This is a genomic window from Klebsiella sp. GN_Kp190 (genome assembly GCF_040061795.1).
Lineage (GTDB): Bacteria > Pseudomonadota > Gammaproteobacteria > Enterobacterales > Enterobacteriaceae > Klebsiella > Klebsiella michiganensis.
This window is the reverse complement of sequence record NZ_JBEAFN010000009.1, coordinates 1-230,686: the sequence shown is the minus strand read 5'-3', so window position 1 is coordinate 230,686 and position 230,686 is coordinate 1. Positions and strand designations below refer to the sequence as shown.

204 protein-coding genes, 2 tRNA genes and 2 pseudogenes (1 of these 208 cut by a window edge) are annotated in these 230,686 nt (G+C 56.4%); 80 read left to right on the top strand and 128 right to left on the bottom strand.

Going from position 1 to position 230,686, the window contains the following annotated elements; translation table 11 throughout:
* Together dld and ABLU67_RS07240 are read left to right on the top strand one after the other, a co-directional pair.
* Positions 1 to 1,039: the 3' portion of a D-lactate dehydrogenase gene (gene dld / locus ABLU67_RS07245; RefSeq protein ID WP_348852229.1), read on the top strand. It extends 704 nt beyond the left edge of the window; 1,039 of the gene's 1,743 nt are visible here — the last part of the coding sequence; the start codon falls outside the window, past its left edge; the stop codon is at positions 1,037 to 1,039.
* A gap of 97 nt (positions 1,040 to 1,136) precedes the next feature.
* Positions 1,137 to 1,691, top strand: a complete 555-nt coding sequence (locus tag ABLU67_RS07240; protein WP_004138576.1) for a GNAT family N-acetyltransferase — start codon at positions 1,137 to 1,139, stop codon at positions 1,689 to 1,691.
* A gap of 92 nt (positions 1,692 to 1,783) precedes the next feature.
* Here the strand turns inward: ABLU67_RS07240 and pbpG are convergent, their stop codons facing one another.
* Both pbpG and ABLU67_RS07230 read right to left on the bottom strand, forming a co-directional pair.
* Complete coding sequence (pbpG, locus tag ABLU67_RS07235) at positions 1,784 to 2,731, bottom strand: D-alanyl-D-alanine endopeptidase (RefSeq protein WP_014230138.1); 948 nt, start codon at positions 2,729 to 2,731, stop codon at positions 1,784 to 1,786.
* Between the two features lie 176 nt (positions 2,732 to 2,907).
* Complete coding sequence (locus tag ABLU67_RS07230; RefSeq protein WP_004122818.1) at positions 2,908 to 3,495, bottom strand: Yip1 family protein; 588 nt, start codon at positions 3,493 to 3,495, stop codon at positions 2,908 to 2,910.
* Between the two features lie 155 nt (positions 3,496 to 3,650).
* Between ABLU67_RS07230 and ABLU67_RS07225 the strand changes: the two genes are divergently transcribed.
* Positions 3,651 to 4,220, top strand: a complete 570-nt coding sequence (locus ABLU67_RS07225) for a DedA family protein (protein WP_014230139.1) — start codon at positions 3,651 to 3,653, stop codon at positions 4,218 to 4,220.
* Positions 4,221 to 4,326: 106 nt separating this feature from the next.
* Here the strand turns inward: ABLU67_RS07225 and mdtQ are convergent, their stop codons facing one another.
* Positions 4,327 to 5,766 carry a multidrug resistance outer membrane protein MdtQ gene (gene mdtQ, locus ABLU67_RS07220; protein ID WP_185219972.1) on the bottom strand — a complete coding sequence of 480 codons (1,440 nt, stop codon included), beginning with the start codon at positions 5,764 to 5,766 and terminating at the stop codon, positions 4,327 to 4,329.
* Between the two features lie 119 nt (positions 5,767 to 5,885).
* On the opposite strand from mdtQ, the gene ABLU67_RS07215 reads away from it, so the two are divergent.
* A complete protein-coding gene (locus ABLU67_RS07215; protein WP_025106760.1) occupies positions 5,886 to 6,620 on the top strand; it encodes a class I SAM-dependent methyltransferase in 735 nt (244 codons plus the stop codon).
* A 63-nt stretch (positions 6,621 to 6,683) separates the two neighbouring features.
* Here ABLU67_RS07215 and ascB read toward each other — a convergent pair whose 3' ends face one another.
* The 9 genes and pseudogenes from ascB to ABLU67_RS07170 form a co-directional block, all read right to left on the bottom strand.
* The gene (gene ascB / locus ABLU67_RS07210) at positions 6,684 to 8,078 is read right to left on the bottom strand and encodes a 6-phospho-beta-glucosidase (RefSeq protein ID WP_014230142.1); all 1,395 of its coding nucleotides are present in this window, start codon (positions 8,076 to 8,078) and stop codon (positions 6,684 to 6,686) included.
* 17 nt (positions 8,079 to 8,095) lie between these two features.
* Positions 8,096 to 10,067: pseudogene (bglF, locus tag ABLU67_RS07205) on the bottom strand (PTS beta-glucoside transporter subunit IIABC).
* 53 nt (positions 10,068 to 10,120) lie between these two features.
* Entirely contained in the window at positions 10,121 to 10,954 is an 834-nt protein-coding gene (gene bglG / locus ABLU67_RS07200; RefSeq protein WP_014230144.1) for a transcriptional antiterminator BglG, read from the bottom strand.
* Between the two features lie 152 nt (positions 10,955 to 11,106).
* Positions 11,107 to 12,045, bottom strand: a complete 939-nt coding sequence (dusC, locus tag ABLU67_RS07195) for a tRNA dihydrouridine(16) synthase DusC (protein WP_348852228.1) — start codon at positions 12,043 to 12,045, stop codon at positions 11,107 to 11,109.
* A 173-nt stretch (positions 12,046 to 12,218) separates the two neighbouring features.
* On the bottom strand, positions 12,219 to 13,412 hold the full coding sequence (locus ABLU67_RS07190; RefSeq protein WP_348852227.1) for a 3-hydroxybenzoate 6-monooxygenase: 1,194 nt from the start codon (positions 13,410 to 13,412) through the stop codon (positions 12,219 to 12,221).
* Between the two features lie 8 nt (positions 13,413 to 13,420).
* Positions 13,421 to 14,065: a maleylacetoacetate isomerase gene (maiA, locus tag ABLU67_RS07185; protein WP_048260740.1), complete on the bottom strand. Its 645-nt coding sequence runs from the start codon at positions 14,063 to 14,065 to the stop codon at positions 13,421 to 13,423.
* 8 nt (positions 14,066 to 14,073) lie between these two features.
* Complete coding sequence (locus tag ABLU67_RS07180) at positions 14,074 to 14,772, bottom strand: fumarylacetoacetate hydrolase family protein (RefSeq protein WP_014230148.1); 699 nt, start codon at positions 14,770 to 14,772, stop codon at positions 14,074 to 14,076.
* Between the two features lie 23 nt (positions 14,773 to 14,795).
* A complete protein-coding gene (gene gtdA, locus ABLU67_RS07175; RefSeq protein ID WP_014230149.1) occupies positions 14,796 to 15,833 on the bottom strand; it encodes a gentisate 1,2-dioxygenase in 1,038 nt (345 codons plus the stop codon).
* 11 nt (positions 15,834 to 15,844) lie between these two features.
* Entirely contained in the window at positions 15,845 to 17,203 is a 1,359-nt protein-coding gene (locus tag ABLU67_RS07170) for an aromatic acid/H+ symport family MFS transporter (protein ID WP_049082278.1), read from the bottom strand.
* A gap of 126 nt (positions 17,204 to 17,329) precedes the next feature.
* Between ABLU67_RS07170 and ABLU67_RS07165 the strand changes: the two genes are divergently transcribed.
* The 5 genes from ABLU67_RS07165 (at position 17,330) to sanA (ending at position 21,312) form a co-directional block, all read left to right on the top strand.
* Complete coding sequence (locus ABLU67_RS07165) at positions 17,330 to 18,247, top strand: LysR family transcriptional regulator (protein WP_047723230.1); 918 nt, start codon at positions 17,330 to 17,332, stop codon at positions 18,245 to 18,247.
* A 121-nt stretch (positions 18,248 to 18,368) separates the two neighbouring features.
* A complete protein-coding gene (locus ABLU67_RS07160) occupies positions 18,369 to 18,767 on the top strand; it encodes a CidA/LrgA family protein (RefSeq protein ID WP_014230151.1) in 399 nt (132 codons plus the stop codon).
* Positions 18,764 to 19,459 (top strand): CidB/LrgB family autolysis modulator, encoded by a 696-nt coding sequence (locus ABLU67_RS07155; RefSeq protein WP_025106754.1) that lies wholly within the window; start codon positions 18,764 to 18,766, stop codon positions 19,457 to 19,459. The genes ABLU67_RS07160 and ABLU67_RS07155 overlap by 4 nt, the downstream gene beginning before the upstream one ends.
* 127 nt (positions 19,460 to 19,586) lie before the next feature.
* A complete protein-coding gene (gene cdd / locus ABLU67_RS07150; protein WP_014839055.1) occupies positions 19,587 to 20,471 on the top strand; it encodes a cytidine deaminase in 885 nt (294 codons plus the stop codon).
* A gap of 124 nt (positions 20,472 to 20,595) precedes the next feature.
* Positions 20,596 to 21,312 carry an outer membrane permeability protein SanA gene (gene sanA, locus ABLU67_RS07145; RefSeq protein ID WP_004852661.1) on the top strand — a complete coding sequence of 239 codons (717 nt, stop codon included), beginning with the start codon at positions 20,596 to 20,598 and terminating at the stop codon, positions 21,310 to 21,312.
* A gap of 191 nt (positions 21,313 to 21,503) precedes the next feature.
* Here the strand turns inward: sanA and mglC are convergent, their stop codons facing one another.
* The 6 genes from mglC to folE form a co-directional block, all read right to left on the bottom strand.
* A complete protein-coding gene (mglC, locus tag ABLU67_RS07140) occupies positions 21,504 to 22,514 on the bottom strand; it encodes a galactose/methyl galactoside ABC transporter permease MglC (protein ID WP_004852662.1) in 1,011 nt (336 codons plus the stop codon).
* Positions 22,515 to 22,529: 15 nt separating this feature from the next.
* Complete coding sequence (gene mglA / locus ABLU67_RS07135; RefSeq protein ID WP_049071642.1) at positions 22,530 to 24,050, bottom strand: galactose/methyl galactoside ABC transporter ATP-binding protein MglA; 1,521 nt, start codon at positions 24,048 to 24,050, stop codon at positions 22,530 to 22,532.
* Positions 24,051 to 24,169: 119 nt separating this feature from the next.
* Positions 24,170 to 25,168: a galactose/glucose ABC transporter substrate-binding protein MglB gene (mglB, locus tag ABLU67_RS07130; RefSeq protein ID WP_014230154.1), complete on the bottom strand. Its 999-nt coding sequence runs from the start codon at positions 25,166 to 25,168 to the stop codon at positions 24,170 to 24,172.
* A gap of 289 nt (positions 25,169 to 25,457) precedes the next feature.
* Positions 25,458 to 26,480, bottom strand: coding sequence for an HTH-type transcriptional regulator GalS (gene galS / locus ABLU67_RS07125; protein ID WP_014230155.1), 1,023 nt, complete (start codon positions 26,478 to 26,480; stop codon positions 25,458 to 25,460).
* Positions 26,481 to 26,635: 155 nt separating this feature from the next.
* Complete coding sequence (yeiB, locus tag ABLU67_RS07120) at positions 26,636 to 27,793, bottom strand: DUF418 domain-containing protein YeiB (RefSeq protein ID WP_148849390.1); 1,158 nt, start codon at positions 27,791 to 27,793, stop codon at positions 26,636 to 26,638.
* A 15-nt stretch (positions 27,794 to 27,808) separates the two neighbouring features.
* Complete coding sequence (gene folE / locus ABLU67_RS07115; RefSeq protein WP_004103895.1) at positions 27,809 to 28,477, bottom strand: GTP cyclohydrolase I FolE; 669 nt, start codon at positions 28,475 to 28,477, stop codon at positions 27,809 to 27,811.
* A gap of 368 nt (positions 28,478 to 28,845) precedes the next feature.
* On the opposite strand from folE, the gene fghA reads away from it, so the two are divergent.
* The 3 genes and pseudogenes from fghA (at position 28,846) to ABLU67_RS07100 (ending at position 30,130) form a co-directional block, all read left to right on the top strand.
* Entirely contained in the window at positions 28,846 to 29,682 is an 837-nt protein-coding gene (gene fghA / locus ABLU67_RS07110) for an S-formylglutathione hydrolase (protein WP_014839058.1), read from the top strand.
* Between the two features lie 236 nt (positions 29,683 to 29,918).
* Positions 29,919 to 30,071, top strand: a pseudogene (locus tag ABLU67_RS07105) (Hok/Gef family protein); the annotation flags it as partial.
* Positions 30,020 to 30,130, top strand: coding sequence for a DUF5431 family protein (locus ABLU67_RS07100; RefSeq protein WP_305955786.1), 111 nt, complete (start codon positions 30,020 to 30,022; stop codon positions 30,128 to 30,130). The pseudogene ABLU67_RS07105 and the gene ABLU67_RS07100, both read left to right, overlap by 52 nt.
* 110 nt (positions 30,131 to 30,240) lie before the next feature.
* Here ABLU67_RS07100 and cirA read toward each other — a convergent pair whose 3' ends face one another.
* The 3 genes from cirA to yieE form a co-directional block, all read right to left on the bottom strand.
* The gene (gene cirA / locus ABLU67_RS07095) at positions 30,241 to 32,214 is read right to left on the bottom strand and encodes a catecholate siderophore receptor CirA (RefSeq protein ID WP_014230158.1); all 1,974 of its coding nucleotides are present in this window, start codon (positions 32,212 to 32,214) and stop codon (positions 30,241 to 30,243) included.
* Positions 32,215 to 32,517: 303 nt separating this feature from the next.
* Positions 32,518 to 33,987, bottom strand: a complete 1,470-nt coding sequence (locus tag ABLU67_RS07090; RefSeq protein ID WP_348852226.1) for an amino acid permease — start codon at positions 33,985 to 33,987, stop codon at positions 32,518 to 32,520.
* 159 nt (positions 33,988 to 34,146) lie between these two features.
* Positions 34,147 to 35,013, bottom strand: coding sequence for a DNA-binding transcriptional regulator YeiE (yieE, locus tag ABLU67_RS07085; protein ID WP_014839059.1), 867 nt, complete (start codon positions 35,011 to 35,013; stop codon positions 34,147 to 34,149).
* A gap of 173 nt (positions 35,014 to 35,186) precedes the next feature.
* Between yieE and ABLU67_RS07080 the strand changes: the two genes are divergently transcribed.
* The 3 genes from ABLU67_RS07080 (at position 35,187) to ABLU67_RS07070 (ending at position 38,283) form a co-directional block, all read left to right on the top strand.
* Positions 35,187 to 36,236: a YeiH family protein gene (locus ABLU67_RS07080; protein WP_014230161.1), complete on the top strand. Its 1,050-nt coding sequence runs from the start codon at positions 35,187 to 35,189 to the stop codon at positions 36,234 to 36,236.
* 96 nt (positions 36,237 to 36,332) lie between these two features.
* On the top strand, positions 36,333 to 37,190 hold the full coding sequence (gene nfo / locus ABLU67_RS07075; RefSeq protein WP_014230162.1) for a deoxyribonuclease IV: 858 nt from the start codon (positions 36,333 to 36,335) through the stop codon (positions 37,188 to 37,190).
* A gap of 1 nt (position 37,191) precedes the next feature.
* A complete protein-coding gene (locus ABLU67_RS07070) occupies positions 37,192 to 38,283 on the top strand; it encodes a sugar kinase (protein WP_014839060.1) in 1,092 nt (363 codons plus the stop codon).
* Between the two features lie 31 nt (positions 38,284 to 38,314).
* Here ABLU67_RS07070 and ABLU67_RS07065 read toward each other — a convergent pair whose 3' ends face one another.
* The 6 genes from ABLU67_RS07065 to fruB form a co-directional block, all read right to left on the bottom strand.
* Complete coding sequence (locus tag ABLU67_RS07065) at positions 38,315 to 39,565, bottom strand: NupC/NupG family nucleoside CNT transporter (RefSeq protein ID WP_014230164.1); 1,251 nt, start codon at positions 39,563 to 39,565, stop codon at positions 38,315 to 38,317.
* A gap of 95 nt (positions 39,566 to 39,660) precedes the next feature.
* Entirely contained in the window at positions 39,661 to 40,596 is a 936-nt protein-coding gene (locus tag ABLU67_RS07060; RefSeq protein ID WP_004852691.1) for a pseudouridine-5'-phosphate glycosidase, read from the bottom strand.
* A complete protein-coding gene (locus tag ABLU67_RS07055; RefSeq protein WP_032751893.1) occupies positions 40,589 to 41,524 on the bottom strand; it encodes a pseudouridine kinase in 936 nt (311 codons plus the stop codon). Before ABLU67_RS07055 ends, ABLU67_RS07060 begins: the two co-directional genes overlap by 8 nt.
* Positions 41,525 to 41,848: 324 nt before the next feature.
* Positions 41,849 to 43,537, bottom strand: coding sequence for a PTS fructose transporter subunit IIBC (fruA, locus tag ABLU67_RS07050; protein ID WP_014230167.1), 1,689 nt, complete (start codon positions 43,535 to 43,537; stop codon positions 41,849 to 41,851).
* A gap of 16 nt (positions 43,538 to 43,553) precedes the next feature.
* Positions 43,554 to 44,492: a 1-phosphofructokinase gene (gene fruK / locus ABLU67_RS07045; protein WP_004103928.1), complete on the bottom strand. Its 939-nt coding sequence runs from the start codon at positions 44,490 to 44,492 to the stop codon at positions 43,554 to 43,556.
* Positions 44,493 to 45,623, bottom strand: a complete 1,131-nt coding sequence (gene fruB / locus ABLU67_RS07040) for a fused PTS fructose transporter subunit IIA/HPr protein (RefSeq protein ID WP_004852698.1) — start codon at positions 45,621 to 45,623, stop codon at positions 44,493 to 44,495. It abuts the gene before it with no gap.
* Between the two features lie 331 nt (positions 45,624 to 45,954).
* Between fruB and setB the strand changes: the two genes are divergently transcribed.
* Entirely contained in the window at positions 45,955 to 47,136 is a 1,182-nt protein-coding gene (gene setB, locus ABLU67_RS07035; RefSeq protein ID WP_102802950.1) for a sugar efflux transporter SetB, read from the top strand.
* Positions 47,137 to 47,161: 25 nt separating this feature from the next.
* Here setB and ABLU67_RS07030 read toward each other — a convergent pair whose 3' ends face one another.
* Positions 47,162 to 47,413, bottom strand: a complete 252-nt coding sequence (locus ABLU67_RS07030; protein WP_014230170.1) for a YkgJ family cysteine cluster protein — start codon at positions 47,411 to 47,413, stop codon at positions 47,162 to 47,164.
* A gap of 148 nt (positions 47,414 to 47,561) precedes the next feature.
* Here ABLU67_RS07030 and yeiP point away from each other — a divergent pair, with 148 nt between their 5' ends.
* The 10 genes from yeiP to yejF all read left to right on the top strand — a co-directional run bounded on the left by yeiP (position 47,562) and on the right by yejF (position 60,073).
* The gene (gene yeiP / locus ABLU67_RS07025) at positions 47,562 to 48,134 is read left to right on the top strand and encodes an elongation factor P-like protein YeiP (RefSeq protein ID WP_004122911.1); all 573 of its coding nucleotides are present in this window, start codon (positions 47,562 to 47,564) and stop codon (positions 48,132 to 48,134) included.
* A gap of 282 nt (positions 48,135 to 48,416) precedes the next feature.
* On the top strand, positions 48,417 to 49,883 hold the full coding sequence (locus ABLU67_RS07020) for a fructuronate reductase (RefSeq protein ID WP_032750635.1): 1,467 nt from the start codon (positions 48,417 to 48,419) through the stop codon (positions 49,881 to 49,883).
* A gap of 118 nt (positions 49,884 to 50,001) precedes the next feature.
* A complete protein-coding gene (locus ABLU67_RS07015; RefSeq protein WP_049083597.1) occupies positions 50,002 to 50,979 on the top strand; it encodes a GTP-binding protein in 978 nt (325 codons plus the stop codon).
* Between the two features lie 35 nt (positions 50,980 to 51,014).
* Positions 51,015 to 51,728, top strand: a complete 714-nt coding sequence (locus ABLU67_RS07010) for a phosphatase PAP2 family protein (protein WP_162933708.1) — start codon at positions 51,015 to 51,017, stop codon at positions 51,726 to 51,728.
* Between the two features lie 426 nt (positions 51,729 to 52,154).
* Positions 52,155 to 52,724 (top strand): bifunctional murein DD-endopeptidase/murein LD-carboxypeptidase, encoded by a 570-nt coding sequence (mepS, locus tag ABLU67_RS07005; protein WP_004122922.1) that lies wholly within the window; start codon positions 52,155 to 52,157, stop codon positions 52,722 to 52,724.
* Between the two features lie 190 nt (positions 52,725 to 52,914).
* Positions 52,915 to 54,477: a cyclic di-GMP phosphodiesterase gene (locus ABLU67_RS07000; protein WP_048260723.1), complete on the top strand. Its 1,563-nt coding sequence runs from the start codon at positions 52,915 to 52,917 to the stop codon at positions 54,475 to 54,477.
* Between the two features lie 70 nt (positions 54,478 to 54,547).
* Positions 54,548 to 56,353, top strand: a complete 1,806-nt coding sequence (locus ABLU67_RS06995) for an extracellular solute-binding protein (protein WP_128334738.1) — start codon at positions 54,548 to 54,550, stop codon at positions 56,351 to 56,353.
* Between the two features lie 9 nt (positions 56,354 to 56,362).
* Entirely contained in the window at positions 56,363 to 57,457 is a 1,095-nt protein-coding gene (locus tag ABLU67_RS06990) for a microcin C ABC transporter permease YejB (protein ID WP_004122930.1), read from the top strand.
* Positions 57,457 to 58,482: a microcin C ABC transporter permease gene (locus ABLU67_RS06985; RefSeq protein WP_348852225.1), complete on the top strand. Its 1,026-nt coding sequence runs from the start codon at positions 57,457 to 57,459 to the stop codon at positions 58,480 to 58,482. The genes ABLU67_RS06990 and ABLU67_RS06985 overlap by 1 nt, the downstream gene beginning before the upstream one ends.
* 1 nt (position 58,483) lies before the next feature.
* Positions 58,484 to 60,073: a microcin C ABC transporter ATP-binding protein YejF gene (yejF, locus tag ABLU67_RS06980; protein ID WP_201149274.1), complete on the top strand. Its 1,590-nt coding sequence runs from the start codon at positions 58,484 to 58,486 to the stop codon at positions 60,071 to 60,073.
* 3 nt (positions 60,074 to 60,076) lie between these two features.
* On the opposite strand, the gene ABLU67_RS06975 is transcribed toward yejF, so the two are convergent.
* The 3 genes from ABLU67_RS06975 to rsuA form a co-directional block, all read right to left on the bottom strand.
* Positions 60,077 to 60,421, bottom strand: a complete 345-nt coding sequence (locus ABLU67_RS06975; protein ID WP_004122937.1) for a YejG family protein — start codon at positions 60,419 to 60,421, stop codon at positions 60,077 to 60,079.
* A 330-nt stretch (positions 60,422 to 60,751) separates the two neighbouring features.
* Complete coding sequence (locus ABLU67_RS06970; RefSeq protein WP_014230177.1) at positions 60,752 to 61,948, bottom strand: Bcr/CflA family multidrug efflux MFS transporter; 1,197 nt, start codon at positions 61,946 to 61,948, stop codon at positions 60,752 to 60,754.
* Positions 61,945 to 62,664: a 16S rRNA pseudouridine(516) synthase RsuA gene (gene rsuA, locus ABLU67_RS06965; RefSeq protein ID WP_348852224.1), complete on the bottom strand. Its 720-nt coding sequence runs from the start codon at positions 62,662 to 62,664 to the stop codon at positions 61,945 to 61,947. The genes ABLU67_RS06970 and rsuA overlap by 4 nt, the downstream gene beginning before the upstream one ends.
* Positions 62,665 to 62,812: 148 nt before the next feature.
* On the opposite strand from rsuA, the gene ABLU67_RS06960 reads away from it, so the two are divergent.
* Together ABLU67_RS06960 and rplY are read left to right on the top strand one after the other, a co-directional pair.
* Positions 62,813 to 64,570 carry a DEAD/DEAH box helicase gene (locus ABLU67_RS06960; protein ID WP_116280105.1) on the top strand — a complete coding sequence of 586 codons (1,758 nt, stop codon included), beginning with the start codon at positions 62,813 to 62,815 and terminating at the stop codon, positions 64,568 to 64,570.
* 137 nt (positions 64,571 to 64,707) lie between these two features.
* Complete coding sequence (rplY, locus tag ABLU67_RS06955; RefSeq protein ID WP_004103955.1) at positions 64,708 to 64,992, top strand: 50S ribosomal protein L25; 285 nt, start codon at positions 64,708 to 64,710, stop codon at positions 64,990 to 64,992.
* Between the two features lie 61 nt (positions 64,993 to 65,053).
* Here the strand turns inward: rplY and ABLU67_RS06950 are convergent, their stop codons facing one another.
* The gene (locus ABLU67_RS06950) at positions 65,054 to 65,647 is read right to left on the bottom strand and encodes an NUDIX domain-containing protein (RefSeq protein WP_009654037.1); all 594 of its coding nucleotides are present in this window, start codon (positions 65,645 to 65,647) and stop codon (positions 65,054 to 65,056) included.
* 80 nt (positions 65,648 to 65,727) lie between these two features.
* Here ABLU67_RS06950 and ABLU67_RS06945 point away from each other — a divergent pair, with 80 nt between their 5' ends.
* Positions 65,728 to 66,486: a DeoR/GlpR family DNA-binding transcription regulator gene (locus ABLU67_RS06945; protein ID WP_064404463.1), complete on the top strand. Its 759-nt coding sequence runs from the start codon at positions 65,728 to 65,730 to the stop codon at positions 66,484 to 66,486.
* Positions 66,487 to 66,535: 49 nt separating this feature from the next.
* Here the strand turns inward: ABLU67_RS06945 and yejK are convergent, their stop codons facing one another.
* Positions 66,536 to 67,543 carry a nucleoid-associated protein YejK gene (yejK, locus tag ABLU67_RS06940; protein WP_004122954.1) on the bottom strand — a complete coding sequence of 336 codons (1,008 nt, stop codon included), beginning with the start codon at positions 67,541 to 67,543 and terminating at the stop codon, positions 66,536 to 66,538.
* Between the two features lie 178 nt (positions 67,544 to 67,721).
* Here yejK and ABLU67_RS06935 point away from each other — a divergent pair, with 178 nt between their 5' ends.
* From ABLU67_RS06935 to eco, 5 genes are all read left to right on the top strand, one after another.
* Entirely contained in the window at positions 67,722 to 67,949 is a 228-nt protein-coding gene (locus ABLU67_RS06935; protein WP_004133900.1) for a YejL family protein, read from the top strand.
* Positions 67,950 to 67,968: 19 nt separating this feature from the next.
* Positions 67,969 to 69,729: an LPS biosynthesis-modulating metalloenzyme YejM gene (yejM, locus tag ABLU67_RS06930; RefSeq protein ID WP_014230182.1), complete on the top strand. Its 1,761-nt coding sequence runs from the start codon at positions 67,969 to 67,971 to the stop codon at positions 69,727 to 69,729.
* Between the two features lie 77 nt (positions 69,730 to 69,806).
* Positions 69,807 to 69,883: transfer RNA gene (locus tag ABLU67_RS06925), tRNA-Pro, on the top strand.
* Positions 69,884 to 70,061: 178 nt separating this feature from the next.
* Positions 70,062 to 71,168 carry an AI-2E family transporter gene (locus ABLU67_RS06920; RefSeq protein WP_009653963.1) on the top strand — a complete coding sequence of 369 codons (1,107 nt, stop codon included), beginning with the start codon at positions 70,062 to 70,064 and terminating at the stop codon, positions 71,166 to 71,168.
* Between the two features lie 272 nt (positions 71,169 to 71,440).
* On the top strand, positions 71,441 to 71,932 hold the full coding sequence (gene eco / locus ABLU67_RS06915) for a serine protease inhibitor ecotin (RefSeq protein WP_014230206.1): 492 nt from the start codon (positions 71,441 to 71,443) through the stop codon (positions 71,930 to 71,932).
* 44 nt (positions 71,933 to 71,976) lie between these two features.
* Here eco and mqo read toward each other — a convergent pair whose 3' ends face one another.
* Entirely contained in the window at positions 71,977 to 73,611 is a 1,635-nt protein-coding gene (mqo, locus tag ABLU67_RS06910) for a malate dehydrogenase (quinone) (protein ID WP_348852223.1), read from the bottom strand.
* A 279-nt stretch (positions 73,612 to 73,890) separates the two neighbouring features.
* Here mqo and ABLU67_RS06905 point away from each other — a divergent pair, with 279 nt between their 5' ends.
* Positions 73,891 to 75,138, top strand: coding sequence for a SulP family inorganic anion transporter (locus ABLU67_RS06905; RefSeq protein ID WP_014230208.1), 1,248 nt, complete (start codon positions 73,891 to 73,893; stop codon positions 75,136 to 75,138).
* Here ABLU67_RS06905 and mgtE read toward each other — a convergent pair.
* The 6 genes from mgtE to ABLU67_RS06875 all read right to left on the bottom strand — a co-directional run bounded on the left by mgtE (position 75,101) and on the right by ABLU67_RS06875 (position 82,468).
* Entirely contained in the window at positions 75,101 to 76,537 is a 1,437-nt protein-coding gene (gene mgtE, locus ABLU67_RS06900) for a magnesium transporter (RefSeq protein ID WP_014230209.1), read from the bottom strand. The genes ABLU67_RS06905 and mgtE overlap by 38 nt on opposite strands.
* A 168-nt stretch (positions 76,538 to 76,705) precedes the next feature.
* Entirely contained in the window at positions 76,706 to 78,349 is a 1,644-nt protein-coding gene (locus tag ABLU67_RS06895) for a multidrug ABC transporter permease/ATP-binding protein (protein WP_064357826.1), read from the bottom strand.
* Between the two features lie 76 nt (positions 78,350 to 78,425).
* The gene (alkB, locus tag ABLU67_RS06890) at positions 78,426 to 79,076 is read right to left on the bottom strand and encodes a DNA oxidative demethylase AlkB (protein WP_048260709.1); all 651 of its coding nucleotides are present in this window, start codon (positions 79,074 to 79,076) and stop codon (positions 78,426 to 78,428) included.
* Positions 79,076 to 80,140, bottom strand: coding sequence for a bifunctional DNA-binding transcriptional regulator/O6-methylguanine-DNA methyltransferase Ada (gene ada / locus ABLU67_RS06885; protein WP_032750686.1), 1,065 nt, complete (start codon positions 80,138 to 80,140; stop codon positions 79,076 to 79,078). Before ada ends, alkB begins: the two co-directional genes overlap by 1 nt.
* Before the next feature lie 72 nt (positions 80,141 to 80,212).
* Complete coding sequence (gene apbE, locus ABLU67_RS06880; RefSeq protein WP_025106709.1) at positions 80,213 to 81,265, bottom strand: FAD:protein FMN transferase ApbE; 1,053 nt, start codon at positions 81,263 to 81,265, stop codon at positions 80,213 to 80,215.
* A 102-nt stretch (positions 81,266 to 81,367) separates the two neighbouring features.
* Positions 81,368 to 82,468, bottom strand: a complete 1,101-nt coding sequence (locus tag ABLU67_RS06875) for a porin OmpC (RefSeq protein ID WP_009653961.1) — start codon at positions 82,466 to 82,468, stop codon at positions 81,368 to 81,370.
* 771 nt (positions 82,469 to 83,239) lie between these two features.
* Here ABLU67_RS06875 and rcsD point away from each other — a divergent pair.
* The gene (gene rcsD / locus ABLU67_RS06870; RefSeq protein WP_224394691.1) at positions 83,240 to 85,900 is read left to right on the top strand and encodes a phosphotransferase RcsD; all 2,661 of its coding nucleotides are present in this window, start codon (positions 83,240 to 83,242) and stop codon (positions 85,898 to 85,900) included.
* A 16-nt stretch (positions 85,901 to 85,916) separates the two neighbouring features.
* Entirely contained in the window at positions 85,917 to 86,567 is a 651-nt protein-coding gene (gene rcsB, locus ABLU67_RS06865; protein ID WP_004103995.1) for a response regulator transcription factor RcsB, read from the top strand.
* Positions 86,568 to 86,611: 44 nt separating this feature from the next.
* Here rcsB and rcsC read toward each other — a convergent pair whose 3' ends face one another.
* Together rcsC and gyrA are read right to left on the bottom strand one after the other, a co-directional pair.
* Positions 86,612 to 89,458: a two-component system sensor histidine kinase RcsC gene (rcsC, locus tag ABLU67_RS06860; protein WP_207172382.1), complete on the bottom strand. Its 2,847-nt coding sequence runs from the start codon at positions 89,456 to 89,458 to the stop codon at positions 86,612 to 86,614.
* Between the two features lie 130 nt (positions 89,459 to 89,588).
* Positions 89,589 to 92,222 (bottom strand): DNA topoisomerase (ATP-hydrolyzing) subunit A, encoded by a 2,634-nt coding sequence (gene gyrA, locus ABLU67_RS06855; RefSeq protein WP_004852752.1) that lies wholly within the window; start codon positions 92,220 to 92,222, stop codon positions 89,589 to 89,591.
* Between the two features lie 185 nt (positions 92,223 to 92,407).
* Here gyrA and ubiG point away from each other — a divergent pair, with 185 nt between their 5' ends.
* The 6 genes from ubiG to ABLU67_RS06825 all read left to right on the top strand — a co-directional run bounded on the left by ubiG (position 92,408) and on the right by ABLU67_RS06825 (position 99,970).
* Positions 92,408 to 93,136, top strand: coding sequence for a bifunctional 2-polyprenyl-6-hydroxyphenol methylase/3-demethylubiquinol 3-O-methyltransferase UbiG (gene ubiG / locus ABLU67_RS06850; protein WP_014230217.1), 729 nt, complete (start codon positions 92,408 to 92,410; stop codon positions 93,134 to 93,136).
* 344 nt (positions 93,137 to 93,480) lie between these two features.
* The gene (gene nrdA, locus ABLU67_RS06845; protein WP_004852755.1) at positions 93,481 to 95,766 is read left to right on the top strand and encodes a class 1a ribonucleoside-diphosphate reductase subunit alpha; all 2,286 of its coding nucleotides are present in this window, start codon (positions 93,481 to 93,483) and stop codon (positions 95,764 to 95,766) included.
* Between the two features lie 103 nt (positions 95,767 to 95,869).
* Positions 95,870 to 97,000: a class Ia ribonucleoside-diphosphate reductase subunit beta gene (gene nrdB / locus ABLU67_RS06840; protein ID WP_004852757.1), complete on the top strand. Its 1,131-nt coding sequence runs from the start codon at positions 95,870 to 95,872 to the stop codon at positions 96,998 to 97,000.
* Positions 97,000 to 97,254 (top strand): class I ribonucleotide reductase maintenance protein YfaE, encoded by a 255-nt coding sequence (gene yfaE / locus ABLU67_RS06835; RefSeq protein ID WP_004104002.1) that lies wholly within the window; start codon positions 97,000 to 97,002, stop codon positions 97,252 to 97,254. The genes nrdB and yfaE overlap by 1 nt, the downstream gene beginning before the upstream one ends.
* A gap of 170 nt (positions 97,255 to 97,424) precedes the next feature.
* Positions 97,425 to 98,969, top strand: a complete 1,545-nt coding sequence (locus ABLU67_RS06830; RefSeq protein ID WP_128334782.1) for a GMC family oxidoreductase N-terminal domain-containing protein — start codon at positions 97,425 to 97,427, stop codon at positions 98,967 to 98,969.
* Between the two features lie 44 nt (positions 98,970 to 99,013).
* Positions 99,014 to 99,970, top strand: a complete 957-nt coding sequence (locus ABLU67_RS06825) for a LysR substrate-binding domain-containing protein (protein WP_348852222.1) — start codon at positions 99,014 to 99,016, stop codon at positions 99,968 to 99,970.
* Between the two features lie 4 nt (positions 99,971 to 99,974).
* Here the strand turns inward: ABLU67_RS06825 and glpQ are convergent, their stop codons facing one another.
* Together glpQ and glpT are read right to left on the bottom strand one after the other, a co-directional pair.
* Positions 99,975 to 101,042 (bottom strand): glycerophosphodiester phosphodiesterase, encoded by a 1,068-nt coding sequence (glpQ, locus tag ABLU67_RS06820; RefSeq protein ID WP_348852221.1) that lies wholly within the window; start codon positions 101,040 to 101,042, stop codon positions 99,975 to 99,977.
* A 9-nt stretch (positions 101,043 to 101,051) separates the two neighbouring features.
* Positions 101,052 to 102,398, bottom strand: a complete 1,347-nt coding sequence (gene glpT / locus ABLU67_RS06815; RefSeq protein WP_004852762.1) for a glycerol-3-phosphate transporter — start codon at positions 102,396 to 102,398, stop codon at positions 101,052 to 101,054.
* 271 nt (positions 102,399 to 102,669) lie between these two features.
* On the opposite strand from glpT, the gene glpA reads away from it, so the two are divergent.
* The 3 genes from glpA to glpC are packed head-to-tail and all read left to right on the top strand — an operon-like array spanning position 102,670 to position 106,716.
* Entirely contained in the window at positions 102,670 to 104,292 is a 1,623-nt protein-coding gene (gene glpA / locus ABLU67_RS06810; protein WP_047723184.1) for an anaerobic glycerol-3-phosphate dehydrogenase subunit A, read from the top strand.
* Positions 104,282 to 105,541: a glycerol-3-phosphate dehydrogenase subunit GlpB gene (glpB, locus tag ABLU67_RS06805; RefSeq protein ID WP_038424727.1), complete on the top strand. Its 1,260-nt coding sequence runs from the start codon at positions 104,282 to 104,284 to the stop codon at positions 105,539 to 105,541. The genes glpA and glpB overlap by 11 nt, the downstream gene beginning before the upstream one ends.
* Positions 105,538 to 106,716 (top strand): anaerobic glycerol-3-phosphate dehydrogenase subunit GlpC, encoded by a 1,179-nt coding sequence (gene glpC, locus ABLU67_RS06800; RefSeq protein WP_348852220.1) that lies wholly within the window; start codon positions 105,538 to 105,540, stop codon positions 106,714 to 106,716. The genes glpB and glpC overlap by 4 nt, the downstream gene beginning before the upstream one ends.
* Positions 106,717 to 106,738: 22 nt before the next feature.
* Here glpC and yfaU read toward each other — a convergent pair whose 3' ends face one another.
* The 6 genes from yfaU to ABLU67_RS06770 form a co-directional block, all read right to left on the bottom strand.
* Positions 106,739 to 107,542 carry a 2-keto-3-deoxy-L-rhamnonate aldolase gene (gene yfaU, locus ABLU67_RS06795; RefSeq protein WP_014839099.1) on the bottom strand — a complete coding sequence of 268 codons (804 nt, stop codon included), beginning with the start codon at positions 107,540 to 107,542 and terminating at the stop codon, positions 106,739 to 106,741.
* 14 nt (positions 107,543 to 107,556) lie between these two features.
* A complete protein-coding gene (locus tag ABLU67_RS06790) occupies positions 107,557 to 108,846 on the bottom strand; it encodes an MFS transporter (RefSeq protein WP_004852770.1) in 1,290 nt (429 codons plus the stop codon).
* Between the two features lie 52 nt (positions 108,847 to 108,898).
* Positions 108,899 to 110,104: an L-rhamnonate dehydratase gene (rhmD, locus tag ABLU67_RS06785; RefSeq protein WP_014839100.1), complete on the bottom strand. Its 1,206-nt coding sequence runs from the start codon at positions 110,102 to 110,104 to the stop codon at positions 108,899 to 108,901.
* Positions 110,105 to 110,117: 13 nt separating this feature from the next.
* Positions 110,118 to 110,900, bottom strand: a complete 783-nt coding sequence (locus ABLU67_RS06780) for an IclR family transcriptional regulator (RefSeq protein WP_049083374.1) — start codon at positions 110,898 to 110,900, stop codon at positions 110,118 to 110,120.
* 204 nt (positions 110,901 to 111,104) lie between these two features.
* On the bottom strand, positions 111,105 to 112,301 hold the full coding sequence (locus tag ABLU67_RS06775; protein WP_049069295.1) for a nicotinamide mononucleotide deamidase-related protein YfaY: 1,197 nt from the start codon (positions 112,299 to 112,301) through the stop codon (positions 111,105 to 111,107).
* A gap of 96 nt (positions 112,302 to 112,397) precedes the next feature.
* On the bottom strand, positions 112,398 to 112,940 hold the full coding sequence (locus tag ABLU67_RS06770; RefSeq protein ID WP_004123076.1) for a YfaZ family outer membrane protein: 543 nt from the start codon (positions 112,938 to 112,940) through the stop codon (positions 112,398 to 112,400).
* Between the two features lie 269 nt (positions 112,941 to 113,209).
* Here ABLU67_RS06770 and ABLU67_RS06765 point away from each other — a divergent pair, with 269 nt between their 5' ends.
* Positions 113,210 to 114,658, top strand: a complete 1,449-nt coding sequence (locus ABLU67_RS06765) for a catalase (RefSeq protein WP_348852219.1) — start codon at positions 113,210 to 113,212, stop codon at positions 114,656 to 114,658.
* 48 nt (positions 114,659 to 114,706) lie between these two features.
* On the opposite strand, the gene ABLU67_RS06760 is transcribed toward ABLU67_RS06765, so the two are convergent.
* Positions 114,707 to 115,687 (bottom strand): Rpn family recombination-promoting nuclease/putative transposase, encoded by a 981-nt coding sequence (locus ABLU67_RS06760; protein ID WP_014839101.1) that lies wholly within the window; start codon positions 115,685 to 115,687, stop codon positions 114,707 to 114,709.
* Between the two features lie 137 nt (positions 115,688 to 115,824).
* On the opposite strand from ABLU67_RS06760, the gene nudI reads away from it, so the two are divergent.
* Positions 115,825 to 116,250 carry a nucleoside triphosphatase NudI gene (gene nudI, locus ABLU67_RS06755; protein WP_014230231.1) on the top strand — a complete coding sequence of 142 codons (426 nt, stop codon included), beginning with the start codon at positions 115,825 to 115,827 and terminating at the stop codon, positions 116,248 to 116,250.
* Here nudI and ABLU67_RS06750 read toward each other — a convergent pair.
* Both ABLU67_RS06750 and tctD read right to left on the bottom strand, forming a co-directional pair.
* The gene (locus tag ABLU67_RS06750; protein WP_325934387.1) at positions 116,242 to 117,657 is read right to left on the bottom strand and encodes a sensor histidine kinase; all 1,416 of its coding nucleotides are present in this window, start codon (positions 117,655 to 117,657) and stop codon (positions 116,242 to 116,244) included. The genes nudI and ABLU67_RS06750 overlap by 9 nt on opposite strands.
* A complete protein-coding gene (gene tctD / locus ABLU67_RS06745; RefSeq protein WP_014230233.1) occupies positions 117,644 to 118,318 on the bottom strand; it encodes a transcriptional regulator TctD in 675 nt (224 codons plus the stop codon). The genes ABLU67_RS06750 and tctD overlap by 14 nt, the downstream gene beginning before the upstream one ends.
* Before the next feature lie 140 nt (positions 118,319 to 118,458).
* On the opposite strand from tctD, the gene ABLU67_RS06740 reads away from it, so the two are divergent.
* The 4 genes from ABLU67_RS06740 (at position 118,459) to ABLU67_RS06725 (ending at position 122,141) form a co-directional block, all read left to right on the top strand.
* The gene (locus ABLU67_RS06740) at positions 118,459 to 119,433 is read left to right on the top strand and encodes a tripartite tricarboxylate transporter substrate binding protein (protein ID WP_171820948.1); all 975 of its coding nucleotides are present in this window, start codon (positions 118,459 to 118,461) and stop codon (positions 119,431 to 119,433) included.
* Positions 119,434 to 119,448: 15 nt separating this feature from the next.
* Complete coding sequence (locus ABLU67_RS06735; RefSeq protein ID WP_049083373.1) at positions 119,449 to 119,880, top strand: tripartite tricarboxylate transporter TctB family protein; 432 nt, start codon at positions 119,449 to 119,451, stop codon at positions 119,878 to 119,880.
* 11 nt (positions 119,881 to 119,891) lie between these two features.
* Positions 119,892 to 121,412 carry a tripartite tricarboxylate transporter permease gene (locus ABLU67_RS06730; protein WP_014230236.1) on the top strand — a complete coding sequence of 507 codons (1,521 nt, stop codon included), beginning with the start codon at positions 119,892 to 119,894 and terminating at the stop codon, positions 121,410 to 121,412.
* A gap of 105 nt (positions 121,413 to 121,517) precedes the next feature.
* Positions 121,518 to 122,141, top strand: a complete 624-nt coding sequence (locus tag ABLU67_RS06725) for a DUF2238 domain-containing protein (RefSeq protein WP_064357806.1) — start codon at positions 121,518 to 121,520, stop codon at positions 122,139 to 122,141.
* Here ABLU67_RS06725 and menE read toward each other — a convergent pair.
* From menE to ABLU67_RS06690, 7 genes are all read right to left on the bottom strand, one after another.
* Positions 122,118 to 123,509 carry an o-succinylbenzoate--CoA ligase gene (gene menE, locus ABLU67_RS06720; RefSeq protein WP_070596204.1) on the bottom strand — a complete coding sequence of 464 codons (1,392 nt, stop codon included), beginning with the start codon at positions 123,507 to 123,509 and terminating at the stop codon, positions 122,118 to 122,120. The genes ABLU67_RS06725 and menE overlap by 24 nt on opposite strands.
* Complete coding sequence (menC, locus tag ABLU67_RS06715) at positions 123,506 to 124,471, bottom strand: o-succinylbenzoate synthase (protein WP_348852218.1); 966 nt, start codon at positions 124,469 to 124,471, stop codon at positions 123,506 to 123,508. The genes menE and menC overlap by 4 nt, the downstream gene beginning before the upstream one ends.
* Positions 124,471 to 125,328 (bottom strand): 1,4-dihydroxy-2-naphthoyl-CoA synthase, encoded by an 858-nt coding sequence (gene menB, locus ABLU67_RS06710; RefSeq protein ID WP_004123101.1) that lies wholly within the window; start codon positions 125,326 to 125,328, stop codon positions 124,471 to 124,473. The genes menC and menB overlap by 1 nt, the downstream gene beginning before the upstream one ends.
* Positions 125,329 to 125,342: 14 nt before the next feature.
* Positions 125,343 to 126,101: a 2-succinyl-6-hydroxy-2,4-cyclohexadiene-1-carboxylate synthase gene (menH, locus tag ABLU67_RS06705; RefSeq protein WP_201993014.1), complete on the bottom strand. Its 759-nt coding sequence runs from the start codon at positions 126,099 to 126,101 to the stop codon at positions 125,343 to 125,345.
* Positions 126,098 to 127,768 (bottom strand): 2-succinyl-5-enolpyruvyl-6-hydroxy-3-cyclohexene-1-carboxylic-acid synthase, encoded by a 1,671-nt coding sequence (gene menD, locus ABLU67_RS06700; protein ID WP_348852217.1) that lies wholly within the window; start codon positions 127,766 to 127,768, stop codon positions 126,098 to 126,100. The genes menH and menD overlap by 4 nt, the downstream gene beginning before the upstream one ends.
* A 77-nt stretch (positions 127,769 to 127,845) precedes the next feature.
* Positions 127,846 to 129,141 (bottom strand): isochorismate synthase MenF, encoded by a 1,296-nt coding sequence (menF, locus tag ABLU67_RS06695; protein WP_049079435.1) that lies wholly within the window; start codon positions 129,139 to 129,141, stop codon positions 127,846 to 127,848.
* A gap of 97 nt (positions 129,142 to 129,238) precedes the next feature.
* A complete protein-coding gene (locus tag ABLU67_RS06690; RefSeq protein WP_004852808.1) occupies positions 129,239 to 129,700 on the bottom strand; it encodes a GNAT family N-acetyltransferase in 462 nt (153 codons plus the stop codon).
* A gap of 184 nt (positions 129,701 to 129,884) precedes the next feature.
* Between ABLU67_RS06690 and rnz the strand changes: the two genes are divergently transcribed.
* Complete coding sequence (rnz, locus tag ABLU67_RS06685; RefSeq protein WP_014230243.1) at positions 129,885 to 130,805, top strand: ribonuclease Z; 921 nt, start codon at positions 129,885 to 129,887, stop codon at positions 130,803 to 130,805.
* Positions 130,806 to 130,851: 46 nt separating this feature from the next.
* Here the strand turns inward: rnz and ABLU67_RS06680 are convergent, their stop codons facing one another.
* The 21 genes from ABLU67_RS06680 to ABLU67_RS06580 all read right to left on the bottom strand — a co-directional run bounded on the left by ABLU67_RS06680 (position 130,852) and on the right by ABLU67_RS06580 (position 154,612).
* Positions 130,852 to 131,382, bottom strand: coding sequence for a tyrosine-type recombinase/integrase (locus ABLU67_RS06680; protein WP_025106684.1), 531 nt, complete (start codon positions 131,380 to 131,382; stop codon positions 130,852 to 130,854).
* Positions 131,383 to 131,415: 33 nt separating this feature from the next.
* Positions 131,416 to 131,925 (bottom strand): fimbrial protein, encoded by a 510-nt coding sequence (locus ABLU67_RS06675; protein WP_025106683.1) that lies wholly within the window; start codon positions 131,923 to 131,925, stop codon positions 131,416 to 131,418.
* 12 nt (positions 131,926 to 131,937) lie between these two features.
* On the bottom strand, positions 131,938 to 132,978 hold the full coding sequence (locus tag ABLU67_RS06670) for a fimbrial protein (protein WP_057173169.1): 1,041 nt from the start codon (positions 132,976 to 132,978) through the stop codon (positions 131,938 to 131,940).
* A gap of 19 nt (positions 132,979 to 132,997) precedes the next feature.
* Positions 132,998 to 135,547, bottom strand: a complete 2,550-nt coding sequence (locus ABLU67_RS06665) for a fimbria/pilus outer membrane usher protein (protein WP_048260673.1) — start codon at positions 135,545 to 135,547, stop codon at positions 132,998 to 133,000.
* 30 nt (positions 135,548 to 135,577) lie between these two features.
* Positions 135,578 to 136,240 (bottom strand): molecular chaperone, encoded by a 663-nt coding sequence (locus ABLU67_RS06660; RefSeq protein ID WP_048260671.1) that lies wholly within the window; start codon positions 136,238 to 136,240, stop codon positions 135,578 to 135,580.
* A 62-nt stretch (positions 136,241 to 136,302) separates the two neighbouring features.
* Entirely contained in the window at positions 136,303 to 136,839 is a 537-nt protein-coding gene (locus ABLU67_RS06655; RefSeq protein WP_014230249.1) for a fimbrial protein, read from the bottom strand.
* A gap of 425 nt (positions 136,840 to 137,264) precedes the next feature.
* On the bottom strand, positions 137,265 to 137,816 hold the full coding sequence (locus tag ABLU67_RS06650; protein ID WP_025106679.1) for a tyrosine-type DNA invertase: 552 nt from the start codon (positions 137,814 to 137,816) through the stop codon (positions 137,265 to 137,267).
* 200 nt (positions 137,817 to 138,016) lie between these two features.
* Positions 138,017 to 139,474 carry an NADH-quinone oxidoreductase subunit NuoN gene (nuoN, locus tag ABLU67_RS06645; protein WP_004852828.1) on the bottom strand — a complete coding sequence of 486 codons (1,458 nt, stop codon included), beginning with the start codon at positions 139,472 to 139,474 and terminating at the stop codon, positions 138,017 to 138,019.
* A gap of 6 nt (positions 139,475 to 139,480) precedes the next feature.
* Complete coding sequence (nuoM, locus tag ABLU67_RS06640) at positions 139,481 to 141,010, bottom strand: NADH-quinone oxidoreductase subunit M (protein WP_004104059.1); 1,530 nt, start codon at positions 141,008 to 141,010, stop codon at positions 139,481 to 139,483.
* A 163-nt stretch (positions 141,011 to 141,173) separates the two neighbouring features.
* Positions 141,174 to 143,015 carry an NADH-quinone oxidoreductase subunit L gene (nuoL, locus tag ABLU67_RS06635; protein ID WP_025106678.1) on the bottom strand — a complete coding sequence of 614 codons (1,842 nt, stop codon included), beginning with the start codon at positions 143,013 to 143,015 and terminating at the stop codon, positions 141,174 to 141,176.
* On the bottom strand, positions 143,012 to 143,314 hold the full coding sequence (gene nuoK, locus ABLU67_RS06630) for an NADH-quinone oxidoreductase subunit NuoK (RefSeq protein WP_004104062.1): 303 nt from the start codon (positions 143,312 to 143,314) through the stop codon (positions 143,012 to 143,014). Before nuoK ends, nuoL begins: the two co-directional genes overlap by 4 nt.
* On the bottom strand, positions 143,311 to 143,865 hold the full coding sequence (gene nuoJ, locus ABLU67_RS06625; protein WP_014230252.1) for an NADH-quinone oxidoreductase subunit J: 555 nt from the start codon (positions 143,863 to 143,865) through the stop codon (positions 143,311 to 143,313). The genes nuoK and nuoJ overlap by 4 nt, the downstream gene beginning before the upstream one ends.
* Positions 143,866 to 143,875: 10 nt before the next feature.
* Positions 143,876 to 144,418: an NADH-quinone oxidoreductase subunit NuoI gene (gene nuoI, locus ABLU67_RS06620; protein WP_004104066.1), complete on the bottom strand. Its 543-nt coding sequence runs from the start codon at positions 144,416 to 144,418 to the stop codon at positions 143,876 to 143,878.
* A 14-nt stretch (positions 144,419 to 144,432) separates the two neighbouring features.
* Positions 144,433 to 145,410: an NADH-quinone oxidoreductase subunit NuoH gene (gene nuoH, locus ABLU67_RS06615; RefSeq protein ID WP_004104068.1), complete on the bottom strand. Its 978-nt coding sequence runs from the start codon at positions 145,408 to 145,410 to the stop codon at positions 144,433 to 144,435.
* A complete protein-coding gene (nuoG, locus tag ABLU67_RS06610; protein ID WP_025106677.1) occupies positions 145,407 to 148,133 on the bottom strand; it encodes an NADH-quinone oxidoreductase subunit NuoG in 2,727 nt (908 codons plus the stop codon). Before nuoG ends, nuoH begins: the two co-directional genes overlap by 4 nt.
* A gap of 32 nt (positions 148,134 to 148,165) precedes the next feature.
* The gene (gene nuoF, locus ABLU67_RS06605) at positions 148,166 to 149,503 is read right to left on the bottom strand and encodes an NADH-quinone oxidoreductase subunit NuoF (RefSeq protein ID WP_004852841.1); all 1,338 of its coding nucleotides are present in this window, start codon (positions 149,501 to 149,503) and stop codon (positions 148,166 to 148,168) included.
* On the bottom strand, positions 149,500 to 150,000 hold the full coding sequence (gene nuoE / locus ABLU67_RS06600; RefSeq protein WP_004104075.1) for an NADH-quinone oxidoreductase subunit NuoE: 501 nt from the start codon (positions 149,998 to 150,000) through the stop codon (positions 149,500 to 149,502). Before nuoE ends, nuoF begins: the two co-directional genes overlap by 4 nt.
* A gap of 2 nt (positions 150,001 to 150,002) precedes the next feature.
* Positions 150,003 to 151,811 carry an NADH-quinone oxidoreductase subunit C/D gene (gene nuoC, locus ABLU67_RS06595; RefSeq protein WP_004104077.1) on the bottom strand — a complete coding sequence of 603 codons (1,809 nt, stop codon included), beginning with the start codon at positions 151,809 to 151,811 and terminating at the stop codon, positions 150,003 to 150,005.
* Between the two features lie 86 nt (positions 151,812 to 151,897).
* Complete coding sequence (gene nuoB / locus ABLU67_RS06590) at positions 151,898 to 152,572, bottom strand: NADH-quinone oxidoreductase subunit NuoB (RefSeq protein ID WP_002913178.1); 675 nt, start codon at positions 152,570 to 152,572, stop codon at positions 151,898 to 151,900.
* A 15-nt stretch (positions 152,573 to 152,587) separates the two neighbouring features.
* Positions 152,588 to 153,034: an NADH-quinone oxidoreductase subunit NuoA gene (gene nuoA / locus ABLU67_RS06585; RefSeq protein WP_004123140.1), complete on the bottom strand. Its 447-nt coding sequence runs from the start codon at positions 153,032 to 153,034 to the stop codon at positions 152,588 to 152,590.
* A 651-nt stretch (positions 153,035 to 153,685) separates the two neighbouring features.
* Entirely contained in the window at positions 153,686 to 154,612 is a 927-nt protein-coding gene (locus ABLU67_RS06580) for a LysR family transcriptional regulator (RefSeq protein ID WP_014839121.1), read from the bottom strand.
* Between the two features lie 887 nt (positions 154,613 to 155,499).
* Between ABLU67_RS06580 and alaA the strand changes: the two genes are divergently transcribed.
* On the top strand, positions 155,500 to 156,717 hold the full coding sequence (gene alaA, locus ABLU67_RS06575; RefSeq protein ID WP_004852849.1) for an alanine transaminase AlaA: 1,218 nt from the start codon (positions 155,500 to 155,502) through the stop codon (positions 156,715 to 156,717).
* A gap of 87 nt (positions 156,718 to 156,804) precedes the next feature.
* Complete coding sequence (yfbR, locus tag ABLU67_RS06570; RefSeq protein WP_004852850.1) at positions 156,805 to 157,404, top strand: 5'-deoxynucleotidase; 600 nt, start codon at positions 156,805 to 156,807, stop codon at positions 157,402 to 157,404.
* A 52-nt stretch (positions 157,405 to 157,456) separates the two neighbouring features.
* On the opposite strand, the gene ABLU67_RS06565 is transcribed toward yfbR, so the two are convergent.
* From ABLU67_RS06565 to yfbV, 4 genes are all read right to left on the bottom strand, one after another.
* The gene (locus tag ABLU67_RS06565) at positions 157,457 to 159,289 is read right to left on the bottom strand and encodes an SLC13 family permease (protein ID WP_014230256.1); all 1,833 of its coding nucleotides are present in this window, start codon (positions 159,287 to 159,289) and stop codon (positions 157,457 to 157,459) included.
* Positions 159,290 to 159,365: 76 nt separating this feature from the next.
* Positions 159,366 to 160,025 (bottom strand): sugar phosphatase, encoded by a 660-nt coding sequence (locus ABLU67_RS06560; protein ID WP_009654668.1) that lies wholly within the window; start codon positions 160,023 to 160,025, stop codon positions 159,366 to 159,368.
* 11 nt (positions 160,026 to 160,036) lie between these two features.
* Entirely contained in the window at positions 160,037 to 160,531 is a 495-nt protein-coding gene (locus tag ABLU67_RS06555) for a YfbU family protein (RefSeq protein WP_004123152.1), read from the bottom strand.
* Between the two features lie 86 nt (positions 160,532 to 160,617).
* Positions 160,618 to 161,073, bottom strand: coding sequence for a terminus macrodomain insulation protein YfbV (yfbV, locus tag ABLU67_RS06550; protein WP_004104090.1), 456 nt, complete (start codon positions 161,071 to 161,073; stop codon positions 160,618 to 160,620).
* Positions 161,074 to 161,409: 336 nt separating this feature from the next.
* Between yfbV and ackA the strand changes: the two genes are divergently transcribed.
* Complete coding sequence (gene ackA / locus ABLU67_RS06545) at positions 161,410 to 162,612, top strand: acetate kinase (RefSeq protein ID WP_004123156.1); 1,203 nt, start codon at positions 161,410 to 161,412, stop codon at positions 162,610 to 162,612.
* Positions 162,613 to 162,812: 200 nt separating this feature from the next.
* Complete coding sequence (pta, locus tag ABLU67_RS06540; RefSeq protein WP_014230257.1) at positions 162,813 to 164,957, top strand: phosphate acetyltransferase; 2,145 nt, start codon at positions 162,813 to 162,815, stop codon at positions 164,955 to 164,957.
* A gap of 47 nt (positions 164,958 to 165,004) precedes the next feature.
* Here pta and ABLU67_RS06535 read toward each other — a convergent pair whose 3' ends face one another.
* The 5 genes from ABLU67_RS06535 to ABLU67_RS06515 form a co-directional block, all read right to left on the bottom strand.
* Entirely contained in the window at positions 165,005 to 165,958 is a 954-nt protein-coding gene (locus ABLU67_RS06535; protein WP_224384623.1) for a transketolase family protein, read from the bottom strand.
* Entirely contained in the window at positions 165,951 to 166,781 is an 831-nt protein-coding gene (locus ABLU67_RS06530; protein ID WP_064357788.1) for a transketolase, read from the bottom strand. Before ABLU67_RS06530 ends, ABLU67_RS06535 begins: the two co-directional genes overlap by 8 nt.
* Complete coding sequence (locus tag ABLU67_RS06525; protein WP_004852862.1) at positions 166,778 to 168,169, bottom strand: PTS ascorbate transporter subunit IIC; 1,392 nt, start codon at positions 168,167 to 168,169, stop codon at positions 166,778 to 166,780. Before ABLU67_RS06525 ends, ABLU67_RS06530 begins: the two co-directional genes overlap by 4 nt.
* 20 nt (positions 168,170 to 168,189) lie before the next feature.
* Positions 168,190 to 168,462: a PTS sugar transporter subunit IIB gene (locus tag ABLU67_RS06520; RefSeq protein ID WP_004870916.1), complete on the bottom strand. Its 273-nt coding sequence runs from the start codon at positions 168,460 to 168,462 to the stop codon at positions 168,190 to 168,192.
* A 79-nt stretch (positions 168,463 to 168,541) separates the two neighbouring features.
* Positions 168,542 to 168,985, bottom strand: coding sequence for a PTS sugar transporter subunit IIA (locus ABLU67_RS06515; protein ID WP_049079438.1), 444 nt, complete (start codon positions 168,983 to 168,985; stop codon positions 168,542 to 168,544).
* A gap of 235 nt (positions 168,986 to 169,220) precedes the next feature.
* On the opposite strand from ABLU67_RS06515, the gene ABLU67_RS06510 reads away from it, so the two are divergent.
* Positions 169,221 to 170,240, top strand: a complete 1,020-nt coding sequence (locus ABLU67_RS06510) for a LacI family DNA-binding transcriptional regulator (RefSeq protein ID WP_004852866.1) — start codon at positions 169,221 to 169,223, stop codon at positions 170,238 to 170,240.
* 4 nt (positions 170,241 to 170,244) lie between these two features.
* Here the strand turns inward: ABLU67_RS06510 and yfcD are convergent, their stop codons facing one another.
* From yfcD to yfcF, 3 genes are read right to left on the bottom strand one after another with little or no spacing between them, the layout of a single operon-like run.
* Positions 170,245 to 170,799, bottom strand: a complete 555-nt coding sequence (gene yfcD, locus ABLU67_RS06505; protein ID WP_004852867.1) for an NUDIX hydrolase YfcD — start codon at positions 170,797 to 170,799, stop codon at positions 170,245 to 170,247.
* Between the two features lie 58 nt (positions 170,800 to 170,857).
* Positions 170,858 to 171,409, bottom strand: a complete 552-nt coding sequence (yfcE, locus tag ABLU67_RS06500; RefSeq protein WP_014230262.1) for a phosphodiesterase — start codon at positions 171,407 to 171,409, stop codon at positions 170,858 to 170,860.
* 56 nt (positions 171,410 to 171,465) lie between these two features.
* Positions 171,466 to 172,110, bottom strand: a complete 645-nt coding sequence (gene yfcF, locus ABLU67_RS06495; RefSeq protein WP_201993008.1) for a glutathione transferase — start codon at positions 172,108 to 172,110, stop codon at positions 171,466 to 171,468.
* A gap of 209 nt (positions 172,111 to 172,319) precedes the next feature.
* On the opposite strand from yfcF, the gene yfcG reads away from it, so the two are divergent.
* The 6 genes from yfcG (at position 172,320) to ABLU67_RS06465 (ending at position 175,892) form a co-directional block, all read left to right on the top strand.
* Positions 172,320 to 172,949 carry a GSH-dependent disulfide bond oxidoreductase gene (yfcG, locus tag ABLU67_RS06490; protein ID WP_014230264.1) on the top strand — a complete coding sequence of 210 codons (630 nt, stop codon included), beginning with the start codon at positions 172,320 to 172,322 and terminating at the stop codon, positions 172,947 to 172,949.
* Between the two features lie 65 nt (positions 172,950 to 173,014).
* Positions 173,015 to 173,377, top strand: a complete 363-nt coding sequence (gene folX / locus ABLU67_RS06485; RefSeq protein ID WP_004104107.1) for a dihydroneopterin triphosphate 2'-epimerase — start codon at positions 173,015 to 173,017, stop codon at positions 173,375 to 173,377.
* Positions 173,378 to 173,397: 20 nt separating this feature from the next.
* The gene (locus ABLU67_RS06480) at positions 173,398 to 174,291 is read left to right on the top strand and encodes a TIGR01777 family oxidoreductase (protein WP_025106667.1); all 894 of its coding nucleotides are present in this window, start codon (positions 173,398 to 173,400) and stop codon (positions 174,289 to 174,291) included.
* 211 nt (positions 174,292 to 174,502) lie between these two features.
* Positions 174,503 to 174,757 (top strand): hypothetical protein, encoded by a 255-nt coding sequence (locus ABLU67_RS06475; protein WP_032720494.1) that lies wholly within the window; start codon positions 174,503 to 174,505, stop codon positions 174,755 to 174,757.
* Between the two features lie 3 nt (positions 174,758 to 174,760).
* A complete protein-coding gene (locus ABLU67_RS06470; RefSeq protein ID WP_348852216.1) occupies positions 174,761 to 175,327 on the top strand; it encodes a DNA-binding protein in 567 nt (188 codons plus the stop codon).
* A gap of 67 nt (positions 175,328 to 175,394) precedes the next feature.
* A complete protein-coding gene (locus ABLU67_RS06465; protein WP_348852215.1) occupies positions 175,395 to 175,892 on the top strand; it encodes a GNAT family N-acetyltransferase in 498 nt (165 codons plus the stop codon).
* Between the two features lie 41 nt (positions 175,893 to 175,933).
* On the opposite strand, the gene hisP is transcribed toward ABLU67_RS06465, so the two are convergent.
* From hisP to pdxB, 15 genes are all read right to left on the bottom strand, one after another.
* Positions 175,934 to 176,707 carry a histidine ABC transporter ATP-binding protein HisP gene (gene hisP / locus ABLU67_RS06460; protein ID WP_004852881.1) on the bottom strand — a complete coding sequence of 258 codons (774 nt, stop codon included), beginning with the start codon at positions 176,705 to 176,707 and terminating at the stop codon, positions 175,934 to 175,936.
* Positions 176,708 to 176,714: 7 nt separating this feature from the next.
* Positions 176,715 to 177,431: a histidine ABC transporter permease HisM gene (hisM, locus tag ABLU67_RS06455; protein ID WP_004852883.1), complete on the bottom strand. Its 717-nt coding sequence runs from the start codon at positions 177,429 to 177,431 to the stop codon at positions 176,715 to 176,717.
* Entirely contained in the window at positions 177,428 to 178,114 is a 687-nt protein-coding gene (locus tag ABLU67_RS06450) for a histidine ABC transporter permease HisQ (RefSeq protein WP_265801359.1), read from the bottom strand. The genes hisM and ABLU67_RS06450 overlap by 4 nt, the downstream gene beginning before the upstream one ends.
* Before the next feature lie 66 nt (positions 178,115 to 178,180).
* Positions 178,181 to 178,963, bottom strand: a complete 783-nt coding sequence (gene hisJ, locus ABLU67_RS06445) for a histidine ABC transporter substrate-binding protein HisJ (RefSeq protein ID WP_004123203.1) — start codon at positions 178,961 to 178,963, stop codon at positions 178,181 to 178,183.
* Between the two features lie 257 nt (positions 178,964 to 179,220).
* Positions 179,221 to 180,003, bottom strand: a complete 783-nt coding sequence (argT, locus tag ABLU67_RS06440; RefSeq protein ID WP_014230270.1) for a lysine/arginine/ornithine ABC transporter substrate-binding protein ArgT — start codon at positions 180,001 to 180,003, stop codon at positions 179,221 to 179,223.
* Positions 180,004 to 180,294: 291 nt separating this feature from the next.
* On the bottom strand, positions 180,295 to 180,864 hold the full coding sequence (locus ABLU67_RS06435) for a UbiX family flavin prenyltransferase (RefSeq protein WP_064374505.1): 570 nt from the start codon (positions 180,862 to 180,864) through the stop codon (positions 180,295 to 180,297).
* Positions 180,865 to 181,000: 136 nt separating this feature from the next.
* Positions 181,001 to 182,518 carry an amidophosphoribosyltransferase gene (gene purF / locus ABLU67_RS06430; RefSeq protein ID WP_004123211.1) on the bottom strand — a complete coding sequence of 506 codons (1,518 nt, stop codon included), beginning with the start codon at positions 182,516 to 182,518 and terminating at the stop codon, positions 181,001 to 181,003.
* Positions 182,519 to 182,551: 33 nt separating this feature from the next.
* A complete protein-coding gene (gene cvpA / locus ABLU67_RS06425; protein WP_004104143.1) occupies positions 182,552 to 183,040 on the bottom strand; it encodes a colicin V production protein in 489 nt (162 codons plus the stop codon).
* A gap of 199 nt (positions 183,041 to 183,239) precedes the next feature.
* Entirely contained in the window at positions 183,240 to 183,929 is a 690-nt protein-coding gene (gene dedD / locus ABLU67_RS06420; protein ID WP_025106662.1) for a cell division protein DedD, read from the bottom strand.
* A complete protein-coding gene (folC, locus tag ABLU67_RS06415; protein ID WP_064357778.1) occupies positions 183,919 to 185,187 on the bottom strand; it encodes a bifunctional tetrahydrofolate synthase/dihydrofolate synthase in 1,269 nt (422 codons plus the stop codon). The genes dedD and folC overlap by 11 nt, the downstream gene beginning before the upstream one ends.
* 72 nt (positions 185,188 to 185,259) lie before the next feature.
* Complete coding sequence (gene accD, locus ABLU67_RS06410) at positions 185,260 to 186,174, bottom strand: acetyl-CoA carboxylase, carboxyltransferase subunit beta (protein WP_004870882.1); 915 nt, start codon at positions 186,172 to 186,174, stop codon at positions 185,260 to 185,262.
* A 194-nt stretch (positions 186,175 to 186,368) separates the two neighbouring features.
* Positions 186,369 to 187,028, bottom strand: a complete 660-nt coding sequence (locus ABLU67_RS06405; protein WP_004123217.1) for a DedA family protein — start codon at positions 187,026 to 187,028, stop codon at positions 186,369 to 186,371.
* 27 nt (positions 187,029 to 187,055) lie between these two features.
* The gene (gene truA, locus ABLU67_RS06400) at positions 187,056 to 187,868 is read right to left on the bottom strand and encodes a tRNA pseudouridine(38-40) synthase TruA (RefSeq protein WP_009654666.1); all 813 of its coding nucleotides are present in this window, start codon (positions 187,866 to 187,868) and stop codon (positions 187,056 to 187,058) included.
* Positions 187,868 to 188,881, bottom strand: a complete 1,014-nt coding sequence (locus tag ABLU67_RS06395) for an aspartate-semialdehyde dehydrogenase (protein ID WP_004852895.1) — start codon at positions 188,879 to 188,881, stop codon at positions 187,868 to 187,870. Before ABLU67_RS06395 ends, truA begins: the two co-directional genes overlap by 1 nt.
* A gap of 62 nt (positions 188,882 to 188,943) precedes the next feature.
* On the bottom strand, positions 188,944 to 190,080 hold the full coding sequence (gene pdxB / locus ABLU67_RS06390) for a 4-phosphoerythronate dehydrogenase PdxB (protein WP_047723153.1): 1,137 nt from the start codon (positions 190,078 to 190,080) through the stop codon (positions 188,944 to 188,946).
* A gap of 123 nt (positions 190,081 to 190,203) precedes the next feature.
* On the opposite strand from pdxB, the gene flk reads away from it, so the two are divergent.
* Positions 190,204 to 191,163 carry a flagella biosynthesis regulator Flk gene (gene flk, locus ABLU67_RS06385; protein WP_025106658.1) on the top strand — a complete coding sequence of 320 codons (960 nt, stop codon included), beginning with the start codon at positions 190,204 to 190,206 and terminating at the stop codon, positions 191,161 to 191,163.
* A 39-nt stretch (positions 191,164 to 191,202) separates the two neighbouring features.
* Here the strand turns inward: flk and ABLU67_RS06380 are convergent, their stop codons facing one another.
* Together ABLU67_RS06380 and fabB are read right to left on the bottom strand one after the other, a co-directional pair.
* Complete coding sequence (locus ABLU67_RS06380) at positions 191,203 to 192,378, bottom strand: MFS transporter (RefSeq protein WP_014230275.1); 1,176 nt, start codon at positions 192,376 to 192,378, stop codon at positions 191,203 to 191,205.
* A gap of 204 nt (positions 192,379 to 192,582) precedes the next feature.
* Positions 192,583 to 193,800: a beta-ketoacyl-ACP synthase I gene (fabB, locus tag ABLU67_RS06375; protein ID WP_004852899.1), complete on the bottom strand. Its 1,218-nt coding sequence runs from the start codon at positions 193,798 to 193,800 to the stop codon at positions 192,583 to 192,585.
* Between the two features lie 158 nt (positions 193,801 to 193,958).
* Between fabB and mnmC the strand changes: the two genes are divergently transcribed.
* Positions 193,959 to 195,947, top strand: a complete 1,989-nt coding sequence (gene mnmC, locus ABLU67_RS06370) for a bifunctional tRNA (5-methylaminomethyl-2-thiouridine)(34)-methyltransferase MnmD/FAD-dependent 5-carboxymethylaminomethyl-2-thiouridine(34) oxidoreductase MnmC (RefSeq protein ID WP_224384626.1) — start codon at positions 193,959 to 193,961, stop codon at positions 195,945 to 195,947.
* A 54-nt stretch (positions 195,948 to 196,001) separates the two neighbouring features.
* Here mnmC and ABLU67_RS06365 read toward each other — a convergent pair whose 3' ends face one another.
* Genes ABLU67_RS06365 through prmB form a run of 6 tightly spaced genes read right to left on the bottom strand, consistent with a single transcriptional unit; the run spans position 196,002 to position 200,552 of the window.
* Positions 196,002 to 196,280 (bottom strand): YfcL family protein, encoded by a 279-nt coding sequence (locus ABLU67_RS06365; RefSeq protein WP_014230278.1) that lies wholly within the window; start codon positions 196,278 to 196,280, stop codon positions 196,002 to 196,004.
* A gap of 31 nt (positions 196,281 to 196,311) precedes the next feature.
* On the bottom strand, positions 196,312 to 196,860 hold the full coding sequence (locus tag ABLU67_RS06360) for an elongation factor P hydroxylase (RefSeq protein WP_014230279.1): 549 nt from the start codon (positions 196,858 to 196,860) through the stop codon (positions 196,312 to 196,314).
* Positions 196,860 to 197,669: a sulfite exporter TauE/SafE family protein gene (locus ABLU67_RS06355; protein WP_014230280.1), complete on the bottom strand. Its 810-nt coding sequence runs from the start codon at positions 197,667 to 197,669 to the stop codon at positions 196,860 to 196,862. The genes ABLU67_RS06360 and ABLU67_RS06355 overlap by 1 nt, the downstream gene beginning before the upstream one ends.
* Positions 197,669 to 198,493 carry a penicillin-insensitive murein endopeptidase gene (gene mepA, locus ABLU67_RS06350; protein ID WP_032750757.1) on the bottom strand — a complete coding sequence of 275 codons (825 nt, stop codon included), beginning with the start codon at positions 198,491 to 198,493 and terminating at the stop codon, positions 197,669 to 197,671. The genes ABLU67_RS06355 and mepA overlap by 1 nt, the downstream gene beginning before the upstream one ends.
* Positions 198,494 to 199,582, bottom strand: coding sequence for a chorismate synthase (gene aroC, locus ABLU67_RS06345; RefSeq protein WP_014230282.1), 1,089 nt, complete (start codon positions 199,580 to 199,582; stop codon positions 198,494 to 198,496).
* 37 nt (positions 199,583 to 199,619) lie between these two features.
* Positions 199,620 to 200,552: a 50S ribosomal protein L3 N(5)-glutamine methyltransferase gene (gene prmB / locus ABLU67_RS06340; RefSeq protein WP_009652591.1), complete on the bottom strand. Its 933-nt coding sequence runs from the start codon at positions 200,550 to 200,552 to the stop codon at positions 199,620 to 199,622.
* A gap of 167 nt (positions 200,553 to 200,719) precedes the next feature.
* Here prmB and smrB point away from each other — a divergent pair, with 167 nt between their 5' ends.
* Positions 200,720 to 201,271, top strand: a complete 552-nt coding sequence (smrB, locus tag ABLU67_RS06335) for an endonuclease SmrB (RefSeq protein WP_004123257.1) — start codon at positions 200,720 to 200,722, stop codon at positions 201,269 to 201,271.
* 19 nt (positions 201,272 to 201,290) lie between these two features.
* Here smrB and sixA read toward each other — a convergent pair whose 3' ends face one another.
* The 4 genes from sixA to ABLU67_RS06315 all read right to left on the bottom strand — a co-directional run bounded on the left by sixA (position 201,291) and on the right by ABLU67_RS06315 (position 205,884).
* Positions 201,291 to 201,776, bottom strand: a complete 486-nt coding sequence (gene sixA / locus ABLU67_RS06330; protein WP_014230284.1) for a phosphohistidine phosphatase SixA — start codon at positions 201,774 to 201,776, stop codon at positions 201,291 to 201,293.
* A gap of 209 nt (positions 201,777 to 201,985) precedes the next feature.
* Positions 201,986 to 204,130 carry a fatty acid oxidation complex subunit alpha FadJ gene (gene fadJ / locus ABLU67_RS06325; RefSeq protein ID WP_348852214.1) on the bottom strand — a complete coding sequence of 715 codons (2,145 nt, stop codon included), beginning with the start codon at positions 204,128 to 204,130 and terminating at the stop codon, positions 201,986 to 201,988.
* Complete coding sequence (gene fadI / locus ABLU67_RS06320; protein ID WP_025106653.1) at positions 204,130 to 205,440, bottom strand: acetyl-CoA C-acyltransferase FadI; 1,311 nt, start codon at positions 205,438 to 205,440, stop codon at positions 204,130 to 204,132. Before fadI ends, fadJ begins: the two co-directional genes overlap by 1 nt.
* A gap of 159 nt (positions 205,441 to 205,599) precedes the next feature.
* Positions 205,600 to 205,884, bottom strand: a complete 285-nt coding sequence (locus ABLU67_RS06315; protein WP_014230287.1) for a DUF406 family protein — start codon at positions 205,882 to 205,884, stop codon at positions 205,600 to 205,602.
* Positions 205,885 to 206,255: 371 nt separating this feature from the next.
* Between ABLU67_RS06315 and fadL the strand changes: the two genes are divergently transcribed.
* On the top strand, positions 206,256 to 207,620 hold the full coding sequence (gene fadL, locus ABLU67_RS06310; RefSeq protein WP_014839142.1) for a long-chain fatty acid transporter FadL: 1,365 nt from the start codon (positions 206,256 to 206,258) through the stop codon (positions 207,618 to 207,620).
* Positions 207,621 to 207,682: 62 nt separating this feature from the next.
* On the opposite strand, the gene mlaA is transcribed toward fadL, so the two are convergent.
* Positions 207,683 to 208,444: a phospholipid-binding lipoprotein MlaA gene (gene mlaA / locus ABLU67_RS06305; protein WP_014230289.1), complete on the bottom strand. Its 762-nt coding sequence runs from the start codon at positions 208,442 to 208,444 to the stop codon at positions 207,683 to 207,685.
* A 257-nt stretch (positions 208,445 to 208,701) separates the two neighbouring features.
* On the opposite strand from mlaA, the gene ABLU67_RS06300 reads away from it, so the two are divergent.
* Entirely contained in the window at positions 208,702 to 209,598 is an 897-nt protein-coding gene (locus ABLU67_RS06300) for a formate/nitrite transporter family protein (RefSeq protein WP_348852213.1), read from the top strand.
* Between the two features lie 74 nt (positions 209,599 to 209,672).
* Positions 209,673 to 209,744, top strand: a tRNA-Arg gene (locus ABLU67_RS06295).
* An 81-nt stretch (positions 209,745 to 209,825) separates the two neighbouring features.
* Here ABLU67_RS06295 and ABLU67_RS06290 read toward each other — a convergent pair.
* Positions 209,826 to 210,161: a lysozyme inhibitor LprI family protein gene (locus ABLU67_RS06290; RefSeq protein WP_348852212.1), complete on the bottom strand. Its 336-nt coding sequence runs from the start codon at positions 210,159 to 210,161 to the stop codon at positions 209,826 to 209,828.
* A 670-nt stretch (positions 210,162 to 210,831) separates the two neighbouring features.
* Here ABLU67_RS06290 and ABLU67_RS06285 point away from each other — a divergent pair.
* On the top strand, positions 210,832 to 211,086 hold the full coding sequence (locus ABLU67_RS06285; protein WP_048260644.1) for a hypothetical protein: 255 nt from the start codon (positions 210,832 to 210,834) through the stop codon (positions 211,084 to 211,086).
* 594 nt (positions 211,087 to 211,680) lie between these two features.
* On the top strand, positions 211,681 to 212,544 hold the full coding sequence (locus ABLU67_RS06280; protein ID WP_025106650.1) for a hypothetical protein: 864 nt from the start codon (positions 211,681 to 211,683) through the stop codon (positions 212,542 to 212,544).
* A gap of 180 nt (positions 212,545 to 212,724) precedes the next feature.
* Here ABLU67_RS06280 and cynR read toward each other — a convergent pair whose 3' ends face one another.
* Positions 212,725 to 213,657: a transcriptional regulator CynR gene (gene cynR, locus ABLU67_RS06275; protein WP_025106649.1), complete on the bottom strand. Its 933-nt coding sequence runs from the start codon at positions 213,655 to 213,657 to the stop codon at positions 212,725 to 212,727.
* A gap of 166 nt (positions 213,658 to 213,823) precedes the next feature.
* Between cynR and ABLU67_RS06270 the strand changes: the two genes are divergently transcribed.
* The gene (locus ABLU67_RS06270; RefSeq protein ID WP_348852211.1) at positions 213,824 to 215,023 is read left to right on the top strand and encodes a cyanate transporter; all 1,200 of its coding nucleotides are present in this window, start codon (positions 213,824 to 213,826) and stop codon (positions 215,021 to 215,023) included.
* 366 nt (positions 215,024 to 215,389) lie between these two features.
* Complete coding sequence (gene ypdK, locus ABLU67_RS06265; RefSeq protein ID WP_077777854.1) at positions 215,390 to 215,461, top strand: membrane protein YpdK; 72 nt, start codon at positions 215,390 to 215,392, stop codon at positions 215,459 to 215,461.
* Positions 215,462 to 215,502: 41 nt separating this feature from the next.
* Here the strand turns inward: ypdK and alaC are convergent, their stop codons facing one another.
* Positions 215,503 to 216,741 carry an alanine transaminase gene (gene alaC / locus ABLU67_RS06260; protein WP_301717922.1) on the bottom strand — a complete coding sequence of 413 codons (1,239 nt, stop codon included), beginning with the start codon at positions 216,739 to 216,741 and terminating at the stop codon, positions 215,503 to 215,505.
* A gap of 398 nt (positions 216,742 to 217,139) precedes the next feature.
* On the opposite strand from alaC, the gene ABLU67_RS06255 reads away from it, so the two are divergent.
* Both ABLU67_RS06255 and ABLU67_RS06250 read left to right on the top strand, forming a co-directional pair.
* Complete coding sequence (locus tag ABLU67_RS06255) at positions 217,140 to 218,819, top strand: sensor histidine kinase (RefSeq protein ID WP_161506375.1); 1,680 nt, start codon at positions 217,140 to 217,142, stop codon at positions 218,817 to 218,819.
* An 11-nt stretch (positions 218,820 to 218,830) separates the two neighbouring features.
* Positions 218,831 to 219,574, top strand: a complete 744-nt coding sequence (locus ABLU67_RS06250) for a LytTR family DNA-binding domain-containing protein (RefSeq protein ID WP_025106647.1) — start codon at positions 218,831 to 218,833, stop codon at positions 219,572 to 219,574.
* A gap of 44 nt (positions 219,575 to 219,618) precedes the next feature.
* Here the strand turns inward: ABLU67_RS06250 and glk are convergent, their stop codons facing one another.
* Positions 219,619 to 220,584 (bottom strand): glucokinase, encoded by a 966-nt coding sequence (gene glk / locus ABLU67_RS06245; protein ID WP_004852938.1) that lies wholly within the window; start codon positions 220,582 to 220,584, stop codon positions 219,619 to 219,621.
* Positions 220,585 to 220,837: 253 nt separating this feature from the next.
* On the opposite strand from glk, the gene ABLU67_RS06240 reads away from it, so the two are divergent.
* Entirely contained in the window at positions 220,838 to 222,073 is a 1,236-nt protein-coding gene (locus ABLU67_RS06240) for an ion channel protein (RefSeq protein WP_014230299.1), read from the top strand.
* Here the strand turns inward: ABLU67_RS06240 and ABLU67_RS06235 are convergent.
* A complete protein-coding gene (locus tag ABLU67_RS06235) occupies positions 222,070 to 223,731 on the bottom strand; it encodes a thiamine pyrophosphate-binding protein (RefSeq protein ID WP_348852210.1) in 1,662 nt (553 codons plus the stop codon). The two genes, ABLU67_RS06240 and ABLU67_RS06235, sit on opposite strands and share 4 nt — an antisense overlap.
* A gap of 176 nt (positions 223,732 to 223,907) precedes the next feature.
* Here ABLU67_RS06235 and mgrA point away from each other — a divergent pair, with 176 nt between their 5' ends.
* Together mgrA and ABLU67_RS06225 are read left to right on the top strand one after the other, a co-directional pair.
* The gene (gene mgrA / locus ABLU67_RS06230) at positions 223,908 to 224,900 is read left to right on the top strand and encodes an L-glyceraldehyde 3-phosphate reductase (RefSeq protein WP_064358870.1); all 993 of its coding nucleotides are present in this window, start codon (positions 223,908 to 223,910) and stop codon (positions 224,898 to 224,900) included.
* 130 nt (positions 224,901 to 225,030) lie between these two features.
* Positions 225,031 to 225,381 carry a DUF2502 domain-containing protein gene (locus ABLU67_RS06225; protein ID WP_014230302.1) on the top strand — a complete coding sequence of 117 codons (351 nt, stop codon included), beginning with the start codon at positions 225,031 to 225,033 and terminating at the stop codon, positions 225,379 to 225,381.
* Between the two features lie 42 nt (positions 225,382 to 225,423).
* On the opposite strand, the gene ABLU67_RS06220 is transcribed toward ABLU67_RS06225, so the two are convergent.
* Complete coding sequence (locus tag ABLU67_RS06220; protein ID WP_025106644.1) at positions 225,424 to 226,659, bottom strand: Nramp family divalent metal transporter; 1,236 nt, start codon at positions 226,657 to 226,659, stop codon at positions 225,424 to 225,426.
* 346 nt (positions 226,660 to 227,005) lie between these two features.
* Here ABLU67_RS06220 and ABLU67_RS06215 point away from each other — a divergent pair, with 346 nt between their 5' ends.
* Complete coding sequence (locus tag ABLU67_RS06215) at positions 227,006 to 228,208, top strand: NupC/NupG family nucleoside CNT transporter (RefSeq protein WP_004104312.1); 1,203 nt, start codon at positions 227,006 to 227,008, stop codon at positions 228,206 to 228,208.
* A gap of 42 nt (positions 228,209 to 228,250) precedes the next feature.
* On the opposite strand, the gene ABLU67_RS06210 is transcribed toward ABLU67_RS06215, so the two are convergent.
* Positions 228,251 to 230,431 (bottom strand): EAL domain-containing protein, encoded by a 2,181-nt coding sequence (locus ABLU67_RS06210; RefSeq protein ID WP_047723147.1) that lies wholly within the window; start codon positions 230,429 to 230,431, stop codon positions 228,251 to 228,253.
* Positions 230,432 to 230,686: the final 255 nt, after the last annotated feature.

Below are 230,686 nucleotides of genomic sequence, written 5' to 3'. Positions count from 1 at the left end.
TGCCGATACCCCGGCGCGCTACAACGCCGACCCGGACCGCCTGTTTGAATCCTCGGGCTGCGCCGGCAAGCTGGCGGTGTTCGCCGTGCGCCTCGATACCTTCCCGGCGGAAAAACGCCAGCAGGTGTTCTACATCGGCACCAACCGCCCGGACGTGCTGACCGAAATTCGCCGCCATATTCTCGCCGAGTTCAACCATCTGCCGGTGGCGGGCGAGTATATGCACCGCGATATTTACGACATCGCCGAGCAGTACGGGAAAGACACCTTCCTGATGATCGACAAGCTCGGCACCGATAAAATGCCGTTCTTCTTTACCATGAAGGGCCGCACCGACGCGATGCTGGAGAAAGTGTCGCTGTTTAAGCCGCACTTCACCGACCGCTTTATGCAAAAGCTGGGTCACGTCTTCCCGTCGCATCTGCCGGAGCGAATGAAAACCTGGCGCGATAAATACGAACACCATCTGCTGCTGAAAATGGCGGGCGACGGCATCGAAGAGGCTCAGGCCTGGCTCGGGGAATATTTCCAGAATGCCGAAGGGGATTTCTTCGTCTGCACCGCAGAAGAAGGCAGCAAAGCCTTCCTGCACCGCTTTGCCGCCGCGGGTGCGGCGATCCGCTACCAGGCGGTACACGCCGATGAGGTGGAAGATATTCTGGCGCTGGACATCGCCCTGCGCCGTAACGACACCGAATGGTTTGAGCATCTTCCCGCCGATATCGATAGCCAGCTGGTGCATAAGCTCTATTACGGCCACTTTATGTGCCACGTTTTCCATCAGGATTACATCGTGAAAAAAGGCGTCGATGCCCACGAACTGAAAGAGAAAATGCTGGCGCTGCTGAAGGAGCGGGGCGCCCAATATCCGGCCGAGCATAACGTCGGCCATCTGTATGAAGCGCCGGAAAGCTTAAAACTCTTCTATCGCGAAAACGATCCCACCAACAGCATGAACCCGGGGATTGGCAAAACCAGTAAGCAAAAATACTGGGGCGAAGCGCAGGATAAACCGACGAGCGCGACCGAACCGCAATAATCCGCACGGGGGACTGTTCAGCCGCGGGGCTTCTGTATTACGCTGCACGCCGGAGAAATTTCCTCTCCGGCAAACCCGTTTAAGGAATTAACCCATCATGTCCGCAGTGGATAAGCTACACGACGCTGACTTAGAGATCCGCGAAGCGCTGCCCGATGACGCCCACGCTATCGCCGCGCTGTACGTCTGGCACGTGCTCAATGGACGCGCCTCTTTTGAAGAGATCCCGCCAACCGTGGATGAGATGCGCAAGCGAATCAAAACCGTGCGCGATAGCGGGCTGCCGTGGCTGGTTGCCCTGTGGCGCGGCACCATCGTCGGCTACTGCTACGCCACCTTTTACCGCCCGCGTCCGGCCTACCGCTACACCCTGGAAGAGTCGATTTACGTTGAGGCGGGAATGGGGGGACGCGGTATCGGCAGCGCCCTGCTCTCCCGGTTAATTGAGAAATGCGAACAGGGACCGTGGCGACAAATGCTGGCGATTATCGGCGACGGCCACAGTAACGCCGGGTCGATTGCGATTCATAAAAAGTTCGGTTTTAGCGTGGCGGGTCAGCTGCGCAGCGTCGGCTATAAGATGGGCGACTGGCGGGATACCTTGATTATGCAGCGCCCGCTCGGCGATGGCGACTGGACGCTGCCGGAGTAACCCCCCGGCTCGCGCTGCGCTTAGCCGGGCTACGGTACAGCGGTTCTGTAGCCCGGATAAGGCGTTTACGCCGTAATCCGGGGAAATGGGGGTTAATCGTTCTGCGCGGTCTGAGCGCCGCCTTTCAGCATCGCATCGGCCATCTGCGCTTCACGCTGCTTTTTATAGCTGAGCGCGGAAGCCGGAACCGGCATCACTTTTCCCGTTTCAATCCACGTTCTCAGGCGGCTGGCGTCGGCGAAGTGGGTATATTTGCCAAACGCATCCATCACCACCAGCGCCACCGGGCGCTGATTAATCACCGTACGCATAATCAGGCAGTGGCCCGCCGCGTTAGTAAAGCCGGTTTTGGTCAGCTGAATATTCCAGTTATCGCGGTAGACCAGATGGTTGGTATTGCGGAACGGCAGCGTATACGCCGGATGGGCGAATGTCGCCATATCTTCTTTGGTGGTGCTCAACTGGCCAATCAGCGGATACTGCTCGCTGGCGATCAGCAGCTTAGTCAGATCGCGGGCGGTAGAGACGTTATGAATCGACAGACCGGTGGGCTCAACGTAGCGGGTGCGGGTCATCCCCAGCGCCTGCGCCTTGGCGTTCATCGCGCGGATAAAGGCGTCGTAGCCGCCCGGATAATGGTGCGCCAGGCTGGCGGCGGCGCGGTTTTCCGACGACATCAGCGCCAGCAGCAGCATATTGCGGCGGCTGATTTGGCTGTTCAGACGCACCCGTGAATAGATCCCTTTCATTTCAGGCGTCTGGCTGATATCAACGGTCAGCATCTCATCCAGCGGCAGATGGGCATCAAGCACCACCATCGCGGTCATCACCTTGGTGATCGACGCCATCGGGCGAACCAGGTCCGGCTGGCTGGCATAGATGATTTTTTTGCTGGCAAGGTCGACGATCATCGCACTGCCGGAAGCGATATCCGGCTGGGAGGCGGTCACCGCCGTGGAGGTTTTAGCCAACGCCTGGGGCGCAAAAGGCACAGCCAGCAGCAACGTCAGGCTGAGCAAAGAAACTCGAAATTTGGTCATCGTGAACATTCTGAAAAGTATTTTTGCACGTTATGAACGTACGCCGCGGCGCTGGGGTGATGACGCCGCTGGCAAAAATCATCATACCTTGTCAGAACGCGAGCTGGCTAATAAGAATCGTGAACAAATGCTGCATTGCCGACATAAAAATCTATTTATGCCGGCAATGAGTTAAATCAGAAGAGCCGATATCCGTATCCCCAGAGAATAACGGTGATCGCCAGCAGCACTTCCAGCACCAGCACCCCTATCGCCAGAGTCGAGCTGGCGAAGCTCAACCCCTCTTCTTTGTTAATCCCCAGGAACGTGGGAATACCGAGATACAGCAGATAGCCGGTGTAAAGCAGCGCGACGGTCCCGACCAGCGCGCACAGCCACACCAGCGGATAGAGCGCCACGAGCCCGCTGAGGAAAAGCGGCGTGGCGACATAGCCGGCGAAAACCATACAGCGCTTAAGGGAAGGCCGCTGCGGATAGCTTCGCGCCATCCACCAGATAACCCGCCCCATCACCGCAACCCCGGCGAGCATCACGGCGTAAAACAGCACCGCCAGGGCCAGCCCGGTCATCAGCGACAGTTTTACCACCGTGCCGTCGCCGAAGTTCCAGCCCAGCTGCGTGGTGCCGATAAAGGCGCAGATAACCGGAACCGCCGCCATGACCAGCACATGGTGCGTATAGTGATGCGAAACGGTTTCGTTTTCGCTTTTAATAACGCTCATCTCTTGATTAGGATGAGAGAAGAGCCCCCAGACATGGTTCATAGCGTCCCCCTTGTCACGGCGTGGTACAGCACTGATCCAAGTATAATTCACCTTGTAGATTATTTTGTGTACAGCGAGAAAAATGCGCTTCCCCCGCATTTTTATCATCAGGGTGTATGATTAAGGGACTGACGTTTTATGGAGTTAATCTTTATATGGATATCAATAACCTGATTTCCCAGTACGGCTACGCGGCGCTGGTCATTGGCAGCGTGGCGGAAGGCGAAACCATCACGCTGCTCGGCGGCGTGGCGGCACATCAGGGATTATTGAAGTTCTGGCTGGTGGTTATCTCGGTCGCCCTCGGGGGGATGATTGGCGATCAGCTGCTTTATTTACTCGGCAGGCGCTTTGGCGGACGGATTCTGCGGCGATTCGCACGCCAGAAAAAGCGGATCCAAAAGGCCCAGCGGATGATCCAGCGTCGCCCCTACCTGTTTGTCATCGGCACCCGCTTTATGTACGGCTTTCGGGTTATCGGCCCGCTGCTGATTGGCGCCAGCCGCCTGCCGCCGAAGGTGTTTCTGCCGCTGAATATTGTCGGCGCGATTATCTGGGCGTTAATTTTTACCACGCTCGGCTATCTCGGCGGGGAAGCGATTGGCCCGTGGCTGCATCATCTGGATGCGCATCTGAAGCACTGGATCTGGCTGATTCTGGCGGTGGTGCTGGTGGTTGCGGCGCACTGGTGGCTAAAGCGCCGCGAGGCAAAGAAGAAAGAGTGACGAGAGTTCCCGGATGGCGGCGTAAACGCCTTATCCGGGCTACAGACTCCACGGACCGCATGGGCCTGTAGCCCGGCTAAGCGCAGCGCGAGCCGGGGAAACAGAACTACTTCGTCGCCTGATGATACCCGCCGCCCAGCGCGGAGGTCAGCTGGATGCTGGCATCAAGCCACTGGCCGTGCAGGCGCAGCGCTGTAACGCGCTCCTGCAGCGCCGGCAGCTTCGCCAGGCTGACGCGCGAGCCGGAAATAATCCCGGCGTTCATCCGCGCCTGCGCCAGCTCGACCATCCGCTGAGCATCTTTTTCAACCTGCTGCTGCTGCTGATTTTTCGCCATCAGCGTTTCCATCTGGCTGGCAGTTTTCGCCACCTGATTAACCGCATCGACCACCGCTTTGTTGTACTTCGCTATCGACAGGGCATTTTGCGCGCTGGCGATATCCAGATTCGCGTTCAGGCGGCCGCTATCAAAGATCGGCAGGGTCAGCCCGGCGGTGACGCCCATCTGCTGGGCAGAGTGGCGGAACAGATCGCTGAGATGCAGGGCATCCTGCTGCAGGAAGGCCATCAGGTTGATATCCGGATAAAACGCGGCTTTCGCGGCATCAACTTCGCTTAATGAAGCCTCGATATACCAGTGGGCGACCTGCAGGTCCGGGCGTCGCGCCAGCAGCTCATAGCCCAGCTGGTTGGGCATTTGCGCGCTGACGGCGGGTAAATCCGCCGGATGAAGATTCAGCGCCTGGCTCTGGCTGTTGGTCAGCGCCATCAGCCGCGCTTCAATCTCCTTCATATTGCCCGCCACGTCGGCGAGCTGCTGATCGGTTTTACTGACGTTAATATCGTTCTCCGCCCCTTCGGCCGAGTTGGTGATCCCGCGTTGATACAGCGCAGTATCCACGGTAACGACATTATTCTGTTCGCGCTTCACCTGCGTCAGCACGTTTTTAATGGCCGCTTCGGTCTGCCACTGCCAGTAAAGGCGGGCGACGCTGCCGGCCAGCAGTTCGCGGGTCTGGGCTTCTTCGGCAACCTGAGCTTTGACTTCACCGATGCGCGCTTTAAGCAGCGCGCGGTTTTTACCCCACAGGTCCAGATCCCATCCGGCGGTCAGTCCGAAGGTGCCGTTGGTGTACCACGGCCCGGTATTGCCGTCGGTATCGGTGGCAAACGGCCCCATCAGCCCCTCGGAGGACATTTTCTGCCGTTCAATATCGGCGGAAAAATCCAGGTTCGGCCCCAGGCTGGATTGCGACATCCGCGCCTGCGCTTCCGCCAGCCTGATGCGCTGTTCGGCAATCTGCATGTCCGGCGCATTGGCTAAGGCACGCTGAATCAGGCTATTGAGCTGAGGGTCATGGTAATCCTGCCACCAGTTGCTCTGCGGCCAGCCGTTTTTCACGGCGGCGGGCAGTTCCGTTGCGACGTGGGATGCCGGGGTTTGCTGCTGGAGCGGCTTGCCAGTATCGTGCGATGGCGCGCAGCCCGCCAGCGCGATAACCAGTGGCAGGCCAGCCAACGCGCGTTTGCTCAAAGTCAGGTTCATGAAATCGGTCAGATGATTAAATAAGGTCGGGTATATTAAGCTACTTGCATCCTTGCCGTTTAGTAAAGCGTGTGCCGTAACTATTAGCAGACTAAAAATAAACTTCTCATGGAGTGACAATGAGTCAGAACATCTATGACGATCCCGCTTTTTTTGCCGGATACGCCACCCTCGACCGTTCAGTCAAAGGGCTGGAAGGCGCGCCCGAGTGGCCGACCCTTCAGCAAATGCTTCCGCCGTTATCCGGTTTACGCGTCGTCGATCTTGGCTGCGGCTACGGCTGGTTTTGCCGCTGGGCCCGCGACCAGGGCGCCGCGCAGGTGGACGGGCTGGATCTCTCCAGCCGAATGCTGGAGCGCGCCCGCGAAATGACGGAGGGCGAAGGTATCCGCTATCGCTGCGAAGATCTTCAGACGCTTACCCTGCCCGCCGATAGCTGCGAGCTGGTCTATAGCTCGCTGGCGCTGCACTATCTGCCCGACGTGGCGCCGCTGTTCGCCACCGTTTACCGGGCGCTGACGCCCGGCGGTACGCTGCTGTTCTCCGCCGAGCATCCCATCTATACCGCCCCGCCGCGTCAGGGCTGGCAGGAAGATGAGAACGGGCAGAAAAGTTGGCCGGTAAGCCACTACCAGCAGGAGGGCGAGCGCATCAGCAACTGGTTTGCCGACGGGGTGAAAAAGCAGCACCGCAAGCTTTCCAGCTGGATAAACCAGCTGATCGCCGCCGGTTTTATCATCGAGCATCTGGATGAGTGGGGACCGACGGCGGAGCAGATTGCCGCTCAGCCGGCGCTGGATGAAGAAAAAGAGCGGCCGATGATTTTTCTCCTGCGCGCGCGCAAGCCGGCGTAATAGGCAAAAAGACCCGGAAGTTATCCGGGCCATAAGGCTGATGTTAGCTTCGTGCTCAGGGCATTACTCTTTTAAGCTGCCGCCGTTGGTGGCGATTACCTCTTTATACCACCAGAAGCTTTTCTTGCGGCTGCGCGCCAGGGTGCCGTTGCCTTCATCGTCGCGATCGACGTAGATAAAGCCATAGCGTTTGGACATCTCCGCCTTCGACGCGCTCACCAGGTCGATAGGCCCCCAGCTGGTATAGCCCATCAGCTCAACGCCGTCCTCTATTGCCTCACGAGCCTGCACCAGATGGTCGTTAAGGTAGCTGATCCGGTAATCGTCGTTGATGCTGCCGTCGGCTTCCACCTTATCCTTAGCGCCCAGGCCGTTTTCCACGATAAACAGCGGCTTCTGATAGCGATCCCACAGCACGTTCAGCAGCGTGCGCAGGCCGAGGGGGTCAATCTGCCAGCCCCACTCCGAGCTTGCCAGGTGCGGGTTCGGCACCATGCTGAGAATATTGCCGCGCGATTTTTTGTTCAGCTCTTCGTCGGCGGTCACGCAGCCGGTCATATAGTAGCTGAAGGAGATAAAATCAACGGTCTCTTTCAGGGCTTCGCGATCGGCATCGGCGATCTCAAGGCTAATGCCGTTGTCGCGGAAATAGCGCAGCATATAGCCCGGGTAAGCGCCGCGGCACTGGACATCGCCAAAGAACTGCCAGCTGCGGTTCTGCTGCAGGGTTTCAAAAATATCGTCCGGTTTGCAGCTCAGCGGATACATCAGGCCGCCGAGCAGCATGTTGCCGATTTTGCCCTCAGGCACGATGTCATGGCAGGCCTTAGCCGCCAGCGCGCTCGCCACCAGCTGATGGTGAATAGCCTGGTAGACTTCAGCTTTGCTGCTGTCGGCCGGCAGACCGACGCCGGTCATCGGCGCGTGCAGGGACATATTGATTTCATTAAAGGTCAGCCACAGTTTGACCTTCGCCTGGTAGCGCGCAAACACCGTACGGGCGTAGCGTTCGAAGAAGCCAATGACTTTGCGATTGCCCCAGCCGCCGTAGTTTTTCACCAGCGCCCACGGCATCTCATAGTGGGACAGGGTCACCAGCGGAGTAATATTGTGCTTCGCCATTTCATCAAACAGCTTATCGTAAAAGGCCAGCCCGGCTTCGTTTGGCTGCGCCTCATCGCCCTCAGGGAAAATACGCGCCCAGGCAATGGATACGCGCAGGCAGTTAAAGCCCATCTCGGCAAAGAGGCTGATATCCTCCGGATAACGATGGTAAAAATCGATGGCAACATCTTTTATGCCGCTATCGCCAGGCACGCGTTCTACGACGTCGCCAAATACGCCGCGCGGCTGGACGTCAGAAGTGGTTAATCCCTTCCCGTCTTCCAGATAAGCGCCTTCAACCTGGTTTGCCGCGGTCGCGCCGCCCCATAAAAACGCCTGTGGGAATGTCTTCATTCATCTCTCTCCTGTGATTAACGGCTTACGGACAACAGCGGCTGACCGGCATCCACCGCGCTGGCGGATACGATGTCGAGAGCACGAAAATCGTCGCTGTTGCTGATAATAATGGGCGTCGCCAGATCGTAACCGGCGTTCAGAATCGCCTGACGGTCAAACTCCAGCAGCAGATCGCCCGCTTTGATTTTGTCGCCCTCTTTAACGTGGGCGGTGAACGGCGCGCCATCGAGCTTGACGGTGTCGATGCCTACGTGGATGAGCAGCTCGATCCCGCTATCGCTCAGCAGACCGATGGCATGTTTCGTCTGAAATATCGAGGCGACCTCGCCCGAGAACGGCGCAATAACTTTGCCCACTGAAGGGATAATCGCCACGCCCTGGCCAAGTAAACCGCTGGCGAAGGTGCTATCGGGAACCTGATCGAGCGCCAGTACGCTGCCGGTCATCGGCGCCAGAATGTCGTTTTCCGAGGCCGGAGCCACGACAACCGCAGCCTGCTCAGCGCTGCTGCGCGGCAGCCCGGCGACGAGGGTAAGCACGCAGGCGATGATTAACGAGGCAAACATCCCCGCCGCCCCGCCCCACACCGTAGCGTCAATGCCTTCCGGCGGGATCATTTGCGCCAGGGTGAAAATGTTACCGAAACCAAAAGAGTAGACGTGGCTGTCGCTAAAACCAACCATCGCACCGCCAATGGCGCCAGCAATGCAGCCAAAGATAAAGGGACGACGTAAAGGCAGGTTCAGACCATAAATCGCCGGCTCGGTCACGCCAAAGATCCCGGCGGAAACCGCAGAACCCGCCAGCACTTTTTGCCGCGCATCGCGAGTGCGCAGGAAAATCCCCAACGCGGCGCCAACCTGCCCCATCACCGCCGGCAGCAGCATCGGCATCATCGAATCATGACCCAGCACGGCAAGGTTGTTAATCATTAACGGTATCAATCCCCAGTGCAGCCCGAAGATAACGCACACCTGCCACAGCGCCCCCATCGCCGCGCCGGCAAGCCAGGGCGCAACCTGATAGATAAGCTGGTAACCATTGGCCAGCAGCTGGCTCAGCCAGGTGGCCACGGGGCCGATAATCAGAAACGTAAGCGGGACGACCACGGCCAGGCAAATCGCCGGGGTGAAGAAGTTCTTCATCGACGAAGGCAGTATCGCGTTGCTGCGTTTTTCAATCCAGCAACTCACCCACGAAGCGAGGATAATCGGGATGACCGATGAACTGTAATTGATAAAGGTCACCGGAATCCCAAGGAAATACTCCGTCGCGGCGTCAGGCACCATACTGGCTTCAAAAGATTGAATCATCAGCGGGTGGGTTAACGCGCCGCCGATCACCATGGTAATAAAGGCGTTGCCGCCAAATTTCTTACCGGCGGTATAGCCGAGAAACAGCGGGAAAAAGAAGAACAGCGCATCGCTGGCGGCAAACCAGATTTTGTAGGTTGCCTGCTGCGTCGTTAACCAGCCGCAAACCACCGCCAGCGCCAGCAGCCCTTTGAGGATCCCCGAGGCCGCCAGGACGCCGATAAACGGGGTGAAAATACCGGAAACCACGTCGATAAGCTGGCCGATAATCGACACTTTTTCGCCTTTCACCGCCACCGGCTCGCTGTCATCCGTCAGTCCGGCTTCGCTGCGCACCGCCAGCCAGACATCGTGCACGTGGTTACCGATGACCACCTGAAACTGGCCGCCGCTTTCCACCACCATGATGACGCCAGGATTCGCCTTCAGTCCTTCGGCATCCGCCTTCTTGCTATCTTTGAGCTTAAAACGCAGCCGCGTTGCGCAGTGAACCAGACTCACAATATTCTCTTTGCCACCAACCCGGCTGAGAATATCCTGCGCGAGTGCTTTATATTCCATGCTGTTTTTCCTTACTTCCGCTGCCCGCAGGCATCGTTAACTGAGTATTAAAAATAAAAAAACCCGAGAACAACGCCGTGTAGGCGTTGCGCTCAGGTTTTGCCTGCGTAATGCAGTAACAATCCAGTTGTAGCGCGGGAGCTATGCGCCAGGCCCGATCGGCGCTTAGCGTCCCTCTTTTCTCACCCGCTCAATATGAATGGCGAGAAACATAATTTCTTCCGTCGTCAGCGGCCGCTGGTAGCTCTTTTGCAGGTGCCGGGCGACGGTTTCCGCACACTTCCACGCTTTAGGGTAGTTATCCTTTACCGCGCTGTGCAGCGTCACATCATCATCTTCGACCACCGTTCGCGTCAGCATACGCTGGGCGAAAAACTTGAGATGGGTGACAAAGCGCTGGTAGCTCAGCGACTCTTCGTCGTAGTTCAGCGTCAGCTGATACTTCACCAGTTGCAGGATCTCCTGCATGACCCGGGTGACGTGCATCACTTCCGGCATTTCGCTGTTGAGCTGCGCCGTGACCAGATGCAGGGCGATAAAACCCGCTTCATCTTCGGCCAGTTCAACCCCGAGCCGTTTGGCGATAATCGCCCGCGCTTCCTGCCCTAACTCAAATTCCTTCGGATACAGCCGCTTTATTTCCCACAGCAGCACATTACGAATAGCGATGCCCTTCTTCTGCCGCTCAATCGCAAAGTGGCAGTGATCGGTCAGGGTAATGTACAAACTATCCTGTAACTTACCGAGACGACCGCGCGCCAGATCGATGATCCGATCGCAGGTCGTCATCACTTCTAATGGTATCTGACTGAGTAATTCACCTAAACGGCCAACCAGTTCATCGCTCTGCAGCGCGAAGACCTTTTCAATTTTACTTTCATCAAGAGAGTCACCAACGCGTTTCTGAAAGGCAAGTCCTCGGCCCATGACCACCTGTTCGCGCTGCTGCTCATCAACAACCACCACTACATTATTATTAAGTACTTTGGCGATTTGCATATGAACCCCAAAAACAAAAAAACCTGACCCCGACGGATGCCAGGAAATCAGGTTTTGCCTGCCGGAGCAGTAACAATCGGTAGTGAGTATTTCACTGTCCGCCGGGTAATCTCAATGGGACAAGCTAAAAAATGTGATGCCGGTCAGATAGTTTAGCTACGCCAGTCGTTAATCGTGCGCGCTATGCTGGTTGAATCCTGTAGGGTGCGTACCGCGCTGAACAGGTCAGCCGCTTCCAGATACTCTTTACGCAAATAGCTCAGCCACTGTTTTATCCGCGCGACGTGATAAAGGCCGATGTCGCCCTGCTTTTCCAGACGGGTGTATTTTTGCAGCAGTTCGACCACCTGCGGCCAGGGCATACGCGGTTCGTTATATTTTATCACCCGGCTCAGGTTTGGAACGTTCAGCGCGCCGCGGCCAATCATCACCGCATCGCAGCCGGTCGCGGCCAGGCAATCCTGGGCGCTTTGCCAGTCCCAGATTTCACCGTTGGCCACCACCGGGATAGTCAGGCGCTGACGGATTTCGCCGATAGCCTGCCAGTCAATGCGCTCCGCTTTATAGCCATCCTCTTTGGTGCGGCCGTGAACCACCAGCTCGCTGGCGCCCGCCTGCTGGACCGCATCGGCAATTTCAAACCGCCGCTCGCCGCTGTCCCAGCCAAGCCGAACTTTTACCGTGACCGGCAGATGGCCGGGAACCGCCTCGCGCATCGCTTTGGCGCCGCGATAGATAAGCTCGGGATCTTTGAGCAGAGTCGCCCCGCCGCCGCTGCCGTTCACCAGTTTTGACGGGCAGCCGCAGTTAAGGTCAACGCCCCAGGAACCGAGTTCGACCGCGCGAGCGGCGTTTTCCGCCAGCCACTGCGGATACTGCCCGAGCAGCTGTACGCGCACGCGGGTGCCGGACGGCGTCAGGCTGTTGTTATGCAGTTCCGGACACAGTCTGTAGAACGATTTTACCGGCAGGAGCTGATCCACCACGCGCAAGAATTCGGTGATGCAGAGATCGTAATCATTTACTTCGGTCAGCAGCTCGCGCACCAGCGAATCGAGCACGCCTTCCATCGGCGCCAGTAATACACGCATATTGTTTTTTCATTGCCCGGAAAAAAGAGGCGCTATGTTAGCGCCTCTGGATGCGGGTTGAAAGGGGCCAAGATCGGTTTTCCCGGCGGCGGCGCTGCTGCTTCCCGGCTTGCGCTGCGCTTAGCCGGGCTACAAGGTCACCTCTGTCTGCGCCCCGGGAAATGCACAACCGCTTAACGTGGTTCCAGGCAGTTATCCTCTTTCCAGCCGTACAGCCACTCGATGCCGCGATAAAACTCGCTCTGGGTCTTGCCTTTCCACAGCAGGTTGCGTACCTGGCGCTCAACGCCGGCGGCGTGATAGACCCGCCCCATTTCACGCGTCGACCAGACGATCCGCGCGGTACGCGGAATACGTACCGAATCATACAGCGCGAAAGCGCGGGCGGCGTCGCCGTCGCACTGCGCCAGCGCTTTACCCAGCGTCACCGCGTCTTCCAGCGCCATACAGGCCCCCTGGGCCATATACTGCGCCACCGGGTGAGCGGCATCGCCAACCAGCGTGATGCGGTCGTTGCCCCATTTCTCTACCGGCTCACGATCGGCGGTGGACCAGCGCCGCCAGGAGGTCGGCTTATCCAGCATCTGCCGGGGACGCGGGTGAATGCCTTTAAAGTAGGAGAGCACCTCTTCTTTACTGCCGTCGCGCACGCCCCACTCTTCTTTCTCCCGGCTGTGGAAGGTCACCACCAGATTGTACTGCTTGCCGCCGCGCAGCGGATAATGCACCAGGTGGCAGTGCGGACCCGCCCACAGCACCGGCGCGTTAATGCGCAAATCGTCCGGCATATCGGCGGCGTCGACCACCGCGCGATAGACCACATGGCCGGTCACCCGCGGCGAATCGCCCAGCAGGCTCTGGCGTACAACCGACTTACCGCCGTCGCAGCCGATCAGGATATCCGCCGTCCAGCTGTTGCCTTTGTCATCGAAAACCGTCACGTCATCGGCGGTCTGGCGGATATCCACCACCTGGGTCGAGGTGCGATACTCCACGGCCGGATGGGTCAGCGCCGCTTCCCAGACGGTGGCGTGGATGTCTACCCGGTGGATCACCGCATACGGCCCGCCAAAATGGTCGCGGAACGCCTGTCCGGTCTCAATATGCACCACCTCTTCGCCGCTTACCGCATCCATCATGGTGATATGGTCGGTAAATACCGCCCGCTGGCGGGCGACTTCGCCGACGCCGAGGCTGTCCAGCGCCGAGAACGCGTTAGGGCCAAGCTGGATCCCCGCGCCGATTTCACCGATTTCATGCGCCTTTTCCAGCAGCATCACTTTGATGCCCTGGCGCGCCAGAGAGAGCGCCGTGGCCGCTCCACCAATACCACCGCCGACAATAATTGCTCGCATCACTTTTGCCATGTTGCCTCCTAAGCCGGGATCTTATCTTGTTGGTTTTCCGGCGCGGCGGCGATAAACGCCGGTAGCCGGGTGCAGGCGTCATAGACCGCCTGGCAGCGCGGATAGTGGCTGAGATCGCAGCCCATTCTCAGCGCGTTGGCCCACTGCGGTACCAGACAGCAGTCTGCCAGGGTGGGCGCATCGCCCACGCAAAAATCGCCGGATTTCGCGTGGCGCAATAGCTGCTCGACGGCGCTGAATCCCTGCTGGATCCAGTGCGCATACCAGCGCTTTTTCTCCTCTTCGCTTACCTTCAGTTCGTCGCTGAGGTAGCGTAAAACGCGCATGTTGTTTATTGGATGAATATCGCAGGCGATGGCGTAAACGATCTCCAGGACCCGCATCCGCGCGCTGTCCTCCTGGGGCAGCAGCAGCGGCTGCGGATAGTGCCGATCCAGCCAGTCGGCAATCGCCAGCGACTGGCCGAGAGATTCACCATCATCAGTAATCAACGTTGGCACCAGGCCAACCGGATTCAGCCGCCGGTACTCCAGCGCGTTCTGCTGACCGATGCGGATATTGACGCCCACGCTCTGGTAGTCGATGCCTTTCAGCGCCAGCGCGATGCGCACGCGGTAGGAGGCTGAGCTATTGAAAAAACTGTACAGCTTCATCATTCACCTCACACCACGCGCACGGCGATTGGCGTCAGTCCATCTACGTTGCCGGTGATGACATCGCCTTTCACCACCGCGCCGACGCCTTCCGGCGTGCCGGTGAAAATCAGATCGCCGGGCTGCAGCTCAAAGAAGCCGGAAAGATAGCTGATGGTTTCATTGACCGACCAGATCAGGTGACGAATATCGCTGCGCTGATGATCTTCCCCGTTTACCTGCAGCCAAATTCCGGCCTGGTTCACGTCCGCCGTATCCGCTTTATGCAGCGGCGCAATCGGCGCGGAAAGGTCAAAAGCTTTGCCAATCTCCCACGGACGGCCCATCTGGCGCATCTCCATCTGGCGATCGCGGCGGGTCATATCCAGCCCCGTGGCATAGCCCCAGATATACTCATGGGCCTGCTCCAGCGGGATATCGCTTCCCCGCTTGCCAATCGCCACCACCAGTTCAATTTCGTAGTGATAGTTGTCGGTTTGCGTCGGATACGGTAACTCCAGCGTCTCTCCCGCAGCGACGGGCACCACCGCATCGGCTGGCTTACAGAAGAAAAACGGCGGTTCGCGATCCGGGTCAAAGCCCATTTCACGCGCGTGAGCGGCGTAGTTGCGGCCCACGCAGTAAACGCGGCGCACCGGGAACTGCTCATCGCTGCCGACAACCGGAACGCTAATCGGGGCCTGGGGTGCAAAAACGTATTGAGTCATGATGGATTCCTTATTCTTCATTTTTAATAACGCGCTTCGCGGAACAGGCCGAGCGCTTCCTGCACGGGACGGTCCGAAAAGCTGAATAACACGGTATCTTCGGCAGAGTTAAAAGAGACGGCGTGCCAGGTCGGCACCACGAAGATATCTTTTGCCTGGAAGGCGAAGGTCTGTTCGCCAATGGTGACCTGGCCGCTACCTTCCACCACGTGATAGATAGTGCTGTCGGTGGTTTTCGCCGCGCGTGAGGTAAACCCTTTCGGTAACAGCTGCAGGAAGGCGCCCATCGACGGCATCGGATAGCCGCCGGTAACCGGGTTGACGTAGCGCATTTTATAGCCGTCCCACTCGTCGGCATCGCCCATACGCGTCAGGTCGTGCAGCGCTTCGCGGCTGCGGTCGTAGCGATAGTTAAAGATGGGCGAAGAGTTACCGACCTGATGGCGCAGCGGCAGCATATTGGCGGCGTAGCGCGGCAGGTAGTCTCCCTCTTTGCGGGTCACCGGCTGCTGATCTTCCGGGTAATCCTCAGCGAAGCCGCAGCCCAGATAGTTCACCAGCGGCAGGTCGAGGCCGTCGAGCCAGACCACCGGCTCATTGCCGGGATTGCCGTGATCGTGCCAGCGCCACTGCGGCGTCAGAATAAAGTCACCGGCGCGCATGGCGGTGCGTTCGCCATCGACGGCGGTAAATGCCCCTTCACCTTCAACCACAAAGCGCAGCGCCGACTGGTTATGACGGTGGCTCGGCGCCACTTCGCCGGGCATAATCAGCTGTAATCCGGCGTACAGCGAGGAGGTAATCGATGACTGTCCGCGCAGCGCCGGGTTCTCCAGCACCAGCACGCGGCGTATCGCCTCTTTCGCGCCAATCAGCTCGCCGCTTTTCATCAGCAGCGGGCGAATCTCCTGATAATTCCAGTAGGCCGGGGCGCAGGTGGCATTCGGCGTTTTCGGCACCAGGTGGTGCAGGGATTCCCAAAGCGGCGTCAGGTTTTGTCCGGAAATATGCTGATAGTACTGCTGACGGTCTTTATTGATTTCCATTGAAGATTGAGTCATGAGCGTTCTCCTTATTTATTCACGATGCCAGCAGAAGGCAACGCGGCAGGTACAGATGTTGGGTTGCGGACGGCAAGCGTCAGCAGGACAAGCATCACGGCGCTAACGACGGCCGGTACTGCGATAACAAAAAACAGGGTGTCAAAAGAGAAATTCATCGCCATCATCACGCCGCCGGAGAGCGAGCCGACGATGGCGCCGCAGCGGCCGACCGCGTTTGACCAGCTCACCCCGGTCGCGCGGCTTTGGGTGGGATACAGCGTAGCGGTTAGCGCATTCAGCCCCACCTGCGAGCCGCTGATGCCAATCCCGGTGCCGAAAATCGCCAGCGCCATCAGCCACAGGCCGTTCTCGCTCAGGCCAATCATGACGATACAGACCGCCCCCAGGCCGTAGCTCAGAGCCAGCACCCGATAGGGATTGAAGCGATCCATCAGCACGCCGAGCAGCAGCGCGCCAAAGGTGCCGCCAATCTGGAAGGCGGCGGTGACCCACGAAGCGTGCTGTAAATCAATCCCGCGGTGGTTAAGCAGCGTCGGCATCCAGCTGGAGAGCAGATAGATAATCAACAGGCTCATAAAGAACACCACCCATAGCATTAAGGTGATGGCCAGCTGGCGACCGGCGAACAGCTGGCTGATGCTGCCCTTCGCCCCTGCGGCAGGCTCATCAAGCCAGAAATGGGTATCGGTATAGCGTTCGCCGGTTATGGCACTAACGTTTTTGGCAATCACCGCCTGCGGGAGCTGGCGACGGATCTGCCAGCGCGGAGATTCGGGAAGCAGCGGTATCAGCGCCACCGCCAGCAGCAGCGGCAAAACGCCGCCCAGTACCAGAATACCGTGCCAGCCAATCAGCGGGACCAGCTGCGCGCTGACCACGCCGCCGAAGGCCGAGCCGAGGGTGAATCCACAAAACATCAGGGTCACCAGCGCCCCGCGCCGCCGGGCGGGCAGATATTCCGAGGTCATGGTAATGGTATTAGGCATCGCGCCACCGAGGCCGAGACCGGTCAGAAAACGCAGGAACACCAGCATCTGTAGATCGGGGGCAAACGCGGAAAGCAGGCTGAACAGGCCGAACAGCGCGACGCAGAACTCAATCACCCGTTTGCGGCCAAAGCGGTCGGAGAGCGGACCGCAGAGCAGCGCCCCGGCGGTCAGGCCCAGCAAGCCTGCGCCAAATAGCGGCGCGAGGTCACCGGCGGTTAATTGCCAGTGGCTGCGGATATCCGGCGCAATAAAACCAATCGCGGCGGTATCGAAGCCATCAAGCATCACCACCAGGAAACAGCAGATAATCACGCGCCACTGCCGGGCGCCGACCGGCGCAGCGTTGAGTAGTTTTTGTAGTTCAAGTCGTTGAGTCATGATTATGCCTCAGAGCAGGTAGGGGTAGATGTTGTATTTATTTCTTTTATGTTGCGAGTTTGTAACTCTGGCAATGAAATGTACAATGGTATTTCGGGCATAGACATAACCTGGAGGTTATCGCTGATGGCAGACTGGACGCAGAAACTGAAGCTGCACCATTTACAGATGCTGGTGGCGCTGGGGGAGCAAGGCAATCTCACGCAGGTGGCGAAAATGATGAACATTACTCAGCCCGCGCTCTCCAAATGGCTCAGCCAGTTTGAAGACGAAGTCGGCATGGTTTTGTTCGAACGCCACAGCAAAGGTCTGCGCCCGACCGAAGGCGGAAAGCTGCTGCTTCAGCACGCCCAGCGGCTGATTAACGATATGTCGCGTTCGCAGTATGAAATCGAGCGTTTTAAACAGGGCGGACAGGTGGGCAGCCTGATGATCGGCTGTTCGCCGGTGGCGACCGACTGCGTCTCACAGGCGATCCTCGAACTGCTGAAAGAGATGCCGACCCTGCACCTGAATATCGAAGAGAAAGTGATGACGCCGCTGCTTAACGACCTGCTCGCCGGCGTGGTGGATGTCGTCGTCGGGCGCGTCGGCGGGCGGGCGCTGGAGCTGCCGCTGAGCTACCGGGTGCTCTACACCGAACCGGTCTGTTTTGTCGCCCGCCCCGATCACCCGCTGGCCCAGAAATCGCGATTAAGCTGGGCTGACCTCTCTCCGTGGCGCTGGATCGTCTGGCCCACCGGCACGCCAATTCGCCTGAGCATCGACAACGCGCTGGTGGATAACGGCGTGATGCTGCCGGAAAACACCATTGAGTCCGCCTCGATGAACGTCACCAGCAATCTGCTGCAGAGCAGCGATATGGTCTCGATTCTCTCACTGCGCCTGGCGCAGCGCTACGCGGCCCAGCGCCAGCTGGCGATTCTTAATTTGCCGCGCATTGAACAAAAAGGTAGCGTTGGGGTGTTCTGGCGAAAAAGTGAAGCGCCGTCGCTGGCGCTGAGCCGATTTCTCCATTGCCTGTCCCTGCAATCTTCACTCTGACCGTCGCCCGGTCCGGTGTTCACGGTCTCTATCGCAGGTATGCGCAGAATTCATGATGTGATCGGTAGCACATTTTTGGCTTTAATTGTATGATGAATGCGGTTCATCAAGGGTTATTACCATGAGTAAATCACTGATTATTATCTGGCAGTATCTGCGCGCTTTCGTGCTCATCTACGCCTGCCTGTATGCGGGCATTTTTCTCTCTTCGCTCCTGCCAATCGCGATTCCCGGCAGCATTATTGGCATGTTGATTCTGTTTTTTCTGCTGGCGCTGCAAATCTTGCCTGCACAGTGGGTCAACCCCGGCTGCAACATCCTGATTCGCTATATGGCGCTGCTGTTTGTACCTATTGGCGTCGGCGTCATGCAGTACTGGGATTTACTGCGCGCGCAGTTTGGCCCGGTGGTGGTCTCCTGCGCGATAAGCACGCTGGTGGTCTTTTTAGTGGTCAGCTGGAGTTCACACCTGGTTCACGGTGAGCGCAAAGTGGTTGGGCAAAAAGGAAGTGAAAAATGATCCATGAAATCTGGTGGTCGCTGCCGTTAACCCTGGCCGTCTTTTTCCTTGCCCGCAGGCTGGCGGCGCGGTTTAAATTTCCGCTTCTCAACCCGCTGCTGGTCGCGATGGTGGTGCTGATACCTTTTCTGCTGATTACCGGCATCTCCTACGAGCGCTATTTCCAGGGCAGCAAAATTCTTAACGACCTGCTGCAGCCGGCGGTGGTGGCGTTGGCCTTTCCTTTGTATGAGCAGCTGCACCAAATCCGCGCCCGCTGGAAGTCAATCATCACCATCTGCTTTATCGGCAGCGTGGTGGCGATGGTCACCGGCACTACCGTTGCCCTGATGATGGGCGCAACCCCGCAGATTGCCGCCTCTATTTTGCCGAAATCGGTGACGACACCGATTGCCATGGCGGTGAGCAGCAGCATTGGCGGGATCCCGGCGATCAGCGCGGTCTGCGTTATTTTCGTCGGCATTCTCGGCGCGGTCTTTGGCCACACCCTGCTGAACGTGATGCGCATCCGCACCAAGGCCTCGCGCGGGCTGTCGATGGGTACCGCATCCCACGCCCTGGGGACCGCCCGCTGCGCTGAGCTCGACTATCAGGAAGGGGCGTTCAGCTCGCTGGCGCTGGTGCTTTGCGGGATTATTACCTCGCTGGTCGCGCCGTTTTTGTTTCCGCTCATTTTAGCAGTGGTTGGGTAAATGTGATTTAAGTCACACTTTTAAATGCAACACGAATTAGTTGCAATGACAATGAGATGTTTATCACATATACAGGTTGTAACCACCCGTACACTAGATTTCCATTACATTGTTATGAGGCAACGCCATGCACCCACGTTTTCAAGCTGTTCTTCCCCAACTGGCGGCGGACCTGCAAGCGGCCATCGCCCCGATGCTGGCCGACCCGCATTTCCCGGCCCTGCTGAATGCAGACCAGGTGGCAGCGCTGCAAAGCGCGACGGGGCTGGATGAAGACGCGCTGGCCTTTGCTTTGCTGCCGCTGGCGGCGGCCTGCGCGCGGGCCGATCTGTCGCATTTTAACGTCGGCGCGATTGCCCGCGGCATCAGCGGTACCTGGTACTTCGGCGGCAATATGGAATTTCTCGGCGCCACCATGCAGCAAACCGTGCACGCCGAACAAAGCGCCATCAGCCACGCCTGGCTGCGCGGCGAAAAATCCCTGCGGGCGATTACCGTGAACTACACCCCCTGCGGCCACTGTCGTCAGTTTATGAACGAATTGAACAGCGGCCTGTCGCTGCGCATCCACCTCCCCGGGCGCGAAGCGCATTCGCTGCAGCACTATTTGCCGGACGCTTTCGGCCCGAAAGATCTGGACATAAAAACCCTGCTGATGGATGAGCAGGACCACGGCTTCCCGCTCAGCGGCGACGCGCTGGCTCAGGCGGCGATTCAGGCGGCCAACCGTTGCCATATGCCTTACAGCAACTCACCATCCGGCGTTGCGCTGGAGCTGAAAGACGGTACCCTTTTCACCGGTAGCTATGCCGAAAACGCCGCCTTTAACCCGACGCTGCCCCCGCTGCAGGGTGCGCTGAATCTGCTGAGCCTCAACGGATACGATTACCCGGATATCCAGCGCGCGATCCTGGCCGAGAAGGCCGATGCGGCGCTTATCCAGTGGGACGCCACCGCGGCGACGCTGAAGGCGCTGGGCTGCCATAATATCGATCGCGTACTGTTAGGTTAGTCACATTCTGCGGGCCAGACGGCCCGCGCTGTTGAAAATCCCCGCAATTAAACGACGGTTTCTTGCGCTTGCCCGACGGGTAAAGTAGCCTGAAGCTTCCTTCGTCCACTATTGAGCCAGGTCCATGTTAAAGCGTGTGTTATACAGCCTGTTAGTCCTGTTCGGCTTGCTGCTGTTAACCGTGTTGGGACTCGACCGCTGGATGAGCTGGAAAACCTCTCCCTATATTTACGATGAGCTACAGGACCTGCCCTACCGCCAGGTCGGCGTCGTGCTCGGTACCGCCAAGTACTACCGTACCGGGGTTATCAACCAATATTATCGTTACCGGATTCAGGGCGCGCTGAACGCCTACAACAGCGGCAAGGTGAACTATCTGCTGCTCAGCGGCGATAACGCGCTGCAAAGCTATAACGAGCCGATGACCATGCGCCGCGATTTAATTAAAGCCGGCGTCGATCCGGCGGATATTGTGCTGGACTATGCGGGTTTCCGTACGCTCGATTCGATTGTCCGCACCCGTAAGGTCTTCGATACTAACGACTTTATTATTATTACCCAACGCTTCCACTGCGAGCGCGCGCTGTTTATTGCCCTGCATATGGGGATTCAGGCGCAGTGCTACGCGGTGCCGTCGCCGAAGGATATGTGGAGCGTTCGCCTGCGCGAGTTCGGCGCCCGCTTCGGCGCTCTGGCGGATCTCTATATTTTTAAACGCGAACCGCGCTTTTTAGGCCCGCTGATCCCGATTCCCGCGCTGCAGGAAGTTCCCGACGGCGCGCAGTCCTATCCGGCGGTCACGCCGCAGCAGCTGCTGGAGCTGCAGAAAAAAGAGAAGTAAAGCCTCCATAAAGTGAGCGTGATAACTGGCGTCTTATCGAGCGGGAATACTTTTCTGATTACGCGAGTGAGTATCGGGATACTGAGGATAGATACCCTGAATAATTCGAGTGGCAGGAAGGCGGCAAATTATCATCCAGAAAATGCAAAAGGCAGACGCCTGAACTGACGCCTGCCTTCATTCACTAATCGTTACTTCTTCCGCGCATACTTCAGCGAATCCAGCGCCACGGCGAAGATGATAATCGCCCCTTTGATAATGTACTGCCAGTACGGGTTCACGCCGATATAGGTCAGACCGTAGTTGATGACGGTGAAGATTATCACCCCGGTCACCACGCCAAATACGGTACCGACGCCGCCGCTGAACGATACGCCGCCGACCACGCAGGCGGCAATCGCATCCAGTTCATACATAAAGCCAAGGTTGTTGGTCGCCGAACCGATACGTCCGGCTTCCAGCAGCCCGCCGAACGCGTAGAACACGCCGGAGAGCGCATAAATCATCAGCAGGTTCAGGGCGACGTTGACGCCGGAGACCTTCGCCGCTTCCGGGTTACCGCCGATAGCAAAAATGTTTTTACCAAAGCGGGTCTTGTTCCACAGGATCCATACGAAGAACACGGCAATCAGCGCATAGAAGGTGATATACGACAGGCGGAATGAGCCCAGCGCGATAAACCCCTGGGCAAACTGCGAGAAGTGGCTATCGAAGCCGGAAATCGGCGACGCGCCAACAAAGTCGTAATACAGGGAGTTGATACCGTAAACGATGATCATCGTGCCGAGGGTGGTGATAAACGGCGTCACGTTCAGGTAAGCGATGATAATACCGTTGATAAGACCAATGACCGCGCCGATCGCACACACCAGCAGGATAACCAGCGGGATCGGCATCGTAGCCATCTCCGGGAACACCTTATTGGCATTGTCCACCGCCTGCAGCATCGTGGCGGCGATAACCGCCGCCAGGCCGACCTGGCGTCCGGCTGAAAGGTCGGTTCCCTGGGTGACAATAAGTCCGGCCACGCCGAGAGCGATAATAATACGCACCGAAGACTGGGTCAGAATATTACTTAAGTTCAGCAAACTTAAGAAAGTCGGATCCTGGAAAATAATAATGGCCAGCAATACTAAAAGAACCACGTAAATCCCACCTTCTTTCAAATAGGTGAGAAAACTCTTTTTATTTAACGCACTCATGAGGAGCCCCTGATCTTAAAGGTGCAACGACGCAAGACGGAGAATTTCGTTTTGCGTGGTGGTTTTAGTCTCAACAATTCCGGCAACAAGACCATTGCTCATTACCAGAATACGGTCAGTAATACCCAGCAGCTCCGGCATCTCGGAGGAAATAATAATGATTCCTTTGTCTTTTTTTGCCAGCTCGGCGATCAGCTGGTAAATTTCGAACTTCGCCCCAACGTCAATGCCGCGCGTGGGTTCATCGAGCATCAGAATTTCCGGCTGGGTCAATAGCCAGCGACCGATAATCACTTTTTGTTGGTTACCACCGGACAACGAACCAATTTGCGTGTGCTGCCCCGGGGTTTTCACGCGCATCGAATCAATCACCCATTGGGTATCGCTTTTCATGCGTGAATTATCCAGCAATCCGACCTTATTCTTGTATTTCTTAATATTGGAGATCAGCGAGTTAAAACCGATATCCAGGTAGGCATAAATTCCCGTCGAACGGCGCTCTTCGGTCACCAGCGCAAAGCCATGGTTGATGGCTTCATTGGCATTATGGTTATTAATCTTCTTACCGTGCAGCTTGATCGTCCCGCTGGCCTTCTCGCGAATACCAAATAACGTCTCCACGATATCGGTACGTTTCGCGCCAACCAGTCCGGCAATCCCCAGGATTTCGCCTTTGTGCAGATCGAAAGAGACATCGCGAATCGATGGCTGGCGCAGTGAGGTTAAATTGCGCACCTCAAGAATTACCTCACCCGGCTTATTCTCCTTGTTCGGGAAGCGCTGATTGAGGGAGCGGCCCACCATCATCGCGATGATCTTATCCATATCCAGCCCTTCCAGCGGCTGGGTGGCAATCCACTGGCCGTCGCGCAGGATGGTAATTTCATCGCACAGCTGGAAGATCTCTTCCATTTTGTGGGAAATATAGACTATGCCGCAGCCGCGCTCTTTCAGCTTGCGGATAATTTTAAACAGATGGTTGACCTCTTTTTCGGTTAACGAAGAAGTCGGCTCATCCATAATCACAATTTTGGCGTTATAGGAAAATGCCTTCGCAATTTCAATCATCTGCATTTGCGATACCGATAGCGTTCCGACGCGAGCGCGCGGGTCGATATCAATATCCAGCTCATCGAAAATCGCTTTGGTATCACGATACATTTTGTCCTGATCGACAAACATGCCTTTGGTGGGATAACGCCCCAGCCACATGTTGTCCATTACCGAACGTTGCAATACCAGGTTTAATTCCTGATGAACCATTGAAATACCGTTTTCCAGGGCTTCTTTTGCCGAATGGAAATCGATCTCTTGTCCCTGAAAAAGAATACTGCCGGAATCTTTTTGATAGATTCCAAATAGGCATTTTAATAATGTAGATTTGCCCGCGCCGTTCTCCCCCATTAACGCGTGAATAGAGTGGGGACGAACCTTGAGGTTCACATTATCGAGAGCCTTGACGCCAGGAAACGATTTGTTGATGTTGCTCATTTCCAACAAATATTCGCCTGACCGTTCGCTATTATTGCTGACCATAGTTATACCTGGCTGCGTGCGTGCATACCCCAGCCGACGCATTAACGACGAGCCGGGACGGGTTCTGTATCAGGAATAATCGGGCGTACAAGCGCGTACGCCCGCAGCTTATTAAGCGATTACTTACCGATAAATTCGCTCAGATTATCTTTATCAACGCCAACGTACGGTACGCGGACAATCTTATTATCAATTTTCCATTGAGTACCGGCAGCCGGTTCTTTTCCATCGGCCAGGTTTTTCGCCAGATCGAAGGTGGCTTTCGCCTGGTTGTTGGCATCGTTCAGTACGGTACCCGCCATAGCCCCGGATTTAACCAGCGCTAACGCTTCCGGCAGCGCATCGACGCCGAATACCGGGATGCTGCTCTTATTGTGGGCCTTCAGCGCTTCTACCGCGCCCATTGCCATCGCATCGTTGTTAGCGATAACGACTTCAATTTTGTTGGCGTTCGGGCCAGACAGCCAGGCATCCATCTTATCTTTCGCCTGTGCGGTGTCCCACATGGCGGTGTCTAACGCCAGCTGCTGGGTTTTGAAGCCCTTGTCGTTCAGCTCTTTAATCACGTAGGTGGTACGCGCTTCCGCATCCGGATGGCCCGGCTCGCCCTTCAGCAGGACAAACTGAATCTGGCCGTCTTTATTCAGATCCCAGTTCGGGTTCGCTTTCCAGTGCTTGGCAATCAGGTCACCCTGAATCACGCCGGACTCTTTTGAGTCGGTACCGACGTAGTACGCTTTATCGTAGCTATCCAGCGCCTTGCGGGAAGGTTCTTTGTTAAAGAACACCACCGGCACGTTCTGGCCACGCGCTTTATCGATGACCGTCCCCGCCGCCGCCGGGTCAACCAGGTTAATCGCCAGCGCCTTCACCCCTTTTGCCAGCAGGACGTCAATCTGATCGTTCTGCTTGGACTGGTCGTTTTGCGAGTCATTCATCAGCAGCTGAACATCCGGCGCTGATTTGCCATCTTTTTCAATTGCCTTACGCACCACCGACATAAAGTTGTCGTCGTATTTATAAATCGTCACGCCGATACGGGTATCTGCTGCGTGAGCCGCGGCGCCAAATAACATGCTAGCCATTACAGCAGACAGGGTTAACACCTTCTTATTCATGGAATCTCCGGTTTTATTATGCAGGGTCTTTGGTGTGAAAATGGCTGGCGAGCGTTACATTTATGTTACTGCACAGCGACATTCACGACTGTAATTCTGTCTTCCGTGTAGGGTAACGCTCCTGAAAAACGGCTTTATTAATCGTTTAACCGCCGATTACTGCTGTAAAAGTGATTAATCACCGTGACATAGTATGTTCAGACTTGTAAACGCAGCAATCATAGTCAGCTTAATGTTAACAAACTGTGAAATCACTCACATATTGAAAGCGGTTACATCAGGCAGATAATTAGTTAGTGATCGGCCCCACAATTTGCCTCTGCGCCACCGAATGTCGGCGCACCAGCGTCGGCATAAAGCAGTGGCTGGCGTCACGATCCAGCTTTCCCGCCGCGCCCTGTAGCGCCAGCTCTGTCGCCAGTTTCGCCATCGACATAATCGGATAACGGACCGTTGTCAGCTGCGGGTCGGTGTAACGGGAAATGGGGATATCATCAAAACCGATCAGCGAAAGATGCTGTGGTACGGCAATGCCGTTATCTTTAAGCGTCGTGAGCGCGCCGGCCGCCATACTGTCGTTGTAGGCGAAAACCGCGCTCAGACCAAGGTTGCGCCCCAGCAGTTCGACCATCGCCGCCTCACCGCCCTGCATATCCGGCGACCCGGATCCCACCCAGCTTTCGGGAGCGACAATGCCGTGTTCATGTAACGCCCTTAACCACCCTTCTCGCCGTAAATCATCATCTTCAATGCCGTGATTGGAAGAGAGGTAGCCGATGCGCTGGTGACCATGATTGAGCAGCATGCGGGTCGCCATCAGCGCGCCGCTGACGTTATCCAGCCCAACGCAGCGGTGGGCATATCCCGGCACGATGCGGTTAATCAGCACCATTCCCGGCATATGCTCCATAAAATCCCCCAGCTCCGCGTCGCTCAGCGCTTTAGAGTGGACGATCAGCGCTGAACAGCGCTGGCGAATCAGCACCTCAATGGCGTTACGCTCTTTTTCCGCTTCATGATAGCTATTGCCGATAAGCACATATTTCTGATGCTGCTGGGCGACGGTATCAACCGCTTTGACCAGCGCGCCAAAAAAGGCGTCCGACACGTCCATCACGACCACGCCGATGGTATCGCTGACCTGCGTCGCCAGCGCCTGCGCGTTGGCGTTTGGCCGATAGCCCAACAGCGTTACCGCCTTCATTACCGCTTCTCGCGTATCCGGGCTCACCAGCGCGCTGTTATTCAGCACGCGCGAAACCGTCGCGACGGAAACACCCGCCTGGCGGGCGACATCACGAATGGTGATCATACTCACCGACCTGTAGAGCATTGCAGTACGTCACACTCACCTCCTGTGTTCAGCAAGGAGGCTATTCTGGCAGCGACGTGCCGTACGCTACGTGAGTGAGGTCACAGGGATGGAAACGGTTACATCCATTTTGTTAATGATTGTGATCCAGATCGTTATCTGGATGTATCTTTTAATGATGTCCCCGACGCACGCAGGGTGAATTGACGCCATAGCCACTCAACGGGCCCTTGACGGAAATGACGTAGCCAAAACCACGAGAAGAGAAGATTAACCGCCCATACGGCCGGTACGAAGGCTAACAGCTGTAAGCGGTCATACTTCATAAACAGGCCGAAGCGGTAGAACAGGGTAGTGCAAATCAGGGTCTGCAGCAAATAGTTGGTTAGCGCCATGCGCCCGACGCAGGCAATCGCCCCCACCAGACGACTCTGACACAGCTGCGGCCAGAAGCCCCAGGCCAGCGCCGCGTAGCCGATGGTTTGCAGCGGCGCGCCCAGCTCCCGCGGCGCCTGTAGCAAAAATGCGCACCAGCGGTAGTCCCAGCCAAGATGCCACTGGGCAATAATCGAGGGCAAGTTGACCGCCATTCCGGCCGCAATCAGCAGCACTCCGGTACGCCGATAGTGGCGAAGGCTGAACTGCCCTTTGAGCCAGCCGCTGCGCATCAGCGCGGCGCCCATCAGCATCATACCGGCCAGCTGCCAGCCGTACTGCGCGCCCAGCGCCAGCAGGTTATCCGACAGCATATCCGCACGATTGCTCACCGCTTCAAAGCCGCCTTTTAGCTTCCAGTACTGCTCGTACTGCAAATTTGCCGCGTCCGGCAGCCACGAACGATTGGGCGTATTGCCGGAAATCAATCCCAGCAACACCAGTACCGCCACGCCGATAACGTACAGCACCACGCCGGTATTAAACAGCGATTTGACATCGTGCGCGTCGCGCACCATTCGCCAGCCCACCAGCCCGACCAACGCATAGGCCAGCAGAATATCGCCGTCCCAGAAAAACAGTCCGTGAATAAAGCCAAGCAGCGCCAGCAGCGTCAGGCGCGACTGGATCCAGCGCTTGCCGCGCGGCAGCAGAAGCTGAAGTCCGGCGCCAAACAGCAGGGCGAATAGGGTCAGGAATTTGACCTGCGCCAGCAGATCGAGAATCGCCCAGGTCCAGGCGTCGCTGGCGGAAATGTTCCCGGACCACGCCGGGTTGAGGTAAGCGGCCTTCGGTAAACCGAAGGCGCTGATATTCAGTAGCAGGATACCGAGGATGGCGACGCCGCGGACAAAGTCCAGCGTGACATTTCTCTCCATGTACCCTGCTCCGTTTTAGTTGTGGTGACGTACGGCGCGCAGGAACTCCTGGCGGGTATTCTGGCTGGATTTAAACAGGCCGCCCAGCGACGTGGTGGTGGTGGCGCTGGTGGCATCGCGAATGCCGCGCGCTTTCACGCAGTAGTGCACCGCATCGATGGAAACCGCGACGTTGCTGGTCCCCAGCAGCGTTTGCAGCGCGGTGAGGATCTGCTGCGTCAGCCGCTCCTGCACCTGCGGACGCTGGGAGAAGAACTGCACGATACGGTTAATTTTCGACAGGCCAATCACCGAATCTTTCGGGATATAGGCCACCGTGGCTTTGCCGTCAATGGTCACAAAATGGTGTTCACAGGTGCTGGTCAGGGTGATATCGCGCACGGTCACCATTTCATCAACCTGCATCTTATTTTCGATGACGGTGATTTTGGGGAACCGGGCGTAGTCCAGTCCGGAGAAGATCTCATCGACGTACATTTTGGCGATGCGATGCGGGGTCTCCATCAGGCTGTCATCACTTAGATCAAGGTTTAACAGCTGCATAATCTCGGTCATGTGTCCGGCGATCAGACGCTTGCGAGTTTCATTATCAATTTCTTGTACTGGCGGACGCAGCGGCGTCTCCAGCCCACGAGCGACCAGCGCTTCATGAACGAGTATGGCTTCTTTACTCAGTGATGACATTTTTGTTCTCCTGCAGGTGTGGCGCTCTTTGCTCTTCTGAGGGCAAAGTTTGTATTCATTGTGCGTGAGGTGACGCACAGAATCCAGTAGCCGCATCGATAATTGTTGAAATTGGCGTCACCTCTCGTTCCACGCCGCCAGACCAGCGCACTACGATGCATCACGCAACGCCCTGCTCACCTTGCCGCAACCAAGCCAATCGCCGACCCATAGCGCGACGCCTGCCGCTGCGGCAAGGTCAGCATGTTGGTTAAAAGTTGCATTAATGATGCAATACGTTCCGAAAAGGAGGAAGTGAAAGTTACTCACGAGGGCATGAAATATCTGTATTATGGAAAATTACGCCTGAGACATTTAAGGAGCCCTGCATGGAACTGCTCGAAGAGCACCGCTGTTTTGAAGGTCGGCAGCAACGCTGGCGGCACGACTCCGCAACGCTGAACTGCGCAATGACCTTCAGCATCTTTTTACCTCCCGCCGCCGCTGACGCGCCGCCGCCGGTTCTCTACTGGCTCTCCGGCCTGACCTGCAACGATGAAAACTTCACCACCAAAGCGGGCGCTCAGCGCGTCGCCGCCGAACTGGGCATTGCGCTGGTGATGCCGGACACCAGTCCGCGCGGTGATAACGTTGCCGACGATAGCGCTTACGATCTGGGGAAAGGCGCTGGCTTTTATCTCAATGCCACCCAGGCGCCCTGGTCCGCGCATTTCCGCATGTACGATTACCTTCGCGACGAGCTGCCGCAGCTGATTGCCCGCGAGTTTAATCTCAGCGGCCGCTGCGCCATCAGCGGGCATTCCATGGGCGGCCACGGCGCGCTGGTGATGGCGCTGAAGAATCCGGGCCGCTTCGTCAGCGTTTCCGCGTTCGCGCCTATCGTTAACCCGACCCAGGTTCCCTGGGGCAAAAAAGCGTTTACCGCCTATCTGGGAGCGGATGAAGCGGCCTGGCAGGCCTGGGACAGCTGCGCGTTAATGCAGGCCAGCAGCGAGTCAGATGCGATTCCAACCCTGATTGACCAGGGCGATAGCGATACATTCCTCGCCGAACAGCTGCAGCCGGCGGTGCTGGCGGAAACCGCGCGTCAGAAAAGCTGGCCGTTAACCCTGCGTATTCAGCCCGGGTACGATCACAGCTACTACTTTATCGCCTCATTTATTGAGGACCACCTGCGCTTCCATGCCCGGCACCTCTTCTCCTGATCCTTTCAATGCGTCGTGAAGCACCTTCCCGGCGCATTGATACGCAAAATGCCTCATCATCCAATAGTCATAAAAACTAATATATACAGAGAGATAGTGTATTTTCCGTCGTCGGGGGTATGATTTTTGGCGGCGCTTGAGGCTTTCGCCTCAGAGCAGGATTGAGTTTTACCGTTGTGCTGAGGCAGAAAGAAGAAAGCCCCGAAGGTAATGTAATCACCCACGAGGCTGTCCCGATGCCTAGACAATATCAGGTTAGTCTCTTACCCGCCGTAAGGCAAGGAGAACAAACCATGAAGGTACCGCCCAACGTCCCGATCTGGTGTCTGCTCATCGTGTGTATCACGCTATTAGCGTTCACCCTGATGGTAAGAAAATCGCTTTGCGAAATTCGCTACCGCGATACGAACAGGGAGGTAGCTGCTTTTATGGCTTACGAATCCGGTAAGTAGCCACCTGGAGCGGTGGGTTCGCCCACCGCTTTTCCGTCTGGCTTCACCCTGAGCGCCTTTAGCGAGGGCTGGCAGGGAAATCTGCCAGCCCTCTTTTATCGCCCGGTTAGAAGCGGTAATCGACGGCCATAAAGTAGCGGCGGCCTTCTTCCGTATAGCTATAGTCGTCGCGGCTCAGATCCTTATCGCCCACGTTGAGTACCCCGGAGCGCAGCTTGACGTTTTTGGTGACGTTCCAGGCCGCGCCGATATCAAACATAGTGTAGCCGCCGGGCGTTTTGCCCGTCGCGCTGACCGAACGCTGTTCGCCGGTATAGTTGGCGGTGACGTAGAAGGACCAGTCGTCCAGCGGTTTCCAGTCGAGGGTACCGTTAGCGGTATGGAACGGCAGCGTTTGCAGCGGTTTATCGCCGCCGTTACTCAGGTCGCGGCCATCGTTGTAGGTGTAGTTTACCGTCAGCTTCCATTCGTCGCCGAACGGCACCTTCAATTCCGTTTCTACCCCTTTGATACGCGCCTTATTGACGTTGAAGTAGCGGAATACCGGCACGCGCTTACCGTTCACCGTTTTCCAGCCGACAAAATTCGGGTAGCCCGGCGCTTCGCTGGCGCTGGAAGTACGCAGGATATCGATCATATCGTCAACGTTATTCTGGAAGGTGGTGACGCTTCCTTCCACGCCTTCAAGCCAGCCTTCTTCACCGCGATAGTAAAGACCCAGTTCGAAGCTTTCGCTGGTTTCCGGTTTCAGATCCGGGTTACCGATAATGCTGCACGAGCCGCGGCAGGAGTTGGTGGTCCAGTCCGGGTTCAGCTGCAGCAGGGATGGCGCTTTAAATGCCGTCGCCCAACCGCCCTTCACGGTCACGGTATCGGTGGCGTTATAGACCAGATAAGCACGCGGGCTCCAGTGATCGCCATAGGTCTGGTGATCGTCCATACGAATGCCGGTCGTTAAAGCCAGAGGCTCGATTATCCGCCATTCATCTTCGAGGAACAGCGCGTACTGGCTGGCGGAAGTGGATTTACCCCCGCTGCTCAGGTTGACCGGATCTTTCAGCTTATCGTGACGCCATTCGCCGCCGAAGGTCAGCAGCTGGTTGATCATGCCCAGCGGCAGCACGTATTTGCCGTCCACCGAGTTACTCTCAGATGTGATCGTTCCGGCCTGGCCCGGATTTTTATTATCTACTTTCTCGCCGTAGAATTTCAGCTCGCTATTGCCGACATCCCAGCGGCCGTTGTGGCTCAGGGAGTAGTTCTGGCGCTCGAGGCGGTTGCGATCAAGAGAATCGGAATCCCGATCCTGGCGATCGAACCCGTAGCCAGCGGTAATGTCCTGATTATCGGTGGGCGTCCAGGCGAATTCGACGTTGCCGTCGCGGCTGGTGAAGCCTTCAATACGCGGCGTTTCGCCAGCTGCGTTGCTGGAAGCCTGCTGATCGTCCTTGGCGCGCTTTGCCAGGCTGCCGTAGGCTTTCATCCCCAGCACGCCGTCAATCAGCGGGCCGCTGGTAAAGAACTGACCGTTGTACGTATCGCCGCGATCGCGGTGTTCCTGAATGGTGGTATCCGCGCTGAGGGTGCCCGTCCACTGCTGACCGACTTTTTTGGTAATGATATTGACCACGCCGCCGAGGGCGTCGGAACCATAGAGGGAAGACATCGGCCCGCGCACCACTTCGATACGCTCAATGGCATCAACCGGGATCCAGTTGAGGTCAAAATCGTTGTGGCGGAAAACGGCGTTGCGCGAGTTAACGCGTTTGCCGTCAACGAGGATCAGCGTATAGCCGCTGCTGAGGCCGCGAATGCTCACCCCTTTGCGGTTATCCCCTTCGTTGGTGAGCTGCACGCCCGGCACTTCCCGCAGTACATCCTTCAGGTTTTGTACCGGTCTACGCTGCAGATCCTGTTGGGTGATAACGCTAATACTGGCGGGCGCATCTTTGACGCTCTGTTCAGTTGCCGCAGCGGTGACGACCAGCGTTTCTTCGTTAACGTCGGCGAGCGCCGGAAACGCCAGGGATACGACGGACGCGCATAATCCGGCCCGGACAAAAGGGTTTAGCCTGAACATTCCATATCTCCATGAGGTGTACAACAAAACAAACAAAAAAGGTCCTGCTCACAGGTACTGTCGGCATAGCGCTCTAACGGCGTATGCGCGCAATTTTTTACAGTAGATGTGGCTGGTCGCCCCTTGTCAGTCTGACCCTCTGCAAGATACGGGGATTGGCTTCATCCTGAATTTGGCGGAAATGATAAAGATAATGATTACAATTATCAATAAAATTATGAATAACTGTATCAACATGTAAGAATCGCAGACATAAAAAAACCCTCTCAGTGAAAGGGTTTTATCTTACGGCGTCAGCTGACCTTAGCCTTTAAAGCGCTCCGGGAACTTCATTTCGCTGTAGCGCACAAAACGCGTTCCTTTCGCCAGCTTGTAACCGAACCAGATCACCAGGAACAGCGGAATGCCGATATAGGTTGCCGCCACGCCGCCCCAGTCGATGGTATCTTTAAGGAACGCTTCGTAATTCTGGCCCAGGGTAATGATCAGGCACAGCACGAAAGCGAAGATCGGCCCCAGCGGGAAAAAGCCGGAACGATACGGCAAATCGTTGAGATCGTTCCCCTGCAGCACGTAGCCGCGACGGAAGCGATAGTGGCTAATGGCAATCCCCAGCCAGGCGATAAAGCCGGTCATGCCGGAGGTATTCAGCAGCCACAGGTAAACGGTCTGATTACCGAACATCGAGCTCAGGAAGCACAGCCCTGCAATCACCGTGGTGGCATACAGCGCATTACGCGGCACGCCGCCTTTGGACAGCTTAGAGAAAATACGCGGCGCTTTGCCATCGCAGGCCAGGGTGTAGAGCATGCGGGTGGACGCGTACATCCCGGAGTTACCCGCCGACAGTACCGCCGTCAGAATAACCGCGTTCATAATCGCCGCCGCCGACAGCAGCCCCGCGTGCTGGAAGACCAGCGTGAACGGGCTGACGGAAATATCTTTCACGTCGTTACGCAGCAGGCTCGGGTCGGTATACGGAATAATCAGGCTGATGATCAGGATGGCGAACACATAGAACAGCAGGATACGCCAGAACACCTGCCGCACGGCGCGCGGAATGTTCTTCTCCGGGTTTTCCGACTCGCCGGCCGCGATGCCGATAAGCTCGGTTCCCTGGAACGAGAAGCCGACAATCATCGCCACGCCAATCATCGCCGCAAAGCCGCCGGCAAACGGCGCATCGTCGACAACCCAGTTGCTCCAGCCCGCAGGCTGTGCGCCTTTAAAGATGCCAAAGATCATCATCACGCCGACAATAATAAAGATGATGACGGTGGCCACTTTGATCAGCGAGAACCAGTATTCCGCTTCACCAAAGCCTTTTACCGAGATCCAGTTCAGCAGGAACATGATGCCGAGGAACAGCGCGCTCCAGACCCAGCCGGGTGCATCGGGGAACCAGTAGGTCATCACCAGTTGAGCGGCAACGAGGTCAACGGCGATGGTCACCGCCCAGTTGTACCAGTAGTTCCAGCCCAGCGCGAAGCCAAAGCCTTCCTCAACGTAATTCTGCCCGTAGGTGGCAAAAGAGCCGGACACCGGCATAAACGCCGCCAGCTCGCCGAGGCTGGTCATCAGGAAATAAACCATCAGGCCGATGAGAATATAAGAGAGCAGCGCCCCACCCGGGCCCGCCTGAGAAATCGTTGCGCCAGAGGCAACAAAAAGACCTGTACCTATGGAACCGCCAATCGCGATCATGGTCAAGTGGCGCGCCTTCAGTTCACGACGTAAACCGGGCGCTTCTGTGGTTTTAGTATCCGAAACCATGTGAAAATGCTATCCATCCAAAAAACGAGGCGAGATTGTAGCAGAGTGTCTGTGATCCATCCGATACAATTGCAAAGTTATAAGAGAGCTTCATGATCGAGCATGGATTATTAGTAAAGCATGAAATCCCGAAAACGCCAGCGCGCGTGGCGTCCGCTTTTACACGTCGCAATAATGCAGAAATCGCTGTAATGCCTTGGAAATATGCTTCTGCCGGTGATGAATGCGCCACAAGGTGCGGGTTAAGCGCGGGAGCGGAATCGTCAGCTCCACCAGCGATCCAACTTCAAGCTGCTCCGCCACCACGCGTCGCGACAGGCAGCTAATGCCCAGACCGTGGCGCACCGCGTGCTTGATGGCTTCCGAGTTGCCCAGCTCCATCCCAAGATGAAACGCCGGTAAATGCGAGAGTAATAAATAGTCGACGATTTCCCGGGTCCCGGAGCCGTGCTCGCGTAAAATCCACGGCGCTTCCGCCAGCCGTTGCAGCGTCACCTCCCCTGCCAGCAGCGGCGAATCCGGCGCGGCAAAGACCACCAGCTCATCTTCCAGCCAGGGTTCGGCGATAATATCCGCGGCGTGACAGGGACCTTCAATCAGCCCGATATCCACGCGCAGATCGGCCACCGCATTGATCACGTCCTGGCTATTGCCCACGCTCAGCTCCAGCGGTAAATCCGGCAGATCCCGTCGATAGCGCGCAATGATTTCCGGCAGAATATAGTTGCCGATGGTGCTGCTGGCGTAGACGCGGATCGCGCCGTTGTCGCCGCGAAACAGCTGCTCTATCTCCAGCGCCCGCTCCAGCAGCGCCAGCGCCCGCGGATAAAGCAGCCTGCCGTGCTCGTTGACCACCAGCCTTTTCCCTACGCGGTCAAAGAGCTGCACCCCCAGCTGCCCTTCCAGTTCGGTCAGCGCCGCGCTAACCGCCGACTGGGAAAGCGCCAGCATTTGCGACGCCTGAGTGGTCGATCCGCTTTTTAAAACTTCAGCAAAAACTTCCAGCTGACGTAGCGTGATATGCATATTTTTTCCTGCCTTTATAGACGACTCGCGATCCGCGGCGTGAGGCTGAGGCCCATCGTTCTCAAACCGCGAAACCGCGTTTTTACCACTTATTTCGATTAATTATAAATATATAATCAATTTTATATTTAAACCAGCGAGTCGTATGCTTTTCCCAGACAAAGGAGAAGGTTATGACAGCACTCACTTTACCGACTAAACATCGCCCATTGCGGCACTTTGCACCTGGACTGGCGCTCACCGCCCTGCTCACCGGCGCAGCGCTGTGGGCCGGTAGCTTTCCGGCTATCGCCGGCGCGGGCTTCAGCGCCCTCACGCTGGCCATTTTATTCGGCATGGTCATCGGTAACACGGTTTACCCGAAAATCTGGCAGCCCTGCGACGGCGGCGTGATTTTTGCCAAGCAGCACCTGCTGCGCCTCGGCATCATCTTATACGGCTTTCGCCTGACGTTCGCCCAGATTGCCGACGTCGGCGTCGGCGGTATCGTGATTGACGTTCTGACGCTTTCCAGCACCTTTTTGATCGCCTGTTTTCTTGGGCAAAAGGTTTTCGGCCTCGATAAACATACCAGCTGGCTGATTGGCGCCGGCAGCAGCATCTGCGGCGCGGCAGCGGTACTGGCGACGGAACCGGTCGTCAAAGCGGAGGCCAGCAAAGTCACGGTCGCCGTCGCCACGGTGGTGATTTTCGGTACCATTGCCATCTTCCTGTACCCGGCGATTTATCCCTTCCTGGCGCACTGGTTCACGCCGGAAGCCTACGGCATTTATATGGGTTCGACGATGCATGAGGTTGCTCAGGTTGTCGCGGCAGGCCACGCGGTGGGTCCGGACGCGGAAAACGCGGCGGTGATTGCAAAAATGCTGCGCGTGATGATGCTGGCTCCGTTCCTGCTGTTCCTCGCCGCGCGCGTGAAGCAATTAGCCCCGGCAAACGGCGGTGAGAAAAGTAAAATCACCATTCCGTGGTTTGCGATCCTGTTTATTCTGGTGGCGGTGTTTAACTCCTTCCACCTGCTGCCGAAAGCGGTTGTCGATATGCTGGTCACGCTGGATACCGTACTGCTGGCGATGGCGATGGCCGCCCTCGGCCTGACCACCCACGTCAGCGCGCTGAAAAAAGCCGGCGCCAAACCGCTGCTGATGGCGCTGATGCTCTTCGTCTGGCTGATTGTCGGCGGCGGCGCGATTAACCTGGCCATTCATAGCCTGATGGCCTGAAGCCCCTCGCTACTCAGGTTGTATTAAGGATGATGTAACTCTCCGGCTAAGCCGCTATCATTACCCTCCCCCCAGCGGCTTAACTGGAGTTTTTTTATGAAATATATTGGAGCGCACGTCAGCGCCTCCGGCGGTGTAGCCAACGCCGCCATTCGCGCAGCCGAAATCGGCGCGACCGCATTTGCCCTCTTTACCAAAAACCAGCGCCAGTGGCGCGCCGCCCCTCTGAGCGACGAAACCATTGCTGAATTTAAAGCCGCCTGCGAAAAGTACCAGTTCGGCCCGGGGCAAATTCTGCCGCACGACAGCTATCTGATAAACCTCGGTCATCCGGTTGAGGACGCGCTGGAAAAATCCCGCGATGCCTTTATTGATGAACTCTCCCGCTGCCAGCAGCTCGGCCTGACGCTGCTGAATTTCCATCCGGGTAGCCATCTGCAGCAAATACCGGAAGACGAATGTCTGGCGCGTATCGCCGAATCGATCAATATCGCGCTGGCAAAAACCGAAGGCGTCACGGCGGTCATTGAAAACACCGCCGGCCAGGGCAGTAACCTGGGCTTTAAGTTTGAGCATCTGGCGGCCATCATCGACGGTGTGGAAGATAAATCACGCGTCGGCGTGTGCATTGATACCTGTCACGCCTTCGCCGCCGGCTACGACCTGCGCAGCGCCGAAGAGTGCGAAAAAACCTTCGCTGATTTCGACCGAATTGTGGGTTTCCAGTATCTGCGCGGTATGCACCTGAACGATGCGAAAAGCGCGTTCGCCAGCCGCGTTGACCGTCACCACAGCCTGGGTGAAGGCAATATTGGTCATGATGCTTTCCGCTGGATTATGCAGGACCGCCGCTTTGACGGTATCCCGCTGATTCTGGAAACGATCAATCCTGATATCTGGGCGGAAGAGATCGCCTGGCTGCGGGCGCAGCAAACGGAAGAGGCCACGGTCTGATATGAACGACAGGGAAAAGCAGATCCTCAAAATTTTGCGGCGCAATCCGCTAATTCAGCAGCATGAGATTGCCGATATTCTGCAGATTAGCCGCTCCCGCGTGGCCGCGCATATTATGGACCTCACGCGTAAGGGGGCCATCAAGGGCAAAGGCTACATCCTTACCGAGCAGGAGTACTGCGTCTCGCTGGGCGCGGTGAATATGGATATCCGCGGAATTGCCGATATTCATTATCCTCAACCGGTCTCCAACCCGGGGAATATCCAGTGCTCCGCCGGCGGCGTGGCGCGGAACATCGCGCATAACCTGGCGCTGCTGGGCCGCGATGTGCATTTGATTTCCGCCGTCGGCAGCGACTTTTACGGCGAAACGCTGCTGGAGCAAACCCGCCAGGCGGGCGTTAACGTGCAAAGCTGTATCCGCCTGCACGGCCATAACACCGCCACCTATCTCTCCATCGCTAACCCGCAGGAAGAAACGGTGCTGGCGATTAACGATACGCATATTTTACAGTCGCTCACGCCCCAGCTGCTGAATCAGTACCGGGATCTGCTGACGCATGCCGGCGTCGTTCTGGTCGATTGTAATTTGACGGAGCAGTCGCTGGAGTGGGTATTTACCCTGGCTAACGGCATTCCGGTATTTGTTGATACCGTGTCCGAGTTTAAAGCGCACCGCATTCGCCCATGGCTGGGGAAGATCCACACCCTCAAACCCACGCTGCGCGAACTCCAGATCCTCTGGGGACAGGCTATCGAAAACGACGCGGATCGCGATCGGGCGCTAGCATGGCTGCACGAAAGGGGAACTCAGCGGGTGGTGATTTGCTCGGAAGACGACGCTGTTTTCTGTAGCGAAGCAGGGGGTGAACGCTTTCGGATGAGTCTGCCGGACCATACGACGATAGACAGCTTCGGCGCCGACGATGCGCTAATGGCAGGGCTACTTTATAGCTATCTCGACGGTAGCGACTTTAAAGAGAGCGTCGCTTTCGCCATGGCCTGCACCGCCATCACCCGCGCCAGCGACGGTATCAACAACCCCTCGTTGTCCGTTGATAACGCGCTCAATTTACTTCCCGGCGTGGCGTAGCGCGCACCGCAGGCGCGGTGCGCGCAGCCTGTTATGCCAGGCCAATAAAGAACCCGGCAATGGTGGCGCTCATCAGGTTAGAGAGCGTGGCCGCCGCCAGGGCGCGCAGCCCAAGCTGGGCAATCTCCGGCGCGCGCTGCGGTGAAATGGCCGAAAACGCCCCGACAACCACGCCGATCGAGCCAAAGTTGGCGAAACCGCACAGCGCGAACGAGATGATCGCAACGGTTTTCACGTCCAGATTGCCGCCAGCTTGCAGATAGGGTGAAAAGTTGAGGTAGGCGACGAATTCGTTTATCGCCAGCTTTTGGCCAATCAGGCTGCCCGCCAGCGTCGCATCGCTCCAGTCAACGCCCATAATCCATGCCAGCGGCGCGAGCAGGAAGCCGAAAATTCCCTCCAGCGTGGCGTGACCGTAGCCAAACCAGCCGCCAATGCCGCCGATAATACCGTTCAGCAGAGCAATAATCGCCACAAACGCCATCACTACCGTTGCCACCCCGGCGGCAATTTTCAGGCCGGTCATCGCCCCTGACGCCGCCGCCTCGATAACGCTTTTCGGCGGCGTCTCGGTGAAGGAGAGATTGTCGAAAGTGACCTGGGATGCTTCGGTTGCCGGACTCAGCATACGGGCAAACAGAATCCCGCCGGGGATAGCCATAAGCGAAGCGGCCAGCAGATAATCAATCGGCACGCCCATACCGGCATAGCCGATCATCATCGACCCGGCGATCGACGCCATCCCGCTGCAAATCGCGGTAAAAAGCTCATTGCGGTTGAGCTTGTTGATAAACGGTTTGACGATCGCCGGGATCTCATTTTGCCCAAGAAAAATGGTGGTCACGGCGACAAAAGACTCAATTTTGCTGATATTCAGCGCCTTCTGGAAGATGCCGCCGAGAATCCGGATCAGCAGCCCCATCACGCCGAGGTAGTAAAGCAGGCTTATCAGCGCGGTGACAAAAATGATGGCGGGCAGCACGCGGAAGGCGAAGATAAAGCCGGCGCCGTCAAACAGCACGTCCATCTTCGGGCCGACCAGTGAACCAAAAATAAACGCGCTTCCGGCGTCGCTATAGGACATGACTTTATGTACCCCAAGCGCGGCCTGCTCGACCAGCCACTTGCCCGGCGGAAAGTAGAGCATCACCCCGCCAATGACGATTTGCAGCAGCAGCGCCGCCCCTACCGTTCTGACGCTGATGCGTTTTTTATTGACTGACAGCGCAAAGGCAATGGCCAGCAACACCACCATCCCCAGAAGACTTCTCATGATGTCCATAATGATATCCTTACCTGGTGGAAAACCCGGCGTGGGCCAGGCTTTCGGTATCGTTGATATCGGGGCGGGCAACCGCAAACGGCCCGCAACTGTCGTCAGGCTACCTGCTGATACTCTTTGGCAATCTCGCAGGCCAGAATGGCGTTGTTGAAGACCAGCTGAATATTGGATTTCAGGCTGTCTCCGCCGGTCAGCTCCGCTACGCGGGCCAGCAGGAACGGCGTACTCGCTTTCCCCACCACGCCCTGCTCTTCCGCCTCCTTCACCGCCCGGTTGATGGCGGCGTTGATTTTCTCTTCCGGCATCGCGAACGCTTCAGGAATGGGGTTCGCCACCACCATGCCGCCATTCAGACCCGACTGCCATTTCACCGCCATCGCTTTGGCGATCTCTTTGGCGCTATTGAGGCGAATGCTGACGTCAAACGGGCTGGTTCGGCAGAAGAATGCCGGCAGCGCAGAGGTTTGATAACCAATAAGCGGAACGCCAAACGTTTCTAAATATTCGGTCGTTAAACCGAGATCGAGAATAGATTTTGCACCGGCGCAGACGACGGTGACGTTGGTATTTGCCAGCTCCTGCAAATCGGCGGAAATATCAAACGTGTGCTCGGCTCCGCGATGTACACCGCCAATACCGCCGGTAGCGAAGACTTTAATCCCGGCCATTGCGGCAATAATCATGGTGGACGCCACGGTGGTCGCGCCATTTAATCCCGCGGCGACAACAAAGGGTAAATCACGACGACTAACTTTGGCGACGTTATGCCCTTCGCGACCCAGCAGTTCAATTTCTTCACGGCTTAAGCCAACTTTCATGACGCCATGAATAATCGCAATGGTTGCCGGCACCGCCCCCTGGCGACGAATGGTTTCTTCTACTTCCAGCGCCGTTTGCGCATTTTCCGGAAATGGCATGCCGTGAGAAATAATGGTCGATTCCAGCGCCACTACTGGCTGATTATTTTTCAACGCCTGCTGGACTTCCGCAGAAACCTGTAATAATTCAGAGGAAATATTTAATTCAGACATATTCTTTCTCCACTACCTTTTTTACGTTGGCGTAAGATAATTCAGGGTTATTGGTGAATTCCGATGAGAGCGCCAGAGAAGAGCATCCCTGAGCAAACTTCACCGCTTGCGAAAATGAACAGCCGTCGAGCCAGCAGCAGGCAAGGCCGGCCATCATGGCGTCACCGGCGCCGGTGACGTTAACGACCTGAGTTTTCAGCGGCGCTGACCAGCCGCGTTCGCCCTCTTTCTCACTGTAGTAAACCCCGTCGCCGCCCATGCTCAGCACCAGGCGCTTCAGGCCACGCTGATGAAACCAGTCGGCAACGCGCGCGACGTCATCCGTGCCGGACAGCGCGATGCCGCTCAGCGTTTCAGCTTCAATTCGGTTCGGTTTCAGGGTGTGAATACGCCCCAGATGCTGGCTGATTTTCACGCACTTCCAGGCTGAAACCGGATCGACAAAAACGGGCGTTGCGCCGCTATTTTCCATCAGCCAGGCGAGAGCGGCCTCGCTGATATTGCAATCAACGACAATCACCGCAGCGTTGCGGATAAAATCTTGATGCTGTCTTAAAAACGCTGGCGTAATATGTTCAGTGATGCTCATATCATTAATCGCCACCAGCATTTCACCGGTATTATCAAGCAGCGATAAATAGCTTGAAGTACCTTCCCCCTGGATAACCTGACATTTATCGACGTGAACCCCGGACTGGGCCGTTTGTTTTAATAGAGAGTGGCCATAAAAATCGTCACCGACAACCGATAATAGCCACGCTGTTTTATTTAACAAGGCAATGTTTTGCGCAATGTTTCGCCCTACGCCGCCGGGAGTGTATTTTATTTTCCCGGGGTTAGAATCCGCATAGTTCAACGATACATTGGAATAACCAGCAACATCCATATTTGCCGATCCAATAATTACAACGTAATCATTTTCAGGCATAAAAATACCCTCCAGCATAAAAAATGCTATGGCAGTGGAATTATTGAATATCAATAAATAAGCATACTCCCATTCATCACCCCTCAATAAACACATGTTTGAATGTGAACACATGTTTATGTTAAGCGCAATGTTTTTAAAGTAAAGAGGTCAGCAAGAGGGATTTCATATGAACATGAACAAAATCACAAAAAATGACCCGTATGGTTTTTAAACAGTTTAAAAATGCGAAGGAGAGCACATACGGCAGGATGAGCGGGAGGATATGAGGCATAAAAAAAGGGCAGAGAAGACTCTGCCCTTGAGAACGATTTAGTAGGTCGATCAGGCTGCTTTTTCGACTACCTGAACTTCAGGACGTTTCAGCACCGCGTAGGAGAGCCCTGCGACCAGCGTACCGACGACAATCGCCATCAGATAACCGAGTACCGGCGTAATCGCGCCAGGAATCAGCAGGACGAACAGACCGCCGTGCGGCGCCATCAGCTTAGCACCGACCGCCATGGACATCGCGCCGGTGACCGCGCCGCCAACGATACAGCAGGGCAGGACGCGCATCGGGTCGCGAGCAGCGAACGGAATCGCGCCTTCGGTGATAAAGCACAGGCCGAGAACCAGTGCGGCTTTGCCGCCTTCCTGCTGCGCTTTGTCGAACTTGTTACGCGCAACCAGCGTCGCCAGACCCAGCGCCAGCGGTGGAACCATACCCGCCGCCATAATGGCCGCCATCGGCGCATAGGTTTGGGTGGACAGCAAGCCAACACCAAAGGCGTAGGCCGCTTTGTTCACCGGACCGCCCATGTCGGTACACATCATACCGCCGAGGATTGCACCGAGCAGAACCGCGTTCGCCGTGCCCATGGTTTGCAGCCAGTGGGTCAACGCTTCGAGGATCCCGGCAACGGGCTTACCAATCAGGTAAATCATCGCCAGACCTACGATCAGGCTGGAAACCAGTGGAATGATCAGGATTGGCTTCAGCGCCTCCATACTTTGCGGCAGTTTCAGCTTCGTACTGATCGCTTTCGCCACGTAACCGGCAAGGAAACCAGCGATGATACCGCCGATAAAGCCGGACCCGGTGCTTACCGCCAGCATACCGCCGATAAGACCCGGCGTCAGGCCCGGACGGTCAGCGATGGAGAAGGCAATAAAGCCCGCCAGTACCGGCACCATCAGCGCGAAGGCTGAGCCCCCACCGATTTGCATCAGCGCGGCGGCGAGGGTGTCTTTCACTTCAAAGGCTTTAATACCAAAAGCGAAGGAGAGCGCGATACACAGACCGCCCGCCACCACCATCGGCAGCATGTACGACACGCCGGTCAGCAGGTGGCGATAGGCGCCAGCGGACTCTTTTTTGCCTTCCGCCGCGGCCTGGGATTTACCCGCAGGCTGATACGGTTTCGCTTCAACAACGGCTTTATCCAGCTCCTGAGCGGTTTTCTTCAGCGCCAGACCGGTGGTGGTGCGATACATCGGCTTACCGGCGAATTTCGCCAGATCCACTTCGATATCGGCAGCCACCACCACCAGATCCGCCTGTTCAACTTCTTCCGGGGTGATTGCATTGCCCGCGCCCACGGAGCCGCGCGTTTCAACTTTCACCCACCAGCCGCGTTTTTTGGCTTCGGTTTCAATCGCTTCCGCCGCCATAAAGGTGTGCGCCACCCCGGTCGGACAGGCGGTGACCGCCACGATGCGTTTCGGACCGTTGGTCGCTGCGGGTACAGCGGCAGCGGCCGGGGCGCTGTAAGGCGTTGCATGGCTTTTGGCCTCACCGAGGAACAGCTCCGGGTGCGCTACGGCGCGGTTAATATCGCCGAGATAGACCTTTTTGCCGTTCAGCGCGCTGTCGGCCGGCAGCGCCGTGCCCAGCACAATCGCCAGCTCAGCGTCGTTCGGGTTATCAATCAGTTCGAGTTGCGCTTTTTGCGCCGCAGTGCTTAACAGGGTCTTCGCCATATAGGCGCGAGCCTGTCCAAGCCCGGCATCAATAATCAGCAGCGTTTTCATTATGCCTCTCCTGCTGTTAATTAAAGGGTTGTAAGTCGACGCGCGCCATCATTGCGGCCAACTGGGTACGATCGGTAATACCGACATTGCTCTGACTCACCGCCAGCGCGGCAACTGCCGTTGCCAGGCGCAGCGTATGTTCGCTGGACTCACGCATCAGCAGGCCATAAATCAGGCCGCCAACCATGGAGTCACCGGCGCCAACGGTGCTTACCACTTCAACGGAAGGCGGCTTGGCAATCCACTCTCCGGATGCGTTAACCCACAGAGCGCCTTCTTCGCCAAGGGAGATAACCACGTGGGCAATTCCCTGCTCACGCAGCGCATGAGCGGCTTCAATCACATCTTTCATTTCAGGCAGCTTGCGGCCCGCCCAGATTTCCAGCTCGCGGCGGTTAGGTTTAACCAGCCACGGCGCCGCTTTCAGACCGGCAACCAGCGCTTCGCGGCTGCTGTCAAAAATGATGCACGGGCACTGGCTGCGCAGACGGGTCATCCAGTCAGTGAACGCTTCCGGGCTGACGCCAGACGGCAGGCTACCGCTCACGCAAACCATATCGAACTGGCCCAGCCAGCTCAGGGAATCGTTAACAAAACGCTCCCAGTCGCCCGGCGTGACTTCAAAGCCGGAGAAGTTGAAATCGGTGACTTCGCCGTCTTTCTCCGTCAGCTTGACGTTGATACGGGTACGGCCCTGAACAACCTGAAAACGGTTAGCAATGCCCAGCTCGCTGAACAGCTGCTGAAAACCATCCTGATTGTCTTTACCGAGGAAACCGCCAACGGTGACGTCGATACCGAGATCTTTCAGCACTTTTGCAACGTTGATCCCCTTCCCTGCGGCGTGCAAACCGGTAGTGCGAACAAGGTTAACCTCACCGCGTTCAATTTCCGGGGTAAAACCCACCAGGTCATAGGCCGGGTTTAAAGTAATCGTTGCGACACGTCTGCTCATTTATGCGCCCTCCCCAAGGCCTGCGGCGATCGCTTCGCCAATCGCATCCAGCGCCTGCTGCGCATCTTCACCCTGCGCGGTAAAGCGCAAGCGGTGACCTTTTTTCACGCCCAGCGCCACGACTTTCATCAGGCTGCGGCCGTTGGCCGGTTTGCCCGAACCATCAAGGTTGGTGACGGTAATGTCGCTGGAGAATTGTTTAATGGTATTAACCAGCATCGTGCCGGGACGCGCGTGCAGCCCGTGCTCGTTGCGGATAACGTATTCCGCGCTGAGAACATCTTCCGCAATCGCGTCGTCGCTGGTCAGCAGCGCCAGCAGCGTGGCGCCATCAGCCTTCAGCAAACGGTCAGCTTTTTTGTCGAGCAGCAAATTGCTCAGGCGATTAAGCACGGCGGTCGGCTGGTCATCGGCCATCGCGACGGTGATCAGCAGAGAAACCGGCTGCTCATCGCTGGTAAAGGCGCTGGCCGCGCGGCTGACGGCAACGGCGCTGCGCAGGTTGCCTTCGGTGCTGTCGTTCAGCCAGATGCCCTGACCGAGGTTCAGCGGTTTATCATTAATCGTACGGCTAACAAAGGAAGCATCGACGGCGCCGGCTTCTTTCAGCCGAGCGGCATTCAGCGCCTGCAGGGTCAGCAGGTCGCTGGCGACAACGTCCAGGGTCAGCGTCTCGTTATCCAGCTTCAGCGCTTCGCTCTGCTTTTCACCCATCAACAGGGCGCGCAGCTCTTCAGCGGTCGTCGCGGACTTAAGTTGTTCAGCAACGGAGTCGTCGCTCAGCACGTGGGTCAGCTGACGCAGCAGCCCCAGGTGTTCATCCGAGCTGGCGGCAATACCGATGGCGACGTAGGCGGTTTGCCCTTCGCCCCAGGTCACGCCCTGCGGGAACTGATACACCTGAACGCCGGTTTTCAGTACCTGATCGCGGGTGTCGGTGGTACCGTGCGGAATCGCAATACCGTTGCCAAGGAAAGTGGAGGTTTGCTGCTCGCGAGCCAGCATCCCGTTGATGTAGCCGTCTGCCACGTTGCCCGCGCTGACCAGCGCGGAGGCAACCTGACGAATAGCCTCTTCTTTATTACCGGCCTGCTGACCGGGATGAATATCCTGCACAGATAACTGGAACATGGTTCTCCTCTCCTGCTGAATTGAATCGTTTCAGCTACTTTGAGAAAAAATGCGTCATCTACCTGCCGGAGAATCTCCCGATGACGCTGAAACGTTTCAAGAAGTCTGTACCTTTATTAGCCGCCAGGCAAGAAAAGTTCGTTTTCTGATAACAGAAGTTAGAGATACAGCACACTTTTGCTGAAGCGGGAGCGTCGAGGCCGGGAAAACTTCAGCTTTCTGCTGAAGTTTGATTTTGAAACGTCTTTTTGATTTATTCGTGCCCTGGTACTGTTCATTTTCTGAGTGACGGCGTAAACTCCGCGACTCCTGAAAACCGATGAACGCCGACATGCAAAACAGTAGCGCCGCCCTGCCACGACGCGGGTTTGATTTCACCTCTTCCGCCTTTCTGATCGTCGCCTTCCTGACGGGTATCGCCGGGGCACTCCAGACGCCAACGCTGAGCCTGTTTCTGACGAACGAGGTTCACGTACGACCGGCGATGGTCGGCTTCTTTTTTACCGGTAGCGCGGTGATCGGCATTCTGGTGAGCCAGTTCCTCGCCGGGCGTTCGGATCGCAAAGGCGACCGCAAGCGGCTGATCGTCTTCTGCTGCCTGATGGGCGTGCTGGCCTGCATGCTCTTCGCCTGGAACCGTAACTACTTTATTTTGCTGTTCATCGGGGTATTTCTCAGCAGCTTCGGCTCCACCGCCAACCCGCAGATGTTTGCCCTCGCCCGCGAGCATGCGGACAAAACGGGCCGCGAGGCGGTCATGTTTAGTTCGATTCTGCGCGCTCAGGTGTCGCTGGCATGGGTTATCGGACCGCCGCTGGCCTACGCGCTGGCCATGGGTTTTGGCTTTACGGTGATGTATCTCAGCGCGGCAGTTGCCTTTGTGGTCTGCGGCGCGATGGTCTGGTTTTTTCTTCCCAGCATGCGTAAAGAGCCAAAGCTCGCTACGGGCCATCTTGAAGCGCCGCGCACCAACCGCCGCGACGCGCTGCTGCTGTTTATCATCTGTACGCTGATGTGGGGAATCAACAGCCTGTACATCATTAATATGCCGCTGTTTATCATCAATGAACTGCATTTACCGGAGAAGCTGGCCGGGGTCATGATGGGCACCGCCGCCGGGCTGGAAATCCCGACCATGCTGATTGCGGGCTACTACGCCAAACGCTTCGGCAAACGTTTCCTGATGCGCATCTCAGCGGTGGCCGGCGTGCTGTTTTACGTTGGCATGCTAACCGTCCATACCCCCGGACTGCTGCTGGCCCTGCAGGCGCTGAACGCCATTTTTATCGGTATCCTGGCCGGTATCGGCATGCTCTATTTCCAGGACCTGATGCCCGGACAGGCGGGTGCGGCCACCACGCTTTATACCAATACCACGCGCGTTGGCTGGATTATCGCCGGTTCGCTGGCGGGGGTCGTTGCGGAAGTCTGGAGCTATCACGCCGTATTCTGGATTGCGCTGGTGATGGGGGTCATCACTCAGGCCTGCCTGTGGCGTATTAAAGACGTTTAAGGGTATCCCGCGCGGGCTTGCACCGTCACGAAGTGCTCAGCTCAAGATGAAGCAGCCAGGTCATGGCGTCTTCGCGATTGGTGGCGCACATTTCCGCTTCCGGCTTCAGGCTGGCGCACACTTTCGGCCTTAACGGCGAGCCAAAAATAGCGCAGAGATTATTTTGCGATAGCTGCACGCAGCGGGTGTTTGCCGGCTTGCCTTGCGGCATGCCCGGGATAGGGCTGGAGATAGAAGGAGCGATACAGCAAGCTCCGCATTCAGGGCGGCATTCCATAATCGACTCTTCCGATAACGCTTTTAGCAGCCCAGCCTAAACGTTTTACCTGAAGATAGCAAAACCGACGAATTCCACTTGCCTGAAAGGCCCGGCGCGAGTAGTTTTACGCGATATTTTCGACCCTTTAAGTGACAGGATTACTGCAATGCCAAGAGCGAATGAAATTAAAAAAGGTATGGTGCTGAATTACAACGGCAAACTGCTGATTGTTAAAAATATTGATATTCAGTCACCCAGCGCCCGCGGCGCAGCGACGCTGTACAAAATGCGTTTCTCCGATGTACGCACCGGCCTGAAAGTGGAAGAACGCTTCAAAGGCGACGACATCGTCGATACCGTCACCCTGACCCGCCGCTTCGTTGACTTCTCCTATATCGATGGCAACGAATACGTCTTTATGGATAAAGAAGATTACACCCCGTATATCTTCACCAAAGAGCAGATCGAAGAAGAGCTGCTGTTTATGCCGGAAGGCGGCATGCCGGATATGCAGGTTCTGACCTGGGACGGCCAGCTGCTGGCGCTGGAACTGCCGCAGACCGTGGATCTCGAAATCGTTGAGACGGCGCCGGGTATCAAAGGTGCATCCGCAAGCGCGCGTAACAAACCGGCGACGCTGAGCACCGGCCTTGTTGTTCAGGTGCCTGAATACCTGAGCGCGGGAGAGCGTATCCGCATCCATATCGAAGAGAGCCGCTACATGGGCCGCGCGGACTAAACTCCGCGTTTGCAATATCCAGGAGGGCAGCCAGCGGCTGTCCTTTTTATTAGCCCCTTATCCGCAATCTCCCCTCCGCCAAAAGCTGTTATACCAATAATAGCGAAGTTACCGCTAATCTCACCGGCTCTCTCCGCATACTCTGCTGCCTGACCGTTTACCGCGACAGAATTGCATGATCAAGCTCACATTAAGCGGATAAATAAGGCTCACCAATTTAATTTGTTGTCATATATCTTTACACTGGCAATGTTAATTATTGGTTAATCAGGTGTGTTAAGAATGACAACCATTGCGACAGCCACGCTGCCGGAAGGCGTACAGCTTCCTCGATACGATCGCAGTCAGCTGCGTTCGCGTATTGTGCATTTCGGTTTTGGCGCGTTTCATCGCGCGCACCAGGCCCTTCTCACCGATCGGGTGCTCAACGCCAGCGGCGGAGACTGGGGGATTTGTGAGATTAGCCTGTTCAGCGGCGATCGGCTGATGAGCCAGCTTCGCCAGCAGGACCACCTGTTTACCGTGCTGGAAAAAGGCGCCGAGGGCAATCAGCCGATTATTGTCGGCGCCGTTCATGAGTGTCTGAATGCGAAACTGGATTCGCTGGCCGCCATTATTGAGAAATTTTGCGAACCGCAGGTCGCCATTGTCTCTCTGACCATCACCGAGAAGGGCTACTGCATCGATCCGGCCAGCGGCCAGCTGGATATGACGCAGCCGCGCATTATTCACGATCTGCAAAATCCGACGCTGCCGCAATCGGTTCCCGGCATTCTGGTGGAAGCGCTGGCGCGCCGCCGACAGCGGGGGCTACCGCCGTTTACCGTCCTCTCCTGCGATAATATTCCCGATAATGGACATGTGGTAAAAAATGCCGTGCTGGGAATGGCAGAAAAACGGGACCCGGAGCTGGCGCAGTGGATCGCCGAACACGTCAGCTTTCCCGGTACCATGGTTGACCGCATCGTGCCCGCCGCCACCGATGAGTCGCTGGCAGAAATTAGCGCGACGCTAGGCGTGGAAGACCCCTGCGCAATCAGCTGCGAACCCTTTATCCAGTGGGTCATTGAAGATAACTTTGTTGCCGGTCGCCCGGACTGGGAAACCGCGGGCGTCCAGATGACCGATGACGTTTTACCGTGGGAACAAATGAAGCTACGGATGCTCAACGGTAGCCACTCGTTTCTCGCCTGGCTTGGCTATCTGGCTGGCCATGCGCACATTAGCGACTGCATGCAGGATCCGATTTTCCGCAGCGCCGCCTACCGCCTGATGCTTGACGAACAGGCGCCGACCTTATCCATTCAGGGCGTTGACCTGACCGCGTACGCTGACAGCCTGATCGAGCGCTTCAGCAACCCGGCGCTGAAGCATCGCACCTGGCAAATCGCCATGGACGGTAGCCAGAAGCTGCCGCAACGTATGCTTGAGGGTATTCGCGTCCATCTCGCTCGGGGCAGCCGCTGGCCGCTGCTGGCGCTCGGCGTGGCCGGCTGGATGCGCTACGTCAGCGGTATTGACGATGCCGGAAATGCGATTGATATTCGCGATCCGCTGGCCGATAAGATGCAGAAACGGGTTTCTGCCAGCGATGAACACCAGCGCGTGGCGGCCCTGCTTACGCTGGAAGAGATCTTCGGCCGCGACCTGCCGCAGAACCCGCAGTTTGTCGCGCATATCACCGCCGCATGGCATCAGCTCGCCGCTTTTGGCGCGCGTCAGGCGATTGCCGGCACGCTGAACGCTTAACAATTTCTGCCTTTTAGCGGACAGATCCCCCTTCTGTCCGCGGTAAGACTTCTCTTTTCCCCTTTTTTTCGTCAGGATAGCGTAACTGTTACAACATTACATTTATCCTGGAGAAAAAGTGACCAAAACCAATTTGATCACGGGGTTTCTCGGCAGCGGCAAGACGACGTCGATTCTGCATCTGCTGGCCCATAAGCCCGCGGATGAAAAATGGGCCGTGCTGGTCAACGAGTTTGGTGAAGTGGGCATTGACGGCGCGCTGCTGGCGGAAAGCGGCGCGCTGCTCAAAGAGATCCCCGGCGGCTGCATGTGCTGCGTGAACGGTCTGCCGATGCAGGTCGGGCTCAACACCCTACTGCGCCAGGGCAAACCCGATCGCCTGCTGATAGAACCCACCGGGCTTGGCCATCCTAAACAGATCCTCGATATGCTGACCGCCGCAATATACGAGCCGTGGATCGACCTGCGCGCCACCTTATGCGTGCTGGATCCGCGCCAGCTGCTGGACGAAAAAATAGTGACCAACGACAACTTTCGCGACCAGCTGGCCGCCGCTGACGTCATTATCAGTAATAAAGCCGACCGCGCAACGGAGGAAAGCCAACGCGCATTCGCCGCCTGGTGGCAGACCTATGCCGGCGATCGGCGGTTCGTCAGCGCCACGCGGGGGAATATCGACCCGGCACTGCTTGATTTGCCGCGCCGCAATCTTACGCCGCTTCCCGCCAGCCCCGAACACGCGCACGGCCACGGGCGGAAACAGGGCCTTGCGGCACTGAGCCTCCCTGCCCATCAGCGCTGGCGTCGCAGCCTCAATAGCGGCCAGGGCTATCACGCCTGCGGCTGGATTTTTGACGCCGAAACCGTTTTCGACACCGTGGCCCTGCTCGAATGGGCGCGTCTGGCGCCGGTCGGGCGCGTGAAAGGCGTGATGCGCATCGCGGAAGGAGTGGTACGCATCAACCGCCAGCAGCGCGATCTGCATATTGAGACGCAGAACGTTCCTCCCCCCGATAGCCGTATCGAGCTGATTGCCGATACCGAGACGGACTGGAACGCACTGCAGGCCTCCTTGTTGAGGATTCGTTTAAGTTAAGACGGCTATGGTTGCCGTCGTTTACCCAACACACGATAGTTATGATTAAAAATCGAATTCCCCTAATCCTGCTGCTGAACGCGGCGGGTGTTGCGCTTTTTTGTTCATGGTACCTTCCCGTTAACCATGGTTTCTGGAATCCGCTGGACTCGGCGATCTTCTATTTCTTTAACCACCTGGTTGGCGTGAGCACCGCTTACACCTGGCTGCTGGCGATTATCAACAACCGCGCATTTGATGCCTGCTCGCTACTGGCGATGGGCAGCCTGATGCTAAGCTTCTGGTTTAAAGAGCAGAGCGCCGGACGCCGCCGGGTGATTATCATCGGCCTGGCGATGCTGCTGGCCGCCGTCATCATCAATCAGCTTGCCCAGCACCTGATGCCGGTTAAGCGCGCCAGCCCTTCGCTCTCTTTTACCGATATCACCAAAGTGAGCGATGTGATCTCCTTCCCCACTAAAGATGCGTCTAAAGATAGCTTTCCAGGCGATCACGGTATGATGCTGCTGATTTTTGCGTCATTTATGTGGCGCTATTTTGGTCGCCGGGCGTTTGCCATCGCGCTGGTCATATTCGTGGTGTTCGCTTTTCCACGCGTAATGATTGGCGCTCACTGGTTTACCGATATTGCCGTCGGCTCATTAACGGCGGTACTCATTGGCGCCCCCTGGGTATTGATGACCCCGCTGAGTGATAATGTCATTGCGTTATTTGAGCGTTATCTTCCGGGTAGAAAAACTAAAATTTAAATCTATCTTTACAATTAATTAATATCATTCATAAGGGATCGTTCTGGGTCCCTTTTTTTGTCCGCGCGTTTTTTCTCATCCGGCATCATCTTCCCGTCATAGTAATCATGTTAGAAATGAGTAAATTGCGTATTTTTTACCCATTGCTGCCGCTATTTTGCCCTTTGCCGATGATTCACTTTTTGTCGCAAAAATACTTATAAGAAAATGCGTAAAACCGCTCGCCATCCCCCGGTTGATCGGGTAACCTCAATCTCGTTTTGCCTCGTCAGCGACATCAATTCAGAGAATGAATAAATTTGTGCGTCAGTCCACAGTTTTATGCTTACGGAATTGTCTCATTGCGACCAGGTAATTAGGCTCTAACACGTTTGGCATTTTTTATAACGACATTGTCGTTAAGGACAACAAGGGATAACACACAGCATGGTCAAATCTCAGCCGATTTTGAGATATATCTTGCGGGTCGCCCCCGCGATTGCAGTTGCGGTTCTGCTTTCCGCGTGTAGTTCAAATAGTACCGCCAGGAATATGCATTCTGAGACGCTTGCTGTGGGTAGTGGCGATTTATCATCACTGCAAGCCTCTCAGGATGAATTTGAAACGATGGTCCGCAACCTGGACGTTAAGTCCCGCTTGATGGATCAATATGCCAGCTGGAAGGGCGTGCGTTACCGCCTCGGCGGCAGCACCCGTAAAGGCATCGATTGTTCCGCCTTTGTGCAACGGACTTTCCGTGAACAGTTTGGCCTGGAACTGCCGCGCTCGACTTCAGAGCAGCAGGATTCCGGAAAATCGATCAGCCGCGCGCAGCTGCGCACCGGTGATTTAGTTCTGTTCCGCGCAGGTTCCACGGGCCGCCATGTAGGGATCTACATCGGCAACAATCAGTTTGTTCATGCTTCCACCAGCAGCGGTGTGACGATTTCAAGCATGGATGAGCCGTACTGGAAAAAGCGCTATAACGAAGCGCGACGCGTTCTGAGCCGTTCGTAATCGTCTTCTGCCGTTGGTTAATCCCTTGGCCAACGAAAGAAATAAAAAAAACACTGCCGAGGCGGTGTTTTTTTTTGCTCGCCAGCCAGGAAACTTCGTAAAATAAGCGATGTCTTTAAGCAGGGATAGAAAAAGCGATTTCTATCAGCCCCCTGGCGCAAATCAACAATACGGACTGACTATATAGCCTATGCCTACCCGTCATCTCGCTCCCCGGCGAAAAATCTGGCTGACCAGCATATGTGTTGGAATAGCCGTCGCCCTGCTGGCCGGTAGCATCCAGTTTATGGTGATTTATCACAACCGTGCGGAGCGTTTCGACGCCATTATTCACAACGTTCATACGTATCTGCAGGACTACTTTCACGATTTGAATCAGACGATTCAGGGCATGCAGCCGTTGGTCGATCAACCCTGTGAAAACGTTGCCTCAGGCTTAACCGCCCATGCAGCATTCAGCCCGAACGTCCGCGCCATCCTTCTGGTCAAAAATGGCCTTGCCTTTTGCTCCTCCGCCACAGGCGCTATGAACACGCCCTTAACCCAGCTCATTCCGCAGCTTAATCTTACTCAAGCGGTCGATATGGCGATTCTGCCCGGGACGCCAATGATGCCGAAAAGCGCCGCGCTGGCACTGTGGATCCGCAGCCCACACGGCGGGAAAGACGGTATTTTTGTCTCGATTAATGCCAACCTGACGCCCTATATTCTCTACTCAGCCCGACAGAATGATTTCAGCGGCCTGGCGCTGGCCATTAAGGACACCGCCATTTCCACCTTCAGCAACCAACTTATCGACCCGCAGACGCTGCTCTCGCCGCCCATTCGCCAGACGCAAATCGACGGCCTGCCGCTGAAGGTTTATCTCTACGCGAACAGCTGGCTGGCGGAGAATACCCAGTTTGCTCTGCTGCTGGGCGTCGTGTGCGGGCTGCTGGCCGGGCTTTTAAGCTACTACATCCTGACGATTAAATCGGACCCGCGCAAAGAGCTGCTGCTGGCGATCAAAAACGATCAGTTCTATGTGGTTTATCAACCGGTGGTGAGGTCAGAGACGCTGCGCATCAGCGGCGTTGAGGTACTGATGCGCTGGCGACATCCCGTGGCCGGCGAGATCCCTCCCGATGTGTTTATCAACCTTGCTGAAACCCAGCAGATCATTATTCCGCTCACCCGCCATCTGTTAAAACTGATTGCGCAGGATGCGCCTGTTCTGCAAACGCTCCTGCCCGCAGGGAGCAAGCTGGGGATAAATATCTCCCCCCTTCATCTGCACGCAGGCAGCTTTCAGCAAGACCTTCAGCATTTCGCCGCCGCCATGCCGGCCGGCCATTTTAGCGTGGTGCTGGAGATCACCGAGCGCGCGATGATCGATAAGAATCGCTCCTTAGGGAACTTCGACTGGCTGCACGAACAGGGCTTTGAAATTGCGATTGATGATTTTGGTACCGGCCACAGCGCGCTAATCTATCTGGAGCGCTATAACTTTGATTACCTGAAGATAGACCGCGGCTTCGTGCAGGCTATCGGCACTGAGACCGTCACCTCACCGGTGCTTGATGCCGTTATCACCCTGAGCCGCCGCCTGAAGCTCACCACGGTCGCTGAAGGGGTGGAAACGCAGGAACAAGCGGAATGGCTGCGCGACCACGGGGTAAACTATTTACAGGGCTACTGGTTAAGCCGGCCGCTGACGCTGGACGCGCTGATCGCCGCCCATGATGAACCGGCGAAATATTTCACAAGCCGCTAAGGGTCCTTTATTATTTGCTATCAAAGGTCAGGCCGCTTCAGGTCTGACATTGGAGGGCGACATCCTGGTTATTTTTGCACGCATCAGCCTGATCCTGCTGACCTTATTTAGCCTGCAGAGCCAGGCGCAAACGATTAAAGAGAGCGACAGGTTCGCTATTATCGGCGAACCGAAATACGCCGCGGGCTTTGACCATTACGATTATGCCAACCCCGCCGCGCCTAAAGGCGGGGCGATTACCCTCGCGGCCATCGGTACTTTTGATAATTTCAACCGCTACGCCATGCGCGGCAACCCCGGTATTCGTACCGAAAGCTTATACGACACGCTGTTCACCACCTCTGATGATGAGCCCGGCAGCTACTATCCGCTGATCGCCGAGCATACGCGCTATGCCGATGATTTTTCATGGATGGAGATCGCGCTCAATCCCCGCGCCCGCTATCACGATGGCAGCCCCGTCACCGCCAGCGATGTCGCGTTTACCTTCCGGAAGTTTATGACCGAAGGGGTGCCGCAGTTTCGCCTCTATTATAAAGGCACCACCGTAAAAGCCATCGCTCCGCTCACCGTACGCATTGATTTAGCCAAACCGGGCAAAGAGAACATGCTTAGCCTGATGACGCTACCGGTGATGCCGGAAAAATTCTGGAAAAACCATAAACTCAGCGACCCGCTATCCGCCCCACCGCTGGCCAGCGGCCCGTATCGCATCACCGCCTGGCGCATGGGCCAGTACATTACCTACTCGCGGGTTAAGGACTACTGGGCCGCCGACTTACCGGTCAACCGCGGGCGCTGGAATTTCGATACGCTGCGCTACGATTATTACCTGGACGACAACGTCGCTTTCGAAGCCTTTAAGGCCGGCGCCGTCGACCGTCGCGAAGAGAACGTTGCCAAGAACTGGGCTACCCGCTACGTCGGGCGCAATTTTACCCACGGCTATATCGTTAAAGATGAATACACCAACACCTCGGCGCAGAATACGCAGTGGCTGGCCTTTAACATTCAGCGCCCGGTATTTTCCGACCGCCGGGTACGCGAAGCCATTACCCTCGCCTTTGATTTTGAATGGATGAATAAGGCGCTGTTTTATCACTCCTACAGCCGCGCCAATAGCTTCTTTCAGAATACCGAATACGCGGCGCGCGATTATCCGGATGCCGACGAGCTGGCGCTGTTAACGCCGCTGAAAAAAGAGATCCCGGCCGAAGTTTTCACTCAGATATACCGTCCCCCGGTTTCCAGCGGCGATGGTTTCGAACGCGCAAACTTGCTTAAGGCGGATGCCATCCTTAACCAGGCGGGATGGATAGTGAAAAACCAGAGGCGGGTTAATGCGAAGAGCGGTAAACCGTTACGCTTTGAGCTGCTGCTTCCTTCCGGCAGCAGCGATCGCTGGGTCCTGCCCTTCCAGCACAACCTCCAGCGGCTCGGCATCGTCATGGATATTCGCCAGGTCGACAACTCCCAGTACAGTAACCGCAAGCGCAGCCGGGATTACGACATGATGCCCAACGTCTGGCGCGCCACGCCCTGGCCCGGCACCGACCTGCAAGTCTCCTGGGACTCCGAATATATTAACTCCAGCTATAACGCCTCAGGGGTACAAAGCCCGGCCGTCGACCGGCTCATCGCGCAGATTATTCGCTGGCAGGGTAATAAAGAAAAGCTGCTGCCGCTGGGCCGGGCTCTCGACCGCGTGCTGACCTGGAACTATTACATGCTGCCGATGTGGTATATGGCGCAGGACCGAACCGCATACTGGGACAAATTCTCCTTCCCGCAGACCCGCGCGGTCTACTCCTCCGGTTTCGAAAACTGGTGGTACGACGCAAGCAAAGCGGCCAGACTCCCCGCGGACAGACGCTAAGGAATTAAGATGGGTGCATATCTGCTCCGCCGACTACTGCTCATCATCCCCACCCTGTGGGCGATTATCACCATTAACTTTTTTATTGTGCAGATCGCGCCCGGCGGTCCGGTCGATCAGGCGATTGCGGCGATTGAGTTCGGCGACCGCGGCGGCTTGCCCGGCGCCGGAGATGGCGGCATGGCCGCCAGCCATGCGCGTACCGGGGTCAGCAACATCAGCGATGGGCACTATCGCGGCGGGCGCGGGCTGGACCCGGAGGTGATTGCCGAGATAACCCACCGCTACGGCTTTGATAAGCCGCTGCACGAGCGTTATTTTAAAATGCTCGGTGATTATCTGCGCTTTGATTTTGGCGATAGCCTGTTTCGCAGCTCATCGGTACTGCAGCTGATTAAAGACAGCCTGCCGGTCTCAATCACCCTGGGCCTGTGGAGTACGCTCATCATCTACCTGGTGTCAATTCCGTTGGGGATCCGTAAAGCGGTCAGCAACGGCAGCCATTTTGACGTCTGGAGCAGTACGCTGATTATTATCGGCTATGCCATCCCAGCGTTCCTGTTTGCCATTTTGCTGATCGTTATCTTTGCCGGCGGCAGCTATTTCGATCTCTTTCCGCTGCGCGGGCTGGTGTCAGCCAACTTCGACAGCCTGCCCTGGTACCAAAAAATCCTCGACTATCTCTGGCATATCACCCTACCGGTGCTGGCAACGGTGATCGGCGGTTTTGCCGCCCTCACGATGCTGACCAAAAACAGCTTTCTTGATGAAATCCGCAAGCAGTACGTGGTTACCGCACGCGCCAAGGGCGTCAGCGAAAAGCAGATCCTTTGGGGCCACGTGTTTCGCAACGCGATGCTGCTGGTGATTGCCGGTTTCCCGGCCACCTTTATCAGTATGTTTTTTACCGGTTCGCTGCTGATTGAGGTGATGTTCTCGCTAAACGGACTGGGGCTGCTGGGCTATGAGGCCACCGTATCTCGCGATTACCCGGTCATGTTCGGCACGCTGTATATTTTTACCCTGATTGGCCTGCTGCTGAATATCATCAGCGATATCAGCTATACGCTGGTCGATCCGCGAATCGATTTTGAGGGCCGCTAATGTCATTTTTTAGTCCCGTCAATCAGGCCCGCTGGGCGCGTTTTCGCCACAACCGCCGCGGCTACTGGTCGCTATGGCTCTTTTTAGCGCTTTTCGCCTGTAGCCTGTGCGCAGAGCTTATTGCTAACGATAAGCCGCTGCTGGTCCAGTACCGCGGCAGCTTCTACGTTCCGCTCCTGAAAAACTACAGTGAGACCACCTTCGGCGGCAGCTTTGCCACCGCCGCCGACTATCAGGACCCGTGGCTGCAAAAACGGCTGGCGGATAACGGCTGGGCCCTGTGGGCGCCGGTTCGTTTCGGCGCGACGACCATTAATTTCGCCACCGACGCGCCCTTCCCTTCGCCGCCGTCAGGACAGAACTGGCTGGGCACCGATGCCAACGGCGGGGACGTGCTGGCGCGTATTCTGTACGGCACGCGCATTTCCATTCTCTTTGGACTGCTGCTGACCTTCTTCTCCAGCGTACTGGGGGTGATGGCCGGCGCCGTTCAGGGGTATTACGGCGGGAAGATTGACCTCTGGGGGCAGCGGTTTATCGAAGTCTGGTCGGGAATGCCGACGCTGTTTCTGATTATCCTGCTCTCAAGCGTTGTACAGGCCAACTTCTGGTGGCTGCTGGCCATTACCGTGCTGTTCGGCTGGATGACGCTGGTCGGCGTGGTCCGGGCTGAGTTCCTGCGCACCCGTAACTATGATTATATCCGCGCCGCGCAGGCGCTTGGCGTCAGCGATCGCGCCATTATTCTGCGCCATATGCTGCCTAACGCCATGGTCGCCACCCTGACCTTCCTGCCGTTCATTCTGTGCAGTTCGATAACCACCCTGACCTCGCTCGATTTCCTCGGTTTTGGCCTGCTGCTGGGCTCCCCTTCGCTGGGCGAACTGCTGTTGCAGGGTAAAAACAACCTGCAGGCGCCCTGGCTGGGCATCGCCGCCTTTCTGTCGGTGGCGGTCCTGCTGACGTTATTGATTTTTATTGGTGAAGCGGTTCGCGACGCCTTTGACCCAAGCAAGGCGGTGTAGCATGACGCAACCTTTGTTAGATATCGATAACCTCTCCATCGCCTTTCGCCAGCAGGGTGAGACTACCCCCGTCGTCAGCGAACTGTCGCTGCAGATTGCCGTCGGCGAGACCCTGGCGCTGGTCGGCGAGTCCGGCTCCGGGAAGAGCGTGACCGCGCTATCGGTGCTGCGGCTACTCCCGTCGCCGCCGGTCAGCTATCCTGCCGGCGACATCCGTTTTCACGGCCAGTCGCTGCTGCACGCGGATGAACGCACCCTGCGCGGCGTGCGCGGTAACCGCATTGCGATGATCTTTCAGGAGCCGATGGTTTCGCTTAATCCACTGCATACTCTGGAAAAACAGCTGTACGAAGTGCTCTCTTTGCATCGCGGGATGCGCAAAGAAGCGGCGCGCGGGGAAATCCTCGACTGCCTCGATCGCGTCGGCATCCGCAACGCGCCCCGGCGGCTGGCCGACTATCCCCATCAGCTTTCCGGCGGCGAGCGCCAGCGGGTGATGATCGCCATGGCGCTGTTAACCCGCCCGGAGCTGCTTATCGCCGACGAACCCACCACCGCGCTGGACGTGTCGGTGCAGGCGCAAATCCTCACGCTGCTGCGGGAGCTGAAGCAAGAGTTGAATATGGGGCTGCTGTTTATCACCCATAATCTGAGCATCGTTCGTCAGCTCGCCGACCGCGTCGCGGTGATGCAGAACGGCCGCTGCGTGGAACAAAACGGCTGCAGGGCGCTGTTTTCCGCCCCCGAACACCCTTATACCCGCCGCCTGCTGGATAGCGAGCCGTCGGGCGATCCCGTCCCGCTCGCACCCGATGCGCCGGTATTACTGCGGGCGGAAAACTTGAGTATCGCCTTTCCGATACGTAAAGGTCTGCTGCGACGGGTTGTCGATCATAACCGCGTCGTTAATGCCGTCAGCTTTCATTTGCGCGCGGGAGAAACGCTGGGGCTGGTCGGCGAGTCAGGATCGGGCAAAAGCACCACCGGGCTGGCGCTTCTGCGTCTGATTCATTCCGCTGGCGCGATCGCCTTTGACGGTGAGGCGCTTCAGGGACGCAACCGTCGGCAGATGCTGCCGCTGCGTCGCCGCATGCAGGTGGTGTTTCAGGACCCTAACTCATCGCTAAACCCGCGGCTCAACGTGCTGCAAATTATTGAAGAGGGATTGCGCGTCCATCAACCGACGCTCGCGCCGGCCGAACGGGAGCAGGCGGTGATTCAGGTGATGCAGGAGGTCGGCCTCGATCCATACTCACGGCATCGCTACCCTGCCGCCTTCTCCGGCGGCCAGCGTCAGCGCATCGCGATCGCCAGGGCGCTGGTCGTCAAACCGCAGCTTATCGTGCTGGATGAGCCCACCTCATCGCTGGATAAAACCGTGCAAGCGCAAATCCTCGCGCTGCTGAAGGCGTTACAGCAAAAGCATCAGCTGGCCTATATTTTTATCAGCCATGATTTACGCGTCGTGAGGGCGTTGTGTCATCAGGTGATGGTGCTGCGGCAGGGAGAAGTCGTCGAGCAGGGTGAGTGCGAGCGCGTATTTACCGCTCCGCAGCAGGAGTATACCCGTCAGCTGCTGGCGTTAAGCTGACGGTCAGAAGGGATTGTTGCCGGAAAAAGGTTCCGCAATCGCCACGCCGAAATTTTTCAGGCGGCAGGTTGCAGCGAATTCGTCCTGACGGTTAACAAACAGGCACGGTTCCCCTTCGCATTCAACGACAGAGCTGTCGACCTCGATGTCGCTAAGCGCCTGGCTGAGCTTATGCATGACCGGCCACGCGCTTTCGCCATCGGGGCTGAGTAATTTCAACGCCACGAGGCTGTTTTCGCTCTGGGCGCCGTTTTGCGGAATCGGTTCAACTCTTGAACCTGCAAAACCGGCCAGCCAGCGATAGCTCTGCGGCAGACGGTGTACGATAGAGAGTTGCAGTGTATTCACGTGTTTACCCCGGAAGCAAAATACTTCACAATAATTTTACATCAATACTAACACATTATTGACAACCAGTCCTCTTCCTGCACAGAAAACGCTTACACCAGTGGCATAGCCGTGTTATTGGTTTGTAATGTAAAAGTTTATAATTGCGCAGATGGAACATCTTCGGGCTATATGTACCCGTTTCTGTGATCTAAAACAACTTTTTTATCGCAATCATGCGACTTTTTGAACGATTTGATTTTACATAAAATAAACAAATCGCTGAACAGAGAAGCCAGATTTGGTTGACATGCATCAAAAAAAGGGGCGATATCGCCCCCTGAAAGTCGCTTAGCGCGCGGCTTTGCGCCGTCGGCTGGCGTAGAGGTAAAAGAGGATGGAGCTGCTGGCGCAGAAGGCGATAGAAATCAGCATTGGCCAGGCGGTGGTAAACGTCGCCATCGACAGCAGCGCGCCGACAATGGCGCCAATCCCGAAACGGAACGTCCCTGCCAGCGAGGAAGCGGTCCCGGCCATATGCGGAAACTCATCGAGAATCACCGCCATCGCGTTAGAGGAGACCATCGAAACGCAGCCGATGAACGCCGCCACGCCAAACACCAGCGCCCAGAACCCCACGCCAAACAGCGCGCACACGACCATCCACGCCGCCATCGCAAACTGGATCCATAGCCCGGCGCGGAACATATTCAGCGCCCCAACCCGCCGCACAAAGCGGCTGTTGATCATGGTCATGACAAACAGGAAGACGACGTTCAGCGCAAAATAGTAGCCAAAGTGCTGCGGTGAAACGTGGTTGATATTGATATAGACAAACGGGCCGGCGCTCAGAAACGAGAACATCCCGGCGAAGCTGAAACCGCTTGCCAGCATATAGCTCAGCACCCGCTTGTGGCGAAACAGCGTCGCGAAGTTGCCGAGCGTAGTGCGAATATGAAATTTCTGTCGGCGTTCCGGCGGCAGGGTCTCGCTAATAAAGAAGGCGATCATCGCCGAGGCTAATAGCGCCGCCACCGCGAGGATCCAGAAGATCGCATGCCAGCTAAACCACACCAGCACCGCTCCGCCGACCATCGGCGCCACCAGCGGCGCGACGGTGGTCACCAGCATGACGAACGACATCATCCGCGAGAACTCTTCCTTGGGATAGATATCGCGCATCAGGGCGTTAATCACCACGCTCGCCGCCGCGGCCGCCAGGCCGTGGAAAAAGCGCATGGTGATCAGCATATCGATAGTCTGCGACAGCGCGCAGGCCACCGCCGCCGCGGCAAAAACCAACGTACCCCCCAGTATCACCGGTTTACGCCCCATGCTGTCCGCCATTGGGCCATATAAAAGCTGGCCCAGGGCAAAGCCCAGAATATAGGTACTGAGCGTCATCTGCGCGCTGCCGTCCGGCACATTAAACTGCGCCGCAATCACCGGCAGCGCCGGAAGATACATATCAATCGACAGCGGCATTAACATGGCCAGCAGGCCAAGAATAAACACAATCCCTAATGAAGAATTCTGCTTTGCCGTCACGTTTTACTCCGCGCTTGTTGGACGCCAACGCTGGCAATTTCTTCTGCCGTCAGCGGACGATATTCACCCGGCGCCAGCGACGCATCAAGCGCGATATCGCCAATACGTTCGCGATGCAGGCCAACCACATGATTCCCCACCGCGGCAAACATCCGCTTCACCTGATGGTAGCGCCCTTCGCTAATGGTCAGGCGGACTTCGGTCGGCGTCACCACTTCCAGCACCGCCGGTTTGGTCAGGTCTTTCTCATTATGCAGCTGAACGCCTTTGGCAAACTGCTCGGCGGTGGACTCATCCACCGGATTTTCCAGCGTCACCAGATAGGTTTTTTCGCAATGGTGGCGCGGGGAAGTAATGCGGTGCGACCACTGGCCATCGTCGGTCATCAATACCAGTCCGGTGGTGTCGATATCCAGACGCCCCGCGGCATGCAGCTTGTGCGCCACCGGCTCGTCGAGGAAATAAAGGACCGTTGGATGATCCGGATCGTCGGTGGAACAAACGTAACCCTGCGGCTTGTTGAGCATAAAGTAGCGCGGGCCGGTCTGCTGAACCAGCGTATTGCCGTCATACTCGACGTCATGCTCCGGCAGAAGCTTGAAGGAGGAGTCTTTTACAATGTCGCCGTCCACGGTAACGCGGCTGCCGCGGATTTCACGCCCGGCAATAGCCCGGCTAACGCCAAGTTGCTGAGCGATAAACTTATCAAGTCGCATGAGATTTTTTTAGCCTGTACAAGTGCTGGAGCGGGCAACGCGCCCGAAAAAGAAGAATTTCATGGGGTAGTATAACGGGCTATTAACACCACTCAAGGGAAAAGATTCGTGGCATACTATTCGCGAGTTAATTAACCGCCATAAATTCATGACATTTACATTACGTCCCTACCAAAAAGAGGCGGTCGACGCGACGCTCGCCTGGTTTCGCCGCCATCATGAACCTGCCGCGATTGTGCTGCCGACAGGCGCAGGTAAAAGCCTGGTTATCGCCGAACTTGCGCGCCTGGCGCGCGGTCGCGTGCTGGTGCTGGCGCACGTTAAAGAGCTGGTGGCGCAGAACCACGCCAAGTATTGCGCGCTCGGCCTGGAAGCGGATATTTTCGCCGCGGGCCTTAAGCGTAAAGAGAGCCACGGTAAAGTGGTCTTTGGCAGCGTGCAGTCGGTCGCCCGCAACCTCGACCAGTTTCAGGGCGAGTTTTCGCTGCTGATCGTCGACGAGTGCCACCGCATCAGCGACGATGATGACAGCCAGTATCAGCAGATTATCAGCCACCTTCAGCAGGTCAATCCGCACCTGCGCCTGCTGGGGCTGACCGCGACGCCTTTTCGCCTCGGTAAGGGGTGGATTTACCAGTTCCACTACCACGGCATGGTGCGCGGTGATGAAAACGCGCTATTTCGCGACTGCATCTACGAGCTGCCGCTGCGCTATATGATTAAGAACGGCTACCTGACGCCGCCGGAGCGGCTGGATATGCCGGTGGTTCAATATGACTTCAGCCGCCTGCAGGCGCAAAGTAACGGCCTGTTCAGCGAGGCTGATTTAAACCACGAACTGAAAAAACAGCAGCGCGTCACGCCGCATATCGTCAGCCAAATCGTTGAATTCGCCCAAACGCGCAAAGGGGTGATGATTTTCGCCGCCACCGTTGAACACGCCCGCGAAGTGACCGGGTTGCTTCCGCAGGGCGAAGCGGCCTTAATCACCGGTGAAACGCCGGGGCCGGAGCGCGATCGCATCATCGACGCGTTTAAAGCTCAGCAGTACCGCTATCTGGTTAACGTCGCGGTACTGACGACCGGCTTTGATGCCCCGCATGTCGATCTGATCGCCATCCTGCGCCCGACCGAGTCGGTGAGCCTTTACCAACAGATCGTCGGCCGCGGTCTGCGCCTGGCGCCGGGTAAAACGGACTGCCTGATTCTCGATTACGCCGGTAATCCGCACGACCTTTACGCGCCTGAAGTGGGAACACCGAAGGGGAAAAGCGACAACGTGCCGGTCCAGGTTTTTTGCCCGGCATGCGGTTTCGCCAATACGTTCTGGGGGAAAACCACCGCCGACGGCACGCTGATTGAACACTTTGGCCGCCGCTGCCAGGGCTGGTTTGAGGATGACGAAGGCCATCGCGAGCAGTGTGATTTTCGTTTTCGCTTTAAAAACTGCCCGCAGTGTAACGCGGAAAACGACATCGCCGCCCGCCGCTGCCGCGAGTGCGATACCATCCTGGTCGACCCCGACGACATGCTGAAAGCCGCGCTGAAGCTTAAAGATGCGCTGGTGCTGCGCTGTAGCGGTATGGATCTGCAGCACGGCGCGGATGACAAAGGCGCCTGGCTAAAAATCACCTATTACGACGAAGATGGCGCGGACGTTAGTGAGCGCTTCCGCCTGCATACGCCCGCCCAGCGCACCGCCTTTGAGCAGCTCTTTATCCGCCCGCATACCCGAACGCCGGGCGTACCGCTGCGCTGGATAACGCCCGCCGATATCCTCGCCCAGCAGGCGCTTCTGCGCCATCCGGACTTTGTCGTGGCGCGCATGAAGGGGCAATACTGGCAGGTGCGGGAGAAAGTATTTGATTATCAGGGGCGATTCCGCCGGGCCAACGAACTACGCTAATCGTCCTCACGTCTGAGGTTTTGGTTGCTGCAAACACCTATGGCGGCTATAATGCCGCCCGCTTTTGCATTCGCAAAGCAGATAATCTGCCTGCTGCTGGGTCGCCTGTAGCAGGATTTATATATAGAGAGACATCAATGTTTACTATCAACGCAGAAGTACGTAAAGAGCAGGGTAAGGGTGCGAGCCGCCGCCTGCGTGCAGCTAACAAATTCCCGGCCATCATCTATGGCGGCGAAGCTGCGCCAGTAGCAATCGAACTGGATCACGACAAAGTGTGGAACATGCAGACCAACGCTGAGTTCTACAACGAAGTTCTGACCATCGTTGTTGATGGCAAAGAAGAGAAAGTTAAAGCTCAGGCTGTTCAGCGTCACCCGTTCAAGCCGAAGCTGTCCCACATCGACTTCGTTCGCGCTTAATCGCTCGCTGAAAGTTGTATGGCAAGCGCCCCGCTCCGCAAGGTTCGGGGCGTTTTGTTTATCAGCCGAGTAGCGTTGACCTGTTCAGCGCCAGATGCTGCAACAGCATAATCGTTTTCGCATCGACGATTTCCCCTTCGCGAATAGCCTGCAGCGCTTTTTCCAGCGGCCACTCCAGCACCTCGATATCTTCCCCTTCCGTCGCCAGGCCGCCACCGTCGCCGCGCCGATCGTCGGCAGAGTATTCGGCAATGAAAAAGTAAAGCTTCTCCGTCACCGAACCGGGGCTCATGTAAGCGGTGAATACCGGCTCTATGCGTGTGACGCGAAAACCGGTCTCCTCTTCGGCTTCGGCAACGATGCGCGCCTCAGGAGAAGCGTTATCCAGCAGTCCGGCGGCAGCTTCGATCAAAAATCCATCATGGCCGTTAATCCACACCGGAAAGCGAAACTGGCGAACCAGCACTACCGTTTGCTTTTCACGATTGTAGAGCAGGATCACCGCGCCGTTGCCGCGATCGTAAGCTTCCCGGCTCTGCTCCTGCCAGCGCCCGTCACGGCGCAGTAGTTCAAAGGTATATTTCTTGAGCGTGTACCAGTTGTCCGATAATAGCGTTTCGCGGATATGGCGAACGCGCGGTGCGTCAGCGTGCATGTTTTTCCCCTTTTAGGTGACAGCGAGCAACATAACATGCATAATCGTGCACAAACAAGATCACTCATGAAGGTATTTTGATGCTCGCCAGCCAGAGAAAACAGCAGATTTTGCAGATCCTCGCCGAGGAAAAACAGGTGATGTCCGGAGATCTCAGCCAGCGCTTTAGCGTATCAGAGGACTCCATTCGCCGGGATCTGCGGGAGCTGGCCGCGGAAGGCAAGCTGCAGCGCGTCCACGGCGGCGCGCTGCCGGTTTCCGAAGCCATCGCGCCTATTGAAACAAGAAAGAACGTGCAAATCGCCTCAAAGCAGAGCATTGCCCAGCGCGCGGTTGAGCTCATTCAGCCCGGTCAGGTGGTGATTGTTGACGGCGGCACCACCACCGGGGAGATGATGCGCCTGCTGCCGGATAACCTCGCGTGTACCGTGGTCACCCATAGCCCGGGGATTGCCGTCGCGCTGGTGCAAAAACCGCTCATCGAGGTGATTTTGATCGGCGGCCGGTTGTTTAAACATTCCGTCGTCAGCGTCGGGTCTGCGGCCCTCGAGAGTATTTCCCGTATCAACGCCGATCTGTTTTTTATGGGCGTCACCGGCGTTCACCCCCGGGCGGGATTCACCACCGGTGACTATGAAGAAGCGGGCATTAAACGCGCGCTGGCGGCGCGGGCTGCCGAAACGGTGGTGATGGCGTCACAAGAAAAGCTTAACTCCGCGTCGGCCTTTGCCATCGGCGAGCTGGGGGCAGCCAGTACGCTGATCGTGGATACGACCCTGGACGAGGCGCTGCGACAGCAGCTAACCCTGGCGGGTGTAGAAATCCTCTACGCCCTGTAATACGGGTTCAGGCAAAAAAAATCCCGACTCGACGTCGGGATTTTGTGCATTAATTTCCGCCAGAAGTACGGCGCTGTAGCTGGTCGCGCAGGTTCGGCGGCGTGCCTTTAATGGTTAAGGTATCCGTAGCCGGATCCCAGAACACCCGCTCGCCCAGCAGCATAGCGTCAAAATTAATGGTTAACCCGCCGCCGCTGCCGGCAAACTTGGTTAACTGACGCAGCGTGCTGCGATCCGCCGGGAAGCTCTCTTCCAGCTCGTAGCCTTGTTCGGCGGTAAATTCCTGAAAGGTTTTCTCGCTGACGCCCGCCAGCTCTTTCGACAGCGACTCCAGCTCGATTTCCTCACCGGCCTGCAGCTGCTCGTTGCAGTAGCTGTATACCTGCTGGCGCACGTTTTGACGTTCAGATTTATCCAGCTGCGCATCGGCGGCGAAATCATCAAGCGCCTGCAGCAGGCCGCGGTTCTGCGCTTTGGCGTTCAGCCCTTCGCTGGCGCCGAGGAAATCCATAAAGAAATCCGCCACCTTGCGCCCTACCCGCCCCTTCAGGAAGGTCAGATAGCGCGTTGACTCCGGGTTGGTTTCCCACTCCGTTAAATCAATACGCGCGACGATATCCGCGTGATTGATGTCCAGATAATGGGTGGAGCTGATATCCAGCTCTTCGTTGACGCGCATGCTGCTTAGGTTGTTCAGCACCGCCACCATCAGATATTCCACCGCCAGATAACGATACTGGCAAAACAGCACAATACCGCCTTCTGCAAAGGGATATTTTGCCAGTTCGTCGCGCAGGCGCCCGGTAGCGGCGCGGCTAAACGGCAGGAACGCTTCTTCGCCCTTACGCTGCCCGCGCAGCGCCTGCGCCAGCTCGCTCTCTTCATTAAACAGGCCGTAGGCTTTATTTTTTGCGCTATAGACACGATGCAGTTCGGCCATCATCTCGACAACCGTCGCCGTCGGCTCCAGCAACGATTCGCGCAGCACCAGCTCCAGATTTTGTTCATCACGTTTGATTAACTGATGCAGGGCAATCTGGTCGATATCCAGACTCATGTTAAACTCTCCTTTTAGACCGGGCGGTATTCAACCACCGCGGGGGCAACGACGCAACCGCCGCGTGACTCTTTGCGAGCGAAGCCGCGCGCTTTTGCGTCGTGGCGAAAAAATGCGGAAAAAAAGCTGCTGCTACGGTAATATGTTGCCCTTTCACGAACAAACAGATTTTGAGTTTATGCCGCAATTATCCCGCTATAGCGATGAACACGTCGAACAGCTGCTCAGCGAGCTGACGAGCGTTCTGGAAACACATAAAGCGCCCGTTGACCTTTCACTGATGGTTCTGGGCAATATGGTGACTAACCTGATCAACAGTAGCGTCGCGCCGGCGCAGCGTCAGGCCATCGCCCGTTCTTTTGCCCAGGCGCTGCAGTCATCTATCAACGACGATCCAGCGCACTAAGGATAACGAACAACAGTATATGGTGACTCTTCGTCAGCCCTACCGAGAAAAAGTCTCCCAGATGGTCAGCTGGGGGCACTGGTTCGCCCTTTTCAACATGTTGTTGGCTATGGTGCTCGGCAGTCGCTATCTGTTTGTCGCCGACTGGCCAACGACGCTTGCCGGACGCCTCTTTTCGTACGTCAGCCTCGTTGGTCACTTCAGCTTCCTGGTCTTTACCAGCTACGTGCTGATTCTTTTCCCTCTGACTTTTATCGTCGTCTCTCAGCGCTTAATGCGCTTTATCTCGGTTATTCTGGCGACCGTGGGCATGACGCTGCTGCTAATCGACAGCGAAGTTTTCACCCGTTTCCACCTGCATCTTAATCCCTTTGTCTGGGAACTGGTTATCAACCCCGACCAGAACGAGATGGCGCGCGACTGGCAACTGATGTTTATCAGCGTACCGATCATTTTCCTGCTGGAAATGCTCTTCGCGACCTGGAGCTGGCAGAAGCTGCGCAGCCTGACGCGTCGCCGCCACTACGCCCGACCCGTTGCCTGGTTCTTCTTTATCTCCTTTATCAGTAGCCATCTGGTCTATATCTGGGCGGATGCCAACTTCTATCGTCCGATCACCATGCAGCGGGCCAACCTGCCGCTCTCCTATCCGATGACGGCGCGCCGTTTCCTGGAAAAACATGGCCTGCTCGACGCGCAGGACTACCAGCGCCGTCTGGTGGAACAAGGCGCGCCGGAAGCCGTCTCGGTGCAATATCCGCTGAGCGATCTGCGTTATCGCGATCTCGGTACCGGTTATAACGTGCTGCTGATTACCGTTGATAACCTTAATTATTCGCGCTTTGAGAAAAACATGCCGGCGCTGGCCGGGTTCGCGAAAGACAACGTGAACTTTACCCAGCACATGAGCTCCGGCAACACCGCTGACAGCGGTATGTTTGGCCTGTTCTACGGTATTTCACCGAGCTATATGGACGGCGTTCTGTCTGCGCGTATCCCCGCGGCGCTGATTACGTCGCTGAATCAGCAGGGTTATCAGCTGGGCCTGTTCTCATCAGATGGCTTTAGCAGCCCACTCTACCGTCAGGCGCTGCTGTCCGATTTCTCACTGCCCGTCGCGAAAGCGCAAAGCGACGAGCAGACGGCAAACCAGTGGATTAACTGGCTGGACCGCTACGCCCAGGATGAAAACCGCTGGTTCTCGTGGGTTTCGCTCAACGGCACTACCTTTGACGACGGGCAGCAGCAAAACTTCGTCCGCCGCTACGGTAACGCCGCGGGCGCGGTCGATACGCAAATTGGCCGCGTGCTGAACGCGCTGCGGGAAGCAGGCAAGCTGGACAACACGGTGGTTATCGTAACCGCGGGCCGTGGAATGCCGCTGAACCCGCAGCATGAGCAGTTTGGCTGGTCGCGCGAGCAGCTGCAGGTTCCCTTAGTGATCCATTGGCCGGGCACGCCGGCTCAGGAGATCGCGACGCTGACCGATAATAAAGACGTGATGACGACGCTGATGCAGCGTTTGCTCCACGTCTCTACCCCGGCCAACGAGTATTCGCAAGGTGAGGATCTGTTTAGCGCCGCCCGCCGTCGTGCCTGGGTCACCGCGGCCAATAGCGATACGCTGGCCATAACCACGCCGAAATTCACGGTTGTACTTAATCACAACGGCACTTACAGAACGTGGAACAGCGACGGCGAGAAAATTAACGATCAAAAACCGCAGCTCAGCTTGCTGCTGCAGGTGCTGACCGATGAAAAACGCTTTATCGCTAACTGATTGATTATTTATAAATCAATCAGTCATTTCCCGGCTTGCATTCGCTTGGGGAACGGGTAATATTGTTCCCCACGAATCGGCACGTAGCGCAGCCTGGTAGCGCACCGTCATGGGGTGTCGGGGGTCGGAGGTTCAAATCCTCTCGTGCCGACCAAATTATTCACCGATTAAATCGGTAACCCCTTAAGAACCCGCACTCTCACAGAGTTTGCGGGTTTTTTAATGTCATATTTCCACCCTGTTCTAAGCGAAACGCTACCGCGACTCTGATTGTAAATCCCGGAAAAACTTCTATTATTTGACTGTACATGTCATTTTTCTGAAGGATTTACATGAGAGTTAATGGACTTACGAAGGGATTTTTCATCCTGATCGTGCTGATCGTCACCCTTGCTTTTTTCGACGTTCTCTCCCCCTATTATTCAGCCATTTTATGGGCGGCAATTCTGGCGGTGATCTTCCACCCGGTAAAGAACAAACTGCGCGATCGGCTCGGCGAGCGTAACGGCCTGGCGGCGTTTCTGACGATAGTGATTATCTGTCTGATCGTGTTTACCCCGCTGGCGATCATCCTCTCGTCGCTGGCCTTCGAGCTCAACGTGGTTTACACCAAACTGCAGCATAACGATACCCAGTTCCCGACCGTGGTAGCCAGCCTGTTTGCTCACCTGCCGGAATGGGCAAGGAGCTTCCTCTCAGAGCATAATCTTGATAGCGCGGAACAGATTCAGCGGCAGCTTTCGGACGTTGCGCTTAAAGGAGGCCAGTACCTGGCCGGGAGCGCATTCCTGATTGGTAAAGGCACGTTCGGTTTTACCATCAGCTTCGGCATCATGCTTTATCTACTGTTTTTCCTGCTAAAAGATGGTCCATACCTGGTCAGGCTGATTCTGGAATCCCTGCCGCTATCAAATCACGTGAAGCAGCATCTTTTCGCCAAATTTGCCGCCGTCGCCAGGGCGACGGTCAAAGGCACCGTGGCGGTCGCGCTCGCCCAGGGCGCGCTTGGGGGACTGGCGTTCTGGATCGTGGGCATCGATGGCAGCATCCTGTGGGGCGCGCTGATGGCGTTTCTGTCGCTGATCCCGGCGGTGGGTTCGGCGATTATCTGGGTGCCTGCGGCGATCTATCTCTTCGCGACCGGTCAGCTCTGGCAGGGCGCGTTTATCGTCGGTTTCTTTGTGATCATCGTAGGACTGGTTGATAACATTCTGCGACCTTTGCTGGTTGGTAAAGATACCAAAATGCCGGACTACCTGATCCTGATCACCACGATCGGCGGAATGGAAATCTACGGCATCAACGGCTTTGTTATCGGCCCGCTGATCGCCGCCCTGTTTATCGCCTGCTGGAACCTGCTGTCCGGACGCGATCACGCCGGAAACATCGATGAACTTGATGAGGATTTCTTAGAAGAGGGTAAAAATCACGAGGAGTAGCGAGAGGCATTGCACAACTTTACAGGCATAGAGCGGCATTCCTGTCAGGTAATGACCGGCACCTTAGCGGCTCTGTAATTAGTAAAACATCGCGGGGGCAGCGAGGTCAGGGGGGATACCCCTTGCTCAACCGCGATGAAATCCCCTACTCCTGCGCCAATAAGCAGAATTTATAACTGATATCTGTGAAAATTTTGGTAAACGCCACTGCCCATCAACGTAACAAATGCTAACATTATGCTGTTTATGATTGATAACAAAGGATTACCCACGTGAAAAAAATCACTACGTTTGCTGCCTCCCTGCTGGCCGTTGCCTGCATGTCCACCAGCGCCGCTGCAGCTGAGCAGCCGCTGGAGAAGATCGCCCCGTTTCCAAAGGCGGAACAAGGGATGAAGCGTCAGGTGATTCAGCTGCCGCAGCAGCAGGATGAGTCCGCATTGAAAGTCGAGCTGATGATTGGCCAGACGCTGGAAGTCGACTGCAATCGCCACCGCCTTGGCGGCCAGCTGGAAAGCAAAACCCTGGAAGGCTGGGGCTACGACTACTACGTATTTGATAAAGTGACGTCACCCGTCTCAACCATGATGGCCTGCCCGGATGGTAAAAAAGAGAAGCAGTTTGTGATGGCAGGCCTGGGCGATGCGGGCATGCTGCGCTATAACAGCAAGCTGCCCATCGTGGTTTATACCCCGGCGAATATCGACGTGAAATATCGTATCTGGAGAGCGGACGAAACCATCGGCGTAGCCGTTGAGCGTTAATGCCTGAAGAGTGAATCCGGCGGCCTGCGCCGCCGGAGAAGCGCTTACAGCGCGATGTCAGCGATAGGTTTCCCTTCCGGCAGCGGCTTCAGCGTCGCCTGCGGAACGTTATCAGCCTCGGTAAGCGGCTCATAGCGCAGTTCCAGCACTTCGCTGGTCCACGCCAGCGCCTTTTCAATTTCCGCTGCGTTGCCATCCAGACGCGTACCGTAGCTCGGGATAATCGCTTTCAGTTTCGCCTGCCACTCCGCTGAGTTGATCTTCTCTTTGAACACTTTCTCCATCAGCTGCAGCATGATTGGCGCCGCGGTGGAAGCACCCGGCGAGGCGCCCAACAGCGCGGCTACCGTGCCTTCATCATCGCTGACAACTTCGGTTCCCAGGCGCAGAACGCCGCCCTTCTTCGCGTCGCGCTTGATAATCTGCACGCGCTGGCCGGCCTGCCATAAGCGCCAGTCTTCTTTGCGCGCTTCCGGATAGTACTCGCACAGCGCCGCGTGACGATCTTTGTCCTTTTGCAGCACCTGGCTAATCAGGTATTTTACCAGATCGAAGTTATCCAGCCCGACGTTGAGCATCGGCATGATATTCGACGTGTTGGTGGAGGCCAGCAGATCCCAAAGCGAACCGTTTTTCAGGAAGCGGGTTGAGAAGGTCGCGAACGGCCCAAACAGCACCACGCGTTTGCCGTCGATAATACGGGTGTCGATGTGCGGAACCGACATCGGCGGCGCGCCCACTTCCGCCTGGCCGTAGACTTTAGCCAGATGGTGAGTCACCACTTCCGGGTTCTCACAAACCAGGAACTGACCGCCGACCGGGAAGCCCGCGTACTCCTTCGCCTGCGGAATACCGGTTTCCTGCAGCAGGGTCAGCGCGGCGCCGCCGGCGCCAATAAAGATAAATTTAGCTCTGATAACCCGTTTCTGGTGGCGATTGTTCGCATTCGCCAGCGTTACGCTCCAGCTCTTGTCGGCGTTGCGCTTAAAGCGACGGACCACGGTACCCAGCTGAAGCAAGAAATTATCATGGGTTTGCAGTCCGGCGATCAGCTGACGGGTAATTTCACCGTAGTTCACGTCGGTGCCGACTTCTGAGCGGGTCGCGGCCACCTTCTGCTGCGGATCGCGCCCTTCCATCACCAGCGGAGCCCACTCTTTAATTTGTTGATGATCTTCAGAGTAGCGGATACCGCGGAACAGCTCGCTTTGTTGTAACGCCGCATAGCGGGCGCGCAGGAAGTTCACGTTGTCTTCGCCCCACACGAAGCTCATGTGCGGCACGCTGTTAATAAAGGATTTAGGCTTTTTCAGAATGCCGCGGGTCACCTGGTGGGCCCAAAACTGACGAGAAATCTGGAAAGATTCGTTGATATCAACCGCTTTATCGATATTGATACCGTTAGCGGTTTGCGGCGTATAGTTCAATTCCATCAGCGCCGCGTGGCCGGTGCCCGCGTTGTTCCATCCGTTCGAGCTCTCTTCCGCGACGCTGGACATCTGCTCGACCATGGTAATAGACCAGTCCGGCTCCAGTTCCTGCAGCCAGGTTCCCAACGTGGCGCTCATGATGCCGCCGCCAATCAACAATACATCCGTCTCTTGCTCATGGCGGGTGTTGGTCCGAGTGTTATTGGAACCAACCGCCTGTGAGCTGGGTACGGCCATCTTTTTCTTCATCGGATTTGAGCCTTACTTTACTCGCTTTTTTATTTAGCGCAGGTGAAACGATTCTCGGCTTCAAAGGTAACACTGAAGATAAAAAATTTAAATATTGTTTAAATTTTAAGTTGAGTTTTGAGATCTGTTATAAAAATGTTTAATAAATGTGTATCACAAATCACATTTTGTACTGGTGTCAGCGATGCATCCGCGCTATTATCCTCGGTTTTGTGACCGACCGCACGTAAGCAGCGACCGATCCCGGCCAAAATTTTTTAAATTCTGCGAACTTTTTTTATGCCCCCAGTTTCCGATTCCGCTACCTCTGGTCACGCTGGCGCATTAGGCCAGATACTGCGCTCGCCCGCGCTGCTGACGCGTGAAACGCTGGCAGGCGTGCTCACCGCGCTGGCCCTGATCCCCGAAGTCATCTCCTTCTCCGTCATCGCTGGCGTTGACCCGAAAGTTAGCCTGATTGCCTCCGTGGTATTGTGCCTGGCGATGTCGGTCCTCGGCGGCCGGCCGGCGATGGTCACCGCGGCCGCCGGCTCGGTGGCGCTGGTTATCGGGCCCATGGTGCACCAATACGGCGTCGGCTACATTCTGCCGGCGGTCGTGCTGGCAGGCGTTATTCAAATTTTGTTTGGCCTATGCGGCATGGCGCGCCTGATGCGCTTTATCCCGCAGCCGGTGATGACCGGTTTTGTTAACGCGCTGGGTATTCTCATCTTTTTTGCTCAGGTACCGCATTTCTGGAGCAAGCAGCCGCTGATTATCGGCCTGTTCGTGTTGACGCTGCTGATTGTCCTGTGGGCGCCGCGCTTTATTAAAGCGATCCCTTCTCCGCTGATTGCTATCGTTCTGCTGACGCTGTTTACCGTTTTCAGCGGCCAGCTGCTGCCGACCGTCGGCGACGAAGGCTCCATGAGCGGCGGACTGCCGGGGTTAACCAGCCTGATGGTGCCCCTCGACTTAACCACGCTGCGCATCATCTGGCCCTGCGCGCTGAGCATCGCTTTTGTCGGCCTGATGGAGTCGCTTTTGACGGCGAAGCTGGTCGATGATTTGACCCATACCCCTTCCAGTAAGGCACGCGAGAGCGCCGGTCTGGGCGTCGCCAACATTCTCGCTGGGTTTTACGGCGGCATCGCCGGGTGTGCGATGATCGGTCAGACCATCGTTAACGTTGAAATGGGCAAAGCGCGCAGCCGCGTCTCGACCGTTGCCGCAGGCCTGGTACTGCTATTGCTAGTAACCGCGTTAAGCGAAGTGATGGCGAGAATCCCGATGGCCGTGCTCGCCGGCGTGATGGTGATAGTGGCGGTAAAAACCTTTAGCTGGCACAGCATTCGTCCGGCGGAGCTGGCGCGCAATCCGTGGCCGGAAACGCTGGTGATGCTGGTGACCGTCGGCGCGACCGTCGGCACCAGCAATCTGGCAATCGGCGTTCTGGCAGGCCTGCTCTCAATGGCCCTGATCCCTCGCCGTCTGCGCACTCAAGCTCAGGCTACATCAGAAAAAGCGTCGCCAGCCCAAGAAAAATAAAGAATCCCCCGGTGTCGGTAATAGCGGTAATCATCACGCTGGAGCCGACCGCCGGGTCGCGTCCCAGCTTGACCATCACCATCGGGATAATCACCCCCATCATCGCCGCCATCAGCAGGTTGAGCATCATCGCCAGCGTCATTACGCCGCCCAGCTGCGGATCGTCGTACAGCCACCAGGTGATCGCCCCCATAATCCCGCCCCAGACGATCCCATTGATCAGCGCGACGCCCATCTCACGCAGGATCAGGAACGAAAAGCTTCCCGGCTGAATATGCTGTAACGCCATCGCCCGCACGATCATGGTGATCGTCTGGTTGCCGGTGTTACCGCCGATTCCGGCGACAATCGGCATCAGCGAGGCCAGCGCCACCAGTTGCGAAATGGTGTGCTCGAAACCATCGATAACGCGGGAGGCGATAAAGGCGGTGCACAGATTGACCGCCAGCCAGGCCCAGCGGGTCTTCACCGCTTTGCTCACCGGGGCAAACACATCGTCATCGTTGCTCAGGCCGCCCATCCGGCGTAGATCGTTATCCGTCTCCTCATAGACCACGTCAACGATCTCATCGATGGTTAAACGCCCCATCAGCTTGCCGTCGGCATCAATCACCGCCGCGCTGAGTAAGTCATCACGTTCAAAGGTACGCGCGACTTTTTCCGCGTCCTCGTGCGGCTGGAAGGTCACCGGATCGCCTTCCATCACTTCCCCCACCCGCTTCTGCGCATCGTTGAGCAGAATGGTTTGCAGCTCGAGTTCGCCGAGCAGCAGCTTATTGCGGGTGGTCACAAACAGTTTGTCGGTGTTCTCCGGCATTTTCCCTAGTCGCCGCAGATAGCGCTGTACCGCCGCGAGAGTGGCTTCCGGACGAACGGTAATGACCTCAAACTCCATGATCGCGCCGACGGTATTGTCGGCGTAGCGCATCATCTGGCGAATACGCGCGCGCTTATCCGCGGGCAGCGTGGCCAGCAAACGTCCGGTCAGATCGCGCGGCAGGTGCTGCAGCAGGTAGACCTGTTCATCAATATCGAGATTTTGCAGCGCGAACAGCAGGTCGTGATCGCTCATCTCCTCGATGAGGTCGCCCCAGACGCTTTCCGATGCCTCCAGCAGCACTTCACCGCGCTTATCGTCAGCGACCAGCCGCCAGAGCGCGTTGCGCGCATCGTAAGGCAGCGCTTCGAGCGCATCGGCAAGGTCCGGAGGCGGCAGGTGGGAAACCAGCATCTCCACTTCCGCCAGATCGTCGGCAAGCGTGCTGTCATCGTAACGTTCAGCGAGGGTTAATTTACCCAGCAGCGAGGATGTGACGGCTTTATCGGTGCTCAGGAGCCAAATGAGGCGGGCGCGCTCTTCGTCACGCAATCTGGCGCTTTTTTTATGCAAAACGGACATCGGTCAGGCAATCCTTGTAAAAATATCTGTCAGACCAGCAGGCCGGAAGCCTTAAGCATAGCGCGAGGAGGCGGAAATAATAACCGCTATGAATTCAGTCGACGGAAAAAACAGCAGCCTGCGGGAAGCCCGGAGGTCGGCTGGCGCCTCCGGGACGGCGTAAAGCGATCAGGCGGTACGGGCGACCGCGTCGCGGGTCGCCAGCTCGCGCTCATTTCCGGTCAGCTCAGACAGCTGGCCGCCGCGCATTTCCAGCAGCCTGTCGGCGTGCTGAAAGTAGTGATCGTCATGGCTTATAGCAAAGAGGGTTTTACCCATCTCCTTCATCAGCGGCAGCAGCACCTGATAGAACTCACGGCGGAAATGGGGGTCCTGATCCGCCGCCCATTCATCCAGCATGATGATATCTCTATCTTCCGCTAACGCCAGCAGCAGCGCCACGCGCTTTTTCTGCCCTTTAGACAGCTTCAGGTCGAGGATTTTGCCATCGTCGAGCCGTAGCTTATGGTTCATCTGCAGATAACCCAGCCACTTCTCCACCAGCGCCGGGTCAGCCGCCTTCCCTTCCGGCCCCAGCAGTCTGTCAAACAGCCAGACGTCGGTAAACACCGCCGAGAACAGCTTGCGGTAATCTTCCGGCTTATCCGCCGCCATCGGCTTCCCGTCGACCAGGATCTGCCCGGAAAGGGGCTGATACAAACCGGTCAACAGCATAGCCAGCGTCGATTTCCCGCTACCGTTACCGCCGATGAGAAAGACCAGTTCGCCGCGCTTGAGGGTCATGTTGATCGGCCCGACCGCAAAGCTGTTGTCAGGATAATGGAAGGTGATGTCGCGCAGCTCGAGCGTCTGCCAGTGGGGATGCGCCTGCGGCTGCGGGAACTCAGCGCGGTACGGCGCGAGCGAAAACTTATTCAGCTTGTTGAATGCCACCTGCGCGCTGAGCAGAGTGGGCAGCGCGCCTACCGCCGAGAGCAGCGGCGTGCGCAGGAATAATAGGGTCAACGAGTAGGTCGCCGCCACCGCCGTATCGGCCCAGCCCAGGCTGTTGGCCATCCAGAAGACCAGGCCAATCGCGCCCAGCATCATAATATTCGACCAGTTGACCGCGCTCAGATGAAAGGTATCGGCGCGAACAATATGGTGCCGGTATTCTCGCGCATCCGGCAGATAGAGCTGATTAAACACATATTCGGCGCGCTCGCGGTTGAGAGTGAGCTCTTTGCGACCTTCGAGCACCGTCTGGTAGTCGTGATACAGCTTATCTTCGCTTTCGCGCAGCGACGCCATATGCTTATAAACCCGCGATACCAGCATAAATCCGCCCCAGATGGTCAACGCCAGCCACAGGGCGGTAACCAGCATCATTTTTCCTGACAGCCAGGCCAGATAAGCGGCGGAGCCAAAGGTCAGAATAATCCCCTGCACCAGCTCCGGCAGGCGTACGAAGGCAATGGTGATATTGCGGATATCGCTGGTTAGCCCGGCCAGCAGCGACGCGCTGCCGATTTTCTCGATCTTCTCGATTTGCGTATCCAGAATGCGCTTAATAAATTCGCCGCGCAGGCGGTAAACGAAATGGTGGCCGAGCGTGGTCAGCGCCAGCTGCGAGCCGAGGGTGACCGCCATCAACAGCAATAGCAGCCCGAGAAACTCCGGCAGGACCGTCAGGGAGGTATCGACAAGGGTTATCAGGCGCAGGTTAATGAAGGCGATAAGCCCAATACCCAGCGCCGCGCTCAGCAGGCTCAGGGCAATGACGGAGATAAACGGCCAGCGATACTGGCGCCAGACAAGAAGAAGAAGTTCCATAACGCGTAATCCGGGCAAGCAAAAACAGCCAGCAGTTTAAACTGCTCGACGATGACAGCAAGAATAATTCTTATTTTTATTCTTTATTACCCGCCAGGCGGAAAGTGAGATTGTAACGACAGCCGCCGGTAGCCGGATGGATGCCCTCTTTCAGCGGTTGAATACCGTGGTAAAACAGCCGCGATTCGCCGCCCCAGACCACCACGTCGCCGTGCTCCAGCAGCACCCGCTGCAGCGGATCGTTACGCCGCAGGCCGCCAAACTGAAATATCGCCGGAAGCCCCAGAGAGACGGAGACAATCGGCGCTCGCAGGTTTTGCTCGTCTTTATCCTGATGCAGCGACAGCTTCGTTCCCGGCTGATAGCGGTTGATAAGACACGCATCCGGGGTAAAGCGCGCATAGCCGCTCGCCGCCGCCGCTTCTGCGGCCAGTTCGCGGAAAAGCGGCGGCATCTGCGGCCAGCGCTTGCCCGTCAGCGGATCGTCGGCAGCATAAAGATAGCCGTGCTGGTTGGTGGTCCAGCCCAGCTCGCCGCAGTTGGTCATCGCCACCGACATCGTATAGCCGCCGGGGGTAACCATCTGGCGAAAAGGCGAACGACAGGCAATCTCGCTGATTGCCTGCAAAAGCGCCGGCGCGCGCTCTCGGGCGTAGCGGCGCAAAATTATCGCCCCCGGAGCCAGCGGCTCCTGCCAGGGCGGCGTATCGGCAAAAAGATCGAGCATTATTTCTCCTCGGATGACGCTTCTCGCGCCAGCAGCAGCGCCTTGCGCGCCGTCCCCCAACGATAGCCGGATAGCGCCCCATCCTCGCGAACGACTCGATGACAGGGAATAACCAGCGCCAGTTTATTCGCAGCGCAGGCGCTTGCCACCGCTCTCACCGCGCGGGGGCGACCAATACTTTGCGCCACCTGGCGATAGCTGCGGGTCTCCCCCGCCGGGATCTGACGCAGCGCCTGCCAGACCTGAAGCTGAAACGCCGTGCCGCGCAGATCCAACGGCAGGGAAAACGGCTGCCGGTGGTCATCAAGATGGGAAAATACCTGCGCCACCCGCTGACGAAAAATCTCGTCGCCCGGATGCAGCCGCGCATTGGGGAACAGGCTGGCTAATTCCGCATAGAGCAAGGCGTCGTCCTCTCCGGGCAGCACGGCGCACACGCCCCGCTCACTCTCAGCCACCAGACAGCGTCCCAGCGGACCGTCGCCGCATACCCAGGTAATATCGATATCCCCCCCGCCGCGGCGAAACTGGCGGCCGGTCATTCCCAGCGCGGCGTCAGCCTGCTGGTAGTAGCTGCTACTATCCGGAAAACCGGCAGAGAGCGCCGCATCGGTAATTTTCTCCCCCTGCCCCAGCGCTTCGCGTAAACGGCGAGCGCGCCACGCCTGTTGCCAGGCTTTAGGGGTCATTCCGGTGACGGATTTAAAGAGGCGGTGAAAATGAAAGGGGCTGACCGCAAGCTGGCGTGCCAGTGCTTCCAGCGTTATCGGCGTCTCCTGCTCCAGCAGACGGCACGCGGCAGCCACTTTCTCTACCTTCTGCTGCTGCGGATCGGTTTTTTCCGGCTGGCAACGTTTGCACGGACGAAAGCCTTCCGCCTGCGCGCTTGCCACATCAGGATAAAAGCGAACATTTTCCCGCAGCGCGCGGCGCGAGCGGCAGGAGGGGCGGCAGCAGACGCCGGTGGTCAGCACGGCAAAGACAAACTGACCATCGGCGCTGGCATCGCGTTCGCATACCGCCTGCCAGCGGCGCTCATCGGTATCAATCATTATCGTTTTCATCACGGACTCCTGCTGTAAGTGTATCTTCAGTGTGGGCCGAAGTCCGTCATCAAAAACCCGAAATCTTGCGCTTTAATTTTTCTCGCCAACGAGGAAAGTGCGGAACTGCGGCGACATCCAGGTTTTAAACCCGTCCCCCTCTTTGATAATCATATAGACCGCCAGCCCCTGTTCGCGTACCACGTCCCGCGCTTTTTCCGGACCCAGCACCATCAGCCCGGTATCCCAGCCGTCGGCTTCCAGCGCCGTCGGGGCGATAACGGTCACCGAAACCAGTTTATGATCGATAGGCCGCCCGGTTTGCGGATCGATAACGTGCGAGATGCGCTTACCGTCCAGCTCATAGTAGTTGCGATAGCTGCCTGAGGTGCTGATGCCGTGGCCGTTGATATCAACGATCGCCTGTACCGCGTTTTCGCGATCGGTTGGCTTCTGGATCGCCACCCGCCACGGCTGCCCTTCCGCATTCATCCCCCGGCTCGCCAGCGCGCCGCCCACCGAGACCAGGTAGCGCGAGATCCCCTCCTGCTCCATCAGGCGCGCCAGATGATCGGCGGCGTAGCCTTCACCCACGGTAGAGAGATCGACAAACAGATCCGGAATATCTTTTTGCAGAAACTGCTTGCCGGCCTGGTTGATCACCGTCAGATGCTGTAATCCGCTGCGCGCTTTCGCCGCGGCAATCTGCTGCGCATCCGGCGTTTTGACCGGCTGTTTATCCGGGCCAAAGCCCCATAAATTGACCAGCGGCCCGACGGTGATATCCATGGCGCCATGGGTTTTTGCGCCAATGCGCAGCGACATCGTCACGATATCCGCCATCGCCTCGCTGACCGGCCACGGCGAGGTACCCGGCGAATGGTTAAAGCGCATCAACGCTGAATCGTTCTTCCAGGTGGAAAGCAGACGATCGTCGGCATCCAGCTGAGCCTGAACTTTCTGGCGCAGCGCCTCGGCCTTCGCCTCATCAACGTTGATGACGCTAACCCGCCAGAATGTGCCCATGGTTTTACCCTCCAGCACGGTGGCGGCGGATTTTGGCGTCTGGGGAGTGGTGGCTGAATCACAGCCTGAAAGTAACACGCAGGCGCCGAACAGGGCGGCGCGGAAAAAAGTGATATCCATAAAATTGGCTTCCTCTGGCTAAGGCGCAAAGAGTACACCAGCAAGGTTAAACCGGGCATAAAAAAAGGCGCCATCGGCGCCTTTTTTCAAACTTCAGCTTGCTTAGAACTGGTAAACCAGGCCCAGAGCAACGATGTCGTCGGTAGAAACACCGGCGTTACGAGTGAAGCTGTTGTCGTCCAGCAGGTTGATTTTGTAGTCAACGTAGGTGGACATGTTTTTGTTGAAGTAGTAGGTAGCGCCTACATCAACATATTTCAGCAGATCCTGGTCGCCGTAGCCTTCCAGATCCTTACCTTTGGACTGCAGGTAAGCCACGGACGGACGCAGACCGAAGTCGAACTGGTACTGAGCAACCACTTCGAAGTTCTGCGCTTTGTTAGCAAAGCCCAGGGAACCGGCGCGAGTTGCGTTGTAGGTCTGGGTGTACTGAGTCGCCAGGTAGATGTTGTTGGCGTCATATTTCAGACCACCGGTATAGGTTTCAGCGTTATCGCCGCGGCCCAGAGCCAGCTGGCTGTTCTGATCGCCATTACGTTTGGAGTGAGAGTACGCGAAACCAGCGCTGATACCGTCGTAGATATCATAGGTCAGGGAGGTGCCGTAACCGTCGCCGTTCTGTTTCAGAGCGCCACGACCGTTGTTGGTCGGGGAAGTACCTTCGCCGCTTACGCTGCCGTTTTTACCCTGATACTGCAGAGCAAAGTTCAGGCCGTCAACCAGACCGAAGAAGTCAGAGTTACGGTAGGTTGCCACGCCGTTAGCGCGAGACTGTAGGAAGTTGTCAGAACCGTAGGTGTCGCCGCCGAATTCCGGCAGAACGTCAGTCCAGGAAGTTACGTCGTAGACAACGCCGTAGTTACGACCGTAGTCGAAAGAACCCGCGTCGCCGAATTTCAGACCAGCAAATGCCAGACGAGTCCACGCCTGATCGCTGGAGCTCTCGGTGTTGTTTGCCTGAACGTTGTATTCCCACTGGCCGTAACCGGTCAGCTGGTCGTTGATCTGAGTTTCGCCTTTGATGCCCAGACGCATGTAGGTCTGGTCGCCATCGGAAGATTTGTCGTCAGAGAAATAGTGCAGACCGTCGATTTTACCGTACAGGTCTAATTTGTTGCCATCTTTGTTATAGACTTCAGCCGCATTCGCTGCGCCTGCTACCAGCAGTGCCGGTACCAGGAGGGACAGTACTTTAACTTTCATGTTATTAACCCTCTGTTTGTTATATGCCTTTTATTATTGCCACTGCTTACTGATTACCCTTCTAATCAGTCGGCTATTTCATTGTGCTGCAAAACGCGGAATAATCCAACAAGAATATGATACTAAAACTTCTAAGATGTTTCAAAATACCCACAAGATGTTTCAATTTGTAAATGTGAGGGAACTTTTTTTCGGCCCTAAATGGGTATCGGAATAAGCACTAATAATCAAAAAATAAAAATTTTTAATCTCTGTCAATGAGTTACAGGGTTACATATCTATAGCACTGAATGGTAAAACAAAATTCTCGTCTGCGACTAAAATTACCCTCGCTATCATCATTAACTTTATTTATTACCGTCATTCAGTTCTGAATGTCTGTTTACCCCTATTTCAACCGGATGCCTCGCATCCGGTTTTTTTTACCCTTCTTTACACATCTTTAATTATTCCATGCTACCGGCGAAAAAAATAACGGTTATTAATCAAACAGCTTGCGAATAAACTCAAGGCTATTTATATAATTTCTTGTTATTTAGTGCTATTTTCGTTAGTCAATCCGTAAATAATTGTACAAAATCCCTCGGGCCGTACATCTTTGCTCGCCGCGCGGGTTTGGGATAAATCTCAAGGCAAAAAAGTCGTTGTATAGTATTCAGATGTATGGATTTTGGGCGTTAACCTTTATACTGTTCATAGCATCTGCGCTGCCCCCGGTTAACTTGGTGCAACAGTCCGTTTACACATACTGATGAGTCGTACTCTCACACGATGACCCCGAAAAAATTTTCCCTGATACCCGGTAACATTACCCGCTTCTTTATTCTCATGGTCATCGTCCTGCTGGCGACGATGGGGGTCATGATCCAAAGCGCCGTTAACACCTGGCTAAAAGATAAAAGCTACCAGGTTGTCGATGTCAGCTACGACTTACATAAACGCATTGATACCTGGCGCTACGCCACCTGGCAAATCTATGACAACATTGCCGCGACCTCGTCCAGTTCAGCCGCAGAAACAGGGTTACAAGAGACGCGTTTAAAGCAGGACGTTTACTACCTTGAGAAACCCCGGCGCAAAACTGAAGCGCTGATTTTTGGCTCTCATGACAGCTCAACGCTGGAAATGACGCAAAAAATCTCCAACTATCTCGATATCCTGTGGGGCGCCGAAACCATTCCCTGGTCGATGTATTACCTTAACGGCCTGGATAACAGCCTGATTCTGGTTTCAACGCTGCCGTTAAAAGATCTCTCCTCCAGCTTCAAAGAGTCGACCATCAGCAGCGTCGTTGAATCACGACGGGCAGAAATGCTGCTGCAGGCCAACACGCTAGATGAACGTGAGACGTTTTCGTCGCTGCGCCATCTCGCCTGGCAAAACGGCTACTACTTCACCTTACGCACCACCTTTAACCAGCCCGGCCACCTGGCGACCGTTGTGGCCTTCGATCTGCCCATTAACGATCTCATCCCTCCCAGTATGTCGCTGGAGAGTTTCCGCCTGGAGCCCGATCCGTCGCAGAACGTCAGCGCCAATCCGGATAAAGAAACCGCCGACATCGTCAGCATTAACTTTAACGGCCCGCAGATTGAAATTATCACCACAATTAATACCACCGGTATGCGCCTGGTCTGGATGGTGCCCTTTAGCGAGCTGATTCTGGAGTCCTTGCAGAGTATTTTACTGCCGCTGCTGCTGAACATCGGCCTGCTGGCGCTGGCGCTGTTCGGATTTACCACCTTCCGTCACTACAGCGGCCGCAAAAGCATCGTGGGAACGGCCGTTTCCTCGGCCGCCAATAGTGAATTACGCGCCCAGCGCGCCATTCACGAAGAGATTGTTTCTCTGCTGCCGCTGGGGCTGCTGGTGCACGATCAGGAAGCTAACCGGACGGTGATCAGCAATCCGATTGCCGATCATCTGCTGCCGCATCTGAATCTGCAAAACATCATCAACATGGCCGATCAGCACCAGGGCGTGATTCAGGCGACGGTGAACAATGAACTGTATGAAATCCGTCAGTTCCGCAGCCAGGTGTCGCCGCGCACGCAAATCTTTATTATTCGCGATCAGGACCGCGAGGTGCTGGTGAATAAGAAACTCAAGCAGGCCCAGCGCCTGTATGAGAAAAACCAGCAGGGCCGTACGGCGTTTATGCAGCATATCGGCACGGCGCTGAAACAGCCGGCGCAAACGCTGGCGGAAGAAGCCGCGGCGCTCGGCATGGCCGAAAGCCGCAGGCTGGCCCAGCATGCCGATGAACTGGTACAGCTGGTTGATGAAATAGAGCTGGCAAATCTGCTGGAGAGCGATAGCTGGAAGAGCGTTCAGGACCTGTTCTCAATTCAGGAATTGATCGATGAAGTGGTACCTGAAGTCCTGCCCATCATCAAACGCAAAGGTCTGCAGCTGCTGATTAACAACTCGCTACCGGCCAATGAGCAGCGCTACGGCGATCGCGACGCCCTGCGCCGCACCCTTTTACTGCTGATTCAGTACTCGGTGACCACCACGCCTATTGGCAAAATAACCCTGGAAGTCAGTAAAGATGAATCCGCGGACGATCGTCTGACCTTCCGTATTCTGGATACCGGCAACGGCGTTTCGGCGAACGAAATCGACAATATGCACTTTCCGTTCCTCAACGATACGCAGGCAGACCTTTACGGCAAAGCCAATGCCCTCACCTTCTGGCTCTGCGATCGCCTGACGCGCAAGCTCGGCGGACAGCTCAATATCAAAGCGCGCGAATCGCTGGGTACCCGCTACTCCCTGCATCTAAAAATGGCCGCCAGCGCGGATGAGAGTGATTCGGGTGAACATCTGCTTGATGAAGTGGTGATCATGCTTGATGTGACCGCCAATGAAGTCCGCCGTATCGTGACCCGTCAGCTGGAGAGCTGGGGAGCCACCTGCATCACTCCGGATGACAGAATCACAAGTCAACAATATGATCTCTTTTTAACGGATAATCCGTCTAATCTTACTGCTTCGGGCTTGCTTTTAAGCGATGATGAAGCCCGGGTTCATAAGATTGGTCCTGGTCAGCTCCGCGTAAACTTTAATATCAGCGCTGCGCTGCAGGAAGCTATCCTGCAATTGATTGAGCAGCAGCTTGCTGAGGAAGAGGAGCAGCCATCCTCTCCCGGGAACGAAAGTAACGCCGAACTGCATGCCAGCGGCTATTACACGCTGTTTGCTGACACGGTACCAGATGATGTTAAGAGGCTGTATAATGAACTGGCGACGGGCGATTTCGCCGCGCTGGCGCAAACCGCCCACCGCCTCAAAGGGGCATTTGCTATGCTAAATCTGGTACCCGGCAAGCAGTTATGTGAAACGCTTGAGCATCTGATTCGTGAAAAAGATGCGCAAGGCATAGAAAAATATATCAGCGACATTGACGTTTACGTCAAGAGCTTGCTGTAGCAAGGTAGCCTAATACATGAACAATATGAACGTAATTATTGCCGATGACCATCCGATCGTACTGTTCGGTATTCGTAAGTCACTTGAACAAATTGAGTGGGTGAACGTTGTTGGCGAGTTTGAAGACTCCACCGCATTAATCAACAATCTGCCTAAACTGGACGCACACGTCCTGATTACCGATTTATCGATGCCCGGTGATAAATACGGCGATGGCATTACGCTTATTAAATACATCAAGCGTCATTTCCCGGACCTGTCAATCATTGTACTGACAATGAACAACAACCCGGCGATCCTGAGCGCGGTTCTGGATCTGGACATCGAAGGGATCGTCCTGAAACAGGGTGCGCCGACCGATCTGCCTAAAGCGCTCGCCGCGCTGCAAAAAGGCAAAAAATTCACTCCGGAAAGCGTGTCGCGCCTGCTGGAAAAAATCAGCGCCGGCGGTTACGGTGACAAACGTTTGTCGCCCAAAGAGAGTGAAGTACTGCGTCTGTTCGCCGAAGGCTTCCTGGTCACCGAGATAGCCAAAAAGCTCAACCGCAGTATCAAAACCATCAGTAGCCAGAAAAAATCGGCGATGATGAAGCTCGGCGTGGAAAACGATATCGCCCTGCTCAACTACCTCTCTTCCGTTTCCCTGAGCTCAACGGACAAAGACTAACGTCTCTCTTCCCGGATAGCGCGGCGCTATCCGGGAAACGTCTTTTATTCCCTGCCCTTACGTACCCGCGCGGCGTAGACCGTTAGCGTCTGCTTGATAATATCCAGAGTGACCGGTTTTGAAAGGCAGCTGTCCATACCGGACTCCAGGCAGCGCTGCTTCTCCTCCGCCAGCGCGTTGGCGGTCACCCCAATAACCGGCAGCGTAAGCCCTAGCTGGCGAATGCGCTGGGTCAGGCGATAACCATCCATATTCGGCATGTTGACGTCGCTGAGCACGATATCAATATGCTGCTTGCTCAGGACATTCAGCGCATCGACCCCGTCATTTGCCGTCACGCACTGATAGCCCAGCGATCCCAGCTGATCGGCCAGCAGACGTCGGTTAATCGGATGATCGTCCACCACCAGAATCATCATGTCATCATTGCTGGCGGTTTGCGCATCCGCCGCGGATAGCGCAGGGCCGTTTTCCGTACTGGCCATGGCAATATGGAAGATGCGGGCCAGCAGCGGCAGCAGCTCGTGCGGCGTGGCCACGCTATGCAGCCACTCGCCGGGCGCCCGCTCCTGTGGAATACCGATATGCCGACGAGAGAAGATCACCATCGCGCCGCCGTCCCAGGCGTCATGCGTCTCGCTATCGGTCAACAGAATATCCTCCGCGCCCGGCGCTTGCCCGTCAAAATGACGGACCGGAATACCGTGATATTTCAGCAACTGCTCGACGAACAGCGCCAGCGAGCTGTTATCAATCGCCAGCCAACAGCATTTTTCCGCCAGGCCATCAATATTCGGCGACGGCGTATTTTGTACGCCATAAAGCGGGATACGAATAGTGAAGCGGCTGCCCATACCTGGCTCGGTTTCAACGGCAATATCGCCATCCATCATGCTGATAAGCTTTTCACAAATCGCCAGACCGAGTCCGGTCCCCTGGAAATTGCGCTGCACGCCGGTCCCCACCTGGAAGAACGGGTCAAACAGGCGTACGACCTCTTTCGCCGGGATCCCTTCCCCGGTATCGCGTACGCTGATGCGCAGATAATCCTCCGCCCGCTCTACGTGCAGGATAATGCAGCCGGTATCGGTAAACTTAATCGCGTTACTCAGCAGGTTTGAAATAACCTGCTGCAGGCGCATCGGATCGCCGGACATCAGCTGCGGTACGTCAGGTTCAATAAAGCAGTACAGCCCGAGATGTTTCCGCACCACCAGCGGCAGATAGTTGGCGGAAATATGGTTCATGACCTCGCGCGGCGAAAACTCCCGCGGCTCAATTTTGAGCTGTTCGGACTCAATTTTCGAGAAATCGAGGATGTCGCTAATAATTTTCAGCAGCAGGCTGGAAGAGTTGTTCATCGCCGTCACCAGACGATCGACGCCCTTCGGTAGCTCTTTGGTCTGCAATAAATCGAGGTTACCGATAATCCCGTACAGCGGCGTTCGCAGTTCGTGGCTGACGGTGGCAAGGAACATCGATTTCGACTGGCTGGCCTGCTCGGCGGCCTGGGCCATCTCCTGCAGCGACTCCTCCATTTTGACGCGCGCCGAGACATCCACCAGCACGCAAATCGCCACGTTCTCGTTACGGTAGCGCGAGTGGACAAAGCTGATTTGCAGATTGGTATTGTTGCTGGTCAGCACATCGACAAAGTTCACCTGCTGGCCGCAGATAATTTGCGTCAGCCGCTGCCGATCCTCATGGGTTAGCATATTGAGATAGTTATGCGCCAGCTCGTTACTCAGGATATTGGTGCCGTCGATCGTACGTAAAATACAGATCCCCACCGGCGCGGAGGCAACGATTTTTCGGTTGAACTGCTCGTGCTCTTCGAGGCGCTGGGCGTCGTTTTCAGCCGGAATAAAAATCCGCCGTTCATACATGCGGGCAAGCGCAAAAAGGAGCCCGCCGGTAAGCAGATTGAGCACCACGGCGTTCAGTATCAGCATCCGGATGCGTTCCAGCACCTGATCCACCGGCACCGAATAGACAATGCTCAACGATGACGGCGGCAGGCTTTTTTTCATCGCCAGCTCGCGAAAACCGGCGGTATAGCCGAACCACAGACGCTCCTGCATCCACTTCGCATCCGGTTTAATATTGCTGTCCGACCCGGCAAGCGAGATCAGCGTCTGTCCGTTATCGTCGAGAATCGTCACGTTCATCGGCAGACTGCCTGGGGTAAAGAAGCTTTCCATGCGGATGGTTTGCTCTACGCCGAGCATGGCCTGCAGGCGGTTCGCCACATAGATTGGGGTCAGCGCATAAAAATAGCCAACGCCCGGACGCACGCCCTGGCTTATCCAGAACAGATTGTTACCGCGCTCGTTTTGCGGCGCGTCGCGATACTGCTCAATACGCTGATGCAGCACTTTTAACGCCTGGTCCCGCTCCAGCGGAATATCGCGCAGGCCGAAGTTGGCCATACACAGATTGTCGCTGCCAATCATAAAAATACGATTGAGGTCGTAGGCCGTTGAGAAATTGTCGCGCCAGTAGCGCATAAACCACGCCAGTGACTGCAGCGAGTTACGCCAGGTCGTACTCATCAGCGCGCAGTCGGAATCCGGGTAGAGCGGTTCAAAATTAGGGATCGTAATATCGCCGCGCTGCACCGGCGTATCGCCGCCTTCGCTACCGTCCATCGGCCGGTTGCCGGCAACGTATTTCAGCTCTTTGATCACATCGGCCGTACGCTGTATGTAGCGCTGCGCCTGATCGGCATTGAGGTTAAATTCCTGGCGAATTTCCGATTCGCGATCGTGCAACGCATTGACGATGTAAAACACCGAAACAAAAGCGACCAGCACCCACAGCAGTATCGCCAGCGCTCTGAACAGATAGCGTGAAACCTTTAACGTGTTATGGAAAGAAGCTAGATATTTCAATGTGGCGATGCTCGGCCGTCAGGGGCTCAACAGAATGGCGTTAAGGTAACGATAAAACAACGGTCCCGCAACGGGAAAACAAAAAGGGCCGGGGAGAACCCCGACCCTTTCAGACAATTACCGCAGAGAATTACTCTTCGTCTTCGGCGATGTCATCGTCAGTATCCGCTTCCGGCGCAATATCTTCGTCGCCTTCCGCCGCGCTGCCGTCGATGGCATCCAGCTCTTCGTCATCAACCGGCTCAGCCACGCGCTGCAGGCCGACCACGTTTTCATCTTCCGCAGTACGAATCAGGATCACGCCCTGAGTGTTACGACCGACAATGCTCACCTCAGATACGCGGGTTCGTACCAGCGTGCCCGCGTCGGTGATCATCATAATCTGGTCGCAGTCATCAACCTGCACCGCGCCCACAACGGAACCGTTGCGTTCGGTCACTTTGATTGAGATAACGCCCTGGGTCGCACGCGACTTAGTGGGATACTCTTCAGCTGCGGTACGTTTACCGTAGCCATTCTGCGTAACGGTCAGGATGGCGCCTTCACCGCGCGGAACGATCAGAGAAACCACTTTGTCCTCGCCGGCCAGCTTGATGCCGCGCACGCCTGTGGCGGTACGGCCCATCGCGCGGACGGCGTCCTCTTTAAAGCGCACCACTTTACCGGCGGCGGAGAACAGCATGACTTCGTCCTGACCGGAGGTCAGATCGACGCCAATCAGCTCGTCGCCTTCGTTGAGGTTAACCGCGATAATACCGGCGGAACGCGGACGGCTGAATTCAGTCAGCGCCGTTTTCTTCACGGTACCGCTGGCGGTCGCCATAAAGACGTTCACGCCCTCTTCGTATTCGCGGACCGGCAGGATCGCGGTAATACGCTCGTTGGCTTCCAGCGGCAGCAGGTTGACGATCGGACGACCGCGCGCGCCGCGGCTGGCTTCCGGCAGCTGATAAACCTTCATCCAGTAGAGACGACCGCGGCTGGAGAAGCAGAGGATCGTATCGTGGGTGTTGGCCACCAGCAGGCGGTCGATAAAGTCTTCTTCTTTGATACGCGCCGCAGATTTACCTTTACCGCCACGACGCTGGGCTTCGTAGTCGGTCAACGGCTGATACTTCACGTAGCCCTGATGCGAAAGGGTCACGACAACATCTTCCTGGTTGATCAGGTCTTCAATGTTGATATCCGCGCTGTTAGCGGTGATCTCGGTACGGCGCGCGTCGCCGAACTGTTCACGGACCAGCTCCAGCTCTTCGCGAATAACTTCCATCAGGCGATCGGCGCTGCCCAGAATGTGCAGCAGTTCCGCGATCTGTTCCAGCAGCTCTTTGTATTCATCGAGCAGTTTTTCATGCTCAAGGCCGGTCAGCTTCTGCAAACGCAGATCCAGAATCGCCTGCGCCTGCTGTTCGGTCAGGTAGTACTGGCCGTCGCGTACGCCGAACTCGGGCTCCAGCCATTCCGGACGGGCGGCGTCATCGCCGGCGCGTTCCAGCATCGCGGAAACGTTGCCCAGATCCCATGAACGGGCGATTAAGGCAGCCTTCGCTTCCGCCGGGGTCGGCGCGCGGCGAATCAGTTCGATAATCGGATCGATGTTGGCCAGGGCAATCGCCAGCGCTTCGAGGATGTGCGCGCGATCGCGGGCTTTACGCAGTTCAAAAATCGTACGACGGGTCACCACTTCGCGGCGATGGCGCACGAACGCGGCAATAATTTCTTTCAGGTTCATGATCTTCGGCTGACCATGGTGCAGAGCAACCATGTTAATACCGAAGGAGACCTGGAGCTGGGTCTGCGAATAGAGGTTGTTCAGCACCACCTCACCCACCGCATCGCGCTTCACTTCAATCACGATGCGCATACCGTCTTTATCGGACTCGTCGCGCAGCGCGCTGATGCCTTCGACGCGTTTGTCTTTGACCAGCTCGGCGATTTTCTCAATCAGGCGCGCTTTGTTCACCTGATACGGAATTTCATGCACGATGATGGTTTCGCGGCCGGTTTTCGCGTCAGCTTCCACTTCCGCGCGCGCGCGAATGTACACTTTACCGCGACCGGTACGATAGGCCTCTTCAATGCCGCGGCGACCGTTGATGATCGCGGCGGTCGGGAAGTCCGGACCTGGGATGTGTTCCATCAGCCCTTCAATGCTGATGTCTTCATTTTCAACGTAGGCCAGACAGCCGTTGATCACTTCGGTGAGGTTGTGCGGCGGAATATTGGTCGCCATACCTACCGCGATACCTGACGAACCGTTGACTAACAGGTTCGGGATTTTGGTCGGCATAACGTCAGGGATCTTTTCCGTGCCGTCATAGTTATCGACGAAATCCACCGTCTCTTTTTCGAGGTCGGCCATCAGCTCATGGGCGATCTTCGACATACGGATTTCCGTATAACGCATCGCTGCGGCGGAGTCGCCGTCGACCGAACCAAAGTTACCCTGGCCATCTACCAGCATATAGCGCAGGGAGAATGGCTGCGCCATACGTACAATGGTGTCATACACGGCAGTATCACCATGAGGGTGGTATTTACCGATTACGTCACCAACGACACGGGCAGATTTTTTATAGGCTTTGTTCCAGTCATTGCCCAATACGTTCATGGCGTATAGTACGCGACGGTGTACCGGCTTCAGGCCATCTCGGACATCCGGCAGCGCACGGCCAACAATGACCGACATCGCATAATCCAGATAGGAGCTCTTCAGCTCTTCCTCAATGTTGACCGGTGTAATTTCTCTCGCAAGGTCGCTCATCTAACCGCTATCCCTCTACTGTATCCCGGATTCAAAGGTCGCAAATTATAACACAGCCGCGGTGATACGGGTAAACCTATACCCAATGATTTTCGCGCGGCGAAAGGCGACAGGGATAGACGGTTTATTCATCCCTGAGGCCTGATATACTCGCGGGTCTGAACTGAACAGGAGTAAAAGCGCCCATGAATGCCGAAAAACCGTCGGTGGCCCACAATGTTGATCATAATGAAATCGCTAAATTTGAAGCCGTCGCCTCGCGCTGGTGGGATTTAGAGGGCGAATTTAAGCCGTTACATCGCATCAATCCTCTACGCCTCGGCTATATCGCGGAGCGCTCCGGCGGCCTGTTTGGCAAAAAAGTACTTGATGTCGGCTGCGGCGGCGGCATCCTGGCGGAAAGCATGGCCCGGGAAGGTGCAGCGGTGACCGGTCTGGATATGGGCTTCGAACCGCTACAGGTGGCGAAACTGCACGCCCTGGAGAGCGGGATTCAGGTCGAATATGTCCAGGAAACCGTTGAAGAGCACGCGGCGAAGCATGCCGGAGAGTACGACGTCGTTACCTGCATGGAGATGCTGGAGCACGTCCCGGATCCGCAGTCGGTCGTCCACGCCTGCGCGCGGCTGGTCAAACCTGGCGGTCAGGTGTTCTTCTCAACCATTAACCGCAACGGTAAAGCGTGGCTGATGGCGGTCGTCGGCGCCGAATACATCATGAAAATGGTGCCGAAGGGAACCCACGACGTGAAGAAATTCATCAAGCCCGCGGAGCTGATCGGCTGGGTAGATGAGACAATTCTGAAAGAGCAGCATATTACCGGTCTTCATTACAATCCGTTGACCAATACCTTCAAGCTGGCGCCAGGGGTGGATGTTAACTATATGTTGCATACAACGGCGAAAAAAGCATAACGTCAGCTGTATTTCCTATGATGATTGCGCGGCATCAAGCCGCGTGATTTTTTCTTCCGATGAAGAAATCAGCACTCGATCAAATTTTCATTTTTTTTTCTGATTTATTGACATCTTCTCCAGGCCTTATGTGGCGTGGACTTGGCGATTATTACCCTTCCGCAACCTCAATTTAACGTCAAAATCAACTCTTGTACTCAAAAGAATCCTTACTAGAATACTCACCATATAGCGTTTCTTTTATCGACCACCCCCTACATATAGTATTTATCCACAGAGTTAGTCACAACGGCGTTCTGTGGATAAGTGGGGGATATTTTCTTTCACGGACAGGTATAATCCACATGAATCAGAGTCTGCTGGTGACAAAGCGTGACGGTAGCACCGAGCGCATCAATCTCGATAAAATCCACCGCGTGCTGGATTGGGCGGCAGAAGGGCTGAATAACGTATCCATCTCCCAGGTAGAACTGCGTTCCCACATTCAGTTCTATGACGGCATTAAAACCGCCGACATTCACGAAACCATTATCAAAGCCGCCGCGGACCTTATCTCCCGCGAGGCGCCGGATTACCAGTATCTCGCCGCCCGTCTGGCGATTTTCCACCTGCGTAAAAAAGCCTACGGCCAGTTTGAGCCGCCAGCGCTGTTCGACCACGTGTCGAAAATGGTGAAAAACGGCAAATACGATACTCATCTGCTGGAAGACTACACGGAAGAAGAGTTCAAGCAGATGGACTCGTTCATCGAGCACGATCGCGATATGACCTTCTCCTACGCTGCGGTTAAGCAGCTCGAAGGCAAATATCTGGTGCAGAACCGCGTCACCGGTGAGATCTATGAAAGCGCCCAGTTCCTGTACATTCTGGTTGCCGCCTGCCTGTTCTCCAACTACCCGCGCGAGACGCGTCTGGACTACATCAAGCGTTTCTATGACGCGGTGTCGACGTTCAAAATTTCGCTGCCGACGCCGATTATGTCCGGCGTGCGTACCCCGACCCGTCAGTTCAGCTCCTGCGTGCTGATCGAGTGCGGCGACAGCCTGGACTCTATTAACGCCACCTCCAGCGCCATTGTGAAATACGTCTCTCAGCGCGCCGGTATCGGCATCAACGCCGGCCGCATCCGCGCGCTGGGTAGCCCGATTCGCGGCGGTGAAGCTTTCCATACCGGCTGTATCCCGTTCTATAAGCACTTCCAGACGGCGGTGAAATCCTGCTCCCAGGGCGGCGTCCGCGGCGGTGCGGCGACCCTCTTCTACCCGATGTGGCATCTGGAAGTCGAAAGCCTGCTGGTGCTGAAAAACAACCGCGGTACCGACGCCAACCGCGTTCGTCACATGGACTACGGCGTACAGATCAACAAGCTGATGTACACCCGTCTGCTGAAAGGCGGCGATATCACCCTGTTCAGCCCGTCCGACGTCCCGGGCCTGTACGATGCGTTCTTCGCCGACCAGGACGAGTTTGAGCGCCTGTACACCCAATACGAGCAGGACGACAGCATCCGCAAGCAGCGCATTAAAGCGGTAGAACTGTTCTCGCTGATGATGCAGGAGCGCGCCTCCACCGGCCGTATCTACATCCAGAACGTGGACCACTGCAACACCCACAGCCCGTTTGACCCGGTTGTCGCGCCGGTGCGCCAGTCCAACCTGTGCCTTGAAATCGCCCTGCCAACCAAGCCGCTGGAAGATGTAAACGACGAAAACGGTGAAATTGCGCTGTGTACCCTGTCCGCTTTCAACCTCGGCGTTATCGATAGCCTTGATGAGCTGGAAGAGCTGGCGGTGCTGGCCGTTCGCGCGCTGGATGCCCTGCTGGATTACCAGGACTACCCGATCCCGGCGGCCAAACGCGGCGCGATGGGCCGTCGTACGCTGGGTATTGGGGTGATTAACTTTGCCTACTATCTGGCGAAGCACGGTAAACGCTACTCTGACGGCAGCGCTAACAACCTGACGCATAAAACGTTCGAAGCGATTCAGTACTACCTGCTGAAAGCCTCTAACGAGCTGGCTATCGAGCAAGGCGCGTGCCCGTGGTTTAACGAAACCACCTATGCGAAAGGCATTCTGCCGATCGATACCTACAAAAAAGACCTGGACGCTATCGTCAGCGAATCCCTGCATTACGACTGGGAGCAGCTTCGCGAGTCGATCAAAACGCACGGTCTGCGTAACTCCACGCTCTCCGCGCTGATGCCGTCCGAGACCTCTTCGCAGATCTCCAACGCCACCAACGGCATTGAGCCGCCGCGCGGTCACGTCAGCATCAAAGCGTCAAAAGACGGTATCCTGCGCCAGGTGGTGCCGGATTACGAAAAACTGCAGAACGGCTACGAGCTGCTGTGGGAAATGCCGAACAACGACGGTTACTTGCAGTTGGTCGGTATTATGCAGAAGTTTATCGACCAGTCGATTTCCGCTAACACCAACTACGATCCGACGCGCTTCCCGTCTGGCAAAGTGCCGATGCAGCAGCTGCTGAAAGACTTGCTCAATGCCTATAAGTTCGGCGTCAAAACGCTGTACTATCACAACACGCGCGATGGCGCGGAAGATGCCCAGGATGACCTGGCGCCGTCCATCCAGGACGACGGCTGCGAAAGCGGCGCATGTAAGATTTGATAATATTGCCCGGCGGCGCGTTGCCTGCCGGGCCTACGGTCTAATGTAGGTCGGGCTAGCGAAGCGCCGCCCGGCGTATAATTCCAGGACAGGATCCCCACTCATGGCATACACCACCTTTTCACAGACGAAAAATGACCAGCTCAAAGAGCCGATGTTCTTCGGTCAGCCGGTGAACGTCGCCCGCTACGATCAGCAAAAATATGACATCTTCGAAAAGCTGATTGAAAAACAGCTCTCCTTCTTCTGGCGTCCGGAAGAAGTTGACGTTTCCCGCGACCGTATCGACTATCAGGCGCTGCCGGAACACGAAAAACACATTTTTATCAGTAACCTGAAATATCAGACGCTGCTGGACTCCATCCAGGGCCGCAGCCCGAACGTCGCCCTGCTGCCGCTGATTTCAATTCCGGAGCTGGAAACCTGGGTGGAAACCTGGGCGTTCTCGGAGACCATACATTCGCGCTCCTACACCCATATCATCCGCAATATCGTTAACGATCCGGCGATGGTGTTTGACGATATCGTCACCAACGAGCAGATTCAGAAACGCGCGGAAGGCATTTCCAGCTATTACGATGAATTGATTGAGCTGACCAGCTACTGGCATCTGCTGGGCGAAGGCACCCACAGCGTGAACGGTAAAACCATTACCGTGAACCTGCGCGAGCTGAAAAAGAAACTCTACCTGTGCCTGATGAGCGTGAACGCGCTGGAAGCCATCCGTTTTTACGTCAGCTTCGCCTGCTCTTTCGCCTTTGCCGAGCGCAAGCTGATGGAAGGTAACGCCAAGATTATCCGTCTGATCGCTCGCGACGAAGCGCTGCACCTGACCGGCACTCAGCACATGCTGAACCTGCTGCGTTCCGGCGTCGACGATCCGGAGATGGCTTCAATCGCCGAAGAGTGCAAACAGGCGTGCTACGACCTGTTCGTGCAGGCGGCGCAGCAGGAAAAAGAGTGGGCGGATTATCTGTTCCGCGACGGTTCGATGATCGGCCTGAACAAAGATATTCTCTGCCAGTACGTTGAGTACATTACCAACATCCGCATGCAGGCGGTAGGTCTCGATCTGCCGTTCCAGACCCGCTCCAACCCGATCCCGTGGATCAACACCTGGCTGGTGTCCGATAACGTGCAGGTCGCGCCGCAGGAAGTGGAAGTCAGTTCTTACCTCGTCGGACAGATCGATTCCGAAGTCGACGCCGACGATCTGAGCAACTTCCAGCTCTGATGAAACGCATTTTTTTGAAGATTTCTGACACTCGCCTTGAGTGTCAGGATGAACATCCCTCCCTGCTGGCGGCTCTGGAATCGCACAATATCGACGTGGAGTATCAGTGCCGCGAAGGCTACTGCGGCTCCTGCCGTCTACGGCTGGTTTCGGGGCAGGTTGACTGGCTCACCGAACCGCTGGCGTTTGTCCAGCCGGGAGAGATTCTGCCCTGCTGCTGCCGGGCAAAAGGCGATATCGAAATTGAGATGTAAGCCAGTCTGAAACGCATTCCCATTCTTTACAGGGTTCGTCTTCCTTTCCCTGTTCACCTCCCCCCACTCCGCCTACTCTACCTGTATAAGCCACCGGATAAGGCCATCAGCAATGGTCGCAGCAACGCTGGCTGATGCTCTGCGTCACGACATTCATGAGGAGAGAAAAAATGGCTTCCGTCAAACAGGAAAACTGCGCCAACGGACTGAAAAAAGCATACGACGTCATCGTGGTCGGCGGGGGTTCTGCGGGTGCAGTACTCGCCGCACGTCTGAGCGAGAACCCCGATTGCCAGGTAGCGCTGCTGGAAGGCGGCCCCGTTTTTGCCCCTGATGCCTGGCCGGACGAGCTGGCGCAAAGCCACTCTGTTGGTGGCGGCGATTACGTCTGGGAGCGCGGGGTAGCAACGGGAACCGATCACACGGCCGGTCACCTGCGGGCAAAAGTACTTGGCGGCGGGTCAACGATCAATGCCGGCGCGTTTGTTCGCGCCCCCAAATCTGATTTTGACCGTTGGGTCAAGCGCGGCCTGAGCGACTGGTCGTTCGATAAGGTCTTACCCTGGTTCAAACGACTTGAAAACGCCGACTATGGCGACGATCGCTGGCATGGTCGCCACGGCCCGGTTCCGGTGCGGTTACCGGCGCTGGAAACGCTCAGCCCGGCGAGCCAGGCGTTTTATCATGCTTGCCGCGCTCACGGCTTCGCCGCCGTTGACGATATCAACGGCGCGCAGCAGCACGGCGTCGCGGTCTACCCGGTCAATGTTGTCAACGGCATCCGGCAAAATACCGCCATGGTCTACCTGACGGCAGACGTTCGCGCGCGCAAGAATCTGTCGATTGTCGGCATGACGGTCGTGGATAAAGCGTTGATTGAAGGTTCGCGCGTGAACGGCGTACAGCTGGCGGACGGAACACAGATCGCTACCGACAACGTATTCCTGTGCGCCGGCGCGGCCGGTACGCCAGCGATTCTGTTGCGCTCCGGCATTGGCCCTGCGGACGATTTACGCCATCTGGAGATCACGGTGAAACAGGATCTCCCCGTTGGGCGCAACTTGCAGGAACAACCCGTGAACGGGATCATGCTGGCAACGTCCGCTGAGCATGCCAGTTATCCCCCTATAGGCACAACGCTCTGGACGCAATCTTCGCTGGCGGCAGCCAACGAACTGGATCTCTATATCAGCAATAACCACTTCGTCGATCCTGAACTATTTCCATATGGTGCGGGTTTCCAGCTCTTTTTCACCGTGGCGCGCCCCTTTGCCCGCGGGCGTCTGACTTTGGCGAGCCGCAACCCGCTGCTCGGCCCCCGTATCGATCTCAATTTACTGGGCGACGAGCGCGACGTCACGCGAATGGTCGAAGCGGTGAAATTATCCCGGGCGCTGGTGCAGGAAGGTCCGCTACAGACGCTGGTGATTGGCGAAGTCCCGATGGTAAAAGGCGGTACACTGGCAGAAACTGACCAGCAGATAGCAGAAGAACAGCGTAAGACGGTGAAAAGTAACCTGCACCTCAGCGCGACCGCGCCGATGGGGAACGAAAGCGATCCCATCGCCGTCGTGGACGCCTGCGGGAAAGTTTTCGGTATTGCCGGGCTGTTTGTCGTCGATGCCTCGCTGTTCCCGGACGTTCCCTCTCAGGCGACCAATCCGGATGCGATCATGGCGGCAGAATATCTCGCCAGCCGTTTTTCTGGCGCATAGAACGAGGCATAGTCAACCGCAAGACCCGAAAAAGGAGCGCCTGTGTGAACAAGTTCGTGGAGATGAGCACGTTTGTTTCGGTTGTTGAGTCTCTGAGCTTTGTCGGCGCGGCGGCAAAATTGGGGACATCAAAATCGGTAGTCAGCCAGCGCGTCAAGATGCTGGAGAAACGGCTTGGCGCCAGCTTACTGGAGCGCGGGCCACGGCTTAGCCTCACGGAGGCGGGCCTGCTATTTTATCAGGAGTGCGTACGGCTGCTTGACGAAGTCACGCTGGCAGAAGAGGCGGTGGCCCCGTCACGCAGCGAGCTTCGGGGCGGGCTGCGGATTGCCACCTCGCATACGTTTATGACCACCCATCTATCGACAATTCTGGCCGGTTTTATCCGCGACCATCCGGGGTTGTCTCTCGATATCGCGACGGAGGACCGGCAGATCAATATGCACCAGCCCGACTTTGATATCGCCATCCGCCTCGGTCTCGTCCCGGACTCAACGCTCATCGCCCGAACGCTGGCGCGCAACCTGACCTGGCTCTGCGCCAGCCCGGACTATCTGTCGCAACGGGGCACGCCTTTGCATCCTGTTGAACTGGAGCAGCACGACGGGCTGCTATATACCCATCGCGCGCCGGGCGGCTGCTGGCAGTTGCTGCATAACGGGCAGCGTCAGACCTGGCGGGTCAAAAATCGTCTGCGTTCGGATAACGCCTTCAGCCTGCTGGAGGCCGCCAGAATGGGGCTTGGGATTGTGGTCATGCCGCTATTTTTAGGCGCTGAAGCGATAATGCGGGGAGAGCTAAAAATTGTTTTACCCGACTGGCAGCCGGAGGGTGGCAACATTGTGGCGCTGTATCGCCAGACGCGTCGCGCCTCGCCAGTGATTCAGGCGCTGGTCAACGAGGTTGCGGAAAAGCTGGGGCCAGAGCCAGAGTGGGAAAAACAGTTACGACTGGCCGAGCTGCTGCCCCTCTGGAACAGGGGCGCAAGCGCCCCTGATTAATGGCTTAGTTTTTATTGAGGAACTTCACCGCCTTATCCGGGAAATCCGTAAACAACCCGTCCACGTCCGCCTGGTTATACAGAACGTCGTAAAGCTGATTCACGTCCGCTGCATACGCTGGCAGCTGATCCGCGCGGACCGTATACGGATGCACCTGCAGCTTGCTGGCATGGGCTTCTTTCACCATCGCCGTCAGCTTCACGTGACCCGGCGTCGAGCCTTCCGCCACCAGCATATGGTAGTCCGGGCCAATGCCGTCAGCGTACTGCGCGATCTGCGCCATCGCCCCCGGTTTGAACATCCAGTCATAGCTGTAGTTCACCCACTTGCCGTCGGCCTGCCGCTGCTGGGTCTCATTCCAGTCGGTATAGGCGATAAGCTGCACCAGATTGAGATCCATCCCCATTTTCGGCTCCAGCTCCTGTTTGATGCGCTTGAGCTCGTTGGCGTCAAAGCACTGCAGATAAACCTTATCCTGCTTGCCGGTATAGCCATATTTCTTCAGCACGTTCAGCGTGCTGGCGGCAATGTCCTTGCCTTCCTGATGGTGGAACCACGGCGCTTTGATCTCCGGGTAGATGCCGATGTTTTTGCCGGTCGAATGGTTCAGCCCCTGCACAAACTCAATCTCCTCTTCAAAGGTATGAATACGGAAATCAGATTTACCCATCGGGAAACGGCCCGGATAAGTTTGCACGTTCTTGCCATCTTTCGGCTCAAACCCTTCGGTAAACTTCAGCGACTTTATCTCGGCGAGGGTAAAGTCGATGGCGTAGAAGCGGCCATCTTGACGCGCCCGCTGCGGGAAACGCTGGGCCACGTCGGTCACCCGATCCAGATAGTGGTCATGCAGCACCACCAGCCGGTCGTCTTTCGTCATCACCAGGTCTTGCTCGAGGTAGTCCGCCCCCTGCGCGTAGGCCATCGCTTTCGCCGGCAGGGTATGTTCCGGCAGATAGCCGCTGGCGCCGCGGTGGGCGATAACGATTTTCTCCCCCGCGCCGGCGCTGAAAGAGAGCGCCGTCGCGGCCAGCAGCATTCCGCTCATCAGGGTGGTTAATGTGCTTTTCATCGCCGCTCCTTAAGCTTGTTTCATCTGTTGGTGATGGCGTCGTTCACCCAGCATCACGATAATCAGCAGCAGGACCGCCAGCACGCTGCCGCCGATCATCACCATAAAGCCGCCGTCCCAGCCGAAGAAATCGACGGTATAGCCAACGATGGCGCTCGCGGCCACGGAGCCGCCGAGATAGCCAAACAGGCCGGTGAAGCCCGCGGCGGTGCCGGCGGCTTTTTTCGGCGCCAGCTCCAGCGCATGCAGGCCAATCAGCATCACCGGACCGTAAATCAGGAAGCCGATGATGATCATACAGGCCATATCCACGCCCGGGTTACCCGGCGGGTTCAGCCAGTAGACGACGGTGGCGATGGTGACCAGGGTCATAAAGAAGACGCCGGTCGCGCCGCGGTTGCCTTTAAACACTTTATCCGACATCCAGCCGCACAGCAGGGTGCCCGGGATCCCCGCGTATTCATAAAGAAAGTAGGCCCAGGACGATTTATCCAGCGCGAAGTGCTTAACCTCTTTCAGGTAGGTCGGCGACCAGTCAAGAATGCCGTAGCGCAGCAGATAAACAAACACGTTGGCGACGGCGATGTACCACAGCAGCTTGTTCGGCAGGATGTACTGCATAAAGATCTGCTTTGCGGTCAGCTCTTCTTCGTGCTTCTCGCTGTAGTCGTCAGGATAATCGTTTTTGTACTCTTCGATCGGCGGCAGGCCGCAGGACTGCGGAGTATCGCGCATCATCGCGAAGGCGAAAATCGCCAGCAGGATCGCGCCGAAAGCCGGCATATACAGCGCCGCGTGCCAGTCGTTAAACCACGCCATACCCAGCAGAAACAGCAGCGGCGGGATCCCACCGCCGACGTTGTGCGCGCAGTTCCATACCGAAACAATACCGCCGCGCTCTTTCTGCGACCACCAGTGCACCATCGTACGTCCGCACGGCGGCCAGCCCATTCCCTGGAACCAGCCGCACAGGAACAGCAGGACGAACATCACCATAATGCTGGAGGTCGCCCAGGGGACGAAGCCCATCACCAGCATCACCAGCGCGGCAAGGATCAGGCCTGCCGGTAAAAAAATGCGCGGATTCGAACGGTCAGAAACCGAGCCCATGATGAATTTCGAAAATCCGTAGGCGATAGAGATACCGGAAAGCGCAAAGCCGAGATCGCCGCGGGAGAACCCCTGCTCGATAAGATAGGGCATCGCCAAAGCAAAGTTCTTACGAACCAAATAGTAAGCGGCATATCCGAAGAAGATACCGATAAAGATCTGCCAGCGTAATCGACGATATAGCGGATCGATTTCCGCCGTTGGCAAACGCGCTTTATGCGCTGCGGGTTTAAATATACTTAACATATCAGCCTCCGTGGCCATTGCTGTTCTTCTGACGTCGTCGCAAAAAAACGTAATTTATTCACTGACTTCTGATTTGGTCGCGATAGTAGGCAAAGCGTAAATCTAATACTGTGAAATGTCGCACACTTTGTTACAGAAATATGACAGAACTTTCCAATATGCGCATAAAGTCACAACAAACGCTCGAATTACGCGCAAATATGCTCGAAATCAAACATTAAACGCGGTCGATATGGCTAAATGATGTAAAACGAACACAGAGGACAGGGAGATGGCCGATAGTCGTGAATATGACGTCATTATTATTGGCGGCGGCGCCACCGGCGCCGGGATCGCGCGCGACTGCGCGCTGCGCGGGCTGAAGGCGGCGCTGGTTGAGCGCTACGATATCGCCACCGGGGCGACCGGCCGCAACCACGGCCTGCTGCACAGCGGCGCGCGCTATGCGGTAACCGATAGCGAATCGGCGCGGGAGTGTATCAGCGAAAACCGCATCTTACGCCGCATCGCCCGGCACTGCATTGAGCCCACCAGCGGCCTGTTTATTACCTTGCCGGAAGACGATCCGGCATATCAGCACACCTTTATCACCGCCTGCCAGCAGGCGGGTATTGAGGCCCAGCCTCTGACGCCCGCCGAGGCGCTGCGCATTGAGCCTGCGGTTAACCCGGCGCTGCTCGGCGCGGTGCAGGTCCCCGACGGCACCGTCGATCCTTTCCGCCTCACCGCCGCAAATATGCTCGATGCCCGCGAACATGGCGCCGCTATCCTCACCGGCTGCGAAGTCACCGGCCTGCTGCGTCAGGGCGATCGCGTCCATGGCGTCACGATCTACAACCATCAGCTCCGTGAATCGCGCACGCTGCGCGCGCAGGTGGTGGTCAACGCCGCCGGGATCTGGGGGCAGCGCATCGCAGAGTATGCCGACCTGCGCATCTCGATGTTTCCGGCAAAAGGATCGCTGTTAATCCTCGACCACCGCATTAACCGTCAGGTTATCAACCGCTGCCGCAAACCGGCTGACGCCGATATCCTGGTGCCCGGCGATACTATTTCGCTGATTGGCACTACTTCGATGCATATTCCCTATGACGAAATTGACGACAACCGGGTAACGGCCGAGGAGGTCGAAACGCTGCTGCGCGAAGGGGAAAAGCTGGCGCCGATCATGGGGCGGACGCGGGTACTGCGCGCCTACTCCGGCATACGTCCGCTGGTCGCCAGCGATGACGATCCCAGCGGGCGCAGCGTCAGTCGCGGTATTGTGCTGCTCGACCACGCCCGGCGCGACGGACTGGAGGGCTTCATCACCATCACCGGCGGTAAGCTGATGACCTATCGTCTGATGGCGGAGTGGGCCACGGATGCGCTCTGCCGCAAGCTCGGAAATACCGTCCCCTGTACGACCGCCGATACGCCGCTGCCGGGCTCGCAGGAGCCGGCGGAAGCCACGCTACGCAAAATCATCTCTTTACCTGCGTCGCTGCGCGGGTCGGCCATCTATCGCCACGGCGATCGCACCCCGGCCTGGCTTGGCGATAGCCGCCAGCACCGCAGCCTGGTCTGCGAATGCGAGGCGGTGACCGCCGGCGAGGTTCAGTACGCGGTCGAAAACCTGGCGGTGAAAAACCTGCTCGACCTGCGCCGCCGCACCCGCGTCGGCATGGGAACCTGTCAGGGCGAACTGTGCGCCTGCCGCGCCGCCGGGCTGCTCGCGCGTTTTAACGTCACCACTTCCGCTCGATCCCTTACCCAGCTGTCTCAATTTTTGAACGAACGCTGGAAAGGCGTCCAGCCGGTGGCCTGGGGGGACGCGCTGCGCGAAAGCGAGTTCACCCGCTGGGTCTATCTCGGCCTGTGCGGATTACAAAAGGAGCATCAGGATGAAGTTTGATTGCGCCATCATCGGCGGCGGCCTCGCCGGACTGCTCTGCGGGCTGGCGCTCAACCAGCGCGGCCTGCGCAGCGTGATTATCAGCCGCGGCCAAAGCGCCCTGCACTTCTCTTCCGCCTCGCTGGATTTGCTTACCACGCTGCCGAATGGCGACACCGTCACCGATGTCGCTCACGGCATCGGCCAGCTGGCCCGCCAGCTTCCCGAACATCCCTATGCCAGGCTCGGCGCCGAACGGGTGATGGATTACGCCCGCCAGAGTCAGGCGCTGTTTGCCGACTGCGGTATCGCCATGCAGGGCGACGCCAGCCAGCCGCATCTGCGCGTGACGCCGCTGGGAACCTTACGCGCGGCCTGGCTATCTCCGCAGGAAATCGCCACCGCGCCGCTGCCCGCCAGCGGCGTCGGCGTGGTCGGCATCAGCGGATTCGGCGACTTCCAGCCGCATCTTGCCGCCGCCTCTCTGAACCAGCACGGCGTGACCGCCGAAGCCCATGAGATAGATTTACCTCTCCTCGATGTGCTGCGCGATAGCCCATCCGAATTTCGTGCCGCCAATATTGCCCGCCGGCTGGACGATGAAGCGCACTGGCCGGCCCTGCTGGCGGCGCTGCGCCCGCTGGCGCAGCGGCATAATTTACTGATTATGCCCGCCTGCTTTGGCCTCGCCAACGATCGCCTGTACCAGTGGCTGCAGCAGCGCCTGCCCTGCCCGCTGCGCCTGCTGCCTACGCTGCCGCCGTCGGTGCCGGGGATGCGCCTGCACGCCCAGCTGCAGCGGCAATTTATCCGCAGCGGCGGGACCTGGCTGACCGGGGATGAAGTCATCGATATCAGCCACCGCAACGGTAGCGTTAACGCGATCTGGACGCGCAATCACGGCGATATCCCGCTGCGCCCGCGCTTCGCGGTGCTGGCCAGCGGCAGCTTTTTCAGCAACGGGCTGGTCGCCGAGCGCAGCGGCGTGCGCGAGCCGATCCTCGGCCTTGACCTGCAGCAGACGCTGCCGCGCGAGCGCTGGTATCAGCAGGACTTTTTTGCCTCTCAGCCCTGGCAGCGTTTCGGCCTGAAAACCGATGCGGATCTGCGCCCGCAGCTTCAGGGGCAGACGCTGGAAAATCTGTTCGCCGTAGGCGCGATCCTCGGTGGTTTTGACGCCATCGCGCTGGGATGCGGCGGCGGCGTTTGCGCGGTGACCGCGCTGCATGCCGCTGGGTTAATCGGCGAGCTTGCCGGAGGTGAATCATGAACGACACGCGCTTTGAACACTGTATAAAATGCACCGTTTGCACCACCGCCTGCCCGGTCAGCCGGGTTAATCCGCGCTATCCGGGGCCAAAACAGGCCGGGCCGGACGGCGAACGCCTACGCCTGAAAGACGGCGCGCTCTACGACGAGGCATTGAAATACTGCATCAACTGTAAACGCTGCGAAGTTGCCTGCCCTTCGGACGTCAAAATTGGCGATATTATCCAGCGAGCACGCATGGAGCACGGTCGGCAAAAGCCCACGCTGCGCGATGCGATCCTCAGCCATACCGACCTGATGGGCACCCTCTCCACGCCGTTTGCCCCGCTGGTCAACGCCGCCACCGGGCTGAGGCCGGTACGCCAAATCCTTGATGCCGCGCTTAAAATCGATCACCGCCGCACGCTGCCGAAATATGGCTTTGGTACCTTTCGCCGCGCGTATCGTCAGCTGGCCGCCCGGCAGGGGCAGTACACCGAGCAGGTGGCGTTTTTTCACGGCTGCTATGTGAACTACAACAATCCGCAGCTGGGCAAAGATCTTATCCGCGTGTTCAACGCCATGGGCATCGGGGTGCAGTTATTGAGCAAAGAGAAATGCTGCGGCGTACCGCTGATTGCCAACGGTTTTTTTGCGAAAGCGCGCAAGCAGGCGCTGAGCAACGTCATCGCGATGCGGGAAAATAGTCTGCCCATTATTGCGACTTCATCGACCTGCACCTTTACGCTGCGCGATGAATATCCGCATCTCCTTGATATCGATAATCACGATATCCGCGACCGGATTGAGCTGGCGACTCGCTGGCTCTGGCGTCAGCTGGATAATGGGCGGCCTCTGAAGCTAAAAACGCTGCCGCTGAAGGTGGTCTATCACACGCCCTGCCATATGGAAAAAATGGGCTGGTCGCTGTATACCCTTGAGCTATTGCGGCTGATCCCCGGCTTGCAGCTGGAGGTACTCGACTCGCAATGCTGCGGTATTGCCGGCACATACGGCTTCAAGGCGGAGAACTACGACTCATCGCAGGCGATGGGCGCGCCGCTGTTCCGGCAAATTGAGGAGAGCGGCGCGGATCTGGTGGTGACCGACTGTGAAACCTGCAAATGGCAGATAGAGATGTCCACCAGCAAACGCTGCGAACACCCCATCACCCTGCTGGCACAGGCGCTGGCCTGACGCCAGCGCCAACACCGGGGGGCTAGTAGCTCCCCTTTCCCTCCGCCTGTTCGGCTACCGGCTTGAACATCGCCAGCCGTTTATCCAGCGCGCTGGTGTAAAGGTTGGTATCGACGCCAACGGCAACAAAATTCGCCCCCCACGCCAGCGCTTTGTGCGCCATCTCCGGATCGACGGCAAGGAATCCGGCCGCCTTACCCGCCGCGCGAATGCGGCGGATGCTCTGTTCAATAACCCGCTGCACTTCAGGATGACCGGCGTTATCCGGGTAGCCCAGCGAGGCCGACAGGTCCGCCGGGCCGATAAACACGCCGTCAATGCCCTCCACTTCAAGGATCGCATCCAGATTATCGAGGGCCGTTTTACTCTCTACCTGAATCAACAGGCACAGCTCATCGTTGGCCTGCGCCATATAGTTTTCGACCCGTCCCCAGCGCGCGGCGCGGGCCACTCCGGCCCCCACCCCGCGGGTACCCAGCGGCGGGTAGCGGGTAGCCGAGACAATTTCCCGCGCCTGTTCGGCGGTATCGACCATGGGGATCAGCAGCGTTCTGGCGCCGATATCCAGCACCTGTTTAATCAGGCTGCGATTGCCCTCTACCGGGCGAATGACCGGCTGGCTGGCGTAGGGCGCAATGGCCTGCAGCTGATGATAAAGATCCTGGATGGTATTGGGCGCATGTTCGCCGTCAATCAGCAGCCAGTCGTAACCCGAGGTGGCGGCAATCTCAGCCATATAAGAAGAGGTCGAGCTCAGCCACAGGCCAATTTGCGCTTCCCCTTGTAATAATCCCGCTTTAAATGGGTTCGATAAAATTGCGTTCATAGTTCTCCCTTACATTAATGCTGTACGCTGCCAGCCTGCGGCACGGCGCGGTTCACGCGCAGTGAAAAGATAATAACCACCCCGACAATCGCCACGCAGGCGAGCGTCACTAATCCGGCAGAATCACTGGCGAACATGGTTTCAGCCTGGACGCGGATAATGGGCGCCAGAAACCCGCCGATAGCGCCGAACAGGTTCACAAAGCCGATGCCAGCGGCCAGCGCCGTACCGGACAACAGCTGCGTCGGCATGGTCCAGAAGACCGGCTGCACGGCAATGACGCCGACGGCGGCAACGCACAGCGCGATAATCGCCAGCACCGGCGACACCAGCCCGGAGACCGCAATGCCAATTGCCGCCGCCAGCAGGGTGAATGCCGCCACATTACGCCGCTCGCCGGTGCGGTCGGAGTAGCGCGGAATCAGCCAGGTACCGAACAGCGCCGCCACCCACGGGATCGCGGTCACCACCGACGCCACGAACCCCACCTTGGTGCCGAGCAGCGCGGCAACCTGGGTTGGCAGGAAGAAGATCAGGCCGTAAACCGCCACCTGAATGGTGAGATAGATAATCGCCAGCTGCCAGACGCGGCCGTTACGCAGCGCATCGGACAAACGCGAGGTCACCTTTTTCTGCTCTTCGCTGGCCAGCTCGCTGATTAACGCCTGTTTTTCGGCAGCGCTCAGGAAGCGCGCCTTTTGCGGCGTATCGTCGAGCCAGAAGAAGGTGAAGAACCCCGCGCCGACCGCCAGCAGCCCCTCAATGATAAACATCCAGAACCAGCCGGGATGCCCCATAAAACCATGCATTTCCAGCAGCGCGCCAGAGAGCGGCGACCCGAGGGTCAGCGCCAGCGGCGCGCCCATATAAAACAGCCCCATAATGCTGGCGCGGTTCTGCTGCGGAAACCACTGGGACGTCAGGTAGATCATGCCCGGGAAAAAACCCGCTTCCGCGGCGCCCAGCAGGGTGCGCACCAGCAGAAACTTCGCTTCGGTATCCGCCCACGCCATCGCCGCGGAGAGAAGCCCCCACAGCAAGGTGGTGCAGCCGATCCACTTTCTTGCGCCGAATTTGCGCATCAGCAGGTTAGCGGGCACCCCGAGAAAGGCGTAGACCACAAAGAAAATCCCTGCCCCCAGCGCATAGGCTTCGTTGCTCAGACCGGTATCCAACTGGTAGGTCTCTTTGGCAAAGCCGATATTCGAACGGTCAAGAAACGCCAGCACGTACAGCGCCAGCATAAAGGGGATCAAACGGGCGCGGTTTTTCTTCACCACGCTCTCAAGCAAGGCGTTGCTCATCGTAATATCCTCAACAATAGGCCGCACATCAACGCTGTGCGGCACGACGGGATCAGTGGCTATAAGGACGTTTCAGGTTGCAGTCGCGGTTCAGCTCCACGCCGAAGCCCGGTTTATCCAGAACGGTTTTATGAATGCGCCCGTTCACCGGTACCGGCTCATCAACCAGAATCGGGTCAAACTGCGGACGCATCGTTGAGCAGTCCGGGCTGGTCATCAGGAATTCGCTGAACGGCGTGTTGGTAAAGGTAATAACCGCATGATGCGAATAGACCGACGAGCCGTGCGGCACCACCAGCTGGCCGCGCGATTTGGCGATCGCCGCAATCTCCACCAGCGTGGTCAGGCCGCCGCACCAGCCTACGTCAGGCTGCATAATATCGATGCCGGTTTCCGACAGCGTGCGGAAGGATTGCAGCGTGCCGTGGTGCTCGCCGCTGGTGACCATCATGCCGGCCGGGGCATTGCGTTTCAGCTCGCGATAGCCTTCATACTGCTGTGGCGGCAGGCACTCTTCGATCCACTTAAGATTAGAGGGCGCGCAGGCGTGGGCCAGTTTAGTGGCGTAGTTAACGTCCTGGCTCATCCAGCAGTCCAGCATCAGCCAAAAGTCCGGGCCGCACTTTTCGCGCATATCGGCCACCATGGCGGCATCTTTGCGGATCCCCGCGTCGCCATCGTGCGGCCCCCAGTGGGTCGGCATCTTGCCGCCAATAAAGCCCATCTCTTTCGCCAGGTCCGGACGCGCCCCGGTGGCGTAGAACTGAATTTCATCGCGTACCGCGCCGCCCAACAGTTTGTATACCGGTAATCCCACCACTTTGCCGAACAGATCCCACAGCGCCAGGTCGACGCAGGAAATCGTATTCATCACCAGGCCGCCGGATCCGGAGTAGTACAGGGTGGCGTTGAGCATCTGGTCATGGATCAGTTTGATATCGCTGACGCACTTGCCTTCGATAAAGCGGTTGAGGTGTTTTTCCACGATAAAGCAGCCCATTTCGCCGGCGGTCGATACCGCAAAACCGGTCTGCCCGTTTTCGGCTTCGACCTCAACGATCAGCGTGCCGAGAACGTTGATGCCAAACGACTGGCGGGACTGTTCATACTGTTTATATTTGCTCATCGGCGTGGCGATATGATCGTCAATCCAGTGATTTGCCCCCTGGTCATGATAATCGCCGCCGCCAGCACCTTTCTCTGCGGTAGCACCGCCGATAAACCAGGCGCGGACGTGTTTAATTTTCGGTAGGGTCATGATCTTCTCCTTATTATGAGGCTTGTTGTTCGAAGGGGCTTTTCCACCCCAGCAGACGGGAAATATCTTTGGCACAGGCAATCGCCCTACCGGCGAGGTAATCGCGATTGTCTTCATTGATTTGCAGACGGGTACCCACCACGGAAATGGCGGCGGTCAGCTCGTTATTGGCATTAAAAACCGGCGCCGCCACGCAGCGAACATCGGGATAGTCTTCGCCGTTATCAAAGCTCCAGCCGCGGGCGCGAATACGGCCCAGTTCATCACGAAGCTGTTGGGCGCTGGTGATGGTGGTTGGCGTCGTCCGCTCCCACTGTAGCTCGCTGATAATCGACTCCTGAACCCGCTCGGGCTGCCAGGCCAGCAGGCATTTACCAATGCCGGAACGATATAACGACAGGCTCTTACCTTCGTGCGAACGCACGCTGATGGTGGCCGGGGATTCAATCTTCAGAATGTAGTAGGCGTTGCCGCTGTCGATGATGCCCAGGTGGCAGAGCAGCCCGCACTGATCCATCAGCTGCGTCAGGCGCGGGCGCGCCAGTTCGCGCAGGTCCATTTTGCTCAGCGCCTGCCCGGCCAGCTCAACCAGCTTGGTCCACAGGCAGTAGTTATCCTGATTATCCATGCTGAGGAAGCGCTGTTTTTTCAGCTCTCCCAGCAGCAGATAGGCGGTGCTTTTCGGAATACCCAGTTCGTCAATAATGGTCGCCGCGCTGCAGGGGCCGATGCGGGCGATCAGATTGAGAATATCAATGGCGCGGGTCAGCGCCGGGACTTTGCTTGATTCCAACATACTGGACTCCAATCCTGAATACTGGAATCAGTGTTGCGGTTGTCGGGCGTGTAAATTGTGAGCGACTTCAAATGACAACGCTATTCCAGCCGGGTGGACGTTCAGAGGGGAAAAAATGCGAGATAGTGCACAGAATTTTTTAAAGCTAGTACAACAGGCTGGACTCATCGCGCGCCGGGAGGGGCTCCCGACGCGGAGGTGGGTTTACGCTGAGAGAGATTCGACGACGTTAATCCAGCCGTGTTCACCGGCCACCGGCTGGCCGTTCAGCCAGCGGCGCAGCATGTTGAGGGCCATCATCGCGCACACTTCCTGACGCACCTGGAGGCTGTGGCGGTTGGCGGTGAATTTCACCCGCAGCGCGTGGGTGCCGTCCGGCGTGGAAAGCGCAAAGTTCAGGTGATCGCTCTCCTGACCACTTACCGCCAGCGCCAGGCCGGCAAAGTGTTTTTCGCGCCGTTCCGCCGCCCAGCGCGCAGACTGCGCCAGGGTCTCCTCCTGCGCCGGAATGACTTCGCTGGCCAACAGCGGAGCGTTGACGCGAGAAAGCTGAAGCGCCAGCAGACCACCGGTAAACTGCTCGCTCAGCGTCAGGCTTAGCTGACGCTGCTGCAGGCGACGGGCGATCTGCGCAGGCAGGCCTTCGGTACCTTCGAAAATCATGCTCTCTCCGGCCACCTTCTGCACTTCCGGCCACAGCGCCAGCATCGCCTCGCGCTGTTCGGCAGGCCCGGTCAGCTTCAGTTCGATAATCGGCATTGAGGAGCGATAGCCCATCACGACGCCCGGTGGCAGCTGCAGATGGTCGAGGCTCTGCGCCAGTTCGCTTTCGGAACGGCCGAAGGTGGTCAGGCGCAAACACAGCGGCGCAGCGGATAGCGGGAAACGTTCGCGCAGGCGCGGTAAGATTTCCTGTTCAACCATCACCTTAAATTCGGAAGGCACGCCGGGAGTAAAAAACATCAGGCAGCGGTTTAGCTGCACAGCAAAACCGCATGCGGTCCCGACCGGGTTGTTGATCATCTCGGCGCTTTGCGGAATTTCCGCCTGTTTACGATTGCTGGCGGCCATGGGTCTTCCGCGCTCGGCAAAGAAACGGGTCATGGTTTCCAGCCAATCTTCGTGCAGAATTAACCCTTCGCCTTTGGCCGTCGCCGCGGCCAGCGCGCTCAAATCGTCGCTGGTCGGCCCCAGGCCGCCGTTAACGATCAGCACGTCAGCGTGTTCGCTGCGCTCGCGTAAAATCGCCACCAGGGAGTCGAGGTCGTCACCCACGGTATGGCGACGCTTTAAGGGTAATCCTTGATTAAAAAAGAAATCCGCCAGCCACGCGGCATTGGTGTCGATGATTTGCCCATGCAGCACTTCATCGCCGGTGGACAGCATTTCCACGTTTAACATTGTGAACTCCAGCCTGATAAGTAGAAATACTATATCGCAAAGCGGCTGGTGAAAAAGCCTGAAAATCAGGCGCGGCGGAATACCGCGCCGGAGAGATTAGAAGCTGGCGTTGACGCCGACGTACGGACCGTCCGCGACCGCGTTATCGCGGTTGCCGTCTTTACCCGCCAGGTTAAGGTAGCGGTAACCGGCTTCGATGCTCAGAGGGCGCATAATGGTAAAGCGCGCGCCGGCATTGGCTTCCTGATAGCTGTCGATACCGCTGGAGAGTGAATCGGGAGAGTAATAGTATTCGCCGAACAGACGGAAGCTGTCGCCGATTTTCCACTGCAGACCGCCGCCAACCGCCGCCGCGTAGCCTTCATCGCCATTGTTCGGGTTGGTGTAAACGCCTTTTCCGCCCACGGTGGCCAGGAATGGCCCCAGGGGAATGTTCAGGCCCAATCCCAGCCCCGCCGCATCGCCGTCGTCATCATTGTGCAGCCAGTTGCCGGTTACCGCCAGGCCGGTCGATTCCGTACCGAATCCGACGCCAAGGTTAGTGTAGTGCTCGCCGGCCTGCCCGCTGACGCTGATCGCATTTGCCGCCGTCGAGACGAACATCATGCCGGCCAGGGCCATAAATATGCTTTTTTTCATTTTTATCTATCCAGAAAATAATAATAAGAAAATCCCAAAAAACCGCGAAATTGTACTGCTCCGTTTTAAGGAATCAATGCGTTATAGCGCGCTTTTACCGCGTGATTGTAACCAGTTGCTTCGGGAGCCTTGTTAACGGTCTCAGATATCAATTCAATAGTCAGGGTCAAATTGCTGGGTCTCAGCCTTTATTATACAAATAGGCTCCAGCTTATTTCGTCGTCGTAAAGAGATGAATAAGTTACATAAAACTTTGTCAGGAGATAAAGATGAGCAAAAAAGGATTAACCACCGCCGCCGGCGCCCCGGTTGTCGATAATAACAATGTCGTCACCGCAGGCCCGCGCGGCCCGATGCTGCTGCAGGATGTCTGGTTTCTGGAAAAACTGGCCCACTTCGACCGTGAGGTTATCCCGGAACGCCGAATGCACGCTAAAGGCTCCGGCGCTTACGGTAAACTGACCATTACCCGCGATATCACCCGCTATACCCGCGCAAAACTGTTTGGCGAAATCGGTAAAACCACCGATCTGTTCCTGCGCTTCTCAACCGTCGCCGGAGAACGCGGCGCCGCTGACGCCGAGCGCGATATTCGCGGTTTCTCGATCAAGTTTTATACCGAAGAAGGCAACTGGGATTTGGTGGGCAACAATACGCCCATTTTCTACCTTCGCGACCCGCTGAAGTTTCCCGACCTTAACCACGTCGTGAAGCGCGACCCGCGCACCAACCTGCGTAACCCCACCTGGAAATGGGACTTTTTCTCCCTGCTGCCGGAAACGCTGCATCAGTTAACGATTGATTTCAGCGACCGCGGCCTTCCGCGTTCCTATCGCCATATGCACGGTTTCGGCAGCCACGCGTTCAGCTTTATTAATGCCGATAACGAACGTTTTTGGGTGAAATTCCACTTCAAATCCCAGCAGGGGATCGCCAACCTGATGGATGATGAAGCGAAACGCCTGGTGGCAGAGGACCGCGAGAGTTCACAGCGCGATCTCTATGAGTCGATTGAAAAAGGCGATTTCCCGCGCTGGACCTTCTACGTGCAGATCATGCCGGAAGCGGACGCCAGCCGGGTCCCTTATAACCCCTTCGATCTGACCAAAATCTGGCCGCACGCTGATTATCCGCTGATGGAAGTCGGCGTGCTGGAGCTCAACCGCAACCCGGACAACTACTTCGCAGAAGTTGAGCAGGTCGCGATGAATCCGGCCAACGTGGTGCCCGGGATCGGCTTCTCTCCGGATCGCATGCTGCAGGGACGGCTGTTCTCCTACGGCGATACCCAGCGCTATCGTCTGGGCGTCAACCATCATCAAATTCCGGTCAATGCGCCGCGCTGCCCGTTCCATAACTACCACCGCGACGGCGCGATGCGCGTTGACGGCAATAGCGGCAACGGCGTCACCTATGAACCCAACAGCTTTGGCGCGTTTCAGGAACAGCCGGACTTTAGCGAGCCGCCTTTAAGCCTTGAAGGCGCGGCGGCCCACTGGAATCATCGGGAAGATAACGACTACTTCAGCCAGCCGCGCAGGCTGTTTGAGCTATTAAGCGAAGAGGAACATCAGCGTATGTTCCAGCGTATCGCCAATGATATGCGGGATATCCCTGAGTTTATTCAGCAGCGACAAATTGGCCTGTTCAGTGAAGTCCACCCCGACTACGGCGCGGGCGTGGCTGCGGCGCTGAAAGCCTTAAAGCACGGAGAGTAATACTGATGGCAGCCCTTGCGGCTGCCATTTTACTGTTTTTAAACGCGCTTAGTGCCGAAGCTTAGCGAGCTGCCGCAGCGACAAACCGGTTAGCTTTGCGACCTGAGAGGGCTCAAGCCCATCATCCAGCATCGCCTGAGCAATGCGCTGCGTCGCCTCCTGCTGTCCTTGATGCCGGCCTTCATTCCGGCCTTCCTGTCGACCCTTTCGTAAACCTTTTTCTATCCCCGCCTTCATTCCCTGAAGGACCCCCTCTTTACGGCCACGCTCTTCCAGAAAATGAGCAATATTCATCAGCGTCTCCTTATGCGGCTTGAGTGGCGTCTTTTGCGCGAGCTTGCGTAAAAAGGCCACCGGATCGGCGGCGTTGCCCGCCTGAAGCATATAATTCAGCAAAGTTTTAAACTGCCGACGCGTAGTGTATCCCAGGGATAATATCCTGACCAGTTGCTCAGAAATGTCCATCAAATCCCGCTGGCGAATATGTTTTTGCAGCAGTTCCAGCATAGCGACACGGCGGTGCTGTACAAGCCGATCGTCAGGAATCACCGTGACGTCTATCAGTGGAAAACGCTGGCTATACAGCCGCTCGGCCACCTCTGGCTGAGGGAAATCATCCAGCCAGCGCGTCGAGTACGGGTAAGGAGCGATCCTGCCGTGATAAAATAGCAGAGGAATAACCAGCGGCAGCTGATGATGCCCTTTATCAAGGTGGCGCTGCATGGCCGCGATGGCGTATCGCATCAGGCGAAACGCCATATGCCTGTCGGGAGAGCTTTGATGCTCAATAAGAATGTAGATGTACCCCTCTCCGTGCTGGGTTTTTAGCGAATAAAGAATATCCGAATGGCTTGCGCGTAGGTCCTCTTCAATAAAACTGCCGGATTCCAGCTGCAGCGTTCGCAGATCGCACTGTTCCCGCAAATGCTTCGGCAAATGAATAGACAAAAAATCGCGCGCCGTTGCCCGTTGGGACAAAAGGTGTTTAAACACCGCATCGTGCGGTGAGTGGCTTGCTATCTGTTCCATGATGGCCCCTGACCCGTTAACCTACGCTCACCCTACCACCGCACGCGTTCGCCGCGCGTTTTCGCTTGCGGTTTGCCGAGGCGGCTCGCAAACTGGGCCTTCCCGTTAGTTATCCCTGTCATCAGTAAGGAGAAATCATGCGTCAAAGGACTATCGTCTGCCCGCTCATTCAACATGAAGGACACTATCTGCTGTGCAAAATGGCCGACGATCGCGGCGTATTTCCCGGCCAGTGGGCGCTCTCCGGCGGCGGCGTCGAGCCAGGCGAGCGCATTGAAGAGGCGCTGCGGCGAGAAATTCGCGAGGAGCTGGGCGAAAAACTGCAGCTGACCCAGATTACGCCGTGGACCTTTAGCGACGATATCCGGGTTAAAACCTACGCCGATGGCCGCCGGGAAGAGATTTATATGATTTACCTGATCTTCGACTGCATCAGCGCCAATCGCGAAGTGACGATCAATGAGGAGTTTCAGGACTACGCCTGGGTGAAGGCAGAAGATCTTCCCCACTATGATTTGAACGCGGCGACCCGCAGGACGCTCACCCTGAAAGGCCTACTCTGAACAAGCGCGCAAAAAGCGCAGCCTGACCTTCAGCCCGCCCAGCGTTTCGCTACGCAGCAGCTGCGGATGGCTGCGGTGCAGGCGCGCAATATCGCTGACCAGCGCCAGTCCGAGCCCGGCGCCGGGGTTATCACCCACGTTTTCCAGACGATGGAACGGCATGAGCGCCTGCTGAATCTGCGCATCATCGATCCCCGGCCCGCTGTCTTCGACATCCAGCAGCACCGCCTCTCCGTCACGATGCAGGCTAACCGTGACGATACCGCCCTGCGGCGTATAGCGAATCGCGTTATCCAGCAGATTCGCGCACAGCTCGCTCAACAGCACGCCATCGCCGGCAATGGTCACCGTCGAGGGTTCCCCCTCATAGCCGAGATCGATAGCCTTGCTCCGCGCCTGCTGAAGACGCGAAAAACAGCTGTTGTGGACGATCTCATGCAGGTCCACCGGCGGAAACGCGTGTTCGCTCTGCTCTTTCCGTTTGATGGTGGCCAGCTGCAGCAGGCGTTCGGTGAGCAGAATCGTACTGTCAAGCGTGCCGCTCATCGCCTCCAGGCTCTCTCGCCACAGCCGGGGATCGCCGCTCGCCAGCGCCACTGAGGCCTGCGTTTTCAACACCGCTAACGGCGTTTTGAGCTGATGCGACGCGTCGGCGCTAAAGCGCTCCTGGCGGGAGATCATCACCCGTAACCGGTCGATATAGCGGTTAAAGGCCACGATCAGCAGACGGGTTTCCGACCACGGCAGCAGCTCCGGCAGCGGCGTCAGCAGGCCGGGTTCGCGCCGCACCATGAGCGCCGAAAGCCGGCGCATCGGCCGCAGCACGCGGCGCAGCAGCCAGCCGGTGAGCACCAGCGTCAACAGCACTAGTAGCCCCTGCGAGATCCATGATGAAAACAGCAGCTGTCCCGCCAGCCAGCGCCGCGACTGCAGCGTTTCGGCGATGTAGATTTCCGCCATGCCGACAACGCCGCCTTCGTTAACCGGCTGCAGCAGGCGCGCCACGCGGATGGCCTGACCGCGATATTCAGTATGATAAAACCACGCCAGCGCCGGATAGAGCTCGGTACGAGAGGTCGATGGCGGCATCGACGGCAGGTCGTCAAAACCGGAAATCACCCGCTTCTCGGGATCGAGTACCTTATAGTACAGCCGATCGTTCATATTCAGCTCGAAGCTGTCCAGCACCACCCAGGGGACATTCACCTCCAGCCTACCGCGGCGAACCACCAGGCGTTCCGCCACCGTGCGGGCGGATGAAAGCAGCGTGCGATCGTAAGCCTGGGTTGCCGCCTGCAGAGCGCTGACGTAGCTATTGAACGCCGACAGCCCCCATAGCAAAACCAGCGGCAGGCCGAGAAACAGCAACAGTTGAGCGAATAACGACTGCGGTTTATCCCACCTCATGAGCGAGCTCCAGCACGTAGCCCAGGCCGCGCAGGGTCACGATACGCACGTTGCTCTCCTGAAGTTTCTTACGCAGACGATGGATATACAGCTCGATGCTTTCCGGGCTGACGTCATCGTTCAGGCTGAAAACCTGTTCAAACAGCTGCTGGCGCGACACCGGCCGCGTACGGCGAAACATCAGCACCGTCAGCAGCGCCTGCTCGCGCGGCGTCAACGACAGCGTTTGTCCGCAGAGTAAAAAATAGCCTTCATCGCGATATTCCAGCGCGCCGATCTGCTGAACCTCATGCACCTGGCCTTCGCTACGCCGCAGCAGCGCGCGCAGCCTGGCATCCAGCTCTTCAAGCTCAAAAGGTTTCGGCAAATAGTCATCGGCGCCGACGTTCAGCCCTTTAACCCGATCCGCCACCGCGCTGCGGGCAGTGAGTAGCAAGACGGGAAGGGTCTGCCCGCGCTTTCGCAGGCGCTGCACCACCTCCAGACCGTCGAGTCCCGGCATGCCAATATCCAGCACCGCCAGCGCATATTTTTCGCTTTGCAGCAGATGATCGGCCGCGCGACCATCCAATACGCAGTCCACGGCAAACCCGCCCTGCACCAGCGCTTTCTCCAGCCAGTGAGCCAGCTCACGGTTATCTTCTGCCAGTAAGAGACGCATATCACATCCTGAAAAGTTGCTGCCGCATTGAAAGGGAAATGAAAGGTAATTGTTTTAACAATCACGCAACCGAATAGCCACATGCCGGTTCACATAATTAAAAAAACGTCTCCTGTATCTGACTGAGGAAGCTTATGAATATGCCATTCCTGCGCCGTGCTGGCGCCATTGCATTATGCCTTTTAACCGCCTCTGCCCTGGCCGCCGAGGCGCCTTCCCGTACCGAATGTATCGCGCCCGCCAAGCCCGGCGGCGGCTTCGACCTCACCTGCAAGCTGATCCAGGTCAGCCTGATGGAAACCGGCGCCATCGAAAAACCGATGCGCGTCACCTACATGCCCGGCGGCGTAGGCGCTGTGGCCTACAACGCGATCGTCGCCCAGCGCCCCGGCGAACCCGGTACCGTGGTCGCGTTCTCCGGCGGCTCGCTGCTCAACCTGGCGCAGGGCAAGTTTGGCCGCTACGGCGTGGATGATGTGCGCTGGCTGGCCAGCGTCGGCACCGATTACGGCATGATCGCCGTCCGCGCCGACTCGCCGTGGAAAGACCTGCCGTCGTTTTTGGCGGCGATGGAAAAAAATCCCGCCAGTATCGTCATCGGCGCCGGCGCCTCCATTGGTAGCCAGGACTGGATGAAAGCGGCGCTGCTGGCGCAAAAAGCCAACGTCGATCCGCACAAAATGCGCTACGTGGCGTTTGAGGGCGGCGGCGAACCGGTCACCGCGCTGCTGGGCAATCACGTACAGGCGGTCTCCGGCGATCTCAGCGAAATGGTGCCTTATCTCCAGGGCAATAAAATCCGCGTGCTGGCGGTGTTCGCTAACGAAAGGCTGCCGGGTGACCTCGCCGATGTGCCGACCGCCAAAGAGCAGGGCTATGACCTGGTCTGGCCGATTATTCGCGGCTTCTTCGTGGGTCCGAAAGTCAGCGACGCCGACTATCAGTGGTGGGTGGATGAGTTCACGAAATTGCAGCAGACCGACGCGTTCAAAAAGCAGCGCGAGCTGCGCGGCCTGTTCGAATTCAATATGAACGGTAAGGAACTGGACGCCTACGTTAAACAACAGGTGGAAGCGTATCGCCTGCAGGCGAAATCCTTTGGCCTGGCCAAATAATTTACGGAGGTTGCGATGAGCGATCGTATTTTTGCCGGAGTGTGGCTGCTGCTCTGCGCGGGTGGAATGTTTATCGCCTGGCAAATTCACAGCGAATACGCCTATGAACCCGTCGGCCCACGCCCTTTCCCGGTCGGCATTATCGGCCTGATGCTGGCATGCTCTGTTTTGCTGCTTCTGCGTCGGCCCGACGCCATCACGTGGCCCGGGCGCCGGGTTTTACAACGTCTATTAACCATGGTGGTTGCGCTGGGGATCTATGCGTGGGGTTTTGAATGGCTGGGTTTTCCTCTGGCCACCGCGCTGCTGACCGCCGTGTTTGGCCTGCTGTTTGGCGCCACCCTGCCCGCCGCCGGGATAGCCGGCGTCGCGATGGGCATCGCGCTGTGGTACGTCTTTGACGCCCTGCTTGATGTCACCCTGCCGCTCGGCGTCTGGCTGAGTTAACGGAGAAGATTATGGATATCTGGATTTATTTATCACAGGGCTTCGCCGTTGCCATGACGCCGGGCAACCTGACCATCGCGCTAATTGGCTGCTTTGTTGGCACTATCGTCGGTCTCCTGCCGGGTCTGGGCCCGATTAACGGTGTCGCGATCTTACTGCCGCTGGCCTTTGCTCTGCACCTGCCCGCGGAATCAGCGCTAATCCTGCTGGCTACGGTCTATATTGGTTGTGAATACGGCGGGCGCATTTCGTCTATCCTGCTTAACGTACCCGGTGATGCCGCCGCCATTATGACCGCTCTCGACGGTTATCCGATGGCGCAGCAGGGGCGCGGCGGCGTAGCGCTGTCGATCTCTGCCGTGAGCTCCTTTGTTGGTTCAACGATCGCTATCGGCGGGATCATCCTGTTCGCCCCGGTGCTGGCGCAGTGGTCGCTGGCGTTCGGCCCGGCGGAATATTTCGCCCTGATGATTTTTGCCATCGCCTGCCTTGGCAGCATGATGGCGGAAAATCCGCTGAAGTCATTTCTCGCCGCGTTAATCGGTTTAGGGCTGGCGACGGTGGGCGTTGATGCCAATACCGGCGTGTACCGCTTCACGTTCGACAGCGTTCATCTTTCCGACGGCGTGCAGTTTATCGTGGTGGTGATTGGGCTCTTTTCGGTTTCGGAGATTTTGCTGATGCTGGAGAGCACCAGCGGCGGGCAGAAGCTGGTACGGAAAACCGGACGCATGCTGTTTAACGCCAAAGAGGCGGGCCAGTGCGTGGGCGCGACCCTGCGCTCATCGGTGGTGGGTTTCTTTGTCGGCATTCTGCCGGGCGCAGGGGCGACCATTGCCAGCGCCATCACCTATATGACCGAGAAAAAGCTCAGCGGCAATAGCGCTACCTTCGGCAAGGGCGATATTCGCGGCGTCGCGGCGCCGGAAGCGGCGAACAACGCCTCCGCCTGCGGCTCGTTTATTCCGATGCTCACGCTCGGCGTCCCCGGCTCCGGGACCACCGCGGTGATGATGGGCGCCCTGACCCTCTACAACATCACGCCGGGACCGGCGATGTTTACCGAACAGCCGGATATCGTCTGGGGGTTAATTGCCGCGCTGCTCATCGCCAACGTGATGCTGCTGATTATGAACATTCCGCTGATCGGCCTGTTCACCCGCATGCTGACGATTCCGCTATGGTTTCTGGCCCCGGCCATCGCCGCCGTGTCCGCGGTCGGCGTCTACGCGGTGCACAGCACCACCTTCGACCTGCTGTTGATGGTTGGGCTGGGAGTGCTGGGCTACATTATGCGTAAAATGCACTTCCCGATGTCGCCGCTGATCTTAGGGTTTGTGCTGGGAGAGATGCTGGAGCAGAACCTGCGCCGCGCGCTGTCCATCAGCAACGGCAACGTTGCGATTCTGTGGCAAAGCGGCGTAACGAAAACGCTTCTGTTTCTGGCCATCGCGGTGATTGTTGTCCCTCCGCTGCTGCGGTACTGGCGGAAGCGCCAGCTTAATACGCAGGGCGACCTGCCCTCTTCCTGATGCTCAACGTCATTGGCGGTCGCTCAGCGCCGCCAATGACGCTATACGTTGAATTTCCACCACATCTGCCTGATAGTTATCGTTTTAACTTTCTGGTGATCCGTTATGACCGTCGCAGCATCCCGTTCGGGGTTAACATTCGCCGCGCTGGCGCTGGCCCTGATACTTGTTTACACCGGTATCAGCGCAGGGGATAAGCTCACCTGGCTGATGGAAGTGACGCCGGTGATTATCATCGTTCCGCTTTTGCTGGCCACGCGCTCGCGCTATCCGCTGACGCCGCTGCTTTACACGCTGATTTTCTTCCATGCCATCATTTTGATGGTCGGCGGTATGTACACCTACGCGAAAGTGCCCATCGGCTTTGACGTCCAGGCGTGGCTGGGACTGAGCCGTAACCCCTATGACAAGCTGGGGCACTTTTTCCAGGGGCTGGTGCCGGCGCTGGCGGCGCGGGAGATTCTGCTGCGCGGCGGCTACGTTCACGGGCGAAAAATGCTCGGTTTCGTGGTCTGCTGTATTGCGCTGGCGATTAGCGCCGTCTATGAACTGATCGAATGGTGGGCGGCGCTGGCGCTGGGACAGGGCGCTGATGAGTTTCTCGGCACCCAGGGCGATCCCTGGGATACCCAGTCGGATATGTTTTGCGCCCTGCTCGGCGCGCTGACCACCGTTTTAGCGCTGGGCCGCTGGCATACGAAGCAGCTACTGAACGTCCAGCGCGTCTGAGTCGGGCATCGCCTGCTGGTTGACCCAGTCACGTAGCGCCCGGCGGGAAATTTTAATTCCGCCGGTTTTCAGCGATTCAGGCAGCCGCAGCCAGCGCACTGGCTGCTGAAACCGCGCCAGCTTATCGGCGCACCAGCCCGCCAGCGCGGACGGGTCGTCATGCTCGCCGCACTCCACCACCGCCACCGGCCGCTGGCCAAACTCCGCATCATCCTGCGGCACGATGAAAACTTGCGTAATCCACGGATGAGCGCCAATCACCCGCTCCACTTCTTCCGGCTGAATACCTTCTCCGCCGCTAAAAAAGAGGTTGTCCACTCGTCCGAGGATAGTCAGCCTGCCGTGCTCCAGCCGGCCCCGATCGCGAGTGGCGAACCAGCCGTCGGCATTAGCGAGGGGGACCATTTGCCCATCGCGCCAGTAGCCTGCGGCGATGCTGTCCGACCGCAGCCACACTTCGCCATCGACAATCCGCACTTCGCGCCCCGGCAGCGGCTGCCCGACATCCGTCAGGCCGTCCGCCTCCTTGGCGCATACCGTGGAGGCAAACTCGGTGAGCCCGTAGCCGCACCAGCAGCGGATACCGCGCTTACCGGCCTGCTCGGTTAGCGCCACCGGGATCGCCGCGCCGCCGAGCAGAACCGCTTTCAACGACACCTCGGCGTCGCCGCTGAGCAGGCGCCAGAGCTGGGTCGGCACCAGAGAGGCATGGGTACAGCCGCGTAACGCCTGTTCCAGCGGCTGCTTGTCGCGTACCGTCAGGCCTGCGCCAGCTAACAGCCAGCGCCAGAGAATCCCCTGGCCGGAAACGTGAAACAGCGGCAGCGACAGCAGCCAGTCGTCCTGCGGCGCAAAGGGTATCATCGCCAGCACGCCTTCTGCGCTGGCAAGATGGGCGCGAAAAGCGTGCACCGCCGCTTTCGGTAGTCCCGTCGACCCCGAGGTTAGCGTCATGGACGCGATACGATCTTCTCGCCAGGCGACCGCGTGCACGCCGTCGCCGGCGCACAACGCTAATGAATTAAGCGCCACCGGAAGGTCGCCGCCGTTTAGCACCAGCGCGTGGCGCAGTCCCAGAGACGGCAGCAGTTCCACCAACAGAGGAGCAGGCAGCTGCGGATTCAGCGGCAGGACGCGCGCGCCGCACTGCAGGAGGGCCAGCCACGCCAGCAGAGCATCGGGCTGGTTGTAAGCGCGAAGCAGCACGCCATCGCCGTCGCGAACGCCCTGGGCGTGGAATCCCCCCGCCAGCGCATCAATTTGCGCGCACAGTTCCCGCCAGCTTAGCCGCCTCTCGTTCAGGCGCAGCGCCTGAGCCTCTTCCCGCAGCCGCCGCCAGTGGCGCCAGGGCCAGTCGCTAAAGGTCACAGCAGCGGCTCCAGCTCATCAACTTTCAGACACGGCAGCTCGCTTTCCGGCCAAGGGCGCACCAGCTGGGCACGCATCAGGCTCAGCGTGTCCAGACCGGGGATCGTGTCCGGGGTCAGCCAGGCGGCGATTCGCGCCAGCTGCGTCAGGCCAAGGCTCGACTCAATGGCTGAACTGATGACCGCCGTCAGCCCCAGGGCATGCGCCTGCGCCACCTGCTGCCGCACTTTTTGCAGACTGCCGGTCAACGTCGGTTTAATCACCACCGCCCGCAGCCCCGGCTCGGCGGCAAAGGTAAAGTCCGCCTCGCGCAGGCTCTCATCCCAGGCGATAGCGATACCCGTTTGTTGGGCAAAAGCGCGCGAATCATCGCGGTTTTTACAGGGTTCTTCGAGAAAGGCGATGCGGCTGCGATAGTGTGGATTCACGTATTTGGCAAACTGCTGCGCTTTCAGCGGCGTCCAGGCGCGATTAGCGTCGAGGCGTAGCGTCAGATCGGGAATCGCCTCCAGCAGCAGGTTGACCACCATGCCGTCGCGCACCGCCTCATACAGGCCGACTTTGACCTTGGCGACTTTTTCGCCGGGCATCAGCGAAAGCCTGGCGAACAGCTCGTCCGGATCGCCGGCGCAGAGCGGCGCCGCGCGATAGTCCGCAGCCTGCGGCAGCTCGCCGCACAGTTCCGCCATTGCGCAGCTCGCCCCGAAAGCCGCCGACGGCGGCGTTGGCAACGCGCCCTCTTCGCCATCGCGCCAGGCGCTCGCCCACGCCAGCAGCGCAGCCTGCGCCTCATCCAGCGTTTCCAGGCTGAATCCGGGCAGGGGAGATATTTCCCCCCAGCCTTCGCGCTCGCCGTCGCGCAGGCGCAGAAGCAAACCATCGCGGGTTTTTAACCGCCGTTCACGCAGCACCACTCCCGCGTCCATCGGTAGCTGCCAGCGGTAGACCTGCGCCTGCCGCATTACGGATTCCGTTTAAATTTGCTGAAGTCCGGCTGGCGCTTCTGATTGAAAGCGTTGCGCCCTTCCTGACCCTCTTCGGTCATGTAAAACAGCATGGTGGCGTTACCCGCCAGCTCCTGCAGTCCCGCCTGGCCGTCGCAGTCGGCGTTCAGCGCCGCCTTCAGGCAGCGCAGCGCCATCGGGCTGTTCTGCAGCATTTCCCGGCACCAGCGCACGGTCTCTTTTTCCAGGTCCGCCAGCGGCACCACCGTATTCACCAGCCCCATATCCAGCGCCTGCTGCGCGTCGTACTGCCGGCACAGGAACCAGATCTCACGGGCTTTTTTCTGCCCGACGATGCGCGCCATATAGGAGGCGCCCCAGCCGCCGTCGAAAGAGCCGACTTTCGGGCCGGTCTGGCCGAAGATGGCGTTTTCCGCCGCGATAGTCAGATCGCACATCATATGCAGGACGTGGCCGCCGCCGATGGAGTACCCCGCCACCATCGCCACCACCGGTTTCGGGCAGGTGCGGATCTGGCGCTGAAAATCGAGAACGTTGAGGTGATGAACGCCGGAATCATCCTGGTAGCCGCCGTAGTCGCCGCGGACTTTCTGATCGCCGCCGGCGCAAAACGCTTTATCGCCTTCACCGGTCAGAACGATGACGCCAATATTGTCGTCATAGCGGGCATCCGCCAGCGCCTGAATCATCTCTTTGACGGTCAGCGGGCGGAAAGCGTTGCGTACCTGCGGGCGGTTGATGGTAATTTTGGCAATCCCGTCCGCCGATTTTTGGTAACGAATGTCGGTGTAGCCTTCGGAGCAGTCCTGCCATTCAATCGGGGCGTAAAGCATGGCTTCATCAAGAGAGATCATAAAGTGTCCTTCGGTTAACTCGCTAAAAACTGCGCCAGACAAGCCACGACAGCGTCAGGGTTTTCCCGATGCGCGTTGTGTCCGGCATGATTAATCACGTGTGCGGTGGCGGAGAGTTCACCCGCGATGGCGCGAAACTTGCCGTCGCGTTCGCCGCAAAGGTAATGAAAAGGGAAATCGCGCGCCCGTAACGACGCGCGCAGATCGGGTTGTTCCGCCAGCGAGCTGGCCTGCAGCATCGCCGCCAACGCTCCGCCGTTATTGCGGCTGCGTAGCGCAACCAGCGACGCCCGCTGCGCTGCGTCCAGGGAAGCGAAGACCGGCTGCTGATACCAGTCGGCAAAGACCTGGGTCAGCGGCTCGCGGCGAAAGCGTTCAACCCAGGCGGCATCGCTGTGCCGGCGCAGCCTACGCTGGTTATCATCCCCCAGGCCCGGATGCCCCCCCTCGACGACAAGCCCGCAGAGCCCTTCGCGCGGCTGGCTGACATAGAACATCGCCACCCGTCCGCCGAGGGAGTATCCCACCAGCCAGTAATTAAGTATGTTGTAACTATTAAGCGTATTCTTAATCAACTCGCTGACATCGGCAAAATGGTTGACGGTAATATGCGCCGATCCGCCGTGGCCCGGCAGGTCAATATAGAGACGCGGATACGCGCCAAACGCCTGCCCCACCGTGCGCCACTCATGACTATCCCCGGCAAAACCGTGCAAAAAGACCAGCCAGGGATAGCCCGGCAGGCCGCTTTCAGCCACCGCGTGCAGCGTCATAGCTGACTCGCCTGCGCCAGCAGCTGCTGAAGCGTTTGCGTACCGTCGGTTTCATTAACCGCCAGCTCAATCAACGTCGCGCCGGGTCCTCGCCAGGCAACGTCCAGCGCCTGCTCCAGCTCATTCCAGTCCGCAGGACGATGGTAAGTCAGATTGAACATCGCCGCCGCGTGCGCGAAATGGATATTCTGCGGCATCAGATAGAACTGGCTGCGCTGCTCCTGCGGCGTGGGCAGCAGAGAAAAAATCTGCCCGCCGTTATTGTTGACGACAATCAGCACCAGCGGCGCGGAGGCCTGACGCAGCAGGGCCAGCGAGTTGAGATCGTAAAGCGCCGACAGATCGCCGACGATAGCCAGCGTCGGACGCGCGCTGGCGCGCTGCACCCCGGCCGCCGTCGCCAGCAGGCCGTCTATTCCGCTGGCCCCGCGATTGCTGTAGACCGGGTAACCTGCCGGTAGCTGCGACAGCGCGTCAATTAAGCGCACCACCAGGCTGTTGCCGACAAACAGCTGGCCCTGTTCCGGCAGATAGCGCCGGATTCGCTGCGCCAGCTGGGCTTCGCCGAAATCCTCGCTGCTGGCGACCGCCGCCTGCCATGCCTGGCGCGAAAGCTCGGGAATGACGGTGGGCCACGGCTGTCGTTTTTCCGCCGGATGCTGTTCAAGCCAGCGGTCGATGGCGCACACCAGCCGGCGACCGCGATGCTGGGCGGGATCCAGTCGCCCCGGCAAATTATCCACCAGCCAGTACTCTTCGGGTTCGCAGGTGGCCTGCCACTGCAAAACGCGTTTGCTGGTCAGGCTGCTGCCCAGTTGAACAACGATTTGCGCCTGCGCCAGTTCACTGACCGCCTTGCCGTTGCCCAGCCACAGGTCGGCGCAGGGGAGCGGCTGCCCGGTATGCGAGAGCACATCGCCAATCAGCGGCCAGCCGAGGGTTTTCGCCCACTCGGCCACCTTGACGCCCTCTTCCGCGCTCATCCGTCCAGCGACCACCACGCCGCGTTTCTGCCGCCAGAAAAACCAGTCGCGCTGCTTTTCACTTTCCAGATGCAGAGAGTGACGCAGCCAGGGCTTGTCGCTCTGCCACCAATCGCCGAGCTGCTGCTGCCACTCGGCGCCGGTGTCGTCCATATCGCCATACAGCGGTTCGGCAAACGGACAGTTAATATGAACGCCGCCGCAGTGCAGCGCGCCGAGCGCCTGGTCGAGGGTCGAGACCAGCCAGCGGGCGGAGATATCCTGCGACGGACGCGGCAGGGATAGCGTCTGCGACGGGTGCGAAGCAAACATGCCCGGCTGGCGAATCGCCTGATTCGCGCCGCAGTCAATCAGCTCCGGCGGCCGGTCGGCGGTCAGTAAAATGAGTTTTTCACCGGTCAGCCCGGCCTCAATCAGCGCCGGATAGAGGTTGGCCGTCGCGGTACCGGAGGTCACAATCACCGCCACCGGCTGACCGCTGGCTTTCGCCAGCCCTAACGCCAGATGGCCGAGGCCGCGTTCATCAAAGTGGGTATGGTGAATCAATGCGCGGTTTTCCGCCGCCGCCAGGGTTAAAGGTGTCGAGCGCGATCCGGGCGCAATGCAGATATGCTGCACGCCGTGGCGCGTCAATGCTTCAAGGATCACCGCCGCCCAGCGTCGGTTAAATGCGCTTACAGACATGAATTTGTCCAGTATCAAATATTGAGGCTAAGTATAGATAAAGCAAACTGTTGCCGTTTTGATATGTATCGTTTTCTCTATACTTCTGACAGCAGTAACGAACGCAATCCCGCGGCTTTATTTTCAATTTCCTGCCACTCCTGCTCCGGGTCGGAACCGCTGACGATCCCCGCACCGGCGTAGAGTCTGAGCGTACGCTGTTCGATTTTCGCCGAACGCAGAGAAACGCAAAATTCGCTTTGCGCCAGCGACAGATAGCCGGCGGAGCCTGCATACCAGCCGCGGGTAAAAAGCTCATTACGGGTGATAAAATCCAGCGCAACCCGGCGCGGTAAACCAGCAACCGCCGCCGTGGGCTGGAGCTGATGAAGGCAGCGGGCATCGTCAGGCTTCTCCAGCTCGGCCCAAATACAGCGCCGGAGATGCTGTACTTTCCGCAAACGGACAATCTGCGGCGGCAGGACTTCCAGCGCGCGGGTCTCCCCTTGCATCCGCTGACAGATATCCTCCACCACCAGCATATTTTCGCGCTGGTTCTTATCGTCGGCCATCAGCCAGTTACCCAAACGCTGCGCCTGGCGATCGTCCGCATGACTGGCAACGGTTCCCGCCAGCGCTTCGGTACGCAGCAGCGCCCCGCGACGCCGCCACAGCCGTTCCGGCGTAGAGCCCATAAAGGCCTCTTGCGCGTTAAAGACCATCAGGAAGTGGAAGCAGTTAAGGTTGCTGCGGCGGCTGGCCGCCATAATCGCTCCGGCGTTTAACGGAGCGACGAAGTGCAAATCGGTGGCGCGAGCCAGCACCACTTTATCCATCTCCCCCGCCGCTATCGCCTGCGTCGCCTGCGCAATCAGCTCTCTCCACTGCGGATAAGCCGGGAAATGCTGTTCGCTCAGCAGAGAGGGCATCGCGGTAGCCTGCGCCTGTTTCGCCACCAGCGAATCGAGAAATTCACGTGCCGCACGGGCATCGTCACGGAGCGAGGTCTCGCTATATAACACCAGGCGTAGCGTGGCGCTGCCGCCCAGCCGACGCCACTCCAGCCTCGGCAAGATCAACAGACCCTGCTGAGGATGAAAGGCGTTAAGGCCGCAAATTCGCAGATCTTCACGCCCCTGCTGGCGCAAAAAAGCGTGCGCCTGCTCAAGGGAAGCAAAGATTTGCACCGCCCCCAGCGCGGCCAGCTCTTCATCGCCGCTGCGCTGCTGCCAGTAGAACTGCGGCCACTGCGGCTGATGCGTGCACCACAGAAGGGGATCAAATGCGTCATTCAGCGCGAAGGGGACATCGAAAATTCGCGTGCCGGGCGATGGCGGGAACGCTTCATCCAGGCAGCGATACAGGCTTTCCAGCGCGGTGGATACAGACAGCACGCAAACCTCCACGGAGTAAAAACCCCACATTATACGGGGTACTACTGAGGAATAGCAGTACCCACGATGAGGGAGCGGTTTTTAATTAGCGCGGCGGTTAGTGGGTGGCGATTTCGAACGCCATGCCGATATGGTCGATGCCGTCCTCGTCGTAAACCTCGGTCACCGGCACAAAACCGAAGCTGGCGTAGAATTTTTGCAGGTGCGCCTGGGCGCCAAGATAGATAGCCTTTTGCGGCCAGTGTTGCCGGCAGCTGGCCAGCGCCTGTTCCATCAGCTGATAGCCCAGCTTCTCGCCGCGCACCGCCTGGCTGACAATCACCCGGCCAATCACCACCGGTTCAAACTCATCATCGCTCTTGAGAATGCGCGCGTAGGCTACCAGCTCATCGCCGCGCCAGCCGAGAAGATGGCGATTCTCCCCCACCAGATCGTCGCCGTCGACGTCCTGATAGGCGCAGGTTTGTTCGACAACGAACACCGCACAGCGTAATTTCAACACGGCGTAGAGCTGTGGGACGGTCAGTTCACCGTGGTGAAGATCCTGCCATGTAATCATCTGCGCTTCCTTAATTAATTTTAACCCTAAATAATTCAAGTGGCATGAAGGCGGCCAGCGAGCTAATCCCCAGGAGCTTACATGAGTAAGTGACTGGGGTGAACGAGTGCAGCCAACACACATGCAACTTGAAGTATGACGGGTATACTTTGTTTTTTGACTCACGCCCTAAGGACACTGGACGATGGAATTACTCTTTTTGGGGACATCCGCTGGCGTGCCTACCCGTACGCGTAATATGACGTCGATAGTGCTGAATTTGCAACAGCCAACAATGGCTGAGATGTGGCTGTTCGACTGCGGGGAGGGAACTCAGCATCAGTTTCTGCGCACCCCTTACCATCCCGGCAAGCTGAATAAGATTTTTATTACGCATTTACATGGCGATCATCTCTTCGGTCTCCCCGGCCTGCTGTGCAGCCGCTCGATGCAGGGTAATTCTCTGCCGCTGACGCTGTACGGACCGAAAGGACTTAAAGCGTTCGTGGAAACCGCGCTGCGCCTCAGCGGCTCCTGGACCGATTATCCGCTGACGATTATCGAAGTCGGGCCGGGACTGGTGCTCGATGAAGCCGGCTTCCGGGTCACCGCCTGGCCGCTCAACCACCCGGTCGAATGCTACGGCTATCGTATCGAACAGCATGATAAGCCGGGCACCCTTGACGCCGCGCAGCTTATCGCCGAAGGCGTGCCTCCCGGTCCGTTATTTCAGCGCTTAAAACAGGGATTAACGGTTGAGCTGGAAGATGGACGGCGGATTGACGGCAGCCGCTACCTCGGCCCGGCAACGCCGGGTAAGAAGCTGGCTATTTTCGGCGATACCGCCCCCTGCGAGGCGGCGCGGGAGCTGGCCTGCGGCGTGGATGTCATGGTTCACGAGGTGACGCTCGAACAGGCGATGGCGGAAAAAGCGAACAGCCGCGGGCATTCAACCAGCCAGCAAACGGCGGCGCTGGCGCGCGACGCGGGCGTCGGCACGCTTATCGCCACCCACTTTAGCTCTCGCTATGACGCTGAAGGCTGCCAGCGTCTGCTGGCAGAGTGCAGAGAGATATTTCCGTCTACCGTGCTGGCGGAGGATTTCATGGCGTATAGCGTAGAATAAAAAAGCGGCGTACCGCGGCAGAGAGACGCCGCGAATACGCCAGCCATTACTCTTCAGCGTAGCTGTTATAACGCAGAATAGATTTTAAATTGCGATAGCCCAGGTAATCCTGGATCGAGTCGTCATCAATTCCTTTTTTTCCCAGCTCATAGCCGCACGCGTGGCGCAGCATCCTGGGATGAATATTCTGCTTCAGCTTCGCCAGCTCGCAGCACTCGCGAATAATTTGATAAAAACGCTGGCGCGTCATCTGATTGCCCCGGGAAGAGATAAACAGCAAATCGTTATGAGCCGGGTAACACTCTCTGGCCAGTAGCCAGCGCTGTAATGAGATAATTTCTTTGGGTTGTAAGGGATGATACCCAGAGATACCGTGACGCGCCCGGCGAATATAAACCCGTTTTCGCGACAGGTCGACATCCCGCAAGGTCAAGGCGGTAATTTCGTTAATCCGACAACCGTGCAAAAAACACATCTGGATCATGCAGCTATTTCTTTCCGGGTGCGCACAATAATGTGCAGCAAGTACCAGACGCTCAACGTCCTTGACGCTAAGATATTCCGTATCTACCTGCATACGTTATTCCTTTTCATCCATTTGACTATAAAATTACTGATAGGTAAATGTCAGCTGTACAATAGACTCAAATTTACCCACCGTTGCTCCACCCCGGGTTGAATATAAACGGGCAGCCAGCGGGAATACGCCTTTCCCGGTACTGCCGTCGATAGCAATACTCATCTGGTCCTGATTTTTATAAAGAGTAGAGTGATCGCTACTGGTGATTTGCAGTGCGATATTCTGCGCCGCATCGCTGGCGGCCATATTGGCAAAATGTCTGGCATCATCAACGTCGATAACGCCGTCAAATTTTACCGTTGCTTTTGTTGTCCCCGCCGGGCAGTTTTCGACATTCAGGTAAAAGGATTTCCACTCTGAAGCGTTGCCGGCCGTTTGAAAGTCAATATTCAGGAGCGGGCCAAAATTAACCTCTTGATACTTCGTGTCGGTACTGACGTCACAGGGGAGATAATAAATATTGCCGGTAATATTCAAAGGGATCCCGCCCGAGGATGAAAAAACAGGCAGCAATAATGCCAGCCATAGCGTCTTTTTCATTATCTACTCCTGCTATTCAATTTCTGCCTGAATGGTTGCCGTAGCGGTAAAGCCTCCGCCGCTGGGTAAATTCCCGGTGGTATTAATCGGATAAATTTTCATAGTGGTGTCCCCGGTCTGACTCGGGTAATTAAAATTGACCGGCAGCAGACCTGAAATGACCGGTATTTTGACGCCGGTAATATTTTCAATGCGCACCGCAATATCGCGATTGGTGGTCGCCAGCGCAGTGCTATCGTTAGTATCCGCCATCCCCTGGAACGACAGCGCGATTTTTACCCCGGCGGAAATATTGGTACAGGCCACCGTCATATTAACAACATGTGGAGAGAAGTCCTTCGGCATCTGGCCCGCGGTTTTAAAATGGTTGGCGGCAATATCCTCAAAATCAATATTAATCGCTTTACCGGTATTAATCTCGCAGGACTGCGGAACCGTTACCGACCCGCTCATTGAAATTTGCGTCAGGGGGATACCGCTGTAGCTGCCCGTTTTTCGCGTCCCGTAGACACTCAGGATAACCGTCGGAGGGATCGTCACCTGGCCAACAAAAGGCCGGGTAAAATAAAGCGAAATATATCCCAGTGACCCTGTGTCAAAAATGGAGCCGCCGGGATTACAGGCAAAACCTTGATTATTCTGATTACTCTTATCCTCAATCGGCGTAGGAATATACTTATTCACACCCCCTGCAATAAATAACTCGGTGGCAATTTCCAGGTATTTATTTAGCTGGTAATAATTTAATCCGTTGCGGCTTTGCGTCGCGGTAAGGCCTGGCACCGTGGCTTTAAAATACGTCACCCCGCTGGCACTATCACAGTCACACTTTGCCTTGTAGGTTCCCCCGGTACTCCAGTGGTACAAACGGGAAAACTCCATTCCGGCCTGATTTTGTGAGGGATTAGTAAAGCTTTCAATAAATGAAAAGCTATCCTGAAAAGGCGCCCCGCCATTACCGGTATTCTGACACCACCCGGTTGCCGCCATCGCCTGCGGCGCGATCGCCAGCGCCGTCAGGCCCGCTAATATTCCCCATGAAAATCGTTTCATTGTCTCTGCATCCTTTCGATTATCGGCATTGCGCCTGGGCCACAATAATGCCGGTAAGTTCTTTTGCTGACGGCAGCGCATAGTGGATCTGGCAGCGGTCTTGCGTCCCGGAGCCCCACTTCACGTTGAGTACGCCGTTAGATTCCAGTCCGGTCAGGTAGACCTGTCCGCCATCGCCAACGATGAACGCCTGCTCAGAGGATGCCGCCCCGGGGACGCTGACCATGGCCCCGAAAGGCAGGGGTTGCCCGTTCTCCTGGCGTACCGTCATCAGTACCCGGTTACCCACGCTGGTGGCATAATTTGCGCGAACCACCGCCCCACGGGTAGGCACAACCGTCTGCGTCGCCAACTCGAGGTCGACATCGTCCGGCATCGTCGTGGTATCGAGCGTCAGGATATTCTTACGATACGGCGAGGCGTAAGGCACGACGGTATAGCCTCGCCAGTCGGTTCTGACCCCTGTTTGGCTATTCACGCCGACGCCGGCGGCGCCGGGCGCCTTGATGAGAGCGACGGTTTCGCCGAAAGGCTGCCCCAGCGTCAGGCCGTTTTCATGTACCAGCGCTCCGCCGCGCAGGGCGTAGTTCAGCCGATGGCTGTATTTATCATGGCTGTAGCCGCCGGTAAGTTCAGCATAGGTTGCACGCCAGTCCGCATTGACGCTGCCGCTCTCCCCTCTTCCCTGGCTGGTGTAGCCTTCCTGCACGCTCCAGCTCAGGTTATTACGCTCCAGCAAGGTGCCGGAGAGGCCCAGATTGTTGCTGGTGGAGCCATTTTTGCTGCTGTTCAGGGAGTAGTTGGCATAAACCGGCTTCGGTAGCCATTCCCCCAAAGGCACGCTGATGCTCAGTGCAAAGAGGTGGTCTTCATCATTACGCTTACCGGTGTTCTGGTCGGTCGTATTGCGGTTATAGCTGTAGTTCATGCTATAGCTGATGCCGCGCCAGCTATTGTTGTATCCGACGCCCACTGACTCCATAGTGCGGCCGGTATTCCAGTAATCTTCGCGAATATAGCTCAGCGACAGCGACCCCATTTCTTCGCCAAGGCTCTGGCTGATCGTCACCTCCCCGCGGTTGCGCCTCCGTTCAATAGAAGGCGTGTAGTTGTCATCCCGATAGGTATCCAGCACTTCCTGCATATCCCAGTAACCGCTGGTCGCATAGCGATATCCCGCCAGGCTTACGTTAGTCCCCAGGCCCGGGAGGTCTTTGCTGTAACGCAGACGTACCGACTGCCCGCTCTCTTTATCTTTATCCTGTCGGGTCGACCAGGCCTGGATGATATCGGTCGATACGGCGCCCAGTTCACCGAGGTTTTTCCCCATTCCCAGCGCCACCGACTGGTACTTACTGCTAAACTGGCCGCCGCCGTACAGGGTTAACCCCCAGGGCAAGCCGTAGATTGCCGTCGCCTGCGTGAGGGGCGTTTCGTCAATGCTGTTGTCGTAGGCGCGATACACGCCGGAGGTCATGCTATATTTCAGCCGCCCTTCGCGCTGCAGGACAGGGAGCGAAGCGTAAGGTACGATCAGGTTCTGCTCGCTGCCGTCCGCCTCTTTGATGGTGACGGCTAAATCACCCGAGCCGCCGGTCGGGTACATATCGGTGATTTCAAAAGCGCCAGGCGCGACGTAGGTCTGGTAAATCTCATAGCCGTTCTGGCGAATAATGACCTGAGCATTAGTGCGCGCAATCCCGCGAACGACGGGCGCGTAGCCGCGCAGGCTTTCCGGCAGCATATCGTCATCGGAAGCCAGCATCGCCCCGCGAAAGGGAACACCCTCAAAAACGTCGGCGTCCGTGCTGCTATCGCCCAGCGTCATCACCCCCTGTAGCGATTTGATGTTGCGCTGCGCATAAGTATAAACCGTGTCCCAACTATTACTGGACTCTCCCCCGCTGCTGCTGCGCGACCAGGTCGTGTAGTTACGTAAACGCCACGGCCCGACGTTGATACCGGGGCGCAGGTTAACGTATTGATTATCGCTGTCCGGCGTATCGTTCTGACGTGACCAGTTATTTGCCCCGCTAAAGGAGTAATTCAGCAGGATCGCCGGCACCCCCTCATCCCACTGTTTCGGATCCACCCAGCCGCGGGCGGCGCTGGTCACCGCCGCCTGCGGGAAGCTCAATAGCAGGCGCTGCTGGCTGAAGCGAAAATCAGATTTTGCCTGCGGTATCACGCTGATATCCGCGCAGCCGGGCGATCTGCGGCCCAGCTCTGGAAATTGGGAGACGCGCACGCCCCATTCGGCCAAATCGTCTACCGTCAGGCAAGGCTGTAATTCCGTTATTCCCGGCCCTTTGCTCTGCTGAAAAACCACATCGCGGGTGTCCATAAAAACGTTATTAAGATAAATATCTACCCGATAGGTCCCCGGCAGCTGTCCGCCAGCCTGCTCGTAAGCGGATAAATCCCTGACGCCCGTATGCGGGCCGTCCATTTCCAACAGGGCCGGGTTAAAAACCTCCCGCGCCAGGACATCTTCACACAGCGGTAGCAGCGCAACGGCCAGAGCGCCGGCTATCCGGTTAAGCCGCCATTTATTATGATTATTTTTCATTTTCCCTGGAACTCCCTGGCCTGAAAGCCTCTACAAAGTCGCGTGGTGCAGCGCGCCGGTACCGCCATAATCGTTAATCAGTTTCCACTGCAAAGCGCCCGCGCTGACGCCCGGCAGTTGAAAGCGCGCCGTTTCCCCCGGCCCCACCCAATTGGCCTCTTTAACTTCGGCGCCCCCCACTTTGACCTCGGCAAAATTCATATAAAAGGCGGTGGGATTCATGACCTGTAGCGTATTGCCGCTGCGCGTCCAGCGAAGCTGCTCCGTCACCATCTCCGGCGTTCCCTCAACGGATTTAGGTCGATAAATTAATTTGATGCGCGTTTTGATAGCGATCTGTAGGGTATTGGCGCCGGCTTTAGCCTGCGAGGAGGGAATCGCTTTGATGTTCATCCAGAACATACTTTCTTTATTTTCCGGTAAGCCGCCGCTGTAAATTACCCGCAGTCGGGTTTGCTGCTCGCCCTCAAGGCGAAATAAAGGCGGCGTTAACAGAAAAGGGGCTGCGCCCTTATTACTTTCAACCCAGCTTTGAATGAGATAAGGCGTAGCATCATTATTAGTTACGCTCAGTGAGGACTCTTTTTTACCGCCGGGATAAATCAGACGAGTACCGCCGGTCACCACGCCCGCATGCGCCGCAGCGCCGACCAACAGCCATCCAGCTATTAGCACTTTCAGGTATTTTTGCATCTCCAGCTCCCTGGAAAAGCGAGCCACATAGGGCTCGCTAACACTGTCATATAGACGGAAAATTAGTTATAGCTGATGGTAAAGTTGGCTGTACCGTCAGCTTTACCCGCAACGATAGTGCTTTCAGTCTGGATATAACGGACGCGGAACGGCAGATCGATATTGCCGGTAGCGGGGATGGTCAGGCTGGCAGAACGCGTATAGAGCGGCAGCGTCGCGTTGCTGCTGGCGTCAACCAGCTGCAGGGCCACGCCTTCGGCAACGGCAGGATCGGTACCCGCTCCGGTCAGCTGCAGTTTATCATTATCACCGTTGACGTTAGCGCCGGAGAACAGTACCGATGCTTTGGTGACGGTAGTCGGGCAGTTTTCCAGTTTAATCGCGAAATTCTGTTCAGCCGCAGTAGACCCCGTACCGCTAAACGCGGTCTTGGCAATCTGCCCCATCTGAACTTCCAGCGGGTTGGACAGGTCGTTCACCACGTCGCAGCCCGCATCGATAATATCGCCGATAAACTTCACCTGACCGTCATCCGCCAGCGCAGCACCAGAGAACGCCGCGCAACCGGCGACAACAGCAGCAAGTAATGTTTTTTTCATGATTTATCCTTTTCAATGCAGTCGATGCATTAACTTATAAGCGCAATACCCTGCGCATCCTTTTATTTACGTTTGATATTAATAACGCAACAAAACATTGACCCATGAAATGGATATAATATTTTGAAGTGGTCATTATGTATCAATATGACCACTTCAATTAATTAGAATATAAATTGCCAGGGAAGGCGTTTTTGATTTCATATTTATCAGGAAAAATCCCAATAAACACGATAAAAAGCTAAAGAATGAGAGGCGGAACAAACCATACATAAAGCCAATTAAAACAATTAAAAAATAAATGACACCTATACTTAATATAACTATATGAAAATAATAGTAAAAAATATTGTTAATCATAAATTGACATTGTTACTACCTGTGGATAGCATAGGAGTCAGTTTGATACAAAATGACTATTCCGTTTACCAAACTTCTCTAAACCTCGCATCGTTACTGGCTGTATAGATAACCGTGTGCTGAATATTCCGGTGTCCAAGAAAGTCCTGAATTAATCGCGTATCCACCCCCTTATTAGCCAGCGCGAAACCGCATGCGTGGCGCAGCATATGCGGATGCGCGTTGATTTCCAGCTGGGCGACGAGGCTCAGGTTCTTCATCATCTGGTATATTCTCTGTCGGGATAAAGGCTGGCCATTTCGTGACAGAAAGAGCCAGCCAGAATTATTTCCGGGATAATTATCACGCACGCGCAGCCATTCGTTGAGTACCTTTACCTCTTGTTTATAAATAGGATGAGTGGTTGAAAAGCCGTTCTTCAGTCGACGAATATAAATGACCCCGCTTTGAATATCGATATCAGAGAGCTTCCAGTGACGAATTTCGCTCACTCGACAACCATGATTAAAACACATCCACAGTAAACAGACATCGCGCTCCGGGTTTGCTCCCCGCCTGGCCGCTTCAACCAAACGCTGAACCTCCCCGACAGTCAAATGCTTACGTCTTGTTTTCATTCACTTTCTCCATCTACAAAACACAATAGCGTGCGTAGTAATAATAGTACGGAAAATAAGAGGATGAGTGGAAACGTAAAGTGAGATTAATATGATAAAAAGCATGAATAATACGAAAAAGAGTAAAGAAAGCGCCTGGCGCTTTTGCGTAGATAAAAAAAGGACCGCCGAAGCGATCCTTTTCTCTGCTAAAGATAGCATTACATCAACGGCGTAGCCAATTGTACGATGCTGATGAGCGGCTGCGGCCACACGCCCAGCACCAGTACCAGCAGCGCGGAGATGAGCACCACGATGCCTCCGGCGCTGTACTGCCAGTTAGACGGCGCATCGCGATTCAGTTTCTCCGGCGCGCTCAGATAGAGGCTCACCGCCACGCGCAGGTAGTAGTAGAGGCCAATCGCTGAACCCACCACTACCGCGCCGACCAGCCACCACAGGTGCGCATGCACGCCCACCGCCAGCACGTAGAACTTACCGATAAAGCCCAGGGTCATCGGAATACCGGCAAGAGACAGCATCATCACCGTCATTACCGCCGACAGAATCGGACGATGCCAGAACAGGCCGCGGTAGGAGTAGAGCGAATCGGCATCCGGGCCGCGGTACGGGCTGGACATCAGGCTCACCACGCCAAACGCGCCGAGGCTGCTGAACAGGTACCCTGCCAGATAAACGCCCACCGCTTCCATCGACATCTCACCGCTCTGCAGAGCAATCAGCGCCACCAGCAGATAGCCAAGATGAGAAATGGAAGAGTAGCCGAGCAGACGTTTAATATTGGTCTGGCTCAGGGCCATCAGGTTCCCGAAGATAATCGAAGCAAAGGCGATCAGGCCCAGCACCACGCGTACCGCCTCGCTGTCGCCCACCGGCATATAGAGGAACAGGCGCATGACCACGCCAAAGATGGCGATTTTACTGGCGGTCGCCAGGAAGGTGGAAACCGGAGCAGGCGCGCCCTGGTATACGTCCGGCGTCCACAGATGGAACGGCACCAGCGACAGCTTAAAGCCGAGACCGACAATCATCAGACCGAGACCAGCCAGCAGCAGCGGCTCGTGCAGCATGCCATCCGTCAGGCTCTTACCGAGCGCCAGGAAGGAGAGGTTACCGGAGTTGGCATACACCAGCGCCATACCGAACAGCAGAAACGAAGAGGCAACGGCGGACAGAATCGTATATTTGATACTGGCTTCCAGCGAACGTTTCTGGCGGAAGGCGTAGCCCACCAGGCCGAACAGCGGCAGCGAAATCAGCTCAATGCCGAGGAACAGCGCTGCCAGATGGTTAGCGCCCGCCAGCAGAATACCGCCCAGCGCGGCGATCAGCACCAGAAGATAGAACTCTTCTTTGTTGTCCTTGTAACCCTCAAGCCACGGGTAGGCGAAAGTACAGGTGGCGAGGCTCGCCAGCAGCACCAGCCCGGTATAGAGCATCGCGTAACCGTCAACGCGAATCAGCGGCGTGACGTCCATCGCTCCGTTCTGACCCACGAACCAGAGTGATATCAGCGCGGCGTTCAGGCCGAGAACCGACAGCGTGGCATTGAGGAAATGATTGCGTCGCCACGCAATGGAGAGCATCACAACCACCACCGTCAAGCCGACGATCAGCAGCGGTAGCAGTGCGATCAGTTGTTGTGGAGTTATTGTCATGGCGAATTACGGCCTTGTAGTAGAAACAGAATTAACAAACCACTGCTGAATGTTGCTCATCGCAGAGTGCGAGGTGTCCAGAATCGGCTGCGGGAAGAAGCCCAGCAGCACCAGCAGAACGACCAGCAGCAGGATGATCGACAGTTCACGCAGGGACATTCCCGGCAGCGCTTTCGCGGCGATTTCGCTTTTTGCTTTACCAAAGTACGCGCGATGCAGCATCGACAGCGAGTACACGGAAGCGAACACCAGACCAAAGGTCGAAATAACGGTAATCACCGGCACGGTTTTATAGCTGCCGAACAGAATCATAAATTCGCCGACGAAGTTACCGGTACCCGGCATCCCGAGGGTCGCGACCGCAAAGAACATCGACAGCGCAGGCAGCCACTTGATCTTGCTCCACAGACCGCCCATCTGACGCATATCGCGCGTATGCAGACGCTCGTAAAGCTGACCGCAAAGAATAAACAGGCCGGCAGCGGACAGACCGTGAGCAATCATCTGAATCACCGCGCCCTGATAAGCCAGCTGGCTGCCGGTGTAGATAGCAATCAGCACGAAGCCCATGTGGGAAACGGAGGTGTAAGCAATCAGACGCTTGATATCGTACTGGCTGAAGGCCATCCACGCGCCGTAGAAGATACCGATGACGCCCAGCCACATCGCGATGGGGGCAAATTCGGCGGAAGCGTTCGGGAACAGCGGCAGCGCAAAGCGCAGCAGGCCGTAGGCCGCGGTTTTCAACAGGATCCCCGCGAGGTCAACGGAACCCGCGGTCGGCGCCTGAGAGTGCGCATCCGGCAGCCAGCCGTGCAGCGGAACCACCGGCATTTTTACCGCGAAAGCGATAAAGAAGCCCAGCATCAGCAGGTATTCCACGCCGTGGGACATCGGCGTCTTCAGCAGCTCTTCATAGTTGAAGGTCCATACGCCGGTAGCGTTGAAGTGAACAAACGCCAGCGCCAGGATGGATATCAGCATCACCAGACCGCTCGCCTGGGTATAAATGAAGAACTTGGTTGCCGCCGTGATACGCGTTTTACCGTCGGAAGCCTTATGGCCCCACAGCGCGATCAGGAAGTACATCGGCACCAGCATCATTTCCCAGAAGAAGAAGAACAGGAACAGGTCGATAGCCAGGAATACGCCGATCACGCCGCCCAAGATCCACATCAGGTTAAGATGGAAAAACCCCTGATATTTCTCGATTTCGCGCCATGAACAGAGCACCGCCAGCACGCCCAGCAGCCCGGTCAGCACCACCATCAGCAGCGACAGACCGTCGATAGCCAGATGAATGCTAATCCCGAATCGCGGGATCCACGGCATCACGAATTCCGACTGCCACTGCGGAATACCGGTAGATTGCGTGAGAGAATAGCCGCCCTGCATCCACAACTGCAGGCCAAGCAGAAACGTCAATCCCATAGTGATCAGCGCGATCCAGCGCGGCATCTTCACGCCAAAGCGTTCAGTCTGCCAGCACAGGAAGCCGCCGATGAAGGGAATTAATATTAGCCAGGGTAATAACATGGCGATCTTTATTCCTTGTTAAAGTCCCGTTCAGGACCGATTTTCAACGAATTCTCACAGAAAATTCACTTCGGATTGCGGGTGTTATTGCCCGGCAGCGCTATGCTTGCCGGGCCTACTGCTTGTAAGTCGGGTTAACCGACAACGCCCACAATCCTCAAACTCAACGCAATACCATCAGCAGCGCCAGCACCACGACAGCGCCGATGCCCATAGAAGCCACATACCAGCGCAGATAGCCGTTCTCGCTCACCACCAGGCCTTTGCCTGCGAAACGGGAAAGGATCGCCGGAATGTTCATCAGGGCATTCAGCGGATCGCTCTTCAGCAGCCACGCCACGCCGAGGAACGGCTTAACGAACACTTTGTCATACAGCCAGTCAAAGCCCCAGGCGTTGTACCACCAGGTACCGAGCAGACGACCCGGCGCGCTGTTGGCAATCGACGTCACCAGCGTGCGTTTACCCAGCCACAGCCAGGCGGCAATCAGAATACCGGCGATAGCAATCACCCCGGAGGCAATTTCCAGCGTCATGACGCGTCCGTGTTCAAGCTCGGTGGTCTGCGGCAGTACGCCTTCCAGCGGCGGCACAATCAGCGCGCCAACAAAGGTCGAGAGCACCAGCAGCACAATCAGCGGCAGATGATGGGTAATCCCCTTCCCTGCGTGAGCGTGAATTTGTTCTTTGCCGTGGAACACGATGAAAATCATACGGAAGGTGTACAGGGAGGTCATAAACGCCCCGACCAGGCCGGCAACCATCAGATTCAGATGACCGTTCGCCATCGCGCCCGCCAGAATCTCATCCTTACTGAAGAAGCCCGCCGTCACCAGCGGCAGCGCGGACAGCGCCGCGCCCCCCACCAGGAAGCAGACGTATACCAGCGGAATAGACTTACGCAGGCCGCCCATCTTGAAGATATTCTGTTCGTGGTGGCAGGCCAGAATCACCGAACCGGACGACAGGAACAGCAGCGCTTTAAAGAACGCATGGGTCATCAGATGGAAAATCGCCGCATCCCACGCCTGCACGCCGAGCGCGAGGAACATGTAGCCAATCTGGCTCATGGTGGAATACGCGAGCACGCGTTTGATATCGGTCTGCACCAGCGCGGCGAAGCCTGCCAGCACCAGCGTTACCGCTCCGACGATACCCACCAGATGCAGAATTTCCGGGGTCATCAGGAACAGGCCATGGGTACGCGCAATCAGGTAGACGCCGGCGGTCACCATGGTGGCGGCGTGGATCAGCGCGGAGACCGGGGTTGGGCCGGCCATCGCGTCCGCAAGCCAGGTCTGCAACGGCAGCTGCGCGGATTTACCCACCGCGCCGCCCAGCAGCATCAGGGTTGCCCACCACAGCATGTTATTACCGGCTTCGAAGTGCGCAGGCGCCAGTTCAACCATTTCGCGGAAGTTCAGGGTGCCCAGCTCGTTGTAGAGAATGAACAGCGCGAACGCCAGGAACACGTCGCCGACGCGGGTCACCACAAAGGCTTTCATCGCCGCCGCGCCGTTCTTCGGATCGGTGTAATAGAAGCCGATCAGCAGATAGGAGCACAGGCCCACGCCTTCCCAGCCGAGATACATCAGCAGCAGGTTATCAGCGAGCACCAGAACCACCATGCTGGCGATAAACAGGTTGGTATAGGCGAAGAAGCGGGAGTAGCCCTCTTCGCCGCGCATGTACCAGGAGGCGAACATATGGATCAGGAAGCCGACGCCGGTCACCACGGACAGCATGGTCAGAGAGAGACCGTCCAGCACCAGGTTGAAGCCGACGTTGAAGTCGCCCACCGACATCCAGGTCCACAGCGGCACGCTGACCGCCTGTTTGCCGTTGGCGAAGAAGTCAACGCCGACAAACGCCGTGACCAGCGCCGCCAGGCCTACCGAGCCTACCCCCACGGTGGCGGATAAGTTTTCCGACCAGCGGCCGCGAGAGAAGGCCAGCAAAACAAAGCCAATCAATGGCAAAAGAATGGTTAAGGCAAGCATGTTCATCCGCGCAACTCACTTACTGAATCGATGTTCAGGTTCTGGCGACGACGATGGAGCTGCAGCAGCAGCGCCAGGCCGATACTCGCTTCCGCGGCGGCGAGGGTGATGGCGAGGATATACATTATCTGGCCATCGGTCTGGCCCCAGTAGCTCCCTGCAACCACGAAAGCCAGCGCCGCGGCATTGATCATGATCTCCAGGCTAATCAGCATAAACAGCAGATTGCGGCGGATGACCAGCCCCGTCAGGCCGAGGACAAACAGGACAGAGGCGAGGATCAGTCCATGTGTTAAGGGGATCATGCGTGTTCCTCCGTTTTTCTTTTATCGCTGTCGTTCGGACGGTTGCTCAGCACTTCCCCGACGCGCTCTTCACGGCCGATATGGAAGGCAACAACCAGGCCCGCGAGCAGCAGCATGGAGGCCAGCTCCACCGCCAGAACGTACGGACCAAACAGCGCAATACCGACCTCTTTGGCGTTAATCGCCGCGCCGTCGATACCCTGATCGTTAATACCAAGGATGGCGTAAACGATAACCACCAGCAGTACCGCTGCGAGAATGGCCGGACCGATCCAGATCCCAGGTTTCAGCCACTGGCGCTCCTGCTCGATTTCGCTGCCGCCCAGGTTGAGCATCATCACCACGAACACGAACAGCACCATGATGGCCCCGGCGTAGACGATAATTTCCAGCGCACCGGCGAAATAAGCCCCTAAGGAGAAGAACACCCCGGCGATCGCCAACAGCGAAATGATCAGGTACAGCAGCGCGTGCACCGGATTGGTGTGGGTGATCACCCGCAGGGTTGCGAGGATGGCTATCAGGCCACAGATATAAAAAGCGAATTCCATTGCCCTCTCCTTACGGTAACAGGCTCTTGACGTCGATAGGCTTAGCTTCGTTCTCTGCTTCGCCCTTATCTTTGCCGTCGATTGCCATACCCGCCATCCGGTAGAAGTTATATTCCGGGTATTTACCCGGACCGGAAATCAGCAGATCCTCTTTTTCGTACACCAGATCCTGACGTTTGTATTCGCCCAGCTCAAAATCCGGGGTCAACTGAATCGCCGTGGTCGGGCACGCTTCTTCGCACAGGCCGCAGAAAATGCAGCGCGAGAAGTTGATGCGGAAAAACTCCGGGTACCAGCGGCCGTCTTTGGTCTCCGCTTTTTGCAGAGAGATACAGCCTACCGGACAGGCTACCGCACACAGGTTACAGGCAACGCAGCGCTCTTCGCCGTCCGGATCGCGCGTCAGCACGATGCGGCCACGGTAGCGCGGCGGCAGATATACCGGCTCTTCCGGGTACATCCGAGTTTCACGTTTGGCAAAGGCGTGCATCCCGATCATGCAGATACTGCGGACCTGGGTGCCAAACCCTACCAATAATTCTTTTAAGGTCATGGTCAATTCACCCCTTATTGCGCCTGCCAGAGAATGACAGCCGCCGTTACCAACAAGTTGATCAGCGTTAACGGCAGGCATACCTTCCAGCCAAAGGACATTACCTGGTCATAGCGCGGACGCGGTAATGATGCGCGGATCAAAATGAACATCATCATAAAGAACGCGGTTTTCAGCGCGAACCAGATGAAAGGAGGTAACCATGGGCCATTCCAGCCGCCGAAGAACAGCGTCACAATCAGCGCCGATACGGTAACAATCCCGATATATTCACCGACGAAGAACAGACCGAACTTCATGCCGGAGTATTCGATGTGATAACCGTCAGCCAGCTCCTGTTCCGCTTCCGGTTGGTCAAACGGGTGACGGTGACATACCGCTACGCCCGCAATCGCAAAGGTCACGAAGCCGAAGAACTGAGGGATGACGTTCCACAGATGCGCCTGGTTGTTGACGATATCGGTCATGTTGAATGAACCGGCCTGCGCCACCACGCCCATCAGGGAAAGCCCGAGGAACACTTCGTAGCTCAGGGTCTGGGCAGAAGCACGCATCGCGCCAAGCAGCGAGTATTTGTTGTTGCTCGACCAGCCGGCGAACAGCACCGCATAGACCGCCAGACCTGCCATCATCAGGAAGAACAGGATCCCGATGTTCAGATCGGCCACCACCCACGTCGGGCTGACCGGCACAATGGCGAAGGCCAGCAGCAGCGAAGTAAAGGCAATCACCGGCGCCAGAGTAAAGATCACGCGATCCGAGAAGCGCGGAACCCAGTCCTCTTTAAAGAACATTTTGATCATGTCGGCGACGAGCTGCAGCGAACCGCCCCAGCCCACGCGGTTAGGCCCGTAACGGTTCTGGAACAGGCCCAGCAGACGACGTTCGCCAAAGCTCATAAACGCGCCGCAGGTCACCACCACCAGCAGAATCACCACCGCTTTAAGGATGCCTAACAGAATGTCGATGAGATCGGGAGTTAACCAACTCATGCTTTCGCCTCCTGCAGAGTATCAATACGCGCTCCGGTCAGCACCGGTGCAATCCCTGGCATGCCCATCGGTAAGCCAACCTGCCCTGCCGTCAGCCCCGCCGAGATTACCAGCGGCAGGCTAAGCGCCTGGCCATCAACGCTGAAGGAAACCATCGCCCCTTCGTTCACGCCAAGCTTCGCGGCATCTGCCGGGTTCAGCTTAACGTACGGCTGCGGCATGCGGCTCTGGAATACCGGAGCACGCTGCGACAGCTCGTCGCTGCCGAACAGATGATAGTAAGGCGCGATACGCCATTTCCCTTCTTCAGCCTGGAAGCTTGCCGGTACCGCGGTAAAGTACTCAAGACCGCTGGCGGAGGCTTCAATCAGACGCACGCCCGGATCGCCGTGGCGCAGTTTACCACCCACTTCATCCTGGAACTTGTTCCACGCCTGCGGGGAGTTCCAGCCCGGAGCCCAGGCAAAGGGAATTTGCGAGCGCGGCGCGGACGGCTGGTTGTTCCCTTCCATGGAGAAGGCAAACATGGTGTCTTTATCCTGCGGCTGACGGGGTTCATGCACGCTAATGTTGGCGCGCATCGCCGTACGACCGCTATAGCGATGCGGTTCACGGGCCAGCTTCTGACCGCGAATGCGGAAGGTTGCATCCGGCGCGGCGTCTTTGATACCGGCCAGCTGCGGTAGCGCGGCAATGGCGGCGTCAATCACGTGGTCCAGCTGCGTCCAGTCAACCTGGCGATTGTTAACGGTGCTGTGCAATGAGTGCAGCCAGCGCCAGCTTTCCAGCATCACGGTTTTCGCGTCGTAGTAGGCCGGGTCGTAAACCTGGAAGAAGCGCTGGGCGCGACCTTCGTTGTTGACCACGGTACCGTCGCTTTCCGCGAAGCTTGCCGCGGAGAGCACCAGATGCGCTTTTTCCATAATCGCGGTACGCTGATGGTCAACCACCATGACCAGCGGCGCTTTCGCCAGCGCCGCGTCAACGCGGGCGGCTGAAGCGTGGCGGTGCAGGTCGTTTTCCAGCACGATAACCGCATCGGCGTTACCGGTCTCCAGTTCGCTCAGCGCCTCTTCAAGCGAGCCGCCGCCGATCATCCCGAGTCCTACGCTGTTCACTGCCCGGGCGACCATGGTCACGCCAACGTCAGCGCCGCGGCCTTTCAGGGCTTTCGCCACGTTGGCGGCGGCCTGAATCACCTCGATGCTGCCGGCGTTGGTTCCGGAAACAATCAGCGGTTTTTTCGCTCCGGCTAACGCCTGAACGATCACGTCGATTTTGCCTTTCAGCTCGCTGCTCAGCCCTTCGACCGCCGGCGCGCTATCGTCCAGCGCGTGGGCGATGGCGAAGCCTAGACGCGCCTGATCTTCCACCGGCGCGCGGTAGGTCCATGCGGCGATATCATCAAGACGCGTGTCGTCGATATTGGTCACGAACAGCGGATGCTTCGCGCGCTGGCCGATGTTAAGGATCGCGGCGATCTGCCAGTCGGCGACTTTCTGCGCCGCCGCCATTTCACGCGCTTTGCCTTTCACCGCCTGACGCACCGCCAGCGCGATACGCGCGCCGGTCTGGGTGATGTCCTCACCGAGGATCAGCACCGCATCGTAGGATTCGATCTCGCGCAGCGCCGGGGTATGAATACCGCCTTCGCGCAGCACTTTCAGCATCATCTGCAGGCGCGCTTGTTCGCCCTTCGCGATGCCGGTATAGAAGTTTTCGGCGCCGACCAGCTCGCGCAGCGCAAAGTTGCTTTCAATGCTGGCGCGCGGGGAGCCGATACCAATCACCTTCTTCGACTGGCGCAGGATATCTGCCGCCCCCTGCATCGCCTGTTCGGCGTTGAGGGTGATCAGATCGTCGCCGCGGCGCTGAACCGGCTGACGCGGACGATCTTTCAGATTGACATAGCCATAGCCGAAACGACCGCGGTCGCAGAGGAAGTAGCGGTTAACAGTACCGTTATAACGGTTTTCGATACGACGCAGTTCGCCGTAGCGCTCGCCGGGGCTGATGTTACAGCCGATGGAACACTGCTGGCAGATGCTTGGCGCAAACTGCATGTCCCACTTACGGTTATAGCGCTCGGAGTGCGTTTTATCGGTAAAGACGCCGGTCGGACAGACTTCCACCAGGTTACCGGAGAACTCGCTTTCCAGCGTACCGTCTTCCGGACGGCCAAAGTAGACGTTGTCGTGAGCGCCGTAGACGCCCAGGTCGGTACCGTCGGCATAGTCTTTGTAGTAGCGAACGCAGCGGTAGCAGGCGATGCAGCGGTTCATTTCGTGAGAGATGAACGGCCCCAGATCCTGGTTGCGGTGGGTACGCTTGGTAAAGCGGTAGCGACGGAAGCTATGACCGGTCATTACGGTCATATCCTGTAAGTGGCAGTTGCCGCCCTCTTCGCATACCGGACAGTCGTGCGGGTGGTTGGTCATCAGCCACTCAACTACGCTTTCGCGGAACTGCTTCGCTTCTGCGTCGTCGATGGAAATAAAAGTGCCGTCGGATGCCGGTGTCATACAGGACATCACCAGGCGGCCACGCGTGTCTTCCGCGTTCTGATATTGCTTCACCGCACACTGGCGGCAAGCACCAACGCTTCCCAGCGCCGGATGCCAGCAAAAGTAAGGAATATCAAGACCCAGAGAGAGACAAGCTTCTAACAGGTTGTCCGCTCCGTTGACCTCGTACTCTTTGCCGTCTACATGAATCGTAGCCATTAGCGTGCTTCCAAAATAAAAAAACCTTTAGATTACCAGCGCGTCTTAAGCAGGTTCGGCTGAATCCCGTTGATTGCATGGGTATTGCTGAACTGCTGTTTAATGCCAGCTTCGAATTCTTCGCGGAAATATTTAATCGCGCTCTGTAGCGGCTCAACCGCACCCGGCGCGTGCGCGCAGAAGGTTTTACCCGGACCGAGGAATCGACACAGTTGCTCAAGCGTCTCGATATCACCCGGCTGGCCTTCGCCGCGCTCGAGAGCGCGCAGAATTTTCACGCTCCACGGCAGACCGTCACGGCAAGGCGTACACCAGCCGCAGGACTCACGGGCAAAGAACTCTTCCAGGTTGCGTACCAGCGGCACCATGCCAATCTCATGGTCAACCGCCATCGCCAGCGCGGTGCCCAGACGGCTGCCCGCTTTACCAATGCTTTCGAATTCCATCGGCAGGTCGAGATGCGCTTCGGTCAAGAAGTCGGTGCCCGCGCCACCCGGCTGCCAGGCTTTGAACTTCAGGCCATCGCGCATGCCGCCCGCGTACTCTTCGAGGATCTCGCGCGCGGTGGTGCCGAACGGCAGCTCCCAGACGCCCGGATTCTTCACGCGGCCGGAGAAACCCATCAGCTTGGTGCCGGCGTCTTTACTGGTCGAAATGTTCTGATACCACTCGACGCCGTTGGCCAGAATCGCCGGGACGTTGCACAGGGTTTCAACGTTGTTTACGCAGGTCGGTTTGCCCCAGACGCCGGAGCTGGCCGGAAACGGCGGCTTCGAACGTGGGTTGGCGCGGCGGCCTTCGAGGGAGTTAATCAGTGCGGTTTCTTCGCCGCAGATATAGCGCCCTGCCCCGGTGTGCACAAACAGTTCGAAGTCAAAACCGGTACCAAGGATATTTTTACCCAACAGGCCCGCTTCGGTCGCTTCGGCAATGGCCCGGCGCAGATGCTGCGCCGCTTCGATATATTCGCCGCGCAGGAAGATATAGCCGCGCCAGGCTTTCAGCGCGAACGCGGAGATCAGCATGCCTTCCACCAGCAGGTGCGGCAGCTGTTCCATCAGCAGGCGGTCTTTATAGGTGCCCGGCTCCATTTCATCAGCGTTACACAGCAGGTAACGGATGTTCATGGACTCGTCTTTCGGCATCAGGCTCCACTTCAGACCGGTGGAAAAGCCCGCGCCGCCGCGCCCTTTCAGGCCAGCGTCTTTTACCGCAGTGACGATTTCATCCGGCGCCATGCCGGAGAGCGCTTTACGCGCCCCGGCGTAGCCGTTTTTACTCTGGTATTCATCCAGCCATACCGGCTGTTTGTCGTCGCGCAGACGCCAGGTTAACGGATGGGTTTCGGCAGTACGAATAATGGTTTTCATTTATACCGCTCCAGGAGGTCAGGAATCGCTTCCGGCGTCAGATAACTGTGAGTGTCCTCATCAATCATCATGGTCGGCCCCTTGTCGCAGTTGCCCAGGCAGCAGGTCGGCAGCAGGGTGAAGCGGCCATCAAAGGTGGTTTGACCCGGTTTGATATCCAGCTTCTTCTCAATCGCCGACTGAATGCCCTGGAACCCGGTGATGTGGCACACCACGCTGTCGCAGTAGCGAATCACGTGACGGCCCACCGGCTGGCGGAAAATCTGGCTGTAGAAGGTCGCAACGCCTTCTACGTCGCTGGCCGGGATCCCCAGCACATCGGCGATAGCGTAGATTGCGCCGTCCGGCACCCAGCCGCGCTGCTTCTGAACGATCTTCAGCGCTTCAATGGACGCCGCACGCGGGTCTTCGTAGTGGTGCTTCTCGTGCTCAATCGCCTCACGCTCTGCCGCACTCAGCTCAAAAGCCTCGGTTTGTGGTTGTTGATTCTCGTGCATAATTAGCGGTCCACGTCTGACATAACAAAATCGATACTACCCAGATAGACAATCAGGTCGGAGACCAGACTGCCGCGAATAGCGGCCGGGATCTGCTGCAGGTGCGCGAAGCTTGGCGTGCGCACGCGGGTGCGGTAGCTCATGGTGCTGCCGTCGCTGGTCAGGTAGTAACTGTTAATACCCTTGGTCGCTTCAATCATCTGGAAGGATTCTTGCGCCGGCATGACCGGGCCCCAGGAAACCTGCAGGAAGTGCGTAATCAGGGTTTCGATATGCTGCAGCGTGCGCTCTTTTGGCGGCGGCGTCGTCAGCGGATGATCCGCCTTGAACGGGCCTTCCGGCATGTTATCGAGGCACTGCTGAAGAATTCGCAGGCTCTGGCGCAGCTCTTCCACTTTCAGCATCACGCGGGTGTAGCAGTCGGAGACGCCACCGCCGGTCGGGATCTCAAAGTCGAAGTTTTCATAGCCAGAATAGGGACGCCATTTACGTACGTCGAAGCCGATGCCGGTCGCGCGCAGGCCCGCGCCGGTGGTGCCCCACTCCAGCGCTTCTTTCGCGTTGTAGGCGGCAACCCCTTTCGAACGACCGATGAGGATGGTGTTGCGCAGCGCGGCTTTCTCATAGGAATCCAGACGCTTCGGCATCCACTCGAGGAATTCGCGCAGCAGGCGATCCCAGCCGCGGGGCAGGTCGTGCGCGACGCCGCCGATGCGGAACCAGGCCGGGTGCATACGGAAACCGGTGATCGCTTCCACCAGATCGTAGATCTTTTGACGGTCGGTAAAGGCAAAGAACACCGGCGTCATCGCCCCGACGTCCTGAATAAAGGTGGAGATGTACAGCAGATGGCTGTTGATACGGAACAGCTCGGAGAGCATCACGCGGATCACGTTGACGCGATCCGGCACGGTTATCCCCGCCAGTTTCTCAACCGCCAGCACGTAAGGCATTTCGTTAACGCAGCCGCCGAGATATTCAATACGGTCGGTATACGGAATGTAGCTGTGCCAGGACTGGCGCTCGCCCATTTTCTCGGCGCCGCGGTGGTGGTAGCCGATATCTGGCACGCAGTCGATGATCTCTTCGCCATCAAGCTGCAGAATAATACGGAACGCACCGTGAGCGGAGGGGTGGTTCGGGCCGAGGTTAAGGAACATGAAGTCCTCGTTTTCGGTCCCGCGCTTCATGCCCCACTCTTCCGGTTTGAAGGTCAGCGCTTCCATTTCCAGATCCTGTTTGGCTTTGGTCAGCTCAAACGGGTCAAATTCGGTGGCGCGCGCCGGGTAGTCTTTACGCAGCGGGTGACCTTCCCAGGTCGGCGGCATCATGATGCGGCGCAGGTTCGGGTGACCATCGAAGGTCACGCCAAACATCTCCCAGGTTTCACGCTCATACCAGTTGGCGTTAGGGAACAGTTTGGTGAAGGTCGGCAGATGCAGATCGTTTTCAGACAAGGCAACCTTGAGCATGATGTCGCGGTTGCGGTCTATGGAAATCAGATGATAGAAAACGGAAAAATCCGCGGCGGGTAAACCGTCGCGGTGCGTGCGCAGACGTTCATCCATGCCGTGCAGGTCAAACAGCATCACGTAAGGCTTCGGCAATTTCTTCAGGAAATCACCCACCTCAAGCAGCTGTTCACGCTTCACCCAAACCACCGGAACGCCGGTGCGGGTTGGCTGAACGGTAAAGGCATCCGGCCCAAAACGGTTGCGCAGTTCGCCGATCACCGGGTCATCAAGGTGATCGCGGGTTTGCCAGGCTGGTGCGGCGTCATGCGCGGTTAAATCGGTCATATTGTTCACCATTGCAAAAGGTCCGTGGTGACTGCCGGCGAGGCTTCGCGCTGTAGTAGATTGATTTGCGAAGTTTTTATCCCGCCCGCAGGCGCAAGTTAAATCTCGTCCGGAGTCCGCAGATTGGTCACTGCAATACGTTCGCCGCGTTTACGCTCGCGTTCCGACTGCATATTGGCGCGGTACACGCCCTGATCGCCAACCACCCACGAGAGCGGACGGCGTTCTTTACCAATGGATTCCTGCAGCAGCATCAGCGCCTGCATATAAGCTTCCGGACGCGGCGGGCAGCCCGGGATGTAAACATCGACCGGAATAAACTTATCCACGCCCTGGACGACAGAGTAAATATCGTACATTCCGCCGGAGTTGGCGCATGCGCCCATCGAGATAACCCACTTCGGCTCCAGCATCTGGTCATAAAGACGCTGAATGACCGGCGCCATTTTGGTAAAGCAGGTGCCGGCAACCACCATCAGGTCAGCCTGACGCGGGGAGGCACGTAATACTTCTGCACCAAAGCGCGCAACGTCATGCACCGCGGTGAATGACGTCACCATTTCCACGTAGCAGCAAGAAAGGCCGAAGTTGTAAGGCCAGATTGAGTTCTTACGGCCCCAGTTCACCATGTCATGCAAGGCGTGTTCGAGTTTCCCCATATACACGCTTTTATTGACTTCTTGCTCCAGGGGGTCGGTTACGATCTCCTGTTTTTGCAGGGGGTAACGGTCGTTCTCACCGTTAGGATCGATGCGGGTGAGCGTATAATCCATCTTATTGCCTCGCTTTTACTGCGTATGACGGTTAGTGGGACTGTCTGTTTCCGGGTTAACCAGCGTGCGACGGGAGCGCGCAGGCGTCCAGTCCAGTGCGCCGATACGAACGAGGTAAACCAGACCAGCCAGTAGCACTAAAATGAAAATTGCGGCTTCCACAAAGCCGACCCAGCCGCTTTCACGGATAGAAGTCGACCATGCGTAGAGATACAGGGCTTCCACGTCGAAGATAACGAAGAACATGGCAACCAGATAAAACTTCGCAGAAAGACGTAAGCGAGCCGAACCGACGGAGTCGATCCCGGATTCAAACGGCGTGTTCTTGCTTCGCGCGCGCGCGCGTCCGCCAAGGTACCAGCCGCCGACGAGCATCAGGCAGCACAGGCCGATAGCGATGATGAGAAATATAGCGAATGCCCAATGATGAGCGATGACTTCAGTGGATGTTGACATACGCATTGCTTAACCAAAAAAGTGTAGCGCTAAAACCCTCTGCTCTTACTGGCAGATGAACGCCACAGCGTTTCACGGGGAGGAATAAAAAAATAGCCGTGCAAAAAAGCGTCCCTGGGTGATGTGGAAGGCCAGTTGCGGTGGCTTTTTACTCCTTTCATTAACCTTTTGTCAACTTTAACAAAAGTTTTCACAACATTAATTTACATTGGATTTTTTTCATTAACATTAAATGCCCTTTCATGCGGAATAACCTTGCATACTGTTCGGCTTTAGTGTTGTTGAATCGTGTCCGTTTCCGCCGTAAATCAAAATGGCCCGCCTATTTTGACAGGATTCAGACACGATTCCTCCCCCTAAGGAGGGGTATTTTCTTGATCTGCGACACGCTTTTGTTAATTCAACCAAGAAAACAGCAACAAACCAGATGGTTTTTTAACATTAGCAGGAAGTATTGAAAGTGCAGAGAAAAGTCGAGAAATGAGAGGAGGAGCGGATCTAACCTACTGATTTAGCTCAAAAGAAATCAACAAAAGTTTCTATTAATCAATAAAATTTGAAAAAAACGAACCGCAGCGGCAATTTCACACGTCTGGGGTTCGTTTTTACACTTACATTTTGTTACCAGTTTTTGTGATGTTTGTTAGCTTTTCCCGCTCAGGAAATAAGGGAATTATCTCCCCCTTCGGGAGTATAAACGCGTTGCGTTGACCACGGCTGGTACTCTGCGCTCAACGACTGAAAAATGGCCTGCGTCAGCTCGCTTGCCTTCTGCGGATTGCAGTTCAGCATGTAGCGAGTATCCGGCAGTACGGGTAAACCGTCACTCCGGCCCGGTACGCGAAATTCGGGGCTCATCATCTCTACCGGCTGCGCGGTCACGCCAAGCCCGGCTTTCACCGCCGCCTTCACCCCCGCCATTGAGCTTGCCGCATGGGAAAGATGCCACGCAACGCCGGCGGCGTTGAGTACCTCAACGATCTCTTCCCGAAACGGATCCGGGGCATCCAGCAAAACAAGCGGGACAGACTCGCCCTGAGGGAGGACATAATCCGCTGCGCAGTACCACAGCGTTGGCGACGTGCGCAGCGTCAGCATGTCAGAACCCTTGGTTTGTCGGGTCGTCAGCGCAAGATCGATTGCCCCGCTCTTCAGCATATCGACGATATCAAGGTGTTTGAGGACTTTGATTTCCAGCGTCAGCCTGGGATAAAAACTACCAATCCGGTTTAACAGGCACGGTAAAATGGTATCCGCCGTCTCATCAGAGGCTCCGACAGTCAGCGTTCCCTGCAGGCTGCCAAACATGAGCGACATACAGGCTTCATCATTAAAGCGCAGAATTTTCCGCGCATAGCCCAGCAGCTGAATGCCCTGCTCGGTCAGAAGCTTATTGCGCCCGTGGCGAGCAAAAAGCTCTTTGCCAACCAGCTGCTCCAGCCGCTGCATCTGCTGGCTCACCGCTGACTGGGTCCGGCGCACCGCGACGGCGGCAGCGGCAAAGGTACTGAGATCGGCGACGGCAACAAAGGTTCTCAAGAGATCGAGGTCTAAATTTAGTATCGAACGATTTTCATTTATCATATTTGCTTCACATTCAGGCGGCTAATGCTTACCTGCCTTGTTGATGCTGTGCTCCAGGCTTCCGGCTAATCCTTAAGCTTCGCGTTACCCGCCAGAGACGGACGGATGAACAACTGGACGAACGTTATTGCATTAGAAAGCACTCATCCGCAGCAAATGCGCGGAATTTCAGAGTAATATTTTGCTCGTACGCCTAAGCGCTTTTAATTACGACGCATTTGTTTTTGTGATGTAACGCAAAAAATAGTCGTCAATGACCATTGTCTGCATCCTCACCGGCGACAAACCTTGCCATCGGGCTCAGGCAGAACAAAAACCTGCAATAACAATGTATTAATAAAGAAATAAGCTACCTGGCATAGCCATATGTCGGTATTAACGGCGATATTCTAACCGAAAACCACAATATTTATAAGCGTTAATCAGTATTATCTCAGGCCACTTTAAATGCTGGTCAGCACTTTAATTAAATTAACAGATCTAAGAATATTCCTTGCATAAAATAAAACTCATTTAGCTATTAAATACTTTCATTAAAAATATCTAGCAAAGTTGTTACAACCTTCAGCGTATTGTGAATTAAACGTTCACCAGACGATGATTCGTTTTACGCGCAAAAAACAAGCGCCGGTCCTCTTTAAATCAACAAACCAGATAAACGTTCGCCAAAACACCACCAGGCACAATATAAGACCATCAATAAAAGTATTAAAGGTGTAATGTATAAACAAAAGCGCAGCTCACCAGACAAATTGATTAAACCAAAAAGCGATGAATAGCAAAATCTTCTCCTGTTAACCCTTCAAAACAGCGGGGAGGCGGAGTACATTATTCCGTGCTGACTTCCACGGCAGGGAGTGGCGATAACAGCTAAAAGGTCAAGGTTCATGTCCCCCATCGAAAAATCCAGCAAGTTAGATAACGTCTGTTACGACATCCGCGGCCCGGTTCTGAAAGAGGCGAAACGCCTTGAAGAAGAAGGCAATAAAGTCCTGAAGCTGAACATCGGCAACCCAGCGCCGTTTGGCTTTGACGCGCCTGACGAGATCCTCGTTGACGTTATCCGCAACCTCCCTACCTCGCAGGGCTACAGTGATTCAAAGGGCCTCTATTCCGCCCGTAAGGCCATCATGCAGCATTACCAGGCCCGCGGTATGCGTGATGTGACGGTCGAAGATATCTATATCGGTAACGGCGTTTCGGAGCTTATCGTCCAGGCCATGCAGGCGCTGCTGAACAGCGGCGATGAAATGCTGGTCCCGGCGCCGGATTATCCGCTGTGGACCGCCGCGGTCGCGCTTTCCAGCGGTAAAGCGGTGCACTATCTTTGCGATGAGTCTTCCGACTGGTTCCCGGACCTCGACGATATCCGCGCGAAAATCACCCCGCGTACCCGCGGCATCGTGATTATCAACCCGAATAACCCAACCGGCGCGGTGTACTCAAAAGAGCTGCTGATGGAGATCGTCGAGATCGCCCGCCAGCATAACCTGATTATTTTCGCCGATGAGATCTACGATAAGATCCTCTACGATGAAGCGCAGCACCACTCAATTGCGCCGCTGGCCCCGGATCTACTCACCGTTACCTTTAACGGCCTGTCAAAAACCTACCGCGTTGCCGGCTTCCGCCAGGGCTGGATGGTGCTGAACGGGCCGAAGAAACACGCAAAAGGCTATATCGAAGGCCTGGAGATGCTGGCCTCTATGCGCCTGTGCGCCAACGTCCCGGCCCAGCATGCGATCCAAACCGCTCTCGGCGGCTATCAGAGCATCAGCGAATTTATTGTTCCCGGCGGACGCTTGTATGAACAGCGTAATCGCGCCTGGGAGCTGATTAACGACATTCCGGGCGTCTCGTGCACTAAGCCGAAAGGCGCGCTGTATATGTTCCCGAAAATCGACGCTAAACGCTTTAATATTCACGATGACCAGAAGATGGTGCTCGATTTTCTGCTGCAGGAGAAAGTCCTGCTGGTTCAGGGTACCGCCTTTAACTGGCCGTGGCCGGACCACGTGCGTATTGTGACCCTTCCGCGCGAAGACGATCTTGAAATGGCAATTACCCGTTTCGGGCGTTTCCTTTCCGGCTACCACCAGCTCTGATTTTATCTGTCCAGCCGCCGGGATTTGCATCCGGCGGCAATCCCTGCGCACAATGGCACCCGACGTCGTAACTGATTAAGGGTTCCTATGAGTCAGAGTCATTTCTTTGCCCACCTCTCCCGCCTGAAACTGATCAACCGCTGGCCGCTGATGCGTAATGTGCGCACCGAAAACGTCTCCGAACACAGCTTACAGGTCGCGATGGTGGCCCATGCGCTGGCGGCGATCAAAAATCGTAAATTCGGCGGCCGGGTTAACGCCGAACGCATCGCGCTGCTGGCGATGTATCACGATGCCTCGGAAGTCCTGACCGGCGACCTGCCGACGCCGGTAAAATATTTCAATTCGCAGATCGCGCAAGAGTACAAAGCCATCGAAAAAATCGCCCAGCAGAAGCTGGTCGATATGGTTCCTGATGAACTGCGCGACATTTTTGAACCGCTGATCGATGAACATCACTACAGCGAAGAGGAAAAATCCCTTGTCAAGCAGGCGGATGCGCTTTGCGCCTACCTGAAGTGTCTGGAAGAGCTATCGGCGGGGAACAATGAATTTCTGCTGGCCAAAGGCCGCCTTGAGAAAACGCTGGAATCGCGCCGCAGCGCAGAGATGGACTACTTTATGCAGGTGTTCGTCCCGAGCTTCCATCTTTCCCTCGATGAAATCAGCCAGGATTCGCCTTTATAACCCCACACTTCCCCGGCCAGCGTCAGCCTGACCGGGGAAGGATGCCGCTGAATCAGAACGGAAACAGCACCGGGATCAGCAGGACGCACACCACCATCACCAGGAGGGTGAACGGCACGCCGATTTTGACAAAATCGCTGAATGAATATTTCCCCGGCCCCAGCACCAGGGTGTTCACCGGCGACGATACCGGGGTCATAAACGCCGCCGAGGCCGCCATGGCGACCACCATCGCAAAGGGATAAGGCGAAACGCCCATCGACTTTGCCGCGGCCAGCGCAATGGGCGCCATCAGCACCGCGGTGGCGGTATTGGAAATAAACAGGCCGATAGCCGCGCACATTACGAACAGGCAGCCAAGCATCAGGTACGGTCCTTTGCTCCCCGCCACATCCATGAGTCCCTGAACCACCAGATCCACGCCGCCGGTTTTCTGCAGCGCCAGAGCAAAAGGCATCATTCCGACAATCAAGATAATGCTCGGCCAGTGGATAGCTTTATAGGCGCTCTCGGCGTTAATACAGCGGAATTTCCCCATCAGCAGGCAGGCAATGATGGCCGCTATAGGGTTAGGAATTTCGTCAGTCAGCATCAGTGCGACCATCAGCACCAGACAGAAAATCGCGTGCGGCGCCTGGCTGTGCGCCGGCGAGGCGTCGTTGACCTCGATGGGCATATTCAGCACCACAAAGTCACGGCCCCGCTTAGCCAGCAGCGCTATCTGCCGCCAGTTGCCCACCACCAGCATGATATCGCCAAGCTGCAAGGCTTCATCGGTCACCGCGCCGTCAAGGGCTTTGCCATCGCGTTTCAGCCCCACGATGTTCAAATCAAAACGGGTACGAAAAGCGATTTCGCGCACCGACTTGCCAATCAGTTCTGAATCCGGGATCAGAGAGACTTCCGCCATCCCCACGTCCAGCGCCTGATCGGAAAAATATTCGCCGCGCAGCACCATCGGTTCGAGCATCTGCTCGCCGCAGAACTGGCGTAAATCCACGTCTGAGGCCGACATATCGATCAGCAAGACGTCGCGGGCGCGGAATTCCGATACGCCGTTAACGTTAACGATAACCCGTCGAAAGCGCCGCCAGCGCTCAACGCCGATAACGTTCGCCCCGTAGCGCTCGCGTAGCTTCAGGTCGTCCAGGCGCTGGCCAATCATCGGCGAGCCGGGGCGTATGGCCAGGCGGCGCGCGCGCCCCGTGAGATGATAATCTTTAATGAGATCGCGGAAGGTGCTTCTTTTTCGGCCATCTCGCGCTTGCTCGCCCTCTTCCCCTTTGAGCATAAAGCGCATCACCAGCATATAGAAAACGCCCAGAACCAGCACCACCAGACCTATCGGCGTAACGCTAAAAAAGCTGAATCCTTGCAGCCCTTCGCGTAAAAGTTCGCTGTTAACGACCAGGTTGGGCGGTGTGGCCACCAGGGTCATCATCCCGCTGATAAGTCCGGCAAAACTGAGCGGCATCATCAACCGCGAAGGGGAGGTGTTCATGCGCATCGACACGCTGAGCACCACGGGGATAAAAATGGCCACCACGCCGGTCGAGCTCATAAACGCCCCTAATCCGGCAACGGTTAACATCAAATAGACCAGCATTTTGGTTTCGCTGTTCCCGGCAACCTTCACCAGCCAGGAGCCCATTTTGGTGGCGACCCCGGTGCGCACCAGCCCATCGCCAATAATAAAAAGCGCGGCAATAAGAATAACGTTAGGATCGCTAAAACCGGAGAAGGCCTCGCTGAGCGTTAAAGTGTCGCTGAGGACGAAAGCGACAATCACCAGCAATGCGATAGCGTCCATGCGCACTTTTCCGGTGGCAAAGAGCACGACGGCTACGGCAAGAAGAGATAACACCCAAATCAATTCACCGTTCACAACTTATCCTTGTCAGAAGATGGAGTTGGAAGTCTGGCATAAAAAAGCCCCGCCGGCGCGGGGCTAAATCATGAGATTAATCTTTAAGGATAATATTCACGTTGCCGTCAGGCAGGCGTTCAACCTGCAGGCTCTCCAGCGTCGTTAATACTAAATCCGCTTCATCAAGACGCGGCGCATCGGCGGGCACATTGACCGCGATGGTGCGACAGCCGGCATTCAGCCCGGCGAGCAGACCGGCAGGCGCATCCTCCACGACGGCGCAATCCCCCGGCGCCAGCCCCAACAGTTCAGCCCCCAGCAGGTAGGCGTCCGGTGCGGGTTTCCCGTGCTTTACGCGCTCGGCGGTAACAAAAACCTTCGCCTCAGGCAGCCCCGCGGCACGATGACGAGCGTGGGCGACGGGTATCGAACCCGACGTCACGATCGCCCACGGAATCCCCGCGCGATCGAGCGTCCTGAGCAACGCCACCGCGCCCGGCAGCGCCGTTACGCCATCCGTATCCGTTGCTTCTACCGTTTCCAGCAGGGTGAACTCTGCCTGAATCTCCTCTTCGCTGCGGCCGGGGAGAAAATGACGCAACGAGGTTATCGCCTGTTTGCCATGAATGAAGTTCAGCACTTCATCATGAGGGATACTGAACCGATCCGCCCATTTGCACCACGAACGCTCCACTACCGGCAACGAATCGACCAATGTCCCGTCAAGATCAAACAGGAAACCTTTACACTGCACGGGAACCTCCATCAGGCGTTGATAATTTGGTTAATTTCGTTACTGCTTAAATGGTACTGACGCGGGCAGGAGTGCCAGGTGCTCAGCATGCGCTGGTATTTTTCCCACATCGGGGTCTGGGAGTTAAAACCGTGAGTGCCGGCGTCAAAGTGGCTGTAGCGCCCTTCAACGTTAACCATAAAGCGAACATAGCCGAGATAGCGGGCTTCGGTCGCCACGTCGAAGCCGAGGAAGGTGACCCGACGCTCGTCAATTCCGCTGGCATCCTTCAGGTTCGTCCAGGAGACATGCAGCGCGTGATACATCTCCATGATATCAATGATGGTACGACACGTTTCCTCGGTAAGCTGGCCAAACTCGCGGTCCAGCTCGCGCATCTGCAGCCCGTATCCACGCTCAATGATGGTCTGCAGGCGGCGGTAACGTTCAGCGTTGTCCGGATCGAGCATCGTCATCATTTTGTATTGATTCGACAGAATCAGACGCTGCGCATTGGTCATTTCCATTTTTGACTCCTGTGGCACTTTTACGACGTGAAAAAAGAAGGCGCATAATTCATGCGCCTTCTTTTATATGCGTTTTCCCGATGCAATTACAAATCATCAAGGAAAGTTTTATCCAGTTGTTTGAAGGCGCGCTTAAGCGTGTCAGCTAAAGCCTGATAATCCGGCTTGCCGTCAACCGGCGTCAGCGCTTGTCCCGCCTCCTGCAGTTTACCCCGTACTTCATAAAACCAGTTCAGTATCGACGGCGGCAGCGGCGTTACCGAACGCTTACCCAGCCACCATAAGCCTTGCATCGGCAGACTCAGCGCGAACAGCGCGGTAGCCACGGCAGGGCCCAGCTGGCCGCCGAGGGCGATTTGCCAGCACAGCGTGAAAATCGCCACCGGCGGCATGATGCGAATCGCATAGCGCGTGGCGCGAATAATACGGTTTTCAATAAACACCGGGGCAAGGCGCTTATCCAGGGGCCAGGTCTTTGCATAGTGCTGCCCGTGGCGAAACAAGCCAAAAAAACTCACAGGGCGATTCTCGGGACCGGACATGGCTTACCTCAACTTTACATATAAAACTTAAAAAATTTGTGCAAAACACCAACTGTGCATGACAACGTTCAAAAGATTTTGGCAATGGCGGCCTCAATCAGGTATTCTGTGCGCACCTGAGGGGCGGTTAGACCCTTTTACCAGGTTAGTCAAATTATCGCATATTCTGCCACCGGCTGAAAATTATGCAAAATGACATAAAATCAAATGTACTTCTCTCATCGTGCCCGAAAACAGTACAAGGCATGATGTTAATCATAAATGTCGATGTCATCCTGCGCTACGCTTTGTGACACACTGACGTTTTTTTAGCCACGTATCATAAAAGGTACTTCCATGTCGAGTAAGTTAGTACTGGTTCTGAACTGCGGTAGCTCCTCTCTGAAATTCGCTATCCTTGATGCCGTCAACGGCGACGAATACCTGTCTGGTTTAGCAGAATGTTTCCATCTTCCTGAAGCCCGTATCAAATGGAAAATGGACGGCAGCAAGCAAGAAGCCGAATTAGGCGCTGGCGCTGCTCACAGTGAAGCGCTGAACTTTATCGTTAACACTATTCTGGCACAAAAACCAGAACTGTCTGCTCAGCTGACCGCAATCGGCCACCGCATCGTTCACGGTGGTGAAAAATACACCAGCTCCGTCGTTATCGATGACTCCGTGATTCAGGGAATCAAAGACTCCGCCTCTTTCGCTCCGCTGCACAACCCGGCGCACCTGATCGGTATCGCTGAGGCGCTGAAATCTTTCCCTAATCTGAAAGACAAGAACGTTGCCGTGTTCGACACCGCGTTCCATCAGACCATGCCGGAAGAATCTTACCTCTATGCCCTGCCGTACAGCCTGTACAAAGAACACGGCGTACGTCGCTACGGCGCGCACGGCACCAGCCACTTCTATGTGACTCAGGAAGCCGCGAAAGTTCTGAACAAACCGGTTGAAGAACTGAACATCATCACCTGCCATCTGGGCAACGGTGGTTCCGTTTCCGCTATCCGCAACGGTAAATGCGTTGACACTTCCATGGGGCTGACTCCGCTGGAAGGTCTGGTTATGGGTACGCGTTCTGGCGATATCGACCCGGCAATCATTTTCCATCTGCACGATGCCCTGGGCATGAGCGTAGATGCCATCAACAAAATGCTGACCAAAGAGTCCGGTCTGCTCGGTCTGACCGAAGTGACCAGCGACTGCCGCTACGTTGAAGACAACTACCAGGAAAAAGCTGACGCTAAACGTGCCATGGACGTTTACTGCCACCGCCTGGCGAAATATATCGGCTCCTACACCGCGCTGATGGACGGTCGTCTGGACGCCGTCGTATTCACCGGTGGTATCGGTGAGAACGCCGCGATGGTTCGCGAACTGTCTCTGGGCAAACTGGGCGTACTGGGCTTTGAAGTTGATCACGAGCGCAACCTGGCTGCCCGTTTCGGCAAGTCTGGCTTCATCAACAAAGAAGGCACTCGCCCGGCTATCGTCATTCCGACCAACGAAGAGCTGGTCATCGCGCAAGACGCCAACCGTCTGACCGCCTGATTCCACACCGCCAGCCATAACCCTAAATAATTCGAGTTGCAGGAAGGCGGCGACGCAGAGAATCCCCAGGAGCGTACGAGTAGTACGTAACTGGGGTGAGCGAGTAAAGCCAACGCACATGCAACTTGAAGTATGACGGGAAGCTGGTGGTGCAGTTTTGTATCCCGCCTGATACTGGCGGTAACGAAAGAGGATATATCGTGTCCCGTACAATCATGCTGATCCCTACCGGAACCAGCGTAGGCCTGACCAGCGTCAGCCTCGGTGTTATCCGTGCTATGGAACGTAAAGGCGTTCGTCTGAGCGTCTTTAAACCTATCGCTCAACCGCGTGCCGGTGGCGATGCGCCAGACCAGACTACCACTATTATTCGCGCGAACTCCGACCTTCCGGCCGCAGAACCGCTGAAGATGAGCCACGTTGAGTCGCTGCTCTCCAGCAACCAGAAAGACGTGCTGATGGAAGAGATCATCGCCAACTACCACGCCAACGCGCAGGATGCGGAAGTGGTGCTGGTTGAAGGTCTGGTCCCGACCCGCAAACATCAGTTTGCCCAGTCTCTGAACTACGAAATCGCGAAAACGCTGAACGCTGAAATCGTTTTTGTGATGTCCCAGGGTACCGATACTCCTGAACAGCTGAAAGAGCGCATTGAGCTGACTCGCAGCAGCTTCGGCGGCGCGAAAAACACCAGCGTCACCGGCGTGATCGTCAACAAGCTGAATGCGCCGGTTGACGAACAGGGCCGTACTCGCCCTGACCTGTCGGAAATCTTCGACGACTCTTCCAAAGCAAAAGTCGTGAAGATCGATCCGGCTCAGCTGCAGAGCGGTAGCCCATTACCGGTTCTGGGCGCGGTGCCGTGGAGCTTCGATCTGATCGCCACCCGCGCGATTGATATGGCGCATCACCTGAACGCCACCATCATCAACGAAGGCGACATCAATACCCGTCGCGTGAAGTCCGTCACCTTCTGTGCGCGTAGCATTCCGCACATGCTGGAACACTTCCGCGCAGGTTCCCTGCTGGTCACTTCCGCAGACCGTCCTGACGTTCTGGTCGCCGCCTGCCTGGCCGCGATGAACGGCGTGGAAATCGGCGCTATCCTGCTGACCGGCGGCTACGAAATGGACGCCCGCATCAGCAAACTGTGCGAACGCGCGTTTGCAACCGGCCTGCCGGTATTCATGGTTAACACCAACACCTGGCAAACCTCTCTGAGCCTGCAGAGCTTCAACCTGGAAGTTCCGGTTGACGATCACGAGCGCATCGAGAAAGTTCAGGAATACGTGGCTAACTATATCAACGCCGACTGGATTGAATCGCTGACCGCAACTTCCGAGCGCAGCCGTCGCCTCTCTCCGCCAGCCTTCCGCTATCAGCTTACCGAGCTGGCGCGTAAAGCAGGCAAGCGCGTCGTGCTGCCGGAAGGCAACGAGCCGCGTACCGTTAAAGCCGCGGCTATCTGCGCCGAGCGCGGTATCGCCACCTGCGTACTGCTGGGTAACCCGGATGAAATCACCCGCGTGGCCGCCTCTCAGGGCGTAGAGCTGGGCGCCGGTATTGAAATCGTTGACCCGGAAGTGGTTCGCGAAAGCTACGTTGCTCGCCTGGTCGAACTGCGTAAGAGCAAGGGTATGACCGAAGCGGTTGCCCGCGAGCAGCTGGAAGACAACGTGGTTCTCGGCACGCTGATGCTGGAACAGGACGAAGTTGACGGTCTGGTATCCGGCGCGGTTCACACCACCGCCAACACCATCCGTCCGCCGCTGCAGCTGATCAAAACGGCTCCGGGCAGCTCCCTGGTCTCCTCCGTATTCTTCATGCTGCTGCCGGAACAGGTTTACGTTTACGGCGACTGCGCGATCAACCCGGATCCGACCGCTGAACAGCTGGCTGAAATCGCCATCCAGTCCGCAGACTCCGCAATTGCCTTCGGCATCGAACCGCGCGTGGCCATGCTCTCCTACTCCACCGGCACCTCTGGCGCCGGCAGCGATGTAGAGAAAGTACGCGAAGCCACGCGTCTGGCGCAGGAAAAACGTCCTGACCTGATGATCGACGGCCCGCTGCAGTACGATGCTGCGGTCATGGCTGACGTTGCGAAATCCAAAGCGCCGAACTCCCCGGTTGCCGGCCGCGCGACCGTGTTTATCTTCCCGGATCTGAACACCGGTAACACCACTTACAAAGCCGTACAGCGTTCTGCCGACCTGATCTCCATCGGGCCGATGCTGCAGGGGATGCGTAAGCCGGTGAACGACCTGTCCCGTGGCGCGCTGGTTGACGATATCGTCTATACCATCGCCCTGACCGCGATTCAGTCTTCCCAGCAGCAAGCATAATCTGCCCGCTGCATGCAAAAAGGCGACCGGATGGTCGCCTTTTTTATTTACAGCAGCTCTCGCGCCGCCGAGACAATATCATGCGCCGTCAGGCCATACTCCTTCTGCAAGAAATCCTGCGTTCCCACCTGGCCGTAGCGCTCTTTCACCCCCACGCGACGCATCGGAACCGGGCAGGTCTCCACCAGCACTTCCGCCACCGCCGATCCCAGCCCGTTATGAATACTGTGGTTTTCACAGGTCACGATACGCCCGGTTTTCTCGGCATAATTTTTCACCAGCATGCGGTCGATGGGCTTCAGGGTAAACATATCAATCACCGCCGCGCTGACCCCTTCCTGCTCAAGCTGACGCGCCGCCTCAAGGGCTTCCGCCACCATGATCCCGTTGGCAATCAGGGTGATGTCGTCGCCTTCGCGCAGCACATTCCCTTTGCCAATGGTAAACGTTGAGCCCGGCGCGTACACGCTCGGCGCCTGTTTGCGGATCGTGCGTACCCAGTAAAAACCGTCGAGATCGATAAGCTGCCGCAGAATATCCTCAAACATCACCGCATCGGTCACTTCCAGCACCACCGAATGGGCCAGACCGCGCACAATCCCCATATCTTCAAACGACATATGGGTTCCACCGTTATGGCAGGCGGTCACCCCGGCGTCAGAGGCGATCACCTTGACGTTATTCCGCTGATAATCGAGCGACATAAACAGCTGGTCGAAGCAGCGGCGGCTGGCGAAAGCGGTAAAGGTATGGACAAACGGCTTGCGTCCGGTCAACGATAGTCCGGCGGCGGTGCCGATCACGTTGGCTTCCATAATGCCGCAGTTGATGACGTGCTGCGGATGCTCCCGCGCGACGCCATCCATCGCCATGGAGCTCATCAGATCCGCTTCCAGCGCAATAATCGGGCTCCTGGCTTCAATTTGCTGCGCGACGAATCCGGCATAGACTTTACGCATCTCTATGGCATCTTTTTGCCCTGCGGGTGCAACCTTAATCATGTTCAGCCTCCAGTTGGCGAATCGTCTCGTTTAGCGTCTCTTTCATCTCCGCCGTCAGGCGTAAATGGTGGTTATTACTGAGATTCTCGAGATACGGCACGCCCTGGCCTTTCACGCTATCGAGAATAACCACGCGCGGGCGCGCATCGACGGGAGGTACGGGTTGAACCGCGGCCAGCAGCCCGGGGATGTCATCGCCTTTGACGGTGACAACATCAAAACCAAAGGCGCGGAATTTATCCTTCAGGTTGAAAGCGCAAATGATTTCATCCAGCCTGCCGTCAAGCTGTAGCTTGTTCCAGTCAACAAACACGGTCAGATTATTCAGACGGTGATGGGCAATAAACTGGAAGGCCTCCCAGCACTGGCCTTCATTCAGCTCGCCGTCGCCAACGATACAGAACACGCGATTCGCCCGCCCCGCCAGCTTATGCGACAGCGCCATGCCGCCGGCGATGGAAATCCCCTGCCCCAGCGAGCCCGTAGTGGCGTCCACCCCACGCGTTTTCAGCCGGTCCGGATGGCTTGGCAGCCGCGTACCGTTCTGGTTTAGCGTGCTCAGCTCCTCCATCGGGAAATACCCCTTAATCGCTAACGTACTGTACAGCGCGGGGCCGGCATGACCTTTTGATAACACAAAGTAGTCGCGCTCTGGCCAGTCCGGGTCCGCGGGATCAATTTTCATCACCGCGCCGTACAGTACCGCCAGCGTCTCCACGACCGACATACTGCCGCCGTAGTGGCCGAAACCGAGGTCCGTCAGCGATTTCAGGGTAGCGACGCGAATGTCCCGCGCCAGGTTAGTCACTTCTTGCACATTCATGATTTCGCTCCGCTGTTCTCCTGCGCGCCGCCGCCCACAGGTTTCTTTTTCACAAAAACGTTGTACGCCACCAGCAGCACAAACAACGCCACAACAAGGCCGGTAATCGCAAACGGCGACAGGTAGCGGGCCAGGTTACCCAGCACGATACCCACGGCGCCGAAATCCGCATCCGAGAAAGTGGTGTTGGCAAAGCCAATCGCCCCCAGTACCGGCAGCAGCAGCACCGGCAGGAAGGTGATCAGCAGGCCGTTGGCAAACGCGCCAATCATCGCCCCGCGCCGCCCGCCGGTGGCGTTGCCAAAGACGCCTGCGGTCGCGCCGGTAAAGAAATGCGGCACCACGCCGGGCAGGATCAGCACCCATTTAAACTGCCCGCAGAGGAACAGCCCGACCAGACCGCCGAGAAAACTAAACAGGAAGCCAATCAGCACCGCGTTGGGCGCGTAGGGGTAAACGACCGGGCAGTCCAGCGCCGGACGGGCGTTGGGCACCAGCTTTTCTGAAAATCCGGTAAAGGCCGGCACGATTTCCGCGAGGATCAGACGTACCCCTTGCAGGATGATGAACACCCCGGCGGCGAAGGTAATCGCCATAATGATGGCGTAAACCAGGTAGTTCTGGCCTCCGCTAAAGGTGCTTTCCACGTACTCGCGCCCCGCGCTCACCGCCATAATCAGATAAATGATCATCATGGTCAGCGAAATGGAGATGGAGCTGTCGCGCAGGAAGCTCAGGTTTTTCGGCAGGTTCATCTCTTCAGTTGAACGCGATCCTTTACCGCAGACGCTACCGATCCAACCCGACAGCACATAGCCCAGGGTGCCGAAATGGCCGAAAGCGATATCATCCGTGCCGGTAATACGCTTCATATAGCGCTGGGCCAGCGCCGGGAAGAACGCCATCACCAGCCCGAGGATCAGGGAGCCGGTAAAGACCAGCCCGACGCCTTCGAAACCCGCCACGGTAAGAATCACGCCGATCATACAGGCCATATAGAAAGTGTGGTGACCTGTCAGGAAGATATACTTCAGACGCGTAAACCGGGCGACCACAATATTCGCTACCATCCCGAACGCCATAATCAGCGCGGTTGAAGCACCGTATTTTTCCAGGGCAATAGAAACAATCGCCTCATTATTAGGAATAATGCCCTGAATATTAAAAGCATGTTCAAACATGCCCCCCAGCGGATTCAGCGAACCGACTAATACCGTCGCGCCGCCGCCAAGAACAATAAAACCCAGAATTGTTTTAATGGTTCCCTTGACGACATCGGAGAAAGATTTCTTTTGCGCTACCAGACCAATTAACGCAATTAAACCGACCAGCACCGAGGGTACTTTTAGAATATCAACAACAAAATTCAGCGTTTCAAGGATAAACATATCCACCTCGCTATCAATAATTATTGTCTGGCGAACCACGCGCGCAGCTGCGCTTCGAGTTCGTTAATATCGATGATGTTGGTAATCACCACCAGCTGGCTTTCCGGCACGCTGGCGCTGGCGGCAATGTCTTTTGCCATCACGAATAAATCCGCCGCGCCCGGCGTTGCCGACGACAGATCGGAGTGCTCTACCTCGGCCTCGATATCGAGTTTTTTAAGCACTTTTTTTATATTCATCTCAACCATAAAACTACTGCCCAGGCCAGAGCCGCAAATTGCCATAATTTTCATTGTTATCACCTTTTTTGGGTAGAGTACGTCCACATCACGCAGGCGCGTAATGGGTTATAAGCCGGATAATAAAATTGAATCAGTAGCGCGCGATGATCGTTTTTATCTCCTCAATATTGGTTGCCTGATGTAATTTATTCATATCTTCATCGCTGGAAAATAATTCCGCCAGGGCAGAAATCATTTCGATATGGCTATGTTTATCCGGCGCCGCAAGCATAATAATAATATCAACCGGGTCGAACTCCTCAGAGCCAAACGATACCCCTTGTTGCAGTTTCAACAGCGACAGCCCCAGGCCCTTCGCGCCCTCCTCAGGCCGCGCATGCGGCATCGCCAGTCCCGGGGCCAGCACGTAGTACGGCCCGAGCCGCTGATGCTGCTCCACGATGGCCGTCACGTAGGCAGGTTCGATAACGTCGGTCTTCAGCAGCGGCCGGGCGCAGATGTCCAGCGCCTGTGGCCAGGTCTCTACGCTTTGCCGCAGCGCGATGGTGGCATCAGAGAGCCAAGTCTTGAGCATTTTGTCCCGCCTCTTTTAGCAAAAGATGGGCAAACTTTATGCAAGCAGCCAATAGTTATCTGCGAGAACGATCACAAAGATAGCGCTACCAATGCTGAACATTCAGATTTGTGATAGCGCTATCAATTCGTAATCATCCCATCAAAACGCAGCAAAAAGGCCCGTTTAAGGCGTATACTCCCTGACACATGAAGTAATGGATGATAATAAAAACGTCTGTTTAGCAGGAATATGTATGTCTCTAACCCGAAAACGGCGTAGTACCGGTAAAGTCACGATCGCCGATGTTGCTCAGCTGGCTGGTGTGGGAACCATGACCGTGTCCCGCGCCCTTCGCACGCCGGAACAGGTTTCCGATAAGCTACGTGAAAAAATCGAAGCGGCGGTGCAAGAGCTAGGGTACATGCCTAATCTCGCCGCCAGCGCGCTGGCGTCTGCCTCCTCAAGAACCATCGCGATGGTGGTGCCAAATCTTGCAGAGGCGGGCTGTTCGGCGATGTTTGCCGGGCTTCAGCAGGTATTACAGCCGGCAGGGTATCAAATCATGCTGGCAGAATCGCTGCACCGTCTGGAGCAGGAAGAAAAGCTGCTGGAAACGCTGCTGGCCTCTAACATCGCCGCCGCCATTCTGCTTAGCGTTGAACACAGCGATACCGTACGCCACTGGCTGAAGAACGCCTCGATTCCGGTGGTGGAGATGGGCGCAATGCGCGCCGATCCGATCGACATGAATATCGGCATTGATAACGTAGCGGCGATGTTCGAGCTGACGGAGATGCTTATCCACCGCGGCTATCAGAATATCGGTCTGCTGTGCGCCAATCAGGAACAGTGGATTTTTCAGCAGCATTTGCAGGGGTGGTATAAAGCCATGCTGCGCCATCATATGTCGCCTAACCGGGTAATTAACGCCGCGCTGCCCGCCAACTTTTCCACCGGCGCTTCACAGCTGCCGGAGTTTTTGCTGGCATGGCCTGAGCTGGATGCGCTGGTTTGCGTTTCCGATGAGCTGGCATGCGGAGCGCTGTATGAATGTCAGCGTCGGCGCATAAAGGTACCGGATGATTTAGCCGTCGTCGGTTTTGGCGACAGCGACGTGAGCCGGGTTTGCCAGCCGCCGTTAACGACCATGGCGGTACCGCACCATAAGATTGGTATAGAAGCCGGGCGCGCCCTTCTGGAGCGTCTTACGGAGGGAAACTGGAGCGACAGAAAGCCCATCGCGTCCAGTTTATGCATGAGGGACAGCTGTTAGAAAACTACTCAGCCTCTTCCTGCTTTTCGCTTTTTGCTGACTCATTATTCGCATTGCGGGTCATCCACAGCGCCAGCGCTTTTAATGAGTCCGGAGTGAACTCATCGCAGCGGGCGGTGATCTCTTCCGGCGTCAGCCAGCACACTTCGCTCACTTCTTCTTCCTGCAGCGCGAACGGGCCGTGCGATACGCAGCTAAACAGGCCGCCCCAGACGCGGCAGTGTTTATCTTCGTAGTAGAACTGCCCGTGGTCAGCAAAAGGCACGCCGGCAATACCGAGCTCTTCTTCCGCCTCACGGCGCGCGGATTCCAGCATTTGCTCGTCAGCCTGCACCACGCCGCCGGCGGTGGCGTCCAGCATGCCCGGCTGGAAATCTTTTGTTTCGGTACGACGCTGCACCAGGATTTTGCCCATCCCATCATGAACAACAATGTAGGTCGCTCGATGACGCAGGCACTCCGCACGCATTTGTTCGCGGCTGGACTGTGCTATCACCTCATTGTTTTCATTAACAATATCGACCCATTCTGTGCTTGCCAAATGATTCTGTTCCGCCATCAGGAAACCTTACTTTTTAAAGCGCTCTTGCGGCGCGTCTATACGGTTGAGGGGTAAATTACGGGTAAATTGCGACCTCTGCAATAACCTGATTATCATCGAGTGCTAAAACCTGCAATTGCCCCTCGTTCAGAAGACCGTAGCTGGCGGTAAATCCCCCTTTAGGGATGCTGACCGAGCCGGGATTGAAGAGAAAAATCTCGCCGCGTTTCTCGGCAACCGGAATATGAGTATGGCCATAAGCCAGCACATCGCCAGCGGCGAGAGGAGGCAAATTTTCGGGGCTATACAGATGCCCGTGGGTCAGAAACAGACGGGTTCGCGCGCTCAAAACCTGCTGCCAGGGGGCGGTAATGGGGAACCGCAGCAGCATTTGATCGACTTCGCTGTCGCAGTTGCCGCGTACGGCAATCACCCGCTCCGCCACGCTATTTAGCGCCTCCGCGACCTGGGCCGGCGCATAGCCTTCGGGAAGGGCGTTACGCGGCCCGTGATTGAGCACATCGCCGAGGATAACCAGCCACTGCGCCCCACTGCGCGCGAACAGCGCAAGCACGCGTTCAGCGGCAGGCAGAGAGCCGTGGATATCCGAGGCAAACATCAGCTTCATACATTTCATCTCCACGCATTACGATCCCGCTATGATAACGGAACCGCTGGCGCTTATCAGCCCGCGCGTTTGGCTGAGAGTGCGACGTAGCACTGAACCGACGCCCGCTGCCACTGGAAGGTGGCGTAATCCACCAGCGCGGCGGGAACCTCATCGCCGTTCAGGACCAGGCGATTGAGCATCAGCGCCAGGTCGGTATCGGCAATGGACCATTCGCCAAATAGATTCTGCCCGCCATGGGACAGCAGAACGCCAGCCGTTGCAAACAGCTTGTCGGCGCTTTTTTTCCCGGCTTCGCTGAGCGGAGGTTTCTTTGCTGCGGCAAAGACCACGTCCGTGGAGCGCTCTTCGCGAATCGGCATTAAATCGCTACGCAGCCAGGCCTGCACCTGACGCGCCCGCGCGCGCTTTTGCAGGTCATGCGGGTAAAGCCGCTCCCATTCCGGGGGCGCAAAGCGCTCATCCAGATATTCGGTAATCGCGGAGGATTCGCTCAGGAAAAACTCCCCGATCTCCAGCAGCGGTACGCGACGCGTCGCGCTGTAGCCTTTCCAGCCGCTTTGCAAATGCTCGCCGCTGTCGAGGTTGATGGTTTTCAGGGTAAAAGGCAGGCTCTTTTCCTGCAGGGCAACGTATACGGACATCACATATGGCGAGAAAAAATCGGCGTCGGACCACAGGGTAATCGCGGGCTGGCTCATAGCATCCTCAATGGCTAATGTAATGGGGCAATACGCCAACATATCCTGTCTTTCAGAGGATGTCACTGACCGCCACGCTGAGGATCTTACATACTTCTCAGGGGGTGAACGCGATCGGCGAAAGTCATCCAGGATGAGGCAAACCTGTCGGATGATGCCAGTTCACCTATACTCGAAAAGTTTGCGACCTGTGACGGCGAGGAATTTTCATGATCGATTTTTACTACGCACCCACTCCTAATGGCCACAAAATCACGTTATTCCTCGAAGAAGCGCAGCTGGCGTATCGCCTCATCCGGGTGGATATCGGCAAGGGGGAACAGTTTCATCCGCAGTTTCTCGCGATCTCACCCAACAACAAGATCCCGGCGATCGTTGACCACGCTCCCGCCGACGGTGGTGGCCCATTAAGCCTGTTTGAATCCGGCGCCATCCTGCTCTATCTGGCTGAAAAAACTGGAAAATTACTGAGCGGCGAGCTCCGCGAGCGCCACGTCACCCTACAGTGGTTATTCTGGCAGGTCGGCGGGTTGGGGCCGATGCTCGGACAAAATCATCACTTCAACCACTTTGCTCCGCAGGCGGTGCCCTACGCCATTGAGCGCTATCAGGTGGAAACGCAGCGCCTGTATGGCGTGCTCAATCGGCGCCTTGGCGAGAGTCCCTGGCTTGGCGGCAATCACTACAGCATCGCCGATATCGCCTGCTGGCCGTGGGTGAATGCCCATCAGCGCCAGCGTATCGACCTTGCCAATTACCCGGCGGTGCATAACTGGTTTGAACGCATTCGCCAGCGCCCGGCCACCGTTGAAGCGCTTCTGAAAACAGAAGCCCATTAACCCCCTGCTCGCCCGGGAAGCTTTGATGTATGATTGCGGAAATTACTACACGGAGGAAGCCTGCCATGTCTCAACCAGACGCCATTATTCGAATTAAGAACCTGCGCCTGCGTACTTTTATCGGAATTAAAGAGGAAGAGATCGCCAACCGCCAGGACGTGGTGGTTAACGTCGCGATCCACTACCCGGCGGAAAAATCACGCAACAGCGAAGATATTAACGATGCGCTGAACTACCGCACCATCACCAAGCGCATTATTAGCCATATTGAGAATAACCGCTTCTCTCTGCTGGAAAAATTAACTCAGGATGTGCTCGACATCGCACGCGAACATCACTGGGTCACATATGCTGAAGTAGAGATCGATAAACTGCATGCGCTGCGCTACGCCGATTCGGTATCCATGACGATGAGCTGGCGGCGCTAGACGCATCTTAGGGAGGCGCTATGAACGTTCTGCTTACTGGCGGTACCGGCCTGATTGGCCGCCATCTGATCCCCCGGCTACTGGAGCTTGGACATCACGTAACGGTTTCTACGCGCAGCCCTGAAAAGGCCAAAAGCCGCCTCGATTCGCGCGTCACCCTGTGGCGCGATTTCGAGCATCAGGCGAACCTCAACGGCATTGATGCCGTCATTAATCTGGCCGGCGAGCCGATCGCCGATAAGCGCTGGACGGCGGAGCAGAAACAGCGTCTCTGCCACAGCCGCTGGGATACCACCCAAAAGCTGGTCACGCTATTCAACGCCAGCGATACGCCGCCCTCGGTGCTGATTAGCGGCTCCGCCGCCGGTTATTATGGCGACCTCGGTGAAGTCGTGGTAACCGAAGAGGAGCCGCCGCACAACGAGTTTACCCACAAGCTTTGCGCCCGCTGGGAGCAAATCGCCTGCGAAGCGCAGAGCGATCGCACCCGCGTCTGCCTGCTGCGTACCGGCGTGGTGCTGGCGCCGCGAGGCGGCATTCTGGCCAAAATGACGCCGGCCTTTAAGCTTGGCCTCGGCGGCCCTATCGGTAGCGGAAGGCAATATCTGGCGTGGATCCACATCGACGACATGGTCAACGGTATTCTCTGGCTGCTGGATAACGACCTGCGGGGGCCGTTTAATATGGTTTCCCCTTACCCTGTGCGCAACGAGCAGTTCGCCCACGCGCTGGGGCATGCGCTAAATCGCCCTGCCATTTTCCGCGTCCCGGCGGCGGCCATTCGCCTGCTGATGGGTGAATCTTCCGTTCTGGTACTCGGCGGCCAGCGCGCGCTGCCTAAACGCCTGGAAGCCGCCGGATTTGGCTTTCGTTGGTACGATCTGGAAGAAGCGCTGGCCAACGTGCTGCGGTAGTCCAGCTCCATCAGGGAGAGTATCGCTCTCCCTGATTAATTTATGGAATCCGCCTCGCAGCGCGCAAAAATCACCCGTCCTGTGTCGCCTTAACTGTGAATCTCATTCCAGTGATATGCCTTTCACTCTGCCATAACCCCTGTGTGTAATTTAACACCATCACACCGTTGACATTCGTCAACAACTTATTCAGCATTACCAGGACGAATTGATGAAGGAACATCCGGATAAACATATCAGAGCAGCTATTGACTACGCGCTGGCACGAGACTGGATTTTTATCACTGGCGGCAAAAGCGCTCACTGTTTTGGCAGGTTGATGTGTGGGACAGCCCGGCACCGGGAACATATGATGAGCATCTGGTCAACGCCTGCGGTACCCATTAACCACGCCAGGCAAATTATCAGAATGGTCGACCGCTGCCAGCCGCCTGCCTCGGGTCAGATTAACCACAAGAAGGATTAAACCATGGCGCTGTATAATTTTACGCTCACCCTCTCCGGCGTAACTGCTCGTACCGTGGGTCTGGAAGATGCGCTGCATGCCGCAGGCTGCGCTGACGCCCTGGTCTGTTTTTACGGAACGGCGGTCTATCTGGAGTTCGATCGCGAAAGAGACTCTCTTGAGCAGGCTATTCTGTCAGCGATTGCCGATATCGAATCCGCATCGGCTCTGAACGCGCGGGTTGAATCCGTCGATTCCGCGCTGGTCGGTTTAAGCGATATTGCCGAACTCACCGGCCTGACGCGCCAGGCCATTGCCCTGCTGAAAGATGGCGCGAGAGGCTCAGGTCAGTTTCCCGGGCCGGTACAGCGGGTTAAAGGCAATTCCCCGCTGTGGCGCTGGAAAACCGTCGTAAGCTGGCTGGTGATGGAAGGACGGCTTGCCGAAGATTCACCGCTGGTCGCCCACGCGACAGTTCTGGATAACCTCAACCTGGCGCTACAACTGAGGGCGACGCCGGAGAGCTCCACCGTGCTGCGCTATCTGCGCGGCTTCGGAAATCAGCCCCGGGCTTGTCCGACGGTTGCTTAGACGCATTGCCCTTCCGGCGCTTTATGATGTTAAGGTGGCGGAATAATCCACCGCTATGGACCGCTTTATGAGAATACTCACCACTCCGCGCCTGCGCCTCTCTCCGTTTCACTCATCCGACTGGCCTTTTTTCCTGCGCTTACGACGAGACCCGGAAGTGATGCGCTATATGGGCGAGATTCTTGAGGAGCCGGCGCTGCGGACGCTGTTTGCATCACGCTGCGCTGACCCGGGCGTATTCGTACTGCGCGACGCCAGCGGCGCGGCGGTTGGCGATATTGGCCTGCGCATCAGCGGTAAAAATCCGCACGAAGCGGATGTCGGATACGCTCTCATGCCTGATGCTCAGGGGAAGGGTTACGCCAGTGAAGCGCTAAAAGCGATTTGCGACTACGGATTTCAGCAGCTCGGCGTTCACGCAATAAATGCCTGGGTGCTGGGCAGTAACGCGGGCTCTTCCCGTCTGCTGGAAAAACACGGCTTTATCCGCATTCAGGTGCTCGAAAAAGCGTATCATCTGAACGGCATTGACTATGACGACTGGGTGTATCGGCTGGAGCGTTAGCCGCCCCGACGGAGAGTGTTCCGCCGGGGGCTGGACAGTGTTTACTTCAAAGAGCCCTTCAGGAACTGCTGCAGACGCTGGCTTTTCGGATTGCCGAAGACCTCGTCAGGATGCCCTTCTTCTTCAATTTTGCCCTGATGCAGGAAGATCACGTGCGAGGAGACGTGGCGTGCAAAGCCCATTTCATGGGTGACCACGACCATGGTTTTCCCCTCTTCCGCCAGCTGCTGCATGATCCGCAGCACTTCGCCCACCAGTTCAGGGTCAAGCGCCGACGTCGGTTCATCAAACAGCAGTACGTCGGGCTCCATCGCCAGCGCGCGGGCAATGGAAACTCGCTGCTGCTGGCCGCCGGAGAGATGAACCGGATATTTAATCTGCTGGCGTTCATCAATACCGACTTTCGCCAGGTATTTTACCGCCCGATCGCGCGCTTCCTGTTTACTCAGGCCCAGCACCTGAATCGGCGCCTCCATCACGTTTTCCAGCACCGTCATATGGCTCCACAGGTTAAAATGCTGGAATACCATCGTCAGGCGAGTACGTAGCAAACGTAGCTGATTTTTATCAGAAACCTTTAACTGGCCGTCTTTATCGCGAACCAGGCCAATGTTTTGCCCGTTAACAACGATCGTCCCTTCGCTGGGCTTCTCAAGAAAGTTAATACAGCGCAAAAAGGTACTTTTCCCGGAACCGGATGAGCCAATAATACTGATCACGTCTCCGGCTTTCGCCCGCAGTGAGACGCCCTTCAGTACTTCATGCTCGCCGTAACGTTTATGCAGATCGATTACATTTAATTTATTGTCGGACATGGCGTTCTCAGTGCGTCGAAGAAGGTTTGATATGCTGGAGCCAGCGCTTTTCCGCCCTGCGGAACAGGCTAATCAACACATACGAGATAATTAAATACAGTACTGCGGCAATACCGAAGGCGGTAAACGGCTGGTAGGTTGCCGAGTTAATATCGCGGGCAATTTTCAGCAGATCCGGCACCGTGGCGGTAAAAGCCAGCGCGGTGGAATGCAGCATCAGAATCACTTCGTTGCTGTATGCAGGCAGCGCAATACGCAGCGCGGAAGGCAAAATAATGCAGCGATACATTTTGACCGAAGAAAAACCGTACGCCCGGGCGGCTTCTATCTCGCCTGCCGGCACTGAACGAATCGCCCCGGCGAAAATCTCCGTGGTGTAGGCGCAGGTGTTCAGCGTCAGCGCCAGCACCGTACAGTTCAGGCCGCTGCGAAAGAAGGCGTTCAGCAGTTCTGTGCCTTTGACGACCTCAAGCGTGTACATTCCGGAATAGAACACCAGCAGCTGGACGTACAGCGGCGTGCCGCGAAAGATATAGGTGAACAGCCAGATGGGGAACTGGATAAATTTATTGCTCGACACTCGGCCAATGGCGAGGAAAACCGCCAGGATGCCGCCCATCACCACGGAAGAGATCAGCAGCCAGAGCGTAATCGCCACGCCGGTAAAGCGATAGCCGTCGGTCCACAGCAGGGATTTCCAGTACTCCTGAATAATATCAATCACAGGTCGGCCCTCTTCACGCCCACAGAATAACGGCGTTCGAGCATCAGCAGCACACCATTGGAAACCGTTGTAAATAACAGATAAATCAGGCCACAGACGATGGCAAAGTAGAACGGCTCCCAGGTGCTTTTACCCGCCAGCTGGGTTGCCTTGACCACATCTTCCAGTCCCAGCAGTGAGACCAGCGCGGTCGCTTTGAGGATAACCTGCCAGTTGTTGCCGATTCCGGGCAGCGCGTAGCGCATCATTGCCGGAAACAGAATACGACGAAAGGTTTGCCCACCGCTAAAGCCGAAGGCCGTCGCCGCTTCAATATGTCCCTTTGGCACCGCCAGGAAGGCGCCGCGAAAGGTTTCGGTGAAGTAGGCCCCGTAAATAAAGCCCAGCGTGATGATCCCCGCCACCATGGGGTCGATATCAAACTGCGCCAGGCCAAGCGCATCGGTTACGCCGTTGAGCGCAATCTGTAGCCCGTAGAAAATCAGCAGCATCAGCACCAGATCGGGCACGCCGCGGATTAAGGTGGTATAGCCTTCAAAAATCAACGCCAACGGACGATTGTTGGAAAGTTTCGCCCCGGCGCCCGCCAGACCGATAAGCACCGCCAGAACGACCGAGCTTAACGCCAGCTCAAGGGTGACCAGCGCGCCCTGAAAAATAACCTGTGAAAACCCGTACAGCATGCTGTCTGCCCTGTCTGTCATCAACCATCGCGCGCAAAATAACGCGCGACGGGGTACGCGGGATGCTTAGTCGCCGTACACGTTAAAATCGAAATATTTCTTCGCCAGCTTGTCGTAGGTGCCATCCTGGCGCATCTCGGCAAAGGCTTTATTCAGTGCTTCACGTAGTTCGTTATCCTCTTTGCGCAGCCCCATACCGGTGCCGACGCCGAACAGCTTCTCGTCTTTAATCGACGGACCGCCGAACTGATAATCCTTGCCGATAGGCTGTTTGAGGAAGCCTTCGCTGGCGGCGACTTCATCCTGGAACGCCGCGTCAATGCGTCCGGCAGTCAGGTCGGAATAAATATTGTCCTGTCCCTGATAGGAAACGATTTCAATGCCTTTTGGCGCCCAGTGCTCGTTGCCGTAGGTTTCCTGGGTGGTACCCTGGAGAACACCAACGCGCTTGCCTTTCAGCTTCGCGAGGTCTGGCGTAATATCGCTGCCTTTTTTCACGACCAGGCGTGAATCAGCCGCGTACAGTTTGTCGGTGAAGGCAATTTCCTGCTGGCGTTTTTCGGTGATCGAAAGCGAAGACATAATGGCGTCGATTTTCTTCGCTTTTAAAGAAGGGATCAGCGCGTCCAGCGGGTTCTCAATGAAGGTACATTGCGTATTGATACGCTTACAGAGCTCTTTTGCCAGATCGATGTCAAAACCCACCAGTTCACCCTGCGCATTCTTCGATTCGAACGGGGCATAAGTAGGATCGGTGCCGATACGGACTTTTTGCGGAATGGCTGCGAATACAGTGGAAACGCTGGAAAGGGCCAGCGCTAAAGAGAGAGACAACGCCAGTTTTTTCATAACTATCCTCAACAGACTGTCATTCTAACGGATTTATTAGAAGTACTTACGGCAGTTATCGTGCCATTATTCGCCCCGGTAAGGCAAAGCATTCTGCGCCGGAAAGCAAATTTTTTCGCATCGGAAACGCTTAACTATGCACTTTTTAACATCGCGTGCGCAATTTCCTGCACCAAATTGATCCGCTAAAAGCGCAGCTGCACCAAAATCAGACAGAAAGGGATGCGCATGGCCCGGCGTCCGGGCCAGCGGGCGTCTTAATCACCGTAAACGTTGAAGTCGAAGTATTTCTTCGCCATTTTGTCGTAGGTGCCGTCTTTACGCATGTCGGCCAGCGCTTTATCAAACGCGGCCTTCAGCTCGCTATCGTCCTTACGCAGGCCGATGCCGGTACCATCACCGAAGAACTTTTTGTCTTTAACGGAAGGACCGGCAAAGGCAAAATCTTTACCGGCAGGTTGCTTGAGGAAGCCCTCGCTGGCGGCCACTTCATCCTGCAACGCGGCGTCCAGGCGACCCGCAGCAAGGTCTGAGTAGATCAAATCCTGATTCTGATAGGCCACAACGTCCACGCCGTGGCTGCGCCAGCGTTCATTACCATAGGCCTCCTGGGTGGAGCCCTGCAGTACGCCAACATGCTTGCCTTTGAGGGATTCCAGCGTCGGTTGAATCGGCGAGCCTTTGGCGGCGATCAGGCGGGAGTCGGCCGCGTAGAGCTTGTCAGAGAAGGCGATTTCCTGCTGGCGTTTTTCCGTAATCGACAACGAAGAGATAATGGCGTCGATTTTCTTGGCCTTCAGCGACGGGATCAGGGAGTCGAAATCGCTGCCGACCCAGGTGCATTTTACTTTGATGCGCGAACAGAGCTCGTTACCCAAATCAATGTCAAAACCCACGAAATCCCCTTTCGCATCCTTTGAAGAGAAAGGCGCGTAGGTGGCATCGGTGCCAATGCGGATACTCTGCGGCAGCGCGGCGAACGCGCTGGAGGCGCTGCAAATTCCCATCATTAAAGAGAGAGCCAGGACCGTCTTCTTCATAGGTTACCCTTAAGTGTCGTGATGTTGTTATGCGATGCGTTATCTTGTTATTTGTACTGCCGGCAAAATCTTGCACGTTTTATGCCATTTTCTCAGTGCGTGCTGGAAAGGGCGTTAAATTTGTTAAATAAAGGTTGCAAATTTGTCTTAAAAGGGAAGATACCAGCAATAACGGATAAACCGCAGTGCCGCAGCGCAAAAAAACAAATTAAATGTTGAGGATTTGATCGAGGCGACAAAATTGCACTGCGGGGAGGCAGATGTGAACAAGGCGCACTATCTTAGTGCGCCCTACGCCCCCTGCCAGCGGGAAAAGAGGTCTTGCGGAAGAGAGATATCGAACTGATCGATCACGCGATTGACCGTCTGATTAATCACATCGTCCAGGCTTTGCGGGCGATGATAAAACGCCGGAACCGGCGGCATAATCACCGCGCCCATTTCCGCCGCCTGGACCAGCAGCCGTAAATGGCCAAGGTGGAACGGCGTTTCCCGTACGCACAGCACCAGCGGCCGGCGCTCTTTAAGCACCACGTCCGCCGCCCTGGTCAGCAGCCCGTCGGTATAGCTATGAACGATGCCGGAGAGGGTCTTCATTGAGCATGGCAAAATCACCATCCCGGCGGTTTTAAAAGAGCCGGAAGAGATGCTGGCGGCGATATCGCGGGCATCGTGCACCACGTCGGCTAACGCCTGCACCTCGCGCAGGGAGAAATCCGTCTCCAGCGCCAGCGTCTGGCGCGCGGCCTGGCTTAAAATAAGATGGGTTTCGACATCCGAAACTTCGCGCAAAACCTGGAGCAAGCGTACGCCGTAAATCGCGCCGCTGGCGCCAGAAATACCGATAATGAGTCGCTTCACGATGGTTGCCCCTTTCACACAATGGCGCAGACTTTGCCGGATTATAGTCTCCGACGCAACCGCGGGCCCGCATTTGGCGCGAGAAAATAAAAAAGCCCGCGGCCGTCAGACCGCGGGCTCTCAGCAAAACAGAGGATTACCCTTCGTTGTGCATCTCTAAGTTTTCAACTTCATTCTGCAGCTGAACCGCTTTCGCGTCGTCGTTACGCAGAGAGTCGAGATAGTCCAGATACTGCTGATCGACATCTTTAGTGACGTAGATACCGTTGAAGACCGAGCATTCAAACTGCTGAATATCCGGATTCTCCGCGCGCACCGCGTCAATCAGATCGTCCAGATCCTGGAAAATCAGGCCATCGGCGCCGATGATCTGGCGGATCTCATCTACCTCACGCCCGTGGGCTATCAGCTCATTGGCGGTTGGCATATCGATGCCATACACGTTCGGGAAGCGAATTTCCGGCGCAGCGGAGGCCAGATACACTTTCTTCGCCCCGGCTTCGCGCGCCATCTCGATAATCTGCTCAGAGGTGGTGCCGCGCACGATGGAGTCATCCACCAGCAGCACGTTCTTATCGCGGAACTCGGCGCGGTTGGCGTTAAGCTTACGGCGCACGGACTTACGGCGCAGCTGCTGACCCGGCATGATAAAGGTACGGCCAACGTAGCGGTTTTTAACAAACCCCTGGCGATACGGCTTATCGAGGATGCGGGCAATTTCCAGCGCGATATCGCAGGAGGTTTCCGGAATGGGAATGACCACATCGATATCCAGATCTTCCCACTCGCGGGCAATTTTCTCGCCCAGCTTCGTGCCCATATTGACGCGGGCGCTGTAAACGGAAATTTTGTCGATGAAGGAGTCCGGACGCGCAAAATAGACGTACTCGAACAGGCACGGGTTGCTGACCGGGTTTTCCGCACACTGGCGAGTAAACAGCTGGCCTTTTTCGGTGATATATACCGCTTCACCAGGCGCCACGTCGCGCAGGAACTCAAAGCCCAGCGTATCCAGCGCCACGCTTTCCGAAGCGACCATATACTCGGTGCGGCCATCGCCGATATCGCGCTTGCCCAGCACCAGCGGACGAATGCCGTTCGGGTCGCGGAAAGCGACCATGCCGTGACCGATAATCATCGCTACGCAGGCATAAGCGCCGCGAATCTGGCGGTTGGTGGCGGCGATCGCCGCAAAAATGTTGTCTGCTTCCAGCGGATAGTGGCGGAAGTTGTCCAGCTCGCTGGCGAAGATATTGAGCAGGATTTCGGAATCAGAGGTGGTGTTGATGTGGCGGCGTTTTTCTTCAAACAGCTTTTTACGCAGCTCGTGAGCGTTAGTCAGGTTACCGTTGTGCGCCAACGTAATGCCGTACGGCGAGTTGACGTAGAAAGGCTGTGCCTCGGAGGCGCTGGAGCTGCCAGCCGTCGGGTAACGAACGTGACCAATACCCATATTGCCCTGCATACGCTGCATATGGCGAGCTTCAAAAACGTCGCTCACCAGACCGTTCGCCTTACGCAAACGGAAACAGTTGTTCGCATCAATGGTGATGATGCCTGCGGCATCCTGGCCACGATGCTGAAGCACCGTTAACGCGTCATAAATCGACTGGTTTACCGGCATAACACCGGCGATACCGACAATACCGCACATACGTCTTTTCCTCGTTAAGCTACATCCCAACGCTTATGCTTTGGGCAAGAAACTTGACGAGCTCTGCAGATAGTCAAAGAACCATCTGATAACGAAACTGAACTGCGGGATAAGCTCAGACTTTTGCCAGTCTTCGCTTTTCGCCATACCGGTAAAGCTATCGAGAAAGAACAGAATCGCCGAGACGATTAGCACCCCGCGCAGGGCGCCAAAGCAGATCCCTAACACCCTGTCGGTTCCCGACAGGCCGGTTTTTTCCACCAGCTGACCTATCACAAAGTTAACGATAGCGCCGACGATAAGCGTTGCGATAAACAGTATCGCGATAGCAATCCCATTTCGGACCAGTTCGTCTTCAAAGCCCGTGAACCAGACAGCCAGGTAAGTGTAGTAATGACTGGCAACAAAGAAAGCGCATCCCCAGGTTACCAGCGATAAAGCTTCACGAACAAAGCCGCGGATCAGGCTAACCAGTGAGGAAAAACCAATCACCGCAATTATGGCGTAATCAATCCAGACCATATACGTCCCACGATTTTACGCCCTGTCGTCCGGTTCGGGGCGCATTCTAACAGAAAAAGAAAACGTTTGCGTAGGGATTTCCGTGCCCTACAGAAATAAAAATGGCGCTGAAAAAACATTCAACGCCATACTGTCTTTCGCCTCTTCAGAGCGCGTCAGACAGGGGTTTCAGCACTCTACTCCTTTAAAAAAGAGAGAGTTAGTTCGGGCTGTAGCCCATGACCACGCCGCTAAGTCCCGAAAGCTGCTTCAGCTCACCAAGCTGACCTTTCAGCTTATCCTTCGAGGTATCCGGCCCCACGAGAATACGGGTAATTTTACCCTGCACCGGCGTCGAAGGCGACGTGTAAACTTTAAAGCCGGAAGCGCGCAGCTTACCGACAATCTCGTTGACCTTATCGGCGTTCTTCAGCGCCCCAAGCTGCACCACATAGGCTTTACCGGTCGGCGCCGGAATTTCAGCCTGCTGCTGCGGTTTAGGGGGCGGCGTCTGCGCCGTAACCTGCTGCTGCTGTGGTTGCGGTTGCGGCTTCTCTACCGGCTTCGGCTGAGGTTTCGGCTGTGGTTTCGGTGCGACCACCGGCTCCTGCACCACATCAAAACTGTTGTTATTCACCGGTATCCGCGACGGATCCAGCGATGGCGCAGCGGCATCGCCGGCCCTCACCTCTTCCGCCGCCCCTTCAGGAGGCTGCGAAGGCAGCGCCTGGGTCGCCGCTGGCAGCATATCCGGCTCATCGCGATCCCCCGGTTTTGGCACCAGCGGAATGGCGGCAAACTCATCCTGATAATGTTTTTTCTGACCATCCAGCAGCCCTGGCAGGATAATCACCCCCAGCGCCACCAGCACAATCGTCCCGACTAAACGGTTCTGAAACTTACTCGCCACCGATTCTCCCCGCGTCTATTTCTTCCATTACATGCGCCACCGTATGGAATGAACCACACACCAGCACCGTATCTTCAGGCCCGGCGTCCGCCATCGCGGCATGCCACGCCTCAGCGACGCTAGTATAGACTTTACCTGCGCGCAAATGTTCCAGCAGCTGCTCCGCCGTGGCTCCGCGCGGCCCTTCCAGCGGCGCGCAGTACCAGTCGTCAACTTCGGCCTGCAAATTTGCCAGCGTTCCTGCAATATCCTTGTCATGCAGCATACCAATAACCGCCAGCACGCGCCCCGTTTTCGATAAGGTTTTGAGACGCCCGGCGAGATAGGCCGCCGCATGCGGATTATGGGCAACATCCAGGATCGTCCGGGGAGCATCGCTGATTATCTGGAAACGCCCCGGCAGCATCGCGTTTTGAACGCCATCGCGCATCGCCTGCTCGTTTACCTTAAGCCCGCTGGCGCGCAAGGCCGCAATCGCCGTAGCCGCATTCGGCAGCGGGACCTGCGGCAGCGGCAGATCGCTTAACGCCCCCTGACGATCGCGGAAGGACCAGCCTTGTTCACTGGCGTCATACTGCCAGTCAACGTCACGGCGCAGGAGCCGCGCCCCTTTTTCGCTCGCCACCTCAGCGATGGTCAACGGCATATCGGGTTCGCCGACGACAGCCGGTTTACCAGGGCGGAAAATCCCCGCCTTTTCGCGGCCGATGCTTTCGCGATCGGGCCCCAGCCAGTCGGTATGGTCGAGAGCAATACTGGTCACCACCGCCACGTCAGCATCGACGATATTGGTCGCATCCAGGCGGCCGCCCAGGCCCACCTCAAGAATCACCACATCCAGCCGCGCCTGCTGAAACAGCCACAGCGCGGAGAGGGTGCCAAACTCAAAATAGCTCAGGGAAATCTCGCCGCGCGCGGCTTCAATTTCGGCAAAAGAGGTCGTATGCGCGAGCTCCGCCAGCTCTTCGCCCTGCACCCGCACCCGCTCTGTGTAGCGCACCAGATGCGGCGAACTGTAAACGCCAACCTTATAGCCCGCCGCCATCAGCACCGACTCCAGGGTACGGCAGGTGGTGCCTTTGCCGTTGGTCCCCGCCACCGTAAAGACAAACGGCGCAGGTTTCATTACCGCCATCCGCTGCGCGACCTCGCTGACGCGCGCCAGCCCGAGATCGATAGTTTTGCTGTGCAGATGTTCCAGATAAGAAAGCCACGTAGCCAGGGGCGACGTGGCCTGAGGAATAGGTTGTTTTTCCATGATGTCCGGCAAGAGTTAGGATAACTACGCGTAAAAAAAAGGGCAGCGCCGTCAGGCCTGCCCTCTGCATTATCAGGCCTCTGGTTCCTGATCCGGCACCGGTGGCACCACCTCACCTTCGTGAGCAGGTTCCGGATTTGGCGCCGGAAGGTTCATCAGCTTCGCCAGAATGCTGGCCAGCTTCAGACGCATTTCCGGGCGGCGTACGATCATGTCGATCGCCCCTTTCTCAATCAGGAACTCGCTGCGCTGGAATCCCGGCGGCAGCTTCTCGCGAACGGTCTGCTCGATAACGCGGGGGCCGGCAAAGCCGATCAGCGCTTTTGGCTCAGCGATGTTGAGATCGCCCAGCATCGCAAAGCTCGCAGACACGCCGCCCATGGTTGGGTCGGTCAGCACGGAGATATACGGCAAGCCGCGCTCCTGCATTTTCGCCAGCGCAGCGGAGGTTTTCGCCATCTGCATCAGCGACATCAGCGCTTCCTGCATACGGGCGCCGCCGGATGCGGAGAAGCAAATCAGCGGGCAGTTGTCTTCCAGAGCCTGCTCAACCGCGCGAACAAAGCGCGCGCCGACCACGGAGCCCATCGACCCCCCCATAAAGGAGAATTCGAAAGCGGCGGCAACAACCGGCATATCATGCAGGGTGCCTTTCATGACCACCAGCGCGTCTTTTTCGCCGGTCTCTTTCTGGGCGGACGCCAGACGGTCTTTATACTTTTTCGAATCGCGGAACTTCAGCACATCTTTCGGCTCGAGCTCGCTTCCCAGCTCCACGAGGGAACCTTCGTCCAGCAGGCTATGCAGGCGGTTGCGCGCCGACATACGCATGTGGTGATCGCACTTAGGGCAAACCTCCAGGTTGCGCTCCAGCTCTGCGCGGTACAATACCTGACCGCAGCTGTCGCACTTGGTCCATACACCTTCAGGGATACTTGCCTTACGGGTGGGGGTTATATTGCTTTTAATTCGTTCAATCCAGCTCATTGATAACCTTTCTACCTGAACCTGGTCGATGCCAGTTTTGTCGCAAGGGGCGCATAATGCCATTTTTGCCCCTCACAGACCATGAATGTTGCACATTAAATCATAACATCCCGTAACATGGGATAAAAAAGTGGTCGAACCGCTCACACTTCACTCTTCGGGCGGCGGCATACCGCCCGAAGATCGTCGCCGCGTTATTTCGCCTGTTTCGCCGCCGCCCGCTTGTGGCGGATGACTTCAATCACGCCCGGCAATACGGACAGGACGATAATCGCCACGATCAGCAGCTTAAGGTTTTCCTGGACGATCGGCAAATCGCCGAACAGATAACCCGCGTAGGTAAATAACAGTACCCACAGCAGCGCGCCAACAACGTTATACATCGCAAAATGACGATAGGACATATGCCCCATTCCCGCCACAAACGGCGCAAACGTTCTGACGATCGGCACGAAACGGGCCAGGATGATGGTCTTACCGCCGTGGCGTTCGTAGAAGCTATGGGTCTTATCCAGGTAGCTGCGGCGGAAAATTTTCGAATTGGGATTACTGAAGAGCTTTTCGCCAAACAGCCGGCCAATCGTGTAGTTCAAGGCATCGCCAACAATCGCGGCAATGACCATCAGCAGCACCATTAAATGCACGTTGAGATCGTTGGTCGGCAGCGCGGAGAGCGCGCCTGCCACAAACAGCAGCGAATCCCCCGGCAGGAACGGCGTGACCACCAGGCCGGTTTCGCAGAACAGAATCAAGAATAAAATCGCGTATACCCAAATGCCGTACTCCGCGACCAGCTCAGCCAGATGCACATCAATATGCAGGATAAAATCAATTAAAAAGTGAATCAGGTCCATAGTTTGCGTTAGCCCTTAATAACCCGGTTAGTCCGCCAGAAACAGCGGGCCCATCGGCATGACCGGGAGGTCGTAGTGGGCCGGGTAGTCCACCGACACCAGATACAATCCTTCCGCCTTTGCCGTTGCGGCGGCAAGCGTCCTGTCTTTTGCCGCCAGAAGTTCTGCAATCCAGCTCTCTGGCTGGTTACCGGCACCTACTTCCATCAGACTGCCGACAATGTTCCTTACCATATGATGTACAAAGGCATTCGCTTTGATGTCCACCACCACATATGCACCATAACGGGTGACGTTAATATGCATCACGTTGCGCCACGGCGTGCGCGACTGGCACTGTACCGCACGAAACGAGGTGAAATCATTCTCTCCCAGCAGACACTGAGCGGCGCGCTGCATCCGCTCTGCATCCAGCGGGAGGTAATAATGGGTTACGCCGCGGCTCAATACCGCCGGCCGCAGACGATGATTATAGATAACATAACGATAGCGACGCGCCGTGGCGCTGAAGCGGGCATGAAAATCCGGTGGAACCGGCTTTACCCAGCGCACCGCAATGTCGCCGGGCAAATTCGCATTTACGCCCAGCGTCCATGCGGCATCCTGACGCTGCGCGCGGGTTTCAAAATGCACGACCTGACCGGTACCGTGAACGCCGGCATCCGTACGGCCCGCGCAAAAAACGTTAACAGGCTCGTTCGCTACCTGCGAGAGCGCCTTTTCCAGCTTCTCCTGTACGCTGCGGACTTCGTTCTGCCGCTGCCAGCCGTAGTACTTGCTGCCATCGTATTCGATGCCCAGCGCGATTTTGTAGACCGGCGGCTGCTCCATCTCAGACATCAGTACAAATACTCCTGAACCAGCTTCTCAGCGATTTTCACCGCCATCAGCGCGCCGCCAAAACGGACGTTATCGGCGACGGACCAGAACTGCACCTGCTCAGGCATACCGTAGTCGTTATGCACGCAGCCGACGGAGAGGCGGGCGTTACCGGAAGCATCGCCGACCTGCGTCGGGAACTCGCCCTCTTCGGACAGTTCGATATCTTCGCCAAGGCTAAAGGCATCGCGCGCCTCTTCGGCGGCTAGCGGACGCTGCGCTTCAAAACTCACCATCTGCGCGTGGCCGTAAAACACCGGCGACTGAACGACGTTTGCGGAGATCATCAGGCCATCATCCTGCAGGATTTTGCGGACCTCATCGACGATACGGCGCTCTTCACGCACGCTTCCTTCACGATCGGGCAGCAGCGGCAGCATATTGAACGCCAGCTGACGACCGAAGAAATCATCTTCGTCGATCGGAATACCGTTAAGCAATTTGGCGCTCTGCCCCGCGAGGGCATCGACCGCTTTTTTACCGTGAGCGGAAGCGGAAAGCAGGCTGGTCACGCTGATACGCGCCAGGCCGCCCCGATCGATCAACGGTTTCAACGCCGACAGCAGCTGGCTGGTCAGGCTATTCGCGACCGAGATAACGTTGCGATTGCGGTAATCCGCCAGTACGAACGGGTTAACATCCGGCACCACCAGCGGCACGTCCGGCTCCAGCGCAAACAGACCGCTTAAATCAATCACCAGGCAGCCCGCGTTAGTGGCGTCTTCGATATACGCGGCGGAGGCCTCTACACCGGCGGCAAAAAAGGCCAGCTGGGCCTGGGTCCAGTCAAATTCCGCCGCATCCTGAACGATAACCGACTTGCCCGAAAAACGCAGATGTTCACCGGCGCTATCGCTACGCGCCAGCGCATAAATATCCCCCACCGGGAACTGACGATCGGCAAGCGTTTCGAACAGGGCTTCGCCTACGGCGCCCGTTGCGCCCAGTACGGCAATATTCCAGCCTTCAGACATGGTGGTGTACTCCAGAAAAAAGCGGCCCTGCCGGATTATCCAGCAGGAGCATTAAGATGATATTAACGAACAGGATGATGAACGGCGTTAAAGCCCAGCTGGCGCAACAGCGTCGCCGCCTGCGCATCGCTGCACTGTACGTACAGCGAAGACCATTCACGGCGTTCCTGATAATTTTTGCGCAGTTTGTCGAACTCGCCCGCAGCGCCCGCGACTTTTCGCAGCGGCGCATCATCGCGGCGCACATCATACACCAAATGCGCCAGCCGTTTTAGCGTTGCCTGATCGAGCGGCCCGTGCAGCGTAATGCGGCCAAACTCCGGCGCCGGTAGCAACGTGTCCAGCGCCACCTGCTGTGGATGACCAATAAACGCGCTGTAGGCCTCAAAAACCTGCGTCGTACCGCGCGCTTTGCCTTCAAGGGTATAGCCGGCAATATGCGGCGTACCAATATCCACCCGCTTGAGCAATTCGGTATTCAGATCCGGCTCCGGCTCCCAGACATCCAGCACCACGCTTAATGCCTGCCCGGCCTGCAGCTGCTGCAGCAGCGCGGCGTTATCCACCACCGGACCACGGCAGGCGTTGATTAAAATCGTCCCCGGCTTCAGGCGGCGAATCAGCGCCTCATCCGCCAGGTGCAGCGTCTTGTACTGCCCTTCCTTATAGAGCGGGGTATGGAACGTCAAAATGTCCGCGTCCTGCACCAGCTCGTCAAGAGAGCGGAAATCCCCCTCGTCGCCGCGATCGGCGCGCGGCGGATCGCAGAGCAGCGTTTTGATTCCCAGCGCCTCAAGGCGTTTTTGCAGACGCCCGCCCACGTTGCCGACGCCCACGATCCCGACGGTACGGTCGGCCAGCGCAAAACCGTCACGCTCGGCCAGCATGAGCAGCGCGGAAAACACATATTCCACCACCGCGATAGCGTTGCAGCCCGGCGCCGCGGAAAAACCGATTCCCGCCTGCTGTAGCCACGCCTGATCGACATGATCGGTACCCGCCGTCGCGGTGCCAACAAATTTGATCGCTTTGCCAGAAAGTAGCGCTTCGTTAACTTTGGTGACGGATCGCACCATCAGCGCATCGGCGTCATTCAGCGCTTCAACCGGGACAGGGCGACCTGCAACGGCCTTCACTTCCCCCAGGCGGCTAAAAAGCTCGCGCGCATAGGGCATATTTTCATCAACGAGGATTTTCACGGTTCAGTACCTGTCTGAGAGCGAGAGTAAACCGGGGAAGTGTGCCATAATCTGCCCGCCAGGAACATCACCACCCGGCCCTTAGTACAGTAATTTAGTACAGCAATACGCAAAGGATTAATCATGACGCAACCCGTTTCAGGTATGTCCGATCGCCCTCCGGGCTCAGGCGAACCTCCGCTCACCACTCAGCAGCGTACCGCGCTTGAGCGGCTCATTACGCGCCTGGTGGCTTTAACATCCCAGCAAAATGCGGAAGTGTGGGCCTGCGTAAAACACGATCTGAGCCTGAAAAACGACGCGCCGCTGCTGGCAAGCCATTTTGCCGCCGCCGAGAACAGCCTGAACCAGCGCCTAATCCTCGCCCAGCAAAATCATCACCGTCGGCAAATCCTGGCGCAGCTGAGCGAGCTGCTGAATCAGGGCAACAATCGCCAGGCGGTCAGCGATTATATTCGTCAGCATGACGGTCAAACCGCCCTGCATGCCTTGTCCCAGCCGCAGCTGGAGAATGTTCTGCAGCTCCTGCAAAGCGGCCAGCTCTCGATTCCTCAGCCGCAGCAGCGCCCGCCAACGCATCGTCCGCTGCTGCCCGCGGAGCACAACACGCTCAATCAGCAGGTGACCAAACTCGCCGCGGCCACCGGCGAGTCCAGCAAGCTTATCTGGCAATCCATGCTGGAGCTAAGCGGCGTCAAGAGCGGAGAGCTGATCCCGGCGACCCACTTCACTCCCCTCTCGTACTGGCTACATGCGCGGCAAACGCTCAGTTCGCAGGCTGCGCCGACGCTGACCTCGCTGCAGGCCGCATTAAAACAGCCGCTTGAAGCCGCGGAATGGCAAAGAGTGATGGATTTTGCCCAAACCCACTGGCACGCGACGGCGCAAACGCCGCTCAGCGCGGCGCAGCTGCTGACGCTGCTCAACAAAATTTTCGTGCTCAGGGTCGCCAGAGCCCAGGAGACGCTGGCGATCCCGCCGGTTCAGGCGCCTCCCGCCTCACCGTGGCTGGTATTGAAAAAACCGTGGGTTATCGCGCTGGCAGCTATCGTGGTGCTTGCCCTGCTGTGGCTGGTGATTTAAGGAGATATCATCGGCCCGCATGCCGGGCCGAATGAAGCGCTACTTACGCAGCGACACCAGGCTAACCAGGATCCCCAGCACGGCGCATATTGCCGCGGCCAGGAAGACGGAAGAGTAGCCCAACGACGTCGCCAGCAGCCCGGTAAGCGGGCCGGTGACGCCGTAAGAGATATCCTGAAACGCGGCATAGCCGCCAAGCGCCGTTCCTCGTACCTGCGGCGGTACCCGCTTCACGACCTCGACGCCCAGCGCCGGGAAGATAAGCGAGCATCCGCAGCCGGTGAGCGCCGCCCCCGCCAGCGCGATCCAGGCATTGGGCGCCTGCCAGAGCAGCGCCAGGCCTATCGCTTCAATCAGCAGCGAAACGATGGCCACTTTCACCCCGCCGAAGCGGTCCGGCATCCAGCCAAACAGTACGCGCATCAGGACAAACGCCCCGCCAAACGCGGTCAGCGTAAAACCGGCCATCGCCCAGCCGTTGCTGGCGAAATACAAAGAGACAAATGTGCCAATTACCGCGAAGCCGACGCCCTGAAGGCCAAGACCGATACCGGGCCGCCAGATCATTCCCACCACGCTCCACAGCGACGGCCGCTCGCCGCCGTGAGCAGGAATTTTACGCACCGTGCCGTTAATCGCCCAGGCCACTAACGGCAGCACCATGGTGACACAGGCCAGCGCCGCGACGCCGTAATGGCTGTAGATCAGCAGCCCCAGCGGCGCCCCGGCCGCCAGAGAACCGTATATCGCCATACCGTTCCACGACATGACTTTACCGGAACGCATGGGCCCCACCAGCCCCATCCCCCAGCTTAAATTACCGGTGAGCAGCTGGCTTTCACCAAAACCCAGGATCAGACGGCCAAGCACCAGCAGGCCAAACTTCGCCATGACCGGCACCGGCAGCAGCGCGGCGCACAGCCAGGCGCCCCCCGCCAGCGCGCAGGCCAACATCCCCTGCAGGACAGAGCGTTTGGCGCCGTACTGATCGGCAAGGCGGCCGGCATAGCCGCGGGTTAATACGGTCGCCAGAAACTGGATACCGACGGCGACGCCAACCATGGTATTGCCAAATCCCAGTTCCTGATGGACAAACAAAGGGATAACCGGTAGCGGCAGGCCGACGGTCATATAGGTGAGAAAAACGGCGAACGTGATCCGAAACAGCGAACCATTCGCTGAAGGAGTGCGTTTTGTTTCAGTGACTGCGGACATGCTTTACTCCAGTTCGCAGAGTAAGGCGAGGTGAGACCACGCCCTCTCCACCTGATTATCAGGGTTAAGGCGCGTTGGATGACGTTAAACGCTTACGCATTATCTGAGAGAATAATGTTGTGCCAGGAGTTTGCCTTTTCTCCCGGGGGTCTGTCAAGAATACAAAAAAGGGAGCCCGTTGGCTCCCCTTGTAAAGCGTGTTCGTTATGCGCGGTATTTGCGCATGACCAGCGTGGCGTTAGTCCCGCCAAAGCCGAAGCTGTTAGACATCACGGTCGTCAGCGCGCGTTCGGTCGGCTCGGTCACGATATTCAGGCCGGCTGCCTGCTCGTCCATCTCTTCGATGTTGATGCTCGGCGCAATAAAGCCGTGTTCCAGCATCAGCAGGGAGTAGATAGCTTCCTGTACGCCAGCGGCGCCCAGGGAGTGGCCGGTCATCGCTTTGGTCGCGGAGATCGCCGGGCTGTTATCACCGAAGACTTCACGAATCGCCCCCAGCTCCTTCACATCGCCTACCGGGGTAGAAGTACCGTGGGAGTTCAGGTAGTCAATCGGCGTATCAACGCCGTCCATCGCCATCTTCATGCAGCGAACCGCGCCTTCACCGGACGGGGCAACCATGTCTGCGCCATCGGACGTTGCGCCGTAGCCAACGATTTCAGCATAGATGTGCGCGCCGCGCGCCAGAGCATGTTCCAGCTCTTCAACCACAACCATACCGCCGCCGCCCGCGATAACGAAACCATCACGGTGGGTGTCATAGGTACGAGACGCTTTTTCTGGCGTTTCGTTGTATTTGGTGGACAGCGCGCCCATCGCGTCGAATTCACACGCCATTTCCCAGCACAGCTCTTCGCCGCCGCCGGCAAACACGATGTCCTGTTTGCCCAGCTGGATTTGTTCAACAGCGTTACCGATGCAGTGTGCGGAAGTCGCACAGGCGGAGCTGATGGAGTAGTTCACGCCGTAGATTTTGAACGGTGTTGCAAGGCAAGCGGATACCGCGGACGCCATCGCTTTGGTCACCACGTAGGGGCCAACCGCTTTCAGACCGCGCGGGCTGCGCATTGCATCAGCGCCGAAAACCTGAGATTTAGAAGAACCGCCAGAACCGGCAATCAGGCCCACGCGCGGGTTTTGCTGATAGACTTCATCTTTCAGGCCAGCATCTTCAATTGCCTGCTGCATGGAAAGATAGGAATAGATAGAGGCATCGTTCATGAAACGAACCACTTTACGGTCGATCAAGCCGGCGGTGTCCAGTTTGACGTTGCCCCATACGTGGCTGCGCATTCCTGAATCTTTAAACTCTTCAGAGAAAGTGATCCCGGAGCGTCCTTCACGCAGAGATGCCAGGACTTCCTGCTGGTTATTACCAATACTGGAAACGATGCCCAGGCCAGTAATCACTGCACGTTTCATTCAATACCTCTGTAAGTCGCACTATATTAAGTTTCGAGTCGCACAATAGCGTACACTTGTACGCCGAACAAGTCCGATCAGCCAATTTGTGTATAAATTTGCGCCCTCAGGCACACATCGTTAAGATCGTTCTACGCCTTGTGATTCGAGTAACTTACGTGAAACAAAACGCCATACAACCCGCCAACCTGGAATTCAACGCTGAGGGTACACCTGTTTCCCGAGATTTTGACGATGTCTACTTTTCCAATGACAACGGTCTGGAAGAGACGCGCTACGTTTTCCTCGACGGAAACCAACTCAGGGAACGCTTCCCTGAGCATGCACGTCCGTTCTTTGTGGTTGCCGAAAGCGGGTTCGGTACCGGCCTGAATTTCCTCACGCTGTGGCAGGCGTTTGACGTTTTTCACCGCGATAATCCAGAAGCTACCCTGCAAAGATTACATTTCATCAGTTTCGAAAAATTTCCGCTGAAAGCGGAGGACCTGCGCCTTGCCCACCAGCGCTGGCCGGAGCTTGCAACCTGGGCCGAGCAGCTGCAGGCGCAGTGGCCTCTGCCCATCGCGGGCTGCCATCGTCTGCTGCTGGATGAAGGGCGGGTCACGCTGGATTTGTGGTTTGGCGATATTAATGAACTGACCAACGAGCTCGATGATTCGCTTAATCAGCAGGTGGACGCCTGGTTTCTTGATGGCTTTGCCCCGGCAAAAAACCCGGACATGTGGACGGCGGAGCTGTTTGCGGCGATGGCTCGTCTGGCAAGACCCGGCGGTACCCTGGCCACCTTCACCTCCGCCGGCTTTGTGCGCCGCGGCCTGCAGGAGGCCGGTTTCAGCATGCAGAAGCGCAAGGGTTTTGGCCGCAAGCGCGAAATGCTGACCGGCGAAATGCGTGAAACGCCGGAGATCCCCGCGCGCGCGCCGTGGTTTGCCCGCAGCGGTACGGAACAGCGCGATGCCGCGATTATCGGCGGGGGGATCGCCAGCGCCCTGCTCGCGCTGGCGCTGCTGCGCCGCGGATGGCAGGTAACGTTATACTGCGCCGACAGCGCGCCGGCTGGAGGCGCATCCGGAAACCGCCAGGGCGCGCTCTATCCGCTGCTCAGCCAGCACGATCCCGCCCTGGCCCGCTTCTTCCCGGCGGCATTTACTTTCGCCCGCCGCCTGTATGACGCTCTGCCGGTGATGTTCGATCATGACTGGTGCGGCGTGACGCAGCTGGGCTGGGATACGAAAAGCGCGCAGAAAATCGCCCAGATGATTGCGCTTAACCTGCCGCCGGAAATCGCCGTCGCCGTGGACGCCCGAACCACTGCGCAACAAACCGGTGTGGAAACCGGCTGCGGGGGCATCGCCTATCCTGCCGGCGGCTGGCTTTGTCCGCAGCAGTTAACCGCTGAACTGCTGGCCCTCGCCGCCACTCGCGGATTGCGCGTGCGCTACGATTATCCGGTCACGGATCTCAGCGCAGACAACAACGGCTGGCAATTAAACCAGCGGCAGTACCACGAGGTCGTGGTGCTGGCCAACGGCCATCAGCTGACCCGCTTTAGCCAGACGGAGCATCTTCCCATGTACCCGGTTGCCGGTCAGGTTAGCCATATTCCGACGACGCCAGGGCTATCGAAATTGCGCCAGGTCCTGTGCTACAACGGCTACCTGACGCCGCAAAACCCGCATAATCAGCAACACTGCATTGGCGCAAGCTACCACCGCGGACAGGCAGAGGCCGCGTTTAGCGCCGAGGATCAGCAGCAGAATCGCCAGCGCCTGATTGACTGTTTCCCGCAGGCGGAATGGACGCGGGAGGTAGACGTGAGCGCTAATCAGGCCCGCAGCGGCGTGCGCTGCGCAACCCGCGATCATTTGCCGATGGTCGGCAGCGTACCTGATTATGAGGCCACCTTACGCGAATATGCCTCTCTGGCTGAACGTCAGGAGCAGGCCGGAGAAGCGCCGGTTTACCGCAACCTGTATATGCTGGGAGCTCTGGGCTCGCGCGGCCTGTGCTCCGCGCCGCTGGCGGCTGAAATTCTGGCGTCGCAAATGAGCAATGAGCCATTACCCATGGATAAAGAAACGCTGGCGGCGCTGAATCCTAACCGGCTGTGGGTAAGAAAACTGCTGAAAGGGAAAGCGGTGAAATAATTGCGGGAAATAGAGCCCGGCTGAGCGAATGCCGGGCTTTGGCGGAGGGCAGAACTATTTCTGCATCGCCTTCTGGTACAAACTGTTCCACATTTCCTGCACCAAAACCTGATCCGGCGGCGACAGTTCGCCCGCGCTGATGGCTTTTTCCAGGCTTCGGGATACCTTGTCATGTACCGCTTGCGCAGTATGCTCGCCCTCTCCTTCCAGCTCGGCCACCGCCAGCGTCAGGTGGCCGCGCAGATAACCGCCGGCAAACAGTTCGTCATCACTGGCGTGGTCGACCATATCATCAATTAACGCCAGAATGCGTGATTCAAACTCCGCGATCATCTTCTTTCCTCATAGTATGTAAAGTGTGGCCTTAGTGCAGGTCTTCCGGCCACGGGAACTGTTCTGCCGTCAAGGGCGGCGTTTGGTAATATTCTTGCAGCGCCTGAATGAAACGCGCGGGACGCTCAGGGATCCCCTGCTCCAGATAGGTCATCACCTGGGCATGCACGCGCCGCTGAAAAGCGATCCGGTCGGGCTCAAAATCCCCTTCCAGGTTGTCGCAGCTGACGTTAAATGGGTATCCCGCCGCCACGCAAAACAGCCAGTCAAACGCCTGAGGCTTCACCTCAACGTCTTCAAATTGAGACTGGGTCATCGCGTCGCGACCGTCCGGGCAGTACCAGTAACCGAAATCTACCAGCTCACGTCGCGCCTTCCCGGCAATGCACCAGTGCGATATCTCGTGCAGTCCGCTGGCGTAAAAGCCGTGGGCAAAGACGATACGGTTGTAAGGCACGTCATCATCTGCCGGAAGATAGATCGGTTCGTCATCGCCTTTAATCAGACGGGTATTAAAATCTTCAGCAAAACAGCCGTCGAAGATTTCGATCAGCTGTTCATATTTATGCGTGCTGTTCATTAGTTCATCCCCAGCCACTGGAGGAACTCCTGTCCATGGCTGTCATAAAGCAGTTTTGCACTCATCACCGCCGACACCACGACGATCATCGGTCGAATCAGTGACTGTCCTTTGCTCAGCACCAGCCGCGATCCCGCGCGGGCACCGATAAATTGCCCGGCCAGCATCACAAAGCCGGTAGCCCATATCACCTTGCCGCCAATAATAAACAACAGCAGGCCGCCAACGTTAGACGTCGCGTTAAGCAATTTTGCATGCGCGGTCGATTTCGCCAGATTGAACCCCGCGAGGGTGACGAAAGCCAGCGCGTAAAAAGATCCGGCGCCCGGACCAAAGAAACCGTCGTAAAAACCGACGCAGCCACCAGCCACCAGGGCAAACGGCAGACCGTACAGACGTCGCTGCCGGTCCTCTTCGCCGAGCTTCGGCATCAGCAGAAAATAGAGGCCAATGCCGATAACCAGGATTGGCAGTATCTGCTTGAGAATATCGGACTGGACGTGCTGGACCAGCAGCGCGCCGCCCGTCGAGCCGAGAAAGGTCATCAGAATATTGAGCTTCTGGTCGGCCAGATTCACCACCTTGCGGCGGATGAAATAAAGCGAGGCGGACAGCGACCCGCCGCAGGCCTGCAGCTTATTCGTTGCCAGCGCCTGCGCAGGGGGAAGACCCGCCGCCATCAGGGCCGGGACGGTCAATAACCCGCCTCCGCCCGCCAGTGAATCGATAAATCCCGCCAGAATGGCCACGAAGAACAGTACGACCAGTACCGTCGGTGACACCATAAAAACGTCGATAAAACTATCCATTAAAGAATATGCTCATCCAGTAGCGCCTGGCAGGAAGGCGGCAGCGGAGGCGGCGTCTTCTTCACAGGAGGGGTTGATCCTGGCTTAGGGGGTTCAAACCAGCTTTGCAATTCCGCACCGCAGCCATCGCCCGCCGGAGGCGGGGCCTGGTCTTCACACTCGAGGCTGCCGGCCGGGCAGCGCAGGCGCACGTGCATATGCGCTCGGTGCTGGAACCATGGGCGAACTTTGCGTAGCCAGTCGCGATCGCTACCGGCATCCAGGCACAGCTGCTGCTTAATCGCCGGGTTGACGAAAATACGCGTAACGTCGCTATCTTGCGCCGCCATCTTAATCAGCTGGCTGATTTGCGGGCTCCACAGCGACGGCACTACGCGTTTGCCGTCGCGGGCCACCAGGTCCAGCGCCTGCGGCTTCAGCAGTTGAGCTGAACTCCAGCGCGCCTGCGGCAGCTGAAGAAAAATATCGACGTCCAGTCCGGACTGATGGCTGGCGTGGCCGCCGTTAAAGCGTCCACCGGCCGGCATACCCATGTCGCCAATCAGCACCGTTCCCATGCCTTTATTGTGCGCCTGATTGCTCAGACGCTGAATAAACTGCACGAGGTCCGGATGGCCGAAGTAGCGGTTCTGATCGGTACGCATCACCTGATAGCCGGTGGCGTTTAACGGCAGCGCCTGCGCGCCAACGATACAGCCATTGGCAAACGCGCCGATGGACTGCGGGCTGCCGCTAACGGGCTGCGTAATTTTCTGCCACGGCGTCGCCGCCAGGCTGGTACCGCTGGCGAGGAGCGCCAGCAGTGCGATAACGGTGTTTTTCATCTATGACCAGCGTGGAATTGATGTCGTCACGTCGCCATTTTGCGCGCGCTGACGCATAAAGTGATCCATTAACACGATCGCCAGCATCGCTTCGGCAATAGGTACCGCACGAATACCGACGCAAGGATCGTGACGCCCTTTGGTGATCATCTCAACTTCTTCGCCAAAGCGATTGATCGTGTGACCCGGGACGGTGATGCTGGAGGTCGGCTTCAGCGCGATATTCGCCACGATCTGCTGACCGCTGCTGATGCCGCCGAGAATGCCGCCCGCGTGGTTGCTCTGGAAGCCCGCTTTGGTAATTTCATCGCGGTTTTCGCTGCCGCGCAGCTTCACCACCTCAAAACCATCGCCAATTTCCACGCCCTTCACCGCATTGATGCTCATCAGCGCGTGCGCGATATCGGCATCCAGACGGTCGAATACCGGCTCGCCCAGTCCCGGCGGTACGCCATCGGCCACCACGGTGACCTTCGCCCCGATGGAGTCGCCCTCTTTTTTCAGGCCGCGCATCAGTTCATCAAGCGCTTCGATTTTGTCCGGATCCGGGCAGAAGAACGGGTTCTGCTCTACCTGATCCCACGCTTTTATCGCCAGCGGGATATCGCCCATCTGGGTCAGGCAACCGCGAATCACAATACCAAATTTCGCGGCGAGGAATTTCTTGGCAATCGCCCCTGCGGCCACGCGCATGGCGGTTTCACGCGCAGAGGAACGACCGCCGCCGCGATAGTCGCGCAGGCCATATTTCTGCTCGTAGGTGTAGTCAGCGTGTCCCGGGCGGAAAACGTCCTTAATGGCGCCGTAGTCCTGAGAACGCTGGTCGGTATTCTCAATCAGCAGGCCAATGCTGGTCCCGGTGGTCACCCCCTCGAATACGCCGGAGAGGATCTTCACCTGGTCCGGCTCGCGGCGCTGGGTGGTATAGCGTGAGGTTCCCGGACGACGGCGATCGAGATCGTGCTGGAGATCGGCTTCGGTTAGCGGAATGCCTGGCGGCACGCCGTCAACGATGCAGCCCAGCGCCAGGCCATGCGACTCGCCGAACGTCGTGACGCGAAAGAGTTGTCCAATTGTATTTCCTGCCATCACGGCTCCGTTTTTGTCGTTATGTTTGCGTGTTGTTTTAGTCTTTATAAATACCGAAATGCGCGCGGGCGGCAATCAGCTGCGGTTTAGTCAGCATAAAGACGCCATCGCCGCCGTTTTCAAACTCCAGCCAGGTAAATGGCACGTCAGGATATTGCTCCATCAGATGTACCATGCTGTTACCGACTTCACAAATCAGGATACCGTCATCGCTGAGATAATCCGGCGCGCAGGCGAGGATCCGGCGGGTTAACTTCAGGCCATCGCTACCGGAAGCCAGCCCCAGGACCGGTTCATGGCGATATTCACCCGGCAGGTCGGACATATCTTCTTCATCGACGTACGGCGGATTGGTCACGATCAGATCGTATTGCACCTTCGGCAGATCGCGGAACAGATCGGAGCGAATCGGCGTAACGTTATGAATTAAGCCGTGATCTTCCACGTTCTGCTCGGTAACGGCCAGCGCGTCAGGGGAAATATCCACCGCATCGACTTCCGCTTCCGGGAAAGCGTAAGCGCAGGCGATAGCGATACAGCCGCTGCCGGTGCACATATCAAGGATGTGCTGCGGATAGTGGTCAATCAGGCCGGAAAAATGGTTGTTAATGAGTTCGCCAATCGGCGAGCGCGGCACCAGCACGCGTTCATCGACGTAAAACTCGTGGCCGCAGAACCAGGCTTTGTTGGTCAAATAAGCGACCGGAATGCGCTCGTTAATACGGCGAATGACGCGCTCAACGATGCGATGTTTTTCGCTGGAAGTCAGACGCGCGGTACGCATATCTTCCGGAATATCAAGCGGCAGATACAGCGAAGGCATCACCAGCTGTACGGCTTCATCCCACGGGTTATCGGTGCCGTGTCCGTACCAGATGTTTGCAGCGCTGAAGCGGCTTACCGCCCAACGCAGCATGTCCTGAATGGTATGAAGCTCATTCACGGCTTCATCAACAAAAATTTTATCCACGCTATCCCCCAGGGCACGCTCTGCTATAAATTCGGCGGCTAGTTTGCCACGAAGACGGGGATAAATCAGCATTCTTACGTCAGGCGGAGGGGGAAAAATAGGTTTTCCTTGCCTGGATGCGTGGCGAGTCGGGTAAACTACCGACAAAGAAAAAATGAGATCAGATAATGAAAAAGAAAACATCGCTAAGCGAGGAGGATCAGGCATTGTTCCGGCAGCTGATGACCGGCACGCGTCAGATTAAGCAGGACACCATCGTTCATCGCCCGCAGCGTAAAAAAATCGCTGAAGTACCGCCCAAGCGGCTGCTCCAGGAGCAGGCGGATAACAGCCACTATTTTTCCGATGAGTTTCAGCCGCTGCTGAATACCGAAGGGTCGGTTAAATATGTGCGCTCGGACGTCAGCCATTTTGAGCTGAAAAAGCTGCGTCGGGGTGATTATTCGCCGGAGCTGTTTCTCGACCTGCACGGTTTAACCCAGCAGCAGGCCAAGCAGGAACTGGGAGCCTTGATTGCCGCCTGCCGTCGCGAGCACGTATTCTGCGCCTGCGTGATGCACGGGCATGGAAAGCATATTCTCAAACAGCAAACGCCGCTGTGGCTGGCCCAGCACCCGCATATTATGGCGTTTCATCAGGCACCAAAAGAGTACGGCGGAGACGCCGCACTGCTGGTTCTGATTGAAGTTGAAGAGTGGCAACCGCCGGAGCTTCCGTAAACGTCAGCCCCGGAGGGAATCAGATAGCCTTCGCCATCTTCAAATTGCAGGGGCTCATTTGCCAGTTGAATTCGCCTTTGCCGCTGGCATCAAGCGTGACGCAGGCAATCGCCGAAGTGGTGAACATCGGGGGAGTTTCCCCCGGGCACAGCTCTGAGACGAGGTACCCCACCAGAGGGAGGTGAGACACGACCAGCGCCGTCGCCACACCTTCATTCGCCAGCGCCTGCAGATAAGCGCTAACCATGCCAACGTCGCCGCACGGCGTGAGTTCCGGCATCACGTCGACATCTTTTGGCAGATTCATGCACTCCCCAACAATTTCCAGCGTCTGTTCTGCACGCAGGTAGGGACTCACAAGAACCCGCTCAATATCCACTTTTTGACCTTTCAGCCAGGTAGCCATCTGACGAGACTCATCGCAACCGCAGACGGTTAATGGACGAACCGAGTCACTGGCTGCATCGAGGGCAGCGTCGCCGTGACGCATGATAAAAACTTGCATATTGCACCGCTTTTGTTAACCAGAAGCACCGCGGTCTTACCCACGTAGACGATACGCAGGTGACCCGGTGGCCGGGCATTGTGCCTGATCCATTCAACGAATGAAACGCTGTTTTTTACCTCAATGGCGTAAGTATAGTCAACTATTGCTTACTAAATCGCCAAAGCGCAGCGCCGTTCATTACCGGATTTACCTTCTTTGACCACAACTTAGGTCGTACGTTCCTCAGCGGGCCAAAAGGTCGCCCCCTGCTCGGCCATGTGTAACAAAGTGTCACATGGTGTAAAACGCGGGCCGTACTGAGCAGCCAGGCGCTGCAATATCGCGGCGACCTCCCCCGCTCCCAGGGTATCCATATAGCGGAACGGGCCGCCAAGAAACGGCGGAAAACCAATGCCAAATACGGCGCCGATATCACCATCGCGGGCGCTGCGAACCACTCGCTCATCGAAGCAGCGCGCCGCTTCGTTAAGCATCATCATCACGCAGCGTTCCGCCACCTGCTGCGCGGACAAGCGCGCCTGCGGTGAGGAAATACCCAGTAAAGCGTAGATCGCAGGATCGGGCCGTTTTTTGCTTTTACGCCCTTTTGCCGCATAAAGATAGAAACCCCGGTTATTTTTTCTCCCTTTGCGATCGTCATTCAGAATCAAACTAATGATGTTTGCAGGCGGGCTAAAACGTTCTCCCCATGCGGCCTCCAGTACCGGGATAATTTTGGTACCGGTATCGATTCCCACTTCATCAAGGAGCTGAATAGGGCCAACCGGAAAACCGAATTTAACCAAAGCGTTATCAATATGCTCTACCGGCTCGCCTTCCATCAACAGGCGCATGGCTTCATTTATGTAGGGGGCCAGAATGCGGTTAACATAAAAGCCCGCTTTATCGGCGACGACAATCGGCGTTTTACCCTGCAGTCTCGCCAGCTTAACCGCCGTCGCAATTGTTTGCCGATCCGTACCACTATGCGGAATCACCTCCACCAGCGGCATTTTGTCTACCGGGCTAAAGAAGTGAAGCCCGATGACCCGCTGCGGCCTGCTTGCATGCGCCGCGATCTCGCCGATCGGTAAAGACGACGTATTAGAAGCAAAGATCGTCTCCGGGCGGCAGTACTGTTCAACTTCGCTGACCATCTTCTGCTTGAGCGCAAGATCTTCAAACACCGCTTCGATCACCACATCGCGATGTGCAAATCCCTGATAATCCAGCGAACCGGATATTAACCCCATCTGGCGATCGCGCTCGCTGGCGCGCAGATAGCGGCGACGCACCTGTTTATCGAGCAGATCCCAGCTGTACTTCAGCGCGTGATTTATCCCGCGCGGCTGGATGTCCTTTATGCGTACCGGTAATCCGCCTTTGCAGGCGGTGACGTAAGCAATACCGCCCCCCATAAGTCCTCCGCCCAGAATGCCCACGCTGCGCAGCGCGACGGGATCAGCATCCGCGCCGCGATCTTTTTTCAGATCGGTGCTGGCGAAAAAAATCGACCGTAGCGCCTGCGATTGCGGCGTCATCGCCAGCTCGCCAAAAGCGCGGGCCTCCTCGGCGTATCCGCTGCTGCAGCCCTGCGCCAGTCCGGTTTCAATCACCTGCAGAATGCGCTCAGTTGCCGGGTAGTTCCCCTGGGTTTTGTGATGCGTCTTTTTCGCGACCAGACGAAACAGCAGGCTGCGGCCAAGCGGACCTGCGAGAATACGTTCGCGCGCCGGAACAGCGCGGCTTGCCGGGCGACCTTTGAGCGCCAGTTCAATCGCGGTTTGCAGCAGGATAGTCTGCGGCACCACCTCATCAACCAGTCCTGCCTTCAGGGCCTGACGCGGGCGAAGCTGCTTACCGGTCAGGATCATCTCCAGCGCGCCGCTGACGCCAATTAATCGCGGTAGACGCTGAGTTCCGCCAGAGCCGGGCAGCAGCCCCAGCTGAACTTCCGGGAGGCCAAGCCGGGTTTTATCGTCATCGCTGCATACCCGCCCGTGGCAGGCCAGCGCCAGCTCAAGGCCACCGCCCAGGCATGCGCCGTGGATAGCGGCAATCACCGGTATCGACAGACCGTGGATCTCGGCCATGATTTGCTGGCCCTGACGGGCAAGCGCCTCCGCTTCCTGCGCGGAATGGCAGCGGGCAATCATATTGATATCCGCCCCGGCGATAAAGTTATCCGCTTTTGCCGAGATAAACACCGCGCCGCGCAGCTCCTTATTGTCGCGGATCTGGCGGATGATCCCCCGTACCTCGCTGGCGAACTCAGCTTTCAGGGTATTCATTTTTTCACCGGGCGCGTCAATGGTGATGACGGCGATATTGTCCGGGCGAACCTCAAGCGTAAATGCCGATACGGTTTCCATTATTCGGCCTCCAGAACCATCGCTGAACCCAACCCACCCGCCGCGCAGGCGGTGACCAGACCAAATCCGCCGCCGCGCCGCCGCAGTTCATGCAGCGTTTGGGTAATCATTCGCGCGCCGGTGGCGGCAAAGGGATGACCGTAGGCAATCGAGCCGCCAAGCACGTTAAATTTGCTCTCGTCCACTTCCCCGGTAGCCTGAGAGCGGCCAAGCACTTCGCGGGCAAAGCGATCGCTGGCCATACATTGCAGGTTGGCCAGCGTTTGCGCGGCAAAAGCTTCATGCATATCAATCAGGGTCAAATCAGCCAGCGTCAGCCCCGCTCTTTCCAGCGCCAGCGGCGTCGACCACGCCGGGCCCAGCAGCATATCCTGGCGAACATCAATCGCGGTGAAAGCGTAGCTTCGCAGATAGCCCAGCGGAACAAGGCCCAGCTCTTTAGCCCGGGATTCGGTCATCAGGATCACCGCCGCCGCTCCATCGGTTAGCGGCGTACTGTTCGCGGCGGTTACGCTCCCGTGTTGACGATCGAAGGCCGGGCGTAACTTTTGGTAATCCGCCAGGGTTGAATTTTTACGAATATTATTATCCTGTTCCAGCGGCTCACGGAACGGCGGCGTGTACGCCGTCATCACTTCTGCCGAGAGCTTACCTTCCTCCCAGGCTCTGGCGGCAAGCTGGTGTGAACGCAGCGCCAGCGCATCCTGCCGTTCGCGCGTGATAGCCCACGTTTTCGCCATCTGCTCGGCGGTATCGCCCATCCGCAGGCCGGTTGAGTATTCGGCAACCGCTGGCGGTACGGGCAGAAGGTCGCGAAAACGCAGCCGAGAAAATAGCTTCAGACGCTGTCCCAGGGTGCGAGCTTTGTTGGCATCAACAAGCGTTCGGGCGAGTTTTTTGCTGACGCCAATAGGTAATACGGAAGAGGAGTCGGCTCCGCCGGCGATACCCGCGCGAATAGTGCCTGCCATCAGGCTTTCCGCGACGTTGGCCACCGCCTGAAAGCTGGTCGCACAGGCGCGGCTGACGCTGTAGGCATCGGTATGCACGCTCATGCCGGTCCCCAGCACAATTTCCCGGGCGATGTTCGGCGCTTCCGGCATCTGCACCACCTGGCCAAATACCAGCTGGTCTATTATGTCCGCGGGGATATTGCTGCGAGCCAGCATTTCGCCGACCACCAGCTTACCTAAATCAACGGCCGGCACGCCGTGAAAAGCCGTCGCCTGTCGGGCAAACGGAGTACGTAAACCGCTGACTATCGCGATACGATCGCCCTGGCGGGTGACTAGCGGTAATGCCTGACTCATAACGCTCCCCTGTTAACCGATAAAACAAAGTGGTCTGACCTGATAACAGTTTTAACTAATATTTTACATTAAGCCAATCGGGGAACCGAAAAAGTGGGAGCCAAAACACATTGATTAGAAAAGGTAACGCCCCTGCCATGAGGGGCATTAAGGGAAGGATTAACGCAAGCCGAGCTGGAAAATCAGGGTTTCAGCTTCACAGCTGAACACGAAATCGATATCCAGCTTCACGCCGCCATCAACGTCGGTAAAGGTCGGGGTGATTTTGCACGGCTCTGATTCAACGTTACGCGCTCTTTCGCTTAATGCGGCGAGCGTTTCTTCGGCTTCGGCACGGTTCGCAAACACGCGGCTATAAGAGGCGGTGCAATCGGTGTTGTCCATAATGGTGCCAACATCCATACAGCAGCAAACCGGGGTTTCATCAGCACTGCATTTACTCATCGTAGATTTCCTCTGTATATGCACTCAAGGTGCCAGACAAATAATGTGCGTATTTTACGCCCCGGGCATGCCTGCCTCCAGTCGTTAATGGCGACAAACGGGATAAGTGACCGAAATCACACTTAAAAATGATCCAAAACAAAAAGCGCCTACTTTGGGTAACAGGTACCCGGGCAAATTTGCCAACTGGATCGCGTTTCTTAGATCACAATTGAAAAAACTTATAAACAAACTTGCAACATATCATCTGGTCAGACCTATACTCAGCGCACTGGTCTGATTTCTCTGTCGTAAAGCAGACCCTACACTTCGCGCTCCTGTTACAGCATGTAACATTGTTTAAATAAAAATAACTCTATGAGGTTATGGGCATGAGCCAGAAAACCCGCCTTACCCAATCTGCCCTTGCAGTGGCTGTAGCACTCGTTTCAACCCAGGCCTGGTCAGCAGGCTTTCAGCTAAACGAATTCTCTTCATCGGGCCTTGGTCGCGCCTATTCAGGTGAAGGCGCTATTGCTGATGATGCGGGAAACGCCAGTCGTAACCCGGCGTTAATCATGATGTTCGACCGTCCAACCTTCTCCGGCGGCGCTATTTTCGTCGATCCTGATGTCAACGTCACCGGTAGTTCAGTTATCGGTAATGACGCCAGTCAGGACAATATTGCGCCTACCGCATGGGTGCCAAATCTGCACTTCGTGGCGCCGATTAACGACCAGTTCGGTTGGGGAGCTTCCCTGACCTCTAACTATGGTTTAGCCACCGAGTTCAACAACGATTTTGCCGCGGGCTCGATGGGCGGTACCACCGATCTCGAAACGCTCAACCTGAACCTGAGCGGTGCTTATCGTCTCAACGACCACTGGAGTTTTGGTCTGGGCTTTGACGCCGTGTACGCTCGAGCAAAATTAGAGCGCTATGCGGGTGATTTACCGGAAATTATCGGCGCACAGCTACCGGGAATGGTGAAAGCCGGCAAACTCTCCCCGGCTCAGGCTGCGGCCATCGGTCAACAGGCCGGCGGTATCAGCCGCGACACCCAAATTGCTCGTCTGAAGGGTGATGAATGGGGCTTTGGCTGGAATGCCGGTATTTTATATGAAGTCGATAAAAACAACCGCTACGGCTTAACCTACCGCTCTGAAGTCAAAGTGGATTTTGACGGGGATTACAAGAGCAGCCTGCCGTCTTCCCTCAACCCCATCAACTCCGCTCTGGGCCTGGGCCTGCCGTACGGCACCGGCGGCTCCACGATTGGCGGTTCTCTGACGTTGAATCTGCCAGAAATGTGGGAAGTATCAGGTTATAACCGCGTGGCGCCAAAATGGGCCGTTCACTACAGCCTGGCCTATACCAGCTGGAGCCAGTTCCAGGAGCTGAAGGCGACCAAAACCAGCGGTGGCGAAACGCTGTTCTACAAGGACGAAGGTTTTAAAGATTCCTACCGTATCGCGCTGGGTACGACCTATTACCACGACGATAACTGGACCTTCCGTACCGGTATTGCCTTTGATGATAGCCCGGTCCCGGCTTCCAATCGCTCTATCTCTATTCCGGACCAGGATCGCCTGTGGCTCAGCGCCGGTACGACTTACGCCTTTAATAAAGATGCCTCAGTCGACGTCGGTGTGTCTTATATGCACGGTCAGCACGTTGAATTTACAGAAGGGCCGTATACCTTTAAATCAGAAGGTAAAGCCTGGCTGTACGGCGCGAACTTCAACTACCGCTTCTGATAATGTGAAGCCACAAAAAAGGGTGAACATCATGTTCACCCTTTTTACTTTCTACCCGTCGGTTACTGTGAATCGATATCTTTGAGATCGCCCTCAATCGCCTGCGCGTTCGGGTTTTCATTCGGGGAAAGTTTACCGCCGTTGGCGATAAAGTCGTGACGCTGGAAGTAGGCTTCACGCATTAAGATATACGGATCGGAGGACTGACGAAGCAAGCCGTCTGAATCCAGCAGCTGCGCGCGCGTTTCAACGCCCTCAACCATCCATTTGCCGATAGACATCGGCCATGTCAGCCAGGAAAGAACCGGATACAGGTCATCAGCCATATCGCCACCCTCATCACGCAGGGTGAAGCTGCCGTAGAAAGGCAGTTGCACATATGGACCATAGCCGACGCCGTAGTGACCCAGCGTGCTACCGAAGCGGGCAGGCTCAACGCGCTGTAGTTTCGGATTCGCCATCCCGGCCACATCAACCAGGCCACCCATCCCAAGGATGGTGTTCAGGAAGAAACGCGTAAAGTGCACCATTCCTTTATAGGGATCGCCTTTCAGGAAGGAGTTCACCATTACCGCCGGCTCTTCGAGGTTGCTGGTAAAATTACTCAGCCCGTTACGCGCCGGCTGCGGAACGTAATCACGCCACGCCACCGCGACGGGGCGCAGGACATAGGGATCGACAACGTTGAAGTTGAAGTTGAACATGGTACGGTTAAAGCCTTCAAGCGGATCTGAACGCCCCTGCGGCCGATCGCCAGAACTAGAACTGGCGCATCCCACCAGCAATGTGGCGCCAAGCGCAAGCGCCGACAGGCGAAAATTCATAGGTGTCTCCCTGTTAATTTAAGCTATCGCTGGGGGTTATCGGGGGACAGCAGCCTCCATAAAGATATCGCCCGTAAGCATGTGCCTGCTTTCAGCATAGCCTTTTTTAGCATCATTGTTGGTGTCCCGATTCTATACACATTTTGCAATTTCCGTATTGCTAATCTTGTCATTGTGAAGAATTTAGGAGCTTATCCGACCCGAACAGCCGAAACCGCTCTAGGATTATAATAAAGACCCGCCGTTGAGGAAAAGTTATGAAACCGCAAACTCACCATGAGAATGAGGATGTTGAAGTAGAAAGTGATGAAAAACAGAATGGTGAAGAAATTGAGGTTGATGAAGAACGCCTGCCTTCACAGGCGATGGCCACTCATGAAGTGATTCGCCAGGAGGGCGAGAAAGAGCTCGAACGCGATGCCATGGCGCTATTATGGTCAGCGATTGCCGCCGGGCTTTCAATGGGGGCCTCGCTGGTCGCCAAAGGTATCTTCCATGTCCATCTGAACGAACTTCCCGGCGGCTTCTTGCTGGAAAATCTTGGTTATACCTTTGGTTTTGTGATCGTCATTCTCGCTCGCCAACAGCTGTTTACCGAGAACACCGTCACCGCCGTCCTGCCTATCATGCATAAACCCACGCCAGGCAACATCGGCCTGCTGTTACGTTTATGGGGGATTGTGCTGGCAGGTAACTTAATCGGGACCGCTATCGCGGCCTGGGCGTTCGATGTTATGCCTGTGTTCGATGAGCCCACTCGCGAAGCCTTTCTTAAAATTAGCCTGAAGGTCATGCAAAACCCGCCGCTGGAGATGTTTGCCAATGCGATTATCTCCGGCTGGCTGGTCGCCACCATGGTGTGGATGTTTCCTGCCGCAGGTTCTGCAAAGATTGTCGTCATCATTCTGATGACCTGGCTTATCGCCCTCGCGGACACCACGCATATTGTGGTTGGCAGCGTCGAGATTTTCTACCTGGTATTTAACGGGACGCTACCGTGGCAGGAATTTATCTGGCCTTTTGCTCTGCCAACGCTTGCCGGCAACATATGCGGCGGGACCTTTATTTTCGCTTTATTAAGCCATGCCCAGATTCGCAATGACATGAGTCACGAGAAGAAGGCTCATGCAGCCGAGGAGGCAAAAAAGCGCTAAATGGCTATAGATTAAGCAGTTGGCCCGTACAAGCTTAACGAGCGCCGAAAATAACGCTATAATCCCGGCGCTTCGTCCCCTTAGTTAAATGGATATAACGAGCCCCTCCTAAGGGCTAGTTGCAGGTTCGATTCCTGCAGGGGACACTTTTGAATTATTCACCTCCGTTCACAGCATTCGTTTAATCATCACCACCGCAGAACAACGCCAGCCCCGAAGCAGATGAATCACAGAGGTTTATCGATTCCTGCATAGATCTCATCAAGTTGCTGTAGCCGGTCTTCATATGATTTCGTCAAACAGCGGCTGTCGCTGCCGCATTTCTGCCGGCTATGGAGCCATGTTTTTTGTGCGTCCATCATCTCGCCACGCGTCCCCATTGGAAAAAGCCCCCGCAGAAACTGATACTTCGTCGCCATCGCCACGTCCATATCGTTCAGGCTCCGGTTAGCGCAGATAGCCTTTTCATCCGCCTGCGTCGCTTTCTGACAATCAAAACTCGCGGAGTACCCCGCTACCGGATACAGCACAGCAATAGTCATCAGTACTTCTCTTATCTTCATATGCGCTCCATTTCCGCACTCCCGCCATTTGTGCTACCCGTTTATAACGAGTGCCCCTCGCTACGGAGCCCAGCGTAAGCTTTTGACACACTGACGCTCTGAACTATCCGTGCTGTCGATAATTATAGTTAATCCACCTTAAGGCTCCCATTGGGTGAACCGCGCGCCTTCCGCAATATCTTTTTCCCCGACGCTGATGCGCCCTACAGCCGGGCTGAATTATTGGTCAGAATTGCATCAGAGCGGGTCACGGCATTGCTTGCCAGCGAGGGGGAATATTTTTCTCGCGCAGCGATTTTCATATTTTTGCCTGGCCTGACTTCCCATCAATAAATATAAATTCATTTAAAATCAATGTAATAAATTAAACCCTATCATTCACAGTAGTTATCATTGTTGATTGTTTCCTTGCGTTACGATTCGCAAAACAATGCCGGTAGATAAATCCCTGCCGTCACGTATTCTTGCCGCTGCCGGATGCGCTGAACTGCTGTTCTTTCAGTATCAGCGTTGCTTAAAAGCAGCGCGTCCGGCGGTTTATGGCGGATGAAAGGCTATCTTCTCAGCCATCCGCTTCATATTGCGGCAGGATGTCTGCGACAAGAATCGGGTTCTGTACGGGACTTGCGGACAGCCTGTTGCCTTACCTAAATTGGTTATACGGATAGATATGATGAAAAAACTCGCAATGGCACTGGGTATCTGTGCGCTTATGGCTTGTGGCGCTGCCAGCGCGGCAAATGGTCAGATCGTTTCAAAGGCTAAGTCAGCCTGCCAGAATAACGCGACGCAGTGCGCCCAGGCTAAGTCCACGGCGAAAGCGGATGCGCAGAAAGAAGCAAAAGCAGCCAAAGACGCCTGTGCTAAAAACCAGGCAGCCTGCGACAACGCAAAAACTGCGGCCAAAAACGCAGTGAAAAAGTAACAACAGTACGGTGGGGTATACCCCACCGTACTTTCAAAAATATGCTCCGCACAGTACGCAAGCCCGATTCCCGCAGGGCAGATTCTGTTTTGCTTATGGCAGATATAGCAGGATTCTTTGCGCACGAGCCCGCATCAAAACAAGCAGTTACACGATACAGGCCTGACCCATGGCGGCGCTCCCTCGTCTGTCCGATCGCCATTCACATCGGCTAACAGACGTTTTTCGAGCAGGTTTCGCGTTCGATAAATCACCCGCTTATTAATTCACTACCCGCCTCCTGAATTATTAGTAATTCACATAATCACCGCGAATTTAATTCATCAATAAAATAATCAAAAACAATCAATCCGCAGCAAGATGAATGAGCATGCTAATTTTTTAGCAGCGATACATTTAATTATTACAGGAAAGCTGATAGCATACAGGAGAGATAATATCCTGACCGGATTCAACATAGCACTCCGCTATCAACAATTGATATAGAATATCTGTTTTGATAAATATTTTGTATGAATCGAAATCGTCGCAACGTCGATAGAGGTCAATTTAAGAAAACCATAACCCCCTATTTTTCATAAGATGATATAGACCATGGAAAGAAAAGAAAGAAACATATGGAAACTAAACAATCTTCCCCCCCTGGAATACTGTTCAATATCTCGCGCTAAAAAACTATTGAATTGTGAAATAGAAGATCTGCTTCATTGGCATGATATTGGCGCGATAAGCCTGTGCATAAAAGTAGGTAAAACTAACGGAACATTAAAAGGTGCGTTCCAACATGACCAGAGCAGTAATAATCTCTATTTTCTTAACGCCCCCAATATTGATGAGTTGAGCATAAGCGAAAGATCGTGGTCACGGCATTCAAAAATTAACAAAATTTTTAAATTTAATGATAGTGAAGCAAATCAGGAAGCCCAATATGGTATACCTGTTACCCAGCTAAAACTCCGGGTTTCCGTCTCTGGCTTATGGTACTGCCACACGAGAAATTTGATGGAGATCTTAGAAACACCTGAAGACATTATTACTGAGCAGAGGATAAGCATCATATCACCGGCCACCAATGTCCTCTTCTGCCACTTCATACCCGACGAGGATGAGAGGCCAACCATCACGCTGAGTAAGCTTTACATCACGAGTCAGGCGATTGAGAAAATTTATGAACATACCATCAGCAGTCGCCCTCTCGAACTTTCTGAAAAAACCTTACATTTATCTGAGGAGCAAGATATAGCGACGCCCTCAACGATTATGCAAAATAAGTTGCTCATTGAATTTATCAATCACATCATTCAATCCAATCCCCATTTTGGCGATAACATGCTTAACGCGACTGAAAACAAAAAAAGTAAAATATTTAATAGAGCTATGGATAAACTCAGGTCTGAAGGCGTGGTTTCCAGCTACGGCAGCATTAATCTTCCGGCGTCAGAATATACGTTCGAATAATACTTCTTTAATTTAATTAAATCAGAATGAATCATTACAACGCCATAGGTACAGGGCGCGCAATGCAGTAGCAAATGTGAAATGCATTTCAATATGAATTCAGAGATGAATCTGGCTTCATAATAAAATCGTTCTCTATAAACACTCCTGATGTATATGAAATACTTTATATACAGCGAATCAACGTAACGTTAAATCTCTCTCAGTCGATTCGTTAAATCCCTGTCCTGCGCTCAATATTGACGCAGCCTGATGTGCCATTAGTATAAACTCTCGGGTCGCGGCGCTTTGCCAGGCCCCCTTTCGCTGTATCAAACACGCGGTTCTTTCCAGTAATGATGGCGCGAGTTCGATCGCGGTTAAATCGTCACGCCCCTGAACAATGGCAGCAGGAAGCAAGGTTGCCAACGACGTGCGTTCAACCACGGTCAGCACTGCGCTAATCGAGTTGGCCTCCATCTGCACTTTCGGTTGAATACCGCGCTGTCGGCAGTCGCGATCGATTTGCTCGCGAGTAGCAAAAGCGCTGCTTAGCAGAATCAGTGACGCCTGATTGAGCGCCGTCAGCGCCACACGGCGGGTCGCCGCCAGAGGATGAGAGCGGCCAACCACCAGCGCCAGGGTTTCAGAGAGCAGCGGCTGAGACACAATATCCCGTGAATCGCTACCGTCGAAAGCGATCCCGATATCCAGCTCATCATTGAGCAGCAGAGTCTCCATTCGATTCTGCGCCAGCTCTTGTATATCCAGCGTTATATTCGGGTAACGTTGATAAAACGAAGCCACCAGCGGCCCCATAAAATAATGGGTAAAGGTTGGCATCATCGCTACACGTAGGGTACCGCGCTGCAAATCTTCAACGTCATGAAGCGCGCGCTGCCCCTCGGCCAGTTCCCGTAAAGCCCGGCGCGCATAAATTAACCAGACCTTGCCGGCGTCCGTCAGGCAAGTGTTGCGCCCGCTGCGATCAAAAAGCCGTACTCCCAGCGTCTCTTCCAGCTGTCGAATCTGCTGCGACAAAGCCGGCTGTGAAACATGCAGGATGGCTGCCGCTCGCGTAAAGCCGCCGTGTTCAGCAACGGCAATGAAGTAGTTGAGGTGTCGCGGCAGCATGAATTCATCCATAAGAAATTCAAATGAACTCAATCATAATTAAGTATTTTAACTTATGAAATAAGTTACGTACTCTGCTCGCGATTCTTTACCAAACGCCACAGGAGATCGGCATGAGTTGCCTCAATACCTTCCCCACAGCGAAACAAACGCCGGCTACTCAACGATGAACCTGAAGCAACGTAATGGCACGATGCTGCTGGTGCTGGTGCTGGTGCTGGTGCTTATCGGTATCAATATGCGTCCGCTGCTGACCTCCGTTGGACCGCTCCTTCCGCAGATCCAGCAGGCAAGCGGCATGAGCTTCACGCTTGCCTCTCTGCTCACCGCGCTACCGGTGATCGCCATGGGTCTGCTGGCGCTAGCCGGCGGCTGGATTAACCGTCATTTCAGCGAGCGCCAAAGTATCTCCCTCAGCCTGTTAACGATCGTCGCCGGGGCTTTACTTCGCGAACTGGCGCCGCAGAGCGCGCTATTACTCAGCAGCGCGCTCCTTGGCGGAATCGGCATTGGTATTATTCAGGCGCTCATTCCCGCGGTGATAAAGCGTCTTTTTCATCGTCAGACGCCGCAGGTGATGGGGCTCTGGTCCGCGGCGCTGATGGGCGGCGGCGGCCTGGGCGCCGCATTCACGCCGTGGCTGGCGCAGCATAGCGCTATCTGGTATCACGCGCTTGCGTGGTGGGCGTTACCCGCCGCCGCCGCGCTCCTCTGCTGGTGGCCGCTAAGCCGAACGTTACCCGCCCGGACGCCATCAACAACCCGGGTCACGCTTTTTCGCCATCGTCGCGCGTGGACGCTTAGCCTCTATTTTGGTTTGATCAACGGCGGCTATGCCAGCCTGATTGCCTGGCTGCCGCCTTACTATATGCAGTCGGGCTACAGCGCGCAGTTCAGCGGTACCCTGCTGGCGTTAATGACCATCGGCCAGACCGGCGGAGCGCTCCTGCTGCCCATCCTGGCCAGACATGAGGATCGACGAACGCTTCTGATGCTGGCATTGGCCTTACAGCTTGTCGGCTTCTGCGGTTTTATCTGGCTACCGCAGCAGGTACCGCTTGTCTGGGCCATCTGCTGCGGTATTGGGCTTGGCGGCGCATTTCCGCTGTGTCTGGTCCTGGCGCTCGATCACGCCAGGCACCCCGCCATTGCGGGCCGACTGGTCGCGTTTATGCAGGGAGTGGGCTTTATTGTCGCCGGGCTTTCCCCCTTGCTGTCGGGACTGCTGCGGAGTTTAAGCGGCAATTACCAGCTCGACTGGATGCTTCACGACGCCTGCGTCCTGGCCTTAATGGCCATAACGCTGCGTTTCGCTCCCGCACGCTACCCGCAAGAGTGGCAACATCAGGATTCAGCCGCTCGCTGAACCCGTCATCTCCTCATGCGGGATAGTTAACTCCTCCCGCATTCAGGCAGAAAAAAGCACAAAATCAAACAACTATATCAGTACAAAAACTGTTGTTAATGACCGTCGCCAGAATGAAATTTAATACCGAATGAAATTAATGTGTCGCCGAATCACGACACTCGTAAGTAACTAAAAATTAATAAAAAAATGGCTCTTGTTTCCCTCATTTTTTAGGCGTACATTAGCGCCATCTGGAGCCGTTTACGCTCAGAATTTACAGCTACCGCCCGCTGAAAAAGCGTCGTTTTCGTGAGCGATAGCTGAGCAGGCAATGAAGAGCAAATTCATTTAAGGCGTCTCGCCGAGAGCGCGGAGTGATGAGTCGTGAAATATTTCTTAATGGGCATTTCTTTTATGGTCATCGTTTGGGCCGGTACTTTCGCCCTGATGATCTAGCTTTAACGGTGTTAAAAAAAGGAGCCTCTCGGCTCCTTTTTTTATTCGTGGCTTTCGCTGGTTAACTTAGCCGACGCGGGAAGCAGCCCGTCGGCACGGAACATCGATTTTATGCCGCGCACCGCCTGGCGGATACGATCGCGGTTCTCAATTAACGCGAAGCGTACATGGGTATCGCCATAGTCTCCAAAGCCAATGCCCGGAGAAACGCAGACTTTTGCATCCTGCAGCAGCTTTTTAGCAAACTCCAGTGAGCCCATCGCCGCATACTGCTCTGGGATCTTCGCCCAGACATACATTGACGCCTTCGGACATTCCACCATCCATCCGGCCTCATGCAACCCTTTCACCAGCACATCGCGACGACGTTTATACTGCTCGGCAATGTCGCGAACGCACTGCTGATCGCCTTCAAGCGCGGCAATCGCCGCAACCTGTAGAGGGGTGAAAGTGCCGTAATCGTGATAGCTTTTAATGCGCGCCAGCGCATTAACCAACGTTTTGTTACCGGCCATAAAGCCGATACGCCAGCCCGCCATATTATAGCTCTTAGAGAGCGTAAAGAATTCGACGGCGACATCGCGCGCGCCGGGGACCTGCATGATAGAGGGCGCTTTCCAGCCATCGTAAACAATATCGGCATAGGCCAGATCGTGCACCACCAGCACGTCATAACGCTTCGCCAGCGCCACGACTTTCTCGAAGAACTCCAGTTCGACGCACTGTGCGGTCGGGTTGGAGGGGAAACCGAGGATCATCATTTTCGGCTTCGGGTAACTCTCACGAATCGCGCGCTCAAGCTCGTTGAAGAAATCCACGCCTTCGACCAGAGGTACCGAACGTACCTGGGCTCCGGCAATCACCGCACCGTAAATATGGATGGGATAGCTGGGATTTGGCACCAGTACGGTATCGCCATGGTCAAGCGTCGCCAGCATCAGATGCGCCAGCCCCTCTTTTGAACCAATGGTGACTATCGCTTCTGATTCCGGATCGATCTCAACGTTATAGCGCTCTTGATACCAACGAGAAATCGCCCGGCGCAGGCGCGGAATGCCGCGGGAAGTAGAATAGCCGTGGGTATCGGGACGCTGGGCAACGGTGCAGAGTTTCTCAACGATATGCGGCGGAGTGGCGCCATCGGGGTTACCCATGCTGAAATCAATAATATCTTCGCCGCGGCGTCGCGCAGCCATTTTTAGTTCAGCAGTGATATTAAAAACGTAAGGGGGGAGACGATCGATACGCGTAAAACGGCGTTCAGGACTGAATTCAGCCATAGATTCCTCGGATTAACGTTAGCGCCCGGACCGTCCGAGCGACGCTGCTGCATGTGCAGCACGTTTAGAAAATAACCCGAAAATTTTCCTGCTGTCGAGAGGGGCAGAGAAAAATAATTTCTGGCGATAAAAACGGGCATCAGTACGACTAAATACGGCAGCAACGTTCTTTCCTCTCCTCACCTACTCCATCAAAATTAACATGCTGATATCTTTAATTTTACTTAAATGCTTGCTCATCCGTAGACGCTATTGAATCGCGGGTGTTTGTTATTAATCCCCTTTTATTTGTAAGACTTTTCCCTATTCATGCCTTCAGCTGGCCTTCTGCAGCGAGGTTTTCTATCATGTTGCTTTCTCGCGATTAACACGGCGCACACATGCACGAAATATTTACTATGCTGCTGGCGGTTTTTGACCGCGCGGCATTAATGCTGATTTGTCTCTTTTTCCTCATTCGCCTGCGCCTGTTTCGTGAACTTCTGCATAAATCCGCGCACACCCCTAAAGAATTGCTGGCCGTTACCGCGATCTTCTCTCTCTTTGCCCTCTTTAGCACCTGGTCAGGCGTACCGGTCGAGGGATCGCTGGTCAACGTGCGTATTATCGCGGTCATGTCCGGCGGGATCCTGTTCGGCCCGTGGGTTGGGGCAATTGTCGGCGCGATCGCCGGCGTACATCGCTACCTGATTGATATTGATGGCGTCACCGCCGTTCCCTGCTTTATTACCAGCATTGTCGCCGGTCTGCTCTCTGGTTTTATTGGTCGTAAAGTGCCGAAAGCCCAGCGCTGGAAAGCGGGGATCCTCGCCGGGATGCTATGCGAAACCTTAACCATGATTCTCGTGATCGTGTGGGCGCCTTCATTCGCGCTGGGGATAGACATCGTGTCTAAGATTGGTATTCCGATGATCCTTGGCAGCGTATGTATCGGCTTTATCGTTTTGCTGGTGCAGAGCGTTGAGGGGGAAAAGGAAGCCAGCGCCGCCCGTCAGGCAAAACTGGCGCTCGACATCGCCAACAAAACGCTCCCGCTATTTCGCCACGTCAACAGCGAGTCCCTGCGTCAGGTATGCGACATTATCCGCCGCGATATCAGTGCCGATGCCGTCGCGATTACCAATACCCAACACGTGATGGCCTACGTCGGCGTCGGGGAAATCAACTACCGCGATAACGATGACTTTATCAGCCCGACGACGCAACAGGCGATCCGCTATGGAAAAATCATTATTAAAAACAATGATGAGGCTCATCGGACGCCGGAAATACACTCTATGCTGGTCATTCCGCTGTGGGAAAAAGGCGTCGTCACCGGTACGCTAAAAATCTATTACTGCCACGCGCACCGCATCACCTCCTCATTGCAGGAAATGGCGGTAGGCCTGTCGCAAATCATCTCTACGCAGCTGGAGGTTTCCCGCGCTGAACAGCTGCGTGAAATGGCCAATAAAGCCGAGCTGCGGGCGCTGCAAAGCAAAATCAATCCCCATTTCTTATTTAATGCGCTGAACGCCATTTCATCGTCGATTCGCATGAATCCGGACACCGCGCGTCAGTTAATTTTTAATTTGTCGCGCTATTTACGCTACAACATTGAATTAAAAGATGATGAACAGATAGATATCAAAAGGGAGCTGTATCAAATCAAGGATTACATCGCGATTGAACAGGCTCGCTTCGGCGACAAGCTGACGGTGATTTATGATATTGATGATGAAGTCAGCTTTATGATCCCCAGCCTGCTAATTCAGCCGCTGGTGGAGAATGCTATCGTCCACGGGATTCAGCCCTGCAAAGGAAAAGGCGTGGTGACCATTGGCATCAATGAGTGCGGGAATCGGGTACGAATTAGCGTTCGCGATACGGGGAACGGTATCGACCCTGCGGTGGTAGCGAGGGTAGAGGCTGACGAAATGCCGGGAAATAAAATCGGTTTACTCAATGTTCATCACCGGGTCAAGCTACTGTACGGGGAAGGACTGCATATCCGACGCCTGACGCCGGGGACCGAAATTGCCTTCTATGTGCCAACCCAACACGCGCCCCAGGTGGCTACGGAGTCGCTGCTGTCATGAGCGGAGATAAAATGAAGGTCATCATTGTGGAAGATGAGTTCCTCGCGCAGCAAGAGCTCACCTGGTTGATTAACACCCATAGCGAAATGGAGATTGTCGGCACCTTTGACGACGGTCTGGATGTGCTGAAGTTTTTACAGCACAACAAAGTCGACGCCATTTTTCTCGATATCAATATTCCATCTCTGGATGGCGTACTGCTGGCGCAAAACATCAGCCAGTTCGCGCATAAGCCCTTTATCGTTTTTATTACCGCGTGGAAAGAGCATGCGGTGGAAGCCTTTGAGCTGGAGGCGTTTGATTATATTCTCAAGCCCTACCAGGAATCGCGCATTATCAACATGCTGCAAAAGCTGACCGGCGCCTGGCAGCAACAGCAGCAGGTCAGCGCCGGTAGCGGGGCAGCGGCCAATCCAGCCAGGGAAAACGACACGATTAATCTGGTTAAAGATGAACGGATTATCGTCACCAGCATCCACGATATTTACTACGCGGAAGCGCATGAAAAGATGACGTTCGTTTATACCCGCAAGGAGTCCTTCGTGATGCCGATGAATATCACGGAGTTCTGCAACAAGCTACCGCCGGCGCACTTTTTCCGCTGTCACCGCTCGTACTGCGTCAACCTGAACAAAATTCGCGAAATCGAACCCTGGTTCAACAACACCTATATTCTGCGGCTACGCGACCTTGAGTTTCAGGTTCCGGTAAGCCGCAGCAAGGTGAAAGAGTTTCGCCAGCTCATGCATCTGTAGAGGATTTACCCGAATAATCATTTTATTCGGGTAAGAGACGGGGCTTACAGAATCTGTCCCAGAGTCTGACGCAGGTGCGCGCCGGAGCCCAGCAGTCCCGGATTGTCGTGGACAATCAGATAGACCGGAATATCCTGGACGAAGGCTTTAAATCGGCCTTTATCTTCAAAACCGCCGCGAAAGCCGGAGGCTTTGAAGAATTCAAGGAAGCGCGGCACGATACCGCCAGCAATATACACGCCGCCAAAGGTGCCGAGGGTCAGCGCCAGGTTACCGCCAAATCGGCCCATAATGACGCAAAACAGCGACAGCGCGCGGCGGCAATCGATGCAGGTATCGGCCAGCGCGCGTTCGGTCACATCTTTAGGCTGCAGATTTTCCGGTAGACGCCCGTCAGACTTCACGATCGCATGGTAAAGATTGACCAACCCCGGTCCAGATAAGACGCGTTCAGCGGAGACGTGCCCCAGCTCGCTGCGCAGCTCTTCGAGAATAATGCCTTCCTCTTCGCTATTGGGGGCGAAATCCACATGGCCGCCCTCACCCGGCAGGCTCACCCAGCGCTTATCAACGTGTACCAGATGAGCAACGCCCAGCCCGGTACCGGCGCCGTAGACGGCAATCGGCTTGCCTTCCACCGGTTCCGCGCCGCCAAACTGAATCAGATGTTCAGCTTTTAGCATGGGGATCGCCATCGATACTGCGGTAAAATCGTTAATGATTTCCAGATGCGAGAAACCCAGGTTCTTTTTCATCTCAGCGATAGAAAATGCCCAGGTGTGGTTGGTCATCGCCACCCAGTCGCCGGTAATCGGACAGGCGATGGCAATACAGCCGTCTTCTACCTGGACGTTATGCTCTTCCAGATAGACCTGAACAACGGCTTCAAGACTGGGATAATCGAGCCCGGAATAGGTCTTAGCACGGGAGATCTCCCCGCTTGCCAGATCGCATAACGCCAGACGAGCATTCGTTCCGCCAACGTCCCCTACTAAAGCAAATTTTGTCATTCCGTTACGGCTCCGCTAAAGTCAAAATGATTCTTTGGCACACTCTAAATTCATGACGTCCTAACAACAACGACCAACGCATAAGCGCCCTTTGTTTAGCGACCTACGTCACAGTTAGGCTGTAATTTATGAAATTATTGTGCGGCCAATCGTCAGGCCAGCTCTTTACTTTATCGTTTCAGCACCATTTGCGCCAACGACCTTAACGCCCCCGGGCAAAGTAGTGCGTCGAAACCTTCAGAAGGATATTTTCATGCTGCACCCGCGCGCCAGAACGATGCTGTTGTTATCGATACCCGCAATCGTGATTGGTATTGCTGCCAGCCTGGTCTTGATTGTGGCGATGAAAACGGCAGCCATGCTGCAGAATATTCTCTGGAGTAGCCTGCCTGGATTGCTGGGTATGAACGCCAGCGGCCCTTTCTGGACGATAGCTATCCTCACCGGCACCGGCATCGCCGTGGGTCTGGTCGTGCGTTTTAGTCCTGGTCACGCCGGACCCGATCCGGCCACCGAGTCACTCATTGGCGCACCGGTGAGTCCCGGCGCTCTGCCCGGCCTGCTCGCTGCGCTGATCGTCGGCCTGGCGGGCGGCGTTAGCCTCGGGCCGGAGCATCCTATCATGGTGATTAATATCGCCCTCACTGTGGCGCTTGGCTCCCGCCTTTTCCCGCGAGTCAGCGCGCTGGACTGGACGATCCTGGCGTCCTCCGGCACTATCGGGGCGCTATTTGGCACGCCTGTTGCCGCGGCGCTGATCTTTTCGCAAACGCTGAACAGCAGTAACGATGTCCCGCTTTGGGACCGACTCTTCGCCCCCTTACTTGCCGCGGCGGCGGGCTCTCTGACCACCGGGCTGTTTTTCCACCCCAACTTTTCGTTACCTATTGCGCACTACGAGCGGTGGCAGCTTGTCGATATCTTTAGCGGCGCTATCGTGACGCTGATTGCTATTGCCGTCGGCATGGTTGGCGTTTGGTGCTTACCGCGCCTGCACGCGCTGATGCAGCGGCTGAAAAATCCGATCTTAACCCTCGGTATTGGCGGATTTTTATTGGGGATCCTGGGCGTCGTCGGCGGGCATATCACGCTGTTTAAAGGCCTGGATGAAATGCAGCAATTAGCCTTCAGCCAGACGTTAACCGCCAGCGATTACATGCTTATTGCTTTAGTGAAGCTGGCGGCGCTGGTGCTGGCGGCCGCCTGTGGTTTTCGCGGCGGTCGAATTTTTCCGGCGGTGTTCGTCGGCGTCGCGCTAGGCCTGATGCTTCACGCACACGTGGATGCCGTGCCGGCAGCCATCACCGTTTCCTGCGCCATCCTCGGACTGACGCTGGTAGTGACGCGTGATGGCTGGTTGAGCCTGTTTATGGCAGCGGTCGTGGTGCCCGATTCCACGCTGCTTCCGCTGCTGTGTATCGTCATGCTTCCGGCCTGGCTGCTGCTGGCCGGTAAACCCTTGATGATTGCCAGGAAGCGTGGAGATTAAACCCGGCTGTTTCTCTCTTCCAGCGCCTGAGTGACCGTGCGCAGAAAGTCGGGAATATCCATTTTTGGCAGCATCACCTCCACCAGCGTCAGCCTGTCTGAGGCGACGCTGCTATTCATCGCTTCCTGCAGTTCGTGGGTGCGCGTCACTCGCCAGCATCGGGAAGGGACATCGGGCGCAAAAGCGTCAGGCAGGCGATTCCAGTCCCAGAGCGCAATATCGTTATAGCGCTGCTCGGGGCCGTGAATCGCGCGCTCGACCGTATAGCCTTCGTTATTGAGCAACAGGATCAGCGGGCGCTGCTTATCTCTGAGCATCGACCCCAGTTCCTGAATAGTTAACTGCGCAGCGCCATCGCCAACAATCAGCACCACCCTTCTGTCCGCTGCCGCGATTTGCGCCCCGTAGGCTGCCGGAAGGGTAAAGCCTATCGATCCCCATAGCGGCTGGACAATCAGCGTTGCGTCAGCGGGCAGCTTAAGCGCGGCGGCGCCAAAAGCGGCCGTCCCCTGATCGGCAAGGATAATATCTCCCGGGCGCAGCTGTTTCTGCACCGTACTCCAGAAGTTTTTCTGCGTCAGGCTCCCCTCTGGCGCGCCGCTGACGCCCGGCGCCTGAACATTTGGCGCATGCCATTCTGCCGCCAGGCTGGCAGAGAGTTCGATCAAGACATCCAGCGCCTTTTCCATCGGTACCCGGCTAAACCAGCGATCGCCAACCCGAACGGCGAAGGGCTGGACTTCTATCGTTTTTTCCTGCGGAAGGTGTTGGGTGAAACCGGCGGTAATGGTATCGGTAAAACGCGTGCCGACGCAGATAATGGTATCCGCGCTTTCAATGGCATCGCGGGTATCCTCTGCGCTGGCTATCCCGCTATAAGTCCCGACGAACCCAGGCTGCTGCTCATCAAAAAGCCCTTTGCCCATCAGCATCGTGGCGTAAGCAACCGGCACCTTCGCCACCCACTCTCGCAGAGCGTTTTGTAGTCCATAGCGCTGGGCGAGGAAATCCGCCAGCAGCGATACGCGACGGCTGCTTCTGAGCATCCGCTCGGCGTGCTCGCGGAACCCGGCCAGCTGGTTCTCGTCGGCGGGCAGCGTGTGAATAAGCAAGCGGTGAGCTGGCGGGGTGGCCTTTGCTTTGGCCACATCGGCCGGCAGCATGAGATAACCAGGGCGATGCTGGGTCAGCATTTCACTCAGTACCCGGTCTATTTCATGGCAGGCATTTCCCGCCGCCAGCACCGCCTGAGAGCAGGTAATATGTTCACTCATACGCGAAAAGTGGCTGAAATCACCGTCGCCAAGCGTATGGTGCAGCAGCTCGCCGCACTGCTGTGCGCCGGTACAGGGCGCGCCGACGATATGCAGGACCGGTACATGCTCAGCGTAGCTCCCGGCAACGCCGTTGAGCGCGCTCAGTTCACCGACGCCATAGGTGGTCAACAGCGCGCCCGCGCCCTTAATGCGCGCATAGCCATCGGCGGCATAGGCGGCGTTTAGCTCGTTAGCACAGCCTACCCACCCTAAGCTCTGCTGCGCGATAACGCTGTCGAGAAACTGTAAATTGTAATCACCCGGTACGCCAAACAAGCGGTCTATGCCGCAATCTACGAGACGATCCAGCAGATAATCGCCAATGGTATAAGTCGGTTGCATATCCTTACTCTCCTCTCGTGCAGGTAAGTTGAGTATTGAATAAGCAGGTGCGCTGTCCAGATTGCGCTCAACAATGGCGGTGGAAAGCAAAATTTACGCCTTCAGGGTGTGTACTCCGCGGCAAACATTCTTTAGTGTAAACGTATACACAACCCTGTTTTATCTGCGGAGGAAGTATGGTTTACCAGGCAAACGCCACGCGATATCAAACGATGGAGTACCGCCGCTGCGGTCATAGCGGACTAAAGCTACCGGCGATTTCTCTTGGGCTTTGGCACAATTTTGGCGACGAAACGCGGGTGGAAACCAGCCGCCAGCTTCTGCGTCACGCATTCGATCTCGGCATGACTCATTTTGATTTAGCCAACAACTATGGGCCACCGCCGGGTTCGGCGGAGAGTCATTTTGGCCGCATCCTGAAAGAGGATTTTTTGCCCTATCGCGATGAACTGATTATCTCCAGTAAAGCCGGTTACACCATGTGGGACGGCCCCTATGGCGACTGGGGATCGCGCAAGTACCTGATTGCCAGCCTCGACCAGAGCCTTAAGCGAATGGGTCTCGACTATGTCGACATCTTCTACCATCACCGCCCCGATCCCGAAACGCCGCTGCGGGAAACCATGAGCGCGCTGGACCACATCGTCCGCCAGGGGAAAGCGCTCTACGTCGGATTATCGAATTATCCGCTCGAACAGGCCCGGGAAGCCGTCAATATCCTTAACGATCTCGGCACGCCGTGTCTGATTCATCAGCCTAAATATTCGATGTTTGAACGCTGGGTCGAGGAGGGATTACTCGATTTCCTACAGAGCGCGGGGGTGGGAAGTATAGCGTTTTCACCGCTTGCGGGCGGCCAGCTCACCAACCGTTACCTGCACGGTATCCCGGCGGACTCCCGCGCCGCCAGCGGCAGCCGGTTCCTGCAACCGGAGCAGCTTACTGAAAGCAAGCTGGAAAAGATTAGTCAGCTGAATACGCTGGCCGAATCCCGCGGGCAAAAGCTCTCACAGATGGCGCTGGCCTGGGTACTGCGCGATGAGAAAGTGACGTCGGTACTGATTGGCGCCAGTAAAACTTCGCAGCTCGACGATGCGGTTGGCATGCTGGGAAACCGCCATTTCAGCGCCGAAGAACGGGCCACCATTGACGCGATCCTTGCGGTGTAAATTCATTGTTACTTTAGCAAAAAGTGCTCTCACTTGCGATTTAGGAGTTCCTCCGATGCGGCGGGGCTTTACCGCCCCGTAATATCAGGTTAACAGGCCGACAACGGCCCCGATCGTGAAGGAGAAGAGTATGTTCAGGTCACTGATTTTGGCTGCAGTGCTTCTGGCTTCAGCGCCATTGGTCGCTAACGCTGGTGAAATCACCCTGTTGCCATCAATAAAATTACAAATTGGCGATCGCGACAATTACGGTAACTACTGGGACGGTGGCGGCTGGCGCGACCGTGATTACTGGCGTCGACACTATGAGTGGCGCGATAACCGCTGGCGTCGTCACGACAACGGCTGGCATCGCGGCTGGGATAAAGGTAAAGCCTACGAACGCGGCTATCGCGAAGGCTGGAAAGATCGCGATGACCGACGCGGCGGCTGGGGGCGTGGGCCAGGCGGCGGACGCGGACATGGCCACGGGCATCATTAATCGCAAAAGGGAGCCATTCGGCTCCCTTTTTCATCGTCACGCTTAACTGAATATCGTTCCAATAATCAGCCAGCCGTTAAGCAGCACAACGACCGCAACTATCCCCCACCCCAGCAGTTTTACCCACCGGGAATTGACCAGGTCGCCCATTAATCGGGAATCGCTGGTGAATATCAGCAGCGGCACCAGCGCGAGGGCGATACCAAAGCTCAGCAATACCTGGCTCATCACCAGAATACGCGTGGGATCCAGCCCCATTAAAATGACGATAAACGACGGCAGCATGGTGATCGCCCGGCGAAACCACAGCGGGATATGAAAGCGGATAAAGCCCTGCATTACCACCTGCCCTGCCAGGGTTCCCACAACCGTGGAGGATAAACCCGCCGCTATCAGGCTCAGACCAAAGATGGTAGCTGCCGCGTGGCTCAGTAAGGGCTCCAGCGTCAGATAGGCCTGATCGAGGTCGGCAATCCCGGTGTGGCCGTTAAAGTGGAAGGCGGCGGCGGCGGTCGCCATCATGGCCAGGTTAACAAAACCCGCGATGGTCATGGCAATGGCGACATCCCAGCGCGTGGCGTTATAGCGCTCTTTGCGCGTCCCCCCGTGCAGGTGCTGAGTGAGCGATGAGTGTAAGTAGATAACATGCGGCATGATGGTCGCCCCCAATACCCCGGCGGCAAGAAACACCGCTTCGCTGGTCGGCAGTGAAGGCACGATCATCCCTTTCGCCAGGGGTGCCAGCGCGGGCTGGGAGAAGATAAGCTCAACGACATACGCTGCGGCGACAAACAGCAGCAGCCCGCCTATCACTTTTTCCAGCGGCTTTTGACCGCGACGCTGCAGCATCAGAATCAGGAAGGTCGCAATCCCGGTCAATACAGCGCCCTGAAGCAATGACACGCCGAGCACCAGCTTAAATCCGATAGCCGCGCCAATAAACTCGGCAAGATCGGTCGCCATAGCGATAATTTCGGCCTGCACCCAGTAGAACCACACCACAGGACGCGGGTAGTGGTCGCGAATTTGCTCCGCCAGATTTTTACCGGTGGCGATGCCCAGCTTCGCCGACATCACCTGAATCAGCATCGCCATCAGGTTAGCCCATACCACCACCCACAGCAGCTGATAGCCAAAGCTGGCGCCGGCCTGAATGTTGGTGGCGAAGTTACCCGGATCGATATAGCCAATGGCAGCAATGAACGCCGGCCCCATCAGGGCGAGCTTAATCTTGCGCGCTGCGCGACCGCTGCTATTCTCAACGCGACTGTTGGTCATTTTCTGCCTCTGGAAATATAGCCTTTGCTATGTTTTATGCTATCAAAATGCGAATGATTATCAAGTTCATTTGGAGCGATGATAATGATTGCTGTGATAGGGGAGAACGATAGCGGGTTGGCAACGGAAAACCGGGGAACTGATAAACGCTTTTAATTAATCACCAGAATAGTACAACCGAGCAACTTTTAAAACCTTTACGTAACATAACAAAAATGCATGGTTGATCACTATTTTTGCCATTAGTCACATATCCTTGCAATAGTGTGTGCTGGCTCTCGTTTTCTTTGCGCTTGTTACATAGAATGTGCACAGAAATTTAACCTGCCTCATATTTGGAGCAAATATGGACCGCGTCCTGCACTTTATTCTCGCGATCGTAGTGGTGGCCATTCTGGCCCTGTTGGTCAGCCACAACCGTAAGCAGATTCGTATTCGTTATGTCATTCAGCTGCTGGTCATTGAAGTGCTGCTGGCCTGGTTCTTCCTGAACTCTGACATTGGTCTGGGTTTTGTGAAGGGCTTCTCCGAGATGTTTGAAAAACTTCTCGGTTTCGCCAACGAAGGGACAAACTTCGTCTTCGGCAACATGAACGACAAAGGCCTGGCGTTCTTCTTCCTGAAGGTTTTGTGCCCGATCGTCTTTATTTCTGCGCTGATCGGTATTTTGCAGCATATTCGTATTCTGCCTATCGTCATTCGCGCGATTGGTACCGTGCTGTCCAAAATCAACGGCATGGGCAAGCTGGAATCCTTTAACGCTGTCAGCTCGCTGATTCTGGGCCAGTCCGAAAACTTCATCGCCTATAAAGATATTCTTGGCAAGATGTCCCGCAACCGCATGTACACCATGGCGGCGACCGCGATGTCTACGGTATCCATGTCTATCGTGGGCGCGTACATGACCATGCTGCAGCCGAAATATGTAGTTGCGGCGCTGGTACTGAACATGTTCAGCACCTTTATCGTGCTGTCGCTGATTAACCCGTATCGCGTTGACGAAAGCGAAGAAAATCTGCAGATGTCTAACCTGCATGAAGGACAGAGCTTCTTCGAGATGCTGGGTGAATACATCCTGGCAGGCTTTAAAGTGGCGATTATCGTGGCCGCCATGCTGATTGGTTTTATCGCGCTGATTTCCGCGCTGAACGCCCTGTTCGCCACTGTCACCGGCTGGTTCGGCTATAGCATCTCCTTCCAGGGGATCCTCGGCTATATCTTTTATCCGGTTGCGTGGGTGATGGGCGTACCGGCAGGTGAAGCGCTGCAGGTAGGAAGTATTATGGCCACCAAGCTGGTTTCTAACGAATTCGTCGCCATGATGGATCTGCAGAAAGTTGCCGCCACGCTCTCTCCGCGTGCGGAAGGCATCATCTCTATCTTCCTGGTCTCCTTCGCCAACTTCTCTTCTATCGGTATCATCGCCGGCGCGATTAAAGGCCTGAACGAAGAGCAAGGTAACGTGGTTTCCCGCTTCGGCCTGAAGCTGGTGTACGGTTCTACGCTGGTGAGCGTGCTCTCTGCGTCTATCGCCGCGCTGGTACTGTAATCCGTCAGCGGTATCGCGAAAGCCGGGCAAGTCCCGGCTTTTTCATGCCCGCAGTTCGCTCAACGGCAGCGGCTTACCCACCAGATACCCCTGGAGATAATCGACGCCTAACTCGAGAAGCTTTTCCCGCTGCTCCGGCGTTTCAACGTATTCCGCCACCACTTTCATCTTCTTAACCTTAGCCATTTCAATAATGGATTTGACCATAATGGCGTCCAGCGGATCGGTCTCGATATCACGCACGAAGCAGCCGTCAATTTTCAGGATATCGGCCCGCAGGCTTTTCAGACGCTCGTAGTTTGCGTAGCCGGTACCAAAGTCATCAATCGCTATACCGCAACCGAAATCTCGCAGCAGCTGGATGTTATGCATGCTGGTCTCGACATCGGAAAACGCCTGCTCTTCGGTAACTTCAATCGTTATCGCCTCCGCCGACAGGTTATAGCGTTTAAACAGCGCGATAATTTGCGCCGCGCTATCCTTTTGCATCAGCGTATAGGGCAGAAGGTTGACGGAGAAATGCTGACCCTGATGGTGATTGAGCGAACTAAACAGCGTTTCCAGCACCTGCATATCAAAACGCTGGCTCAGGTTAAACTGCGCAATCAGCGGGATAAACCGATCGGGCGTAATGATGGTATTGCCGCAGCGCATACGACTCAGTATCTCGTAATACCCCTCTCCGGAGGCGTCCCGGATAGGCTGGGCGTACAGTACCAGCCCACGTTCGTTAAGCGCCTGCTTAATCTTCGCCAGCAGCCGTACCTGTTCGCTCGTTTGATCGGAAATCTGCTCTTGCGCCGCGTCCAGCGGTAATACGCGCCGCGCCGCGCCGGCCTGCTCCGATAACCAGCTAAGCTGACCAAGCATCGGGTGAAGCTCAGATTCTATGCCGCGGTAGCCGCCCCACGATGCGCCAAATTCCAGATCTAACGCCTGGTTATTCCAGCTAAACTTTTTATGGTTAAGCGTGGAAACAATATGACTTAACCGCGCCTCTGGCTCCGGCCCCTTCAGTACCAGCAGTAGCTCGCTGCCGGGGAGCTGAAATATTCGCTCGCCGGGAGCTAATAGCGGCTGTAGCTTCCGGGCTATCTGCCGTTTGCTCTCCACTCTCATCATCATGCCATAATGGCGGCTCAGGAAGTCCAGATTCTGAATGCGCAGGCTGCTGATGGCCACAGCAGGATTCCGCTGCAGGTGACTCTCCAGCGCGCGCAGATTCGGTAAACCGGTTAGCGGATCTTCTTCCGCCTGATCCCGCCATCTGAACTTCATTCTTTCACTGCGAGCATAGATATCCGCCATATAAAACAGGCAGATAGTGAAACAAATGAGTACCGAAAGAACAAACGACAGTGAATATTCAGTTTGTACGCCGTGTAAAAAATTCTGGTTATACGCCACGAGTAAAAAGGCTGAAACGGACCATGAAATGCGAATCAGCGTATGCCCCAGGCGGCTAATACCAATGAAGTATAAAATGAAAATAAGCGGGACTAAATAACCGGCAATAAAAACAGAATCATAAGGCGTACACAGCACCAGTAATATTGCCGCCAGGGCCACAAACCAATACAACGTAAATACCCGCTGCTCGCCCGCCCGCCATGAGTGGCAAAGATTGCGCCAGAATGCTCGCGCATAACGTGGACTGATAATCATCCGCAACGGATAATAAAAGAATGTCGTGAAAATTAATGCGGCGCTAATCAGGCTTTGTATATCGATAATGGTGTAAATAACCGACATACTGCCGAAATAGCTGGATATTGCCAACGGAAAAGCAAAAAAACGCCCCGCCAGATACATGGTGACCTTCAAAAGGAGCGGTGCAAAAAAGCCGCCCCAAAAAATCCTCGCGCCCATATGTTTTGCCGTCAGCCCAGCGCGCCAGCGCCTTCCAAGCTGAAAGCGAACAATCGCGCAGGACAGGAAAACCGAGAAGAGCTGGCAAAATAGCAGGATCAGCGCCTGGGTTAGCGTCAGATCGATTATCCAGGCATTAGTGATCGCAAACGCGATAATCAATGGCGCAACGGCGTAGCGGCCAAAAATAAAAAGTACGGAATACATTAAGCTCAGCGGTAGCCACGCCAGATAAATTTGATTTCCGTCAATAATGGTTTGTGGGGAAATAAATCGGGACAGCGGAATTGCGATAAAGCAGACCAGGAGCGCCAGCAGAGTTTTTTTGATCTTAATGTTAAGATGATCAATCATTATTGTTAATTAAAACTCCGGCTGCAATAAATATATTCAGGCAACAGATATTATGTTGCTTAATAAAGGCAGGCAAGATTTTAAATAGTGAAAAAATCTGAAATTACTTAACGCAGAGGTTTGCTGACTTATTCAGAGAATGCTTTACATTTCCTCCGCCAGACAAACAAAAAACCCCCGCCGTAGCGAGGGTTCCGAATTTGGTGGAGCTAAGCGGGATCGAACCGCTGACCTCTTGCATGCCATGCAAGCGCT

What these genes read in the sequence shown, in the direction of transcription:
- glpQ (WP_348852221.1), bottom strand. Translation starts at nt 101,042, where the DNA reads ATGAAAAGCACATTAACCACCCTGATGAGCGGAATGCTGCTGGCCGCG.
- ABLU67_RS06220 (WP_025106644.1), bottom strand. Translation starts at nt 226,659, where the DNA reads ATGACCAACAGTCGCGTTGAGAATAGCAGCGGTCGCGCAGCGCGCAAG.
- nudI (WP_014230231.1), top strand. Translation starts at nt 115,825, where the DNA reads ATGCGTCAAAGGACTATCGTCTGCCCGCTCATTCAACATGAAGGACAC.
- fruB (WP_004852698.1), bottom strand. Translation starts at nt 45,623, where the DNA reads ATGTTCCAGTTATCTGTGCAGGATATTCATCCCGGTCAGCAGGCCGGT.
- ABLU67_RS07090 (WP_348852226.1), bottom strand. Translation starts at nt 33,987, where the DNA reads ATGGTTTCGGATACTAAAACCACAGAAGCGCCCGGTTTACGTCGTGAA.
- aroC (WP_014230282.1), bottom strand. Translation starts at nt 199,582, where the DNA reads ATGGCAGGAAATACAATTGGACAACTCTTTCGCGTCACGACGTTCGGC.
- fruK (WP_004103928.1), bottom strand. Translation starts at nt 44,492, where the DNA reads ATGAGCAGACGTGTCGCAACGATTACTTTAAACCCGGCCTATGACCTG.
- ackA (WP_004123156.1), top strand. Translation starts at nt 161,410, where the DNA reads ATGTCGAGTAAGTTAGTACTGGTTCTGAACTGCGGTAGCTCCTCTCTG.
- rnz (WP_014230243.1), top strand. Translation starts at nt 129,885, where the DNA reads ATGGAATTACTCTTTTTGGGGACATCCGCTGGCGTGCCTACCCGTACG.
- ABLU67_RS06675 (WP_025106683.1), bottom strand. Translation starts at nt 131,925, where the DNA reads ATGAAAAAGACGCTATGGCTGGCATTATTGCTGCCTGTTTTTTCATCC.
- ABLU67_RS06830 (WP_128334782.1), top strand. Translation starts at nt 97,425, where the DNA reads ATGGCTTCCGTCAAACAGGAAAACTGCGCCAACGGACTGAAAAAAGCA.
- ABLU67_RS06300 (WP_348852213.1), top strand. Translation starts at nt 208,702, where the DNA reads ATGAAACCGCAAACTCACCATGAGAATGAGGATGTTGAAGTAGAAAGT.
- folE (WP_004103895.1), bottom strand. Translation starts at nt 28,477, where the DNA reads ATGTCATCACTGAGTAAAGAAGCCATACTCGTTCATGAAGCGCTGGTC.
- ada (WP_032750686.1), bottom strand. Translation starts at nt 80,140, where the DNA reads ATGAAAACGATAATGATTGATACCGATGAGCGCCGCTGGCAGGCGGTA.
- ABLU67_RS07030 (WP_014230170.1), bottom strand. Translation starts at nt 47,413, where the DNA reads ATGGAATGCCGCCCTGAATGCGGAGCTTGCTGTATCGCTCCTTCTATC.
- yieE (WP_014839059.1), bottom strand. Translation starts at nt 35,013, where the DNA reads ATGCATATCACGCTACGTCAGCTGGAAGTTTTTGCTGAAGTTTTAAAA.
- yfbV (WP_004104090.1), bottom strand. Translation starts at nt 161,073, where the DNA reads ATGTCCGGTCCCGAGAATCGCCCTGTGAGTTTTTTTGGCTTGTTTCGC.
- ABLU67_RS06520 (WP_004870916.1), bottom strand. Translation starts at nt 168,462, where the DNA reads ATGAAAATTATGGCAATTTGCGGCTCTGGCCTGGGCAGTAGTTTTATG.
- ABLU67_RS06510 (WP_004852866.1), top strand. Translation starts at nt 169,221, where the DNA reads ATGTCTCTAACCCGAAAACGGCGTAGTACCGGTAAAGTCACGATCGCC.
- ABLU67_RS06475 (WP_032720494.1), top strand. Translation starts at nt 174,503, where the DNA reads ATGAAGGAACATCCGGATAAACATATCAGAGCAGCTATTGACTACGCG.
- ABLU67_RS06360 (WP_014230279.1), bottom strand. Translation starts at nt 196,860, where the DNA reads ATGAACAGCACGCATAAATATGAACAGCTGATCGAAATCTTCGACGGC.
- cdd (WP_014839055.1), top strand. Translation starts at nt 19,587, where the DNA reads ATGCACCCACGTTTTCAAGCTGTTCTTCCCCAACTGGCGGCGGACCTG.
- fadI (WP_025106653.1), bottom strand. Translation starts at nt 205,440, where the DNA reads ATGAGTCAGGCATTACCGCTAGTCACCCGCCAGGGCGATCGTATCGCG.
- ABLU67_RS06790 (WP_004852770.1), bottom strand. Translation starts at nt 108,846, where the DNA reads ATGAGCAACGCCTTGCTTGAGAGCGTGGTGAAGAAAAACCGCGCCCGT.
- gyrA (WP_004852752.1), bottom strand. Translation starts at nt 92,222, where the DNA reads ATGAGCGACCTTGCGAGAGAAATTACACCGGTCAACATTGAGGAAGAG.
- ABLU67_RS06580 (WP_014839121.1), bottom strand. Translation starts at nt 154,612, where the DNA reads ATGATAAATGAAAATCGTTCGATACTAAATTTAGACCTCGATCTCTTG.
- ABLU67_RS06405 (WP_004123217.1), bottom strand. Translation starts at nt 187,028, where the DNA reads ATGGACCTGATTCACTTTTTAATTGATTTTATCCTGCATATTGATGTG.
- ascB (WP_014230142.1), bottom strand. Translation starts at nt 8,078, where the DNA reads ATGAAGACATTCCCACAGGCGTTTTTATGGGGCGGCGCGACCGCGGCA.
- accD (WP_004870882.1), bottom strand. Translation starts at nt 186,174, where the DNA reads ATGAGCTGGATTGAACGAATTAAAAGCAATATAACCCCCACCCGTAAG.
- ABLU67_RS06775 (WP_049069295.1), bottom strand. Translation starts at nt 112,301, where the DNA reads ATGTTAAACGTGGAAATGCTGTCCACCGGCGATGAAGTGCTGCATGGG.
- ABLU67_RS07065 (WP_014230164.1), bottom strand. Translation starts at nt 39,565, where the DNA reads ATGGACATCATGAGAAGTCTTCTGGGGATGGTGGTGTTGCTGGCCATT.
- cynR (WP_025106649.1), bottom strand. Translation starts at nt 213,657, where the DNA reads ATGCTGCCGCGACACCTCAACTACTTCATTGCCGTTGCTGAACACGGC.
- nrdB (WP_004852757.1), top strand. Translation starts at nt 95,870, where the DNA reads ATGGCATACACCACCTTTTCACAGACGAAAAATGACCAGCTCAAAGAG.
- ABLU67_RS07160 (WP_014230151.1), top strand. Translation starts at nt 18,369, where the DNA reads ATGAGTAAATCACTGATTATTATCTGGCAGTATCTGCGCGCTTTCGTG.
- rplY (WP_004103955.1), top strand. Translation starts at nt 64,708, where the DNA reads ATGTTTACTATCAACGCAGAAGTACGTAAAGAGCAGGGTAAGGGTGCG.
- nuoN (WP_004852828.1), bottom strand. Translation starts at nt 139,474, where the DNA reads ATGACAATAACTCCACAACAACTGATCGCACTGCTACCGCTGCTGATC.
- ABLU67_RS07080 (WP_014230161.1), top strand. Translation starts at nt 35,187, where the DNA reads ATGACAGCACTCACTTTACCGACTAAACATCGCCCATTGCGGCACTTT.
- ABLU67_RS07020 (WP_032750635.1), top strand. Translation starts at nt 48,417, where the DNA reads ATGACAACCATTGCGACAGCCACGCTGCCGGAAGGCGTACAGCTTCCT.
- glpC (WP_348852220.1), top strand. Translation starts at nt 105,538, where the DNA reads ATGAACGACACGCGCTTTGAACACTGTATAAAATGCACCGTTTGCACC.
- mgrA (WP_064358870.1), top strand. Translation starts at nt 223,908, where the DNA reads ATGGTTTACCAGGCAAACGCCACGCGATATCAAACGATGGAGTACCGC.
- hisJ (WP_004123203.1), bottom strand. Translation starts at nt 178,963, where the DNA reads ATGAAAAAACTGGCGTTGTCTCTCTCTTTAGCGCTGGCCCTTTCCAGC.
- ABLU67_RS06770 (WP_004123076.1), bottom strand. Translation starts at nt 112,940, where the DNA reads ATGAAAAAAAGCATATTTATGGCCCTGGCCGGCATGATGTTCGTCTCG.
- glpB (WP_038424727.1), top strand. Translation starts at nt 104,282, where the DNA reads ATGAAGTTTGATTGCGCCATCATCGGCGGCGGCCTCGCCGGACTGCTC.
- ABLU67_RS07225 (WP_014230139.1), top strand. Translation starts at nt 3,651, where the DNA reads ATGGATATCAATAACCTGATTTCCCAGTACGGCTACGCGGCGCTGGTC.
- ABLU67_RS06730 (WP_014230236.1), top strand. Translation starts at nt 119,892, where the DNA reads ATGGATATCTGGATTTATTTATCACAGGGCTTCGCCGTTGCCATGACG.
- ABLU67_RS06315 (WP_014230287.1), bottom strand. Translation starts at nt 205,884, where the DNA reads ATGAGTAAATGCAGTGCTGATGAAACCCCGGTTTGCTGCTGTATGGAT.
- ABLU67_RS07155 (WP_025106754.1), top strand. Translation starts at nt 18,764, where the DNA reads ATGATCCATGAAATCTGGTGGTCGCTGCCGTTAACCCTGGCCGTCTTT.
- cvpA (WP_004104143.1), bottom strand. Translation starts at nt 183,040, where the DNA reads ATGGTCTGGATTGATTACGCCATAATTGCGGTGATTGGTTTTTCCTCA.
- nuoE (WP_004104075.1), bottom strand. Translation starts at nt 150,000, where the DNA reads ATGCACGAGAATCAACAACCACAAACCGAGGCTTTTGAGCTGAGTGCG.
- nuoA (WP_004123140.1), bottom strand. Translation starts at nt 153,034, where the DNA reads ATGCGTATGTCAACATCCACTGAAGTCATCGCTCATCATTGGGCATTC.
- ABLU67_RS06950 (WP_009654037.1), bottom strand. Translation starts at nt 65,647, where the DNA reads ATGCACGCTGACGCACCGCGCGTTCGCCATATCCGCGAAACGCTATTA.
- alaA (WP_004852849.1), top strand. Translation starts at nt 155,500, where the DNA reads ATGTCCCCCATCGAAAAATCCAGCAAGTTAGATAACGTCTGTTACGAC.
- cirA (WP_014230158.1), bottom strand. Translation starts at nt 32,214, where the DNA reads ATGTTCAGGCTAAACCCTTTTGTCCGGGCCGGATTATGCGCGTCCGTC.
- nuoJ (WP_014230252.1), bottom strand. Translation starts at nt 143,865, where the DNA reads ATGGAATTCGCTTTTTATATCTGTGGCCTGATAGCCATCCTCGCAACC.
- nuoH (WP_004104068.1), bottom strand. Translation starts at nt 145,410, where the DNA reads ATGAGTTGGTTAACTCCCGATCTCATCGACATTCTGTTAGGCATCCTT.
- ABLU67_RS06735 (WP_049083373.1), top strand. Translation starts at nt 119,449, where the DNA reads ATGAGCGATCGTATTTTTGCCGGAGTGTGGCTGCTGCTCTGCGCGGGT.
- yeiB (WP_148849390.1), bottom strand. Translation starts at nt 27,793, where the DNA reads ATGGAGAGAAATGTCACGCTGGACTTTGTCCGCGGCGTCGCCATCCTC.
- menD (WP_348852217.1), bottom strand. Translation starts at nt 127,768, where the DNA reads ATGTCTGTAAGCGCATTTAACCGACGCTGGGCGGCGGTGATCCTTGAA.
- mgtE (WP_014230209.1), bottom strand. Translation starts at nt 76,537, where the DNA reads ATGTCCGTTTTGCATAAAAAAAGCGCCAGATTGCGTGACGAAGAGCGC.
- nuoF (WP_004852841.1), bottom strand. Translation starts at nt 149,503, where the DNA reads ATGAAAACCATTATTCGTACTGCCGAAACCCATCCGTTAACCTGGCGT.
- nuoK (WP_004104062.1), bottom strand. Translation starts at nt 143,314, where the DNA reads ATGATCCCCTTAACACATGGACTGATCCTCGCCTCTGTCCTGTTTGTC.
- pbpG (WP_014230138.1), bottom strand. Translation starts at nt 2,731, where the DNA reads ATGACCAAATTTCGAGTTTCTTTGCTCAGCCTGACGTTGCTGCTGGCT.
- yfcF (WP_201993008.1), bottom strand. Translation starts at nt 172,110, where the DNA reads ATGAGCCAGCCCGCGATTACCCTGTGGTCCGACGCCGATTTTTTCTCG.
- ABLU67_RS06225 (WP_014230302.1), top strand. Translation starts at nt 225,031, where the DNA reads ATGTTCAGGTCACTGATTTTGGCTGCAGTGCTTCTGGCTTCAGCGCCA.
- ABLU67_RS06255 (WP_161506375.1), top strand. Translation starts at nt 217,140, where the DNA reads ATGCTGCTGGCGGTTTTTGACCGCGCGGCATTAATGCTGATTTGTCTC.
- nrdA (WP_004852755.1), top strand. Translation starts at nt 93,481, where the DNA reads ATGAATCAGAGTCTGCTGGTGACAAAGCGTGACGGTAGCACCGAGCGC.
- nuoB (WP_002913178.1), bottom strand. Translation starts at nt 152,572, where the DNA reads ATGGATTATACGCTCACCCGCATCGATCCTAACGGTGAGAACGACCGT.
- glk (WP_004852938.1), bottom strand. Translation starts at nt 220,584, where the DNA reads ATGACAAAATTTGCTTTAGTAGGGGACGTTGGCGGAACGAATGCTCGT.
- ABLU67_RS06725 (WP_064357806.1), top strand. Translation starts at nt 121,518, where the DNA reads ATGACCGTCGCAGCATCCCGTTCGGGGTTAACATTCGCCGCGCTGGCG.
- rcsB (WP_004103995.1), top strand. Translation starts at nt 85,917, where the DNA reads ATGAACAATATGAACGTAATTATTGCCGATGACCATCCGATCGTACTG.
- ABLU67_RS07230 (WP_004122818.1), bottom strand. Translation starts at nt 3,495, where the DNA reads ATGAACCATGTCTGGGGGCTCTTCTCTCATCCTAATCAAGAGATGAGC.
- ABLU67_RS06530 (WP_064357788.1), bottom strand. Translation starts at nt 166,781, where the DNA reads ATGAATGTGCAAGAAGTGACTAACCTGGCGCGGGACATTCGCGTCGCT.
- ABLU67_RS06270 (WP_348852211.1), top strand. Translation starts at nt 213,824, where the DNA reads ATGAACCTGAAGCAACGTAATGGCACGATGCTGCTGGTGCTGGTGCTG.
- nuoM (WP_004104059.1), bottom strand. Translation starts at nt 141,010, where the DNA reads ATGTTATTACCCTGGCTAATATTAATTCCCTTCATCGGCGGCTTCCTG.
- fadJ (WP_348852214.1), bottom strand. Translation starts at nt 204,130, where the DNA reads ATGGAAACCGTATCGGCATTTACGCTTGAGGTTCGCCCGGACAATATC.
- yejK (WP_004122954.1), bottom strand. Translation starts at nt 67,543, where the DNA reads ATGAGTCTGGATATCGACCAGATTGCCCTGCATCAGTTAATCAAACGT.
- dusC (WP_348852228.1), bottom strand. Translation starts at nt 12,045, where the DNA reads ATGCGTGTATTACTGGCGCCGATGGAAGGCGTGCTCGATTCGCTGGTG.
- mdtQ (WP_185219972.1), bottom strand. Translation starts at nt 5,766, where the DNA reads ATGAACCTGACTTTGAGCAAACGCGCGTTGGCTGGCCTGCCACTGGTT.
- ABLU67_RS07165 (WP_047723230.1), top strand. Translation starts at nt 17,330, where the DNA reads ATGGCAGACTGGACGCAGAAACTGAAGCTGCACCATTTACAGATGCTG.
- ABLU67_RS06990 (WP_004122930.1), top strand. Translation starts at nt 56,363, where the DNA reads ATGGGTGCATATCTGCTCCGCCGACTACTGCTCATCATCCCCACCCTG.
- ABLU67_RS06780 (WP_049083374.1), bottom strand. Translation starts at nt 110,900, where the DNA reads ATGTTGGAATCAAGCAAAGTCCCGGCGCTGACCCGCGCCATTGATATT.
- ABLU67_RS06690 (WP_004852808.1), bottom strand. Translation starts at nt 129,700, where the DNA reads ATGATTACATGGCAGGATCTTCACCACGGTGAACTGACCGTCCCACAG.
- menH (WP_201993014.1), bottom strand. Translation starts at nt 126,101, where the DNA reads ATGACGCTGCACGCGGTGGCTGAAAGCGGCCTGCCGGGCTATCCCTGG.
- ABLU67_RS06535 (WP_224384623.1), bottom strand. Translation starts at nt 165,958, where the DNA reads ATGATTAAGGTTGCACCCGCAGGGCAAAAAGATGCCATAGAGATGCGT.
- ABLU67_RS06680 (WP_025106684.1), bottom strand. Translation starts at nt 131,382, where the DNA reads ATGCAGGTAGATACGGAATATCTTAGCGTCAAGGACGTTGAGCGTCTG.
- fabB (WP_004852899.1), bottom strand. Translation starts at nt 193,800, where the DNA reads ATGAAACGTGCAGTGATTACTGGCCTGGGCATCGTTTCCAGTATTGGT.
- nuoL (WP_025106678.1), bottom strand. Translation starts at nt 143,015, where the DNA reads ATGAACATGCTTGCCTTAACCATTCTTTTGCCATTGATTGGCTTTGTT.
- smrB (WP_004123257.1), top strand. Translation starts at nt 200,720, where the DNA reads ATGAAAAAGAAAACATCGCTAAGCGAGGAGGATCAGGCATTGTTCCGG.
- ABLU67_RS06555 (WP_004123152.1), bottom strand. Translation starts at nt 160,531, where the DNA reads ATGGAAATGACCAATGCGCAGCGTCTGATTCTGTCGAATCAATACAAA.
- ABLU67_RS06470 (WP_348852216.1), top strand. Translation starts at nt 174,761, where the DNA reads ATGGCGCTGTATAATTTTACGCTCACCCTCTCCGGCGTAACTGCTCGT.
- ABLU67_RS06215 (WP_004104312.1), top strand. Translation starts at nt 227,006, where the DNA reads ATGGACCGCGTCCTGCACTTTATTCTCGCGATCGTAGTGGTGGCCATT.
- ABLU67_RS06760 (WP_014839101.1), bottom strand. Translation starts at nt 115,687, where the DNA reads ATGGAACAGATAGCAAGCCACTCACCGCACGATGCGGTGTTTAAACAC.
- ABLU67_RS06650 (WP_025106679.1), bottom strand. Translation starts at nt 137,816, where the DNA reads ATGAAAACAAGACGTAAGCATTTGACTGTCGGGGAGGTTCAGCGTTTG.
- ABLU67_RS06985 (WP_348852225.1), top strand. Translation starts at nt 57,457, where the DNA reads ATGTCATTTTTTAGTCCCGTCAATCAGGCCCGCTGGGCGCGTTTTCGC.
- ABLU67_RS06280 (WP_025106650.1), top strand. Translation starts at nt 211,681, where the DNA reads ATGGAAAGAAAAGAAAGAAACATATGGAAACTAAACAATCTTCCCCCC.
- yfcG (WP_014230264.1), top strand. Translation starts at nt 172,320, where the DNA reads ATGATCGATTTTTACTACGCACCCACTCCTAATGGCCACAAAATCACG.
- ABLU67_RS06210 (WP_047723147.1), bottom strand. Translation starts at nt 230,431, where the DNA reads ATGATTGATCATCTTAACATTAAGATCAAAAAAACTCTGCTGGCGCTC.
- ABLU67_RS06450 (WP_265801359.1), bottom strand. Translation starts at nt 178,114, where the DNA reads ATGCTGTACGGGTTTTCACAGGTTATTTTTCAGGGCGCGCTGGTCACC.
- mqo (WP_348852223.1), bottom strand. Translation starts at nt 73,611, where the DNA reads ATGAAGAAAAAGATGGCCGTACCCAGCTCACAGGCGGTTGGTTCCAAT.
- sanA (WP_004852661.1), top strand. Translation starts at nt 20,596, where the DNA reads ATGTTAAAGCGTGTGTTATACAGCCTGTTAGTCCTGTTCGGCTTGCTG.
- ABLU67_RS06525 (WP_004852862.1), bottom strand. Translation starts at nt 168,169, where the DNA reads ATGTTTATCCTTGAAACGCTGAATTTTGTTGTTGATATTCTAAAAGTA.
- ABLU67_RS06660 (WP_048260671.1), bottom strand. Translation starts at nt 136,240, where the DNA reads ATGCAAAAATACCTGAAAGTGCTAATAGCTGGATGGCTGTTGGTCGGC.
- ABLU67_RS06290 (WP_348852212.1), bottom strand. Translation starts at nt 210,161, where the DNA reads ATGAAGATAAGAGAAGTACTGATGACTATTGCTGTGCTGTATCCGGTA.
- galS (WP_014230155.1), bottom strand. Translation starts at nt 26,480, where the DNA reads ATGATCACCATTCGTGATGTCGCCCGCCAGGCGGGTGTTTCCGTCGCG.
- ABLU67_RS06655 (WP_014230249.1), bottom strand. Translation starts at nt 136,839, where the DNA reads ATGAAAAAAACATTACTTGCTGCTGTTGTCGCCGGTTGCGCGGCGTTC.
- apbE (WP_025106709.1), bottom strand. Translation starts at nt 81,265, where the DNA reads ATGGATATCACTTTTTTCCGCGCCGCCCTGTTCGGCGCCTGCGTGTTA.
- mglC (WP_004852662.1), bottom strand. Translation starts at nt 22,514, where the DNA reads ATGAGTGCGTTAAATAAAAAGAGTTTTCTCACCTATTTGAAAGAAGGT.
- gtdA (WP_014230149.1), bottom strand. Translation starts at nt 15,833, where the DNA reads ATGACTCAATCTTCAATGGAAATCAATAAAGACCGTCAGCAGTACTAT.
- glpA (WP_047723184.1), top strand. Translation starts at nt 102,670, where the DNA reads ATGGCCGATAGTCGTGAATATGACGTCATTATTATTGGCGGCGGCGCC.
- sixA (WP_014230284.1), bottom strand. Translation starts at nt 201,776, where the DNA reads ATGCAAGTTTTTATCATGCGTCACGGCGACGCTGCCCTCGATGCAGCC.
- mglB (WP_014230154.1), bottom strand. Translation starts at nt 25,168, where the DNA reads ATGAATAAGAAGGTGTTAACCCTGTCTGCTGTAATGGCTAGCATGTTA.
- nuoI (WP_004104066.1), bottom strand. Translation starts at nt 144,418, where the DNA reads ATGACCTTAAAAGAATTATTGGTAGGGTTTGGCACCCAGGTCCGCAGT.
- ABLU67_RS07055 (WP_032751893.1), bottom strand. Translation starts at nt 41,524, where the DNA reads ATGCCTGAAAATGATTACGTTGTAATTATTGGATCGGCAAATATGGAT.
- ABLU67_RS07000 (WP_048260723.1), top strand. Translation starts at nt 52,915, where the DNA reads ATGCCTACCCGTCATCTCGCTCCCCGGCGAAAAATCTGGCTGACCAGC.
- ABLU67_RS06905 (WP_014230208.1), top strand. Translation starts at nt 73,891, where the DNA reads ATGCCCCCAGTTTCCGATTCCGCTACCTCTGGTCACGCTGGCGCATTA.
- flk (WP_025106658.1), top strand. Translation starts at nt 190,204, where the DNA reads ATGACGCAACCCGTTTCAGGTATGTCCGATCGCCCTCCGGGCTCAGGC.
- truA (WP_009654666.1), bottom strand. Translation starts at nt 187,868, where the DNA reads ATGTCTGAGATGGAGCAGCCGCCGGTCTACAAAATCGCGCTGGGCATC.
- hisP (WP_004852881.1), bottom strand. Translation starts at nt 176,707, where the DNA reads ATGTCCGACAATAAATTAAATGTAATCGATCTGCATAAACGTTACGGC.
- rcsD (WP_224394691.1), top strand. Translation starts at nt 83,240, where the DNA reads ATGACCCCGAAAAAATTTTCCCTGATACCCGGTAACATTACCCGCTTC.
- setB (WP_102802950.1), top strand. Translation starts at nt 45,955, where the DNA reads ATGCAAAACAGTAGCGCCGCCCTGCCACGACGCGGGTTTGATTTCACC.
- ABLU67_RS06365 (WP_014230278.1), bottom strand. Translation starts at nt 196,280, where the DNA reads ATGATCGCGGAGTTTGAATCACGCATTCTGGCGTTAATTGATGATATG.
- yfaU (WP_014839099.1), bottom strand. Translation starts at nt 107,542, where the DNA reads ATGAACGCAATTTTATCGAACCCATTTAAAGCGGGATTATTACAAGGG.
- nuoG (WP_025106677.1), bottom strand. Translation starts at nt 148,133, where the DNA reads ATGGCTACGATTCATGTAGACGGCAAAGAGTACGAGGTCAACGGAGCG.
- folX (WP_004104107.1), top strand. Translation starts at nt 173,015, where the DNA reads ATGTCTCAACCAGACGCCATTATTCGAATTAAGAACCTGCGCCTGCGT.
- fruA (WP_014230167.1), bottom strand. Translation starts at nt 43,537, where the DNA reads ATGAAAACGCTGCTGATTATTGATGCCGGGCTTGGACAGGCTCGCGCC.
- menC (WP_348852218.1), bottom strand. Translation starts at nt 124,471, where the DNA reads ATGCGGCAGGCGCAGGTCTACCGCTGGCAGCTACCGATGGACGCGGGA.
- ABLU67_RS07240 (WP_004138576.1), top strand. Translation starts at nt 1,137, where the DNA reads ATGTCCGCAGTGGATAAGCTACACGACGCTGACTTAGAGATCCGCGAA.
- ABLU67_RS06895 (WP_064357826.1), bottom strand. Translation starts at nt 78,349, where the DNA reads ATGGAACTTCTTCTTCTTGTCTGGCGCCAGTATCGCTGGCCGTTTATC.
- ABLU67_RS07180 (WP_014230148.1), bottom strand. Translation starts at nt 14,772, where the DNA reads ATGACTCAATACGTTTTTGCACCCCAGGCCCCGATTAGCGTTCCGGTT.
- alaC (WP_301717922.1), bottom strand. Translation starts at nt 216,741, where the DNA reads ATGGCTGAATTCAGTCCTGAACGCCGTTTTACGCGTATCGATCGTCTC.
- ABLU67_RS06920 (WP_009653963.1), top strand. Translation starts at nt 70,062, where the DNA reads ATGAGAGTTAATGGACTTACGAAGGGATTTTTCATCCTGATCGTGCTG.
- yfcE (WP_014230262.1), bottom strand. Translation starts at nt 171,409, where the DNA reads ATGAAGCTGATGTTTGCCTCGGATATCCACGGCTCTCTGCCTGCCGCT.
- yfcD (WP_004852867.1), bottom strand. Translation starts at nt 170,799, where the DNA reads ATGGCGGAACAGAATCATTTGGCAAGCACAGAATGGGTCGATATTGTT.
- ABLU67_RS07215 (WP_025106760.1), top strand. Translation starts at nt 5,886, where the DNA reads ATGAGTCAGAACATCTATGACGATCCCGCTTTTTTTGCCGGATACGCC.
- ABLU67_RS06960 (WP_116280105.1), top strand. Translation starts at nt 62,813, where the DNA reads ATGACATTTACATTACGTCCCTACCAAAAAGAGGCGGTCGACGCGACG.
- nfo (WP_014230162.1), top strand. Translation starts at nt 36,333, where the DNA reads ATGAAATATATTGGAGCGCACGTCAGCGCCTCCGGCGGTGTAGCCAAC.
- mlaA (WP_014230289.1), bottom strand. Translation starts at nt 208,444, where the DNA reads ATGAATTTTCGCCTGTCGGCGCTTGCGCTTGGCGCCACATTGCTGGTG.
- alkB (WP_048260709.1), bottom strand. Translation starts at nt 79,076, where the DNA reads ATGCTCGATCTTTTTGCCGATACGCCGCCCTGGCAGGAGCCGCTGGCT.
- ABLU67_RS07060 (WP_004852691.1), bottom strand. Translation starts at nt 40,596, where the DNA reads ATGTCTGAATTAAATATTTCCTCTGAATTATTACAGGTTTCTGCGGAA.
- glpT (WP_004852762.1), bottom strand. Translation starts at nt 102,398, where the DNA reads ATGTTAAGTATATTTAAACCCGCAGCGCATAAAGCGCGTTTGCCAACG.
- ABLU67_RS06665 (WP_048260673.1), bottom strand. Translation starts at nt 135,547, where the DNA reads ATGAAAAATAATCATAATAAATGGCGGCTTAACCGGATAGCCGGCGCT.
- ubiG (WP_014230217.1), top strand. Translation starts at nt 92,408, where the DNA reads ATGAATGCCGAAAAACCGTCGGTGGCCCACAATGTTGATCATAATGAA.
- ABLU67_RS07170 (WP_049082278.1), bottom strand. Translation starts at nt 17,203, where the DNA reads ATGACTCAACGACTTGAACTACAAAAACTACTCAACGCTGCGCCGGTC.
- fghA (WP_014839058.1), top strand. Translation starts at nt 28,846, where the DNA reads ATGGAACTGCTCGAAGAGCACCGCTGTTTTGAAGGTCGGCAGCAACGC.
- nuoC (WP_004104077.1), bottom strand. Translation starts at nt 151,811, where the DNA reads ATGGTGAACAATATGACCGATTTAACCGCGCATGACGCCGCACCAGCC.
- ABLU67_RS06750 (WP_325934387.1), bottom strand. Translation starts at nt 117,657, where the DNA reads ATGAGGTGGGATAAACCGCAGTCGTTATTCGCTCAACTGTTGCTGTTT.
- bglG (WP_014230144.1), bottom strand. Translation starts at nt 10,954, where the DNA reads ATGCAAATCGCCAAAGTACTTAATAATAATGTAGTGGTGGTTGTTGAT.
- mglA (WP_049071642.1), bottom strand. Translation starts at nt 24,050, where the DNA reads ATGGTCAGCAATAATAGCGAACGGTCAGGCGAATATTTGTTGGAAATG.
- ABLU67_RS06935 (WP_004133900.1), top strand. Translation starts at nt 67,722, where the DNA reads ATGCCGCAATTATCCCGCTATAGCGATGAACACGTCGAACAGCTGCTC.
- ABLU67_RS06945 (WP_064404463.1), top strand. Translation starts at nt 65,728, where the DNA reads ATGCTCGCCAGCCAGAGAAAACAGCAGATTTTGCAGATCCTCGCCGAG.
- ABLU67_RS06875 (WP_009653961.1), bottom strand. Translation starts at nt 82,468, where the DNA reads ATGAAAGTTAAAGTACTGTCCCTCCTGGTACCGGCACTGCTGGTAGCA.
- ABLU67_RS06670 (WP_057173169.1), bottom strand. Translation starts at nt 132,978, where the DNA reads ATGAAACGATTTTCATGGGGAATATTAGCGGGCCTGACGGCGCTGGCG.
- folC (WP_064357778.1), bottom strand. Translation starts at nt 185,187, where the DNA reads ATGGAAAAACAACCTATTCCTCAGGCCACGTCGCCCCTGGCTACGTGG.
- purF (WP_004123211.1), bottom strand. Translation starts at nt 182,518, where the DNA reads ATGTGCGGTATTGTCGGTATCGCCGGTGTTATGCCGGTAAACCAGTCG.
- yfaE (WP_004104002.1), top strand. Translation starts at nt 97,000, where the DNA reads ATGAAACGCATTTTTTTGAAGATTTCTGACACTCGCCTTGAGTGTCAG.
- rhmD (WP_014839100.1), bottom strand. Translation starts at nt 110,104, where the DNA reads ATGACCCTACCGAAAATTAAACACGTCCGCGCCTGGTTTATCGGCGGT.
- maiA (WP_048260740.1), bottom strand. Translation starts at nt 14,065, where the DNA reads ATGAAGCTGTACAGTTTTTTCAATAGCTCAGCCTCCTACCGCGTGCGC.
- ABLU67_RS06240 (WP_014230299.1), top strand. Translation starts at nt 220,838, where the DNA reads ATGCTGCACCCGCGCGCCAGAACGATGCTGTTGTTATCGATACCCGCA.
- ABLU67_RS06250 (WP_025106647.1), top strand. Translation starts at nt 218,831, where the DNA reads ATGAAGGTCATCATTGTGGAAGATGAGTTCCTCGCGCAGCAAGAGCTC.
- yeiP (WP_004122911.1), top strand. Translation starts at nt 47,562, where the DNA reads ATGCCAAGAGCGAATGAAATTAAAAAAGGTATGGTGCTGAATTACAAC.
- ABLU67_RS06380 (WP_014230275.1), bottom strand. Translation starts at nt 192,378, where the DNA reads ATGTCCGCAGTCACTGAAACAAAACGCACTCCTTCAGCGAATGGTTCG.
- mepA (WP_032750757.1), bottom strand. Translation starts at nt 198,493, where the DNA reads ATGAAAAACACCGTTATCGCACTGCTGGCGCTCCTCGCCAGCGGTACC.
- argT (WP_014230270.1), bottom strand. Translation starts at nt 180,003, where the DNA reads ATGAAGAAGACGGTCCTGGCTCTCTCTTTAATGATGGGAATTTGCAGC.
- ABLU67_RS06465 (WP_348852215.1), top strand. Translation starts at nt 175,395, where the DNA reads ATGAGAATACTCACCACTCCGCGCCTGCGCCTCTCTCCGTTTCACTCA.
- rsuA (WP_348852224.1), bottom strand. Translation starts at nt 62,664, where the DNA reads ATGCGACTTGATAAGTTTATCGCTCAGCAACTTGGCGTTAGCCGGGCT.
- tctD (WP_014230233.1), bottom strand. Translation starts at nt 118,318, where the DNA reads ATGCGTCTCTTACTGGCAGAAGATAACCGTGAGCTGGCTCACTGGCTG.
- ABLU67_RS06765 (WP_348852219.1), top strand. Translation starts at nt 113,210, where the DNA reads ATGAGCAAAAAAGGATTAACCACCGCCGCCGGCGCCCCGGTTGTCGAT.
- ABLU67_RS06235 (WP_348852210.1), bottom strand. Translation starts at nt 223,731, where the DNA reads ATGCAACCGACTTATACCATTGGCGATTATCTGCTGGATCGTCTCGTA.
- ABLU67_RS06480 (WP_025106667.1), top strand. Translation starts at nt 173,398, where the DNA reads ATGAACGTTCTGCTTACTGGCGGTACCGGCCTGATTGGCCGCCATCTG.
- ABLU67_RS06515 (WP_049079438.1), bottom strand. Translation starts at nt 168,985, where the DNA reads ATGCTCAAGACTTGGCTCTCTGATGCCACCATCGCGCTGCGGCAAAGC.
- ABLU67_RS07190 (WP_348852227.1), bottom strand. Translation starts at nt 13,412, where the DNA reads ATGGCAAAAGTGATGCGAGCAATTATTGTCGGCGGTGGTATTGGTGGA.
- yejM (WP_014230182.1), top strand. Translation starts at nt 67,969, where the DNA reads ATGGTGACTCTTCGTCAGCCCTACCGAGAAAAAGTCTCCCAGATGGTC.
- ABLU67_RS07070 (WP_014839060.1), top strand. Translation starts at nt 37,192, where the DNA reads ATGAACGACAGGGAAAAGCAGATCCTCAAAATTTTGCGGCGCAATCCG.
- yfbR (WP_004852850.1), top strand. Translation starts at nt 156,805, where the DNA reads ATGAGTCAGAGTCATTTCTTTGCCCACCTCTCCCGCCTGAAACTGATC.
- fadL (WP_014839142.1), top strand. Translation starts at nt 206,256, where the DNA reads ATGAGCCAGAAAACCCGCCTTACCCAATCTGCCCTTGCAGTGGCTGTA.
- ABLU67_RS06355 (WP_014230280.1), bottom strand. Translation starts at nt 197,669, where the DNA reads ATGGATAGTTTTATCGACGTTTTTATGGTGTCACCGACGGTACTGGTC.
- mepS (WP_004122922.1), top strand. Translation starts at nt 52,155, where the DNA reads ATGGTCAAATCTCAGCCGATTTTGAGATATATCTTGCGGGTCGCCCCC.
- yejF (WP_201149274.1), top strand. Translation starts at nt 58,484, where the DNA reads ATGACGCAACCTTTGTTAGATATCGATAACCTCTCCATCGCCTTTCGC.
- ABLU67_RS06285 (WP_048260644.1), top strand. Translation starts at nt 210,832, where the DNA reads ATGATGAAAAAACTCGCAATGGCACTGGGTATCTGTGCGCTTATGGCT.
- ABLU67_RS06740 (WP_171820948.1), top strand. Translation starts at nt 118,459, where the DNA reads ATGCCATTCCTGCGCCGTGCTGGCGCCATTGCATTATGCCTTTTAACC.
- ABLU67_RS06395 (WP_004852895.1), bottom strand. Translation starts at nt 188,881, where the DNA reads ATGTCTGAAGGCTGGAATATTGCCGTACTGGGCGCAACGGGCGCCGTA.
- menB (WP_004123101.1), bottom strand. Translation starts at nt 125,328, where the DNA reads ATGATCTCTCTTGATGAAGCCATGCTTTACGCCCCGATTGAATGGCAG.